The organism is Chelativorans sp. YIM 93263 (assembly GCF_028767125.1).
GTDB lineage: Bacteria > Pseudomonadota > Alphaproteobacteria > Rhizobiales > Rhizobiaceae > Chelativorans.
The window spans coordinates 1-225,275 of the sequence record NZ_JAKCWP010000001.1 but is presented as its reverse complement, the minus strand read 5'-3'; the positions used below and the strand labels follow the sequence as shown (position 1 = coordinate 225,275).

Annotated in this window: 215 protein-coding genes, 3 tRNA genes, 8 pseudogenes and 3 riboswitches (1 of these 229 running past the window's edge); of the genes and pseudogenes, 113 read left to right on the top strand and 113 right to left on the bottom strand. The window is 60.6% G+C overall.

The annotated features are described in order from the left end of the window. The 7 genes from LY631_RS01085 to LY631_RS01055 form a co-directional block, all read right to left on the bottom strand. A protein-coding gene (locus tag LY631_RS01085; protein WP_274423258.1) for a nicotinate-nucleotide adenylyltransferase crosses the window boundary here: on the bottom strand, positions 1-583 show its 5' portion. The gene continues 62 nt to the left of window position 1, outside the view; 583 of the gene's 645 nt are visible here — the first part of the coding sequence; the start codon lies at positions 581-583; the stop codon falls past the left edge of the window. A gap of 5 nt (positions 584-588) precedes the next feature. Beyond that, positions 589-1,875 carry a glutamate-5-semialdehyde dehydrogenase gene (locus tag LY631_RS01080; protein ID WP_274423257.1) on the bottom strand — a complete coding sequence of 429 codons (1,287 nt, stop codon included), beginning with the start codon at positions 1,873-1,875 and terminating at the stop codon, positions 589-591. Between the two features lie 31 nt (positions 1,876-1,906). Next, positions 1,907-3,049 (bottom strand): glutamate 5-kinase, encoded by a 1,143-nt coding sequence (gene proB / locus LY631_RS01075; protein ID WP_274423256.1) that lies wholly within the window; start codon positions 3,047-3,049, stop codon positions 1,907-1,909. Next, the gene (gene obgE / locus LY631_RS01070; protein WP_274423255.1) at positions 3,046-4,059 is read right to left on the bottom strand and encodes a GTPase ObgE; all 1,014 of its coding nucleotides are present in this window, start codon (positions 4,057-4,059) and stop codon (positions 3,046-3,048) included. Before obgE ends, proB begins: the two co-directional genes overlap by 4 nt. Positions 4,060-4,132: 73 nt before the next feature. Then, positions 4,133-4,723 carry a GNAT family N-acetyltransferase gene (locus LY631_RS01065; RefSeq protein ID WP_274423254.1) on the bottom strand — a complete coding sequence of 197 codons (591 nt, stop codon included), beginning with the start codon at positions 4,721-4,723 and terminating at the stop codon, positions 4,133-4,135. A 120-nt stretch (positions 4,724-4,843) separates the two neighbouring features. Further along, positions 4,844-5,113: a 50S ribosomal protein L27 gene (gene rpmA, locus LY631_RS01060; protein ID WP_274423253.1), complete on the bottom strand. Its 270-nt coding sequence runs from the start codon at positions 5,111-5,113 to the stop codon at positions 4,844-4,846. A gap of 99 nt (positions 5,114-5,212) precedes the next feature. Further along, positions 5,213-5,935 (bottom strand): 50S ribosomal protein L21, encoded by a 723-nt coding sequence (locus LY631_RS01055; protein WP_274423252.1) that lies wholly within the window; start codon positions 5,933-5,935, stop codon positions 5,213-5,215. 263 nt (positions 5,936-6,198) lie between these two features. Between LY631_RS01055 and LY631_RS01050 the strand changes: the two genes are divergently transcribed. From LY631_RS01050 to LY631_RS01040, 3 genes and pseudogenes are all read left to right on the top strand, one after another. After that, a tRNA-Ser gene (locus tag LY631_RS01050) sits at positions 6,199-6,288 on the top strand. A 47-nt stretch (positions 6,289-6,335) separates the two neighbouring features. Continuing rightward, positions 6,336-6,617 (top strand): hypothetical protein, encoded by a 282-nt coding sequence (locus tag LY631_RS01045; protein WP_274423251.1) that lies wholly within the window; start codon positions 6,336-6,338, stop codon positions 6,615-6,617. A gap of 112 nt (positions 6,618-6,729) precedes the next feature. After that, positions 6,730-7,008: pseudogene (locus tag LY631_RS01040) on the top strand (TetR/AcrR family transcriptional regulator); the annotation flags it as partial. 115 nt (positions 7,009-7,123) lie between these two features. On the opposite strand, the gene LY631_RS01035 reads toward LY631_RS01040, so the two are convergent. Next, positions 7,124-7,969: an alpha/beta fold hydrolase gene (locus tag LY631_RS01035; protein WP_274423250.1), complete on the bottom strand. Its 846-nt coding sequence runs from the start codon at positions 7,967-7,969 to the stop codon at positions 7,124-7,126. A gap of 556 nt (positions 7,970-8,525) precedes the next feature. Here LY631_RS01035 and LY631_RS01030 point away from each other — a divergent pair. Continuing rightward, positions 8,526-9,269 carry a GlxA family transcriptional regulator gene (locus LY631_RS01030; protein ID WP_274423249.1) on the top strand — a complete coding sequence of 248 codons (744 nt, stop codon included), beginning with the start codon at positions 8,526-8,528 and terminating at the stop codon, positions 9,267-9,269. On the opposite strand, the gene LY631_RS20425 is transcribed toward LY631_RS01030, so the two are convergent. From LY631_RS20425 to LY631_RS20415, 4 genes and pseudogenes are all read right to left on the bottom strand, one after another. Continuing rightward, positions 9,266-9,556, bottom strand: a complete 291-nt coding sequence (locus LY631_RS20425; RefSeq protein WP_445082818.1) for a TipAS antibiotic-recognition domain-containing protein — start codon at positions 9,554-9,556, stop codon at positions 9,266-9,268. The two genes, LY631_RS01030 and LY631_RS20425, sit on opposite strands and share 4 nt — an antisense overlap. Beyond that, positions 9,544-9,672: pseudogene (locus LY631_RS20420) on the bottom strand (MerR family transcriptional regulator); the annotation flags it as partial. The pseudogene LY631_RS20420 and the gene LY631_RS20425, both read right to left, overlap by 13 nt. A 388-nt stretch (positions 9,673-10,060) precedes the next feature. After that, positions 10,061-10,411 (bottom strand): MmyB family transcriptional regulator, encoded by a 351-nt coding sequence (locus tag LY631_RS01025; protein WP_274423248.1) that lies wholly within the window; start codon positions 10,409-10,411, stop codon positions 10,061-10,063. Next, positions 10,396-10,662 (bottom strand): MmyB family transcriptional regulator, encoded by a 267-nt coding sequence (locus LY631_RS20415; RefSeq protein ID WP_445082817.1) that lies wholly within the window; start codon positions 10,660-10,662, stop codon positions 10,396-10,398. The genes LY631_RS01025 and LY631_RS20415 overlap by 16 nt, the downstream gene beginning before the upstream one ends. A gap of 588 nt (positions 10,663-11,250) precedes the next feature. Between LY631_RS20415 and LY631_RS01020 the strand changes: the two genes are divergently transcribed. After that, complete coding sequence (locus tag LY631_RS01020) at positions 11,251-11,949, top strand: GntR family transcriptional regulator (protein ID WP_274423247.1); 699 nt, start codon at positions 11,251-11,253, stop codon at positions 11,947-11,949. Positions 11,950-11,970: 21 nt separating this feature from the next. Here LY631_RS01020 and LY631_RS01015 read toward each other — a convergent pair whose 3' ends face one another. The 6 genes from LY631_RS01015 to LY631_RS00990 all read right to left on the bottom strand — a co-directional run bounded on the left by LY631_RS01015 (position 11,971) and on the right by LY631_RS00990 (position 18,143). Next, entirely contained in the window at positions 11,971-12,411 is a 441-nt protein-coding gene (locus LY631_RS01015) for a type II 3-dehydroquinate dehydratase (protein WP_274423246.1), read from the bottom strand. A 15-nt stretch (positions 12,412-12,426) separates the two neighbouring features. Beyond that, complete coding sequence (locus LY631_RS01010; protein ID WP_274423245.1) at positions 12,427-13,722, bottom strand: TRAP transporter large permease; 1,296 nt, start codon at positions 13,720-13,722, stop codon at positions 12,427-12,429. Continuing rightward, positions 13,719-14,243, bottom strand: a complete 525-nt coding sequence (locus LY631_RS01005) for a TRAP transporter small permease (RefSeq protein ID WP_274423244.1) — start codon at positions 14,241-14,243, stop codon at positions 13,719-13,721. Before LY631_RS01005 ends, LY631_RS01010 begins: the two co-directional genes overlap by 4 nt. 65 nt (positions 14,244-14,308) lie before the next feature. Beyond that, entirely contained in the window at positions 14,309-15,301 is a 993-nt protein-coding gene (gene dctP, locus LY631_RS01000) for a TRAP transporter substrate-binding protein DctP (protein WP_274423243.1), read from the bottom strand. 93 nt (positions 15,302-15,394) lie between these two features. Then, positions 15,395-17,266 carry a bifunctional sugar phosphate isomerase/epimerase/4-hydroxyphenylpyruvate dioxygenase family protein gene (locus LY631_RS00995; RefSeq protein ID WP_274423242.1) on the bottom strand — a complete coding sequence of 624 codons (1,872 nt, stop codon included), beginning with the start codon at positions 17,264-17,266 and terminating at the stop codon, positions 15,395-15,397. A gap of 7 nt (positions 17,267-17,273) precedes the next feature. Then, positions 17,274-18,143 (bottom strand): shikimate dehydrogenase, encoded by an 870-nt coding sequence (locus LY631_RS00990; RefSeq protein WP_274423241.1) that lies wholly within the window; start codon positions 18,141-18,143, stop codon positions 17,274-17,276. Positions 18,144-18,261: 118 nt separating this feature from the next. On the opposite strand from LY631_RS00990, the gene LY631_RS00985 reads away from it, so the two are divergent. The 3 genes from LY631_RS00985 to LY631_RS00975 all read left to right on the top strand — a co-directional run bounded on the left by LY631_RS00985 (position 18,262) and on the right by LY631_RS00975 (position 23,650). Continuing rightward, positions 18,262-18,966: a TetR/AcrR family transcriptional regulator gene (locus LY631_RS00985; RefSeq protein ID WP_274423240.1), complete on the top strand. Its 705-nt coding sequence runs from the start codon at positions 18,262-18,264 to the stop codon at positions 18,964-18,966. Between the two features lie 783 nt (positions 18,967-19,749). Further along, positions 19,750-23,382, top strand: a complete 3,633-nt coding sequence (locus tag LY631_RS00980) for an autotransporter domain-containing protein (RefSeq protein ID WP_274423239.1) — start codon at positions 19,750-19,752, stop codon at positions 23,380-23,382. A gap of 13 nt (positions 23,383-23,395) precedes the next feature. Beyond that, complete coding sequence (locus LY631_RS00975) at positions 23,396-23,650, top strand: hypothetical protein (RefSeq protein ID WP_274423238.1); 255 nt, start codon at positions 23,396-23,398, stop codon at positions 23,648-23,650. A 247-nt stretch (positions 23,651-23,897) separates the two neighbouring features. On the opposite strand, the gene LY631_RS20410 is transcribed toward LY631_RS00975, so the two are convergent. Further along, positions 23,898-24,170: a ShlB/FhaC/HecB family hemolysin secretion/activation protein gene (locus tag LY631_RS20410; protein WP_445082816.1), complete on the bottom strand. Its 273-nt coding sequence runs from the start codon at positions 24,168-24,170 to the stop codon at positions 23,898-23,900. Further along, complete coding sequence (locus tag LY631_RS00970) at positions 24,079-24,423, bottom strand: hypothetical protein (protein ID WP_274423237.1); 345 nt, start codon at positions 24,421-24,423, stop codon at positions 24,079-24,081. Before LY631_RS00970 ends, LY631_RS20410 begins: the two co-directional genes overlap by 92 nt. A 64-nt stretch (positions 24,424-24,487) precedes the next feature. On the opposite strand from LY631_RS00970, the gene LY631_RS00965 reads away from it, so the two are divergent. The 7 genes and pseudogenes from LY631_RS00965 (at position 24,488) to LY631_RS00940 (ending at position 34,081) form a co-directional block, all read left to right on the top strand. After that, the gene (locus LY631_RS00965) at positions 24,488-26,314 is read left to right on the top strand and encodes a winged helix-turn-helix domain-containing protein (protein ID WP_274423236.1); all 1,827 of its coding nucleotides are present in this window, start codon (positions 24,488-24,490) and stop codon (positions 26,312-26,314) included. Between the two features lie 387 nt (positions 26,315-26,701). Next, positions 26,702-27,979 carry a tetratricopeptide repeat protein gene (locus LY631_RS00960; protein WP_274423235.1) on the top strand — a complete coding sequence of 426 codons (1,278 nt, stop codon included), beginning with the start codon at positions 26,702-26,704 and terminating at the stop codon, positions 27,977-27,979. Positions 27,980-27,988: 9 nt separating this feature from the next. Then, positions 27,989-28,399: pseudogene (locus LY631_RS20405) on the top strand (FecR family protein); the annotation flags it as partial. 402 nt (positions 28,400-28,801) lie between these two features. Beyond that, positions 28,802-30,751 (top strand): hypothetical protein, encoded by a 1,950-nt coding sequence (locus LY631_RS00955; protein ID WP_274423234.1) that lies wholly within the window; start codon positions 28,802-28,804, stop codon positions 30,749-30,751. A 40-nt stretch (positions 30,752-30,791) separates the two neighbouring features. Next, positions 30,792-33,020 carry a CHASE2 domain-containing protein gene (locus tag LY631_RS00950; protein ID WP_274423233.1) on the top strand — a complete coding sequence of 743 codons (2,229 nt, stop codon included), beginning with the start codon at positions 30,792-30,794 and terminating at the stop codon, positions 33,018-33,020. Between the two features lie 29 nt (positions 33,021-33,049). Further along, positions 33,050-33,427 (top strand): DUF3307 domain-containing protein, encoded by a 378-nt coding sequence (locus LY631_RS00945; RefSeq protein ID WP_274423232.1) that lies wholly within the window; start codon positions 33,050-33,052, stop codon positions 33,425-33,427. A gap of 51 nt (positions 33,428-33,478) precedes the next feature. Continuing rightward, the gene (locus LY631_RS00940; RefSeq protein ID WP_274423231.1) at positions 33,479-34,081 is read left to right on the top strand and encodes a Crp/Fnr family transcriptional regulator; all 603 of its coding nucleotides are present in this window, start codon (positions 33,479-33,481) and stop codon (positions 34,079-34,081) included. A 279-nt stretch (positions 34,082-34,360) separates the two neighbouring features. On the opposite strand, the gene LY631_RS00935 is transcribed toward LY631_RS00940, so the two are convergent. After that, entirely contained in the window at positions 34,361-35,929 is a 1,569-nt protein-coding gene (locus LY631_RS00935; protein WP_274423230.1) for a winged helix-turn-helix domain-containing protein, read from the bottom strand. A gap of 266 nt (positions 35,930-36,195) precedes the next feature. Here LY631_RS00935 and LY631_RS00930 point away from each other — a divergent pair, with 266 nt between their 5' ends. Both LY631_RS00930 and LY631_RS00925 read left to right on the top strand, forming a co-directional pair. Next, complete coding sequence (locus tag LY631_RS00930) at positions 36,196-40,890, top strand: autotransporter domain-containing protein (RefSeq protein ID WP_274423229.1); 4,695 nt, start codon at positions 36,196-36,198, stop codon at positions 40,888-40,890. A 284-nt stretch (positions 40,891-41,174) separates the two neighbouring features. Beyond that, positions 41,175-41,453 (top strand): annotated as a pseudogene (locus LY631_RS00925) (invasion associated locus B family protein); the annotation flags it as partial. A gap of 243 nt (positions 41,454-41,696) precedes the next feature. On the opposite strand, the pseudogene LY631_RS20400 reads toward LY631_RS00925, so the two are convergent. Both LY631_RS20400 and LY631_RS00920 read right to left on the bottom strand, forming a co-directional pair. Then, positions 41,697-42,260 (bottom strand): annotated as a pseudogene (locus tag LY631_RS20400) (M24 family metallopeptidase); the annotation flags it as partial. Positions 42,261-43,064: 804 nt separating this feature from the next. Beyond that, the gene (locus tag LY631_RS00920) at positions 43,065-43,748 is read right to left on the bottom strand and encodes a GntR family transcriptional regulator (RefSeq protein ID WP_274423228.1); all 684 of its coding nucleotides are present in this window, start codon (positions 43,746-43,748) and stop codon (positions 43,065-43,067) included. Between the two features lie 139 nt (positions 43,749-43,887). Here LY631_RS00920 and LY631_RS00915 point away from each other — a divergent pair, with 139 nt between their 5' ends. From LY631_RS00915 to LY631_RS00895, 5 genes and pseudogenes are all read left to right on the top strand, one after another. Next, entirely contained in the window at positions 43,888-45,606 is a 1,719-nt protein-coding gene (locus LY631_RS00915; protein WP_274423227.1) for a thiamine pyrophosphate-binding protein, read from the top strand. Between the two features lie 45 nt (positions 45,607-45,651). Further along, entirely contained in the window at positions 45,652-46,641 is a 990-nt protein-coding gene (locus LY631_RS00910) for a tripartite tricarboxylate transporter substrate binding protein (RefSeq protein WP_274423226.1), read from the top strand. An 87-nt stretch (positions 46,642-46,728) separates the two neighbouring features. Continuing rightward, positions 46,729-47,223: a tripartite tricarboxylate transporter TctB family protein gene (locus LY631_RS00905; RefSeq protein WP_274423225.1), complete on the top strand. Its 495-nt coding sequence runs from the start codon at positions 46,729-46,731 to the stop codon at positions 47,221-47,223. 1 nt (position 47,224) lies between these two features. Next, entirely contained in the window at positions 47,225-48,742 is a 1,518-nt protein-coding gene (locus LY631_RS00900; RefSeq protein WP_274423224.1) for a tripartite tricarboxylate transporter permease, read from the top strand. 198 nt (positions 48,743-48,940) lie between these two features. Next, positions 48,941-49,180, top strand: a pseudogene (locus LY631_RS00895) (hypothetical protein); the annotation flags it as partial. Between the two features lie 122 nt (positions 49,181-49,302). On the opposite strand, the gene LY631_RS00890 reads toward LY631_RS00895, so the two are convergent. Genes LY631_RS00890 through LY631_RS00880 form a run of 3 tightly spaced genes read right to left on the bottom strand, consistent with a single transcriptional unit; the run spans position 49,303 to position 53,332 of the window. Then, positions 49,303-50,721 (bottom strand): FGGY family carbohydrate kinase, encoded by a 1,419-nt coding sequence (locus LY631_RS00890; protein ID WP_274423223.1) that lies wholly within the window; start codon positions 50,719-50,721, stop codon positions 49,303-49,305. Positions 50,722-50,727: 6 nt separating this feature from the next. Beyond that, the gene (locus tag LY631_RS00885) at positions 50,728-51,954 is read right to left on the bottom strand and encodes an NAD(P)/FAD-dependent oxidoreductase (RefSeq protein WP_274423222.1); all 1,227 of its coding nucleotides are present in this window, start codon (positions 51,952-51,954) and stop codon (positions 50,728-50,730) included. Then, entirely contained in the window at positions 51,944-53,332 is a 1,389-nt protein-coding gene (locus tag LY631_RS00880) for an NAD(P)/FAD-dependent oxidoreductase (RefSeq protein WP_274423221.1), read from the bottom strand. The genes LY631_RS00885 and LY631_RS00880 overlap by 11 nt, the downstream gene beginning before the upstream one ends. Before the next feature lie 274 nt (positions 53,333-53,606). On the opposite strand from LY631_RS00880, the gene LY631_RS00875 reads away from it, so the two are divergent. The 8 genes from LY631_RS00875 to LY631_RS00840 are packed head-to-tail and all read left to right on the top strand — an operon-like array spanning position 53,607 to position 62,012. Continuing rightward, a complete protein-coding gene (locus tag LY631_RS00875) occupies positions 53,607-54,359 on the top strand; it encodes a DeoR/GlpR family DNA-binding transcription regulator (RefSeq protein WP_274423220.1) in 753 nt (250 codons plus the stop codon). Between the two features lie 18 nt (positions 54,360-54,377). Beyond that, on the top strand, positions 54,378-54,887 hold the full coding sequence (locus tag LY631_RS00870) for a TRAP transporter small permease subunit (RefSeq protein WP_274423219.1): 510 nt from the start codon (positions 54,378-54,380) through the stop codon (positions 54,885-54,887). Further along, positions 54,887-56,209 (top strand): TRAP transporter large permease, encoded by a 1,323-nt coding sequence (locus LY631_RS00865; protein WP_274423218.1) that lies wholly within the window; start codon positions 54,887-54,889, stop codon positions 56,207-56,209. Before LY631_RS00870 ends, LY631_RS00865 begins: the two co-directional genes overlap by 1 nt. Before the next feature lie 39 nt (positions 56,210-56,248). Then, a complete protein-coding gene (locus tag LY631_RS00860; RefSeq protein ID WP_274423217.1) occupies positions 56,249-57,292 on the top strand; it encodes a twin-arginine translocation signal domain-containing protein in 1,044 nt (347 codons plus the stop codon). A gap of 55 nt (positions 57,293-57,347) precedes the next feature. Beyond that, complete coding sequence (locus LY631_RS00855) at positions 57,348-58,118, top strand: N-formylglutamate amidohydrolase (protein WP_274423216.1); 771 nt, start codon at positions 57,348-57,350, stop codon at positions 58,116-58,118. Positions 58,119-58,132: 14 nt separating this feature from the next. Next, the gene (locus LY631_RS00850) at positions 58,133-59,494 is read left to right on the top strand and encodes a glutamine synthetase family protein (RefSeq protein ID WP_274423215.1); all 1,362 of its coding nucleotides are present in this window, start codon (positions 58,133-58,135) and stop codon (positions 59,492-59,494) included. Beyond that, positions 59,491-60,870, top strand: coding sequence for an aldehyde dehydrogenase family protein (locus LY631_RS00845; RefSeq protein WP_274423214.1), 1,380 nt, complete (start codon positions 59,491-59,493; stop codon positions 60,868-60,870). Before LY631_RS00850 ends, LY631_RS00845 begins: the two co-directional genes overlap by 4 nt. Next, positions 60,867-62,012, top strand: a complete 1,146-nt coding sequence (locus tag LY631_RS00840) for an iron-containing alcohol dehydrogenase (RefSeq protein WP_274423213.1) — start codon at positions 60,867-60,869, stop codon at positions 62,010-62,012. Before LY631_RS00845 ends, LY631_RS00840 begins: the two co-directional genes overlap by 4 nt. Before the next feature lie 73 nt (positions 62,013-62,085). On the opposite strand, the gene LY631_RS00835 is transcribed toward LY631_RS00840, so the two are convergent. From LY631_RS00835 to LY631_RS00815, 6 genes and pseudogenes are all read right to left on the bottom strand, one after another. Next, a complete protein-coding gene (locus tag LY631_RS00835; protein WP_274423212.1) occupies positions 62,086-63,252 on the bottom strand; it encodes a vWA domain-containing protein in 1,167 nt (388 codons plus the stop codon). Between the two features lie 408 nt (positions 63,253-63,660). Further along, positions 63,661-64,857 carry an enolase C-terminal domain-like protein gene (locus LY631_RS00830; protein ID WP_274423211.1) on the bottom strand — a complete coding sequence of 399 codons (1,197 nt, stop codon included), beginning with the start codon at positions 64,855-64,857 and terminating at the stop codon, positions 63,661-63,663. A gap of 26 nt (positions 64,858-64,883) precedes the next feature. Then, positions 64,884-65,879 (bottom strand): AraD1 family protein, encoded by a 996-nt coding sequence (gene araD1 / locus LY631_RS00825; RefSeq protein WP_274423868.1) that lies wholly within the window; start codon positions 65,877-65,879, stop codon positions 64,884-64,886. A gap of 172 nt (positions 65,880-66,051) precedes the next feature. Further along, on the bottom strand, positions 66,052-66,549 hold the full coding sequence (locus LY631_RS00820) for a GntR family transcriptional regulator (RefSeq protein WP_274423210.1): 498 nt from the start codon (positions 66,547-66,549) through the stop codon (positions 66,052-66,054). A 6-nt stretch (positions 66,550-66,555) separates the two neighbouring features. Next, positions 66,556-66,846 (bottom strand): annotated as a pseudogene (locus LY631_RS20395) (GntR family transcriptional regulator); the annotation flags it as partial. Then, positions 66,846-68,048, bottom strand: coding sequence for an enolase C-terminal domain-like protein (locus LY631_RS00815; RefSeq protein WP_274423209.1), 1,203 nt, complete (start codon positions 68,046-68,048; stop codon positions 66,846-66,848). The gene LY631_RS00815 and the pseudogene LY631_RS20395, both read right to left, overlap by 1 nt. Positions 68,049-68,273: 225 nt before the next feature. On the opposite strand from LY631_RS00815, the gene LY631_RS00810 reads away from it, so the two are divergent. The 4 genes from LY631_RS00810 (at position 68,274) to LY631_RS00795 (ending at position 72,527) form a co-directional block, all read left to right on the top strand. Further along, positions 68,274-69,305, top strand: coding sequence for a TRAP transporter substrate-binding protein (locus tag LY631_RS00810; protein ID WP_274423208.1), 1,032 nt, complete (start codon positions 68,274-68,276; stop codon positions 69,303-69,305). A 59-nt stretch (positions 69,306-69,364) separates the two neighbouring features. Continuing rightward, complete coding sequence (locus tag LY631_RS00805; RefSeq protein WP_274423207.1) at positions 69,365-69,844, top strand: TRAP transporter small permease; 480 nt, start codon at positions 69,365-69,367, stop codon at positions 69,842-69,844. Next, positions 69,841-71,124, top strand: a complete 1,284-nt coding sequence (locus LY631_RS00800; RefSeq protein ID WP_274423206.1) for a TRAP transporter large permease — start codon at positions 69,841-69,843, stop codon at positions 71,122-71,124. Before LY631_RS00805 ends, LY631_RS00800 begins: the two co-directional genes overlap by 4 nt. Positions 71,125-71,210: 86 nt before the next feature. Beyond that, positions 71,211-72,527, top strand: coding sequence for an aspartate aminotransferase family protein (locus LY631_RS00795; protein WP_274423205.1), 1,317 nt, complete (start codon positions 71,211-71,213; stop codon positions 72,525-72,527). Between the two features lie 288 nt (positions 72,528-72,815). Here LY631_RS00795 and LY631_RS00790 read toward each other — a convergent pair whose 3' ends face one another. From LY631_RS00790 to LY631_RS00775, 4 genes are all read right to left on the bottom strand, one after another. Beyond that, complete coding sequence (locus LY631_RS00790) at positions 72,816-73,919, bottom strand: acyltransferase family protein (protein WP_274423867.1); 1,104 nt, start codon at positions 73,917-73,919, stop codon at positions 72,816-72,818. A 123-nt stretch (positions 73,920-74,042) separates the two neighbouring features. Beyond that, positions 74,043-74,306, bottom strand: a complete 264-nt coding sequence (locus LY631_RS00785; RefSeq protein WP_274423204.1) for a DUF2312 domain-containing protein — start codon at positions 74,304-74,306, stop codon at positions 74,043-74,045. 116 nt (positions 74,307-74,422) lie between these two features. Further along, the gene (locus LY631_RS00780) at positions 74,423-74,728 is read right to left on the bottom strand and encodes a DUF1244 domain-containing protein (protein ID WP_274423203.1); all 306 of its coding nucleotides are present in this window, start codon (positions 74,726-74,728) and stop codon (positions 74,423-74,425) included. 21 nt (positions 74,729-74,749) lie between these two features. Then, the gene (locus LY631_RS00775) at positions 74,750-75,541 is read right to left on the bottom strand and encodes an N-formylglutamate amidohydrolase (protein ID WP_274423202.1); all 792 of its coding nucleotides are present in this window, start codon (positions 75,539-75,541) and stop codon (positions 74,750-74,752) included. A 215-nt stretch (positions 75,542-75,756) separates the two neighbouring features. Here LY631_RS00775 and LY631_RS00770 point away from each other — a divergent pair, with 215 nt between their 5' ends. Further along, entirely contained in the window at positions 75,757-76,182 is a 426-nt protein-coding gene (locus LY631_RS00770) for a DUF1036 domain-containing protein (protein WP_274423866.1), read from the top strand. After that, positions 76,179-77,618, top strand: a complete 1,440-nt coding sequence (pyk, locus tag LY631_RS00765) for a pyruvate kinase (RefSeq protein ID WP_274423201.1) — start codon at positions 76,179-76,181, stop codon at positions 77,616-77,618. Before LY631_RS00770 ends, pyk begins: the two co-directional genes overlap by 4 nt. 146 nt (positions 77,619-77,764) lie before the next feature. Here pyk and LY631_RS00760 read toward each other — a convergent pair whose 3' ends face one another. From LY631_RS00760 to LY631_RS00740, 5 genes are all read right to left on the bottom strand, one after another. Further along, positions 77,765-78,337, bottom strand: coding sequence for a hypothetical protein (locus LY631_RS00760; protein ID WP_274423200.1), 573 nt, complete (start codon positions 78,335-78,337; stop codon positions 77,765-77,767). A 94-nt stretch (positions 78,338-78,431) separates the two neighbouring features. Next, positions 78,432-78,557, bottom strand: coding sequence for a type B 50S ribosomal protein L36 (ykgO, locus tag LY631_RS00755; RefSeq protein WP_274423199.1), 126 nt, complete (start codon positions 78,555-78,557; stop codon positions 78,432-78,434). A 160-nt stretch (positions 78,558-78,717) separates the two neighbouring features. Continuing rightward, positions 78,718-79,833, bottom strand: coding sequence for a 5-(carboxyamino)imidazole ribonucleotide synthase (locus LY631_RS00750; RefSeq protein ID WP_274423198.1), 1,116 nt, complete (start codon positions 79,831-79,833; stop codon positions 78,718-78,720). Next, positions 79,830-80,327 carry a 5-(carboxyamino)imidazole ribonucleotide mutase gene (gene purE / locus LY631_RS00745; protein WP_274423197.1) on the bottom strand — a complete coding sequence of 166 codons (498 nt, stop codon included), beginning with the start codon at positions 80,325-80,327 and terminating at the stop codon, positions 79,830-79,832. The genes LY631_RS00750 and purE overlap by 4 nt, the downstream gene beginning before the upstream one ends. Positions 80,328-80,391: 64 nt before the next feature. Continuing rightward, positions 80,392-80,610 carry a YdcH family protein gene (locus tag LY631_RS00740; protein WP_274423196.1) on the bottom strand — a complete coding sequence of 73 codons (219 nt, stop codon included), beginning with the start codon at positions 80,608-80,610 and terminating at the stop codon, positions 80,392-80,394. Between the two features lie 225 nt (positions 80,611-80,835). On the opposite strand from LY631_RS00740, the gene LY631_RS00735 reads away from it, so the two are divergent. Beyond that, positions 80,836-81,015: a YdcH family protein gene (locus LY631_RS00735; RefSeq protein ID WP_274423195.1), complete on the top strand. Its 180-nt coding sequence runs from the start codon at positions 80,836-80,838 to the stop codon at positions 81,013-81,015. Between the two features lie 185 nt (positions 81,016-81,200). On the opposite strand, the gene LY631_RS00730 is transcribed toward LY631_RS00735, so the two are convergent. The 5 genes from LY631_RS00730 to LY631_RS00710 form a co-directional block, all read right to left on the bottom strand. Continuing rightward, complete coding sequence (locus tag LY631_RS00730; RefSeq protein ID WP_445082832.1) at positions 81,201-82,685, bottom strand: M48 family metalloprotease; 1,485 nt, start codon at positions 82,683-82,685, stop codon at positions 81,201-81,203. A gap of 190 nt (positions 82,686-82,875) precedes the next feature. Continuing rightward, complete coding sequence (gene thiQ, locus LY631_RS00725) at positions 82,876-83,619, bottom strand: thiamine ABC transporter ATP-binding protein (RefSeq protein ID WP_274423193.1); 744 nt, start codon at positions 83,617-83,619, stop codon at positions 82,876-82,878. Next, a complete protein-coding gene (gene thiP / locus LY631_RS00720) occupies positions 83,616-85,253 on the bottom strand; it encodes a thiamine/thiamine pyrophosphate ABC transporter permease (protein WP_274423192.1) in 1,638 nt (545 codons plus the stop codon). Before thiP ends, thiQ begins: the two co-directional genes overlap by 4 nt. Then, complete coding sequence (gene thiB / locus LY631_RS00715) at positions 85,229-86,233, bottom strand: thiamine ABC transporter substrate binding subunit (protein WP_274423191.1); 1,005 nt, start codon at positions 86,231-86,233, stop codon at positions 85,229-85,231. Before thiB ends, thiP begins: the two co-directional genes overlap by 25 nt. 41 nt (positions 86,234-86,274) lie before the next feature. Then, positions 86,275-86,383: riboswitch (TPP riboswitch) on the bottom strand. Between the two features lie 75 nt (positions 86,384-86,458). Beyond that, entirely contained in the window at positions 86,459-88,660 is a 2,202-nt protein-coding gene (locus LY631_RS00710) for an esterase-like activity of phytase family protein (RefSeq protein ID WP_274423190.1), read from the bottom strand. 217 nt (positions 88,661-88,877) lie between these two features. Here LY631_RS00710 and LY631_RS00705 point away from each other — a divergent pair, with 217 nt between their 5' ends. Further along, entirely contained in the window at positions 88,878-89,591 is a 714-nt protein-coding gene (locus LY631_RS00705) for a DUF1013 domain-containing protein (RefSeq protein ID WP_274423189.1), read from the top strand. Positions 89,592-89,595: 4 nt separating this feature from the next. Here LY631_RS00705 and LY631_RS00700 read toward each other — a convergent pair whose 3' ends face one another. Both LY631_RS00700 and LY631_RS00695 read right to left on the bottom strand, forming a co-directional pair. Beyond that, positions 89,596-90,042 carry a thermonuclease family protein gene (locus tag LY631_RS00700; protein WP_274423188.1) on the bottom strand — a complete coding sequence of 149 codons (447 nt, stop codon included), beginning with the start codon at positions 90,040-90,042 and terminating at the stop codon, positions 89,596-89,598. 100 nt (positions 90,043-90,142) lie between these two features. Continuing rightward, positions 90,143-90,355 (bottom strand): DUF1674 domain-containing protein, encoded by a 213-nt coding sequence (locus LY631_RS00695; RefSeq protein ID WP_274423187.1) that lies wholly within the window; start codon positions 90,353-90,355, stop codon positions 90,143-90,145. A gap of 166 nt (positions 90,356-90,521) precedes the next feature. Here LY631_RS00695 and htpX point away from each other — a divergent pair, with 166 nt between their 5' ends. From htpX to LY631_RS00675, 4 genes are all read left to right on the top strand, one after another. Further along, positions 90,522-91,451: a zinc metalloprotease HtpX gene (htpX, locus tag LY631_RS00690; RefSeq protein WP_274423186.1), complete on the top strand. Its 930-nt coding sequence runs from the start codon at positions 90,522-90,524 to the stop codon at positions 91,449-91,451. Further along, positions 91,448-92,836 (top strand): RsmB/NOP family class I SAM-dependent RNA methyltransferase, encoded by a 1,389-nt coding sequence (locus tag LY631_RS00685; RefSeq protein ID WP_274423185.1) that lies wholly within the window; start codon positions 91,448-91,450, stop codon positions 92,834-92,836. The genes htpX and LY631_RS00685 overlap by 4 nt, the downstream gene beginning before the upstream one ends. A 103-nt stretch (positions 92,837-92,939) precedes the next feature. Next, positions 92,940-94,658 carry a heparinase II/III family protein gene (locus LY631_RS00680; RefSeq protein ID WP_274423865.1) on the top strand — a complete coding sequence of 573 codons (1,719 nt, stop codon included), beginning with the start codon at positions 92,940-92,942 and terminating at the stop codon, positions 94,656-94,658. Positions 94,659-95,035: 377 nt separating this feature from the next. Continuing rightward, positions 95,036-95,422 (top strand): DUF2794 domain-containing protein, encoded by a 387-nt coding sequence (locus tag LY631_RS00675; RefSeq protein ID WP_274423184.1) that lies wholly within the window; start codon positions 95,036-95,038, stop codon positions 95,420-95,422. On the opposite strand, the gene LY631_RS00670 is transcribed toward LY631_RS00675, so the two are convergent. The 9 genes from LY631_RS00670 to LY631_RS00630 all read right to left on the bottom strand — a co-directional run bounded on the left by LY631_RS00670 (position 95,423) and on the right by LY631_RS00630 (position 102,565). Further along, complete coding sequence (locus LY631_RS00670; RefSeq protein WP_274423183.1) at positions 95,423-95,992, bottom strand: GNAT family N-acetyltransferase; 570 nt, start codon at positions 95,990-95,992, stop codon at positions 95,423-95,425. 103 nt (positions 95,993-96,095) lie between these two features. After that, positions 96,096-96,827 (bottom strand): Bax inhibitor-1/YccA family protein, encoded by a 732-nt coding sequence (locus LY631_RS00665; protein WP_274423182.1) that lies wholly within the window; start codon positions 96,825-96,827, stop codon positions 96,096-96,098. A gap of 192 nt (positions 96,828-97,019) precedes the next feature. Next, positions 97,020-97,382: a nuclear transport factor 2 family protein gene (locus tag LY631_RS00660; RefSeq protein WP_274423181.1), complete on the bottom strand. Its 363-nt coding sequence runs from the start codon at positions 97,380-97,382 to the stop codon at positions 97,020-97,022. A gap of 4 nt (positions 97,383-97,386) precedes the next feature. Then, positions 97,387-97,896 (bottom strand): ferritin-like domain-containing protein, encoded by a 510-nt coding sequence (locus LY631_RS00655; protein ID WP_274423180.1) that lies wholly within the window; start codon positions 97,894-97,896, stop codon positions 97,387-97,389. A 27-nt stretch (positions 97,897-97,923) separates the two neighbouring features. Then, on the bottom strand, positions 97,924-98,487 hold the full coding sequence (locus LY631_RS00650; RefSeq protein ID WP_274423179.1) for a DUF4142 domain-containing protein: 564 nt from the start codon (positions 98,485-98,487) through the stop codon (positions 97,924-97,926). A gap of 66 nt (positions 98,488-98,553) precedes the next feature. Further along, positions 98,554-99,807: a cytochrome P450 gene (locus tag LY631_RS00645; protein WP_274423178.1), complete on the bottom strand. Its 1,254-nt coding sequence runs from the start codon at positions 99,805-99,807 to the stop codon at positions 98,554-98,556. 63 nt (positions 99,808-99,870) lie between these two features. Next, positions 99,871-100,269 (bottom strand): HIRAN domain-containing protein, encoded by a 399-nt coding sequence (locus tag LY631_RS00640; RefSeq protein WP_274423177.1) that lies wholly within the window; start codon positions 100,267-100,269, stop codon positions 99,871-99,873. Positions 100,270-100,282: 13 nt separating this feature from the next. Then, complete coding sequence (locus tag LY631_RS00635) at positions 100,283-101,107, bottom strand: manganese catalase family protein (RefSeq protein WP_274423176.1); 825 nt, start codon at positions 101,105-101,107, stop codon at positions 100,283-100,285. 78 nt (positions 101,108-101,185) lie between these two features. Then, complete coding sequence (locus tag LY631_RS00630; RefSeq protein WP_274423175.1) at positions 101,186-102,565, bottom strand: NAD(P)/FAD-dependent oxidoreductase; 1,380 nt, start codon at positions 102,563-102,565, stop codon at positions 101,186-101,188. Positions 102,566-102,774: 209 nt separating this feature from the next. Here LY631_RS00630 and LY631_RS00625 point away from each other — a divergent pair, with 209 nt between their 5' ends. From LY631_RS00625 to LY631_RS00605, 5 genes are all read left to right on the top strand, one after another. Further along, a complete protein-coding gene (locus tag LY631_RS00625; RefSeq protein ID WP_274423174.1) occupies positions 102,775-103,242 on the top strand; it encodes a hypothetical protein in 468 nt (155 codons plus the stop codon). A 166-nt stretch (positions 103,243-103,408) separates the two neighbouring features. Next, on the top strand, positions 103,409-104,932 hold the full coding sequence (locus LY631_RS00620; protein ID WP_274423173.1) for an FAD-dependent oxidoreductase: 1,524 nt from the start codon (positions 103,409-103,411) through the stop codon (positions 104,930-104,932). Next, positions 104,929-106,218: an SDR family oxidoreductase gene (locus tag LY631_RS00615; RefSeq protein ID WP_274423172.1), complete on the top strand. Its 1,290-nt coding sequence runs from the start codon at positions 104,929-104,931 to the stop codon at positions 106,216-106,218. The genes LY631_RS00620 and LY631_RS00615 overlap by 4 nt, the downstream gene beginning before the upstream one ends. A gap of 61 nt (positions 106,219-106,279) precedes the next feature. Further along, on the top strand, positions 106,280-106,753 hold the full coding sequence (locus tag LY631_RS00610) for a DUF2269 family protein (protein ID WP_274423864.1): 474 nt from the start codon (positions 106,280-106,282) through the stop codon (positions 106,751-106,753). Between the two features lie 40 nt (positions 106,754-106,793). After that, a complete protein-coding gene (locus LY631_RS00605; protein WP_274423171.1) occupies positions 106,794-106,994 on the top strand; it encodes a DUF2905 domain-containing protein in 201 nt (66 codons plus the stop codon). A gap of 43 nt (positions 106,995-107,037) precedes the next feature. Here the strand turns inward: LY631_RS00605 and LY631_RS00600 are convergent, their stop codons facing one another. Next, complete coding sequence (locus LY631_RS00600) at positions 107,038-107,223, bottom strand: hypothetical protein (protein ID WP_274423170.1); 186 nt, start codon at positions 107,221-107,223, stop codon at positions 107,038-107,040. A 4-nt stretch (positions 107,224-107,227) separates the two neighbouring features. After that, positions 107,228-107,548, bottom strand: coding sequence for a hypothetical protein (locus LY631_RS00595; protein ID WP_274423169.1), 321 nt, complete (start codon positions 107,546-107,548; stop codon positions 107,228-107,230). A 350-nt stretch (positions 107,549-107,898) separates the two neighbouring features. Between LY631_RS00595 and LY631_RS00590 the strand changes: the two genes are divergently transcribed. Further along, entirely contained in the window at positions 107,899-108,633 is a 735-nt protein-coding gene (locus LY631_RS00590) for a GntR family transcriptional regulator (protein ID WP_274423168.1), read from the top strand. Positions 108,634-108,727: 94 nt separating this feature from the next. Here the strand turns inward: LY631_RS00590 and LY631_RS20390 are convergent, their stop codons facing one another. After that, positions 108,728-108,877: a DUF2795 domain-containing protein gene (locus LY631_RS20390; protein WP_445082831.1), complete on the bottom strand. Its 150-nt coding sequence runs from the start codon at positions 108,875-108,877 to the stop codon at positions 108,728-108,730. 90 nt (positions 108,878-108,967) lie between these two features. Beyond that, on the bottom strand, positions 108,968-109,327 hold the full coding sequence (locus LY631_RS00585; RefSeq protein WP_274423167.1) for an SPW repeat domain-containing protein: 360 nt from the start codon (positions 109,325-109,327) through the stop codon (positions 108,968-108,970). Between the two features lie 131 nt (positions 109,328-109,458). Between LY631_RS00585 and LY631_RS00580 the strand changes: the two genes are divergently transcribed. Together LY631_RS00580 and LY631_RS00575 are read left to right on the top strand one after the other, a co-directional pair. Beyond that, positions 109,459-110,922 carry an NfeD family protein gene (locus LY631_RS00580; protein ID WP_274423166.1) on the top strand — a complete coding sequence of 488 codons (1,464 nt, stop codon included), beginning with the start codon at positions 109,459-109,461 and terminating at the stop codon, positions 110,920-110,922. Beyond that, a complete protein-coding gene (locus LY631_RS00575) occupies positions 110,919-111,695 on the top strand; it encodes a slipin family protein (RefSeq protein ID WP_274423165.1) in 777 nt (258 codons plus the stop codon). The genes LY631_RS00580 and LY631_RS00575 overlap by 4 nt, the downstream gene beginning before the upstream one ends. Before the next feature lie 21 nt (positions 111,696-111,716). Here LY631_RS00575 and LY631_RS00570 read toward each other — a convergent pair whose 3' ends face one another. Further along, positions 111,717-112,493: an endonuclease/exonuclease/phosphatase family protein gene (locus LY631_RS00570; protein WP_274423164.1), complete on the bottom strand. Its 777-nt coding sequence runs from the start codon at positions 112,491-112,493 to the stop codon at positions 111,717-111,719. Positions 112,494-112,604: 111 nt separating this feature from the next. On the opposite strand from LY631_RS00570, the gene LY631_RS00565 reads away from it, so the two are divergent. Then, positions 112,605-113,570 (top strand): lysylphosphatidylglycerol synthase transmembrane domain-containing protein, encoded by a 966-nt coding sequence (locus tag LY631_RS00565; RefSeq protein ID WP_274423163.1) that lies wholly within the window; start codon positions 112,605-112,607, stop codon positions 113,568-113,570. On the opposite strand, the gene LY631_RS00560 is transcribed toward LY631_RS00565, so the two are convergent. The 8 genes from LY631_RS00560 to LY631_RS00525 form a co-directional block, all read right to left on the bottom strand. Further along, positions 113,477-115,036 carry a phospholipase D-like domain-containing protein gene (locus LY631_RS00560; protein ID WP_274423162.1) on the bottom strand — a complete coding sequence of 520 codons (1,560 nt, stop codon included), beginning with the start codon at positions 115,034-115,036 and terminating at the stop codon, positions 113,477-113,479. The two genes, LY631_RS00565 and LY631_RS00560, sit on opposite strands and share 94 nt — an antisense overlap. A 155-nt stretch (positions 115,037-115,191) precedes the next feature. Continuing rightward, positions 115,192-115,431 (bottom strand): hypothetical protein, encoded by a 240-nt coding sequence (locus LY631_RS00555; RefSeq protein WP_274423161.1) that lies wholly within the window; start codon positions 115,429-115,431, stop codon positions 115,192-115,194. A 79-nt stretch (positions 115,432-115,510) separates the two neighbouring features. Continuing rightward, the gene (locus LY631_RS00550; RefSeq protein WP_274423160.1) at positions 115,511-116,425 is read right to left on the bottom strand and encodes a DUF72 domain-containing protein; all 915 of its coding nucleotides are present in this window, start codon (positions 116,423-116,425) and stop codon (positions 115,511-115,513) included. An 83-nt stretch (positions 116,426-116,508) separates the two neighbouring features. Next, the gene (locus LY631_RS00545) at positions 116,509-116,898 is read right to left on the bottom strand and encodes a hypothetical protein (protein ID WP_274423159.1); all 390 of its coding nucleotides are present in this window, start codon (positions 116,896-116,898) and stop codon (positions 116,509-116,511) included. A gap of 48 nt (positions 116,899-116,946) precedes the next feature. Further along, positions 116,947-118,170, bottom strand: a complete 1,224-nt coding sequence (locus LY631_RS00540) for an argininosuccinate synthase (RefSeq protein WP_274423158.1) — start codon at positions 118,168-118,170, stop codon at positions 116,947-116,949. A 151-nt stretch (positions 118,171-118,321) separates the two neighbouring features. Beyond that, the gene (locus LY631_RS00535; RefSeq protein ID WP_274423157.1) at positions 118,322-118,822 is read right to left on the bottom strand and encodes an invasion associated locus B family protein; all 501 of its coding nucleotides are present in this window, start codon (positions 118,820-118,822) and stop codon (positions 118,322-118,324) included. A gap of 233 nt (positions 118,823-119,055) precedes the next feature. Beyond that, on the bottom strand, positions 119,056-119,427 hold the full coding sequence (locus tag LY631_RS00530; protein ID WP_274423156.1) for a YkvA family protein: 372 nt from the start codon (positions 119,425-119,427) through the stop codon (positions 119,056-119,058). Positions 119,428-119,506: 79 nt separating this feature from the next. Next, on the bottom strand, positions 119,507-119,803 hold the full coding sequence (locus LY631_RS00525) for a 4a-hydroxytetrahydrobiopterin dehydratase (RefSeq protein ID WP_274423155.1): 297 nt from the start codon (positions 119,801-119,803) through the stop codon (positions 119,507-119,509). A 10-nt stretch (positions 119,804-119,813) separates the two neighbouring features. On the opposite strand from LY631_RS00525, the pseudogene LY631_RS20385 reads away from it, so the two are divergent. Then, positions 119,814-119,930, top strand: a pseudogene (locus LY631_RS20385) (arsenate reductase/protein-tyrosine-phosphatase family protein); the annotation flags it as partial. Positions 119,931-120,040: 110 nt separating this feature from the next. Beyond that, positions 120,041-120,376 carry an arsenate reductase/protein-tyrosine-phosphatase family protein gene (locus LY631_RS00520; protein WP_445082815.1) on the top strand — a complete coding sequence of 112 codons (336 nt, stop codon included), beginning with the start codon at positions 120,041-120,043 and terminating at the stop codon, positions 120,374-120,376. On the opposite strand, the gene thpR is transcribed toward LY631_RS00520, so the two are convergent. Then, complete coding sequence (thpR, locus tag LY631_RS00515; protein ID WP_274423154.1) at positions 120,280-120,876, bottom strand: RNA 2',3'-cyclic phosphodiesterase; 597 nt, start codon at positions 120,874-120,876, stop codon at positions 120,280-120,282. The two genes, LY631_RS00520 and thpR, sit on opposite strands and share 97 nt — an antisense overlap. Positions 120,877-120,958: 82 nt before the next feature. Next, positions 120,959-121,639 (bottom strand): arylesterase, encoded by a 681-nt coding sequence (locus tag LY631_RS00510; protein WP_445082814.1) that lies wholly within the window; start codon positions 121,637-121,639, stop codon positions 120,959-120,961. 63 nt (positions 121,640-121,702) lie between these two features. Between LY631_RS00510 and LY631_RS00505 the strand changes: the two genes are divergently transcribed. Together LY631_RS00505 and LY631_RS00500 are read left to right on the top strand one after the other, a co-directional pair. After that, the gene (locus LY631_RS00505) at positions 121,703-122,401 is read left to right on the top strand and encodes an ABC transporter ATP-binding protein (RefSeq protein ID WP_274423153.1); all 699 of its coding nucleotides are present in this window, start codon (positions 121,703-121,705) and stop codon (positions 122,399-122,401) included. Between the two features lie 125 nt (positions 122,402-122,526). Continuing rightward, positions 122,527-125,025: an ABC transporter permease gene (locus LY631_RS00500; protein ID WP_274423861.1), complete on the top strand. Its 2,499-nt coding sequence runs from the start codon at positions 122,527-122,529 to the stop codon at positions 125,023-125,025. Positions 125,026-125,028: 3 nt separating this feature from the next. Here the strand turns inward: LY631_RS00500 and holA are convergent, their stop codons facing one another. After that, the gene (holA, locus tag LY631_RS00495; protein WP_274423152.1) at positions 125,029-126,063 is read right to left on the bottom strand and encodes a DNA polymerase III subunit delta; all 1,035 of its coding nucleotides are present in this window, start codon (positions 126,061-126,063) and stop codon (positions 125,029-125,031) included. A 304-nt stretch (positions 126,064-126,367) separates the two neighbouring features. Between holA and LY631_RS00490 the strand changes: the two genes are divergently transcribed. After that, positions 126,368-126,835 carry a hypothetical protein gene (locus LY631_RS00490; protein WP_274423151.1) on the top strand — a complete coding sequence of 156 codons (468 nt, stop codon included), beginning with the start codon at positions 126,368-126,370 and terminating at the stop codon, positions 126,833-126,835. 369 nt (positions 126,836-127,204) lie between these two features. Here LY631_RS00490 and LY631_RS00485 read toward each other — a convergent pair. Next, a tRNA-Ala gene (locus tag LY631_RS00485) sits at positions 127,205-127,280 on the bottom strand. Positions 127,281-127,412: 132 nt separating this feature from the next. Here LY631_RS00485 and LY631_RS00480 point away from each other — a divergent pair. After that, positions 127,413-127,703 carry a YggT family protein gene (locus LY631_RS00480; protein WP_274423150.1) on the top strand — a complete coding sequence of 97 codons (291 nt, stop codon included), beginning with the start codon at positions 127,413-127,415 and terminating at the stop codon, positions 127,701-127,703. A 29-nt stretch (positions 127,704-127,732) separates the two neighbouring features. Here LY631_RS00480 and phaR read toward each other — a convergent pair whose 3' ends face one another. After that, on the bottom strand, positions 127,733-128,362 hold the full coding sequence (gene phaR / locus LY631_RS00475) for a polyhydroxyalkanoate synthesis repressor PhaR (protein ID WP_274423149.1): 630 nt from the start codon (positions 128,360-128,362) through the stop codon (positions 127,733-127,735). A 244-nt stretch (positions 128,363-128,606) separates the two neighbouring features. On the opposite strand from phaR, the gene LY631_RS00470 reads away from it, so the two are divergent. The 6 genes from LY631_RS00470 (at position 128,607) to LY631_RS00445 (ending at position 136,550) form a co-directional block, all read left to right on the top strand. Further along, entirely contained in the window at positions 128,607-129,788 is a 1,182-nt protein-coding gene (locus LY631_RS00470) for an acetyl-CoA C-acetyltransferase (RefSeq protein WP_274423148.1), read from the top strand. Positions 129,789-130,617: 829 nt separating this feature from the next. Further along, positions 130,618-133,695 (top strand): helicase-related protein, encoded by a 3,078-nt coding sequence (locus tag LY631_RS00465; RefSeq protein ID WP_274423147.1) that lies wholly within the window; start codon positions 130,618-130,620, stop codon positions 133,693-133,695. A 12-nt stretch (positions 133,696-133,707) separates the two neighbouring features. Further along, positions 133,708-134,097: an RNA-binding S4 domain-containing protein gene (locus LY631_RS00460; RefSeq protein ID WP_274423146.1), complete on the top strand. Its 390-nt coding sequence runs from the start codon at positions 133,708-133,710 to the stop codon at positions 134,095-134,097. Positions 134,098-134,287: 190 nt separating this feature from the next. Beyond that, the gene (fdxA, locus tag LY631_RS00455) at positions 134,288-134,626 is read left to right on the top strand and encodes a ferredoxin FdxA (protein ID WP_274423145.1); all 339 of its coding nucleotides are present in this window, start codon (positions 134,288-134,290) and stop codon (positions 134,624-134,626) included. Between the two features lie 334 nt (positions 134,627-134,960). Then, a complete protein-coding gene (locus LY631_RS00450) occupies positions 134,961-135,533 on the top strand; it encodes a CarD family transcriptional regulator (protein ID WP_274423144.1) in 573 nt (190 codons plus the stop codon). Positions 135,534-135,695: 162 nt separating this feature from the next. Then, positions 135,696-136,550: an RNA polymerase factor sigma-32 gene (locus tag LY631_RS00445; RefSeq protein WP_274423143.1), complete on the top strand. Its 855-nt coding sequence runs from the start codon at positions 135,696-135,698 to the stop codon at positions 136,548-136,550. A gap of 82 nt (positions 136,551-136,632) precedes the next feature. On the opposite strand, the gene LY631_RS00440 is transcribed toward LY631_RS00445, so the two are convergent. Further along, positions 136,633-137,925 carry an MFS transporter gene (locus LY631_RS00440; RefSeq protein ID WP_274423142.1) on the bottom strand — a complete coding sequence of 431 codons (1,293 nt, stop codon included), beginning with the start codon at positions 137,923-137,925 and terminating at the stop codon, positions 136,633-136,635. Between the two features lie 211 nt (positions 137,926-138,136). Further along, positions 138,137-138,334: a DUF1192 domain-containing protein gene (locus LY631_RS00435; RefSeq protein WP_445082813.1), complete on the bottom strand. Its 198-nt coding sequence runs from the start codon at positions 138,332-138,334 to the stop codon at positions 138,137-138,139. A gap of 130 nt (positions 138,335-138,464) precedes the next feature. Between LY631_RS00435 and LY631_RS00430 the strand changes: the two genes are divergently transcribed. From LY631_RS00430 to phoB, 12 genes are all read left to right on the top strand, one after another. Then, positions 138,465-139,472 carry an NAD(P)H-quinone oxidoreductase gene (locus LY631_RS00430; RefSeq protein WP_274423859.1) on the top strand — a complete coding sequence of 336 codons (1,008 nt, stop codon included), beginning with the start codon at positions 138,465-138,467 and terminating at the stop codon, positions 139,470-139,472. A gap of 60 nt (positions 139,473-139,532) precedes the next feature. After that, positions 139,533-140,180, top strand: a complete 648-nt coding sequence (locus LY631_RS00425) for a thiamine diphosphokinase (RefSeq protein WP_274423141.1) — start codon at positions 139,533-139,535, stop codon at positions 140,178-140,180. Between the two features lies 1 nt (position 140,181). Continuing rightward, a complete protein-coding gene (locus LY631_RS00420; protein WP_274423140.1) occupies positions 140,182-142,002 on the top strand; it encodes an ABC-F family ATP-binding cassette domain-containing protein in 1,821 nt (606 codons plus the stop codon). 62 nt (positions 142,003-142,064) lie between these two features. Then, the gene (locus tag LY631_RS00415; protein WP_274423139.1) at positions 142,065-143,006 is read left to right on the top strand and encodes a tyrosine recombinase XerC; all 942 of its coding nucleotides are present in this window, start codon (positions 142,065-142,067) and stop codon (positions 143,004-143,006) included. 40 nt (positions 143,007-143,046) lie between these two features. Beyond that, positions 143,047-144,123 carry a TraB/GumN family protein gene (locus tag LY631_RS00410; RefSeq protein WP_274423138.1) on the top strand — a complete coding sequence of 359 codons (1,077 nt, stop codon included), beginning with the start codon at positions 143,047-143,049 and terminating at the stop codon, positions 144,121-144,123. 131 nt (positions 144,124-144,254) lie between these two features. Beyond that, on the top strand, positions 144,255-147,251 hold the full coding sequence (locus tag LY631_RS00405; RefSeq protein ID WP_274423137.1) for a response regulator: 2,997 nt from the start codon (positions 144,255-144,257) through the stop codon (positions 147,249-147,251). A gap of 142 nt (positions 147,252-147,393) precedes the next feature. Beyond that, positions 147,394-148,428, top strand: a complete 1,035-nt coding sequence (locus LY631_RS00400; protein ID WP_274423136.1) for a substrate-binding domain-containing protein — start codon at positions 147,394-147,396, stop codon at positions 148,426-148,428. A 77-nt stretch (positions 148,429-148,505) separates the two neighbouring features. Further along, positions 148,506-149,885, top strand: coding sequence for a phosphate ABC transporter permease subunit PstC (gene pstC / locus LY631_RS00395; RefSeq protein ID WP_274423135.1), 1,380 nt, complete (start codon positions 148,506-148,508; stop codon positions 149,883-149,885). Between the two features lie 4 nt (positions 149,886-149,889). Beyond that, positions 149,890-151,182 (top strand): phosphate ABC transporter permease PstA, encoded by a 1,293-nt coding sequence (pstA, locus tag LY631_RS00390; protein ID WP_274423134.1) that lies wholly within the window; start codon positions 149,890-149,892, stop codon positions 151,180-151,182. Between the two features lie 14 nt (positions 151,183-151,196). Beyond that, positions 151,197-152,012: a phosphate ABC transporter ATP-binding protein PstB gene (gene pstB / locus LY631_RS00385; protein ID WP_274423133.1), complete on the top strand. Its 816-nt coding sequence runs from the start codon at positions 151,197-151,199 to the stop codon at positions 152,010-152,012. A 29-nt stretch (positions 152,013-152,041) separates the two neighbouring features. Further along, positions 152,042-152,746, top strand: a complete 705-nt coding sequence (gene phoU, locus LY631_RS00380) for a phosphate signaling complex protein PhoU (protein ID WP_274423132.1) — start codon at positions 152,042-152,044, stop codon at positions 152,744-152,746. 18 nt (positions 152,747-152,764) lie between these two features. Beyond that, positions 152,765-153,454 carry a phosphate regulon transcriptional regulator PhoB gene (phoB, locus tag LY631_RS00375; protein WP_445082812.1) on the top strand — a complete coding sequence of 230 codons (690 nt, stop codon included), beginning with the start codon at positions 152,765-152,767 and terminating at the stop codon, positions 153,452-153,454. A gap of 12 nt (positions 153,455-153,466) precedes the next feature. On the opposite strand, the gene LY631_RS00370 is transcribed toward phoB, so the two are convergent. Further along, positions 153,467-154,714 (bottom strand): ROK family protein, encoded by a 1,248-nt coding sequence (locus LY631_RS00370; protein WP_274423131.1) that lies wholly within the window; start codon positions 154,712-154,714, stop codon positions 153,467-153,469. A gap of 159 nt (positions 154,715-154,873) precedes the next feature. Between LY631_RS00370 and xylF the strand changes: the two genes are divergently transcribed. From xylF to LY631_RS00355, 3 genes are all read left to right on the top strand, one after another. Further along, complete coding sequence (gene xylF, locus LY631_RS00365) at positions 154,874-155,917, top strand: D-xylose ABC transporter substrate-binding protein (RefSeq protein ID WP_274423130.1); 1,044 nt, start codon at positions 154,874-154,876, stop codon at positions 155,915-155,917. 98 nt (positions 155,918-156,015) lie between these two features. After that, positions 156,016-157,329 carry a sugar ABC transporter permease gene (locus tag LY631_RS00360; protein WP_274423129.1) on the top strand — a complete coding sequence of 438 codons (1,314 nt, stop codon included), beginning with the start codon at positions 156,016-156,018 and terminating at the stop codon, positions 157,327-157,329. 12 nt (positions 157,330-157,341) lie between these two features. Then, positions 157,342-158,130 (top strand): ATP-binding cassette domain-containing protein, encoded by a 789-nt coding sequence (locus tag LY631_RS00355; protein WP_274423128.1) that lies wholly within the window; start codon positions 157,342-157,344, stop codon positions 158,128-158,130. Here LY631_RS00355 and LY631_RS00350 read toward each other — a convergent pair whose 3' ends face one another. The 3 genes from LY631_RS00350 to LY631_RS00340 form a co-directional block, all read right to left on the bottom strand. Next, positions 158,131-158,295 (bottom strand): hypothetical protein, encoded by a 165-nt coding sequence (locus LY631_RS00350; RefSeq protein ID WP_274423127.1) that lies wholly within the window; start codon positions 158,293-158,295, stop codon positions 158,131-158,133. 34 nt (positions 158,296-158,329) lie between these two features. Beyond that, positions 158,330-158,497 carry a DUF1328 domain-containing protein gene (locus tag LY631_RS00345; RefSeq protein ID WP_274423126.1) on the bottom strand — a complete coding sequence of 56 codons (168 nt, stop codon included), beginning with the start codon at positions 158,495-158,497 and terminating at the stop codon, positions 158,330-158,332. A gap of 116 nt (positions 158,498-158,613) precedes the next feature. Then, complete coding sequence (locus LY631_RS00340; protein WP_274423125.1) at positions 158,614-159,408, bottom strand: response regulator; 795 nt, start codon at positions 159,406-159,408, stop codon at positions 158,614-158,616. A 162-nt stretch (positions 159,409-159,570) separates the two neighbouring features. On the opposite strand from LY631_RS00340, the gene LY631_RS00335 reads away from it, so the two are divergent. From LY631_RS00335 to LY631_RS00295, 9 genes are all read left to right on the top strand, one after another. Further along, positions 159,571-159,825, top strand: coding sequence for a NepR family anti-sigma factor (locus LY631_RS00335; protein ID WP_445082811.1), 255 nt, complete (start codon positions 159,571-159,573; stop codon positions 159,823-159,825). Positions 159,826-159,827: 2 nt separating this feature from the next. Then, complete coding sequence (locus LY631_RS00330) at positions 159,828-160,379, top strand: sigma-70 family RNA polymerase sigma factor (RefSeq protein WP_274423124.1); 552 nt, start codon at positions 159,828-159,830, stop codon at positions 160,377-160,379. Between the two features lie 130 nt (positions 160,380-160,509). Further along, entirely contained in the window at positions 160,510-160,815 is a 306-nt protein-coding gene (locus tag LY631_RS00325; RefSeq protein ID WP_274423123.1) for a DUF883 family protein, read from the top strand. A gap of 8 nt (positions 160,816-160,823) precedes the next feature. After that, a complete protein-coding gene (locus LY631_RS00320; protein WP_274423122.1) occupies positions 160,824-161,276 on the top strand; it encodes a hypothetical protein in 453 nt (150 codons plus the stop codon). Positions 161,277-161,312: 36 nt separating this feature from the next. Next, positions 161,313-161,525, top strand: a complete 213-nt coding sequence (locus tag LY631_RS00315; RefSeq protein WP_274423121.1) for a hypothetical protein — start codon at positions 161,313-161,315, stop codon at positions 161,523-161,525. 241 nt (positions 161,526-161,766) lie between these two features. Beyond that, entirely contained in the window at positions 161,767-163,116 is a 1,350-nt protein-coding gene (locus tag LY631_RS00310) for a PRC-barrel domain-containing protein (protein ID WP_274423120.1), read from the top strand. 166 nt (positions 163,117-163,282) lie between these two features. Continuing rightward, positions 163,283-164,215 carry a VOC family protein gene (locus tag LY631_RS00305; RefSeq protein ID WP_274423119.1) on the top strand — a complete coding sequence of 311 codons (933 nt, stop codon included), beginning with the start codon at positions 163,283-163,285 and terminating at the stop codon, positions 164,213-164,215. 6 nt (positions 164,216-164,221) lie between these two features. Beyond that, complete coding sequence (locus LY631_RS00300) at positions 164,222-164,827, top strand: alpha/beta hydrolase (RefSeq protein WP_274423118.1); 606 nt, start codon at positions 164,222-164,224, stop codon at positions 164,825-164,827. A 123-nt stretch (positions 164,828-164,950) separates the two neighbouring features. Then, positions 164,951-167,515: a TIGR02302 family protein gene (locus LY631_RS00295; RefSeq protein WP_445082810.1), complete on the top strand. Its 2,565-nt coding sequence runs from the start codon at positions 164,951-164,953 to the stop codon at positions 167,513-167,515. 12 nt (positions 167,516-167,527) lie between these two features. Here LY631_RS00295 and LY631_RS00290 read toward each other — a convergent pair whose 3' ends face one another. After that, complete coding sequence (locus LY631_RS00290) at positions 167,528-167,893, bottom strand: response regulator (RefSeq protein ID WP_274423116.1); 366 nt, start codon at positions 167,891-167,893, stop codon at positions 167,528-167,530. A 49-nt stretch (positions 167,894-167,942) separates the two neighbouring features. Beyond that, positions 167,943-168,485, bottom strand: coding sequence for a hypoxanthine phosphoribosyltransferase (gene hpt, locus LY631_RS00285; protein WP_274423115.1), 543 nt, complete (start codon positions 168,483-168,485; stop codon positions 167,943-167,945). Positions 168,486-168,874: 389 nt separating this feature from the next. Here hpt and ftsE point away from each other — a divergent pair, with 389 nt between their 5' ends. The 4 genes from ftsE to LY631_RS00265 all read left to right on the top strand — a co-directional run bounded on the left by ftsE (position 168,875) and on the right by LY631_RS00265 (position 172,196). Next, a complete protein-coding gene (gene ftsE / locus LY631_RS00280; protein ID WP_274423114.1) occupies positions 168,875-169,534 on the top strand; it encodes a cell division ATP-binding protein FtsE in 660 nt (219 codons plus the stop codon). Beyond that, positions 169,527-170,495 carry a cell division protein FtsX gene (locus LY631_RS00275; protein WP_274423113.1) on the top strand — a complete coding sequence of 323 codons (969 nt, stop codon included), beginning with the start codon at positions 169,527-169,529 and terminating at the stop codon, positions 170,493-170,495. The genes ftsE and LY631_RS00275 overlap by 8 nt, the downstream gene beginning before the upstream one ends. Before the next feature lie 114 nt (positions 170,496-170,609). Then, positions 170,610-171,299, top strand: coding sequence for a YdcF family protein (locus LY631_RS00270; protein ID WP_274423112.1), 690 nt, complete (start codon positions 170,610-170,612; stop codon positions 171,297-171,299). Between the two features lie 90 nt (positions 171,300-171,389). Further along, the gene (locus LY631_RS00265; protein WP_274423111.1) at positions 171,390-172,196 is read left to right on the top strand and encodes a lysophospholipid acyltransferase family protein; all 807 of its coding nucleotides are present in this window, start codon (positions 171,390-171,392) and stop codon (positions 172,194-172,196) included. 8 nt (positions 172,197-172,204) lie between these two features. Here LY631_RS00265 and LY631_RS00260 read toward each other — a convergent pair whose 3' ends face one another. Then, on the bottom strand, positions 172,205-172,720 hold the full coding sequence (locus LY631_RS00260) for a gamma-glutamylcyclotransferase (RefSeq protein ID WP_274423110.1): 516 nt from the start codon (positions 172,718-172,720) through the stop codon (positions 172,205-172,207). 57 nt (positions 172,721-172,777) lie between these two features. Between LY631_RS00260 and LY631_RS00255 the strand changes: the two genes are divergently transcribed. Next, the gene (locus LY631_RS00255) at positions 172,778-173,752 is read left to right on the top strand and encodes a DUF2125 domain-containing protein (protein WP_274423109.1); all 975 of its coding nucleotides are present in this window, start codon (positions 172,778-172,780) and stop codon (positions 173,750-173,752) included. A 655-nt stretch (positions 173,753-174,407) separates the two neighbouring features. Here LY631_RS00255 and LY631_RS00250 read toward each other — a convergent pair. Together LY631_RS00250 and hisC are read right to left on the bottom strand one after the other, a co-directional pair. Then, entirely contained in the window at positions 174,408-175,349 is a 942-nt protein-coding gene (locus tag LY631_RS00250) for a prephenate/arogenate dehydrogenase family protein (RefSeq protein ID WP_274423108.1), read from the bottom strand. A gap of 4 nt (positions 175,350-175,353) precedes the next feature. Next, positions 175,354-176,454 carry a histidinol-phosphate transaminase gene (gene hisC / locus LY631_RS00245; protein ID WP_274423107.1) on the bottom strand — a complete coding sequence of 367 codons (1,101 nt, stop codon included), beginning with the start codon at positions 176,452-176,454 and terminating at the stop codon, positions 175,354-175,356. An 83-nt stretch (positions 176,455-176,537) separates the two neighbouring features. Next, a riboswitch (SAM riboswitch) is annotated at positions 176,538-176,615 on the top strand. Between the two features lie 54 nt (positions 176,616-176,669). Between hisC and metA the strand changes: the two genes are divergently transcribed. Beyond that, entirely contained in the window at positions 176,670-177,590 is a 921-nt protein-coding gene (gene metA / locus LY631_RS00240; RefSeq protein ID WP_274423106.1) for a homoserine O-acetyltransferase MetA, read from the top strand. A 107-nt stretch (positions 177,591-177,697) separates the two neighbouring features. Here the strand turns inward: metA and LY631_RS00235 are convergent, their stop codons facing one another. From LY631_RS00235 to LY631_RS00215, 5 genes are all read right to left on the bottom strand, one after another. After that, the gene (locus tag LY631_RS00235; protein WP_274423105.1) at positions 177,698-177,913 is read right to left on the bottom strand and encodes a hypothetical protein; all 216 of its coding nucleotides are present in this window, start codon (positions 177,911-177,913) and stop codon (positions 177,698-177,700) included. Between the two features lie 140 nt (positions 177,914-178,053). After that, on the bottom strand, positions 178,054-178,374 hold the full coding sequence (locus LY631_RS00230) for a hypothetical protein (protein WP_274423104.1): 321 nt from the start codon (positions 178,372-178,374) through the stop codon (positions 178,054-178,056). Next, the gene (locus tag LY631_RS00225) at positions 178,371-178,526 is read right to left on the bottom strand and encodes a MerR family transcriptional regulator (RefSeq protein WP_274423103.1); all 156 of its coding nucleotides are present in this window, start codon (positions 178,524-178,526) and stop codon (positions 178,371-178,373) included. Before LY631_RS00225 ends, LY631_RS00230 begins: the two co-directional genes overlap by 4 nt. A gap of 69 nt (positions 178,527-178,595) precedes the next feature. Then, positions 178,596-179,663 carry an NAD(P)H-dependent flavin oxidoreductase gene (locus LY631_RS00220; protein ID WP_274423102.1) on the bottom strand — a complete coding sequence of 356 codons (1,068 nt, stop codon included), beginning with the start codon at positions 179,661-179,663 and terminating at the stop codon, positions 178,596-178,598. After that, complete coding sequence (locus LY631_RS00215; RefSeq protein ID WP_274423101.1) at positions 179,653-180,426, bottom strand: class I SAM-dependent methyltransferase; 774 nt, start codon at positions 180,424-180,426, stop codon at positions 179,653-179,655. The genes LY631_RS00220 and LY631_RS00215 overlap by 11 nt, the downstream gene beginning before the upstream one ends. Positions 180,427-180,532: 106 nt before the next feature. Between LY631_RS00215 and gloB the strand changes: the two genes are divergently transcribed. Continuing rightward, on the top strand, positions 180,533-181,300 hold the full coding sequence (gene gloB / locus LY631_RS00210) for a hydroxyacylglutathione hydrolase (RefSeq protein ID WP_274423100.1): 768 nt from the start codon (positions 180,533-180,535) through the stop codon (positions 181,298-181,300). A gap of 10 nt (positions 181,301-181,310) precedes the next feature. Here the strand turns inward: gloB and yddG are convergent, their stop codons facing one another. Together yddG and LY631_RS00200 are read right to left on the bottom strand one after the other, a co-directional pair. Beyond that, positions 181,311-182,204 carry an aromatic amino acid exporter YddG gene (yddG, locus tag LY631_RS00205; RefSeq protein ID WP_274423098.1) on the bottom strand — a complete coding sequence of 298 codons (894 nt, stop codon included), beginning with the start codon at positions 182,202-182,204 and terminating at the stop codon, positions 181,311-181,313. A 20-nt stretch (positions 182,205-182,224) separates the two neighbouring features. Continuing rightward, entirely contained in the window at positions 182,225-182,974 is a 750-nt protein-coding gene (locus LY631_RS00200; RefSeq protein WP_274423097.1) for a DUF3108 domain-containing protein, read from the bottom strand. Between the two features lie 254 nt (positions 182,975-183,228). Between LY631_RS00200 and rpmB the strand changes: the two genes are divergently transcribed. Continuing rightward, entirely contained in the window at positions 183,229-183,525 is a 297-nt protein-coding gene (rpmB, locus tag LY631_RS00195; protein WP_274423096.1) for a 50S ribosomal protein L28, read from the top strand. Between the two features lie 56 nt (positions 183,526-183,581). After that, positions 183,582-184,208: a queuosine precursor transporter gene (locus LY631_RS00190; RefSeq protein ID WP_274423095.1), complete on the top strand. Its 627-nt coding sequence runs from the start codon at positions 183,582-183,584 to the stop codon at positions 184,206-184,208. 9 nt (positions 184,209-184,217) lie between these two features. On the opposite strand, the gene LY631_RS00185 is transcribed toward LY631_RS00190, so the two are convergent. Together LY631_RS00185 and LY631_RS00180 are read right to left on the bottom strand one after the other, a co-directional pair. After that, a complete protein-coding gene (locus LY631_RS00185) occupies positions 184,218-185,756 on the bottom strand; it encodes a hypothetical protein (protein ID WP_274423093.1) in 1,539 nt (512 codons plus the stop codon). A 135-nt stretch (positions 185,757-185,891) separates the two neighbouring features. After that, complete coding sequence (locus LY631_RS00180; RefSeq protein ID WP_274423092.1) at positions 185,892-187,190, bottom strand: adenylosuccinate synthase; 1,299 nt, start codon at positions 187,188-187,190, stop codon at positions 185,892-185,894. Between the two features lie 202 nt (positions 187,191-187,392). On the opposite strand from LY631_RS00180, the gene LY631_RS00175 reads away from it, so the two are divergent. Next, the gene (locus LY631_RS00175) at positions 187,393-188,313 is read left to right on the top strand and encodes a DMT family transporter (protein ID WP_274423856.1); all 921 of its coding nucleotides are present in this window, start codon (positions 187,393-187,395) and stop codon (positions 188,311-188,313) included. A 43-nt stretch (positions 188,314-188,356) separates the two neighbouring features. Here the strand turns inward: LY631_RS00175 and serA are convergent, their stop codons facing one another. Together serA and LY631_RS00165 are read right to left on the bottom strand one after the other, a co-directional pair. Continuing rightward, a complete protein-coding gene (gene serA / locus LY631_RS00170) occupies positions 188,357-189,955 on the bottom strand; it encodes a phosphoglycerate dehydrogenase (protein ID WP_274423091.1) in 1,599 nt (532 codons plus the stop codon). A gap of 58 nt (positions 189,956-190,013) precedes the next feature. Next, entirely contained in the window at positions 190,014-191,186 is a 1,173-nt protein-coding gene (locus LY631_RS00165) for a phosphoserine transaminase (RefSeq protein ID WP_274423089.1), read from the bottom strand. Between the two features lie 851 nt (positions 191,187-192,037). Here LY631_RS00165 and LY631_RS00160 point away from each other — a divergent pair. Continuing rightward, positions 192,038-192,319 (top strand): hypothetical protein, encoded by a 282-nt coding sequence (locus LY631_RS00160; RefSeq protein WP_274423088.1) that lies wholly within the window; start codon positions 192,038-192,040, stop codon positions 192,317-192,319. A gap of 106 nt (positions 192,320-192,425) precedes the next feature. Here LY631_RS00160 and LY631_RS00155 read toward each other — a convergent pair whose 3' ends face one another. The 12 genes from LY631_RS00155 to ybgC all read right to left on the bottom strand — a co-directional run bounded on the left by LY631_RS00155 (position 192,426) and on the right by ybgC (position 205,407). After that, a complete protein-coding gene (locus LY631_RS00155) occupies positions 192,426-193,112 on the bottom strand; it encodes an outer membrane protein (protein WP_274423087.1) in 687 nt (228 codons plus the stop codon). A 169-nt stretch (positions 193,113-193,281) separates the two neighbouring features. After that, positions 193,282-194,163 (bottom strand): outer membrane protein, encoded by an 882-nt coding sequence (locus LY631_RS00150; protein ID WP_445082809.1) that lies wholly within the window; start codon positions 194,161-194,163, stop codon positions 193,282-193,284. Positions 194,164-194,319: 156 nt separating this feature from the next. After that, positions 194,320-195,672: a phosphoglucosamine mutase gene (gene glmM, locus LY631_RS00145; RefSeq protein ID WP_274423085.1), complete on the bottom strand. Its 1,353-nt coding sequence runs from the start codon at positions 195,670-195,672 to the stop codon at positions 194,320-194,322. A gap of 307 nt (positions 195,673-195,979) precedes the next feature. After that, positions 195,980-197,920 (bottom strand): ATP-dependent zinc metalloprotease FtsH, encoded by a 1,941-nt coding sequence (gene ftsH, locus LY631_RS00140; RefSeq protein WP_274423084.1) that lies wholly within the window; start codon positions 197,918-197,920, stop codon positions 195,980-195,982. A 121-nt stretch (positions 197,921-198,041) separates the two neighbouring features. After that, positions 198,042-199,364, bottom strand: a complete 1,323-nt coding sequence (tilS, locus tag LY631_RS00135; RefSeq protein WP_274423082.1) for a tRNA lysidine(34) synthetase TilS — start codon at positions 199,362-199,364, stop codon at positions 198,042-198,044. Between the two features lie 8 nt (positions 199,365-199,372). Continuing rightward, the gene (ybgF, locus tag LY631_RS00130; protein WP_274423081.1) at positions 199,373-200,323 is read right to left on the bottom strand and encodes a tol-pal system protein YbgF; all 951 of its coding nucleotides are present in this window, start codon (positions 200,321-200,323) and stop codon (positions 199,373-199,375) included. A 111-nt stretch (positions 200,324-200,434) separates the two neighbouring features. Then, positions 200,435-200,953 carry a peptidoglycan-associated lipoprotein Pal gene (pal, locus tag LY631_RS00125; RefSeq protein ID WP_274423080.1) on the bottom strand — a complete coding sequence of 173 codons (519 nt, stop codon included), beginning with the start codon at positions 200,951-200,953 and terminating at the stop codon, positions 200,435-200,437. A gap of 170 nt (positions 200,954-201,123) precedes the next feature. Continuing rightward, positions 201,124-202,440: a Tol-Pal system beta propeller repeat protein TolB gene (tolB, locus tag LY631_RS00120; protein ID WP_274423078.1), complete on the bottom strand. Its 1,317-nt coding sequence runs from the start codon at positions 202,438-202,440 to the stop codon at positions 201,124-201,126. A gap of 39 nt (positions 202,441-202,479) precedes the next feature. Next, on the bottom strand, positions 202,480-203,526 hold the full coding sequence (locus LY631_RS00115) for a hypothetical protein (RefSeq protein WP_274423077.1): 1,047 nt from the start codon (positions 203,524-203,526) through the stop codon (positions 202,480-202,482). 5 nt (positions 203,527-203,531) lie between these two features. Beyond that, positions 203,532-203,984 (bottom strand): protein TolR, encoded by a 453-nt coding sequence (gene tolR, locus LY631_RS00110; RefSeq protein WP_274423076.1) that lies wholly within the window; start codon positions 203,982-203,984, stop codon positions 203,532-203,534. Continuing rightward, on the bottom strand, positions 203,984-204,715 hold the full coding sequence (tolQ, locus tag LY631_RS00105) for a protein TolQ (RefSeq protein ID WP_274423073.1): 732 nt from the start codon (positions 204,713-204,715) through the stop codon (positions 203,984-203,986). Before tolQ ends, tolR begins: the two co-directional genes overlap by 1 nt. A gap of 221 nt (positions 204,716-204,936) precedes the next feature. After that, the gene (gene ybgC, locus LY631_RS00100) at positions 204,937-205,407 is read right to left on the bottom strand and encodes a tol-pal system-associated acyl-CoA thioesterase (RefSeq protein ID WP_274423072.1); all 471 of its coding nucleotides are present in this window, start codon (positions 205,405-205,407) and stop codon (positions 204,937-204,939) included. 204 nt (positions 205,408-205,611) lie between these two features. Here ybgC and LY631_RS00095 point away from each other — a divergent pair, with 204 nt between their 5' ends. From LY631_RS00095 to LY631_RS00050, 10 genes are all read left to right on the top strand, one after another. Beyond that, positions 205,612-206,298 (top strand): DUF1236 domain-containing protein, encoded by a 687-nt coding sequence (locus tag LY631_RS00095; RefSeq protein WP_274423071.1) that lies wholly within the window; start codon positions 205,612-205,614, stop codon positions 206,296-206,298. Positions 206,299-206,602: 304 nt separating this feature from the next. Continuing rightward, positions 206,603-208,159 carry a signal recognition particle protein gene (ffh, locus tag LY631_RS00090; RefSeq protein ID WP_274423070.1) on the top strand — a complete coding sequence of 519 codons (1,557 nt, stop codon included), beginning with the start codon at positions 206,603-206,605 and terminating at the stop codon, positions 208,157-208,159. A gap of 10 nt (positions 208,160-208,169) precedes the next feature. Continuing rightward, complete coding sequence (locus LY631_RS00085; RefSeq protein WP_274423069.1) at positions 208,170-208,508, top strand: chorismate mutase; 339 nt, start codon at positions 208,170-208,172, stop codon at positions 208,506-208,508. Then, positions 208,505-209,029 carry a GNAT family N-acetyltransferase gene (locus LY631_RS00080; RefSeq protein ID WP_274423068.1) on the top strand — a complete coding sequence of 175 codons (525 nt, stop codon included), beginning with the start codon at positions 208,505-208,507 and terminating at the stop codon, positions 209,027-209,029. The genes LY631_RS00085 and LY631_RS00080 overlap by 4 nt, the downstream gene beginning before the upstream one ends. Further along, complete coding sequence (gene rpsP, locus LY631_RS00075) at positions 209,030-209,449, top strand: 30S ribosomal protein S16 (RefSeq protein WP_274423067.1); 420 nt, start codon at positions 209,030-209,032, stop codon at positions 209,447-209,449. Between the two features lie 270 nt (positions 209,450-209,719). Then, positions 209,720-210,544 (top strand): ferredoxin--NADP reductase, encoded by an 825-nt coding sequence (locus tag LY631_RS00070; RefSeq protein WP_274423065.1) that lies wholly within the window; start codon positions 209,720-209,722, stop codon positions 210,542-210,544. A gap of 52 nt (positions 210,545-210,596) precedes the next feature. Then, positions 210,597-210,741: riboswitch (FMN riboswitch) on the top strand. Between the two features lie 81 nt (positions 210,742-210,822). Next, the gene (locus LY631_RS00065) at positions 210,823-211,257 is read left to right on the top strand and encodes a 6,7-dimethyl-8-ribityllumazine synthase (RefSeq protein WP_274423063.1); all 435 of its coding nucleotides are present in this window, start codon (positions 210,823-210,825) and stop codon (positions 211,255-211,257) included. A gap of 364 nt (positions 211,258-211,621) precedes the next feature. After that, the gene (locus LY631_RS00060; RefSeq protein ID WP_274423061.1) at positions 211,622-212,371 is read left to right on the top strand and encodes an electron transfer flavoprotein subunit beta/FixA family protein; all 750 of its coding nucleotides are present in this window, start codon (positions 211,622-211,624) and stop codon (positions 212,369-212,371) included. A 24-nt stretch (positions 212,372-212,395) separates the two neighbouring features. Then, positions 212,396-213,325 (top strand): electron transfer flavoprotein subunit alpha/FixB family protein, encoded by a 930-nt coding sequence (locus LY631_RS00055; protein ID WP_274423060.1) that lies wholly within the window; start codon positions 212,396-212,398, stop codon positions 213,323-213,325. A 115-nt stretch (positions 213,326-213,440) separates the two neighbouring features. Further along, the gene (locus LY631_RS00050; protein WP_274423059.1) at positions 213,441-214,322 is read left to right on the top strand and encodes a 3-hydroxybutyryl-CoA dehydrogenase; all 882 of its coding nucleotides are present in this window, start codon (positions 213,441-213,443) and stop codon (positions 214,320-214,322) included. A 24-nt stretch (positions 214,323-214,346) separates the two neighbouring features. On the opposite strand, the gene LY631_RS00045 is transcribed toward LY631_RS00050, so the two are convergent. The 3 genes from LY631_RS00045 to tlpA form a co-directional block, all read right to left on the bottom strand. After that, positions 214,347-216,641: an acyl-CoA dehydrogenase gene (locus LY631_RS00045; protein ID WP_274423057.1), complete on the bottom strand. Its 2,295-nt coding sequence runs from the start codon at positions 216,639-216,641 to the stop codon at positions 214,347-214,349. A gap of 81 nt (positions 216,642-216,722) precedes the next feature. Continuing rightward, positions 216,723-217,082 (bottom strand): MliC family protein, encoded by a 360-nt coding sequence (locus tag LY631_RS00040; RefSeq protein WP_274423054.1) that lies wholly within the window; start codon positions 217,080-217,082, stop codon positions 216,723-216,725. A gap of 53 nt (positions 217,083-217,135) precedes the next feature. Next, on the bottom strand, positions 217,136-217,807 hold the full coding sequence (tlpA, locus tag LY631_RS00035) for a thiol:disulfide interchange protein TlpA (RefSeq protein ID WP_274423052.1): 672 nt from the start codon (positions 217,805-217,807) through the stop codon (positions 217,136-217,138). A gap of 33 nt (positions 217,808-217,840) precedes the next feature. Between tlpA and argH the strand changes: the two genes are divergently transcribed. The 4 genes from argH to LY631_RS00015 all read left to right on the top strand — a co-directional run bounded on the left by argH (position 217,841) and on the right by LY631_RS00015 (position 220,990). Further along, entirely contained in the window at positions 217,841-219,262 is a 1,422-nt protein-coding gene (gene argH, locus LY631_RS00030) for an argininosuccinate lyase (protein ID WP_274423050.1), read from the top strand. A 33-nt stretch (positions 219,263-219,295) separates the two neighbouring features. Then, the gene (gene lptM, locus LY631_RS00025) at positions 219,296-219,499 is read left to right on the top strand and encodes an LPS translocon maturation chaperone LptM (RefSeq protein ID WP_274423049.1); all 204 of its coding nucleotides are present in this window, start codon (positions 219,296-219,298) and stop codon (positions 219,497-219,499) included. A 10-nt stretch (positions 219,500-219,509) separates the two neighbouring features. Further along, positions 219,510-220,775, top strand: a complete 1,266-nt coding sequence (gene lysA / locus LY631_RS00020) for a diaminopimelate decarboxylase (protein ID WP_274423048.1) — start codon at positions 219,510-219,512, stop codon at positions 220,773-220,775. Positions 220,776-220,913: 138 nt separating this feature from the next. After that, a tRNA-Arg gene (locus tag LY631_RS00015) sits at positions 220,914-220,990 on the top strand. A gap of 127 nt (positions 220,991-221,117) precedes the next feature. Here LY631_RS00015 and secA read toward each other — a convergent pair. Further along, the gene (secA, locus tag LY631_RS00010) at positions 221,118-223,841 is read right to left on the bottom strand and encodes a preprotein translocase subunit SecA (protein WP_274423047.1); all 2,724 of its coding nucleotides are present in this window, start codon (positions 223,839-223,841) and stop codon (positions 221,118-221,120) included. Positions 223,842-224,100: 259 nt separating this feature from the next. Between secA and LY631_RS00005 the strand changes: the two genes are divergently transcribed. Beyond that, a complete protein-coding gene (locus LY631_RS00005) occupies positions 224,101-225,000 on the top strand; it encodes a peptidylprolyl isomerase (protein ID WP_274423046.1) in 900 nt (299 codons plus the stop codon). Positions 225,001-225,275: the final 275 nt, after the last annotated feature.

Here is a 225,275-nt window from a genome sequence, read left to right as displayed (position 1 = left end):
GGGGGCCGTGAATGAAGGTCCAGGCCGGCGGTTTCGTGCGCGCAAGCACGGGGGCATCCGATTCGTCGAGGCGCGCCCGCGCAAACGTCTTGGTCATGGTCGAGGAGAGGAACGACAGCGTCGCGCCGGGGCGATCGAACACCGCAATGGGTACCCGGCAGGCAATTTTGCGCCAGCGCTCCCAGCGATGAAAATCGCGCAGGCTGTCCGCCCCCATGAGCCAGACGAAATTTACCCCCGGATTGCGCGCCTGGATGAGCGCTAACGTGTCGGCCGTATAGCGGACGTGGAATCCGGCTTCGAACGCGGTCACCTTGATCCGTGGATCCTCGGCATGAGCCTCCGACAGTGCGATGCGCCGGGAAAGCGGGGCGAGGCCGCCGTTCTCCTTCAACGGATTGCCGGGCGTGACCATCCACCAGAGCTGGTCGAGCCGCAGGCGGCGGATTGCCGTCTCGGCCACCAGCGCATGACCTGCGTGCGGCGGGTTGAAGGAGCCGCCGAACAGCCCCACCGCCATGCCCGGCTCCACATGGGGCATGCGCAAATAACGCGCCGGCACCACCTCGCTGGACGCTTCCATGGCGATCAGGGCCGGGTCTGACCGGAACCGCGCACGCGGTACTTGAAGGAGGTGAGCTGCTCCACACCGACGGGGCCGCGCGCATGCATCTTGCCGGTGGCGATCCCGATCTCCGCGCCCATGCCAAACTCGCCGCCGTCTGCGAACTGCGTCGAGGCATTGTGCAGGAGGATCGCCGAATCGATCTCATTGAAAAAGCGCTCGACCACCTCCGCGTCTTCGGCCACAAGCCCTTCGGTGTGGTGGGACGAATAGGTCTCGATGTGCTCGATCGCCCCCGCGATGCCGTCCACAACGCGCACCGAGATGATCGCGTCGAGATATTCCGTGCGCCAATCCTCCTCGTTCGCCTCCCGCGCCGAGGGAAACCGAGCGCAGACCTCCTCGTCGCCGCGAACTTCGCAACCGGCCGCCGAAAGGCTCTCCAGAACGGGCCGAAGGTGCGTATCCAGCACTGCACGGTCCACCAGAAGCGTTTCGGCCGCGCCGCAAATGCCCGTACGCCGCATCTTCGCGTTGACGGCCACGGAGACTGCCATCTCCGCATCGGCGGATTTGTCGATATAAAGGTGGCAAATGCCTTCCAGATGGGCAAATACCGGCACCCGTGCCTCGCTTTGAACGCGTCCGACAAGGCCCTTTCCCCCGCGCGGCACGATCACGTCCAGATTGCCGCCCAGACCCTTCAGCATCTCGCCCACTGCGGCGCGGTCCGTCATCGGTACACGCTGAATGGCATCTTCCGGAAGGCCGGCTTTCCTCAGCCCCTCGGCCAGGCAGGCGTGAATGGCGGCAGAGGAATGTGCCGAATCCGACCCGCTGCGCAGGATGACCGCGTTTCCGGCCTTCAGGCAAAGCGCACCGGCATCCGCCGTTACGTTGGGCCGGCTTTCATAAATCACGCCGATAACCCCGAGCGGCGTGCGTACGCGTTCGATATGCAGCCCGTTTGGCCGGTCCCACTCCGCGATCACATGGCCGACCGGGTCATCGAGCGCAGCAATCTCGCGCAGACCCCGCGCGATGGCGGCCACACGTTCTTCATCGAGCTTTAGGCGGTCGAGAAGAGCTCCGGAAAGTCCGGCCGCTTCGCCCTGTTCCATGTCTATGGCATTCTCGGCCAGGATCTCGGCCGTGCGCGCTTCCAGCGCATCGGCCATGGCATTCAGCGCCTCGTTCTTCTGCTCGGCAGTAGCGATGGCCAGCGGGCGGGCGGCGGCGCGCGCGCGCGCTCCCATGTCAGCCATGAGTGCGGCGACATCGGTATTCGAATTATCATGCGCTTTGAGCATTTATTTCCTCCGCCTCATACAGCCTTGAATCTCAGCAGGCCTTAGCCTGGCTCGCGGAATGCGAAAGCACCAGGTCGTCGCGATGGACCATGGCCGCTCTGGCCTCGTATCCCAGAACGCCGGCAATGTCTCCGGTCTTGAGCCCCGCGATCTTTACGGCATCGGCGGCATCATAGGCAACCAGCCCGCGTCCGGCTTCGCGCCCGTTCGGACCGATAATGGCCACCGTGTCGCCACGCGCGAACCCACCTGAAACACTCCGTACACCGGCCGGCAGCAGACTCTTGCCTTGTTGCAACGCCTTCAGCGCGCCGGCGTCGATCACGATGCGGCCTGCAGGCTCGAGTTGGCCGGCAATCCACGTTTTGTAAGCGCGAACCGGTGTCTGGCTCGGCTCGAACAGCGTGAAACGCGCGCCGTTTTCGATGGCAGACAGCGGATTGAGTTGCTTGCCTGAGGCAATGACCATGGCGACTCCGGCGCCGGTCGCGATGCGCCCGGCATCAAGCTTGGTGCGCATCCCGCCCCTTGAAAGCTCGGATGCCGCACTTCCGCCCATAGCCTCGATCTCCGGCGTAATCGCTTCCACGACCGGGATGAAGCGGGCCTCGGGGTCGCGCTCCGGCGCGGCGGTGTAGAGTCCATCCACGTCCGAAAGAAGAATCAGCAGGTCGCAGCTCATCATCGTGGCAACACGCGCGGCCAGACGATCATTATCGCCATAGCGGATTTCGCTCGTCGCCACGGTATCGTTTTCATTGATGATAGGAATGGCGCCCATTCTGAATAGGGCCGATATGGTCTCCCGTACGTTGAGATAACGGCGGCGCTCCTCAGTATCACCGAGGGTGACTAGCACCTGTCCGGAATTCAATCCGTGGCGTCCAAGCTCTCCCGACCAGGCACCAGCCAGCGCGATCTGGCCGACCGACGCCGCGGCCTGACTTTCCTCCAGCCGCAATGTGTGCTTGTCGAGCCCGAGGATCGTCCGTCCGAGCGCCACGGAACCCGACGAGACCACCAGAACCTCCGCACCTCCGGATGCGAGACGGGCGATATCGCCCACCAGCGCCTTCAGCCATTCCTTCTTCAGCCCCTTTGCGCGGTCCACCAGGAGGGCCGAGCCGATCTTCACCGTCACACGCCGATAGGAAGAAAGTGAAATAGCGGTCATCGCTCCGTCTCTTCCGTCGCGCGAGCCTCCTCGATGATGTCCATCAGCGCGCGCAGAACGGTTTCGACGCCTTCGCCGGTCACCGCGGAAAGGAGAACAGGCTTCCGGCCGGCAGCTTTTTCCAGCGCAGCCATCTTCTGCTGGCGTGCATCCTCATCGAGTATATCGGCCTGACTGAGCGCCAGGACCTCCGGCTTTTCCGCCAGCCCGTGGCCATAGGCTTCGAGTTCGCTGCGCACCGTCCGATAGGTCTCAGCCGCATCCTCCTCCTGGGCCGAGACGAGGTGCAGGAGAACGCGCGTGCGCTCCACATGGCCGAGGAAGCGATCGCCAATGCCCACACCCATATGTGCACCCTCGATGAGGCCCGGAATGTCGGCCATCACGAATTCCCGCGCATCGATACGCACCACGCCGAGATTCGGATGGAGGGTGGTGAAGGGATAATCCGCGATCTTCGGTTTCGCTGCCGTAACGGTTGCCAGAAAGGTTGACTTCCCGGCATTCGGCAGGCCGACAAGCCCGGCATCTGCAATCAGCTTCAGCCGCAGCCAGATCCAACGCTCCTCTCCGGGCAGGCCCGGATTGGCGTGGCGCGGCGCCTGATTCCTTGAGGATTTGAAATGCTGATTGCCGAAGCCGCCATTACCGCCGGCCGCGAGGCGATAACGTTGCCCAATCTCCGTGAGATCGCAGATCAGCGTTTCATTGTCCTCTTCGAAGATCTGCGTGCCCACCGGCACCTTCAGCACCGCGTCGGCGCCTTTCGCGCCGGTGCGGTTCCTGCCCATGCCATGGGTGCCGGTCTTGGCCTTGAAATGCTGCTGATAACGATAGTCGATGAGAGTGTTCAGGCCCTCCACCGCCTCGACCCATACGTCGCCGCCGCGCCCGCCGTCACCCCCATCCGGCCCGCCGAATTCGACAAATTTCTCGCGCCGAAACGACACCGAGCCGGAACCGCCGTCGCCGGATCGAATATAGACTTTCGCTTGGTCGAGAAATTTCATGGTGCCTTTCCGTCTTGCTCGGTCCTGATGTAGCCCATCCCGCACCGGAGAGCGAGACGGGGGCGCCTGAATATCAGGCGCCCCAACTCCTCAGGCTCACCCAGGTTTTGCGATCGAGCTGGTATCGCTCCACCGGGACCTTACCGGCGACGAGTGAATCCATCATGCCCTGGCCGACATATTGAAAACCGCATTTGTGAATTACCCGGCGCGAGGCGTCGTTGATTACGCGGCAGGAGACGTTGAGCCGGTCGATGTCGCTGGCCCGAAACGCGAGATCGACCAGCACATGCGCCACCTCCGTGGCATAGCCGCGCCCCCAATAAGGCTCGCCGACCCAGTAGCCGAGCTCAAGCCCGTATTGCCGCGTATCGAGCCCCGCGCAACCGATGAACGCACCGCTTTCGGCAAGTGCTACCGCGTAGTGACAGCCTTTGCGGTCACCTGCCTGGCTGCTGCCCTCGACGAACTCCTCGGCGTCCATGCGCGAATAAGGATAGGGCATGCGTGAGAGCATCTCGGCGATGCGGCGGTTGTTGGCCAACTCCGCCAACTCGGGAACGTCGTCCTCATGCGGTGGACGCAACACCAGACGCTCGGTCACGAGAACAGGACACTCTATACTGTGACTTTCACTCTCAACCTCTTCACTTTCGACGACCATCGTTTTCCCTCCGGACAAAAATTAAGGGGAGATGGCGACCCATCTCCCCTGAACCTTTTCCGGATTATCCCGGACACCGGCGCCTAAGATGGGTCGCCGGTGTTTTTAATGCGGAACCGGCTACTCCGCAGCTTCCATAATCGGGTTTACCGATACGTAGGTTCGCCCATTGGCCTTTTTGGCGAAGGACACGGCACCCGACTCGAGCGCAAAAAGCGTGTGATCCTTGCCCATGCCGACATTGACGCCGGGATGCCATTTCGTCCCGCGCTGACGGATGATGATGTTGCCGGCGAGCACTTTCTCGCCGCCGAATTTCTTCACGCCAAGGCGCTTGGATTCCGAATCGCGACCGTTGCGCGACGAACCGCCAGCTTTTTTGTGTGCCATGGTGTTACTCCTTTGCGTCCTGAGGAACGCCTCTTGTCGCTCTTTATGGGCGTTCACGCGCCCAATTGCAATTCCAAACTCTGGGGCCAGCGCCCCGATTTATTGCGCCAGTTCTTTGGCCTGCTCACGCCAGTCGTTGATCTGATCGGCGCTGAAGGGCATGGCCTCGTCAATGCGCGCAACGTCCTCGTCCGTGAGCGCCGCGACCTGGGCAAAGGTGGTGATGCCCTGCTCCTTGAGCTGGCCGGCCGCCACCGGCCCGACGCCCTTGAGCTTCGTCAGATCGTCCGCTTCGCCCTTGGGCGCGGTGAAGAGCGGCTTGGCAGCGCTTTCGCCCTTGGACTCGGTCTTTTTCGGCGCGGCTTCCTTCTTGGCGGCGGACTTTTCGTCAGCCTGCTTCGTATCGGCCTTTGCCGTCTCCGCGGGCTTCGTTTCCGCCTTCTTTACTTCCGGCTTCTCTTCGGCCTTGGCAGCGGGCTTCGCGGCGGCCTTCTTCGAAGGCTTGGCGCCGTTCGTGAGGATCTCCGAGATGCGAACCGTCGTCAGAAGCTGACGATGGCCCCGCTTGCGGCGCGAATTCTGGCGCCTGCGCTTCTTGAAGGCGATGACCTTCGGCCCACGGCCCTGCTCGACCACTTCAGCCGCAACGCTGGCGCCGTCCACCAGGGGGGCGCCGATCGTCACGTTTTCACCTTCGCCGACGGCAAGCACATCGCCGAACTGGACGATCTCGCCGGGCTCGCCGGCCACGCGCTCGACCTTGAGCACGTCATCGGCGGAAACGCGGTATTGCTTACCGCCTGCTTTAATGACTGCGAACATCTTTCTTGCCTTTCAGTGTCCGGTCCGGCTTGGGTTTCACGAGCGAAACCTGCCGTCTTTTTGTCAGTCGTTCCAGATTGGCCCATGGGCCACGAAATAAGCGGCGCAGGGCATGCCCACGCCGCAACGATGGGTCCCATACCGGCAAGAAGCGAAAACGTCAAGGCCGATAGCGGTGAGTCTTGCCGGATTTGGCCTTGTCTCGGCGGCTTTTGGTCGTTATCTAAGCGCCGCTGCACAAGGGCGCGGTCTCGCGCCCGCGCGGAGAGGTGGCTGAGTGGTTGAAAGCACCGCACTCGAAATGCGGCATACTCGCAAGGGTATCGGGGGTTCGAATCCCTCCCTCTCCGCCATCTAAGACAGGCCAAAAGCCCCGCATTTCCGCCTTTTTAGCGTTCTCTTGACGTCACGCGCAAAGCGAGAGGGCTCCATCGAGAACCTGTTGCAGCGCATCACGCTCGTCCTGAATCGCGACGCTGTCGAGGATGAGCAAGATGTTGCCGCCGTTCTCGGTGGTGAGGACCGCCCGTCCCTTATGCTCTCGGACCTGCTCGACGAATACGAGGCCCTGCAAAGTACGATCCTCGGCCGCATGTCCAAAGATCAGGTGCGCAAATGGCGAAACCCGAAGAAGCGCGCCCGGCCCGACACTGTCGCCCACCAGCACAATACCGGCTTTTGAGCCGGCATGCCCACACTGAGTGACCCGGCGGCACCTTCATCTTAACGTGGCGCGGACGGCCGTTCAGCGCAATGAGCCGACACTGGCTATTAAGCCGTAAAGCGGATTTCCGCTTCGCGCCCCAGAAGCCGCTGAGCGAAACGCCACCCAAGGCCTGCTGCTGTTGAGGGAAGACATCTCTAATCCCACGCTCCGCGCCCGCGGCGCCGCCTGGGGTCACCGTCTTGCTGAAGCTCTGGGCCGCCGCCTGTCGGAGGACCCGGCGGAAGGGAAACGTCTCGGCTGGCAGATGGCGAGCCTATGGCAGGGCGCACACACGTGGTGGGCCTTCACGCGCGAGGAGCCACCTGACAGGGCGATCAAGCGGGTGTTGAAGGAGTGGTTACGCTGAAAGGCTTACCGAATTTCGCTGCACACACCAAGATGAATCGAGCTGCTATAATAACGGTGCGGTCTTTCGACCGTCCGTGACCATCCAAACTGTGGCCTGAAGCAGGTTCCCAACGCTATTCCTCAGTTCGAACTTCGACGGCAGAGATGATCACCTCCCAATCGTCGGGATGAATTTCGTGGCCACCCCCTTCGAGTCGAATGAGCTCTGCTCCATCGACAGTTTGTGCCAGCAATTCGCCATGCTCAATGGGAAAGATCGGATCGACAGTTCCGTGAATGACGAGGAGGGGCGCAGCCAATTGGCCCAGTTTTCCCTCCCATGCCTGGCCGCTCTTCAGTATGAAATGGTTGGTGGCGCTGACAAAATTGCTGGCGCGCTTGACGTCATGCTCCACAAGGTTACGGGCACGCACCTCATCATAGGGGTGCGCCGTACCAGCAATCATCCGGGTGTCCTTGACGATGAAGTCGATCACCTGTTCGTTGTCGGTCCAGTCGATGCTCTCGCCAGCAGCCGCGTGCTCCATATAGGTATCGCTGGTCTGCGGCAGGGTGGAGGTGTCGATACCCACCGGCGTGGAGGAAATGAGCGTCAGCGTTCTCACCCGCGCCGGATGAGCGAGGGCAGCAATCTGTGCGATCTCCCCGCCGAGCGACATACCGACCAGGTGGGCTCTTTCGATACCATAGGCGACGAGAACGCGCATTGCGTCCTCGGCCATGTCGTCCTTCGTATAGGGCGGGCTGCCCGGCTCGTAGAAGGTCGAAAGGCCAGTGTCGCGATTGTCATAGCGAATGACATAGCGACCTTGGGCGGCGAGCTTTTGGCAAAATTCTTCCGGCCACCATAGCATCGAGGCCATGGCACCCATGATAAGCAGAATAGGCTCGTGAGACGGGTCGCCAAAAGCCTCTGTGGCAATCTCCACGCCGTCGGCATTGATGATGCGTTCACTCATTTGAACGGGTTCTCCCTTTGCATAGGATGAAGCAGCAGAAAACTGAGATGTGATTGTTCCAGCGCTAAACACCGCCGCCGAGTGCAGCAGAGCGCGACGGGTCAGGCGCACGCTTCCAGGTAAGATACTGAAGTCTGTCATGGCTGTACTTTCTTTGACCTGCGTTAGATGCCTTCAGATCACACGCACCAGCCATCAATTCCAGATTGAGAATGGACAAGAAATGTCCATATGTGACAATCTCCAATAATGCGGCCATTTATTCGAAGCACTCCTCCGATCGTTGACGTCAGCATTCTGGTACTGCCCGAGACGGGGCCAATGGCTCCCTACGGTCTTTATGAGGTTCTGCAGGCTACTGGTGAACCTGGGGCGGAACCGGGTATTCCCGTGCGTTTCAAGCCACGACTCGTCGCACTCCGGAACGAGCCGTTCATCTCTTCCATAGGAATTCCCCTGACACCTCAGTTCTCGATTTCGGAGAATAATGACGCCGGACTGATTATCGTGTGCGATGCGGAGTTGCAGCCGGGCGAGACTCCGGAAGGCAGGTGGCATGATGAGATCGTGTGGTTGCGCCGGCGGCTTGAAGGTGGCGCCACGATCTGCTCGACCTGCAGCGGTGGCCGTCGTTCTGGCCGAGGCGGGTCTACTCGACGGCCATGAAGCGACATCGCATTGGGCGACGGCAGCATTGTTCCGCGACTATTATCCGGCCGTACGGTTCCGTCCCGAGCGTATTTTGTGTGACAGCGGACACCACGGCAGGATTGTCACCACCGGAGGTGCATCCTCCTGGCAGGATCTGGCGCTTTATCTCATCGGCCGGTTCTGCGGCGCGGTCGAGGCTGCACGCATAGCACGGCTGTTCGTCATTGGAGATCGAGGGAACGGGCAGTTGCCCTTCTCGACGATGGCTACACCACGCCGTCATGAGGATTCCGTCATAGCCGAAGTCCAAGGCTGGATAGCCGAGAACTTGGCTCAGCCAAACCCTGTGGCGCAAATGGCCAGGCGTTCCGGGCTGCATGACCGCACCTTCAAGCGCCGTTTCCGACAGGCGACCGGTTACACGCCTATCGACTATGTTCACGCCCTGCGCGTGGAGGAGGCGAAGCACATGCTCGAGACTTCGAGCATTTCGGTCGAAGCGGTTGCCGCCGAGATCGGTTATGCCGATCCGGCTCACTTCAGCCGGCTTTTCCGCAGGTTGGCAGGCATCACGCCCGCGCAATGGCGACGCCGCTATTTCATAGCGGCGATTCCGCACCCGAAGTTGGACTATTGCGGAACATCCTAGTTGGATTCCGGCCGCTTGGCCCACGAACGCATGGCAGTCGTGAGATACGTGGTGAAGCCCTCCCCGGCCTTGTCGAAGCGGGTGACAAAGTCAGGATGTTCGTAGACATCGGCCAATCCTGCATATGCCTCAGGTGTCGCTTCTCTCTCCCAAGCCCATGTTAACCATTTCCGGTGTCGTTCGATGGCTGCATCCAAGGAATGGGCCTGAGGTGGCAATTCCTTGCCTGAAACCCTCGACAATTTGGTTCTAAGATCTCGTTGAGTTCCCTCATCGCCCGTTCCCATCCCTCCTCAGTCATTTTCTCAGAACGTTCACGACTAGACTGGATATGGTTCTTCATCTCGTCGCCGTAACGCTCGATAAGCCACTGCTCGTATTCGGCTTGCTTCTCGGGCGACACGACGCCCAATTACAAATCTGCGTCCTTCATGACGCGATCTGCTTTCAGTTTGGCAATGGTGCGGTCGATCGTTCTAACCATCCTGGCGTATCGCTTCGCCTGCTCCGCCAACCGCTCGCGCCGCCTTTGCATCGTCGCAACCTTGTCGAAGCCAGGCGCCGTGCCACACGGCGTGTTCCGCCACAATATTCACTCTTGGCCCCTGGCGGCCGATCATCGATCGTCACCTCGGCTGCGAGGTCATGGGCGTTCTGCAGGGCGGTTCAGTTTCGTAGCAAGCTATAGGTGCCACCTGTAGCGTAACTCTAGAGTGCCTGAAGTGCGGACGTTAGTCGCTTCCGCGTATCAGTCTCTTCGGCGGGCTGCATGATGACTAGCCGGAGACTTGTCAGGCGTTCATCAGCAAGATCAAAGCCCGTATGCTCGAAAGCAAGTTCACCAAGGGTGGATGGTGAAAATGCTTCATGCCATCCCGCCATCCGCGAACGTTCGGTTCTGCCCACCAACGTGAAAATTCGGGACTCTTCTGCAAGAGGATGGATGTCAATTCATCGAACCAGGGCTCTCCCCGGTATCGGGCATAGTCGGCGCGAAACGCGGCGACCAATCCCTTGGCGTGCTCCTCCCACTTCGGGATCATGTCCTGCAAGGGACCGATCAGACCCATATACAGGCAATTGCGCTCGACCCCGCTGAGCGCCGCGAAAGTCTCCGAGAACGAGGTTAGCGGCATTTCCATGCAAGGACGTCCCAACGTCTGCCGTGAATGTAGGCTGGGCAGGGAAGGAGTTCATCCAGAACACGCTGGAGTCTTCCGCTGATGCCTTGTCCTTCCGCAAAGGAACCATGTTTCTCAGGCGTATGATTGGAAAGAAGCAGAAGGTGCCGTATCTCGGCAGGTTCCAGACGCAACGCATGTCCAATCCGTTCCAGCGTTTGCGCAGACGCCCTTAGGTCGCGTGCCTGCTCAAGCCATTTGTACCATTCCACGGAATGTCGGCGAGTTGGGCCACCTCTTCTCGACGCAACCCGGGCGTGCGCCTGCGCCGCCCTCTGACAAGCCCCACATCCTCAGGGCTTAGCCGTGCCCGGCAATTCTTGAGGAAGCGGGCGAGTTCGAGCTTCTGGTCGGCTTTCAACACTCTGATCTCGCTTATGCGGGGACAAGTTATACCATGATAACTGGCGCCATGCCTCTGAGCATTGAAGTCGAAAACCTCGTGGCCGCAGAAAATCGGGGCGATGGCTCGCCTTCTGTCACAGAAGCTACCCTCGACGATCGTTTCGGAGTGCATCGCGGAGGGTCGGCAGCTTTGCGCCCAAAATCGGTCGTGGTGCCGGATATTGAGGTTTCCCGAAAGCCGCCGTCCCTGCCACTTATTTCGCGGAGTCTATTCGCTACGAAAGCAGACGCTCTCGGCGGAGCTTAAAGCTCCAGTCCGACTGTGTTTCGATGCTTCTGTTATCGTTCCAAAATTGATATCGCGGTGGAACTTGGCTCCCCCCGGTATCGTGCGGCCATGCGGAAACGTTTCCCCGTTACACCAACAATCCTCGACGTGTATATTGATTACTACCATGCTGGATCATTTGGAAAATCTGCGGTTCGAAACATCGCTTCGCGACGGCGAGACAATCGGCGACACCGCGTATCGGCGCATTCGACTACATATCGTCAACGGGCATCTGAAACCACGCGAGAAACTGAAGCTCGATCACATGAAGCAAGTCTACGGCGCCAGCGTTACGACGCTTCGAGAAATCCTCAACCGGCTGGCCGTGGAGGAACTTGTCGCAGCCGAGGGCCAGCGCGGGTTTCGCGTGGCCGCCGTCAGCGATGACGAATTGCAAGATCTGGCCGATCTGCGGATCCTTTTGGAGACCCATGCGCTGCGCCAGTCCATCGCGCTTGGAGATCTCGACTGGGAAGCGCGTGTGGTGGCTGCTCACTACAAGCTGTCCGTCCTCGAAGGCGCGCTAGTAGAGGACGAGGCGAATGCGGTCGGTGAGTGGGTCGTTTCGGACTGGGGCTTTCATTACGCCACGATCTCGGCGTGCAACATGCCGGTGCTGGCGCGCACCCACATCTCGATCTTCGACCGTTTCGCGCGCTATCACATGCTGGCGCTGGATTTTCGCGGTAAGCCGGTCGCGGAGGAACACGCCGAACTGCGTGACCTGGTCATCGGGCGCAAGACGGACGCGGCCGTCGACCTGCTGACGCGGCACATCCGCAGCGGCGTCGAACACATAATGGCTTCTGGCGGGTTCGGCTGAGCCGGCCGGGGTCTTGACCACTCAGCCCCTGGCCCACTCCGCCAGTTTGCGCAGGGCGAATTCGTAGCCACGGATGCCGAAGCCTTCGATCTTTGCCGAAGCCGCCTTGGAAACATAGGACCAGTGACGAAACTCGTCGCGCTTGAACAAAGGAGAGATATGCACCTCGATGATCGGGCGGTCGTAGATCAACAGACTGTCGAGAATTGCGATCGAAGTGGATGTGAAGCCTGCGGGATTAATCAGCAGACCTGCGCTCGTGCCGCGGCCTTGTTTGATCCACTTCATGATCTCGGCTTCGCTGTCACTCTGGCGAAAATCGATGGTCACGCCCTCCTTTTCGGCGACCCGCCGGCAGAGCGCTTCGACGTCATCGAGCGTGTCATGCCCGTAGACCTCGGGCTGACGTGTTCCGAGCATATCGAGATTAGGCCCGTTGATAATGAGGATACTGTCGGCCATCGATTTCTCCATATATCAGCCGTTGTAGCCGTATAGGCGCGGGAGCCAGAGAACGACGTCGGGCAGGAAGGTGATGGTGACGAGCCCCGCGATCGTGATCCCGAGGAACGGCAGCAGAAAGTAGATGGTATCGCGTATCGGTGATCGCGTGATCGAGCTCACGACGAAGAGAAGCAGCCCATAGGGTGGAGTGGCGAGGCCGATCATTGTGTTGACGACAACGATAACGCCGAAATGCACTGGATCGACGCCCAGCGAGACCGCCGTGGGCAGAAAAATCGGCACGATCACGAGAAGGATCGCATTGGCCTCTAGGAGGCAGCCGAGGACCAGCAGGATCGCGTTGACCATGAGCAGGAAGGTCACGCGGTTCAGTTGCGTGTCGCCCAGCGCATTGCTGATCGCGTTCGGAACCTGCTCGATAGTGACGACATAGTTGAAGGCAAGTGCCCCGGCGATCAGGAAGCCCACCGCGGCGGTGGACTTGGCGCTGTGGCGAACGGTGTTGTATGCCGTCTGCAGCGAGACCGAGCGGTAGAAAAGTGTCGATACGAGAAAAGCGTAAAGAGCCGCCAAAGCCGCGGCCTCGGTGGGTGTCGTGACTCCGCCATAGATGCCCACCAGCAGGATGACCGGCATCAAAAGGGCGGGCACGGCCCGCAACGTGATCCGCGGCAACTCGCGCACGGGAACCGGGTCCTCGACCGGGTAGCCGTGGATTCGCGCCTGCCAGGCGTTCATCGCCATCAACAGGACGCCGAGGATCAGGCCCGGCGCGACGCCTCCCAGGAACAGGAAGCCGATCGACGTGTCCGAGACGAGGGCATAGAGCACCATCGGGATGGACGGCGGGATGATCGGGCCGATGATTGCCGAGGCCGCCGTGATCGCACCGGCGTAGGCACCGGGATATTTCCCGTCCTTGGTCATCAGGTTGATGATGATGCGGCCCATTCCCACTGCGTCGGCGATAGCGGACCCGGACATGCCCGAAAAGATCAACGAGGAGACGACGTTCACGTGGCCGAGCCCGCCGCGAAACCGGCCTACGAGCGCGCGGCAGAAATCCAGCAGCCGATCCGAAAGCGACCCGACGTTCATCAGGTCAGCGGCGAAGATGAAGAGCGGGATTGCGAGCAGCACGTAGGACCCGTAAAGCCCCGTCAGCATCTGTTCGAAGGCGATCGACATGTCCTGGCCCTGCAGCAGCAGGTAGAGGACGGAGGACGCCAGCATGGCATGACCGATCGGCAGACCGATGATGGCCGTCACGACGATGGCGGCGACGGTGACGCCGAACTCCCAACTCATTCGGAAAAATCCTTGCGGCCGATGTCGTCGGCGGTGCTGTGCCCGACGTGCCGGCCTTGCGCGGCGGTCCAGAAGATCCAGAGATATCGCAGGATCGTCACGAAGGAAAAGATCAGCGCAATCGAATAGACCCAGTTAAACCCTATATCGAGGTACGAGGTCTCCTGGATCTTCATGAAGGTTACGAAGTCCCAGAGCGCCGGCAGTGACCAGGCGTAGATCCCGACGAGGAGGATCGAGAAGATCACGCGGAACCAGCGGCGGACCGCGTCGGGAACGCTGCCGTAGACGATGTCGAAACGGATCTCGTCAATTTCCTCGGCCGAAACCGACTGGCCCCAGAGCAGGATCCACAGCCAAGCGATCACACAGACTTCCACGGTCCAGCCGACCGGATTGTCCATGACATAGCGCATGAACACCTGGATGATGAAACACAAAAACATCGCAACCAGCAGAATGGCGGGCACTGCGTCGGCGAGGCAGCGCAGCAGCTTGATAAATCGGGGCGCCGACGTCATGGGCAGGATCCGTAGAAAGCGGGCCCGCGCAGCGCACGGGCCCGGCAGGATTGTTTGCGGAAGGCTTATTCAGCCAAGGCGTTGATCTCTTCGACCATACCCTCGGGCCAGCTCTCAGCGAACTCCGACTCAAGGTACTTCTGCTGGGCATAGTCCCTGAAGGCAATCCGGTCGGGTTCGTAGACCCTCAGGCCTTCGTCCTTGAAGAACTGAACCAGTTCCGCCTCGCGGTCGAGATGCCTTTGCGTCGACTTCTCGATCGCTCCGTCGGTAGCCGTCTGAAGGGTTTCCTGCTGCTCGGGCGTAAAGCTCTCCCAGAGTTCAGAACTGATCGCCAGCACATCGAAGCCGACAAGATGCCCTGTCAGGACGATCTGGCTCGTCACCTCATAGAACTTCATATTGTAGTCGTTCGGCAGCGGGTTGTCCTGCCCGTCGATCGCGCCGGTCTGGAGCGCGGTGTAGACTTCCGCATAGGCCAGCGGCGTCGGATTCGCACCTATAGCCTCGCCCAGGAACTGCCATGCGTCGCCACCGGGCATGCGCAGCGTGATGCCGTTCAGATCCTCGGGCGTCATTACTTCGATATCGGGCGCGAGGTTCACGTGCCGTGTCCCGAAATAGACGGGCGCGAGCACATGGATACCTGCTTCCTCGGCCATCGATTTCAGTTCTTCGCCGACTTCGCTTTCGAAGGTCGCCTTCAGATGATCGGCATCGCTGAAGAGATACGCCGAGGTCACGATGGACCATTCAGGGATCTGCTCGGCTATCGTTTGCGGAGCTATCAGGCCCATTTCGAGGTTGCCGCGCTGAATGGCCGTCATCTCGGAACCTTGAGAGACGAGCGTGGCGCCGTTGAACACCTGCATGTCGAAGGTATCCGAAACGGCTTCCGCAATTTCGGCGAAGGCTTCCGCACGAATATCGTTTTCCGAAACGACGGAACTCAGCCGCAAGGTCGGCTTGTCCTGTGCGAAGGCGGCACCTGGCACGGCCAATGCGGTGGACGTGCCGATTGCGGCCGCAAGTGCCGCGCGTCGGGTCATGCGTGTCATTGGTTTCCTCCCTATGACGTTGTCACCGGATCCCCGGCAGGTTGAAAGTTTTATATGATGTAACACGAAATCTCATACGTTTCTATGCAGGCATCATCCTTTCTGTTTCTGATGCCGCTTCTGCGCTGCAATGCGGAATGGCGCGTTGGGGGCGCCGTAGCCGGAATATCCGCCCCGGCGTTCGACGATTTCCATGAACATCTGCCTGGCGAAGGGCTGGGAGTAGAGTTGGAAATACTCTCCGTTACTGTCCGCGTCGTAGAGGATGTTGGCCTCACGCATGCGCTCCAGCATGCTTGGGTCAATCTCGAACCGTGCCGCCAGGTCATCGAAATAGTTGGGAGACAGCTGCAGGACGGGAAAACCTTTTTCCCGCAAGACTTTTGCCGTCGAGAAGATATCGTCGGTAGCCAGCGCGACATGCTGGACCGTGCCGCCGGAGCCTTCGGCCAGGAAGGATCCGGCAAGTGTGCGGCGGGTTTCCGCCCCGTTCAGGGTGATCCGGAAATCGCCCGCCGGCGTGGCGATGGCGCGGCTACGCACCAGGCCGTCCGGATCGACCACATCCACCATCGGCGCCCTCTCCATGTCGAAGAGCGTCGTGTAGAACAACGACCAGGACAGCATCTCGTCATAGGACATGGTCTGCGCGATGTGATCGATCCGGGTCAAGCCGGCATCCTGTCCGGCGTGATCTTCGGACAAGAACTCGACATCCCAGACCTGCGACAGCGCGCCGTCGTCAATGAAGTGCATCACGCTGCCGCCAAGTCCCCGGATGGCGGGTATGGGCAACTCGCCCGGTCCGAGAGGTTGGGAGAAGGTTTTCGCCCCAAGCGCGGTGGCCCGCGTCACGGTATCCGCTGCCGAGCCGACAGACAGGCCGATGTCGCAGACCGTGGGACCGCGCGCGTTCCAGGCGGTGCCGGCATGGCCTGTGGTTTCGGCATTCAGAACGATGCGGATCGCCCCTTGCTGCCACAGCGTCACGTGCTTGGACACGTGCCGTCCCACCTGCCGGAAGCCGAGGCTCTCCAGCAGGCTTTCGAGCGCCGCAAGTTCCTCACCCTGCGCGGCGAATTCGACGAAGGCCGTGTCACGGACCGGGATCGGCTTGGGCAAGGGTCGGATTTCGGGAGCAGCCTCGGGCTCGACCCGGCGCACCTCGTCCATGAGCGCGATCAGGGACCGGTAGCCATCCTGCGCGATTGTGTCCGGACTGCCGCCGCGGAACTGGTCGTTGAAGATCTCGAGACTGACCGGACCGGCGTAGCCTGTCGCCATTACCGCCCGCATGAAATCCGTCACGGCAAGATCGCCCTCGCCCGGCATGTTGCGGAAATGGCGGGACCAGTAAAGCAGGTCCATCTCGATCGCCGGGGCGTCCGCGAGTTGGACGAAGAAGATGCGCTCGCCCGGTATACGGCGGATCGATTCGGTGTCGATACCGCGTCCGAGCGTGTGGAAACTATCGAGAATCAGGCCGATGGCGTCGTGGTCGGCCCTCCGCACGATTTCCCATGCGTCGCGGTGGTCGTTGATATGCCGCCCCCAGGCCAGCGCCTCGTAGCCGACGCGCAGTCCCCGGCTGGCGGCGCGCTCCCCGAGCGCGGCGAAATCCGCCGCCGCCCTGTCGATTCCGCCGAGCGCCTCCGAGTGGACCGAGGAGCAGACCAGCATCAGGTCGCAGCCGAGTTCCTGCATGACGTCGAACTTGCGCTCGGCCCGGTCGAACGCCTTGGCCCGCAGCGCCCCCGGGAGGCCCTCGAAATCGCGGAAGGGCTGGAAGAGCATGACCTCCAGCCCGGCTTCCCGGATGCGCTCGCCGATCACTCTCGGGCTTCGGACGTCGGCGATGAAGTCTTGCTCGAAGATCTCGATGCCGGAAAAGCCGGCGGCCGCGATGGTCTCGATCTTTTCCTCGAGATTGCCGGAGATAGAGACTGTTGCGATGCCTGTCTTCATGCGCCCCTCACATCCGACCCAAACGGCGAAAGGTATTGAGCATCCGGTCCGCGTTAGCAGGTTGCCCGGTGAAGAGCTCGAAGGCTCGCACGGCTTGGAAAACGGCCATGCCCTCGCCGCTAAGTGTCCGGCAACCGCGTGCCCGCGCGGCCTTCAGGAGCGGTGTTTCCAGCGGAAAATATACGATGTCCGCCACCCAGTGCCGCGTCTCTATGAGGGCAGGGTCGATCGGCAAGTGCGGCAACTTGGCCATGCCGACCGGGGTTGCATTGACGATGCCGTCCGCTTCCTCCACTGCAGCGGCGATATCGGTTACCGCTTCGGCCTGCGGCCCGATGGTCCGTGCTAGATCCTCAGCGGCGCCCTCACGTTTATCGAACATCGTGAGGCGCCTTACGCCCAGCGCGATCAAGGCGTGGGCAACGGCACCGCCTGCGCCGCCTGCGCCGATCAGAAACACCGAATCTAGCGGCGCGTCAGTCAGTCCGCGCCGCATACTTTCGGAAAAACCCCAGAAATCGGTGTTGTGTCCGAGGCGCCTGCCATCGCGGAAGACGATGGTGTTGACAGCCTCAACACGCTGCGCGGCCTGTGAAAGCTGGTCCAGGTGGAAGATGATTTCCCGCTTGTAGGGAAACGTCACGTTGAGCCCAACGAAGCCCTCTGCTTCGCAGCGTTGGAGAGTTTCGCGAAGCGAGGCCTCCCCTGTAACAGTATCCATGTCCAGTAGCTCGTAGCTGCAGGAGAGCCCCTGGGTGGCAGCTTCAGCCTCGTGCATCGCGGGAGTTCGGGATGGACCGATTCCACGGCCGACCAAGCCCAGACGCAAAGCGCCAGCGTAGATGGTCGATCTGTCCTGGACCTGGTCCAACCGCATGCCTCCGTGGCCTTCCTTTCCGCGCCATCAAAATGTACCATGCAGTACAATTCGTCAAGGCCAAATGTACTATCTCGATCATTTTGCTTCTGGTACGGATATTGGTATGGAAAACGGCATGAAAACGGGCATTGAGCGGCGTGGCTGGACACAGAATCCCGAGGCGGTGAAGCAGGACATCCTGTCCGTCGCAATCTCCGAGTTCGCCTCCAATGGCCTCTCGGGCGCCAGGGTCGACACGATCGCCTCCCGAACCCGGACGTCCAAACGAATGATCTATTATTATTTCGGCGACAAGCTGGGGCTTTACACGCGGGCACTCGAGGCGGCCTACCTGAAGGTCCGTGAGGGAGAGGCGGCGCTTAACCTGGACCATCTGCCGCCTGAGGAGGCTTTAACGCGCCTGGTCGCCTTTACCTTTGATCATCATAAGAAGAATCCGGATTTTATCCGGATGGTGATGATCGAGAACATCCATAATGCCGAGAACCTCGCCGCGTCACAGGTCATCCGCGACATGAACATGGCTGCGATCGAGAAGCTGGCGACGATTTGCCGCCGAGGTGAGGAAGAGGGCGTGTTCCGGAAGGGCCTCGACCCAGTTGCTTTGCACTGGCAAATCAGCGCTGCGAGCTTCTTCAACGTCTCGAACCGCCCGACTTTCTCGGCTATCTTCGGGGCAGGGTTGTTCGGTGACGACGCGCAGGAGTGCATTCGCAGGCAGACTGTCGAGAGCATCCTCGCGATTGCCGCAAAATCGCGCGTAGAACCGAAGATCACGGATCGACGATCCGGCTGCGACGTGGCCGACGCCGGCGACTAACCCGCATTCGCTACCGGCGCTAAAGCGGTTTTGAACGGCTGTTCTCATCGTGATGACGCTGAAGCAGCCGATCCCTTTCGGGAGCAAAACCGCAATCTTCTACCTTAGCCGGGTGAATGTCACCTTCTGGATTCTCGCGGCATCGGTTCGGAACATCTTGCTTGGTATCGGAACCGGTCGTAGTGTGCGCTGCGTGACAGAATGGCAGCTTTCCCACCATCAGTGCCGAAAAGCGGTCTGTCTGGAATCGGCTCCAGGACTGCCGTGCAGGAACGCGTCCCGAAGTCGGTCGTTCCAACAGTTCTGTTCGCTCGCCTAAAGCCTACATCGAGGACAGTTCAACCCTTGAACATCTGCGCGGACTTTCTTGCGATTTCGGGCAAGGCTTTTTTCATCGGTCAAGCTTCCCAACCGCACGCGGAAGGGTTCGGCGCACCACTCCCAGACATTGCCAAGCAATGCTGTAGAGGCCGATTGGGTTTGGCTAAAAACGGTCGACCGGAGCGGAGCCATGGTCGCCGTCGGCCAGCGTGTCTTGAGTGTGGGAGCCGTTCTCCCATGCCGTTCTCGGTACGAAACGTGGGGACATCGGATGGATGCCTTGTCGACGGGGCAATGCCGAACGACGTATCAATCGAATTTGACGGATTGGCTAACGATGAGATGAAATGCTATCGTTAACTGTCGGACTTGCCTTTTTAATGACTATCGATACTCGGCTATAAATCCGATACCTCTTCGAGCGAAGGGGTACCTTCCACTTTGATGTGGTTGGAGGGCTAAATGCAATCCGGTTCTATTGCTGCCGTGAGTCGTTCTCACGGAAATGTTGATCGTCTGCTGATCGAGCGGGCTGCCGCATTGCTTGTCCTTGTCTGCTCAATTTTCGTGGCGACAGCTGCATATGCGCAGCACATCGAAGTGACATCCGACAAGAACACTTTCACCACTGAGGGCGAGACAATTGTCTTCAGCTATACGGTCTATCCGGGATCATATACCGTTACGTCGCTCGAAGTTGAAACGCCGACGCGGCTGGGATTGACTCCGAATTGTCCGACTGCCACGAACCCCCTGCCGGATCCGTACGAGTGCAGTGCGAGCTATCAGATTACCGCAGCTGACATGGCAAGCGGGTTGGTCATAGAGAGCTTCTCGATTTCAGCAACCCGAGTGGGTGGCAGTTGGACCGCCTCATCGAACGTTCACCGCGTCAATCGCGATGGCGGCGGCGGGACTACTACCACAGTGTCGGCCAGCCCCGGCACGGTTGAATACGGAGAGGCGGTGACGTTCACGGCAACGATCAGCCCCAATGGCGTCGGCACACCCACTGGCGACGTTACGTTCAGAGTCGGGGATTTTTTTGCGCCCGCTTATTCAGCCGTGGCACCGCTGGTCGGGACCACGGCCACACACACCACGACCACAGTGCCCGTCGGAGTGCATTCCTACCAGGCTTCGTATTCCGGGGATGATGATTTCGGAGGCAGCACCGGATTCTCGACTGGAACGATCCAAGTCACCAAAGCTGCCACGTCAATGTCACTGGTTCCGGGTTCGGCCTCGGGCGCCGCCGGAGAAAGCGTCACCTTTACCGCTGCCGTTTCCGGCAGCAATGGTACGGTGCCCAGCGGGAACGTCACCTTCACGATCGATGGTGCATCCCCACAGGACGTGGCTCTGAATTCAAGCGGGGAAGCCGTCTTCACGCACACCTTCAACGACGGAGGAGCATACGAAATCAGTGCTGAATACGATGGCGACGCAAACCATCTGGCCTCCGGCAGCACGATCGACAACTACAACGTGGAAGCGATTCCGCCGTCTGTGACATCCGTTTCCGTTCCGGCCAATGGCTATTACCGGACCGGAGACACGCTCATTTTCAGAGTGCATTGGGACGAAAATATCTTTGTAAACACGACCGGAGGGACGCCCTATATCCCTTTGACCATCGGCGCGGCAACACGATCGGCGGCATATATAACCGGCAGCGGAACAAAAGATCCTATATTCGGATACACAATCCAGCCGGAGGAGATGGACCTCGACGGTATAGAGCTGGGAACGGCGATTGTCCCGAACGGCGGCACCATTCAAGATGCTAATGGCACAGATGCGGTTCTCGCGCTCAAGAACGTCGGCCCCACCAGCAGTGTCTTGGTATATGCCGTCAATCCCGCGGTTGTTTCGATCGAAGTTGCCGGCAACCCTGCACCTGACGCCGACAGCGTGATCTTCGAGGTCACGTTTTCCGAAGCCGTTACGGGCTTTGCCTTGGCCGATATGGTGCTGGCGTCAACCGGCACGGCCTCCGGGACATTGACCGCAATACAGACCGCGGACGATATTGCTTACACCGTTCGAGTCGACAACATTTCCGGATCGGGCATCCTTCGCCTCGACGTCTTGGCAAATGCGGTAAACAACCTCGCCGGTAACAGCAATGCGGCCTTTACGAGCGCGACGCCATGGACCGTGGCCCCGCCGATCACCCTGACGCCGACCAGCCTGCCCGACGGATCAGCGGGAACGGCCTACGATCCGGTGACCTTCGTTGTCGAGGACGGCACTGCTCCCTTCCGTTTTGCCTTGGCGGGCGATCTCCCCGATGGACTGGTCTTCGACAACGGCACGCTCTCAGGCTTGCCGACCGCTGCGGGAAGTTTCACTTTCACCGTGAGCGTAACTGATGCCAACAACGTAACGGCCACGCGCGAATACACTCTTGCCATCGACACCCCGGAACTCTCCGTCACCATGCCGGGCCTGCCTAACGGCAAGGTGAACACGGAATTCGGGCCCTTCAGCGTGTCGGCCTCGGGCGGCACGGAGCCCTATGCGTTCGCTCTGATTTCAGGCAACCTGCCGGATGGCTTGACGATCGCCTCAGACGGCACACTGTCTGGCACACCGACGGAAGCGGGCGATTTCGCTTTTACTGTCAAAGCTACCGACAATTTCGGTTTCGAAGGCGCGGCAAATGCCACGCTCAAGATCGAACCGCTGAACATCCCGGTCGCCCGGGACATGGTCCTGGAGGTCATGGCGGGAACCAGCGGTGCCGTCGACCTGACAGACGGAGCGACGGGCGGTCCATTCACTGCGGCAGTGATCGTTGCGCATCCTGCTGCCGAGGCGGGCAAAGCATCGATAGATCGGAAAAGGGACAGTTATGAGCTGAACTTCCAGGCTTCCGCTACCTTTTCGGGAACGTCCATCCTTCAATACACGTTGTCAAACGCCGATGGCACGTCGGATCCGGCAACAGTCACCGTCAACGTGATCGCGCGCCCTGATCCGTCTCAGGACCAGGAAGTGATCGGGATTCTGCGGGCGCAGGCCGAGACCGCCAAGCGGTTCGCCGTGACGCAGACGGGGAACTTTAACCGCCGCCTCGAGCAACTTCACAATGAGGGCGATCGCCGCAGCAACTCCTTGAACCTTAACATCGGGATGCAGGACGATTCCTTGCGCACCGCCTACGGGCAGGAGATCGAAGCCGATCCGGCGCTTGAGGCGTTCCGGAGCATGCAAGGGGCTCCCAAAGTGGATGCAGCCTCGCATGCTGCGGACAGGCTGCCGAGCAGCCTCGCCTTCTGGACAGGCGGATACGTCAACTTTTCCGAAGCTGACAGCGGCGGTCTCGACCTCGATAGCACCATGGCGGGCGTCAGCGGCGGGATTGACTACCGTTTCTCGCGAAAATTCGTGGCGGGCCTCGGCTTCGGATATGGCCGTGACAAGACCGAGGTGGGCGACAACGGCACCGAGAGTAAGGCCTACGCCTGGTCGGTGGCCGCTTACGGCAGCTACAAGCCGATGCCGTCCATCTTCATCGACGGCCTGATCGGTTACGGCTTTATGGACTTCGACAGCCGCCGCTACGTGACGGAGACGGGAGACATCGTCACGGGTTCGCGCGACGGCACACAGGTCTTCGGCTCCGTATCGGCGGGCTACGAGTATCGGCAGGACCACTGGCTGATCTCCCCCTATGGCGGTTTGGAAGCCTCGAGGTCGAAGCTCGACGGCTTCAGCGAAATCGGGGGCGGCATCTGGGGGCTGACCTACGGAGACCAGACGCTCGACACGCTCTACGGAACGTTGGGCTTGCGATTTGAACATGCGATACCGAGGGCCTGGGGTGTCCTGACACCCCGCGGGCGGATCGAATACACCCATGACTTCGAGGGATCGAGCCGTGCCAGCCTTAGCTACACGGACGTCGGAAGCCTGCCATACGCCATTGAGTTTGACCCTCTCTCCAGAGACCGTTTGACCATCGGCCTTGGCTTCGATGCGCTGATCGGCGAGAGCTGGAACCTGAGCTTCGATTACCGAACCGCCTTCGGCTCCGGCGGGAGAAGCCGCGACCACACGTTGGCCGTAAAGGTCGGAGGGCAGTTCTGAAGTAGAGAAGAGTATGATGGAGACCGTCGATCTCGACCGATGTCCGGTTCCAATCGTGATGACCGTCGGCACGAAAGGCCGAGATGGCGGTCGACAACCGAATGGCAGCTTTCCCATTTTCTTCGCCAGAACCGGACGGGCCGCAACCGGCTCCAGGACTGCCGGGCTGCAACGCGCCTATTTTCGGTCGCTCAGTGAACTGGCTTGGATCGCGGAAGCGGTCATTCGTTCTGGTAGCCGCAACCGGCGACCCTTTGCGAAGCTCTGACGCGCAGTTCGCGATGGCGTGGCATGAGTTGCGCTCACTCTTGCCGGAATCGTCCAGTCGCCCGCCTCCGTAAGGCCGGCGTCCCTGAGGGCGTATCCGGCGGAAAACCATTGCATTTGAAGTGGTCGGCGACAGTGTAGTCGAGGCCGGCGCCACACTGGCCAGCGTGAACGCTTGCGAACTGAAGAGGTCCTTGCCGTCGCCTAGATCGCTGAAGAGAAAAGGTGACGACGCTAGGGTTCCCCGGCTACCTTTGAAGCGGCGAAACGGTGGGCGCGCGCAGTCCGTTGCGCCAAACGAAACCGCGGTCGACGCTTACGTCATCAAAGTCGTAGCGGCGCGTGGCGTAATAACCGCCGAGCGAGAGCCGTTCGGTGTCGGGCAGAGGCTGACCGGCAAGGATGCCGGAGAAGGCGCCTGATCCAGGATCAGGTCCGGCAGGTCCGTCTGGCGTGTCGCATCCAAGGCGCCATAGGAATAGGTGACTTCGTCGACACGCCGGTTGGAGAAGGTCGCCCATGCAGCCGCATGGTTGCCGACAGAACACCGCCGGGGTTCCCTTTGATGCGGGCGTCGACCGACGTGCAGCCGAACGAATCCGCCCAGGTCTCAGACCAGCCGATGACGATCTGGAAAAGATCGGCCTCGTCATGGACGACCGGGATGCCCACGAAGGAGGTGTCGAGATCGAGCGTCTTGAACTCCACACCGCCATAGATGTTGCCCCAGTAGCGGCCCGGCAGCAGGTTGGACACCGCCGAGCGATAGATCACCGGCAGCTCAAAGGTCGTGTTCTTGAATGTAGTAAAGAGCCCGGTCGCGAAGGGTGAGGCCTCTGTGAGTTTTCAGATCAAACACTGCAGCATGTCATTAGATCGCGCACTTCTGCTCTTCGCACCCGAGTCTGACCGTACACTTGAAAATGTGGTGCTTTCACTGCATTCTGAAGGCAAGTTGTGCGTCGCATCGGTTTCTGAAGGCGGCCGCGATATAGTTGGGAGAGCCACTAAGGTGGGTAAACCGGTTCGGCGGGGGCATCTGGCGTTTGACGCGCACTTTACCACAGCCGTGGATGAGCAGGGAGAGACGATCCGCTTCAGCCGTTCTGAGCGAAAGCTTCTGTTCCTGTTTTCACAACGCGCGGGGCATGTTCTTCCTCGCGATGTTCTGCTCGATGCGGTATCCGGCCACGGGTCCGACGTCAACGACCGAAACATCGACCATCTGGTCAATCGGCTGAGACGCAAACTGGGCGATTCTGCGCACGACCCAAAGTTTATCGCCACGCAGTACGGCGAGGGCTATATCTGGATTGCCGATAGTGGGGCGGCGAACGGCGATCCCGCCGGACCGATTATCCTGGGACCGCTCACGGGGCTGAGTAAATGTAAGCGGTTCAGGAAGGCCGGTGAGCGTTTTACCGGTAGAATAAGACAGCGGCTACAGGAAGAGTTACGTTCGGTCACCACGCCGATTTTCGGAGCGGCGGATCTTGCCTCTCCGCGGAAACTGAAGCACGCTGACGGTGCCTTCCGTCTGGAGCTTGCATTTCTCGAAATCGACAATCGCCTCGACTGCGCAGTTACCCTTAAACGCTCCGAAAGCGAAGATGTGGTTGCGATTACGCGGATCGAGGTGGAACGGAGCCCGGAAAAAAATACCGCGGTGGCTGATCGACTGGTCACCGATATCGTCGCCCGCATCTGGGATCTTGTGGGCATCAAAGCATCTGCGCTGGAGGCGCCCACCGCCCTCCCGACGGCGGTGCGGATGCACGAAGCCGCGCAAGTCGTCGGCACGGTGCCGGAGTACAGCTGGAAGGATAACGAGGATCGGCTGCGTGCGGTTCTTAACGAACGGCCAAATGATGCCGAAGCCAGACTGATGCTCGCAATTGCGCTGCACACAAAATATGTGCTCTCGGGTATCGAAATATTCTCGTCGTCGGATCCGCGCGAAGAAGACATCGCCGAGATGGAAGAGCTGGTTTGTGGGGCGCTGCCCGGGATCCAGGAGAACGGCGTGCACGCCCTTACCGCGGCTAAGCTCCTGTGGTTCGTCAATCCGGCCCACAGGCCGCTTGCTATGAAAATTGGAAAGCGCGCCTTCGAGACCACCCCCGCCTTCGGAGCAGCCTGTTCACTCTACGGGCAACTCCAGATGTGGAATGGCGACATTGAGCAGGCGCTCCTGCTCTACGACAAGGCGCTTGGCTTCACGCAACCGGAAACGCACTTCCACCTGTACCTGCTTGTTCTGATTTGCCAGGCGCACACGGCTGCGGGAAATCCCGAAGCCTTGGGGTGGGCGCTGAAAGGGCTGTGCGATCGCGGCCCGCAAAACCGCCGGCTGTTCCCGCTGCTTTTCCAGCCGCCGCCAAGCCTCGATGTGAGCGGGGATCTCGAAGCGATGTTGGCCGGCATGAATTGTCAACAGGCCTATGCCGGTTTGCGGCAGGTTCACTTTATCTGCGCACGGCTGTTCCTGCATCCACAAAAGCAGTGCAACATTTTACAGCGGCCATTTAACCTTCTTACCGATTGCTTTGGCGATGCTTGTGTTCCCAGAGAGGTCGCCGCTACGATGAGTATTCCTAGACCCCTGAGCCGGACAGCTAGAGGCAGAATCGAGCCGGACTGGTCTGGTTCGGTGGAACACCGGTAATTCAGTAGAAAGTCTTTGCGCACACGAGCGCGGAATTCGCGAGAGGGCGCTCCGCCCTGACCGCCACCCAAAACATCAAATAATTGTGCGACAATTGTCGATTACGTTGCACAGCGCCGCTGGGGCGTCGTGCCGCAGGACGTACTGGCGGCGGCGGTTCTTTTCGTCACTCGCAGTGGATCGGAACAACCGCTCAGCCTAATCACCGCTGCCAAGGAAAAGACCAGCATGCCACGCACTCTGCGTCCCCCACTTGATCCGGTACTCGGCACAATGCACTCGGCATTCAACGACAGGATGCCTAGGTGCATAATCACTGTCTTATGCACGCTTCTGGCGATCTTGCCGTGGACATTGCCGGCACAAGCGCGGGACACGGCGAATGTCATGCCGCAAGTAACCGGCGAGACACTCGCAGCCATTCAGGAGCGCCGCGAAAAGCTTCTCCAGATGATGATGGCGGATCCCGCCAATCTCGACGCCGCATTCGAGTACGCGACGCTTTCCTCGCGCGCGGGCGATCTCGAGGCGGCGATCTCCACATTTCAGCGTATGCTTATTCTGGTCCCAGGCGTTCCACGGCTGCAGCTCGAATTGGGCGTGCTCTATTTCCGCTTGGGGTCCTACGAGATGGCAAAGGAATATCTCGATCGAGCTCTTGCAGCGCCGAACATTCCGCAGGCCGTGCAGGCCAACGTCGCCCCCTATCTCAAAGCGATTGAGGAAAGGACCGCAGTTAACCAGTTCCACGGCGGCATCATGATTGGCGCTCGGTATCAGACGAACGCGAATGGCGGTCCGCAGGACGAAATCATCAACCTCAACGGCCTTGATTTCATTCTCAACGATACTGCGCTCGCAGACTCAGACGCGAACGCTTTCATTTCCGGCAATTTTCGCTACTCGCGGAAGCTTTCTTCCCTGGGTGACCGTTTCGATGTGGATTTGCGAACCTATGGTGCGCTCTTTGCCGAGCACGATGAGATCGACACCGCACTTGGCGAGCTGACGTTCGGTCCGGTGGTCGATCTCGAACGCTTCGGCATAGAGGATTCCAGTATCGGTATTTACGGAATTCTTGGCGGGATCGCGCTTCACGGCGACACGTACCGGACAAGCGTCGGCGCCGGGCTTGAATTCGACAAGGCGTTGAGCCAGCGCACCATCGCGAGCATAGGCGCCGAATACCGGTACGAAGATTATCACAACACCGATTTGAGACCCACTTCCTCTTACAAGACCGGAGACGTATATCGTCTCAGCGGCACTGTACGACACCGCTTTACCCGCAATCTAACCGGCTTTGTGACGGCCGAGGCGCAGCGCCACGACGCCCGCAAGGATTTCAAGAGCAACGAAGAGTTTGGCCTTAGCTTCGGCGGCAATTACCGGTTTGCTTCGCCCCTGGACAAGCAAGAGCGTCCCTGGGTCGCCGGTTTGGCAGCGGGATTCCTGGAACGCGAATACGGTGCTGCCGATCCGAATATCTTGGCCTCTACGGCGCAACGCGATTCAGAAATCTTTGTGCGCGGAATGCTAACCGTCCCCTTCAAAGAAAGCTGGGCCGTTCAAACGGTGGTTAGCTACCGCGATGTGGATTCGAACTACGACATCAACTCCCACGACAACGCGACTATTTCCATCGGTCTCATGAGAACCTTTTAGGAGAGTCATATGACGCTTGGTAGGGACTTTCTTTCGTCGGCTTTCTGCCTGGTGTTCACGGTGGCTCCAGTATCCGCAGAACAGGTTGGGGTAAGTGCAGCTGTCACTCCGTCCGCGTACGGCACACACCCTGGTGAATCGATGCGCACCATTCGATTGGGTGATCGCATTGTTCATAACGAGCATGTCGAAACTGATACTGATGGCCTTCTGCAAATCCTCTTGGCGGATGGCACTACTTTCACTGTCGGGCCCGACTCAAGCTTGACGATCGATTCTTTTGTTTACGATCCGGACACCGGAACAGCCGAGCTGACTGCCTCTGCCAGCAAAGGAATCTTCCGCTTCATCGGCGGCATAGCATCGAAACGCAAGGGCGGAGTGAACATTAAAACGCCCGTGGGGACTGTCGGCATTCGAGGCGCAATCGCCGATATGAGGGTAACCCCGGTAAGCTTTGAGGGACAACTGCTGTTCGGAAGGCAACTCAGCCTGACAACGGATCAGGCGACAGGCACCCAAAAGAACTATGAAGTTCTGGAGGGTCAAGGAATAATTGCGGGTATTTCCGATGGATCTCTAGATGTTAGTACGGGGATTATTTCTCCGGAAATGGTCTATGAAATTGGCAGGTTACTTTGGGCTAAGAACGCTGATCCAGATTTCCCGCCGCTGGCTCCCCCCGAGTATGTGAATAAAAAGCTCGAACAATATCGAATGGAGCAGCGGACGCAGCAGCAGCAGGCAATTCTCGCCAGGCAAGCCCAACAACGAGCGCAGGAGAAGGTGCTCGAGCAATTTGTCAGGGAGCGAAAAGCTCAAGTGAATCTTACGCAGGAAGCTTGGCTAGAGAAAGTTCGAAGGGAACTCGACAAAGAGTCTGGCGATAATGATGGCGATGGAACTCCCGGCGGCGACGAAGACGGCGGCAACCCTGGCGAGGGTGATGGCGGTACGCCGGAACCGCCGGAATATTCATATGTTCCGCTCCGGGTTCTGACGGCGCAAGAAGCGGGCGGAGACGGAGTTGTCGGCGGCTCGTCCGCTCACGACCAGAGCATCACGCTCAAGGTAGAAGATGGGAAGGGTGAGGGAACCGGGGAGCTTGAGCAGGGCACCGTGACGCTGCCTGTCTATGAGGACGAGGCGTTTACCGCTCACGAGGTCGATGCGGCTTCGTCTCCGTTCGGTCTCTTGTCGGGCACGGCATATAGCGGCCCAGACGCGTTCACCGCCTACCTTCTCGGCATCGATGGGGATCCGTCGCAGCCTTTTTACGCCGTCAGAGGAACCGAGGCCAATGGCCTCTCGGTTTTCCAGGGCAAAGGTGTTCGGCGCTACAGCCTGACGGTCGACCCGCTCCAGGGCGTTACTGTGCCGTTCGTGACTGACAATCCCAATTTCGATTTCTCCGAGGCTGCGACATCCGACCTTTTCTTTGCCGAATCCGCAAACGTTGCTGATGGCAGTGCGCGTGTGTTCCAGAACTGGGTTTCCATCAATGGAACGGGGGCGGATCAGAAAAGCGCCATCGGGGTGAATGTCGGCGCTGTCTCCACCGACGGCAAAGGCTTTCGTCTTGACCGTCGTGGCAGCTACCGCGTTTCCGCCAACGGACCGTCATTCCAGATGTTCGGCACGGCAGGAACTATTGCCGGAGTGTCTGGGGGATCAATCTTCGGCTCCAACGGAGAGAATTTCGTCGTGAGCGACGAAATGCTCGAACCCGGCCACTTCTACGACTCCCAATCGAACAAGTTTGTCGCCGGAGCCGATTTCTCGACCGTCCATGTGGGCAATCTGGAAGCCGAGAAAGCCGCGCCATCGCGTGGGCTTTCGGGAGAATACAACGGCTATGCTGCAGGCGTTATCGAAGGCGCCTATTCGAACCACTATGGTTCCTTCGACCCGGTTCTTGCAAAAACCAGCGGCCCCGATGCGAAGGTGATCTTCAATCCTGAGAACCGCAGTCTCGGCGGGTCCATCCGTGTCGAAGGCATTGGTCCGATGGGGACGCCGGACGAGTTGATCGTCCCGTTCGGCGATGGGATTGACGGAAACACTGAGGACGGCGCTTCTGCACACATCGATGACGACACGTTCGGCGCCACCGCCAATCCGAACAATGACAAAACTTATGTCATCCAAAACGAGCTCGTTGCAAAGCAGGTGAATACGCAGGAAGCGGCAACCTATTTCGTCTCCTCCGGCGCGGTGGAGGGGCTGTCCGAAAGCGAGCTCATGAGCGGCGTGGATGCTGACCACCGGTGTACCGAGTGTGATTTCCTGAAATGGGGGTGGTGGGGGACACAGGCCGAGGTGGCCGTTTCCGAAGGCGATGCGTCCGAGGTCGTCCAGCGCGTCGGCGTCCATCTCGGCAGTTGGGCCGTAGGCGATATCGCCGATGTGAGCGAGCTTTCTACATCGACGGCAACATATCAGGGCCTCGCGGTCGGCAACGTAATCAACAATGACGCCTCATATGTCGCAGCAGGCGAAATGGATATGGATTACAATTTCGGTCTGGGAACAGGAGAGGTTTCCGTCTCCGGCTTCGACGGGCGCGACTTCGGCGGCACCGTCAATGGAGCGACCAGCGGCCAGGCGACATTCGAGGGCGCCCTCGCGGGTGGCGGTGGCGTTGAGGGTTCGGCGAGCGGCGCGTTCGTCAATGACGGAGGTGATATTGCCGCGGGTGTGATCGGCGACTTCCAGGTCAATGACGGCGCCAACTGGCGCGCCAGCGGTATCTTTGCCGGACAGAGGCGCTGACACCGCGGGATGGCGTTCCTGGGCTGAGCAGCGATTGCCCATGGTAAGGCGCGGGATATTCGGCGGACATTTCCGCAAAAACGGCAACAGGCGACGGGATCTCCTGGTCTGTTGCTTCGGCCTTGCGGCGCTGGGAACTGTTCTCTTCGCCGCATTATCCGTGCCGAAGGATTTCACGCGCCTTAGCAACATCGTTTTCGACGCTTATCAGCGTTTTAAGCCGAGAACTGAGGCGGGCGCCCCCGTCGTCATCGTTGACATCGACGAAGCTTCGCTGCGTCAGCTCGGGCAATGGCCCTGGCCGCGCACGACGATGGCTGAAATCGTCGATCGCCTCGGTGAACTCGGCGCGGCAGCGATTGCATTCGATATGGTCTTCCCGGAGCCTGACCGCACTTCGCCCGTTCGCGCAATCGCCGCGTTGGCCAAGGCGGGGATCCCGGTGGAACTTTCCGGTGACGCAACGGAACTGGACAATGACGCCGTGCTGGGCGAAGCCTTTTCGCGAAATCCGGTTATCAACGGCATCGCCATCAGCAACGAAACGGGCGCGAGGCTGCCCTCCGCCAAGTCCGGTTTCGCTTTCGGGGGTGCCGACCCCAAGACATACTTGCCCGAGCTCCGGGGCGGCGTGCGCAATCTATCGATCCTGACGAAAGCCGCATCCGGTGTCGGCTTTTTCTCATTTCCCATAGGCAGTGACGGTGTTGTCCGTGCTCTACCGCTTGTTGCCAATGCGCAGGGCCGTCTTTATCCAGCCCTATCGATCGAGGCCTTGAGGGTAGCGCAAGACGCCGGCGCCATTCTCGTTCGCAGCACCGGCGCAAGTGGCGAAGCCGGAGCGGGGTCGCCGGCAATGACAGCTGTGAAGATCGGCATGTTTTCCGTGCCGACGGGACCCGCTGGACAGTTCCGCGTCTATTATTCCGGTCTCGACAGGATGAGGACCATATCGGCCGTAGATCTGCTTTCCGGAAAGCGCGAGCTTCGGCCACTGGTGGACGGACACATTGTGCTGGTGGGGACCAGCGCGGTCGGCCTGCGCGATCTTGTAACGACACCAGTCAACGAGGCGCTGCCGGGCGCTCGCGTGCATGCCGAAATCATCGACCAGATTATGGGGCAAATTTTTCTGACGCGCCCTGACTGGATCGGCGGCGCGGAAAGCCTCCTGGCGGTCCTCCTCGCCCTTGCCATACTTGCCCTGGCCCTGCGCGCAAATCCGCTTGTCAGCAGCGCCGCTGCCGCCATACTCGTCTCTCTCTCTATCGTGATCTCCTGGTTTTGCTTCAGCAGGGCACAGATCCTGTTCGACCCAATATTGCCGGCGCTGGCCGCAGCGGCCGTCTTCACGGCTACAATGCCGGTGCTCCTTCTCTTCACCGACCGTGAACGACGTTTCATCCGTGGTGCCTTCGGCCGCTATCTTTCCCCGACGCTTGTCGAGCGGCTGGCCCAAAATCCCCAGGCACTCAACCTCGAAGGCGAGACACGCGAACTAACGGTGCTGTTTTCCGATATTCGCGGCTTCACGTCCCTGTCCGAACGACTTGATCCCGACGTGCTGACCAGTCTCTTAAACGATTTTCTCACTCCGATGACCGAGGTGCTCCTCCACCACGACGCGACCATCGACAAATATATCGGCGACGCAATCATGGCATTCTGGAACGCGCCGCTCGATATCGCCGATCATCCCCGCAAAGCATGCCTTGCAGCTCTCGGCATGGTAGACGCGCTGGAGCGGCTGAACGCCGACGAGGACGGGCGCCTGTCAATTGGAATCGGCCTGCACTCTGGCGCATGCTGCGTCGGCAATTTGGGGTCGGCACAGCGGTTCAGTTATTCTGCCATCGGCGACACGGTTAACCTGGCGTCACGCATCGAGGGCCTGACCAAGTTTTATGACGTGCCCGTTCTGGTCAGCGATGCGACTCGGGCGGGTGCCAGGGATCTGGCCTTCGTGGAGGTTGATCGGGTGCAGGTGACGGGCCGCGCAGAAGCGGTAACAATTTACGCGTTGCTGGGCGGGGCGGATTTTGCCAGCACGCCGGCCTTTGAAAAGCTGGCTGACGCGCATGCCCGGTTGATCGCAACGTACAGAAGTGCCGATCCTGACGCAGCGGAAACGGCGCTGTCGCGGGCCCGTGCCTGGGCACCGACGGTGCTGAGCCGGGTTTACGAAGTCTACGGCGAGCGCTTGAATGCAATGCGGAAAGGTCCGCCACCACCCGGCTGGACCGGCGTGTTCGTGGCGCCTAACAAGTGATCAACTGCCGGGACGGGACATAACATACCATGACATTAACAACCCTTCTCCTGCTCGTCGGTCTCGAGTTCAAGCACTACCTGTTCGATTTCGTATACCAGACGCCTTACCAACTGCGCAACAAAGGCATTTACGGACATCCGGGCGGCCTTTTGCACTCTGGTCTTCACGCGGCGGGCACTTTTCTCCTGTTGGTCCTGCTGTCGGTGCAGGCAGATATTGCAGCCTTTATTGCCGCGGGCGAATTCGTGGCGCACTATCATCTGGACTGGGCGAAGGAGCAGGTCGCGAGATTCTCCGAGGGAAAAGATGAAAGCTGGTTCTGGCGCATGACCGGGCTGGACCAGTTTCTGCACCACGTAACCTATGTTGCCGTTTGCGCGATTGCCCTTATTGCCAACTCCTGATCGAAACCGGCAAACAGCAAAGCAGCTCTAAAAGAATCGCCAGGACGTAAATTGATGTGGATCGACCTAATCGGCTTCGTCGGCACTGCGCTGACCATCATCACCTATTCCCTAACGACGATCATCCCGTTGCGCATCTTCGCCATCGCCGCCAATATTGTCTTTCTCTTCTACGGCGTCGTCACGCAAAGCTTTCCGTTGATCGCCATGTCCGGCATCCTGCTGCCGCTCAACGGCTGGCGTCTTTATCAGATGCTGCAGCTGATACGCGAAGTCGATGTGGCTTCACGCAGTGATTTGTCCATGGAATGGTTGCGCAACTACGGAACAATGCGCCGATATGCGGCCGGCGAGGTCATATTCCGCAAGGGCGATCCTGCTGGCGAGATGCTTCATGTTGAAAGCGGATTGTTTCGCCTGCTGGAATCGGGCATCGAATTTCGCAGCGGGGCAATTGTCGGCGAACTGGGTCTCCTGTCGCCGGGAAACGCGCGAACGCAGAGCCTCGAATGTGTCGAGTCCGGGCAGGTGAGGCGGATCTCCTATTCCGATCTCAAGCAACTCTATTTCCAAAACCCCCAGTTTGGTTTTTTCTTCCTGCGCCTGATCAGCGAACGTCTTTTCGAGAATGCGGAGAAGGCCAAAGAGACGTGACTTCTTCGGTCGTTCACGATGTATCCAGATAGGGCCAATCTTCGTCGTAGCGCGAGCAAACCCCGAATTTCCTCACGAGGTCGTCAGATGAACGGCTGCTTCTTATAAGTTCACCTGAAAGCGGACCGTCAGCTCTGGCCCCGAATCTGCAACGGGGGTAATCATTTTCCCGATTTGGGAGCGGATCAGTCCGACATCTACGACACCTACTGCTGACTTCTGGTTCTGATAGTTGAACGCTTGTTAGCGGACGTTTCAACGGCTGCGCTTATTCCAATCTTATCCTATAACGAGCTCGGGAAACCTCTTGCGGATCACCGGAGCGATAGCCTCGTTCCCATGGTGCCGCATGATATGCGTTGTCAGTCCTTTGAGAACATTGCGCTGGTGCGCGCGGCGCTGGAATTGCCTGGCTGATATTCGGAACAGATAGTCAGAGAATTGCCGGGCTTGGGCAACAGGCATCGAGGCAAGCGCCTGCTCCATGGGCGCAGCAAGCTGCTTCGCTTTCGGCGAGATGAAGAACAAGCCGAAGCTGGTTTGCGCGCGCGGCACAAAATCATACAGCTCGACGGCAAGATGCTCAACCATCCCGCGCTTGTCGCCAGCCATCATGGCGACGATTTTGAGGATCAAAAGGTAGATATGGAACTGCGAACCGGGCTCGGCCAGCTCGATTGCTTTGTCGTAAAGCGCCGTGGCGTTATCGATTTCGCCCCGACTGGCCGCGATCTGGGCCTTCATGGAAAAGCTGGCGGCAAAGGCCGTGCTTTGGCCGAACGCTTCGTCGGTCAGCCGCGCGGCCAGATCGAGAAACCCTCTGTCGATGAAACGCAAGAGCTTGGCGATGGCCAGCAGCAGATCGGGATTATCATGAGCCTCGGGCAAGGCGCGCAGGGCAAAAGCTTCGATCTCGACCTCAAGTGCGGTCCAGTCCGCGTCTGAAAGCGGTGGTGTCTCTCCGAGACTCTGGAGCAGCCGATTGTAATGGTTGAGCGCCAGCATGACGGCGTTGCGCGGGTCGGCCTTGTCGGCCTGAAAGGCCGATTGCAGCCGTGAGGCATTCTCTTTCCAGCTTCTTGTGTCGTCGGTCAGCATCATCGCAGCGTCATGAATACGCAAATGCGCCGGCCGGTCGGTGGGGCTAGCGTGGATTCGGGCGATGTCGGCTTCATGGCGCCAGAGCGCCTCGGCGATGGCGCCTGCCAGCGCCCTGGCCTGATTGGAGCTTTTTTCCAGCCTGGGCGACCAGGCCCGGCGGAACCGATCGACCACCTGCATTGTGCGCCCTTGGCGCAGTACAAGTGCCAGGTGCAAAACATCGCTGTCGGCATGGGCGCTGATCTCGAGGGTAAAGTCGAGCCGGTCCCCACCTTCCACCGATGGCTGGTAATGGGGACAGATCAGGACCTTTCGCCGCCCACCCAAAGCCCTACTGATTTCCTGCTTGAGGTGATCGGGAAAACCGTTGGCGGAGGTCCTCAGGTCGGCAAGCCCGGAGATGGGACCGATGAGCAGAAAGCCGCTCAGCGGATCGTTGTTGACCGGATTGGCGGCCCAGTAATAGCCCTCGCCATATTGGGTGACGATAAAGCGCGCGGCACGGGCGCTGTCGCCCAACCGGCTGCGCAGCCTGTTGATGAGATAATCGACATTGCGCTCGGTCAGGGTGGCTTCGCTCCCACCCAGCGCGTCGAGCAGTTGCGCGCGCGTGACGAGGGTTTGCGGTTCCCTGACCAGCCGAAAGAGCAGGGCGCGTTCTTGGCGGGTAAAGCGGACGGTGCGGCCATCGTCATGCTCGGCGCTGATCATATCGCGCGCAAAGACCAGATCGTTGTAGCGCACCATGTTTGTCCCCGTCCCCAAGCCGAAACCGTCAATGGGTAGCCCGATGATCCCTAAATGTCCAATCGGGCCCCCCATGCAAAACAGATCCCGTTTGGAGGAACATTTGGAAAATCATTTCAGCGAATTCGGCCAGATCCGGTCTGACCAAATACTGGTGCGAGATTGTTTTGCTAGCCTGTCCTCAGACTTGAGTCGCAACACGGGCAGCGACCGGCAGGAGCTGGGGCAGCCCGTGCTGCGCGTGCATTTGACTTGGAGAGGGTACTATGGGGCAGGGATCGGTCACCCACGGCAATTGTGCAAAGCGGCATAGAAACCATGTGTTGGCCGGGACGGCGCTTGCTCTTATTCTTGGTTCAGCACTGCCGCTTCAAGCGCAAACCCTGGGCCATGCCACAGGCGGAGACGGCGGTAGCGCATCGGGCGGTTTGCACGGCGGCGTGGGCGGTCTCCCCGGGCAGGACGGAGCGGACGGCGTGGGTTCTGATGGCTCAGGTGGCGATGGCGGTGCCGCGCCGGGCGGTGACGGCGATGCGGGCGTCGATGGCGGCAGCGGCGGTGGTGGCGGCGGCGGCGGGGCGCATGATGGCTCGCCGGTGGCAGGCAGCGTCAGCGATATGTATGGTGGCGATGGTGGCGACGGTGGTGACGGGCTCGCCGCGGCCGGTGGTGGTGGTGGTGCGGGCGGCGATGCCGCCATAATCGGTGACAGTTCCGGAAACGCTGAGTATGTCCTGGGTGCAGGCACCATCTGGCAAGGTGGTGATGGTGGCGCGGGAGGGAACGGCTCAGGCGGCGGCGGAGGAGGAGGAGGTGGTGGTGCGGGCCTATTTGTCACCGGGACAAATGCAGCGCCCTCGCTCTCGATGGAGGGAACGATCGCCGGCGGCAGCGGAGGCGGCGGCGGCGCCATCGGGGGCGGCGGCGGGGGTGGTGCTGGCGTGGTGGTGACGGACAGCGCAACGCTTACGTTCCGCCTTGATGGTTTTGGATTGATCACCGGCGGGAACGGTGGCGAGGGAGATGGAGACGGTTATGGCGGTGACGGCGTCGTCACCACAAGTGATAGCGCCGTGACCGCCACGATCAACGAGGATGCCGTAATAGAGGGCGGCGACGCAGATGGGAACGGCGATGGCGGCGCGGGCCTGCGGCTTTCAGGCGGTGGTGTCATTATCAATGCCGGGACCATTCGAGGAGGGAATGGTGGCGGGGGCTCGACCGGTGGGCTTCCAGGTGCCGCTGGCGGCACCGGAAGCGGAGGAGCGGCGGGCTTTGTGCCTTATGAGCTTGCACGAGGTGAAGGCACTGCCGGGGTTATTGGCGCCGACCTCTCGGTCATCAATAGCGGCCTGATCGCCGGTGGAACCGGCTATTCCGGCCAGACGAACGCCATCACCTTCACCGGCGGCACCAACCGACTGGAACTGCGTGACGGCTTTGATTTCACGGGCAATGTGGTGGTGGAAAGCGGCGCAACTGGCACCCTCGCCCTGGGCGGTGACGATAACGCCAGCTTCGATGTCTCCACGCTGACCGATGCGCCCTCAACCGAGGACGGGTGGTTCGTCGGTTTCGATGCGTTCGAAAAGACCGGCGCCAGCGTGTGGACGCTGACCAATGAGACGACCGAGGTGACGCCCTGGACGCTACACGAAGGCACGCTGTCGATATCCTCGGATGCCCAGCTTGGAGACCAGGACGGATCGCTGACATTTTCTGGCGGCAGCTTGCAGACAACGGCAACGTCGACCATCGAACGCGCCATCGTGCTCGAGGCCGCGGGCGGCACATTCACTGTTGCTGGTGTGGGGACGACAACGACACTCGGCGGATCGATCACCGGGACTGGCGGACTCACCAAAACCGGTACGGGTGACCTCATCCTGACCGCCCAGAGCGATTACACCGGCGGCACCATGGTTGCTGAAGGCATACTGGAGGTGCAGGCCGACGGTGCACTTGGCACCGGTCCTGTTCGTGTCGACGGCGGGGGCGCTTGGACCAGGCTCTTCTTTGACGGGGCCAGCGCGGGTGATATCGAACTCAATATCGACGACGGACTGGTCTTCTTCCGAAACGGCGCTAGCGCCGGAAGCTCCACGATCGTCATCGATCAGGATACTTCGGGGGCGACTTTCGTCGCCTCAACCGCCGGAACTTCAAACATAACGGTTCATAACGGCTCCCTGGAGTTCGGCTCCTCCTCCTCCGCCGCGAGTGCCACCATTACGAACCAGGACGTCATTGGCTTTACGGACGACGCCTCGGCCGGATCCGCCACCTTTGAGAACCAAAGGGGCGGCCAACTCGTATTTGTCGACAGCAGCACCGTTGCCAGCGCCACGATCGTCAACCGAAGCGGCGGTCTGGTCGGCTTTATCGGCAAAAGTACCGCCGACGGTGCCATGATCGTCAACGAGGCGAGCGGCGGCATCGACTTGTCGGGACATTCTGGTCACCTGGGCATCGGCGCGCTGTCGGGCAACGGCGATGTGTATCTGGGCGGCAATGATCTCGCCATTGGCGCGCTTGGCAATGACGGGGAGATCGGCGGCGTCATTCAGGATGGTGGCATTCTCGGTGGCACGGGCGGTTCGTTGATTAAGACAGGCACCGGCAAGTTGACCCTCAGTGGAGCGAACACCTACACCGGCGGCACTTCCATTCTCGGGGGAAGTGTGGAGATCTCCGAGGACGCCAATCTCGGCGCTGCAAGTGGAGGTCTCAGCCTCAATGGTGGCACGCTCGTAACGTCTGCCGCTATGGACAGTGCCCGTTCGGTTACCCTGGCGGGCACCGGTGCTTTCGACGTGGCGTCGGATACAGCGCTTGGCCTATCCGGCACGATCGAAGGCGCAGGCGATGTGCTCAAGCGGGGCGAGGGCACTCTGGTCCTGACCGGCACGAACGCTTATGAAGGCGATACGCTGGTGGAGGCGGGCACGCTCGTGGCCAATGTGGCCTCGATCCGGGGCAGTATCGGCAACGGCGCGACCCTCGTGCTCGACCAGGCCGATGATGCGGCCTTTGCCGGCGATATCGGCGGGCTGGGCGGAACCAACGGCCAGATGGTTAAGCAGGACGCGGGGACGCTTACGCTCGACGGCGTCTCCACCCTTGACTGGACTGTTTCCGAAGGCGGACTTGAAACCGAAGCAGCCCGGTTTGGCGGCAACGTTCAACTTGACGGCGCGGGAACGGCGCTCAGCTTTGCTGATAGCGACAATGCTGCCTATGACGGGACCATCTCAGGCAATGGCCATTTCTCGCTTGATGGGGAGGGAACGGTGCTTTTGACCGGCGACAGCGCTGGTTTTGTCGGCAGCACCGCGATCAACGCTGGAATGCTGCTCGTGGGAGATGCAAACGGCAATGGCGCGCTTGGCGGCAGCCTCCATGTTCTGGACGGCGCAACGATTGGCGGTTCAGGCACGATCGGCTCCGGCGCCGGTTCTTCGGTGACGGTTGCCACCGGCGGTTCGCTTTCGCCTGGCAATTCGATCGGCACGCTGACGGTGGATGGCGATCTCATCTTCGCGGCCGGCTCGCGCCTCGCCGTGGAGGTGAACCCGGAAGGCTGGGAAAGCGATCTTGTTGCGGTGACCGGCACCGCCACACTCAATGGCGGCGCGGTCGCTCATATCGGCGCCAATGGCAATTACGATCTGCGTTCGACCTATACGGTCCTCTCGGCAGGAGAACTGGACGGTGCGTTCGAGAGCGTCACCTCCGACTTCGCCTTTCTCAATCCCGATCTGATCTATGACTATGATGCCGGCACGGTCGATCTCAAACTTGCGCGCAACGACATTGACTTTGCCTCCACAGCGCTGACACGCAACCAGATCGCAACGGCGGGCGGCATCGAGAGCATCGGTATTGTTGCCGGTCACTCGGTTTATGATGCGATTGCCCAGCTTGCCGACGATGACGACCTCATTCACGCCAGCTTCGATGCACTGTCGGGCGAGATCCATGCATCGGCACAGACGGCACTGATCGAGGACAGCCGGTTTGTGCGCAACGCCGCCAACGATCGCATCCGCGCGGCGTTTGCCACGGCGGCGGCCTCCTACGCCCCGGTGCTGGCCTACGGGCCGGGAGACACGCCTGTGCTGGTCTCCGCCGATCATGGTGGGCCGGTGTTCTGGTCGCACGGTTTTGGCTCTTGGGGCTCGACCGACAGCGACGCCAATGCCGCCGAACTCGACCGCTCGTCGGGCGGTTTGCTGATCGGCGCGGACAGCCTTGTCGGTGACTGGCGTGTCGGCCTTCTGGCCGGCTACAGCCACTCCAGCTTCGACGCGCAGGACCGCGCTTCATCGGGGGCGAGCAGCAACTATCACCTCGGTCTCTACGGCGGCACCGAGTGGGGCAATCTCGCCTTTCGTACCGGCGCGGCCTACACCTGGCACGATATCGAGACCAGCCGTTCCGTCTCCATTCCGGGCCTCACCGACAACCTCTCGGCAGATTATACTGCCGGCACCTTCCAGGCATTCGGAGAACTGGGCTATGGTCTCGACCTCGGAACCGACACCCGCCTAGAGCCCTTCGTCAATCTTGCCCATGTCAACCTGCATACGAACGGGTCTACCGAACAGGGCGGCGCAGCGGCACTTTCCGTCGAGAGCGGCACGACGGGTGTGACCTTCACCACGCTCGGCGTGAGGGGCGAACACAACGTCGCGCTCGGAACGGTCGATGCCACCTTGCGCGGCATAATCGGGTGGCGACATGCCTTCGGCGATACGACGCCCGAAAGCATACACGCCTTCTCGGCTGGCGACGCTCTCACCATTGCCGGAGCGCCAATCGCTCGCAACAGCGCCGTCATAGAGGCCGGTCTTGATCTCAACCTGACACCCGAAGCGACCTTCGGCTTCTCCTACCAGGGACAGATCGCCTCCGATGCTTACGATCACGGCTTCAAGGCAAACCTCGCCGTGCGGTTCTGAGGATGGGAGTGTCTTTACACAGGACGTTGAGCCGGGTCTTCCGCCTCACGGTCCTGCTCATCGCCAGCACCGTGTTGCCCTCAACCTCTGCAGTGCTCGCCCAGGATGCTCCGTCCCTTCCGGGCGGGGCATCCTCCCTCCAGGAATCCTATCGGGACTGGCGTGTCACCTGTCGGATCGCCGAGGCGACGAAACGCTGTGCGCTGTCCCAACAACAGGCCCGGCAAGATGGCCAGCGCGTGCTTGCCATAAAACTGTAAGCCGGTCCGGACAACGCGGTCACTGGCAATCTGGTCCTACCCTTCCTTCTGCTCGATGCCGGCATCACGCTACAAATCGATGAACAGCCGACCATGACCGAGCTGCCCATCCGCACCTGCCTGCCTGCCGGCTGCGTCGTGCCGATCGGTTTGGATCAGACCAGCGTCGATGCGCTGCGCGCCGGCACCACACTTACCCTCACGGCCAAAGCCAGCGATACCGAACAGGACGTCGCCTTTACCATCTCGCTCAACGGCTTCTCGGCCGGACTCGATAGGGTCGAGGCGTTGGGGGCCAACTAAGGGGCGCTGCACTCCTAGGGGTATTGATTACGCGTCCAGTGTCCACTTGCAGGAAAGCTCATCGCTCGCCCTTGTGACCGGGTTGAGGTCGAGAGCTGAATGGCAGCTAGACGTTCGAGCTGCCTGACTGTCCGATACCGGCCCCGGAACAGCCGTAACGCGATGGTGGAGAGCGGTTGTCAATTTCAGGAGTGAAGTGCAGCAATCAGAAGACAAGTGCGGTGTTAGCGCAGAGAGAATGTCTCAGCTTGGGGAAAGCAGTCGCTTAGTTCGATTGGAAGAGCTACCGGGCAATTGAAAGTCATCAACTAGGAAGGTAACGACAGGAGCACCATCTCGAGTGGCGACAACAGTGTGCTCGTATTGCACGGTCGGCGCGTGAGGTTAACCGGACAGTGTCCATGATCATCGCCACCCTCGGCCCAGCCCGCTCTCAAAGAGAGGAATGGTTCGACGGTGAAGGCCAGGCCCTCGGTCATTTTCCTGCGCTCTGGCGGGTCCGGCAGGTTGCAATCTCCGTCGGCTCCTCATCAAGAGAATGGCGACACCATACTGGCTAGATTCTCAACGAGCGTATTGCGTTCTTGTGAGCGATTTACCGATCGATTGGCCTATTCTTACGAGTGGCATACTAGCTCGGACTTGCCGGATCCCGACCCACATAGCTCCCCGTCCGCCTCTGCGGAGGCGCTCCATCGCTTTGGAGATGGTGGGACAGCGAAGGACGAAGATGGCATCCTTTTCGGCAGAGACGTCGATATTGGCGAGATCGCCTCTACGCGCCAACACTGGCGAGCCGGTTTGCCCGATTCGTCGGTATACCGAGGTTCAGACCGATTGCCTTCCCCTTCATTCCCGACGGGCTAAGCTCGTAGGCCTTGGCAGCCAACTTGCGGTCGACACTCATCTGTCGCCATCGCTGAGTAACAAACTGTGTAACATCTCGCCGCACAAACTCAGCATTTGCAAGATGCTAAAAAGTCATGCGAATCCCTCCCTCTCCGCCAATCTGCGACCAAGCACCTTTTCCGCTGACGATTTTTCGCCGGAACCTGACATGGCGGCTCATGCCTGTTCGCCCTCGCGCAGCTGAGACCGAGAGGGGTATGCAGGCTCCGGCACATTGATTTCCGGGGCGTCAAGTTTGTCCCAGCCTACAAGCTTGACCGGCGCACGGTGGAGCAAGCGCGAGGCCTTTCTGCAGCAGGCGCGAGAAACCGTGCCAGCTATCAGCCCCTGACAATCGAAGTCGCCTTCTTCGAACGGCGTTATCAGGTTAACCGCATCTGGGCGCGATGAGACGGTGTGTGCCGATTTCACAGTTGACGCCGGTCAGTGCAGCGCGGCAAGGGCTGAGGCGGTGACTTTGGGTTTCTGTTTCAGAGCCCAACGGCTATCGGGCTTTACGCCGTGACCGCCATCATGCTTTCGATCGCTCTGATCCTGTCCTTCGGAGGAACAGGGAAGAGCGAGCGGTGACGTGACAGGGAGCGGCGGTAACTGATCTGCCCCGGCCTTTGCGCACCTCATATAGCGACGAAGGTTGATCAATGTCGGAAGGATGGGCTGAAATCAGCGGTTCAGCTATCGGCTGTAAGGGCTGTGTAGGCTTCAGGGCGTATAGAGCTCGGCAAATGCATTCCGGACATTCTCTGTGATCGATTCCAGCCTGCGCTCGATATGTTTTGCCATTTCGGCTCGCGCAGCTTCAGAATCGCGTTGTTTTACCGCATCAAGGATCCGCTTGTGGGGCTCAGTCGTCACGACGTCGGGGCCGTTCTTCTCGCAAAGCGTCTTGAGGTCGATCAGGCGGACAAAATGAATGCGACCATTCATGTTCCCTAGCATGCGTACCATTTCCGAATTGCCGGAAAGCGCAGTGACCCGGGTGTGGAACTCCTCGTCCAGGCGGACGAGCTCAACCGGTGATGTTCCCGGCTTGTAGTCTGGCTTTGAACTTTCCAAAAACTCTTCCAAGGCAGCGATATCCTTGGGGTCTGCACGTAGAGCGGCGAGGCTTGCCGCTTCGCATTCTATTGCGGCACGAGCCTCATAAAGATCCATGATCTCCGCGGGTTTGAGTGAGCGGCAGAAAAAGCCCTTGCCGCTGCGGAAGGTCAGGAAGCCTTCGGCCACGAGACGGTTCAAAGCTTCGCGCAAGGGGGTGCGGCTGGTGTCCAGTCGCTTCGCCAATTCACTCTCGTTCAGCCGCGAATCCGGCTTGAACTCATAGCTCGCAGCCATCTCTTTCAAGCGGCGATAGGTGCGTTCTACCGTTCCCTCTGTCTCACCCATGTTCGGTCTTACGCCCTCTCTGGCCCAAAGGTCAGTTCCTTAAAGCACCCTTGCGGAAAAGAGGCAATTGATATGTGTTCCAAGCGGTGTATAGTTCTGTATACCGATAGGAATGCAAAACTGTGGCGGGAAGAGCTTGATGAGAAGAATGAACGGCGCCGAAGTCATCCTGAGGATGCTGGAGCTTCATGGCGTGCAGCATGTTTTTGGTCTGCCGGGAGAAACCACCATTGGCTGGTACAAGGAGTGGCAGAGGTCCTCGGGCATTGAGTACGTTCTGACGCGCGATGAGCGCACCGCCTCCTATGCTGCGGAGGCATACGCGAAAATCACGGGGAAGCCGGCGGTGCTTGAGGCACCAAGCCCTGGCGTTACCCATTGTACGCCCGGTATCACCGAAGCCTATCTCTCATCTGTTCCGGTCATCTATTTCAGCTCCGATATCCCGATCAACCAGGACAAGAAGCACGGCCTGACGGGCGTGGATCAAACAGCCTTGTATGAGAGTATCTGCAAGGAAAGCTTCTACCTGACCAATGTGAAGGAAATCCCGTTCCTCATGCGGCGCGCGTTTCGCGTGGCAACATCTGGACGCCCTGCGCCGGTGCATATTCGCGTTCCGATCAATATCTTCCACGACGAGGCAGAGATAACCGACCTTTATGCCGACCCTGATTATCAGGAGTATCCGGCACATCGGCCCGTTGCCGATCACGGCAAGATCCGGAAGGCGATCGAGATACTGCTCGCCGCAAACAAGCCTGTCATTATTTGCGGACAGGGGGCCTTGATTTCAAAGGCGGGCGAAAAGGTGCTGGAGCTTGCCGAGCTGCTTCAGATTCCGGTCGGTACAACCACGCCCGGAAAGGGAACGATTGCCGAAACCCACCCTCTCGCGCTGCGTGTCATCGGTGCGCGGGGCGGAATGGAATATTCAAACAATTACGTAAGAGATGCTGACGCGGTGTTCTTTGTGGGAACGAATACCGATTCCAGCTCGACCAATCACTGGAAGCTCTATGGAGATCCGGAAACCAAGGCGTTTCTCCATCTCGATATCGCCGAAGCGCATGTCGGCAACAATTTTCCGCTCAAGGTCGGGATGGTGGGCGATGCCCGTGCTAGCCTTGAGTACATGATCGAGTTGATTCAGGCAGAGCACCCGGGCCTGGATCGGCCGCGTGTCGATCTCACGGAGATGAAGACCACTGCGCTCAATGCGGTGTTCAACTCCAACATTCCGATGCCTGAAGGCACGGTTTCGCCCGTGAAGCTGACCCAGGCGCTGGACAAGCTGCTGCCATCGAATGCCATCGTCACCTCAGAGCCGGGGGTGAGTGCGATCTATCCTTCTGCCTTGCTGTCGGTAAGAGAGGCTGGTCGACGCTACATTACCAACTACTCCATGGGCGCTCTGGGCTATTCGGTGCCGGCAGGTATCGGAGCTGCATTCGCGGCTGATGGTCCTGTCATCTCTTTCACGGGCGATGGCTCGCTGGCCTTCGTGCTTGGTGACTTCGAAACCATCAAACGCAGCGGCAAGAATGTGACCGTCATCCTCACCCGCAATGACAATTACGGCTGGATACGTGGTGAAGCGATCCTGCTCGATGATGTCGATGCGCCATGGACCACCGATTTCGGCGCAGTCGACTATGTCAAGGTTGCTGAAGGGTTCGGCTTCCAGACCGCGCGGATCACTTCCGAAGATCAGATTGAGGAAACACTCGCCGCAGCGATCGGCAACCCTGGGGCCAACTTCATCGAGATGATGGTGCCCTCACAAGACAAGATCGTGCCTTTCGTGCCGCCTTGGGTGGAGGCCGCGAAGGAAAAGAAGCTTCCTTACTTCTACTGACCAACCGCCCGAAATCCAACTTCCACAACGATAAAGGAGGGGAATATGAACATCCGTAAACTCACCCGCATCACCGCCGCCACATTGGCCATCGGAGCTGCTTTCAGCCAGGCAACTATGGCTGAGGATTATCCGACCAAGGACATCATGCATGTGATGCCCTGGAGCGCTGGTGGCGGTACCGACACCGTCATGCGCACCTTCATGAATTTTGCGGAAGAACCGCTCGGTGTAGGCATTAATACCCAGAACATCACGGGCGCCCAGAGTGGCGTGGGAACACTGCGACTTATGAAGTCGCGCCCAGACGGCTACACGATAGGCTCTTTGACCTGGGACAGTGTCATCACCGTTCCCTATTATGAGCTGGTGCCGGGTTACGACACGGAACAGCTTGCTTATCTTGGATCGGTGACGGTTCATCCAACCGCGATCGTGGTGCGCGCCGACGCACCATGGCAGACGCTTGAGGAGTTCGTCGCTGCCGCGAAGGAAGCGCCCGGCACACTGAAGATTTCCAATGTCGGTACCGGCGGTGTCTGGCATCTGCCTGCACTCGATTTTGCTAAGCAGGCGGAGATCGAGGTTCAGCACGTACCCTATCCGAAGGGATCGGGCCCGCAGCGCGAGGCGCTCCTCTCAGGTGAAACTGACGCTGCATCTACCAGCATTTCCGCCGCCTATGCAGCAATCGAAGCCGGCCAGGCGCGCGTGCTTGGGGTAATGGCAGATGAACGCGACCCGAACTTTCCCGATGTGCCGACCTTCAAAGAGGCTGGCTATGATGTCGTCTGGGGCGGGTTTCGCTTGATAGCCACGCAGGCGGCAGTTGACGATGAAAAGAAGGCGACCCTGGAAAAGGCCTTTGCCTCGGTCTTCGACAATCCGAAATTTCAGGAAGCAGATGAAGAGACGGGCATGGGCGCGGTCTGGATGGGCAGCGACGAAGTCGCGGCTTTCATCAAGAACTCGCAGGAAAAAGCCTTCGCCCTCATGGACCAGCTTGTTGCTGAGGGTGTCCTCGACAAGAAGTGAATCTATTGGGTCGGAGTCGGCGAAAGACCGGCCCGACCCTTAAGCCGCCGGCAACCAGGGAACGGTCATGCAAAGGGAGCTCCAAAAATGACGCGCCTATTGAGGGGACAGGTCGTCTTCGCGCTTGGCCTTGCGGCATTGAACACCGTCTATGCCAGCCAACTTCTGCAGATGGACCGGCCATTCGCAAATGGAGAACCAGGGCCTGCGTTCCTGCCACTTATCCTGTGCGGCTTCATGTATGTCGCCAGCATCATCATAGTCGTCGGGGAATTCCGCACTGCTGCCGCAGCGCGCGAATCTGCTCCACAGTCAGACGTGATTTCCAGGATCGCTCTCATAGGGCCTGCACTAACGATTAGTGCGACAGCACTCTTTATCGTAACGTTCTTCTATTTTGGCTATCTCGTTTCTGCGGCGGTCTTCACCTTCATCGTGTCGCTGTTCTTCAACTACGAGAAGAGCGGCGATTTGAAGCGATCCTCCCTTATCGCACTGATTACAGCCTTCACGGTGACGCTTTTCGGGTGGCTCTTCTTCGTAAAGCTGTTTGGCCTCTACCTTCCGGTCTGGGAGCTTTGAGATGATCAGCCAACTGGGAGACGGCTTCCTTGCTCTCGCGCAACCACTCAGCTTCCTGCATCTCGTCGGCGGCTTCCTGCTTGGACTCGTGTTCGGCGCCATCCCGGGGCTGACGGCGACATTGGCCATCGCGCTTCTGCTGCCTTTCACATTCGGAATGGACGTCGCAGATGCTCTGATCATGGTTGCCGGCATCTACATGGCTGGCATCTATTCGGGTTCCATCACCGGGATCACGCTCAATATTCCAGGTGCACCATCTGGTGCGATTACGACCTTGGATGGTCATGCACTCATGAAGCGGGGCGAGGGCACCCAGGCACTGGGTATGAGTGCTCTGTCTTCCGCGATTGGTGGGCTTGTCGGGGTCGTCATCCTTGTCGCGCTTGCGCAGCCGATCAGCGCATTGGCGCTGCAGTTTCAGACACCTGACAAGTTCTCCCTCGTATTGCTGGCGGTGGTGACGGTAACCATTGTCGCATCTGGTCCTTTGATCAAGGCGGTGGTGGCGATGGCACTCGGACTGATGATCTCCACCGTTGGCATCGACCCCATGGTTCCAGTGGGCAGGTTCGATTTCGGCAGCTACCATCTGGTGGAAGGCATCAGCCTGCTTCCGGCGGTTATCGGTTTGTTTGCTGTGTGCGAGTTGATCGCGCAATCATCCATCCCCGCCAGCCTGGGCAAGGCTGTGGCCGTAGCGACAATCGACCGTCCGCGGCGCAGGGACTTTTTACCCAGCCGCGAAAAGATCCGCGAGGTGGGACTTTTCACCTTCCTCAAGAGCGCCATTATCGGGGTTTTGATCGGCATGCTGCCTGGGGGCGGTGCGTCTATGGCGTCGTTCATAGCTTATGCGGAAGCCAAGCGCGGGTCGCGGCACCCTGAGGCCTTTGGTCAAGGATCCTATGAAGGATTGGCTGCTTCTGAATCGGCCAACAACGCGATGTGCGGCGGCGCGGTGATACCGCTACTTACGATGGGCATCCCGGGGGATGCGGTTACTGCAATCATCTTCGGAGTGCTGCTGATCCACGGGCTGGTACCTGGCCCAGCCCTGCTGGGTGAAAATTTTCATGTAATCGCGCCGATGTTCGCAGCCCTGTTCATGGCGTCCATCTTCATTTTCCTATCAATGATGGCATTCGGGCCCGTCTATCTGCGGCTGTCGCAGATCAATCGTGGCTTCCTGTACGCCTTTATCGCCATGATCTCGATGGTGGGCGTCTACGCCTCCTCGTACTCGCTGTTTCAGATGTGGATGGCATTGGCGATCGGCGTGCTGGCGTTCCTGCTGCGAACGTTTGGATATCCAGTGGTGCCCACACTCATGGGGATCATCCTGGGACCTTATCTCGAAGAGTTTTTGCGCCGGTCACTGATCGTTTCTGAAGGTGATCCGACGATCTTCCTGCGCAGCCCTGCTAGCCTTGTGCTGCTTGGTTTGACGTTGCTATTCGTGTGGCTGTTGCGCATTCGACCAGCGGTGAAGCGTGGAAGAGCAGAGGCCGCATCATAAACGTCCTCTTGAATTGGATGCGGCACCGTGGGTGCCGCACTTCTGGCTGGATTTGTCCGCTCAGACACTGGTGAAGCGAATTTGACCCTCAGCGTTGCTGTAGGATGCGAATTCTCTTGGCCGCATTTTCTATCCTCCGGCCTCGATACCCCAGGCGAGCGAAGGTTAGTTGGTTGCCCCGAAGAGTGGCCTCCCTGAATTAGGCTAGTAGCCGTTAGAGAGGACGTTGGACACAAACCCGAAGAGATCGTCGCGAAACGCGCTAGGTCGCTGTTCTGTTGTCGCAAGGCCGATCGGTTGGCGGTTCATTCAATCGAGGCGACGCAGTTCACGTGCTATCGCCGGCAAAAGGAATTCGGTGGCTTGAAGGGCGATCAGGTGAAGCGCCTGAACGAGCTTGAGAAAGAGAACGACCGGGCTGCGCGAGGCTGTGTCGGATAAGCTGTGCCTTGAGGTGGCCCCGACGAAGGCGATCCGGGAGAAACCTATCAGGCGCTGCTATTCATCGGCGTTAGGCGGTGGACCGCCAATGGAAGAAGACCTCCGATACCGCGTTGAATTTATCGAGCTGCGATAGATGCCGAGATGGCCGCTTCGAAACGGGGGACCATGGCGCTCAGATCCCGCTTCGGCATCGTCCGTCCGAACTCCACCTTTGGATTGAAGCTTTCGCCTGTGGCGTGGCTCGCCAGTTCGATGGTTCCGAGCGCGGTCAGTTCCGGCATTAGGGCCGGGCAAATGCTGCGCCCAGAAATGTCCGCGAGAAACTGTGCGAAATAGGCATTCTGGCTCATGCCACCGTCGATGTGGACCGCATCCGACAAGCGGACGCACTGATCCATGGCCGCAATCACTTCGGACGCGCGGTAGGCGATGCCTTCGAGGATGGACTGGACCATGATCTCCGCCCCATGATCGAGGGAGAGGCCCGACCAGACGCCGCGCGCCCTCGAATCCCAATGCGGGCACCCGAGGCCAGCAAGCGCCGGCACGAAGACGAGCCCGCTTTCCACGGCCGAGAAGGCGGTGAAGGATTTTATCGCGGAGAAATCCAAAAAGAGACCGATCTCCTTTGCCCAGTTGAGGGCGGCGCTGGCGGTGAACACGCCGCCATCAAGCGCATAGACGGGTGCCTCATCGGCGCGTTGCCAGGCCACGGTGGGCAGCAGGCCCAGCTCCGGCTTGTTAATGATCTCCTCTCCAGTCACCATCAGCGCGAACGCGCCGGTGCCGAAAGTGATCTTCATTTCGCCTTTCGCGCGGCAGCCGAAGCCGTAGAGCGCGGCCTGCTGATCCACCACGCTGGCGGTGACGGGAAGCGAACCGCTCGCGGTTTTCAGGCCACCGAAATCACCGGTGGTCGGCACGATTTGCGGCAGGCAATCCACCGGCACGCCGAAAAGCCTGCAAAGAACCGGGTCCCATTCAAGCGTTTCGAGGTTCATCAGGCAGGTGCGGCTGGCGGTGGTGACATCGGTGACAAAGCGTCCGGTCAGGCGGTCGAGAAAGAACGCGTCGGTCGTGCCGAGCCGCAGGGTGCCACGCTTCCGAGCTTCGCGCGCCGCCGGCAGGTGTTCGAGAATCCAGCCGAGCTTGCTGGCGGAGAAATATGGATCGAGCGGAAGACCAGCGCGGGCAAGGGTTTCCGCCTCCGCATCCTCGGCCTTGAGCCGTTCCAACGCGTCCAGTGTCCTTTTGTCCTGCCAGACGAGAACAGGGGACAATGCCTCCCCGGTCCGCGCATCCCATGCGAGGCAGCTCTCACCCTGATTGTCGATGCCAAGGGCAAGCGCCCCGCTGGCAGCGTCGGCGCATGCCCGGATATTCACGATCAACTCGTCGGGATCGTGCTCCACCCAGCCTTCTTCGGGATAATATTGCTTGTGTTGTACCGCATGCGCGACCTCGATGGTCCCGTCTGTCCGCGCAATCAGGATGCGGGTGCTTGTCGTTCCCTGGTCGATACCGGCGAGGATCATGCGCAGTCAACCTTCTAGCGTCAGTTCCACCGGCGCGTCAGGTCGGGCGCGCAGGATCTCGCCGAGTGGCAAGGTGATCCGGCGCACGGGCCTGCCGCGCAAAGAGCCGCTCCACAGCACCCTGTCGCCGCAGCGCGCCATAACAGTGGCGTTCACGGCCGTTTCGAGGCCAAGATACATATGTTCCATGCCATCCTCCAGCTGGGTCGCGGTCAGGCGCTGTGGAACGACAAAGCGAAGCCGCGCATCCTTCGTGACGAGCGGGACAGAGGTAGAGGGAGCAGGCTGGCCCAGATCCCTAGCCACACGCCGCGCGGTCTCGATACCCTCAGTCCAGCACCAGCCGGAGGTCTCTGCCGGACGCAGCAGATTGCCGGCGCAGAAATAGGTGGGGTCCGAACAGCGTCCAAACTGGTCGACCACGGGGCCGCCCGTACCTGGATCGATGGCGATATGGCTGCGCCGCAAGAGAGCGGATTCGGGGCGGAACCGGCCGGACATGATGATGCCGTCCGTCTCGAAAGTCTGCAGCGCCCCGTTGCAATCCTCGAATTCCAGTGCTTCGACCCTGTTCTTCCCCAGAATGCGCGGACTGGAGACGCCTGTGTAGAGCGGCACACGTTTGAGCCAGAGGTAGGGAGTGAAGAGTTTTCGCGCGACAATGCGGCTTTCCTCTTCGACCATGGCAACAGGCGAGATGCCCAGATGCGCGCAGGTCTGGAAGGCGGAGAAGGAGACCAGCTCCGAGCCGAAAATCACCGGCCGCTGAAAGGGCTTGATGCCTTTCAGGTAGACCGAGCCCTGTAAAGCGCCGGTGGAAAGAACACCGCCCGGTCGGTCGCCGCTCACGAGGCGCTGCGCGCGCGAACTTTCGCGCACGCCGGTGCATAGCACCACGCGCTCTGCGGCAAGGGAAGAGGGGCCGCAGGGAGTCGAAAGCTCCAGTCGTCCGCCGGGCAAGAGCCGCGTTACAGTTGTTCCGGTGCGGATCTCGGCGCCCGCGGCCTTTGCCCGTTCCCGATTGAGCCGGGCGTAGTCCGGACCTTTCATCAGGCGCCTGTATTCCCGCAGGCCGAACGGATAGTGGCCGCAATGACGAGGAATTCCGCCGGCCTCGGCTTCGCGTTCCAGAACGACAACGCGTCCCACCTGGACCCGCATCAGTTCGCGTGCCAATGCAAGCCCCGCCGTACCGCCGCCGACAACGGCTACTGTGCAGCGTTCATCCGTCATGGTCACATCCCAGCGGGCGCTTGAGCTTGCCTCTGGTCATTTCGGCGAGTTCCGCCGTACAGTAAAACCCCTGGCACTGCCCCATCATCACGCGCGTGCGGCGCTTAAGCCCCTGTATCGTCGCCGGCGGCATGGGCCCGTCCAGAACCCGTTCAATCTCGCGCCGGCTCACCAGTTCGCAGTGGCAGACGATTCCGTCGTTCCCTTCCTCCTGCCAGTCGCGGGCGTGGTATTCTGAAAGTCGGTCGACCTGCGGAATGACCGGGTTGCAAAGTGGTTTTCCGGAGAGGCCAAGAAGCCCCGCCACATGCTGCGCAATGCCGAGTGCTGAACTGAGCCCGGTGGAGCGAATGGCACCGACGGTCACACAGGCATGGTCGGCGTGGTAGGCGATCTGGTAATCTTGGTATTCGCATGCGGGGCGAAGCCCTGCATAGGCGGTCGTCACCTCGCACGACGCGAGTCCCGGAAGCATGGCGACCCCCTTGGACCGCAAAATCTGCAGCGTGCTGCGATCGGTGGAGGCGTCCGTTCGGCTTTCCTGGTCTTCCGCCGTCGGTCCGACCAAGACGTTGCCGAAGATGGTCCGGCAGATGACCACACCCTTTGTGGTCTTTGTAGGGACCGGAAGGATCGTGGTGGAGACGAGGTTGGAAGCGGCCTTGTCGAACACCAGGAATTGACCCTTTCGCGGTCGGATGGAAAAGCTCTTGCGCCCGAGCAGGCGTTCATCCACCACGTCTCCATAAAGCCCCGCGCTATTGACGACGTGGCCGGCCACCACCTCGCCCTGGGTCGTCGTCAGCGTCCAGTGCCGGTCAAAGCGGCCTGAAAGCACTTCCGCATCGCGTATGAGTTCCGCCCCATTGGCAAGCGCCTGAAGCATGTAGGCATGGGCGGTGGCCCACGGGTCGATGAGATGTTCGCCCGGGATCTCAAACCCGCCGAGAACCGTGTCGGAAATGTTCGGCTCACGTTTCAGGATCTGGCTGCGGGTCAAAGGCGCAACATCGTGAACGCCATTTTCGCAAGCCTTTTCGATCAGCTGCGGCAATTGACCCGCCTGTTCCTCGTTCCAGGCAAGAACCATCGCGCCGGATTTCAGAACCGGCAGGCCAAGTTTTTCCGCGGTTTCCAGATACTCCCGGTAGCCGGCAGCAATGCAGGCCTGTTCGAGTGAGCCGGGCGGTGCGTCAAAACCCGTATGCAGAATCGCGCTGTTGCCCTTCGATGCCCCATCCAGCACGTCGAGCGCTTTTTCGAGCACAACCACGCGCGCACCATCCAGCGTGAAGCGGCGGGCCAGTGCACAGCCAACTATTCCTGCGCCGATGATGGCGACGTCGTAGGATTGTCCTGCGTTGGAAATTGCGGGCATTGAGCCTCGGCCTTCAAGCGATATTACGCTCCGTACGGAACGCGAGTTTCGATTTTCACTATGTCGCGTGCAGCGTCTCGCATCAAGCGCCCAATCAGTGCTTTTGACCGTTAGGGCGGCATTGTTGTGCATTAAAGGGGCAGGTAAGTAGTTGTAATGTATAAAAATATCAAATTTTTTGACCGAATTGAAATTTCCATATGGACATATCTCGCGTCGTGAATAGGCTACCGATATGGGGAGACACCAGTCCACTGGGTTGAATGGCAAATCGATGCGGCCGTCCGTGCGGCAGGCGGCGATCTATGAACTGGTCGAGAAGCGTGGCCGGGCAACCGTGGAAGAAATTGCTGAGAGATACGGCGCTTCGGTGGAAACGGTGCGTCGAGATCTGAATGTGCTGGCCGAGCAGGGGCGGGTGCGCAAGATTCATGGTGGGGCCGTGCGTCAGGCCGGGTTGCGTGAGGGCCGTTTCGAGGATCGATTGGCCGAAAACACGCAGGCCAAGAGGGAGATTGCTGAGAAGCTGGCGAGAACGGTTCAACCGGGGGAGTCCGTGATGATCGATACGGGATCAACCACCCTGCTATGCGCGGAAGCCCTGGCCAGGCTCAGGGATCTGACCGTAATCACCAACTCGACCCGGATCGCCCACACCATAGCCAATGCCGGCAACGATTCGCGCGCCATCCTTCTGGGTGGTGCCTACCGTGTCGGCAATGATCAGACCTACGGTGCTAAAACCTGCGCAGAGATTGCCGAATACCGGACTGACCACGTGGTACTAACGGTCAGTGCGTTGAATGCGAGCGGCGCTTATGACGTATCTTACGAGGAGGCCCAGATAGCGCGTGCTATGGTCCGGAATGCCGGAAATCTTTCGCTCGTCGTCGATCACTCCAAACTCAACCGGACTGCCACCCATAAGGTGTGCGATTTGACTCAGGTGCGACATGCTTTTCTTAATCGCTCACCCGACGCCGATCTGGCCGCAGCATTGAGGGCGGCGCAAGTGAGCATTCACTGAACTCTGGAGCCCGCTTCAATGCCACGATTTTTCAGAGCCTATGTCCGCTATGTCGACGGCTTCAACTATTATGCCGGCCGGCTGATGATGTACGGCTTTTTTATAATCGTCGCTATCCTGCTGTGGTCGACCATCTCCAAGGCGATGTTCACGATTCCCGCCTTTTGGACGCTTGAAATGGCCCAGTTTGCGCTGGTCGCCTACTATCTCGTCGGGGGGGCCTATTCAATCCAGATGGGCTCCAATGTTCGGATGGACCTGTTTTACGGAAACTGGAGTACGCGCAAGAAAGCGGTCTTCGACAGTTTCACCGTCCTCCTCCTGATCCTGTATCTCGGCGTACTGCTCTACGGCGCCATCAGTTCCACCATGTATGCGATCGATTACCAGGAGCGCAGCCCGAGCCTTTGGCGGCCGCTGATGTGGCCTATCAAATCGGTCATGTGCTTCGGTATCTTTCTCATGCTTTTGCAGGCGTTCTCAGAGCTTCTCAAGGATATTGCGAAACTTCGCGGGGCCGAAATCTGATGTCCTATGAGATGATCGCACTGTTAATGTTCGCCTCGATGATGGCGATGCTGATGACCGGCCAGCGCGTCTTCGGCGCCATCGGCGGCATCGCCACGATCGCTGCGCTGCTCCTGTGGGGTCCGGGCGGGTCGGAGATTCCGTTCTCCGCCGTCATGAAGCTCATGAAATGGTACCCGATGCTGACCTTGCCCATGTTCATTTTCATGGGTTTCGTGCTGAGCGAGAGCAAGATTGCCGACGATCTCTACCGGATGTTCCATGTGTGGATGGGGCCGGTCAAAGGCGGGTTGGCGATCGGCACGATTGGCCTGATGGTGCTGATTTCGGCAATGAATGGTCTGAGCGTGGCAGGCATGGCCATTGGTGCCACCATTGCGCTGCCGGAACTGCTTAAGCGAAATTACGACAAGCGCATGGTGACGGGGGTGATCCAGGCAGGGTCGAGCCTCGGAATTCTCGTGCCACCTTCAGTGGTGCTGGTGCTCTACGCGATGATCGCCCGCCAGCCGGTCGGGCAACTGTGGCTCGCCGGGGTTGTGCCGGGCCTGATGATGGCGGCGCTCTTTGTCCTTTACATCTACATCCGCTGCAAGTTACAGCCTCAGCTCGGGCCTGCGATCAAGTCGGCCGATGCCGACATCTCCAAGGCGGAGAAATACCGTCTGCTTCTGGCGGGATTACTACCAGTCGGCATCTTCGCCTCCATGATGGTGCCTTTTCTCAACGGCTGGACTTCGCTGGTCGAGAGCTCTGCCATTGGCGCAATGGCGGCATTTGTTGCAGCCGTGCTGAAGGGCCGCATGACCTGGCAGGTCCTCGAAACCTCGCTCAAGCAGACACTCGGCGTTTCCTGCATGTTCCTGTGGATCGTGCTGGCTGCGCTCGGCTTCGGCGCGGTGTTTGACGGGCTCGGGGCCGTCAGGGCAATCGACGGGCTGTTTACCGATCAGTTGGGCCTCAATCCGTGGGTAATCCTGATCCTGATGCAGCTCTCCTTCATCCTGATGGGAACATTCCTCGACGATACGGCGATGCTGGTTATCGTGGCGCCGCTCTATGTGCCGCTGGTGAAGGCGCTCGGCTTCGACCTGATCTGGTACGGCGTGCTCTACACCATCACCACGCAGATCGCCTACATGACTCCGCCCTTCGGCTATAATCTGTTTCTCATGCGGGCCATGGCGCCGCCGGAGATCAAGCTCAAGGACATCTATACGTCCATTACACCCTTCGTTATGGTGATGATGCTCGCGCTGACCCTCGTGATGGTCTTCCCCGACCTCGCGATGTGGCTGCCCAACTATGTTTATGGGCGTTAGAAAAATACCAAAAATCAAAAACCGACAGAGGAGAACAACATGACGACAAGACGCAAATTCATAACTGCCGCAGGCATTGGTGGCGCCGCCGCCCTCGCCACGCCGAACATCGTGCGGGCGCAATCTCCCATCAAGTGGCGTTTGCAGACCTATTCCGGCCCGCCGCTCGGGGCTCATGTCATCAAGCCGCAGATCGACGCCTTCAACAAAGCCGCCAACGGCGAGATGGAAATCGAGCTGTTCTATGCGGACCAGCTCGTGCCGACCAATGAGCTGTTCCGGGCGCTGCAGAATGGCACGCTCGATGCAGTACAATCGGACGACGCAACCATGGCCTCACCGGCCGACGTGGCCGATTTCGGCGGCTACTTTCCGTTTTCGACCCGCTACAGCCTTGACCTGCCTGTTCTTTTCGAGCGCTACGGCCTAAACCAAATCTGGAAGGAAGCCTATGACGAGATCGAAGGCGTAGAATGGCTCGGTGCCGGGGCCTGGGATCCACTGCACATCTTCACGGTGGACAGGCCGATCCGGTCGGTCGAGGACATGGCCGGCCTGCGCGTTTTCGGCGTGCCGACAGCTGGCCGGTTCCTCGCACGCTATGGTTTGATCCCGGTGACGGTGCCGTGGGAAGATGTTGAGGTTGCATTGCAGACCGGTGAGCTCGACGGCGTCGCCTGGTGCGGGTTCACCGAAGCCTATGAAGTCGGCTGGGCGGACATCTGCAATTACGCTCTGCTGAACAATGTCACCGGCGCATGGTGTGGAAGCTATTTCGCTAATAGCGAGAGCTGGGCGAAAGTGCCGCCGCATCTGCAGGAACTGTTCAAGATCACCATGGACCAGTCTCATTATTATCGTCAGGTCTGGTACTGGGGCGGCGAAGCCGATCTGCGCGTCAATGGCGATAAGCTGGAACTGACCACCATTCCGGCCGAGGAGTGGGAAGGCGTCGTCGCCGACAGTGCGTCCTTTTGGGACGAACTGGCTTCGCGTAACGAACGCGCGGCGAAGGTGGTCGACATCTTTAAGAAATATCAGACAGTGATGGAAAAGGCCGGCGTGCCCTATCGTTACAGCTGATGGTTCTGGCCGGGCGGGGACTTGCCTGCCCGGCCTTTCCCTGCAAGGCTCTGGTATGCTCGCCCGACAACCCGTACTCACCGAAGCCGACGGCGCCCCGTTCGAGGTGATAAACCCTCGTGGAGAAAGTCCTGTCGTTCTGGTTTGCGAACATGCCTCCAGTCGCGTTCCCGTGCAGCTCGGAAATCTCGGACTGGCACCCGATCAGCTCAACAGCCATGTCGGCTGGGACCCTGGCGCACGCGATCTCGCCTTGGAGCTTAGTGAAACGTTCGATGCCCCTTTGGTGGCGGCTCGGTTTTCGCGACTTGTCTATGACTGCAACCGCCCGCCTCACGCTCCCTCGGCCATTCCGTATGAAAGCGAGGTATGTCTGGTCCCTGGCAACAGGGAAGTTTCTCCGGCGGAGCGCGACGCGCGCGCACAGGCACTCTACGGACCCTTCCATCGGGCGGTTTCTGAAACGCTGGTTTCCCGGCGGAACGGCACCCAGGTGCCGGTGATGCTGACCATCCACAGCTTCACGCCGGTGTTCCACGGTGTCGCCCGCAAAGTCGAGATCGGGTTCCTGCACGGCGAGGACGGGACGTTGGCCCAAGATCTGGCGGCAGACTGCCGCGCGCGCTCCGGCTATGATGTTCGCCTGAATGAACCCTACGCCCCGAAGGATGGTGTGCTGCACACGATCGACCGTCATCTCGCCGACGGACCGTTCCCCTACGCGATGATCGAGGTGCGCAACGATCTTTTGACCAACCCGGACAAGCGCGCGGACATCCTTGCACTGCTGTCGAGCAGCCTCCGCGCCGTCCTCTCCGTCCAGTGAAGAAAGCCTTCCCCATGACGCACACGATGACTTTCGAGGCGCTCAAATCCCACGTCGAAAACGGTATGATCGACACTGTCCTGGTTTGCTTCCCGGACATGCAGGGCCGCCTGATGGGGAAGCGCTTCGTGGCAGCCCACTTTGTTAACGGCGCCTACAAAGAGAGCCATTGCTGCAATTATCTGCTTGCCACGGATCTGGAGATGGCGACACCGGACGGATACGCCGCGACCTCCTGGGAGGGTGGCTATGGCGACTACATGATGAAGCCTGACCTTTCCACGATACGCCCGGTACCGTGGTTGGACGGCACCGCCATCGTGCTTTGCGATATCCTGGATCACCATGGCCATGAAGAGATTTCCCACGCGCCACGCGCGGTCCTAAAGCGCCAGGTGGCGCGCCTTGCGGAACTCGGCTTCGACGCGATGATGGCGACGGAGCTCGAATTCTTCCTGTTCGAGAAGAGCTACGACGAAATCCGCAAATCGGGTTTCCGCGACCTGATGCCGATCAGTGGCTACAACGAGGACTACCACATCCTTCAGACCACGAAGGAAGAGCATGTCATGCGGCCGATCCGCAATCACCTTTGGCAGGCGGGCATCCCGGTCGAGAATTCGAAGGGAGAGGCGGAAGCGGGGCAGGAAGAGCTCAATATCAAATATGCCGCAGCGCTTGCTACAGCAGACCATCACACCATCGCCAAACACGCGGTCAAGGAAATAGCCAATGCGCAGGGCCACGCAGCTTCTTTCCTGCCCAAGTGGCACCATGACCGTGTCGGCTCGTCCAGCCATGTGCATCAATCCCTGTGGAAGGATGGAGAGAACGCGTTTCATGACGCTGCCGATCCGCTTGGCATGAGCGCGCTTATGAAGAGTTATACGGCGGGCCTGCTCAAATATGCGTCCGACTGCACCTATTTTCTCGCCCCCTATGTCAACAGCTATAAGCGCTTCGTGAAGGGCACCTTTGCGCCGACCCGGATTATCTGGTCGGTCGATAATCGTACGGCTGGTTTCCGCTTGTGCGGGGCAGGAACGAAAGCGGTGCGGATGGAGTGCCGCATAGGCGGCTCAGACCTCAATCCTTATTTGGCGCTTGCCGCCCAGCTGGCAGCGGGGATTGCTGGCATAGAGGAAAACCTGGAGCTGGATCGCCCCGCCACTGGCGATGTGTATCAGGGCGACACCGGCAGCATTCCGGCAAGTCTGCGCGACGCGCGTGAGGCGCTGCGCGGCTCACGGATGTTGCGCGCGGCGATGGGTGATGAGGTAGTCGAACACTATTGCCGCACTGCGGAAGTGGAGCTCGAAGCCTTCGATAAGGTGGTCACAGATTGGGAAATTGCCAGAGGATTTGAACGGGCATGACGATGCTGCGCTGTATTTCACCCATCGACGGTTCGGTGTTCGCCGAGCGCGAAACTTTGTCGTTAGACGCCGCCCGTGCTGATATCGCACGACTGCGCGCGGCACAGGCAAATTGGGCTGCGCGCCCGCTCGCCGAACGCATCGAGCTTGTCATGGCCGGTGTCGCCGCCGTGGGCGCACAGAATGACGAGATCGTACCGGAACTGGCGCGCATGATGGGCCGACCGGTGCGCTATGGTGGCGAGTTCGGCGGGTTCAACGAGCGGGCCAGCTATATGGCCGGAATTGCCGAAAGCGCATTGGCCGACATCCAGGTGGGCGAAGATGCCACCTTCAAGCGCTATATCAAGCGCATGCCGCATGGCGTGGTCTTTGTCGTGGCGCCCTGGAACTATCCCTATATGACGGCGATCAACGCCGTCGCGCCTGCTTTGATCGCTGGCAACACGGTGGTATTGAAACATGCCACGCAGACGCTGCTTGCCGGCGAGCGTATGGCCCGGGCGTTCCACGCGGCCGGCGTGCCGGAAGATGTATTTGCAAACGTCTTCCTCGATCATGGCACCACATCCGCACTCATTGCCGAGAATGTTTTCGATTTCATCAGTTTCACCGGGTCGGTTGGCGGAGGTGCTGCGATGGAACGCGCGGCGGCTGGTACCTTTACCGGCGTCAGCACAGAATTGGGCGGCAAGGATCCCGGCTATGTGATGGACGACGCCGACCTTGATGCGGCCGTCGAAGGGTTAATCGATGCGGCCATGTTCAATTCCGGTCAGTGCTGCTGCGGAATCGAGCGCATCTATGTGCATGAAAGCCTGTTCGATGCTTTCGTCGAGAAAGCCGTAGCCATCGTCAACGGCTACAAGCTTGGCAACCCGCTGGACCCCGAAACGACGCTTGGGCCTATGGCCCATTCCCGCTTTGCGGCTGAGGTGCGCGCGCAGATCGACGAGGCGGTAGCCGCCCGTGCCCATGCCCATATTGACCGGTTTGCCGAAGACGATGGCGGGACATATCTGACACCGCAGATTTTGACCAATGTCAGCCACCGGATGCGCGTCATGCGCGATGAAAGCTTTGGCCCGGTTGTCGGCATCATGGCGGTCAAGGACGACGCGGAAGCGATCGACCTGATGAATGATAGCGATTACGGCCTGACCGCCAGCCTTTGGACGCGCGACCAAGAACGAGCGGCGAGGATTGGCGACCAGATCCAGACAGGCACCGTGTTCATGAACCGCGCCGATTACCTCGACCCCGGCCTTTGCTGGACCGGCTGCAAGAACACCGGCCGAGGTGGCGGGCTTTCTATCATCGGCTACCACAATCTTACCCGTCCCAAATCCTACCATCTGAAGAAGGTCACATCGTGAATTTAACCGGAAACTGGTCCTATCCCACAACAATCAAGTTCGGGGCTGGCAGGATCGCCGAACTTCCGGAGGCTTGCGCACAAGCGCGGATCGAGCGTCCGCTTCTGGTGACCGACAAGGGGCTCGCTGGCCTGCCGATCACCGCCCACGCGCTCGACATTCTGGAGGATGCAGGTCTTGGCCGGGCGGTGTTCAGTGACGTTGACCCCAACCCCAACGAGAAGAATGTGGAGGCCGGCATCGAGGCCTTTAAAGCCGGGGGGCATGATGGGGTCATCGCTTTCGGCGGCGGCTCTGGGCTCGATCTTGGCAAGATGGTGGCCTTCATGGCGGGGCAGACGCATCGAATCTGGGATTTTGAGGATATCGGCGATTGGTGGACGCGGGCCGATGCAGATGCCATCGCCCCCATCGTCGCAGTACCGACCACCGCCGGCACCGGCTCGGAAGTCGGTCGCGCAAGCGTCATCACCAATTCGCAGACCCATGTGAAGAAGATTATCTTTCATCCCAAGGTCCTGCCCACGGTCGTCATCTGCGATCCGGAGCTGACAATTGGCATGCCACCCTTCATCACGGCCGGTACGGGACTTGATGCATTTGCGCATTGCGTTGAAGCCTTCTCCAGTCCGCACTACCATCCGATGAGTCAGGGTATCGCGCTGGAGGGCATGCGGCTGGTCATCGAAAATCTGCCGCGTGCCTATGCGGAAGGTGGCGATCTGGAAGCGCGCGCGCATATGATGTCGGCCGCCATGATGGGTGCGACCGCTTTTCAGAAGGGGCTTGGCGCCATTCATGCAATGAGCCATCCGGTCGGTGCGCTGTTCAACACCCATCATGGCACCACCAACGCTATCTGCATGCCCGCCGTGCTCGATCTGAATGCACCTGCCATTCGCGACCGCTTCGACCGGGCGGCCGGATATCTGGGGATTACCGGTGGTTTTGACGGTTTCCGCGCCTTCGTGCAGTCGTTCAATGACAGTTTCGCCATTCCGCACAGCCTCAAGGAGATCGGTGCGGATGCTGGACGGATCAATGATCTGGTGGCTATGGCACTGGAAGACCCGTCCTGCGGAGGCAACCCGGTTCCGCTAAATCAGCAGAATTTGAGGGCTCTGTTTGAAACGGTGTTTTGAAGCACTGGAGGGTTTAGTTGAATGACGGCTCTCCGCGATTTGTCCCCGCCGCGGTTGGCCGCCTGAGCATTGCTCACCGGCTCTCGCTTTCCAGACGGTCGAGATCGTCCTGCAACATTTCATTCGCTTCGTCGCGTGCGGCCTCGGCAGTCGCCTTGATCTCATCAAGCCGCGCCTGATAGAGGTCGCGGCGGGCACGCACGATCTCGGTGACCTCGGAAGCGGTCTCCCGGTCCAAGCCGCTCTGACGCGTGAATGTCGCCACTCCGATGGCTTCCTGCGAACCGGCCGTGCCTATGCAGAGCTGGGTCCGTGTCAGCATACCGTTGGTGGCCAAGTTGTTGAGGGACTGACCCATGACGGTGTTGAACCGAGTGCGCGTCATCGCACTGGAATTGGCGAACTGAGTCTGAATGTCCGACATGAGTTGGCGCAACTCGTTACCCGTCCGGGCCTCCACAAAGCTGCCGCCTCCGGCTTCCGCCACCTCCATCAACTGCGCGCGATCGGCCTTGGCCAGATCGAAGCCGATAATGTTGACGATCGCCCTGGCATCGCTGTCGTGAAGCCTCCGCGCCGCGGCGATCGGATCGCCGTCGCAGGTTTCCTCGCCGTCGGAAACCACATAGACCACCTGTTCCCCGGGTGTCTCGGATGGGGAGAAGCTTCCGCCAGCCTGCTCGATCGCGGATGCGAGCGGCGTCCAACCCGTCGCTGACAAGCCAGCCAGTGACTGACTGATCGCCTCCCGGCCGCTGCCGATCTCTGCGATCATTTCTACGCCCTGGCAACTCTCGGCGCGACCGCTCTCCTGATTGTTGCCGGTGTGGCCGAAGGCAAGAAGACCGATTTCGACATCCTTGGGCAGGCGGGAAATAAAGCGTTCGGCTGCTGATTTGGCAGCACCCATCTTAATCTCGCCACCTACGCTGCCCGCCATCGAACCGGACGCATCCATCGCGACGACGACACGCACCGGCTCGACGGGAAACTCCTCCCCCTTGCGCAAGCTGAGCCCCAGCCCCTCGTCGCGCAAATCCGGAAGATCCCGAAAGCAGGCCTCGAAATCCCGGCCTCGTTCATCGATAAAGGCGTGGTAGGCTTCGATCGCAGCCTCGCTGCGGTCTGCCAGAAGTGCGTCCTCCATCGCGTCCTGCGCACTCGCGGATACGGGAAGCGCCGCGAGGCAGAATGCCGCCGCCAACCGGATTTCATGTCGTGTCGTTGTCGGTTGCACCATGATCAATCTCGTGAACCGGCGTTCTGGCCTCAAAGAGGCGTTATCTACATCATAGGACGGGTGGGCAATCAAACCTATAATGCGCCAACCCGGCGATTTGCAGACCGCCGCAGCTCCAAACGGCTGCTCCGGGAAGGGAAGCGTGCGAGGCTTCTACGGGTACAACCCTGAGCACAACACTTTCATTCAGGCTCTTAGCTACACGTATGTTCTCATGCACTTGGCGACACCCGCTAGGGGGCAGAAACCCTGTCCCGCGTCGAAGGCTAGGACCGGCGGTGATTTGATCGAGCGGGCAGGGTGCGGGCTTATCTCTCACCGTAACGCGGATCGGGTCGTCTCTTCCAAGCCCATTTCTCCCATTAGCGGACGGCTTCGAAGCATTCCGTTCGCAACTGCCTGCGGTACTCAGACCAGCAAGGGGTCGACAATCTCATGATTGATATCCACGCCCAGGCCTGGCGCCTCCGAAAGCGTCATGTGCCCGTCGGCAACAGGCGGATTGCCCGTGAGCAACTCGCGGATAAAGGTGTCGCCGTCCCGACCATGATCCGGAAACACCTCAACCAGGGGAATGTTGTGCTGCGCCATGATGAGGTGGACGTTATGAATGTCCGGCGCGTGCGGGACAACCGGTAGATTGAAAGACTGTGCCAGAGCAACGATTTTTCTGGCTTCGGTGATGCCGCCGCACCGGTTTACGTCCAATTGAACGATGTCGACGCAGCCGCGGGTGATGAGTTCTTTGAAGCCATAGCGGGTGAATTCATGTTCGCCTGCAGCAATCGCCGTTCGGCTCGACTGGCGGATGCGGGTGTAGCCGTCATAGTCGTCTGGCGTCAGCGGTTCCTCGACCCAAGCCAGTTGATAGGGTTCGAGCAGCGGCAGCATCTCAATAGCATATTGGGTTGACCAGCCCATATAGGCGTCCGACATGAGCTCCATGTCGTCTCCGATCGCTTCACGGATCCGGCGGACCATCTCAAGATTTCGCTGCATGCCGGGTCGGCCGTCAGACGGACCCCAGCCAAACCGCATCTTCATCGCAGTAAAGCCGTTCTTCTTGTAGCCGCGCGCCATTTCGACGACCTGGTCGAGGTCTTCCATTGCGTAGGCGGCGCTGGCGTATCCGCGAATGCGCTCACGCGTCCTCCCACCGAGCAAGTCGTAGACGGGGCGCCCGGTCGCTTTGCCCATGATGTCCCAGAGGGCAATGTCTATCCCGCTGATTGCTTCGAGCAGAAGGCCCTTACGTCCGATATTGATCGTGCTGCGGTACATGAGTTCCCATATGAGCTCTACGTCGAACGGGCTCATCCCGAGGATCAACGGCGCAAGACGTTGTTCGATAATGCTGGCAGCCGCTTGAGAACCCAGTCCGATCGTCCCGATGCCGGTCAAACCGGCGTCCGTGGTGATGCGGACGATCACGGCAAAAACCGGGTCAGCATCGTGCCCGACCGGTTTGCTGAAAAGACCCATCGGGCTGTTGCGCAGCCGTCGGCCGGTCTCGAACAATCCGTCGAGAGGCGTGGTACACCACCATGCCGGCGTGTCCCACTCGGGTTCTTTGATACGAAGTGCTTCGACGCGTTCTATGCGCATGATCGAACTCTTATTGCGGGGCTGACTTAGAGGGAGCGTATGAGAAACGTCTCTTCTGACGCCTGCGTCAGAGTGTTCCTCAACGGGCGACCGAACACCGGCACGTCGATCTCGAAACGATCACCAGCTTTCGTCTTCACGCCATGGGCACAACTCATGACGTCGGCGCCAAAGAAGAACGCATGTAGATCCCCTGGCCGCCGGAACATGGAGTATTTGAAGTGATGATGCTCCAAATTGCGAAGCGAGTGGCTCATGTTGTTCTCGCCACTCAAGAACTGCCCCTGCCAAAGCGGCTGGTCGTCTCTCATGATACGAACAGTCCCCTCTACGTGCGAGGGCAGGTCGCCAACCAACAACTCTGGGCCAATAGAGCAAACCCGCAGCTTCGAGTGTGCGACGTACATATAGTTTATGGCTTCGGTTACGTGATCCGAAAACTCATTGCCCAAAGTGAAACCAAGACGCCACGGGTTGCCGTCCGGGTCATTGAGATAGAGGCCTACGATCTCAGCCTCTTCCGCACCGGCCAAGGCGAATTCCGGCATCACGAGTGGGGCTTCGGGCGGGACCACACAGGTTCCGACGCCCTTGAAGAACCACTCCGGCTGTACACCGATTTCACCTTCTGCGGGTTTTCCCCCCTCGACGCCCATGCGGAATATCTTCATGGAGTCGGTCAACTCTCCGTCGCTGCTGCGGGCGATCTCGTGCATGCGGTCACGCACCTGAGCACTGCCGAGATGCGTCAGTCCGGTTCCTGTGATCCAGAAGCGGGCCGGCTCCGGATGATCCACTGGCGCCAACACTCTGCCCGCCGATAGTGCGTCGCTGTAGTCGATCAGATCCGAACCAAGTTGCGCCTGCACCTGATCGGCCAGGCTTTGCCCTTTCGCGATCGCGCGTTCTGCCAACCCGAGAACGGTATGGGACCCATCAATCAGGCGAATGCTGCCCGCCGCAGGTTCGACCATGCCGACGCGGCGCTCTCCGTCCTCGGTCATTATTTGTACCAAGCGCATGTATTCCTCCAACAAGTCTGTGGCTACCGCCGGTCTCCGCGCGTCGATTACTCGAATGAGCATTGACGGCCGTGCTGTGGTCCTCTGACCGCCGCATTGAACGGAGGCCGATTTGTTAGGAAAGCGGACGTGTTCACTGAGACGGCTTCGTCACGGTGAAAGGCGAACAGCATTAGTCTCCGAATGCTGTCGCCCTGCTGAGTCCGGGAAAGTTTTCAAGGTCTCGAATAAGTTCTCTGAGCAGGGCACATCCCCCGTCGATGTCGTCCTCTACTGCACGGCGACAAGCATCCGCGTTGCCGGTTCTGACCCCCTCAAGCATTCTGTTGTGGTTCTCTTGGCCGTAGTTCTGAGACTTGTGGAGGGATAGAAGGTGGAAATAGGGGCCGATGCGGGTCCACAGGCCCTCAATGATCCTCACGGCATTCTGAGCATGAGAGGCCCCGTATATCCCGAAGTGGAAGCTTCTATTCAGCCTTAGGAATTCCTGGCGGTCTTTGATTGAAGAGCTGGAGCCCTCCAGCCGCTCCATGGCACGGAAGTGCCCTGCCAGCCGCTTGATCTCCGGCGGCGTAATCCTTTCCGCAGCGAGCGCGGCAGCTTGACCTTCTATTGCACGGCGGATCCAGTAGATCTCGTCGAGGTCGGCTTGCGACAGCACCGGCACCATCAAAGACTTGCCGTCGCCGGCGCTGAGAACGCCTTCGGCACGTAGGCGATTCAGAGCCTCCCGTGCAGGCATTGTACTGGTGCCAAAAGCTTGAGCGACGGATCGTATTGTAATCGTCTGCCCGGGCATGACGAGGCCGCTAGCGAGCGCTTCCTTAAGCCCATCGTACAGGGCGGCCTTCGGGCCGTCTTCGGTACGGCGCTCATCCGGCTGCTTGTCGACGCTATGAACCCTCGGAATTCGCTCCCGCGGGTCCGTTTTTTGATCGCCTGGTAGCGGAAAGGCGGCTTTTCTCATCATCTGCGAACCCTGTACTTCTCGACGACGTCCATGTTCAGCTTGACACCCATGCCCGGCTGCTCCGATAGGGTTACTTGTCCACCGCGAGCTACCGGATCCCCCGTAAACAGCTCTGCAATGAAGGTATCACCATCGCGGTAGTCGCGTGGAAACATCTCAATCAGAGGCATATGCGTGTTGGCCATGACCAGATGCGCGTTGTGGTAATTCGGACCATGCGGTACGCAAGGGAGATCGTGCGCTGCAGCCAGAGCGATAATCTTTCTAGATTCAGTTAGGCCGCCGACGCGGTTAGCGTCGAACTGAATGTAGTCAACTGCTTTTGATTGAATCATGGCGCGGAATCCCCATCGGGTAGCTTCATGTTCACCTGCAGCGATGGCGGTCCGCGAAGCCGCCTTCACGGCGGCGTAGCCATCGATGTCGTCCGGCATCAAAGGCTCCTCCACCCACGCGAGGTTGTAATCTTCCAGCATCCGGATCATCTCGATCGCATACTGTCGGTTCCACCCCATGTAGGCGTCCCCCATCAGATCCACGTCGTCGCCGATAGCGTCTCTTAGGGTTTTTACCAATTCGACATTCTTTCGCATTCCAGCTCGCCCATCCACAGGGCCGTAGCCAAAGCGCATTTTCATGGCTGTATAGCCGTCTGCGAGGTGCGTGCGTGCGATTTCGCCGAGCCGATCGAGATCTTCCATCGCATAACCCGAACTGAGATAGGCTCTGATCGACGAACGCGTGCGGCCGCCAATGAGATTGTAAACGGGCTGTCCAAGCGCCTTCCCCAGGATGTCCCATATCGCAATATCGATGCCGCTTATGGCAGCAAGCACCAATCCGCGTCGGCCGATATTGACGGAGCTGCGGAACATCAACTCCCAAAGAAACTCCGTGTCGAACGGACTCGCCCCGAGTACGAGGGGGGCTAAGTGGCGCTCAACAATAGTGGCAGCAGCCTCCGAACCCAGGGCAATACACCCCAAGCCATGCAGTCCATCCGTCGTAGACACACGCACGATGACCGCAAAGACCTCGTCCTTCGGACCACCAGGCCGGCGGTTGAATAACCCCGATTGCCGTTCCCGCAACGTCTGGGGACCGCCTGCCAAGGCGTCGGTAGGGCCCGTGCACCACCACGGCATATCTTCCCACTGAGGCTCTGCGATTCGAATCGCCTCGACCTTGCTTATTTGCACTCGTCAGTCCTTTCACACCTAATAATCGCTCCGTAGCACGACGCTCACGATGGGTCAATTAATGTGATCACAAAATGTGATATTTAATGCTTGCTCGTAAGTAATGCAGGCGGATGCGCATGACACCAACAACACTCTCTTGACAATTTTGTGATCACATGCAGTGATAACAGCGCTTGGTGCGTCTGAAGCGCTCGAGCCAATTAACACAGTGGGAGCTAGACGATGAGGAACGGAATTTTCGGGCTTTTGATGGCCGGTGCAGCGCTGACCCTGCTGCCTTCGCCCAGTTCGGCAGCGGAATTCGAAATCCGTGCAAGCCACGTTGAGGCAGCCGACAGCGCCGTCCATCGTGGATGGTCCGTGTTCGAGGCATTCGTTGAGAACGCGAGTGGAGGCCGAATAGAGGTAACGATACTGCCGGCGAGCCAGTTGGGCGGGCTGAACGAGACGCTGGAGCAGACTTCGCTCGGCATCATTCAGGTCGCGCAGGCCGACGAGAGTACCTTGGATCCTTTTCACAAGCCGATGATGATCTTGGGCGCTCCATATCTCTTTGCAGATGATGAGGAGGCAAAAGCCTTTATAGCGTCCGATTACTTCGACAAAATGCGCCGTGGGATGATCGAAGAATCCAACCTGCGTGTATTGACGGCAGCTTCGTATGGCTTCCGTTCTCTTACGAACGATGTTCGGCCGATCAAGACAGTCGAAGATCTCCAGGGTCTGCGTATTCGTGTCCCTCCGAGCCCGCTCTCCATCGAGATGATCAAGGCGATGGGCGCGAATCCGACGCCGATTCCGTGGGAAGAGCTCTACGGGGCGATGGAACAGGGTGTCGTGGACGGCCAGGAGAACCCGATCGGCCTCATCAACGACTACTCGTTTTCGGAGGTCCAGAAGTATCTGACGGTGGATAATCACAAGATTGGCCTGAACTTCATGGTGATCAACGAGTCGTTCTTCCAAAGCCTCCCCATCGAGCTTCGCGAAGCAGTTTTGGTAGGGGCTGAGATGGCCGCGGCTACTGAGTATGGTGAGCGGAATTACCAGAGCCGCGTCAGTGCGGTATCGCAGCTCGAGGAGAAGGGAATGGAAGTCTATTTCCCAACACCAGAAGAGCTAGCGACCTTTCGGGATGCGGCGAAAGAACCTGTGAAGGCTTTCCTTACCGAGGAGCTCGGGGAGACGTTCGTGACCGAGACTTACGAGGAGCTGGACCGTATCCGAGAAGCTCGGGCAGCCAAGGCTATGTAGTCTCAAGATTGGCAGGGGCTCGGATGAAAGCCCCTGCCCACGCAGGGGGAGGGGCGATTATGAGACTATTAGCGCTTTCAGTCCGGCGAATTGTTGACGGTCTGCTGGTTTCCGCACTCGCCATCATAGCTGTGGTGCTGTGTCTGCAGGTGGTGATGCGGTATGTATTCCACAGTGCCCTACCGTGGCCCGAGGAACTGTCTCAGTTCCTGCTTGTCGGTCTCACGTTTCTTGGAAGCTGGAGTGCCTTGGAGCACGGGCGTCACATCGGTCTGAACATGTGGCCGGCGAGAGCTCCGGGTTCTTTCTGCAAGACCGTCCGCAGGCTGGCATTTCTGGCTGCGGCAGCTTTCGTAGCTTACGTCGGCGTCGGCGGTCTTGAGCTTGTAGAGTCTGCGTGGTCACGTCCATCGACGGCCATGCGTATCCCACTCGGAATGATTTACCTGATCGTGCCAGTCTCCTGCGCCCTGATGGTCGTTTATTTCTTGGCTGTTGCTTGGCGGGGCAGCCCTATCAACACGAGTACAAGCGAATGACTGCTCTGCTTCTCATATCTCTGTTCGTGGTCCTAAGCGTATTCGGACTGCCGCTGGCCTTCTGTATGGGCGTTACGGCGGTTGCCGGTCTCCTGTCCAGCGGAATCGGAACTCCCGCGGTGGCTGCGCAGCGAATTTTTGCCGGGATGAACAGCTATGCGCTGCTTGCCTTGCCGTTGTTCCTTCTCGCTGGGAATATACTGGTTGCGGGTGGTGTGATTGGCAGACTCGTCGTCTTTGCCGACCTCCTGGTCGGGCGCGTGCGAGGCGGTCTGGCCCAAGTCAACGTGCTGTCTAACTTGATGATGGCGGGGGTTTCTGGGTCGGCCACTGCGGATACGGCGGCTCTGGGGTCTGTGATGGTTCCCATGATGTCGGCGCGAAATTATTCATCTGCTTTCGCGGCTGCACTGACCACGTCAGCGGGCATTGTTGCACCTATTTTACCGCCCAGCTTGATCATGGTCATCTATGCCATTCCAACCAGGCTCTCTATCGGAGCTTTGTTTCTCGCCGGGGTTGTGCCAGCCATCCTGATATCTGTTTCGTTTATGATCTACGTTCGCTACGCATGTCGCCATCACCCTCTTAGTGAGAGGCAAGAGAATCCTCAGGGGCTGCTCAGAGCGACTGTTGATGCCTTGCCGGTCCTGGTAGCACCGGTCCTCTTGGTTGGCGGAATTCGGGGAGGTATTTTCACAGCCACCGAGGCGGCGGCGGTTCTCGTTGCATACGCCTTGTTCCTGACAATGGTGCTGCACCGCAGCCTCAAAGTATCTGGCCTCGTTCGGATCCTACACGACAGTGTCCTGACGACCGCATCCATCATGCTGATGATTGGTACGTCCTCCATCTTTGCTTGGTACCTGGCGATTGAGAATGTTCCCGAGGCGACGCGGGCGATGTTGGATGCGATAACGGAAAACCGCTACGTGTTCCTGCTCATAGTCAATATATTCCTGCTGCTGGTGGGCTGTGTACTGGATACGGTTCCCGCCATCCTGATATTTGTGCCGATACTTCAGCCGGCAGCTGTCGCATTCGGCCTGGATCCTATTCACTTCGCAATCATCGTGATCGTTAACTTGATGGTTGGAGTAAACACTCCACCGATTGGAACCAATCTCCTGGTAATATCAGGTATTGCGGGACTGCGTGTGGGCGAGGTCACGAAGGCATTGCTTCCTTTCTACTTGGTCAAGGTCGCAGCGCTTATGATTATAACCTACGTGCCGATCATCAGCTTATGGCTGCCACGCTATCTGGGTTTCGGGTCTTAACCAACGACAGCGGAATACGTGCTGGGGAGCTGTGTCGCGAGCTGACCCTGTGTCGCGCGATGACACCTAAAGACAAGGAGATCATAATGCATTCTCTTTCGTTCGCGCGATCAAAGCAGCGCATCCACGAGGCAGCGGAGTGGATGCCCGGCGGCGTCAGTAGCCATTTCCGCTCCGGGGTCTCGCCGACGCCGCTGGTCTTCGAGAAAGCACAGGGGGTTTATCTCCATGATATCGATGGCAACCGTCTGATCGACTATTACATGGCGCTTGGTCCGATGATTTTAGGCCACAGCCCCAGAGAGGTCATCGAGGCCACCAAGCAGCAGTTGGATCGAGGGATCCTCTACGGCGGTCAGAGCGAACTGGAGTTCGAAGCTGCACGTCTGATCTGCAACATGGTGCCGTGTGCCGAACGGGTGAGGTTTGCGTCGTCAGGCTCGGAGGCTGTGCAACTGGCGCTGCGTCTCTCGCGCGCAAGCACGGGCCGAGACAAAGTCCTGAAGTTCGAGGGGCACTACCACGGCTGGCTTGATAACGTCCTTTGGAGTGTGGCCCCACACTCAGCGGCAATGGGTCCGGAAGAAAGTCCGTGTCCATGTGCGGGGAGCGCGGGCCAGGACCTTGGCGCGGGCACCAACGTAGAAGTGCTGTCATGGAATCGTGCCGAGCAGGTGCTGGAGCGGCTCGCGCGCGGCGACGTGGCTGCAGTGATCATGGAAGCCGCAATGTGCAACAGCGGCGCGATCACGCCGCTCCCTGGCTATCTCGAGGCGGTCCGCGAAGCATGTACCAAGACGGGGACCGTGTTGATCTTCGACGAGGTCATCACCGGTTTCCGAGTGGCCCCAGGCGGTGCCCAGGAGCGGCTTGGAGTCACTCCAGATGTCGCCGTTTTTGCAAAGGCGATCGCCAATGGCTTCTCGGTCGCTGCCGTGGCCGGACGTTCCGATATCATGGCAGGGCTCGGGGCTGGTGGCGTTTTACATGGTGGCACATACAACGCCCAGGCCGTAGCCATGGCCGCGACTGTTGCAACGCTGAGGCGGCTTTCCAATCCGCAGGTCTACCATCGCATGGAGACACGGGGCAGACGCCTGATGGATGGCTTTGAAGCGGCTTTCCGAGATGCCGGCATGGCCGCCACAGTAACTGGCTTCCCCCAAATTTTCCACATCGGGTTAGGCTTGGCGAAGCCGCCGGTGAATTACCGCGACACCGTCGCGATCGACCGTTCCCGATATGTCCGCTTGACGACGGCGCTCTTGCAGCGAGGGGTTCGGGCGCTGGAGCGCGGTGCTTGGTTCTTGTCGACCGAGCATGATGACGAAGTGATCGACGCCACTATCGCTGCGATGCAGGAGGCGGTTTCGGTCGTGGCTCAAGAGCAAGACGGCGCCTGAAGCAAGCGTTCAGCATCATGGCGCCGCTCCTGCGGTGCATTTGCCGAACGTGGGACGTGAGCGCGACGCTTCCGCTTTTCGGCAAGCCGATTAATGCTCATTGCTATCTGACGGCGCGCCCTGATAATCGCGTGCTGTCAGATGCTTCGGACAGTAGTGGCCGATACTGCGCGTTGCTAGAAGCTATTCCATCAAAGTTAGTGGAACACGTCGTATGTCCGAGTAAGGAGACTAGGTGGACTCTCTCTCCGACATCGTGTTTAGGTCCGAAAAATTTTTGTCAGACGCCTATTCGGCCGGCACATCCGCAGGTTTCGATTTCGCGACGGGCTTCTCGATTCGCGCCCAGCCAGGCCGCTCAAAGAGGAATCTGCCGTATCCCGACCATTTAACGAGGCCGTAAAGCACGGCTGGACCGCAGACGCCGGCCAGTGTGACAAGCAGCGCAATCAGGCCGATATCGGTCACGACCTGGGTTTTCAGCAGGATGACCCGCGTGACCGCCATGGGCAGGAAGAAGGCGAGATAGACCACGATCGAGTGCTCGCCCAGCCACGTCAACCATTGCATGGGGCGCAGGAGCGATAACAGCGCTGCAGCGCCGACGATGAACATTGCACCGGCTATCCCGAGCAGGAGTGAGATGATCGGCAGTTCCGAATAGCCGCCCGTCGCGCCCGAATTGGCCAATGCGGGCTGCAGCCAGGCGGACGCAGCCTGGGGCGCGGGCATGAACACCAGCAGACCGTTCACCACTGCCCAGACCGAGCAAAACGCGAGGAAAACGCCTGGCCTGCGCCGAACCCAGGCGGCAAATGCGAATACATGCGTTGCGAAAGCGTAGCCCGCGAAGAAATATACGTAGCGGTTAAAAAACTCGTCCAGAAGAACCGAGCCGAAGTGCAGCGGCAGCGCCTCCATCACCGCCGCCCATGCAAAGACGAGCCAGACCGGCAGTGCCTTGACCAGCCGCGTGAAGAGGAAGAACACCGGTAGAAGATAAATGAACCAGAGCGTGCCAAAGGGCTGGATATAGGCGATCAGGTAGGCTTGGAGCGCTCCGCCCCATCCTGCTTCGGCGGCAATACCTGGTGCCTTGAAGGCGAACTGGATCGTGAGCCAGAGAATATAGAAATATGCGAAGTGGATGACCTTCAGGTCGATGTAGCGCCGCCACGGGCGGTCGATCACCAGCCCGAGGAAGAGGCCGGAGATGAGGAAGAAATCCGGCATCCGGAACGGTCGCGCGAAGGCGACCAACTGGTGCATGAAACCTTCGCGTCCGGCAGCGATCTCGACGCCAAGTGTCGAGTGCATCATGACGACCATAATGATGCACATACCCTTGGCGGCATCGACCCAGTCTACACGTTGCCGCCCTGTAATGTCCATGCTGACCAAGCATACCCTCGCGCGCTTTACCGGATCTTAGCCGATCGGCACCCCAAAATGTATCAAGAACGTGGGAGGGAATACGAATTTGGTTAATGCAAGACCGGGCCGCCCGCGCGACGACTAAGCCATCCCAAGCGCGGATTTGTAGAGGTCGATCATGGCCTCTTCCTCCTGCCGTTCGGCCTGATCTTTTTTCCGCAATCGTACGATGGTGCGCACCGCTTTCGTATCGAAGCCGGTGCCCTTCATTTCGGCATAGACTTCCTTGATGTCGTCCGCGATGGTCTGCTTTTCCTCCTCGAGCCGCTCGATGCGCTCGATGAACGAACGCAACTGCCCAGCGGCGACAGTTTCAGAACTCTCCTTGGTGATGTCTTCGGCCATGCTCTACTCCGGATAGGATCGGGTGCGCCCCGACTCGGGGCGGAATGGGATCGCCGGTTCGATGCCTTAGGCTGATGAAGACGTCAAGGTGGCAAAAGCGCGAACGCCGCCCGGCCTCAGTGATCGGGGCGGTTCTTCTCGAAGGCGGCCTGTTGCGGTCCACTCGCCTCGGTCTGGTATTTTTCGCGCCACTCGGCGTAGGGCATGCCGTAGATGATCTCGCGCGACTCGTCCTTGGTAAGCTGAACGCCCGCATCCTGCGCGGCTTCGCGATACCAGTTGGACAGGCAATTGCGGCAGAAGCCGGCGAGATTCATCAGATCGATGTTTTGGACGTCCGACCGCTCGCGCAGATGGTCGACAAGCCGGCGAAAAGCGGCCGCCTCGAGGTCCCGCTTCTGTTCGTTGGAAAGGTCCGTCATGACAATATGCCTCCTCCGTCGTTACAGTGCGCGCGAACCGAAAAATCGCACCTCATGCATATCGGGGTGCGCATTGATGGCTTCAAGGACCGGTGCAAGGCGCTCTGCCCACTCGACCGCACCGCTTTCCTTCGTGATCAGATCTTGCCTGATTTCGATCAGCGCGTGCGCGTAGCCATTCACGGTGCAATGCCGATTCATCGTATCGCCGCCCATGGCTCCGTCGTATGGTTCATTATCTCCGACCACGAGCCTCGAATCGGCACGGAGAGCTCGGAAGAGCGGCTTCACCGCCCGGTCGTCGCTATCCCAAAGCACACCGACATGCCAGGGCCGCGGCCGCCCCTGCATGGTAGGTGTGAAAGAATGGATGGAAATTACAAGCGGTGCCGCACCGGAAGCATTTTTCACCTCGTGGACAAGCCGGGCCACTGCGTCATGATAGGGTTCGTAATAGGCCTCGATCCGCTTCTCGCGCTCCGCCGGCTCAATCGGGTAGTTGCCCGGCACAATTGTGCCGTCATAGAGCTGACGTATGAGTGTCGGATCATCCGTTCCGCGGTTAGGATCGATGAGAAGCCTGGAAAATCCGGCCATGACGGCCGGAGCGCCGGTGAGCGCAGCCAGTTGCCGGGTAACGGATTCCACCCCGATATCGTACGCGATGTGACGCTGGAATTCAGCCTCAGGCAACCCGAGATCGCCATATTCCTCCGGCAGGGCATTGGAGGCATGATCGGCGATGAGGACGATGCCCTTCGTCGGCTCGCCATCAATCATTTCAAAGGGGGTGAAGGATGCGTTTCGGACCATCTTGTTTTGGAAAGGCGGAAAGGGAAAGAGCCCCTCTTCCCATGAAGAAGCGCATCATGCAATGGCGTCGTGGTCGACAACGCAACGCAGGATGCGTTGACACGGCGGTAGAGTTTATCGAAAAGGAGCATCACGCTGACTTTTCATGGCAGGTTTTGACCATGCCGTTCACCGGGCATATGCTGATTCGCAATACCGTTCTGGCGCTGGCCTCCATGGCGGGCCTTTTCCTTTATGATGCCGTGCCCGCTTACGCGGATTTCCGGGTCTGCAACGCTACGCAGAACCTGGTCGGCGTCGCCATCGGATATCGGGCGCGCAGCGGCTGGATCAGTGAAGGATGGTGGCACGTAGAGGGATCGAGCTGTAAAACGCTCATCGAAGGATCTCTCCAATCGCGCTATTATTATCTTTATGCAGAGGACGCCACGCGGGGAGGCCGGTGGGAAGGGCCGATCCAGATGTGCGTGGCCGACAAGGAATTCAAAATTGCCGGTGTAAATGATTGTTTTGCCCGCGGTTTCGAACGCGCCGGTTTTCAGGAATATGATACGGGCCAACAGGAGAATTGGATGGTTCAGCTTACGGATAGTTCTCCGGCCAAGGATGCGGCCGCTTTTTCGGGAGCTTCCAATCCATGAAGCGCGGACGCAAGGTGAAGATCCTGGCCACACTGGGTCCTTCCTCCTCGGAAGAAGCAATGATCACCCGGCTGCATGAAGTCGGCGCGGACGCTTTTCGCATCAATATGAGTCACGCCGACCATGATACGATGCGTACGCTTATTGCGCGTATCCGCGAAGTCGAACGCCAGGCGGCTCGACCCATCGGGATTCTCGCCGACCTGCAGGGGCCGAAGCTGCGCGTCGGCACCTTTGCCGGGAGCCGCGTGGAACTGACAGCCGGGCAGGAATTTATACTGGACGATAACCCCGAGCCGGGAGACACCGCGCGGGTTCACCTGCCGCATCCTGAAATTCTCCAGGCCGTCGAGCCCGGCCACCGACTGCTGATCGATGATGGCCGCCTGCAGCTTGAAGCATTACGGAACGATGGGCGTTCCATCGTCTGCCGTGTGGTCGCTGGCAACAAGATATCCGACCGTAAGGGCGTCAGCCTGCCCGATACGGACCTCCCGCTCAGTGCGCTGACGGAGAAGGACCGGCGCGATCTCGATGCCGTCCTGGCGACCGGTGAGGTGGACTGGATTGCACTTTCCTTCATCCAAAGGCCGCAGGATCTTGCCGAAGTGCGCAAGATCGCGCGAGGCCGCGCCGCGCTCATGGCCAAGGTGGAAAAGCCGCAGGCGGTAAAACGGCTGGCCGAAATCATCGAATTGTCCGATGGCCTCATGGTCGCGCGCGGCGATCTCGGCGTGGAAATGCCGCTGGAATCCGTGCCCGGCACCCAGAGACAGATCATCAGGGCATGCCGTCAGGCGGGAAAACCGGTTGTCGTCGCCACCCAAATGCTGGAGTCGATGATTTCGGCTCCAGTTCCCACGCGCGCCGAAGTTTCCGACGTGGCAACGGCTGTGTTCGAAGGCGCGGACGCGGTGATGTTGTCGGCCGAGTCGGCCGCCGGCCAGTACCCGTCTGAGGCCATCTCCATGATGAGTTCCATCGCCAGCCAGGTCGAGCGCGATCCGACATATAACGACTCAATCGAGGCGCAGCGTACCGAGCCGGAGCCGACGGGCGCCGATGCGATCTCGCTTGCTTCGCGCCAAATCGCCGAGACCCTGAAGCTTTCCGCCATCGTCACCTATACCTCATCGGGTACGACCGGACTGCGCGCCGCCCGCGAGCGCCCACATGTGCCGATCATCGCGCTTTCGCCGGTGGTGGGGACCGCGCGACGGCTCAGCCTCGTCTGGGGAACCCATTGCGTGGTCTCGGAGGATGCGCATGATCTCGACGACATGGTGGATCGTGCCTGCCGCATCGCTTTTGAGGAGCAGTTCGCAAAATCCGGTGACCGCGTGATTGTGACGGCCGGCGTTCCGCTCAGGACGCCCGGTGCGACGAACATGCTGCGCATCGCCTATGTCGGCTCGGACGGCATGGGGGCGTTGTAGAGTCTCTTACAGCCTGGTCAAAACTCGATTGGGTGTTGGCAAAAATGGTGGCTGCGAGAGCCGGACGCCGTACGTGCTGGTACATGAGCACTGGAAGCACGGAAATCGCCTTTGCAGCAGGTTTAGGCGACTTTTGGTCAGGGTTTTCAGAGCCGCTGACCGAGGCTATCCTCGGTTAGCCTGATGAGCGCACGCTGGGCGCCGCGCTGCATGGGATAGACTTCCAGCATGCGGCGATAAACGCCGAGCGCCAATTCCTCGCGCCCCGTGGCGCGCAATATACCCGCAACACCGTTCATGGCGCCGAAATGGCGCGGCTCCAGCGCGAGCGTGCGCGAGAGATCGGCCATGGCGCGGTTGAAGTCATTCATCATGAGATGAACCAGCGCGCGGCTGTTCCAGCCTTCGACATATTCGGGATAGAGCGTCACAACCTGGTCGAGGAAGTCGAGGGCGACATGATGTTTATCCTGGACCGCGGCTTCCCTAGCCCAATCGATCAGCATGTCCGCGGTCGCCCCGCCTGAACGCTTCCACTCTTGCTGGATGCGATCGGCGATACGGCGCGCAGCCACGGTGTTGTGTTCTTCCTTGAGCGCGGAGAAAAGCTCGTTCAGCCGGTCGCTCTCCGGCTCGGCCGCCGCACCATGCATATCGGCCGTCGCCGGTGCCTGGAGCAGGTACAGAATGAAAAAAATGGAAATAAAGATGCGCCACATGAGGCGAGTGTAACCGCCTCAGCGTCGAGAGAAAAGCAAAAATGGGACCACCGTGTCCATCCTCTGGGATGAACACCCAGCAGGCCGCGCTACCTCAGCCCTGGCGTGCCTTGAACCGCGGGTTCGTCTTGTTGATGACGTACACACGCCCCTTGCGGCGAACGATGCGGTTCTCGCGGTGGCGGGTTTTCAGTGCCTTGAGCGAATTCTTGATCTTCATTGGTTTGCCCTGCCGGCCTTTCGGCCTGATTGTCGCCTGTGCATTAAACAAAAGACGCGCTCTCGGCGCGCCGCATTCGGTTGGGGCTCTTAGAGGACGGGCCGGGCCGTGTCAAGCTGGGGCGCCCGCCATAAGCTTCGATCCTGAAGACTTTATGCGCTCATTCCGCCGAAGGGGAGCCCTTCGGTCCGCCGGCCCCGGCTGGCGTAAGTCTTGTGAAATGCCCCATTTTGCGGCCTGGACGGGCTTCCCGTTTCCCATAGAGGTGAAGCATCAGGTTCGGCTCCTCCAGAAGCCGCTTCATATTCCTGCGTTCCCCTCCCAGGATGTTTTCCATCACGCAGTCCGAGTGACGGTCGGTGCGCCCTAGCGGCAGGCCGGTAATAGCGCGTATGTGCTGCTCGAACTGAGAGACGGCACACGCCGCCTCGGTCCAGTGGCCGGAGTTATGAACGCGCGGGGCCAGTTCGTTGACGAGAACAGAGCCGTCCTCCAGCACAAAAAACTCGACCCCGATCACGCCGACATAATCGAGAGCATCCAGTATCGTGAAGGCAGTTTCCCGGACCGTGTAGGCAGTGGAGGGCGAAATGGCCGCCGGGACCGCGGAACGGGCGAGGATGCCGTTGCGATGCTCGTTCTCTGCCGGATCGTATGCCGCCATCGCGCCGTTAAGCGAACGCGCTGCGATCACTGAAACCTCGCGCACGAAATTCACCAGGCCTTCCAGGATGAGCGGCGTACCTCCCATACCTTCGAAACAGCCGATGATTTCCTCCGCGGTGGCGTTTCGGAAAACTCTCTGGCCCTTGCCGTCATAGCCCATGCGGCGCGTCTTCAAAACGCCGGAATGCCCAAAGCGGGCGAGCCCGCGGGCAAGGTCACGGTCGCTTTCAACGGCCGCGAAAGGGGCAGTCGAGATGCCCGACGCGTTCAGGAAGATCTTTTCCGACATGCGATCCTGGGAGGCTTCCAGAGCTTCTGCGGGAGGATGAACGGGACGCCACTCCTCCAGAGAACGGATCGCGCCGACCGGCACATTCTCGAACTCATAGGTGATGACGTCGCTGGACCTGGCCAGCTGTTCAAGAGCTCTGCCGTCGTCATATGCGGCCGCGATATGTTTCTGGGCGACCTGTCCAGCGGGCGCGTGCTGGTCCGGATCGAGAACGGCGGTGCTGTAGCCGAGCCTGGCCGCAGCCATGGCGAGCATACGGCCCAATTGACCGCCGCCTACAATGCCGATCGTGGCGCCGGGTGGGAGTGGTTGCCTCATGGCTCCTTCGTCGGATAAGCGGCCACTCTTTCACTTTGCGCGGTACGCCACGCATCGAGGCGCTCGGCGAGAGCCTCGTCTGAGAGCGCCAGGACCGATGCAGAAAGGAGCGCCGCATTGACGGCGCCCGCGCGGCCGATCGCCAACGTGCCGACGGGAACGCCGGCGGGCATTTGCACGATGGAAAGGAGCGAATCCTGCCCGGAAAGCGCTTTGGACTGGACGGGGACGCCGAAGACGGGGAGCGGGGTAAGTGCCGCCGTCATTCCGGGCAGATGCGCTGCCCCGCCGGCCCCTGCAATGATCACCCGGAATCCTTCAGCCTTGGCGCCCGTTGCGAAACTGTAGAGCCTATCCGGTGTACGATGAGCCGAAACGATACGCGATTCGTAACTGACCTGCAGTTCCTCCAGGATATGCGCCGCATGCCGCATGGTCTCCCAGTCCGACTGGCTTCCCATGATAATGGCGACATCGGTGCGCCCGCTGCGCATGCGCAACCCCCTTTTGGTTCCGGATGCCTGCTGTTAGCGAAACGCAGCTTCAGCCGCAACCGTATTACGCTATGATATCGGGAATTATCCGGTCTTCCAGTTGCTGGAGCCGATCCTTCATTGCGAGCTTCTTCTTCTTCATGCGCTGGATCTGCAAAGGATCGCAACCGTACGCGATCATCGCTTCGATGGCGGCATCGAAATCGACATGATCCTGTTTCAGACGGGCAAATTCGAGGCGAATCTCGGCCTGTTCCTGTTCCGACGTACTCACGGTCCGCATGGCCTCCCGTTGGGCGCCGCTTCTATACGCTATTCCGCGCGAGCAAGCATAGCTCCCCTTCGCCAAAGGAAGCACAAATCTCTCATATCATATCGCGACCTGGGGATAAATCCCGACGCTTATATTCGACATCGCACGAAAACAGTGGCACACTATTTATGTCATCATCAGGAATTGGGGCGGAGGCGTGTTCCGGATGGCTACGAGGAACCGATGGAGATGTCCATGTCGCTCGAATCGCATCTCGAAGAATTACAGCGCAAACACGGCGATCTTCAGCGCCAATTAGACGAAGCTCTGGCGCATCCCTCAACGGATGAGATTGAGCTCACCAGACTCAAGCGTCGTAAGCTCGCGATCAAGGACGAGATGGAACGAATGCGGGTGTCGCAAACCCGCCATTAGGCCAGATTACACCAACTCTGTTTACCGTTCTCCGGAGCGCGCTGAATAGCGCGATGTGCCTACGCTCGCCCTAACCGAGGCCAAAGCAGATCTCGGATCCGGATGAACGCCTGGAGGGTGTCCGCGTGCGCGGAGAATAAGTGTTGTACCGACCGCTCCTGGCCAGCGGCATTGGGCCCCATTTCTCATCTGTCCGTGATGATCTTGACCTTATCTCCAGTCGAGAGGGTTGATCCCGATCCCAGCGCGTTGAGCACGCGGAACAGCTCCAGCTTCCGGTCTCCTCCAGCCATGCGGCCGGCGAGGCTCGCGATCGTGTCGCCGGGCTGGACGGTCACAATGCGAATACGCAGCGGCTTGAGCTGGTCGATCTCCGACCGGCTAAGGACCTGAAAGCTGTTGGAGATCGAGCGTGCCACCGCGTCAAGGCGATCGCTGCCTCTCGGCGCACCGGTCAGCAGTCGGTACACATTGTCGCCAACGCGCACCACGGTGACATCGAACTCCCAATTGTCGGCATGGGCCCGGGCTGTGGCCGCTTCATGACTATTGATCGTGAAAGTGCGCACCGAGTCGGGATCGAGGCCCGCAAGCCAGTCGCGGCGCAGATAATCCGTTAAGGAAACGGAACGCTCGAGTGTGACCCCGTCGAAGCGGAAAGCAAGATCGCCGGGCCCGGCGGCCACCACCTCTCCGGCTGAATTGTCGATGACGAAGCCCTCGGGGACTGCAAAGGAGATGCCGAGTTCGGGATGCAGGAAAGTGCGTCCGCGCACAAAACCCTGGTCGGGCCTGTCGCCGAAGAGCAGCCCGTCGATCCCCTGCAGGAAGGAATCCCGTTCACGCAGGCCCGTGCCCTGCTGACCGAATTGGCGGGCATGCCGCTGCGCCAGATCGATACGCCGGGGCGCATTGGGGTGGCTCGCGAGAAAATCGAGGCTGGCATCCCGCGCCCCGCCAACGCTGCGAAAACGCTGATAGGCGTCCATCGAGCTCAAGAACCGCGCGGCGGCGAAGGGGTCGTAGCCGGCTTCTCCAATCGCGCGAATGCCGATGGCGTCGGCTTCCAGTTCCTGATTCCGGGAGAACTGAGCCAGTCTCAGCTTGCCCCGCACCACTGCGGCCTGCGCACTGCTGTCGGCGCTCACCACCTCGTTGACCACACGAGAGGTCAAATTCGCTTCAGCTTCACGTTTCTGCCGCTCCAGCCCGTGATTTGCCGTCACGTGAGCCATTTCATGAGCCAGAACGGCCGCGATTTCCGCCGAATCATTGGCCAGTGCCAACAGCCCGCGCGTGATGTAGAGATAGCCACCCGGCAGCGCGAACGCATTGATGCTGGGCGAATCCAATATCGTGATCTGATAACTCTGGGACGCCGCATCGGGGCTGCGTGCCAGCTTTCCGACCACACCGGCCAACATGCGCTCAAGCTTCGGGTCTGAGTACTCGCCCCCATAGGTCTGGAGGATTTTCGGGTGTTGCCTGCGCGCCAGAGTTGCCAGGCGATCGCCGCGCGTGACCGTGTCCACCGTAACGGGATTTTCCGACGGCTTGAATCCGGCTTCTCCGAGATCGGCGGTCTGGCAGCCGGCCAGAGCCGTGGCCAAGCCCGCAAAAGCGGCTGCTGTCAGGACGTGACATCTTTTGCCGGTCCTCGTCGGTTCTATCGAAGCACGCTGTACCAGGGCGTTTTCCTTTCACGCATCAAAAAGCGGCTTGGGTACGAGCCTTAGAACGAGTTGAGGGTAGCCACAGATGGCACGACAAAACAATCACCCGCGCGCCACACTTCCGGCTGAATCCGTGTGCGTTTTCGATTCAAATAGTGACAGAATCAGGTTCGACAACAAGAAGTAGTTATCGCGAACCCGTGCGCGCGCCAAGATAGCTATTGAACGCGGGCGATTCCCAGCCGGAGAGAAACGCCTGCGTGCGGCCGAAATCCGCAATTCGACCCTCTTCGACGAAGACCAGTGTGCCGGAAAGGCGCTCGGCATCGCCTGGATCGTGCGTGGCCATGAGAATCGTCATTGCCTGCTCATCGCTCAGGCCCGCAATGAGATCCAGCATCTCGTCGCGCAGCGCCGGCCCGAGCGAGGCAAAGGGCTCGTCAAGCAGGAGAACCGGCCGCTCCCGCACCAGCACGCGCGCAAGCGCCACGCGCTGGCGCTCGCCCCCCGACAGTTCGTTCGGCAGGCGCTTCTCCTTGCCTCCGAGGCCGGTACGCGCCAGGGCATCGGTGACGGCGGCACGGTCTTGTGCTGAAAGACGCAGCGAGGGGGAACGACCGAGCCCCACATTCTGCCCGACGGTGAGATGGGCGAACAGATTGTTCTCCTGGAAGATCATCGAGACCGGCCTGTGATGCGGCGGCGATCCGGTTACGTCCCGGCCGTCGATCATCACCCGCCCGGCCGAAGGAAGCTCGAAGCCGGCTATGAGGTTCAATAGCGTGGATTTGCCTGATCCGCTCGGCCCCATCAGCGCTACCCGATCCGACGCGCTGATCGAGAGGTCGAAATGCATCTCCGCCCCGCCGGGGTATGAAAATAGCAGGCCTTCAAGTTTGACGCCTGCCCCCGCTTTGTTCGATTCGGTCATGTCCGGCTTTTACCCAATCGCCCGGCGATAAACATCAGCCCCAGGCAGAGAATGGCGAGGAAAAGTGCGATACCGGCGGCGTCAGCAGTACGGTAGCTGCCCATACGCTGCAGGAGAAGATAAGGCAGGGTGCGAACGTCATCACTGCCGAAAAGCGCGATAACGCCGAGATCCCCAAGGGAAAGCGCCATGGCGAAGGCGAATCCGACAGCCGCCGGACGCCGCAGAGCAGGCCAGTCGACGAGGCGGAAGCGATTCCATCCGGAAATGCCGAGCGCGAGACACAGCTTTTCATGCCGGGCACTTGCGGCATCATAGGCAGGCCGAATAACCCGTACGGCAAATGGCATGGCCATGACGGCATTGACCGCCACCACCATCGCCGGCGCGAAGGCGAAGACATCCCCGAAATGCAGCAAGAGAATGAACCAGCCCGCGCCGATAACAATCGGCGGTACGATCAGAACCATCGCGGCACCGGAATCGGACATACGCTCGAGAAAACCGGGTATGCGGGCTCCACGCGCAAGCTCCAGCGCCCGGCGCGTCATGATAAGCGCCCCTGAAACCATCAGGCACAGAACGGCGGCAAGACTTGCGAGGATAAAACTCGTCAGGGTCGCCTGATGAACCGGGCGCTCCCCCGCAAGTCGGACAAGGTCGGCCGCCAGACCGGCAACAACCGTGGCAAGCATGGGACCGGCGACAAAGAGGAGCGCCAACAGGATGAGTGTTGTATTCAGCACTTTCTCACCGGCGCCCGGGAACAGGGCGCGCCGGGATGCAACCGGAAGGCTTGCGTCCCCCATCGTGGACGCGCCGAGACGGGCGAGCGCCAGCACGATCGTCCCCGTCAGCGCTACCTGCACCAAGGTCAAGGCGATGGCGCGCGCCGGATCGAAATCGAAGCGCAGTGCCTGGTAGATCGCCACCTCCAGGGTTGTGGCGCCCGGCCCGCCGCCGAGCGTCAGCACGATCGTGAAAGAGGTCGCACAAAGCATGAAAACGAGGCCTGCAATGCCGGGCAGGCTCGCGCGTAACACCGGCCATTCGATGAAGCGGAACGAGGCGAAAGCCCCCATGCCGAGCTGCGCCGAGAGCCGCCACTGATCCGCCGGTATGGTCTCGAGCGAGGCCAAGCAAAGCCGGGTTGCCAAGGGCAGGTTGAAAAAGACATGCGCGATCAAGATGCCGGAAAGGCCATAGATGCCCGGCCACATGTCGCCCGAGGTCGCGGCGAACAGTGGCGCGAAGTACCCCGAACGTCCATAAAGCGCGAGTACGCCAAGCGCAGCGACGATGGCTGGCAGCGCCAGGGGGACGGCGAAAAGCTGCAGTATGAACTCGCGGCCCCAAAAGCGGGGATGACGCGCCAGCGCCCGGGCGACGAGGATGGCGGGACCAACCGACAAGATGGTGGAAAGCCCCGCCTGCCATAATGTGAAGCGTGTTACCCGCAGAAGATAGCCGTCGAACGCGGCTAGGGCACCTTCCCAACTCGCCGCCGCTTCCCAGGCGAGCCCGAGGAACGCGCCTCCAAGCAGAAGACCAATGCCTGCAAGCGCAGCACCTCCCGCCGCGAGACGCCCTCTTTGCGCGCGAAACGCCGTCACTGGCTCATGATGGAGAGCCACTCGTCAACCCAGGCGTTACGGTTTTCCGCCACTTCTTCGGGCGAAAAGAGTAGGGTCTCTGCGGGCTCGACCAGATCGTCAAAGGCGGGGTTGAGCGGTTCGGAGGTCCTGCCGGCCGGGAACATCCAGTTCGTCTCCGGTATGACATCCTGGAAGCCCGGGCCCGTCATAAAGGTAAGGAACTCTCCGGCGAGTGCATTGTCCTGCCCCTTCACCGTGCGGCCTGCCACCTCGATCTGCAGATAATGCCCTTCCGAAAAAGCAGCCGCCCGGTACCGGTCCGTATCCTCATCGATACGGTGATAAGCAGGCGACGTGGTATAGGAAAGCACCATGGGCACTTCACCGCGGGTGAACAAGCCATAGGATTCGCTCCATCCCGGTGTGACAGCCACGACATTGTCCCGCAGCTCAGACCAAGCATCTGCGGCGTCTTCGCCAAAGACGGCCTTTATCCATAAAAGCAGGCCAAGTCCCGGCGTGGACGTGCGCGGATCCTGGATGGCGATACCCAACTCGCTGCCGGCTTCCACCAGTTCGGTCAGGCTTTCCGGCGGCGTATCGATCGCCTCCGTATCGTAGACAAAAGCAAAATAGCCGTAGTCGAAGGGCACGAAGATTTCGTCCTCGAACCCGCCCGGCACGTCTATATTGTCGAGACTGATTCCGTGCGGGGCAAAAAGGCCCGTTTCCCGTGCGTCGTTGATCAGATTGGTGTCCAGACCGAGCACGATATCCGCTTCGGTGTTCTCACCTTCCAGCCTGACCCGATTGAGCAGGGCAACACCGTCGGCGACCGAAACGAACTCCAGGTCGCAATCGCATTCCGCCTCGAACGCCTCCTCGATAGCCGGTCCCGGACCCCACTCGGTCGTGAAGCTTTCGTAGGTATAAACCGTCAGCGTGTCCTGGGCGGCCGCCGGAAGGGCGGCCGCAAACAATCCGAAAGCAACCACGGGAATCGTTGTTGTCGTGCGCATCAGCGCCTCCTTGTTCATCAGACCAGGGAATGAGGCGCTTGAAAGTATAAGCGTCTAATCCCTCCGCCGGTGCAAACCGGATCAGGTTCAGCGGGTTGGCAGGCTGACTGCCTCTCAGCCGGTTAAAAACCGGCACCCCGTTAGAGCGGAAGGGAAGATAAAGCGGAGCGGCGTGTGACGCAAGGGAGCGCCGGGGAGACTTGGTCTCTCCCCGGCGCGTGCTGTTCAGTTCAGAGCATCGACCCGGCCGAGACGGACGAAGATCGTCTCTCCGGAGGAGTCATCTACGCCGTCATTGTCGGTCACGAAGAATGCCTCCCCCGCCGAATCGATGGCGAAGCCCTCGATCTTGTCGACGACATAGCCGTTCGAGGCGGTGCGCATATCTTCCAGCAGATCGCGGCTCAGCACCTTTTCCACAAGCGGAAGTTCCGCATCGAGGGAAGCCGGCTCGAAATCCGTAAGCGCGACTCGGTAAAGACGCTTGATGGCAGCCCGGTTGCCAATCTGGTTATCCCGTTCGACGATGAACAGGTTACCGTCATGTGCGGTGATCTCTGAGAGCCCGACCCAGCCACGGGCCGTATCATCCAGCGGGTAACGGGCGGCGAGCCATTCCTCGCTCGAGGGCTTGTAGGCGACCAGCTTCACCTGACCCTTCGGATCGTCCTTCCATTCACGCTGAATGGCCATCACGAGCATTTGCTCATCGCCCTCGCCAACGAGAGTGACGCCCTCCATGCCGAAGCGTATCTCATGAGCCAGCAGTTCGGCGGGCAGGGTAATCTCATCGGTGATTTCGCCGTCCGCATCGACGCGCATCAGCGCGTGCGGAATGAGGCGGTCGGTGCGCCCTTCCGAAGCGAGCCAGAAGCCGCCCTCTCCGTCACTGACGATACCTTCGAGGTCGAGCTTCTGCGCGGGTGCGCCGCCCCGCTTTACGACAATCTTTCGCGTGATGGTGGCCGGCGTATCCGTAGCGTCGATTTCGAAGATTGCCGGTTCGGCGGAATAGAAGGAGTCTGAAACCGCATAGAGACGGCCCGGCTCGGCGGGATCGGCGGCAAGGCCGGAGAGCGCTCCCCAGCCAATCGGCGCACCATCATTCATCACGGATTTGATCATCGGATAATCGGGCGCACCGTCGCCCAGCTCGTAAAGCATTACGTGCGAGCGTGCTCCTCCGTCTTCAGCCAGATCCGTTTCGTTGGCGGTCACCAGAAGGTTGCGTTCCGGAATTGCCAGCACGCCCTCCGGGGCCACGCCCGATGGTAGCACCTGGACGAATTCCGGCGCGTCACCCGTATCGCGATAGACAGCCACCAGCGAGGCGCGCTCCAAGGCCACGAAGAAGTAGCGCTCGTCGCCATAGGTCGCCGCTTCCATTCCCTCGGGCTCCGCGCCTTTGGAATCGGAGCGTTTGTCGGGGTAGTGGCCGGCGAGAGCTGCCTGGTGCTCGAGATCGGAGCCGGAATCGTAGAGCACCTCGCCCGCCTTGGAGAAAATGGTGAAGCTGCGCGAGCCGCCCTCGTAATCACCCTCATTGGCCGCTACCAGGCGCTCGTCGTCCAGCCATTTCACGGCATCGGGCTCGCGCCGGATGCCTTCGCCCGACTGATCGAAGCGCAGCGCGCCATCATCGAGCATATCGGCATTCTTGATGCTACCGGCGCCGGCGGAGAAGTGGCTCACCACCTCGCCGCTCTCCGCCGAGACAATGGCGATGTGGTTGTTCTCCTGCAAGGTGACGGCGATCTCGCCCGCCTCGTTGTAGTCAACGAATTCGGGCTCCGGATCTTCACTTGCGATCTCGGCCAGCCCGGTCAGGGCAACGGTCTTGACGTTGTCACAGTTCGGCATGCCCTCCTCCAGCGAGAAGATCTGCAGCGCCCCCGCCGGCATCTGCGGAATAACACCGTCGTTCATATCTTCGTCGCGCTCGTTTTCGATCGCGACGGCCAGAAAGCGGCCGTCTTTGCTGGTGACCACCGAGTCTGGTTGGCCGGCCAGTTCGCAGGAGGGCTCAGCCGTGCGATTGGCGATGTCGATCACCAGGAGGCTGCCGGAAGGGTCGGTATAGCTTTCCGACGTGTTGACGGCAGCAATTGCCTTGTCGGCGGCTACGGTGACCGAGGTGGGCTCGCCGTCAACCTGTAGGATGCCCAGAGCCTCGGGGGTCGCGGGGTCGGTGATGTCGATGAAGCCAATGGCGCCGAGGGGGCTGTCGGAATAGATCAGCGTATTGCCGTCCTCGCTCGCCGTGATGATCTCGGAGGAGGTCTCGGTAGCCGGATCCATATCGGCCGGCAGGTTCTCCTCCACCGCAAAGGTGGCGATGCGGTTGAACGCCGTGTCGGCCAGGGCCGGCATCGCCGTCGTTGCCGAAAGCACCGATACGAACGCACACAGCAGCGATTGTCGTCTCATCCATGTTCTCCGTCAGTAAATGGAATAGCGCTTAGTGGCCGAGGGGGATTGCAGGCGCGCGACGGATAGATGACGCTTCGATGACGACTCCTGTGGAGGTCTCTCCAGACTTTTCTTGCCTCGAAGAACGAATGCTCCTATATAGCGGGCATTCCCAATATCGGTGGCAATGACCACCGCCCGCGTGGGGACGCGGGCGAACACAGGATTATTTGCAATGGCCAATTCGCTTCTTATGCCTAAGGCGACCGCCGTTTGGCTGGTGGACAACACCGCATTGACGTTCGATCAGATCGCCGACTTCTGCAGGCTCCACCCGCTGGAAGTAAGTGCGATTGCCGATGGCGACGCGGCGCAAGGTATCAAGGGCATGGACCCGGTGATGACGGGACAGCTCACGCGTGAGGAGATCGCGCGCGGCGAGGCGAACCCCGACCATAAGCTCAAGCTTTCGGAGCCGAAGGTGCGGGTGCCGGAGAGCAAGCGCAAGGGGCCGCGCTACACACCGCTTTCCAAGCGCCAGGACCGGCCGAACGCGATCCTCTGGCTGGTTCGTAATCATCCCGAGCTGAAGGATGCGCAGGTTTCGCGCCTTGTGGGCACCACAAAGTCGACCATCGAGCAGATCCGGAACCGGACGCATTGGAATTCGGCCAATCTGGTGCCGATGGATCCGGTGACACTTGGTCTGTGCTCGCAGATCGATCTCGACCTGGAAGTCGGCCGTGCTGCGCGCAATCAGCCGCCGGCCGCACCCACCGGTGATACCCTGCTGCCGGCTTCCGAGACCGAAGACCTTCCGATGGAAGAGGGACGGCCGGAAGACTCCGGATCGCAGGATGAAGAGCTCGACGCAGACGCGGTCTTTGCCAAGCTGTCTTCGCTCAAGTCAAAAGACGAGGACGACGACGAGGGCGAGGACAAAGAATAGGGACTCAGCCGCAATAGCCGACGCGCTTGCCGCCCGCATAAGGGCGCGCGAGCGCGTTCGCCAGCAAGTATCCGGACACGGATTTACCATCCGGTGCAGACACATCGGCCAACACGCGTCCGAAGAATTTGTCACCCGTAATATTGCGGATGGTCACGATGCGCTCGCCGATCAGTGCTTCCAGTTCATCTCGTGATTTATTCCCGGCCTGCTTTTCTGCAGTGCAGCGCGTCCTCACTTCCGGCGCATCCACGCCGCGAATACGCACGCTGACCATCACCGTGTGACCTGGCCAGATTCGCGCCTCGGCAACGAAGGTATCCCCGTCTATCACACGCTTCACCTCCGCCTCCACCGGGCCGGCGATTGCTTCGGCAGCAAAGGCGTGCGCTTCGGCAACGCTCGAAACGAAACCGGCAATCGCGAGCAAACTGAAAATACGGCAGGCCATACCAGGAAAATATTCCTCTTATGGCGCGAAGGCAAGCGAATGTTCACATATCTTCTTTGCGTCGCGCTGCCCGCGCCCGTACGACGAGGGATACGCCAGCCTAGAAGTCGCTGGCGATCCCCTTGACCTCCCAATCGCCATAGCGCGCGGGATCGGGTCCTTCCCGTCCGCCCACCTCGCGTGGCGCCTGGGTTTCCTGCGCGGCGTAATGGCGGCGGCGCTCTTCGGCTTCCTTCAACGCCCGCTTTGCCGGCGCGGACAACTCCTTACGGCGAGGTGCGGTTTCGGCATTTCTCTCGGCTTTCTCGCTCAATGTCTTTCACCTGGTTTAAAGCGCGGCCATTTGTTGAATATGCATGACGGCATTCCCATCATATAGGCAAGTCAAAATCCAAGTCACAATTCGTGACCAAAACGGTGTGTATCTTCCGCCCCACCACGCGTTTTAACCGGTCGGGCAGTGATTCGGAGCCACTCGGATGAACATGATTCGTACGGCAATGCTTCTGGCGTTCATGACCGCGCTGTTCATGGGCGTGGGCTATCTCGTGGGCGGCACGGGCGGCATGATGATCGCCTTTGTCGTCGCCGCCGGCATGAACCTGTTCAGCTATTGGAATGCCGAGAAGATGGTGCTCAAAATGCACCATGCGCGCGAAGTGGATGAGCGCAGCGCGCCGGAGTACTACGGGATCGTGCGGGATCTTGCGCGAAATGCGGGGCTGCCCATGCCCCGCGTCTTTATCATCGAGAATCAGCAGCCCAACGCGTTTGCGACGGGCCGCAATCCGGAAAACGCGGCTGTGGCCGCGACCACCGGCCTGCTTAGCCGGCTCTCGCCCGAGGAAGTGGCCGGCGTCATGGCGCACGAGCTCGCCCACGTACAGAACCGTGACACGCTGACCATGACCATCACGGCAACGATTGCCGGCGCCATTTCCATGCTTGCCAACTTCGCGCTGTTCTTCGGCGGTGGGCGCAACAACAACCCGCTCGGTTTCATCGGAGTCCTGATCGCCATCATTGTGGCCCCGCTCGCTGCGATGATGGTGCAGATGGCCATCAGCCGCACGCGCGAATACGCTGCCGACCGACGCGGCGCAGAAATCTGTGGGCAGCCTCTATGGCTCGCCTCTGCGCTCAATAAGATCGCGCGCAGCGCACGGCAAATCGTTAATGAAGATGCTGAGCGCAACCCCAGCACTGCGCATATGTTCATCATCAATCCGCTGTCGGGCCAGAACATGGATAATCTCTTCTCAACACACCCCGACACGGGCAACCGGATCGCGGCATTGCAGGCAATGGTGCAAGGTGGAGGCACGGCCAGCGCACCGTCTGCCGGCGGTTCCGGAATAGAGGGTCCATGGGTCCAGGCGCGCCGCCAGCGCAAAGGTCCGTGGTCGTGAGCGCGACAACGGACCGCCGTGCTCAGCCCGCCCGGAAGAAGCGCGCCAGTCAGCAACCGAGCCAGGAGAGCAAAGCCGGTCTACGCGCCCGTCAGACGGCGGTGAAGCTGCTCAGTGCGGTGGTGGACGCACATACGCCTCTCGATGCGTTAACAGACGGCGAGCATGGGCATCCGCACTATCTTTCGCTGGAGGTTCGTGACCGGGCCCTCGTCCGCGCCATTCTCGTTAGCGCGCTGCGCCATCGATCCACGATTGACAAACTGTTGAGCGAACGTCTGCAAAGATCATTGCCGGCCAATGCGCGCTCGCTTTCGCACATTCTTCATGTGGGTGCGGCCCAGATCCTTTTCCTCGACGTGCCCGACAGCGCGGCTGTCGATCTGGCCGTCACCCAGGCCAAGGCCGACCCGCGGACGGTACGCTTTGCCAGCCTGGTCAATGGCGTGTTGCGCAATCTCGCGCGCGGTAAAGCCGATGCGTTGCCAAAAGCGCTGGCGGGAACGCGCGATGCACCGCAATGGCTGATCGAGCGGCTCGAGGCAGCATACGGCACCGAGTTGACCGATGCCATTTTAGAAGCCCACCGTCACGAGGCGCCGATCGATCTGACGGTCAAATCCGAGCCCGAGATCTGGGCGAAGCGTCTTGGCGGGATCGTCATGCCAAACGGGTCCGTTCGGCTTGACCGTTTGGACAAGCCTGTACCCGAACTCGCCGGCTATTCGGAAGGCGCGTGGTGGGTGCAGGATGCTGCGGCCAGTCTTCCCGCCCGCCTCCTGGGAAACGTTTCGGGCCTGAAAGTTGCCGATCTCTGCGCCGCACCGGGCGGCAAAACGGCGGAGCTTGCTCATGCCGGCGCGCAGGTGACTGCCGTGGATCAGTCCGCAAGCCGCCTGAAACGCCTCGAGTCAAATCTGGCGCGTCTCGGTCTGGAAGCGGAGATCATCAAGGCGGACATTCTGAATTGGCCGCCGGAAATGCTGTTCGATGCGGTCCTACTCGATGCGCCCTGTTCGTCCACCGGCACGATCCGGCGCCATCCGGATGTGCTGTGGACAAAAACGCCGGACGACATTTCCAGGCTGGCGCACCTGCAAAAGCGCCTGCTCGAGCGGGCATTTGAGCAGGTAAAGCCCGGCGGAACGGTGGTCTTCGCAAACTGCTCGCTTGTTCCGGAGGAGGGGGAAAACCTGGTTGCGGAAGTTATTGCCGAACGAAACGATGTGGAACTCGACCCCGTCCACCCCGCCGAGCTGCCCGGCGCAGAACAATTCGTTACCCCTCAGGGCTTCCTGCGAACACTGCCCGTGAGCAACGAGGAGCGCGGACGGCTCAACAATGTGGATGGCTTCTTCGCAGCGCGGTTGAAACGCGCAAAATAACAAATTCTCCTTCGCACAAACTCTTGAATCATCTAGACTCTTGGGTGGGACAATGCTCCAGCGGCACATGGCGGAGCAGCATTCACTAGGTGCGGTTTATCGAATGGCCAGCGGTTTCAATCCGCAATTGTGGGACCTAGCGGCCCGCCAGGCATGGCGACGCGTGCGGCGTCGTCTGCGGGCGGGGCCAGCCTATCGCTGGCGCTATACCGGACGTACGCCCGAAAGGCTGCTCATAGCCCCGCCCGACTTGCGGCTCGCCGATCCCCAGATCGCGCGTGAAATCTATCATGGACGTTTTCTGCTGGCCGGGCAGTTGGTGGAAACCGGTGGTCAATCGCCCTTCCAAATGGACGTGCGCAACCAGGCCTGGCTCGAAGAGCTGCATGGTTTCCGCTGGCTGCGGCACCTGAATGCCGCCCGCAGCGATCTTGCTTCTGCTAACGCTCGCGCGCTCGTTGCCGATTGGATCGGTACTCACGGCCGGCGGATCTCCGGCGTGGCCTGGAACCCGGCCGTTGTCGCCCGCCGCATTATCGCTTGGCTCCAGCATTCGGCCGTCGTGCTCCAAGGAGCGGATCTGGCCGCCTATCGTCAATTTCTCAAAACGATCGCCATTCAGGTTCGCTTTCTGCGCTCCGTTGCAGGGGAGATGCCGGATGGCGAGGAAAAGCTGCGCGCCCGCATGGCCCTTGCCTTCGCCGCCCTCTCGCTACCGACCCCGATATCGGCCCTGCGCAATGCCACGCGGAATTTGAGCAGCGAGCTTGAACGGCAGATCCTGCCCGACGGCGGTCACAGCTCGCGCAATCCCCGCGCCATCATTGAGCTTTTGGCCGACCTCCTGCCGCTACGCCAGACCTATGCCAACCAGTCGGAGCCGCCCTCCGAGGCCCTCGTGGGCGCCGTGGAGCGCATGCTGCCGGCCCTCAGGTTCTTCCGCCATCGCGACGGCACGCTGGCCCGCTTCAACGGCATGGGGGTGACGGTCCATGACCGCGTGGCCGCCATCCTGCGCCATGACGATACGGTCGGCGCTCCGCTGTCACACGCGCCTTATTCCGGCTACGAGCGGTTGGCCACCGGCACCACGACGGTCATCGCCGACACCGCCGCGCCACCCGCGCCGGAACTGTCCAGTATGGCCAATGCCGGGTGTCTGTCCTTCGAGATGTCGTCGGGGCGCCACCAGTTCATCGTAAACTGCGGCGTCGACAGCTTCGGCGAGGAAGCTTTCCGCCCTCTCGCGCGGGCAACAGCTGCCCATACCACGGCTACCGTCAATGACACCTCACAAGCCCGCTTCGCTCTGCCCGCCGGCTGGGACGACTGGATCGGCACACCACTCGTTAAAGGTCCCCGCAGTGTAGCCTGCCGCCGCATCGACGATGCCGGCATGCTGGGCTTCATCGCCAGCCACGATGGCTATGCCGACCGGTTCGGCCTGATCCACGAACGCAGGCTGACCCTCTCGCCGGATGGCCTGCGGATCGATGGGGTGGATCGTTTTCACCGACCCGATGGCAGCGCGCCGGAACAGAGTGCGGTCGTTGCCCTGCGTTTTCATATCCACCCGGATATCGAGCTTTACCGGGATGACGAGGGCATGCTTTATCTCGCTGGCGAAGGCACCGACACGTGGTCCTTCTCCTGTGACGGGCTGGAGCCGGTGGTTGAGGAATCCATCTTTTTCGCCGCCGTCGCCGGCCCGTGCCGCAGCCGGCAAATTGTGTTGCACCTCAACGCCGTAGAACGAACGCAGGTGCCTTGGCGGTTGACGTGCACCTATCGGAGCACGGCGCGCAGCAACTTGCCTAGCTAGGGTCATCCCATACATTTTCGTGTGCACATACCGGAACGCCGGTCCAGGAACTGTCCTGAACCGGCGCCCGATATCACTTGCCAGAAGCGAAGCGATGCCCGAGTTGGTTCGATCCGGCCACGACCCCGTGGGCGGGGGGGCTTGGGGTACGGTGCCGTTTCCGAATCGAACCTTCTCAGGCAACGCGCGGATGGTCGCTACAAAATCAGGCGGGAGCTTGGACAGAAAATGGCGAGAATGCGGCAGGTCGGTCACCATATCCAACACCTCGTTTTTCTTTCGTGAGAACGGAGGGGTCGTACCCGCTGTAGCAGGGGTTGCAATTCGCCCCATGGCGGGTCACTTTTCCTTTACAAAACTGTCAAAGGGCATGCGGAATGACCGAATTTGGAAGCGGTGGGGAGGATCGAGACGATTCCTCAAAGCTCATCTCGTTCAGCGAGGCACGGCGGGCCCGGCTGAACGTTCCGGTTACATTTCACCGCCGAGAGTTGGACAAGATCCTCCGACTTTACGGGCAGATGGTCGCGGCGGGAGAATGGCGCGACTACGCAATCGACCATTTGAAGGACAGGGCCGTCTTTTCGGTTTTCCGCCGAACGAGTGAGGTGCCGCTGTTCCAGATCGTCAAGGACCCGAAACTCGCACGCAAGCAGGGCGCCTATAGCGTCGTTGCAGCATCGGGCGCCATTCTCAAGCGTGGGCACGATCTTGATCGTGTGCTGACGGTCTTCGACCGCAAGCTGCGGCTTGCGGGGACCTGATCACCGCGGCCGCTTGAACATCTTGTCAGCCGACGATTCCGGGTCCGGCGGTTTCGATGCACCGCCATTGAGCTCAAGCTGCATGAAGGTGGTGTCGAGCCAGCGGCCGTGCTTGTATCCGCTACCTTCGAGTACGCCCGTGTGGCGGAAACCGAGGGCCTCGTGCAGGCGTACGGAGGCGCTCTCAGGCGAGCCGTCGCCGATCACCGCGGCGATCTGTCGGAAACCGAGCGTCCGGCACTCTTCGATAAGTGCCGACATCAGGCGCCGGCCAATACCGCGCCCTTGCGCGTCCGGGGCTATATAGATCGAATCCTCGACCATAAAGCGATAGGCAGGGCGCTCCCGAAACGGTCCCGCATAGGCGTAACCGAGGACGCGGTTATCCTCCTGCGCCACAAAAAAGGGATAGCCGCGCGAGACGAGCCCGTCAAAACGGCCTTTCATCTCCTCGCGATCCGGCGCGACGAGTTCGTAGCTTGCGGTGCCATTCTCGACCGCGTCGGCATAGATCCGGGTTATGGCATCGATATCGCTCGGTTCGGCCGGGCGGACCGTAACAATGGGCATGGCGCTTATTCTAAACTGCGATTTTGCAGCTTCATCGCACGCGTCGCGGCAAAAGAAAAGGGCGGCCCGTAGACCGCCCTTCTATCCGATTATCAGCCTGCCATTACTCGCGATTGCCGAGGAACTGGAGCATGAACATGAACAGGTTGATGAAGTCGAGGTAGAGCCGTAGTGCGCCCATGATGGCTTTGCGGCCGGCGACGAGCTGGCTGTCGCCCTCGTAATACATTTCCTTGATCTGCTGCGTATCGTAGGCCGTCAAGCCGGCGAAAATCAGCACACCGATTACGGAGATCGCGAACTGCAGTGCCGAGGAACCAAGAAACATATTGACGATCATCGCGATGATCAGGCCGACCAGCCCCATGAACAGGAAAGAGCCCATGCCCGAAAGGTCACGCTTGGTTGTATAGCCCCACAGCGACAGCGCACCGAAGGACGCAGCCGTGATAAAGAAGGTCCGCACGATGCTCTCGCCCGTATAGACAAGAAAAATCGAGGACAGCGACAGTCCCATCACGCCCGCGAAGACCCAGAAGGAAGTCTGCGCAGCCGATACGCTCATCTTATGAATGCGCGCGCTGAGGAAAAACACCAGTCCGAGCGGCGCGAGCATGACCACCCAGCGTAGCGGGCTTCCATACATCACCTGTGCGAATGCCGGGTTCGTCATTGCCATCTGTGCCGTGGCGAAAGCCGCCACGCCGGTGATCGTGAGACCCAGCGCCATCAGGTTGTAAACCCGAATCATATAGGCTCGCAGGCCCTCGTCTATGGCCGCGTCCGCGCGTGCGCCGGGCGCCACACGGGCCTGATAATTACGAAGATCAGCCATGTATTCCTCTTCTCTTGCTACTCTCCCGTCGGGTGTCGGCCACACGGCCGCTCGCCGCTGGCGGGAGTCCAGCATGCGTAGCATGAATATGATGTGTCTTCGGCCTGAGGGCAAGACCTGTTCGCACGCAAAAAGAACATGCTCGCCCGCAGTCGATTCGTTCTCGCTCGCCTGGATGGGATGTGCCGAGTGTTAGCCGGGCATCGTTTCCTGGAGCGAGTAGTGGATGCTCTGAAATATGATCCGCCCGTTCTCGATGACGAAGCTGTCGGCCCCGTCTTCGACGCTGCGGCCGGGTTCGCGCGCCCGCCACTCTATGAAGGCGAACGGCCCGTCAACCAATTTGAGGGGGAAGATGTACTCGTCCGGAACATGCTCGCGCAACATCCGGTTGAAGCTACGCACGGCGTCGTGTCCTTTTCTCATTCCCTTGGCGGTCATAAGGACGACATCGGGCGCGAAGTTGCGTTCGATGTCGTCCTCGATACGACCGGCCATCCTGCATTGCAGATGGTCTTCGAGCACCTCAGCTGTCGATCTCTTCGACAGATTCATTCGGTCACCGTTTCGCCGCTTCGGGTGAGACTTCCTCGCGCATGAGATAGGCACGCGTGATCTCCGACATGTGATCTTCAAGCCAGGATGCCATCGCTTCCTCCTCGCGGCAGATCTCTTCGCATACGCGTGCCGTTTCAGTATCGCCTGCAGCTTCGGCCGCCGCGACGAGCATTCGGTAAGAGCCGATCTCCATATGTTCGAAGGTGTAGCTGGCCAGTATTCCCTTGGCGACCTCATCGTCGGCGAGTGCGCCACCCACGCCTTGCATCATGGCCGAGAACTGCCCGGCGATGTCCTTCATCCCGGATGCGGATGTGTTCCGCGCGGCCAGCCGCGTTTCGAGTTTTTCCTTTTGCGAGCGCGTCTCGGTGATGTGCCGCTCGATCCGTTCTTTCAACTCGGGATAGTTCTCGATCCTGCGTGCCTGCGCTTCCAACATCTGCTCGGCCTGCTGCTCCATCGCATGTGCATCGCGCAGCCATTGGTTCAGGCGTTCATCGATATCTGCCATTTCCCTGTCTCCTTTACTGCCGCAGGTTTACAAGGCTAAGTCACTGACCATATCCAGGTGCTCCTGCAATGTAGGAAGCGTCGCTTCAGCGAAATCTCCCAGTGCACCTTCTTCGGTGGCAAAGCTCTCGAACAACGCGATCGCTTCTTCATGCGCGGTGATCTGCATCTGGAGATATCGATTGTCGAAGATATCCGCCGATGCGTCCTGAAGGCGCTCCATAAGCTGCTGATGGCGTTCATCCAGCGTCTGCGGAATATCGGTGATACCGTCGGCTTCGGCCGCCTGCGTCAGTTCCTCGGATGCCGTGGTATGATCGTCGATCATCTGCTGGGCAAAATCGCGTATATCGGGATCCTGTGCACGTTCCAGAGCGATCCGGCTGGATTCGATCTCGAACATGTTCGAATGCGCCGCCATGGTTACGAACTCCTCGGGAGTACTGGCCGTAACCGCGGGTGTATCGATATCGTCGGAGTCTGCTGTGGTTGTTTCGTCAGCGCTGGGCTCCTGCCCGTCATCTTGCGCCATCGCCGGAAAAGCGAAGAGAAGGGCCAGAGCCGTGCCTGCGGCGAGCATCGTGCGGTACATGTAAGTTCTCCTGTGCGCCATATTGCGTGCGGACCGAACCCCCGTAAGGCGTGCATGTTCCACCGTTCAATGCGGCCTTACATCCATCATAAACCCGCTTTTCGGGCGGGTCGGCAGCCGGTTCATCGGAATGCTCAGATCCTGGTCGGGTACCTCGTAGTCCATCGCAAGCAGGCGCCGTACCGCTTCTGCGGTCAATGCGATCGTCAGCCATTCGCCGGGGCAGCGGTGCTCTTTCATGAATCCGCCGCCACCCTGCGGGATGAAAGAGTAGGCATTTCCCTTCCAGTCGCGGAAACGTTGCGAGCGGAAGGTTTCCGGCTCGTGCCATGTCTCGGGATGGTGATCGGTTCCGTAGAGATCAAGCACGACCCAGTCGCCGGGCGCGAAACGGTGCCTGCGCCAGGTGAAAGGCTCGCGTACGCGACCGCCGATCAGCGGAAAAAAGGGGTAGAAGCGCCGAACCTCCTGAACAAAGGCGGTCAGGGCATCGCTCGCCGGCTCTTTGCCGAGCCGCTCGGCCTCGCCCCTGTTTTCATGAAGAGCATGGGCGGCGAAGATTATGAAGCGGGCGATTGCCACCATCGGCCGCAGGAGGTTGATCAACTCTACAGCGGCAATCTTGGCGTTCAACAACTCACCGGAAAGGTCCCGGTGAAGCGCTAAACGTTCGGCCGGACAGCCGCGGGCCACCGGCAGCCGCCCTTCGCGAATTGCCTGAACGGCGCCCTGCGCCCACCGCTCAGAGCGTGCCCGCAGCAGCCGCGCCCGCAAATAATAGGGTCCGATGCTGCCGGCACCCTCGATCATTGCCGAGAACTCCGCGGTGCGCTGCTCCGGCTGTACCTCGTCGAGCGGAATGCCGCACCAGCGCAAGGCTGTGCGCGTCAGGATCGCGCGCACCTCATCATGCAGGACAATTCTGCTTCCCACCCACGATTCGGCCGCCGTGTTCCACTCGTCTCGAAAGATGGTGACTGCGCGATCCAGGCTGCCGCTGTCCATGAGGTCCATGAACATCTGCTTGCGGTGGCGGTGTTCGTCTCCGTCGAGTGTTTGCACGCTGCCCCGGTCCTGCAGGAGTGTCAGCGTTGTGGGCGGAAGCGCGCCCTGCCGCGTGAAACGGCCTTCCCGGTAGAATTGTCCGGCCGCTGAGGGTCCGCGCATACAGACCACCGGGGAAAGCATCAGCCGCGTCCTGAAAAGATCGTTGTGAAGGTCCTCGCACCGCCGACCGACGAAGAGATACCCTTCTCTCAGCAACGCCAACGTGCTGTCGAACTCGCGGGTGGCGGGGATGGCGGATTGCGATCGCGTCATGAACTCCAATCCGGGAGGCAGGACCGCGCGGCGGAACGGCGGCCGCGCGGTCGACTACCCTCTTCAGGCACTCGATGCTGGCGAGAGGGCGATTTCGATGCGAACAGCGGGGCGCGGATAATTTTTCACCTCGGCGACCCGCGCGCTCGCCTGCATTCCCGCATCCAGAAGCGGCGCCATAATGCGGGATTGGTTCGTCGGCAGATAGCCTATGACACGGCCTTTCAAGGTCGCCACGGCAATTGTGGTTTTGTCATAGTCGCGGTCGTGCACGCGCGTCAGCGCGAGAGGCGCGTTGCGGCCTACCGGCACGGGGTCCGTTCCCAGGAGGTCTCCGACATTGGTCACATAGGTCGAAAGCAATGCCTTGCCCGCCGGTGCGTTTTTTTCTTCGGCCCGCACGCCGGTCAGCGTGCCGGCCAGTCCGCCACCGATTCCGGTGAGAAATAGTCGTCGATCCATTGTTTGTCGGCTCCTATAGCTGCTCTGCCTGAGCGCCGGAATTCGGCCGCGCGCGGCCGAGCTGGGGCTCTTCGCCAACCGGTTCCATCGGCTGCGAGGAGAACTGACCGTTCCCGTCGATCGACTCGCCCTCGCTCCAGCGCCCCTGCACCGGCTCACTGCCGTCCTGCTGGAACCCGAGGTAGGAATAATTGAAATCCTGGTTCTCCTGGTCCTGCGGGAAGCTGTTGGGAATGGGCATGACCTCCTCGAGTCCTCCCATCTCTTCGATCGCGGCCATCCACTGGTTCTGGTGCATGGTGTCGCGGGCGATCAGAAAAGACAGCATGTCCTTCATGCCAGGATCATCGGTCATATTGTAGAGGCGAACCGCCAGGGTGCGTCCGGTCGCTTCGGCCGTGACATTGGCGAACATGTCCGCGCCGAGATTTCCCGAGGCATAGACGTGGGAGGCGTTAAAGGGTACGCCATTGGCATTCTCGGGAAGCGCAGCAAGGCCGGTCGACAGGATATGACGCATGTTCATGCCGTTGAGAACGGCGCCGCCCACCGGGTCGGCGGACGCTTCTTCCTGCATCGAAAGGGGCGCATTCTCCAGGTTAAGTGCCACGGCAGTCGCGAGCATCTCGATGTGACCCAGCTCCTCCGTCGCCGTATTGAGGAGGAGGTCGCGGTATTTCGGATCTCCTCGCGCGCCCCATGCCTGGAACATGTATTGCATCGCAACGCGGATTTCCCCCTCCACACCGCCGATCGCCTGCTGAAGAGCGCGGGCGAAGACCGGATTGGGCTGTTCGACGCGGACGGGATACTGCAGTTTGTTATCAGTGTAGAACATCAAACGCCTCCATTGGGAACATGGCGCCCGAACGAGCGGCGAACAGCATTGTTCCCCCTCAAGTCATACGTTGCGATTTCACCCGCTGGATTTGTCTGGCTTGTGATCGGTCATGGTTTCGCCCGCCACCCTTTGCTTGGCTGGGGGTTTTCTTCCCCTGTGCAGGTCGAAGGCCTCGTCGGTCATCACGCGTGCGCCTCGCTCGAAAGTAACATAGCGCCACAGCCACTGCATCGAAACCATGAGTCGGTGATGAAAGCCCACCAGCAGGTAGACGTGAATGAGCGCCCAGGCGAGCCACGCGAACCAGCCGGTAAGGGCAAAGTTTCCACGCTCGAAAGCGCCGGCATGGCGGCCGATGATCGCCGTATTGCCCCGGCTGTGATATTCGAACGGCTCCAGCGGTTTGCCGTCCTTCAGGTGTCTTGCGAGGCTGCGGCCAAGATGACTTCCCTGCTGCTTGGCCACCTGCGCCAGGCCGGGGAGCGGTTTGCCGTCCTTACCGGTGAAATTGGCCACGTCTCCGAGCACGAAGACGTTGTCCGCTCCACGCGCCTTGAGCGTTTCATCCACGAGCACGCGGCCCGCCCGGTCCGTCTCCGCACCGATCATCGCGCCAAGCGGGGATGCCGCGACACCCGCCGCCCAAAGGACGAGGCCGACTGGAGCGGTCTTTCCACCGAAGGTGATCTCCTCTTCGCGAATATCCTCCACCGGCATCTCGGTGTAGACTTCCACGCCTAGCTTCTCGAGCCGTCGGTGAGCATAGTCGGAGATCTTTTCCGAGAAGGACGACAGAATGCGCGGTCCGGCCTCGATCAGCATGATTCTGGCGCTCTCCGGCCGGACACTCCTGAAATCGCGCGTCAGGGTGAAGCGGCTGAGTTCGGCCAGCGAGCCGGCAAGCTCTACGCCCGTGGGGCCGCCGCCGACCACGGCTATTGTCATCAGCCGCGCCTGCTCATCGGGGTCGATCGTCCGCTCGGCACGCTCGAACGCTAGCAGGGCCTTCGCACGGACTTGCCTGGCATCGGCCAGTGTCTTGAGACCAGGCGCCCGGCGGCCCCATTCGTCGCGCCCGAAGTAGCTGTGCGTCGCACCGGTCGCCAGCACCAGGTAATCGTAATCGACGGTCGAGCCATCTGACAGCTTCAGCGTCTTGCAGCCGGTATCGATATCCTTCACTTCGCCGAGCAGGACCTGAACGCTCTCCTGGCGGCGCAGGACCTTGCGGATCGGCTCGGCAATGTCCGTGGCCGAAAGCGCGGCAGTGGCAACCTGGTATAGGAGCGGCTGGAAGAGATGGTGATTCTGCCGGTCGAGCAACACGACGGGCACGCCCGCACGTCCCAGTTCCTTGGCCGCCTGAAGTCCGGCGAAGCCGGCCCCGACGATGACAATGCGCGAGGCTCGAGAAGCGACCGGCTGTGCCGGCGGCATGTCTTCCCTGATACTCAATCTGGAGCCTCCGGTGGAATTGCTTTCAGTTCAACATAAAACCTTAGGATGCGCGAGCCGTAGAAGGCCCACGTGAACCCGTTCCGTCCTGACGGACCAACGGATCGATGTGCGCCTTGTTCCCTCGGTGTGCGGTGAACCGTGGAACACATGGCCATGCTGTGCGGTTCGTTGGGCTTGGCCGTTGACACTGCATCGGGGAACATCGCATGGGCATGGCACGATATGCGTTTTATAGCGGGAGTATGGCAGGGATTGCCTGCGTAGCGGCTCTGGCCATTGCGGCGCGATGCGAGGGACGCAGCGCCTTCCAGCCGATGAACGCCACCAGCCACTGGATCTATGGCGAAACCGCTGCTTCCGTCACACGGTTCGATCCGCGCCGGACCGGCGTCGGCGTGATCACCAATATCGCTGCGTGCTTCTTCTGGGCGCTTCCGCTTTCGCTCTGGCTGAAGGCCGGTCCGCGGCGTCATCCTCTTCACCTGCTGTCTACGGCATCCGCACTTTCCGCCTTCGCCGCCTTCTTCGATTACCGGGTCGTTCCGAAGCGCCTCAGGCCGGGATGGGAGCGTGCGATTTCCCGGCGGTCGATCGCTGCCGTCTTCGGCGCGATCGCCGGGGGAATGGCTGCAGGTTCATGGGTAGCCCAGAGAAGACGCTTTCCGGCCGCGTGAGTAAGTACCTTACACCGGCGGTCGCGGGTGTCATGGCTCCGGAACTTTCACTGGCGCTGTCGGTTTGGGGCCCAACGGAGCACGAGTTTGATATGCAAAGGCTTGTTTTCGGAGCACTTTCAGGGCGCGGACGGCGGCGATGTGACGAGTAGAAGATGAGGTTTTGATGGAAAAGAATTTTCCGTTCTGGTCCGACGAGGTGGAAGCGCCAAGCTATCCTGCCCTGGGCGAAGATCTCGAGGTCGATGTCGCCATCGTGGGCGGCGGTATCGTGGGCATGCACTGTGCCTACCGGCTGAAGGGGTCGGGACTGCGCACGGTGGTGCTCGAGGCGCGGAGGATCGGCCAGCAGGCCACCGGGCGTTCAACTGCCAAGGTGACGACCCAACACGGGCGCAAATACGAAAAGCTCATCCGGTCGTTCGGCCGCGAAGGCGCATTGGCCTATGCCGACGCCAATGAGGGTGCCATCCTCGAGATCGCTCGCCTGGCCGAAAGCATGGAAGGCAAAGCGGGGCTCGAGCAGCGCGACGCCTATATTTATGCCGTTGACGACAAGGAGGCTCTGCAGCTCGAACAGGAGGCGGAAGCCGCCCGTTCGCTCGGTCTTCCTGCCGATCTGGTGCATGATGCCGGGCTGCCGTTTCCCACCACGGCGCTGCTCAAGTATCGCGGTCAGTTCCAATTCGATCCCTATCGATACATTCTCGGACTGGCCGGGTTGGTGGGCCATGAGACGCCGATTTACGAGCAAAGCAGGGTCACCAGTTGGGGAGAAGGTTCACGCTGCCATCTGGAAGTGAATGGCCGAACCGTCACGGCGCAGCACGTCATTTTTGCCACGCAAATGCCGATCATCAATGAGGGTTTGCATTTCGCCAAAGCCTTTCCTTTTGCTCACCCCATTGTGGCCGCACCGCTGCCGCCGGATAGGCGACTCGATGGTATGTTCATCAGCGTGGGCAGCCCCTCCCATTCGCTGCGGACCGCTGAAAGGGACGGGAAAACCTACCTAATCGCCGTCGGTGGGGAGTACAAAGGCGGAGACACAAAGCAGCAACAGGACATGCTGACGGATTTGCGCGCGTTTCTCCGGCAGCATTTCGGTATCGAAGAATTCTCCCATTGCTGGACGAACGAGGATTTCCGCCCCATGGATGGCGCCGCCTTTGTCGGACCGGCCGAGCGCGATAGCAAGCTGTTGGTCGCAACGGGCTTCGACGCCTGGGGAATCAGTCAGGGAGTAGTGGCTGCGGACATTTTGGCCGATCGTCTTCTGGGCAGGACCAACGAGGCCGCGATGCTGTTTGATTCAACGAGAATCAAACCGGTTTCGGGGGCTGTCGAATTCACCAAAGGCAATCTCGAAGCGGCGGCAAACCTGTTTGGCGAACGTCTTCTGCAACGTGCCTCCGTTCCGGTGAAAAGCATTGCACCAGGGGAGGCGGGGATCGTTTCTCACGGCGGCGACCTGCTTGCCGTGCGGCGGGATGAGAAGGGAACGCTGATCGCCCATTCGGCGGTGTGCACGCATATGGGTTGCGCTCTTGGATGGAATGCGATCGACCGGACCTGGGATTGCTCCTGCCATGGTTCCCGCTTCGATGAATTGGGCGAAGTCATTTCCGGTCCCGCCGTTGCGCCCCTGCAGCAACGCTCTGCGCCGGATGAGGACGACGAGGGTGCATGAGAATTATGGTCACAGGCGCGTCCGGCCTGATTGGCTCGGCCATATGCGCGCGCCTTTCGGAGGAAGGACACGAGGTGGTAGCGGTGGTGCGGCCCGGCAGCGGTCCGGTTCCGTCCGGAGTTGCCGCCGTGGTCCCGGTCGACGTGGCGCAGGCGGTGGGTGTTCGGGTCTGGCTGCCGCATCTGAGGGGTATTCAGGCAGTCGTCAATTGCGTCGGCGCTCTCCAGGAGAATCCGCGCGAGCACCCTGAGAGGGTGCATGCGACCGGCGTGGCAACGCTGTTTCGGGCCTGTGAACAGCGCGGTATTCGCCGGGTGATCCACTTTTCAGCCATTGGCGTGGACCGAGAGCAGCCTTCTGCCTTTTCCGCCAGCAAGCTCAGAGGGGATCGGCTTCTCATGGACCGCGATCTCGATTGGGTGATCCTGCGGCCTTCAGTGGTGCTCGGTCGTGCGGTTTTTGGCGCCAGCGCCCTGTTTCGCGGGCTTTCCGCCTTGCCGCTTCTGCCGCAAATGAACCAAACCGGTCCGCTGCAGGTCGTCACACTGGATGACGTCACCGCCACAGTGGCTTTCTTCGTGCAGCCTTCAGCCCCGTCCCAGATGACCGTGGAACTCGCCGGCCCCGAGCGGCTCTCCATGTCTGATGTGGTTACACACTACCGAAGGTGGCTCAGCTGGCCACCGGCAAAGAGATTCGTTCTGCCGGATTTCCTGGCCAACCTGCTCTACCGCGCCGGCGACTTTGCAGGTTGGCTCGGCTGGCGACCTCCGGTGCGCAGCACGGCGCAAAAGGAGATCCGGCGCGGCGCGATCGGCGACCCCGAGCCATGGAAAGAGATCACCGGCATAGAACCCTCCACCCTGTCCGGGCACCTGGCGCGGGATCCCGCCAGCGTTCAGGAGCGCTGGTTCGCCAAGCTCTTTTTCCTGAAGCCCGTCATATTCGTCGTCCTATCGCTTTTCTGGCTGGCCACCGGCATTATTTCGCTCACCATCGGCTATACGGAAGGCGTGGAACTGATGCTGCGAGCGGGCACGGGACCGCTTGCCGGACCCGGGGTGGTCGCCGGCGCGCTGGCGGACATTCTCATTGGCCTGGCGATCGCGCGCCGGTCCACGTCGCGCGCCGGTCTCTACGGAGCGATCGCGTTGGCGCTGTTCTACGTCGTAGCCGGGACAATCCTCCTGCCGGAGCTTTGGCGCGAGCCGCTCGGCCCATTGATGAAGATCTGGCCGATCCTCGTACTGCATTTCGTTGGCCTGGCCATTCTGGAAGAGCGATAGTGATCACCCTTGGCCGGAAGGCGAAGTGCTCGATTCTCGGGGCGAGGGGACAGAGGACCTGATGCTTTATTTCGTACTCAAGTATCTTCATATCATCGGCGCCGCCGTGCTTTTGGGCACCGGCGCTGGAATTGCCTTCTTCATGCTGTTGGCGCATTTGACCGGCAATGCCGTGGTGATTGCCGGCGTCGCGCGCATTGTCGTCATTGCCGATTTCCTTTTCACGGCCACCGCCGTGGTCGCTCAGCCGGTCACCGGCTTCGCCCTCGTCTGGTACTTGGGTTATCCTCTCAGTGAAGACTGGATCGTCCTATCCCTGCTTCTTTATATACTCACTGGCGCCTTCTGGCTTCCCGTCGTGTGGATGCAGGCGGAAATGGCGAGACTCGCCACAGCGGCGGTGAAACAGGAAACGCCGCTTCCCGAGCGCTATCATCGCTTGTTTTGGCTCTGGTTCGCCTTTGGTTTTCCCGCCTTCGGTGCCGTACTTCTTATTTTCTGGCTGATGATCGTCCGCCCCGTCGAGATATGGTGAAGGTTGTCCTATCTCCGGAAAGACAGAATGGAGGATTGGAATGAGCCGCTTTCTGATCGTATTGGGGCTGATCCTGGTTGCCGTCGGAATTCTATGGCCGCTGATCCAAAGGACGGGGCTTGGGCGTCTTCCCGGCGATCTGGTACTTGGACGCGAGAATTTCCGTGTCTACATCCCGATCACCACGTCCATCATCGTCAGCGTTGTCCTGACCGTGGTTCTGTGGCTTCTGAACCGCTGAATAAAGCAGGCGGACCGGCGGTTCTTCGCCGATCCTGACCCTGTCAGCTTTTCTGGCTGGAGTTGGGATTCTGGCGGTCCTCCTTCGAGATATCGCCCTTCGATCCCTTGGAGCCGCCGCCCCATTCCTGGGCCTTTCGTGCCTGATTGCCGCCCTTTTCGGAAGGAGCACTCCCTTTCACGCTGCCGCTCGTCGCCTTACGCGACTCGTGTTCGCCATTCTTCTTCATTGGACTAGCTCCTTACGCCCATTTCCTGTGCCAATTCCTCGAACTCACCCCTCACGTCCTTGAGGGTCGGCAGGTCGAGGTCGCGAAGTTTGCGGTTGATCTCCTGCGCCGGTTCCGAGGTCAGATCGTCCTCGTACATCTGGTAGACCTCTTTTGCGGAGTCGTAGTCGTGGAAGCGCTCACGCTCGGCGCGCGTCGCGTCCTGCACATCCTTCAATGCGTTATGCTTGTCCTGAGGATAGGAATCCGGATCGGCGCTCAGCACCGGTTCGAATGCCTTCCTGTCCAGGAAGTTCACCAATTTTTCCTTCGCACCGTCGGCCATTGAAGCCTCCTGTCGATCTGCGGTGGGATGTACCGATCAAATCGACCGTGGCCTCAGAGGTTCCAGCCAGGAACGTGGGAATTGATGGAAATCGGGGGATGCAGAAGCCGCGCCGGGATAGACCTAATCTTTCTCTTCTAATCCTTGGTGAGGTACTCGGCGAATCTCGTAGAGACCCAGAGGTTGAAAATGGAGATGGTCATTTCACGCTGCAGGCGCGGGGACCATGCTGTGCTCCGGTGGGTTTTTGTACTTAATATTCTATATAATAGATAACATATGGCTTTGTGGCCGTGTCAATCGCCACATGGTAGAGCTGACCAAGGGATTCTTATTTACGCTAGAGCAACATGACCGACACTGCACAAACAGAGGCCTTTGGCTTCAGACCGCTTTACCGTCAGGTAAAAGAAAGCCTGGTCCGGCGGCTTATCGAGGGGGAATGGCAGCCCGGTCAGCTCATCCCCTCGGAAATGGAGCTGTCGCGAGAACTCGGTGTCAGCCAGGGCACGGTGCGCAAGGCGCTCGACACAATGCGGGCGGAAAACCTGTTGATACGCCGGCAGGGACGGGGAACCTATGTTGCCGAGCCGGAGCACGGGGATCTTAGGTTCCAGTTTTTCCGTCTTGTTCCCGATGACGGCGAACATGTCTTTCCGGCTTCGCGCACGCTGCGCCGAGTCCAAGCCGAGGCCGACCAAGAGGAGGCGAAGGCGCTGGGGATGCGGCAGAAAGATCCGATCTGGCGTGTCGAGCGAATCCGGATGCTGGAAAACGTGCCGTCGATCATCGAAACGATCTCGTTGCCGGAGGGACGCTTCCCCGGTTTTGATTCGCTGGACGATGTCCCCAATAATCTCTACCGCATTTACTCGCAGCGCTGGGGAATCACGATCGGCTCTGCGACGGAACAGCTAAAAGCGGTTGGGGCGAGCGTTCGAGACGCTAAGCATTTGGACTGTCGGTCGGGCCACCCGCTTCTCAGGATCGCGCGTACGGCCTTCGATCTGGAACGCAATGCCGTCGAGTTGCGCGTCTCGCGCTGCCTGACCGAGGACGCATATTACCTGTCCGAGTTGAGATAGCAAGACGCTTGCAGCGGGCGTATAAACGCTTTCCGGACGGAAGCGGACCAATGGCGGCCGTCCTATGACGACGCGCCATCCGCGGCCTTTCTGGCTACTCTACCTGTCCGGCGCCCTTCGTGACTTCGGCCATGCTGTCATAGGTGCGGTCTGGCATCTGCTTGAGGATGTCCATCGCCTCAGCGCCGGTGCCGCCCTTCTGGGCATGCCGGATCAGGTCGTCCTTAGTGGCGGGGAAACGGATTCCAGCAAGCTACTTTACCACGTTAGACGGCGAATGTCCGCTTCGGCGGGTCATTGGTCCGCTTCCCTGTCTGTCGTGTCGGATTTCCCGCTATGCGGCCGCCTGTCCGGGTCTGCGATAGGTGCAGGCTGCCGTAATGATTTCAACGATCCCCACAAGGAGATGTGGCCAGACGATTACCGAGGCAAAGCCGAACAGCCACGGTGAAACGGCAAGCAGGAGGCCGCCCGCAACATCGAGCCCGAGGTGCACCGGCATCGGGATCATTCGCACGGCAGCAAATTCATAGTCGGTCAGCAGGCTGTATACGATCACGAAGATGCCAAGAAAAACGGGCACCCATTGAGCCGGCCCGCCATTGGCAAAACCGAAGAGCCAGGGCGCTATGATGAGCAGGATACCGATAAGGTAATCCAAGATGCCGTGTATTCGCGTCGGGATCATCTGCATGTCTGGACCTCCATTTGCAATGCCGACAAAACAAGTGAAGCGCTATAACGTTCCTTCTCGTCGCAGGGTTTTCGCCCGCGAGCTTGACGCCGGACTGTTCAGCATGCGGTAACGGTCTATATGAGGTAGATATGACGTCGAGATCGCATATCGTGACTTCCTTTGCCGGCTTGTGCCGCACCGCACGAGGTGTTTTCTTTCTCTTGACCGCGCTGGTCGGTTTCTTCGGCCTTTCCGCCCCGCTCGCGACGCAGGAAAGCGGCAGCGCGACGGTTCTTCGTTTTAATGGTGCGGTGAGCCCGGCGACGTCCGACTACATCACTCGCGGGCTGGAGGATGCCGCCGAACGCGGCGCGGAAATTGTTATCCTGCAAATGGACACGCCCGGTGGGCTCGATACGTCCATGCGCGAGATCATCCGTGCAATCCTCGCTTCACCAGTTCCGGTGGCAAGCTTCGTTGCGCCGTCTGGCGCCCGCGCGGCGAGTGCGGGCACCTACATCATGTATGCCAGCCATGTGGCCGCGATGGCGCCCGGTACCAATCTGGGCGCGGCCACGCCTGTTGCCGTTGGCGGGGGTGGGGGATTGCCTTTCGGCGGAGGGGAGACCGAGGAGGAGCCGAGCGACCAGGAAGACGCGGAAGATGAAAGCGGTGATACGCCGGCTCAAACGCCCCAGAACGCCTCCGAAACCAAGGCGATCAATGATGCCGTCGCCTATATCCGCAGCCTTGCCAATCTGCGTGGCCGCAATGCGGAATGGGCGGAAAGGGCGGTGCGCGAAGCGGCGAGCCTCTCGGCTTCATCCGCTTTGGAGCAGGATGTGATCGATTTTATCGCCCCCGATATCCCGTCGCTTCTCAACGAGGCGGACGGACGGACGATATCTCTCGGCAACTCGCAGGTCACGCTCGAAACGGAAGGGCTGCCGGTGGAGGAGGTCACCCCGGATTGGCGTACTGAGTTTCTTGCCATTATCACCAATCCCAACATAGCCCTTATCCTGATGATGATCGGGATCTACGGGCTCATCTTCGAGTTTCTCAATCCCGGCGCACTGTTGCCGGGGACCGTGGGCGCGGTTAGTCTCCTGACGGGACTGTATGCAATGGCGGTTTTGCCGGTTACCTATGCGGGTGCTGCCTTGATGCTGCTCGGTGTCGCACTCATCGTTGCCGAGGCGTTCGCTCCGTCGTTCGGCGTGTTGGGCCTGGGCGGCACGGTTGGCTTGGTATTGGGAGCAACGATTCTGTTCGACACGGATGTGCCAGGGCTGCAGCTTTCCTGGCAAGTGATTGCCGCGGTCGGAACCCTCAGTCTCGGAATCACGCTTGTGATCATCCGTTTGGCATGGAGCTCTCATCGCCGCCGGGTGGTCACTGGGGAGGAGCAACTTATCGGCGAGACAGGTACGGCTCAGGACTGGAACGGAACCCGGGGCTATGTGTTCGTCCATGGGGAACGCTGGAATGCCATTTCCACCGAGCCGCTGGAACCCGGCGATGAGATCCGCGTGACCGGCCGGAACGGGCTGGTGTTAAAAGTGGCGGCCGCTGACACGCAGAACTCGGACAGCAGAGGAGAAAACCCATGAACCTGTTTGGTGGCTTCACTTTTTACGCGGTCCTGATCGTCCTCTTGCTGGCCTTCCTTGGCTCGGTGATCAAGATCCTGCGCGAGTACGAACGCGGCGTAGTCTTCACGCTCGGCCGCTTCACCTCCACCAAAGGGCCGGGGCTGATCCTGCTCATCCCGTTCGTCCAGCAGATGGTCCGGGTCGACCTGCGCACGCTGGTTCTCGATGTCCCGGGCCAGGACGTGATCTCGCGCGACAACGTGTCGGTGCGCGTGAACGCGGTACTTTATTTCCGGGTGATTGATCCGGAGAAGGCCACGATACAGGTCGAGGATTTCATGATGGCGACCAGCCAGCTCGCACAGACCACGTTGCGCTCCGTTCTCGGCAAGCACGATCTCGACGAGATGCTGGCGGAACGCGACAAGCTGAATGCGGATATTCAGGAAATACTCGACCGCCAGACCGATGCCTGGGGCATCAAAGTGGCGAACGTCGAGATCAAGCACGTGGACATTGACGAATCCATGGTGCGGGCGATCGCCCGCCAGGCAGAGGCCGAGCGCGAGCGGCGCGCCAAGATCATCAATGCCGAGGGCGAGCAACAGGCAGCGCAAAAACTGCTTGAGGCGGCGGAGATTCTGAGCGGACGTCCGGAGGCCATGCAGCTTCGCTATCTCAGCACACTCAATGTCTTGGCCGGCGAAAAGAACTCGACCATCGTCTTCCCGTTCCCCATGGAGCTCGCCAGTCTCGTGCCCGGCATGGGTAAGTGGAAGGGTGAAGACTGACGTATCTGAAAGCCCGAGACGCTATAGATCGCGTTGGTTCTCGCCGTCGTGTTTCATTCCAATCGTGGCGATCACGGGCAAATGGTCGGATGCAATGCGGGCGGCAGGGTCGGTCCAGCTTTCCAGCAGCATGGTTCTCGGCCGGCAGTAAACGCGGTCCAGAGGGAATAAAGGGTAGAAGGACGGGAACGTTTTAAGGTGGCTGTGCCCCGGGAATAATGCGTTCAGCGTCGTCTGAACCGAGCCGCGTCCCAACCAGTCGTTCAGATCACCCAGAAGCACGGTCGGCTCCGGCCCGGAACGCACGAGGGCAGCCAAAAGCCGCGTCTGATGCCGCCGCTCCGCGAAGCTGAGGCCGAGATGCGCGGCAACGATGTGCAGCGTGCCGGAAGGAGTCTCGGTCGTGGCTTCGATGGCCGCGCGCGGCTCGCGCCGACGATACGAGATATCGTGACAGCACGTCTGCCTCAGTGGCCAGCGGCTGATGATCGCATGGCCGTAGTTTCCGTCAGGCGCCGTAATCAGCCGGCTCTCGATCGCATGGTTTCCGAGTGCGCTGGCAAAGAAGGCGAAATCCTCCTGCGCGGCAGGGTCTGACTTCCGAGAACCCACCTCCTGCAGGGCGATGATATCGGGATCCTGCCGACGGATAAAATCGACGATGCGCTGACGGTCCCGCTGGCCGTCTAGCCCCACGCTCCCGTGAATGTTCCAGGTCATCACGCGAACCACAGCAGGCTTTGTCTCCATTACGCCCGGTGGTGGCTGGAAAGTGCCGGTATCCTTTCGCGTATCCATGCACGCTCAACGCGTGAATGGCAGGATCGTTGTATGCGTCGAGGCCTTTTATCGGATCGAAAAAGGGTGACGCGCATTTTTACCTGGAGCTTTCCAGAAGGATTATCCCGTTTGAGAACATTGAGCCAGCCGGCACCGCGCCTGTCCTTCGGACGCATCTTGCGCTATCTGATTGCCGTTGCGGCGATAGCGTTGGCGATCTTTCTGCTTTACCGCACCTTCTCTCAATATAGCCGGCAGGAACTGGTCGATGCCGTCGCATCCGTCTCGCCAGCCCGGTTGATAGCAGCGCTCGGCTTTTCGGCATGCAGCTATCTGGCCCTAACCGGATTCGATTGGCTGGCGTTGCGCTACGCGGGTCATCCGCTGGCTTATCGCCGGGCGGCACTCGCCTCCTTCACCAGCCTGTCGCTAGGGCACAATATCGGCCTTGCAGCTTTGAGCAGCGGCGCCATCCGCTACCGCTTCTATGCGCGCTGGGGTCTCGGTGCGGAGGAGGTGGCTAAAGTCATCCTCTTCTGCGGGCTCACAGTCGGTCTTGGGTTGTCGGTGCTGGGTGGAATCGGCCTGTTTCTTGCACCCGATGTGGCGCTCCAGGTGATCGGCGTTCCGCGCGCCACGATCTTCCTGGTTGCGGCGGTTTGCCTTGCTTGGCCGACCGCATATGTTCTCTTGGCCGCGGTGCTGGGCGGGAAAGGTCTTCATCTACGAGGGCACCGACTAACAATGCCGTGCTGGAAACTGGCGCTGGCGCAAATAGTCGTGGGCACAGTGAACTTCGCCTTCGTCGCGGCCGCGCTGCATCAGGCGATCGCTGCTATATCGGATGTGCCCTACTTCGAAGTGGCTACCGTTTACGTCAGTGCCAACGTGGCAACCTTGATCACGCATGCGCCCGGCGGCCTCGGGGTGATCGAAAGCGTGGTTCTGTTTCTGATTCCCCAGGCGGAGTTGATCGGGGCCGTGCTCGTTTTCCGCTTTGTTTATTTTCTGCTACCGCTTCTCTTAGGCAGCATCTCGCTCTTCTTGTCCGAAATGCTGCTCTCTCGCACGCCGCGTTCATCCGATCCGTCCTGAGCCGGCCGGTTGTGCCACCAGGAATAAAGCTTTTCGACAAATCCGAAGGGACGTTCCGGGTCTAGCAGGCGTGTACCCGGAAAGGAATGGGTGGGGCCTTTGCCGATCGGTACCGGGCGCAGCCGGCGCGTGCCGCCGTTCAGCGCCTCTATCGCACCGATTACCGAGTTATGCTGTTCGATAGCCGCGCGCATTCGCGCGGGATCAACAGCAAGATGTTCGCCGAGGAGCCGGTCACGGTACTGGCTGATGGTGTGGCGCGTTTCCGGACCATTCGCCTCGATCACGAGATCACATTCGGTGTCGAGCCCGACTGAGCGGTTGTTGAGATTCGATGAGCCGATACGCAGGATCATGTCGTCGACAATCATCAGCTTGGCGTGAACGAGAACTTCACACTCGCTCTCGCCGTCATCGATAACCGGATAATAAACCCGGAGACGGTTTTTCCGGTCGACCTTGCGCAGGCTGCGCAAAAGCCGCTCGCGATTTGCGCCCATGATGAAGCGTTCGATGATGCCGTTTGCATTGAGCGGACCGACGACCACGATTTCCGGCGGATCGGGGCGTGAGAGAACGCCGCTTAGAATCCTGCGCAGGTATTTCGCGGTGAAATACTGCGCTTCGATGTAAACGGATCTCTTGGCGGCCCGCAAAAGATCTTCCGTCAGCGCAGCCGATTCCTCCACCGCCTGTCGCGCATCGAGGGCCGGCAGCGTGCGCGACACGCCGACGGGCACATTGGTGAAGGTGGGAGAAAGTCCGCTTGGCCAGTTTTCGACCGGCTCGACGATGTGGATCTTTTCGCCAGTGCAGGTTTGCCATCTCTCATGTGCGACGATTGCCACCTCCCGGGCAGCAGGGCCATCGACCGCCATCTGCATGTCATGCACCGGCTGGTAGCTGGAGCCGTCGGGGTTTCGACGATTGGGCTCAGATGGCGCGTGGTGCGAGGTGTCCCAGCGCGCAACAGTCAGGTCGATGCCGCCGACAAAGGCCAGTGAATCGTCGATTACAACCATTTTCTGGTGATGCGCGGCGTGAAGCGGGTGTTGCGTATCGAGCCGCAAGTGGATGCGGGGATGGTCCAGCCAGGCGGCGCCGAAAACGAGCGATGTCGCCGCGCCCGGCGCATGTATCGGAGCTAGGCTCCAGACGAGGATGCGGACTTCCAGTTCCGGCTTCTGCTCCACGAGGCGCCGCAGAAGATCTCCAAGCGTGATAGCATCCGGGCCGTCTTGCGGGCGGAGCTGGATACGGGCGTCGAAATCCCAGCCGATGATGAGGATCGAGCGGCTTGCCGCGCGCAACGCGCTTTCCAGCGCCGTGAAATAGGGTTCTCCGTCGATGAGAAGCCCCGCGTGATGCGCGGTCGCGATCCGGCGGCAGTTGCGCCCCGGTGCCAGAACCGCCAAATGCTTGTCATTCAACTGCACATCGTCGCGTGTGTTCACTCCACCGCTCATGCGGAACCCCTATTCAGCGCCTGTCCAGTGGACAACGCGCGCTACGGCAATAGGTTCGCTCAAGCAGGTAAGCAGTGGAACCGATTTAGGATCCTATTCTCAAACATGCCGCCGCCGAAAATGGCGGCGGCAATGCGCCGATTTTGTCCGAGGGCCTATATGCCGAGTCTCTCCTTGGCTTCCTGGAGCGAGGCCATGGAAGCATCGTGGTCACCAGCTTCGTGTTGTTCCTCACCCTGCGCACGAAGATCCCGAACTTCCTGCAGTTCGCCCTCGGTAAGGCTGGAATCAGGAAGCGCGGCATCGATCTCGGCCATCAAGCCTGGACAGGAATGGGCGAGCGCTGATGCGGGAAAGGCCAGTAAGGAAAGCGCAATGAGTGTAGTACGCAGCATAGTATCCTCCCTGCCGGGATTCGGCGTTTCAACCCCAAATCGTACCTTCGTCTCCTTGGGTTGTGAAGAGACCGGCCGCTCACGTTTTCGCGATGGCACGGAATTCGTCGTCTGAACGGGCGACGTTGAGATGCCTGGCAAGCGCAGTAGCGTCGAAGGGCGCGCGGACCTTCGCATCATTGTCGAAGTAGACATAGACATCCCGCCCGCTTGCACGCTTTTTCACCGGATCAGCGATGCGCTCGGCATTGGGCGGGTCATCACCGCGCGCCCAGGCGCTCACGAGATCCGCCCAGCGTTCGAGCGCGACGTCGTCATAGCCGCTTGCGTAGAGCTGTTCCGAGCCGTGCAGGCGGCAGTAGACGAAGTCGGTCGTCAAATCCATCAGCAGCGGCCAATCCGGCGTGTCGGCGCAGACAAGTGCGATCTTGTGGCGTCGCAGGAGGTTGATGAACTCGCTCGCGCGAAAGCTCTCGCTGCGGATCTCTACCGCATGCCGGATCGGACGGTCCGCATCGATATCAAACCACGCGCGGCCGTCCAGTCGGCCGTCATGTTTGCGCGCGAGCTTGGCAGCTTCCTTCGTGCTATGCGGCAACAGCGAGAAGAACCTGTCCAGCCTCTCGGCATCGAATTTCATGCGTGCTGGAAACTGCCAGAGTATAGGGCCGAGCTTCGGGCCAAGCCGCAACAGGCCCGAGGCCATGAAATTTGCCAAGGGTACTTCGGCATCCTTCACCCGGCGCATATGCGTGATGTAGCGCGAGCCCTTTACCGCAAAAACGAAGTCGTCCGGCGTGTTCTCACGCCAGTCGGCAAAATTCTCCGGCCGCTGCATGCGATAGAAGGTGCCGTTGATCTCAATGGAGGGAAAGTGTTCCGCCGCATAGGCGAGTTCCCGCTTATGCGGCAGTTTCTCCGGATAGAAGACGCCGCGCCAGCCTGGATAGGTCCAGCCCGAAATGCCGATACGGATCTTTCCGGTCTTGCCCATGCAGAACCAACAGCACCCACGTGCGAGGGGTTCCACCTGAGTTCGACACTCTCGGCAGCCGACGCTGGAACCACCCCTTCCGGCTATTCGCAGGCCACGAGTCCGACCGGGTTGAACGGCCCGCCCTCGACAAGGAGGCCTTCTGTCGATTCAGCCTGGGAAAGCGCCAGGCTGTAAGGCTCAGGCGGACCTTCCGCCGTGCAGGTACCGGCGATCTCATAGCCTTCGGGCACCTGCTTTACCTCCTCGAAGGTGCAGGTGACCTCGCCCGGTGTGGATAGCCGTGTTTCGGTGAATTCCCACGGGATCGTCTCGCAAGCATCCTCGGATGCCGCCCAATGGCCGACGAAGAACGGCGCCTCGCCGGCGTCATTGCCTGACCGCCGGGGCTGAGGTGCACGCGTGTCCTGCGTCTCGGCATTCTGACAGCCGACCAGAAACAGACCCAGGAGGAGGGGAAGCGCTATTCGCATTATAATTTCCGCGACGGTTCGGTTCCTTGCCCCAGCTCAGCCCGCCTTCTATTTGCTGCGGCTCCGTGCGGCCAGCGTGCGCAGGCGCAGCGCGTTCAGGCGGATGAAACCCGCCGCGTCCTTCTGGTCATAGGCCCCATGGTCGTCCTCGAAGGTGACCAGCGCGTCAGAATAAAGCGACTTGTCGGACTGACGACCGGTGACGATCACATTGCCCTTGTAGAGCTTCAAGCGTACCTCGCCTTCGACTTCCTCCTGGCTCTTGTCGATGGCCGCCTGCAGCATTTCGCGCTCAGGCGAGAACCAGAAGCCATTATAGATCAGCTCCGCGTAGCGCGGCATCAGCTCGTCCTTCAGGTGCGCCGCGCCGCGATCGAGCGTAAGCGACTCCATGGCGCGATGGGCGGCGAGCAGGATCGTGCCTCCCGGCGTCTCATAAACGCCGCGCGATTTCATGCCGACGAAGCGGTTTTCCACCAGGTCAAGACGACCGATACCGTTGTCGCGGGCGAGATCGTTGAGCGCTGTAAGAAGCGCGGCCGGCGAAAGGGACACGCCATTGAGCGAGATGGCGTCTCCGCGCTTAAAGCCGATTGTGATGTCGATGGCTTCGTCCGGCGCGTCAAGGGGGGACACCGTGCGCTGATGCACGTATTCCGGGGGTTCACTCCACGGATCTTCCAGCACCTTTCCTTCCGAGGAAGAGTGCAGCAGGTTGGCGTCCACCGAGAACGGCGCCTCGCCCTGCTTGTCCTTCGGCACGGGAATCTGGTGGTCGCGAGCAAAATTCAGGAGGTCCGTGCGCGACTTGAAGGTCCAGTCCCGCCAGGGCGCGATCACCTTGATGTCCGGGTTGAGCGCATAGGCGGCCAGTTCGAAGCGCACCTGGTCATTGCCCTTGCCCGTTGCGCCATGGGCGATGGCATCGGCACCGGTTTCAGCGGCGATTTCCACCAGGCGCTTGGCAATCAGCGGTCGGGCGATGGAGGTGCCCAGCAGATAGGTGCCTTCATACACCGTATTTGCCCGGAACATGGGGAAGACGAAGTTGCGGACGAATTCCTCGCGCAGGTCCTCGATGTAGATTTCCTTGATGCCGAGCATCTCGGCCTTCTGGCGCGCCGGCTCCAGTTCCTCACCTTGGCCGAGATCGGCCGTGAAGGTGACAACCTCGGCACCGAGTTCCGTCTGCAGCCACTTGAGGATGATGGAGGTGTCGAGCCCACCCGAATAGGCCAGAACGACCTTCTTTACGTCTTTTTGCTTCGTCATGATCCTTGTCCGGTGATGATGACAGCCAGCGAGGCCGGAAGGGCTCCGCGCGTCGGAGCCTGGTAGCGGCGAGTCATATCAGGATCATGCGTCGGGGCAAGAGCGGCGTCTTCCGGCGCGAACGCGCCGGAAGGGCTTTAATCGGCCGACGTCAGTCGCAGCTTTGGATCGATTCCAAAGCCGCAGTCAGTCCGAGAAGCGAGAATGTGTAGGAGGTGTCGTTTCCCCGGCCGGAAACCGCCTTGATGCTCATCTCGGCTCCGGACTTCATGGCGTCCACCATTTGCGGCTCCTCTGCCGCGTTCTCGAGCCAGGCGGATTTGCCCTGGGTAAACAGCGTAAAGGAGTTGTTTCCGACCGTCGCCGTGACCTTGGAGCCGTTTTGCAAGTCGTAGGAAGCGATGAACTGCGGCTCGTAGGCGATGTTCTGCCCCGGCTTCTGGCTGACGAAGAAGAAAATATCCCCATGGTTAAGGCTCGAAGGGGCTTTCTCCTTGGGCACGCTCATCGCGTAGCAGACTTTGCCATTATCCGAGCTGTAGCTGTAGGTCCCCCAATCACGATGCTGACCGACAGCCGTCGCCTGCGCGAAAGCCGGGCCCGCGGCAATGATCGCGCAAAGCGGAAGCAGCAACGAAAGTAAACCACGCATGTTTCTGACCGTTTCTTTGGTTGGCATGTTCTCGATGGTCCGAAGTGCGCCAGCGGCAGGCGCAAGCTGGCTTCGTTTTTATTCAAATTGGGTTACCAGAGAATGAAGCCCCTTGGAAACTCCGCCCGATCTCGATCGTGCTGCCGGGCTGAAATCCCGACTCCTCTCTGCCCCACCATATGCTTGAATCGGATGAAAAAGGCAGGAATTTGACCTCTCGGAGGTGGCGAACCTCATTCCTCACTGCCGAGCGCATGGCGGGCGGCATCGAAATGCCGCGGCTTTATGTGCGGTCTTACCGCACCGAGTGCGGCGGCAAGCACCGCCACGTCGTCCGTGAAGCCGAATACGGCCAGGAAATCGGGGATCATATCGAGTGGCAGGACGAAATAGAAGAGCGCCGCTAGAAGGATGCCGCGTACGCGCGTCGGCGTCTCGTGGTCGAGCGCGCAATAATAGGCGGCCACGAGCTCTTCCATGAAGGGGATACGGCCGGCTGCTCTCCTGACTGTGTGCCAGAATCTGTGCCGAACGCGCTCTTCCCGGCGGGAATTTTCACGTTCGCCGGCCGGACGCAGGATTTCGCCTATCTTTACATCGTCCATAGCTGCACCTTACCTGGAGGCTGTTAGGCTCTTGGTATTTGGGTAAGTGCCAGCGGAAATGCAAACTCGGTGATCGGTCTCAAGAGCCGGCCAGCTTATCGATCTTTCTCGCCAGTTTGAGATCGAGCTCCGTCAGGCCGCCGGCATCATGGGTAGAAAGCGAGATGTCCACGGTCTTGTAGACATTCGACCAGTCGGGGTGATGGCCCATCTTCTCCGCGGCCAGGGCCACGCGCGCCATGAACCCGAAAGCCTCGCTGAAATTGGCGAAGGTGAAGCGCCGGCGGATTGCCGTGCCGTCCTCGGAAGCCGACCAACCCTGAAGCTCCGCAAGTTCCTTTTCGATCTCCGGTTTGTCCAGTTTTTGCGTTGGCATCGAATGCTCCATGATATCAATTGGCACCGACAACAAGGATAACGTTCTCGGCATGACAGCACAGCCCCGTACGGCCATTCTTTTCGTCTGCCTCGGCAATATCTGCCGCTCGCCGCTTGCAGAAGGCATCTATCGCAGCGTTATTGCCGAGCGCGGGCTCCAATCGAAATCCATGTCGAATCGGCGGCAATCGGCTCCTGGCACATCGGCTCTCCGCCCGATTCGCGCTCGGTCGCCGTGGCGCGGGATTGCGGTGTCGACATTTCCGGCCAGCGCGCGCGTCAGGTCAAATCGCAGGACTTCTCCCGGTTCGATCGCATTTTCGGAATGGATCGCGCCAATGTGCGCGCCTTGCGGCAAAAAGCGCCTGAGGGCGCGCACGGGCGCATACATCTCTTTCTCCACCACGCGCTGGGGCAGGACGAGGAAGTGCTTGATCCCTACTATGGCAGCGAGGAGCGTTTCGCGGCCGTTTGTCAGACGATCCGCGAAGCCTGCGAGGCGCTCGCCACGCGACTTTCCGAGCGCGATGATTCTGCACTCAGCAGTGGCCACACCTCCTCGACCACATAGGGACCGCCGCCGGTGGATTCCCGCGCCGACATCAGCACAAACCGGTTCACCCGGAAGGGTGCAGTGGCGAAGTTACCGCGCGCTGAGAGATAGGACGCAACATCGCGCGGGGAGGCGTTCTTGAGGCGGGCCAGCGTCACATGCGGGGTGAATTTGCGCGGATCCGCGGGAAGTCCCAGCCGCTGGCAAATACGCTCGATCTCGCCTTGAAGCGCATAGAGGTCCGGAGATGCCGCAACGCCGGCCCAGACCGCATGCGGCTTCTTCTGGCCAAAGGCACCGACGCCGGAGAGCGTCAGGGAAAAGGAGGGGCGGCGGACCCGGTCAAGCGCGTTGGCGACCTCGTCGGCCACATGGCCTTCGATGTCACCGATGAAGCGCAGTGTGAGATGATAGTTTTCGACATCGACCCACCGGGCTCCCGGTAGGCCACCGCGCAGAAGCGAGAGCGACAGGGCTGCATCGCGCGGAATCTCGAGGGCGGTGAAAAGTCGCGGCATGGCAACCTCCTCGAATCGCTATCTTAAGAAGCAGCGAATCATCGATTGCTGAGTGGGGCAAGCGCTTTCTCCTGTCGAGCGCTTACATGTCGGCCTTTTCCCCTTCTAGAAGCGGCTCCAGGGCGGGCAGAACATTTTCGACCATGATCTGAACTCCTTCTGCATTGGGGTGCATGCCGTCGTCCAGCAGCAGCGAGGAATCGCCCATCACGCCATCCAGAAAGAATGGCACGAGCGGGACGTCGTGTTTCTCGGCAAGCCGGGGATAAATCGCGTTGAATTCTTTCTGGTAATCCGAACCCATGTTGGGTGCGGCATAGATGCCCACCAGCAGCACGTCGATCCCGCGTTCTTCCAGCCGGGCAAGCATCGCATCGAGGTTCTTTTCCGTCTCGACGGGGGAAAGACCGCGCAGCATGTCATTGGCGCCGAGTTCAAGGATGACGAGGTCCGTATCCTCCGGAACCGACCAGTCCAGCCGCGACAATCCGCCGCTTGTTGTGTCACCCGAGACACCGGCATTGACCACTGAAACCTCATGGCCTTCGGCGCGGAGCGCCTCTTCGAGCTGCTCCGGGAAGCCCTCTCCCGGCGCGAGCTGATATCCGGCCATCAGACTGTCGCCAAAGCCGACGATATTGTGCGGCTCGGCAAAAGTAGCCGGCGCGGCCATAAGGAGCAGGAGACCCGCAAGCGGTGCAGATGACATTTTCGTGAGGGAGGAAATAACGCCTCGAAAATTGCTGAAGAATTTGATTGCCATTAAATGCCACCCATATGTGCCAGAACCGCGCCCGCAATATTTCACATATAGGACGCCCCGCCCGTGACCACACCCGTGATCGATCTCGAGAATGTATCTCTGCGCCTTGGCGAAGGCCCTTCTTCCGTAGATGTGCTCAAGAATGTCAGTTTGAGGGTCGAACATGGCCATTCCACGGCCATTGTCGGCCCGTCCGGGTCTGGCAAATCCACCCTCCTGATGGTGATCGCCGGGCTCGAACGGGTTGACAGTGGCGCGGTGCGCGTCGCGGGGGAGCGCATCGACCAGCTCGGCGAAGATGCCGTTGCCGCTTTTCGCGGCCGCATGATCGGCATTGTCTTCCAGTCGTTTCATCTCATTCCGAATATGACGGCGCTGGAAAACGTCGCCGTGCCGCTCGAGCTCACCGGCCATGACGATCCTTTCGCGGTCGCACGGAAGGAACTCGATGCGGTCGGCCTGAAAGACCGTTTGACGCACTATCCCGGCGAGCTTTCCGGTGGCGAGCAACAGCGGGTGGCAATCGCCCGCTCGCTGGCGCCGGACCCGGCGATCATGATCGCCGACGAGCCGACCGGCAATCTGGACCAGGCCACCGGACGACAGATCGCTGATCTTCTTTTCTCCAAGGCGCGTGAGCGGGGGACCACACTGGTGCTGGTTACGCATGACCTTTCCCTTGCAACCCGCTGCGATCGGCAGGTGGCGATGCGCTCAGGGCGCATCGAAACGCCTATTGCCGATGCTGTAGTCGAGGGTTGAGGCGCATGGTCCGCAGCGACGGCACCACCGCCGAGGATAAGTCGAATTCCTTCTCCCAGGCAGAGCCAAGCACGAGGCAAAGTGGTGCGGGACCCGTTCTCGCCTTTCGCTTTGCACTGCGCGAAATGCGCGGCGGTCTTTCCGGATTCTTCGTCTTTCTCGCCTGCATCGCGCTCGGTGTTGCGGCCATCGGCGGCGTGAACTCCGTCGCCCGCGCCATCACCGGCGCGGTGGAAACACAGGGACAGGAACTGCTCGGCGCTGACATCCGCTTCGAGATTGATCAGCGCGAGGCGGACGAGGATGAAAGGGCTTGGCTTTCGAGTCTAGGTGAGTTGGCCGTCAGCGCCAATATGCGTTCCATGGCCCGTCTGCCGGACGGTTCCGACCAGGCGCTGGTGGAGGCCAAGGCGGTGGATGGGGGATATCCGCTCTTCGGTGAACTGGTCACCGAGCCCGCCCTTCCCCACAGCGATCTTTTCCGTCTAAGGGAAGGTGCTTATGGCGCGATCGCAGCGCCGTTGCTGATGGACCGGCTCGATCTTGCCATTGGCGATCGGCTGATGCTCGGGGATCAAACTTTCGAATTGCGGGCCGCGCTCGTTACCGAACCGGATGCGATATCCGAGGGCTTCGGTTTCGCCCCCCGGCTGATGATCTCGCTCGACGGCTTGCAGGCGGCCAGCCTCGTGCAGCCGGGCAGCATGGTCGAGCACGTCTATAAGCTGCGTCTCGACGAAGGCACGAGCGAAGCGGATATCAACATATTGCGCGAGGAGGCAGGTGAACGCTTTCCGGAGGCCGGCTGGAGCATTCGCACACGGTTCAATGCCGCCCCGGCGCTTGCCTCGAACATCGAGCGCTTTTCCCAGTTCCTCACCCTTGTCGGACTGACGGCGCTGGTGGTCGGCGGCGTCGGCGTGGCGAATGCCGTACGCGCCTATCTCGATGGCAAACGCGCCGTTATTGCCACTTTCAAAAGCCTCGGCGCCTCCGGCGGCTTTGTCGTTACGGTTTATCTCATCCAGATCTTGGTGATCGCGCTCGTCGGCATCGCGGCAGGTCTCGTCCTCGGCGCTCTCATGCCATTTGGGGCAAGCGCGATGCTTGCATCCGTTCTGCCCATGCCGAGCAATGTGGGGATCTATCCCGGCGCGCTCGGGTTGGCGGCCCTGTTCGGCGTACTGACCACACTCGCCTTTGCGCTTCTGCCGCTCGGGCGCGCTCGGGACGTGCCGGCGACCGCGCTGTTCCGCGAGATCGGCGTTAACGGAAAGGGCTGGCCGCGTCTGTTCTATATCGTTGCTGCGGCGGTCATTGCCGCCGGTCTTGCATTTCTGGCCATATTCTATTCCGAGGAACGGCGGATTGCGGCCATTTTCGTGGGCGCGGCGGTCGCGGCCTTTCTGGTGCTGCGGGCAGTCGGCTGGGCGGTGCAGGCGATGGCACGGCACGCGCCGCGCGTGCGATCCACCGCGCTCAGGCTTGCCATCGGGAATATTCATCGTCCCGGCGCGCTGACCCCCTCTGTCGTCCTTGCGCTCGGCCTCGGGCTTACGCTGCTTGCAACGCTGGCGCTGATCGACGGCAATCTGCGTCAGCAGATTTCAGGTAATCTTCCGGAAGTGGCGCCGAATTTCTTTTTCGTCGACATCCAATCCGACGAGATCGGGAATTTCACCGAGCTCGTGGCTACGGAAGCACCGGAAGGGAAACTTATTCGTGTGCCGATGCTGCGCGGGCGCATAACGGCGCTGAATGACGTCAACGTGCGGGATATGGATATCCCGCCGGAGGGTGGCTGGGTACTGCGGGGCGACCGCGGGATCACCTATTCCCAAAACCAGCCGGAGAACTCCACGCTTACGGAAGGGGAATGGTGGCCACCCGATTATGACGGCGAGCCGCTGGTCTCCTTCACGGCTGAGGAAGGACGCGAGCTTGGCCTGGAGCTTGGTGACACGCTGACCGTCAATGTGCTCGGCCGGGAAGTGACGGCCCGCATCGCGAGCTTCCGCCAGGTGGAGTGGGAGACGCTGGCGATGAATTTCGTCATGGTCTTTTCGCCCAACACCTTCGCCGGTGCACCGCACGCCTGGCTTGCAACGCTGACCGATCCGGAGGCGGCTCCGGCAGACGAATCACGCCTGCTGAATGCGGTAACCCGGAGTTTTCCGACCATCACGACGGTAAGGGTGAAAGACGCACTGGAAATCGTGAATGACCTCGTCGGCCAGCTTGCCGCGGCCATCCGGGCGGCTGCGGCTGTCGCGTTGATCGCCTCGGTGCTAGTGCTTTCCGGGGCACTAGCGGCCGGCAACCGTGCCCGCATTCACGACGCCGTCGTGCTGAAGACGCTGGGCGCCACGCGGGGAACGCTGATCCGCGCCTTTTCGCTCGAGTATTTCCTGATCGGTCTCGCTACGGCCGTATTCGCGCTCATTGCCGGCGGTGTGGCGGCATGGTTCGTGGTCACGCGCATCATGACCCTGCCCTGGACTTTCCTGCCGGAAGTGGCGCTTTCGACGGTCGCGATCGCGCTCGTACTGACGGTCGGATTCGGGCTCATTGGCACCTGGCGGGTCCTGGGGCACAAGGCGGCGCCAGTGCTGAGAAATTTGTGAGCGTTACCGCGCCGCCCGCGCCCCCTCTATGGCGAGGGCAAGAAGCGCCTGCCGGCTGAGAGAGACGGCCATGGCAGGATGCTGGCGCGATTTCAAAATGGCACCCTGCAGGCGCTCACCTGCTGCCTGCAGCTTGGCGCGAGTCCATCGTTGCAAAGCCTGCTCCACCGCCCGCCGACGCGCGAAGAAAACCGGCGGACGCGCCGACGCGACAGCGGCGGCCGGCGTTTTGCCGCTCTCCACCTGTTCGCGCATGATCTGCATGGCCTGAACGTTCCTCAAGGCGGCTGAAAGAACCAGAAATGCAGGATTGCCGCCGGCGACATGGCGTGAGAACAGCGTGTCGAACTCGGAGATGCGGCCACAGAACACCGCGTCGATCGCGGTATCCATGTTCACGCCTGATGCATCGCCGATCGCCGCACGCACATCCTCGGCCGTCACCTCGCCGCTTCCAGAGCAATAAAGCGCGAGCTTTTCCAGTTCGCTGCGCGAGGCCAGGCGGTCGCCGCCCAGATTCGCCTTCAGGATCTGCCGGGCTTCCAGCCCGATCGTCAGCTTCTCCTTCGAAAGCACGTCATCGATCACCGCATCAATGCTGCGCGCATCATCGCTGTAGCAGGGCAGTGCCATCGCGCCGGCGCCGCCCTCCACGGCGCTGCGCAGCGCCGACCCCTTCTTCAGATCACCCGCCTCAATGAGCAGTATGCAGTCGGATGGCGGTTCTGCGAGCAGAGATTTCATTGCCCCGACGACAGCCGGCTGATTGGCCGCACCGCGCACCCAGACCAGCCGCCGGTCGGCAAACATTGGTACGGTCCGAGCCTCGGTCAGCAGCCGGTCCGGTTCATCGGTCTCGGCAGCATCGATTCTGACGACGGAAAAGGGATCGTCCAGCGGCAGGCCCGTTTTTTGCGCAAAGCTCCTGGCACGCTCGGAGACGAGACCGCGATCCGGCCCGTAGATCAGGACGAGAAAAATGTCGCGATCCGGTCGAGCGAGCCAGGAATCAACCTCATGGGCCTTCTTTTGTGCCATTACATCAGAGTCGGTTAGTTTGCGTGGTGCAGGCGGAGAGGAGCTCTTCGCCAAGCAGGTCAAAAATAACCTCGTTCAACACATCGGGGTGGCGGAACCAAGTCGATATTCCGACGCCACATAGCACGGTTCATCCCTGCCAGGAAGCTGCACCATCCACAGTTCGTAAGAGGGCGAGCCCAGCTTGAGCTGCCGGTGACCCGGAGTTCTGATTACATGTAATTATCAACGTATTTCAATATAATCTGAAAAGTAAAATAACGTACTCGTGTAATTAAATATTCTATATATGGAAGGGTACATTATGGCTCATATATCCGAACCTTTTGATGTAATGGTTATAAATGAATCTTCAGGACATTGCCTGGGAGTCTCAAATAACAGTATTTCCGATGGAGAAACAACATCGATAATCGGTATTTTGCACGACGATTTAGAAAATCCTGACGTGATCTGGCAGTTGAGGGGAATACCTCCTATCGGCCAGGAAATCAGTCTTACCCACAAAAAGACCGGGGCATTTCTAACGCACGAGAGCGAAAAAATACACACAGACGACCGGACTCCCAGCTTTAATGCGATCGCGAAAAAGGGTGCTGAAGCGAGCTACTTTTTTCGTGACGGGGACGGAGTTGACAGGCACCTGCTCAGTCTCGGTCGTGCTCAATATCTGACGTTTCGGCAGATTGGCGCAATCACGGCCGTATGGGGCCCTCGTGATGCCAGCCAAGTAAACAACGACGGTTTTGTGTGGATTATCAAGCAAGTGTAATGAGCGAGATTTTATAAGAGCTTCCTCATAGTTCGAGGTAGCCCTTTACATCAAATGATTGCTTATCAAAACGTGCCAGCATGTCTTCTAGTATTTATCCGCTCCCGTTCAGGCTCTGAGCCGATCGGCCAGCCTGACCGGGAGCGCTCGACAATGTCTGTTTCGTCGTGCGCCAGCCCACCGCCGGTTAGCGGACGGTCCGAACTCCGTCACCCCTTCCAAGAAGGCCGTCACTGCCACCATTAGGGTATTTCGACGATGGGACGTGCGGACTGGAGCCTCTCCAATCCATTCGGGTCGAAGTGTTACCCATGTCTCCGATATGTGGTAACCGTATGTGTGGCCGGGTCTACGCTTTGCCGGCCCGGCTGGTGGAGCTGAGGGGAATCGAACCCCTGACCTCATCATTGCGAACGATGCGCTCTCCCATCTGAGCTACAGCCCCGTTTCGCCGGAATGACGCGCATTTAGGTCGCGGTGGCGGTCACTGTCAAGCATCACTTTACCTGTTACAGGCTCGGGACTTGCCGTGCCGCGCGCCAGTGGCTACATGTCGCGAAGATTTGGGGAGACTGGCATGCTCGCGCTTTTTCGCACCATAGACATGGCACTTAGCATTTACTGGTGGTTCATTATCGCTTCAGCGATTTTTTCCTGGCTCTACGCGTTCAACGTCGTGAACCCGCGCAACCAATTCGTGGGTATGATCGGAGACTTTCTGTTCCGGGTGACGGAGCCCGCCCTGCGTCCGATCCGCAATCTCCTGCCGGATATGGGAGGTATCGACATCTCGCCCATCATCGTATTGCTGATTATCTTCTTCGTGCGCCAGCTTCTCTGGACGACTATCGCGCCAGCATTCGTATAGCCGGTTTTCCCGCCGGCTCAAAAGCGCTGCTAACCCTTGGTCATTGCATCAATCTTGCGCTGCATTGCGGCGACCTGCTCGCGCAGCTCCTGAAGGTCGTTCTGATTGGCGGGCTCGTTTTCGGTGCGCCCTTGCTCGGGTTCCTGCGTGGCGCCATTGGCGTTGGTCCGGGGCGGCGCCGTGAACATGCGCATGGCGTCCTGAAACAGCTCGAGATTGCGCCGTGTCTGCTCCTCGAACAATTTCATAGGCGCGCTGATCTGCATCATGTCGTCCATCGATGATGTGCCGAAAGCCTTGTGCATCTGTTCGCGCATGCGCTCCTGCTCCTTGGCGAAAACGCGCATGGACTGCTCCAGAAAGCTCGGCAGAACCATCTGCATTTGGTCGCCATAAAACGCGATGAGCTGACGCAGGAACGCTTCGGGCAGCATCTTCTGCCCGTTCTTGTCGTTTTCCAGTTCGAAGATGATCTGTGTCAGAATGGAGTGGGTAATATCGTTGCCGGTTTTCGCGTCGTGCACGACGAATTCCTCGCCGCGCCGGACCATCTGTGCCAGATCTTCCAACGTTACATACGTGCTGGTGCCGGTATTGTAGAGCCGGCGATTGGCGTATTTCTTAATGACCACCGGGCCATGCTCGTCTTTTGCGGGCATCACCGAAACTCCCTGGCATGACTGGGGACCGGACGATACGGTCTGCATCGCGACAGGATATGCGAAGAATCCCGGCAAATGAAAGCGCTTTTCCGTGGCGGGTCATGCCAGCGGATCGCTTCAACGGAATTGACGGCCACAATCGCTGCCCGGTAAGGACCAAATGAACTGACTTCGCGTTCGGACCATCGAGCGCCGAACAGCTTTTGCGGCTCTACCGAGTCGAATGAGATAGGAGATCGATATGCCTTCTTCCAGCGCGATCGTCGTTGCCGCAGCCGCACGCACGCCTGTCGGCGCCTTCAACGGCTCTCTGGCACAAATACCGGCCCACGACCTTGGGGCGGATGTCATCAAGGCCGTCCTGGAGCGGGCCAATCTCCAGGCCGAAGAGGTAGACGAGGTCATTCTGGGGCAGGTTCTGACGGCCGGGCAGGGCCAGAATCCCGCGCGGCAAGCCGCCATCCAGGCCGGATTGCCGAAAGAGACGACGGCATGGGGGCTGAACCAGGTGTGCGGCTCGGGTCTTCGGGCCGTGGCGCTTGGTATGCAGCAGATCCTGTGTGGAGATGCGGAGATCATCGTTGCGGGCGGACAGGAGAGCATGTCTCTTGCCCCGCATTGCGCAAATTTGCGCGCGGGCGTGAAGATGGGCGATTTCGCAATGGTCGACACGATGATCCGTGATGGTCTGTGGGACGCCTTCAACGGCTACCACATGGGCGTAACGGCGGAGAATGTAGCGAAAGCCTTTCGGATCACGCGCGAGGAGCAGGACGCCTTCGCTCTGCAGTCCCAGCACAAAGCCGAAGCCGCACAGAAGGCCGGAAGGTTCAAGGATGAAATCATCCCCATCACCGTCAAGAACCGAAAGAGCGAAATGGTGTTCGAGGAGGACGAGTACATCCGGCACGGCGCCACCCTCGAGGGGATGCAGAAACTGCGCCCGAGCTTTGAAAAGGATGGAACGGTGACGGCCGGCAGCGCCTCCGGCATCAACGACGGGGCCGCGGCCGTAGCCCTGATGCGCGAGGACGAGGCCGCGCGGCGCGGCATTGAACCGTTGGCGCGGATTGTCTCCTGGGCGACGGCAGGCGTCGACCCGGCGGTTATGGGAACGGGGCCGATCCCTGCCTCCCGCCGGGCTCTGGAAAAAGCCGGCTGGCGGGTGGACGATCTCGATCTGATCGAGGCAAACGAGGCTTTCGCCGCCCAGTCCTGCGCCGTCAACAAGGACATGGGATGGGATCCCGAGATCGTGAATGTCAATGGCGGCGCTATCGCCATCGGCCATCCAATTGGTGCGTCCGGCGCCCGCGTTCTGAACACGCTGCTTTACGAAATGCGCCGCCGTGACGCGAAGAAAGGGATCGTCACACTCTGCATCGGTGGTGGTATGGGCGTTGCCATGTGCGTGGAGCGCTGAAGGCGATCCGCCCATTCCAGGCATATTTGTCAGCAACCAGCGCCGACCGTGATCGGCGCTGAGCTGCAACCCACGCGAAACGCCGTCGAGGATGATTGCGTCAAAATGGGACGGAATGGTTAAGAATACTCCGACGCACGGACGTATAATCGGTCGCAGGCCTGTGGGCAATCTGTTGGCAACCTGTGGATAATACCATATCTGGTAGGGAACGGAACGAAAACATTGCGGTCCTTCCGATTCGTCTGCCATTCGTTCCCGTTTTGAGCGGAATCTTAATCCAGGCACTTCTAAAGCACGGCAAGTGGTAACGCACTGTTCAGAAATGATAATGAATTCTTAAGCTTAGGCGAAAGCGGCCTGAACGCGGCGATGCTCTCTCGTACAAGCGTTGACACGGTGAAGCGTTTAGCGTGCAAGCAATGTGGTGACGATTCAGCATTTCGGTCTTGAGGTCCGGTTTGACCAAAATGTTGTGGGGAACAAAAGATGAATCCAAAAGAGTAAGCGATTCGTCGCTGATTCGTTCCAGACTCGTTCTGATTGTAAATCGCCTCTTTTTTTACCTTTCGTTTCGGGTGAGACTACCTATATGTGTTCAAGATCGTGGGGGCTGCGCTGCGGCACAGATCCGTGCAAATTCGATTGGGAGGACTTTCATGAATTCGCCCCTAGAGCAGCGGCCCCCGACAGCCCTTTGCTGTGCGCCCGTAACCGCCCGGTATCATTCAAGGACGAGGGCTTCGCAAAACGAAACCTCAAGGCAAGCATAAGGCTCTTGGTTCCAAATACCTTCCGACAGCTTCCGTGAGAGTGGATCGAGCCACGGATGAATATTCAGCTTAAGCAGAGTGACAGCACCACCCTGGACGGGCGTGGCGTCACGGCCGTTCTCGGGCCGACCAATACCGGTAAGACACATCTGGCCATCGAGCGCATGGTGGCCCATGAATCAGGCTTGATCGGCCTTCCGCTCAGGCTCCTTGCGCGCGAGGTCTACAGCCGGGTCGTGAGTCGTGTCGGCGAGAGCAACGTCGCGCTGATCACCGGCGAGGAGAAAATCGTGCCTCCCGGCGCACGCTATTTCGTGTGCACGGTGGAAGCCATGCCGCGCGAGACGGATGCGGCCTTTGTTGCCATAGACGAGGTGCAACTCGCCGCCGATTTAGAGCGCGGACACATTTTCACCGACCGGCTTTTGAGCCTGCGCGGGAGGCAGGAGACGTTGCTGCTCGGCGCGGCGACGATGCGCGGCATACTGGAAAAGCTGCTTAAGGGGATTTCGGTCATCACGCGGCCGCGAATGTCGGTGCTGACCTATGCGGGCTCGAAGAAAATCACCCGTCTGCCGCGGCGTTCCGCCGTTGTCGCCTTCTCTGCCGACGAGGTCTACGCGATTGGCGAATTGATCCGCCGTCAGCGCGGTGGTGCGGCGATCGTGCTCGGTGCGTTGAGCCCGCGTACGCGCAATGCGCAGGTCGATCTCTACCAGTCGGGAGATGTGGATTATCTGGTCGCCACGGACGCCATCGGCATGGGGCTCAATCTCGACGTCGATCACGTCGCCTTCGCGCAGAATCGCAAGTTCGATGGTTTTCAGACCCGCGAGCTCTCGGCGGCCGAGCTCGGCCAGATCGCCGGGCGCGCCGGCCGTCATGTCCGCGATGGCACGTTCGGAGTTACGGGACGGGTCGATCCGCTTCCCGACGCCCTGGTGGAGCGTATCGAGACGCACGAGTTCGAGCCGGTCAAGATGCTGCAGTGGCGTTCCGCGGGGATAGACCTGTCGAGCATTGACGCGCTGAAGAGGTCGCTTGAGACCGCGCCGCCAGCGGAGGGCCTCACGCGCGCCCTGCCGGCGGCTGATTTGCGTGTTCTGGAGCACCTGTCCAGCGATGAGGAAATCCGTGCGCTGGCGATGGATCGTGCCAGTGTCGGGCTCCTGTGGGATGCCTGTGCACTGCCGGACTACCGCAAGATCGCGCCCGCCCAGCATGCGGAGCTCGTCGGCGGAATTTTTGCTGATCTTGTGCGCAACGGCCATGTAGATGAAGATTATGTGGCCACACAGGTCCACCGCGCGGCATCCACCGAGGGCGAGATTGATACGCTTTCCCACCGCATCGCCCAGATTCGCACCTGGACATTTGTTTCCCACCGGCCAGGATGGCTGGCCGATCCGTCACACTGGCAGGAAAAAACACGCGAGATCGAAGACAGACTGTCGGATGCGCTGCATGAAAGATTGACGAAACGCTTCGTTGATCGCAGGACATCCGTGCTTATGAGGCGCCTGAGAGAGAACGCAATGCCGGAAGCAGAAATTAGTCCCGCGGGCGAGGTCCTGGTCGAGGGCCATCATGTGGGCGAGATGCAGGGTTTCCGTTTCACCGCGGATAAAAGCGCCGAGGGAGAGGATGCCCGCGCCGTCAAGGCGGCTGCGCAGAAGGCCCTGGCAGCGGAGTTCGAAGCTCGAGCCGGGCGTTTCGCCTCTGCTCCGAACGGCGACCTTGCGATCGGCTCCGACGGTGTGTTGCGCTGGCTCGGTGCGCCCGTGGCCACGTTGACGGGCAGTGATGATGCGCTGAAGCCGCGGGTTATTCTTCTGGCGGATGAGCAATTGACCGGTCCCGCGCGCGATAAAGTCGCCGCACGCGCCGAGCGTTTCGTGAATTATCAGATCGAAACGCTCCTCAAGCCACTCGTCGATCTCCGGCAGGCCGAGACCCTGAGCGGGATCGCGCGCGGCCTCGCGTTCCAACTGACCGAGAACTTCGGGCTGTTGAACCGCCGGGATGTTGCCGAGGAAGTGCGCGCGCTCGATCAGGAAGCACGGGCCGCCTTGCGCCGTTTCGGCGTGCGTTTCGGCGCCTATCACATCTTTATACCCGCGTTGATCAAGCCAGCGCCGGCCGGTCTTGCCACCCTGTTATGGGCGCTCAAGAACGATGCCAAAGACAAGCCCGGCCATGGCGATGTGGTGGATGCCCTCGCGGCAGGCCGCACGTCGATTGCGACCGATCCTGCCTTCGAACGTGCGTTTTATCGCCTGGCCGGTTTTCGCAATCTCGGCCGGCGTGCGGTGCGGGTGGATATTCTGGAACGCCTGGCCGATCTCATCCGGCCGGCGCTTGCCTGGAAACCCGGTCAAGGCAGTCGGCCTGACGGCGCTTTCGGCGAAAATGCTTTTGTCGTCACGCCGGCCATGATGTCCATTCTGGGTGCGACCGCCGACGACATGGAGTCCATACTCAAGAGTCTGGGCTACAGGGCCGAAGCCAAACCTGCGGAAGAGGTGAGCGCGAAGCTCGCGGATTTCGATGGGGCCAAGCCGGACGCTGAAGCCCTTGAAACCAGTTCCGCTGAAACCGGCAATGGTGTGGCCGCAAAGCCTGCCGAAGACACTGGGAATTCTGCGCCGGAAGCCACGGATCGAGCCGACACGGAGAAAGAACCGGTAGACATGGCCAACACCGAGCAGGGTGAACCCGCTGCGCCTTCGTCCGGGACGGGTGGTCTTGCCACGGACAAGGGGCCGGCCCAACCGCTCGACGTCGATGAGCCCCAAACAGCCACGACCACCGACCAAGTGAGCCAACCCAAGACCAATGGTGCTGCCGAAGCCGAGGGTGAGGAAGAACCGAAACCGGTGCTGATCTGGAGGCAAGCCCGTTTCGAGCGGCGTCGTCCGCCGCATCGGCGTGTAAAGCAGGACGGTGCACGGAAGGCCGAAGCCAAGCCCGGCGCACATCATAGCGCCGGTGACGGCCGACAAAAGGGACCGAGGCCGAAGAAAAAGGAACGCCGGCCCGGTGGTCCGCCTCCGCGCGAGCAGCGGCGGCAGGAGATAGATCCCGATTCGCCCTTCGCAAAACTTGCAGCGCTGAAAGACCAGCTCACGAAATAGAAGCGGATTGCGATGGGCGAATGCCAGCGCATTGATAAATGGCTGTTCTTTGCCCGCGTGGTGAAATCGCGTTCCCTTGCCGCAAAGCTGGCCCAGGCCGGGCGTGTCCGCGTCAATCGCGGCAAAATCGATCAAGCCTCTTCACAGGTCCGGGAAGGCGATGTGCTGACCATCACGCTCGATCGGCGCGTGTTGGTCTATCGCGTTCTCGACCTGGGCAGCCGGCGCGGACCGGCCAGCGAGGCGCGGCTTCTGTATGAAGACTTGACCCCTCCGGCGCCGGCCGAAACCGACAAGACGGCGGCATTACCACCCCTGCGAACGCAGGGAGCAGGCCGGCCGACCAAGAAGGAGAGGCGGGCAATCGGGAAGTTGCGTACGGATTTCGGCGAGCCGATCTAGACGCGAGGCTGTTATGGATCTGGCCAGCGTAGCGCCAGCCGACGTCCACTACAGTCTCTCGGTCGAATGGCCGGATGAAAAGCTGTTCTCTTCCTGCCCCCGGCAGCGCAAATGCGACCCTTGCCAGCACGCGATAAAGGGGCTACCTCACCCGCCGATGGTGTTCTGACCCGACAGCTTGGAGTCCGAAATGACCTATGTCGTGACCGACAACTGCATCAAATGCAAGTACATGGATTGCATTGAGGTTTGTCCGGTCGATTGCTTCTACGAAGGCGAGAACATGCTCGTCATCCATCCCGATGAATGTATCGATTGCGGTGTCTGCGAGCCGGAATGCCCGGCCGAAGCAATCAAGCCGGATACGGAGCCGGGTCTCGACAAATGGCTGCAGGTCAACACGGAATATGCAGAAAAGTGGCCAAATATTATCGCCAAGAAGGAACCCCCGCCCGATGCTAAGGATTATGATGGGGTAGAAGACAAGTTCGAGAAGTACTTCTCCGCCGAGCCGGGAGAAGGCGACTAAGGACAGGCGCGCCGCGCGCGTCACAATGCCGCGTCATTGGAGCGGGGAAACAAGCTTTCCCCGCGAGTGTGCGTTGCAGCAAATACTTGATTCTTTCGGTTTTTTCTGCTAGGTTGCGCGGATATGCCGGATGGTGTCGTCTTCTATGGCGCTAATCAATCACTAGAAGGTGGGGTCTCATTGGACCGGGCGGCTTGGCCAGGGGAGGAATCTTACGGGTTGAGCCGAATGCGCTTTCGGAATTCTGTCTTTAGCTCGCCCGTGCTTGGGTAGCAGCAGATGCAGGCGTGAAAGCGGGACTCTTCGCTCAACAAGAACAGGAGTAATAGGGCGTATGGCAACCCAGCAGAAAAAATCGGGTCAGAGACAGGGTTTCAAGACGGGCGAGTCCATTGTGTACCCCGCGCACGGGGTTGGGCAGATCGTCGCGATCGAAGAGCAGGAAATGGCCGGCCACAAGCTGGAGCTGTTCGTCATTGATTTCCAGAAGGACAAGATGCGGCTGAAGGTGCCCGTCGCCAAGGCGACCTCCATCGGCATGCGGAAACTGTCCGAAACGGATTATGTCGATCGCGCGCTGAAAGTCGTCCAGGGTCGTGCCCGCGTCAAGCGCACCATGTGGTCGCGTCGCGCGCAGGAATATGATGCGAAAATCAATTCCGGTGACCTCATTTCAATCTCCGAGGTGGTACGCGATCTCTACCGCGCCGAACACCAGCCCGAGCAGTCTTATTCCGAGCGTCAGCTTTATGAGGCCGCGCTCGATCGCATGGCGCGCGAGATCGCTGCCGTGAACAGCATGTCGGAAACCGAGGCGGTCCAGCTGATCGAGCTCAATCTCAACAAAGGCCCGCGCCGCGGCGCTAAGGCTGACAATGAGGACGGCGCCAAGGAAGAAGCTGCGTAAACCCAGCTTTGCTGCAGTGTCTATTAAGCCCGGCTGCTTGCAGCCGGGCTTTTTTGTGTCTTCGCCTCTGCTTTGGCCAGCACGTGCCGTGGAACCTTTTGGGAGCTGCGTAGGTTAATCCGGGCAGCTTGATGCTGACGGCGTAACCGGGAGCCACCCGTGATGCAGCAGGATACCAGGCGGGCATTGATCAAGGCGGCTATGAAAGCACCCTATCTCGGGCGCGAGGAAGAGCACGCGCTTGCCATCCGCTGGAAGGAACGGCAGGATCAGAAAGCCCTTCATCGTATTACGACGGCGCATATGCGCCTTGTGATCGCCATGGCGGCACGATTCCGCAATTTCGGCCTTTCCATGAGCGATCTTATTCAGGAAGGCCACGTCGGTCTTCTTGAGGCGGCAGCGCGCTTCGATCCGGAGCGGGAGGTCCGCTTTTCCACCTATGCAACCTGGTGGATACGCGCCTCCATGCAGGACTACATCCTGCGTAACTGGTCTATCGTACGGGGCGGCACGAGCTCAGCGCAGAAGGCCCTTTTCTTCAATCTGCGCCGGTTGAGGACTAAGCTGCAGCGGGCTGGCGGCGCAAAGCCGAGCGAAGAGGTCTACCGCGAGGTGGCGCAGGCATTGCGCGTTTCGGAGGCTGATGTGGCGTTGATGGATGCGCGTCTGGCAGGTTCGGATACATCGCTGAATGCCTCGCTGAGAAACGATACCGATACTGCATCGGAGCGGATTGAGCTGCTGATCTGTGATGCGCCGTCACCCGACGAGGTCGCCGGCGAGTCGATCGACGGTGAGCGCCGGGCGCAGTGGCTCAATCAGGCGCTCGACACGCTGAACGGTCGCGAACTGACCATCCTGAGGGAGCGGCGCCTGTCGGAAGATGGCGCTACGCTGGAAGCGCTCGGAGCAACGCTCGGGATTTCCAAGGAGCGCGTGCGCCAGATCGAGTCGCGTGCCTTGGAAAAGCTGCGTATGGCTTTGATGAAACGCCATCCCGAACTCGCAGCCTGATGTCAGGATAGACTGGCGGCAAGGGCACTGCGCGAGTATTCAGGCTTCTATGCGGTTCGTTTGAAAACCGGCACGGACTTTGTCAATGTGCCGGTTCCGATTCCTCGCCTTTTTCTTCCGGTTGTTCCTCGTCCGTCTCCTCGGGTTCGCCGCGCGGATCGAGAATGGCCGACTGCGGCGTTGCAGCCCGTTCCGCCGGAAGCGTGGTGAAGGCTTCCTTTTCGTCCGGCGGGACTGGTGCGCGCGCCCGGATGCGCAGCACTGCATAGCCGGCTACGGAAAGATGCGTGAGCGCCGTTACCAGAAAAACGCTCTCCGGTCGCAGTAAGTGCATGGCCGTGCCTGCGAGAATGGGGCCAATCATTGTCCCGACGCCGTAAAGCAGAAGTAGGCCGCTGGAGACCTTGGCAAAATCTTCGGGCGCAGCATGGTCATTGGCGTGCGCGACCGCGACGGAATAAAGCGTGTACGACAGCAGGCCATAAAAGGCGGTCATTGTGATGACCAGAGACCCGGTGCGCGGCGCTGTGACGAAAATGGCCGCCCCGATCAGGGCTGAGATAAAGGCGGCGCTTGCCAGAACGAAGCGGCGGTCGGTGCGGTCCGAAAGGCGCCCGACGGGAAGCTGACCCGCCGCCCCTGCAATCACGGGAACGCTCATCATCAAAGCGATATGGAAGGTGGAAATGCCGATTTCGGCGCCGTAAACCGGGCCGAGCGAACCCCATGCTCCGTTTGCGGCACCGGTGAGTAGGCACCCGATCGCTGCCACGGGTGAGTTGATATAGAGCTTCCTGAGTTGCAGGGAGACATCCGCGAGCGGCGCCGGTGTCGCCGCAGCGGAAACGGCAGTCGGCAGAAGCGCGAGGCAGAACAGGATTCCGGTGACCATGAACAGGATAGTGGTTGATACGTCGCCCAGGGCAACGCTCATTTGCCCCGCGGTGATCGCGATATAGGTCACCATCATATAGAGGCCGAAGATGGTTCCGCGCGTCTCGTTGGTCGAGCGCTCGTTGAGCCAGCTTTCGATGACCATGAATGCCCCGGCCATGGCAAAACCATTGAACGCCCGCATGACGAGCCACGCCGGTATATCGATCCACATGCCGCTCAGGAGCGTCACGATTGCGCCGGTTGCGGCAAACGCGGCGAAGGCACGCACATGGCCGACGCGGCGCACGAGTCGTGGCCCGGCAAGACAGCCGGCAATGAAACCGCCCGCCCAGGCGGTTCCGAGCAGGCCGAGGGCGGCTGGCGTAAAGCCTTCCAACTGCCCGCGCAGTGGCAGAAGCAAGCCGTAAAGGCCAGAGCCGGTCAGAAGAAAGGCGGTCCCCAATAGTAGAGCCAGAATCGACCCGAAGGTAGAGAGCATAAACGAATAACCTTTTCTGCCAACTCATGCGGCGGCGCATGGCTGTGTCCGCCCACCTGCAATTCCCCGCTAGCGCGGGCTTACTTTAATGCCTGTTGATATTCACGCCTGCACGGACTGCAAATGGCACTTTCTCCGGTGCTCAAGTACACGTATGTACTTTCCGCTCCGGTTCTCAAAAACACCATTTCGCCTCGTTCAGCCGTGAATCTCAACTGCCATAGTCGCGCCGGAAGAAAGATTCCGCCGCGGCCCGGGTTCCTTTCTTGGTCCCGAGAGCCTGTTCCAGCCGGGCGATCTCATCCTTCAACAGCGTAATGGCCTGATTCAATTCCTCGACGGAAAGGGTCGAAAGCTCCTGCCCGATGATATAGCCGGGCAGGCCTGATTCGGTCTCTTCCTCCATCATGCCAATTCCGTTACTCCTTGGTGAACAGTCAAGACGTTATCTAACCCATGGCACGAGGCAAGCCCGGTATTGGCCGTTTGTGGCCGATTGAAGGAAACATGGAAGCAAAAACAACAAGGATTGGCGCATGATGCAAGGTCAAGGTCTTCCTGAAACGATGACAGCCGTCGGCATCAGTGAGCATGGCGGTCCCATGGTTTTGAAGCCGGAGAAACGGCCTTTGCCGATGCCGCGCGATGGCGAAATCCTGATCAACGTCCGGGCAGCGGGTGTGAACCGGCCTGACGTCGCGCAGCGAAAGGGGGCTTATCCCCCGCCACCGGGAGCATCGGACCTGCCCGGGCTGGAGGTGGCCGGGGAAGTGGCGGCACTTGGCAAGGGTGTCGAGCGCTGGCAACTGGGCGACCAGGTGACCGCACTTTCGCCCGGCGGCGGTTATGCGCAATTCTGCCGCGTTCATGAATCCAACGCGCTGCCGATCCCCAACGGCTTTACCTTCACCCAAGCGGCAGCCCTGCCGGAGACCTTTTTCACGGTTTGGCACAATGTCTTCGAGCGAGGGGGCCTTGCGCAAGGCGAGACTTTGCTGGTGCACGGCGGTTCTTCCGGCATTGGCACCACGGCGATTCAATTGGCGCACGCTTTCGGCGCGACGGTGATCGCCACGGCCGGCTCGGCGGAAAAATGCGATAGTTGCTGTGAATTGGGTGCCGCGCGTGCGGTGAATTGTCGCGAGGAGGATTTCGTTCAGGCCGTGAAGGAGGCGACGGACGGGCGCGGCGCCGATGTTATCCTCGACATGGTGGGCGGCGAGTATATCGACCGCAACTACGAGGCCGCGGCGATGGACGGGCGGATCGTGCAGATCGCTTTCCTCTCGGGCGCAAAGGCCCAGGCCAATTTCTCCAAACTGATGGTGAAGCGCCTGACCCATACGGGATCCACGCTGCGGCCGCGCTCGGTGGAGTTCAAGGGCCGCATCGCATCGCAGCTCGAGGCGAACGTCTGGCCACTGCTCTCCACGCGTAAAGTCGCGCCCGTCATGGATACGATTTTTCCGCTTGAAGAGGCCTGGCGGGCGCATGAACGCATGGAGGAGGGCACGCATATCGGTAAAATCGTGCTGGATGTCGCCTGAGACGCACCGGTTCGATATCGGCCTTTCGCCTTTCCTGCCGGCCGTGCTAAGCGAGCGCCCATGAGCCGTTTTTCCATTCTGCTCGGCGGCGAGCTCCGCCGGACACCAGAACTCAACCATCAGATCGCGGATACACGCGTTATCGCGGCGGATGTGGGAATCGGCCATGCTGCCGTGCTGGAACTCAAGCCTGAGCTGTGGGTGGGGGATTTCGATTCCGTGCCGGACGAAATGGCGCGGAACTTTTCCCATGTGCCGCGCGAGATTTTCCCTCCCGCGAAGGACAAGACCGACGGCGAAATCGCCATTGAGGCCGCGCTCCGCCTCGGGGCGACCTCGCTGGTGTTGATCGGTGCGTTTGGAGGTTCGCGTCCGGACCATTCCTATCTGCATATGGTTCAGGCGATACGGCTCGCCGAGAACGGTGTGCCCACGCTGCTAACCAGTGGTAGCCAGGAGGGCTGTGCCATACTTGAAGGACAGCGCCACGTTTACGATTATCCGGAGGGAACCGTTTTCAGCATTCTTGTCATTAGCGACCTGTCGGGCCTGACGGTCGAGGGCGCAAAATGGCCGCTCGATGCGGTCGAGGTCCCGCTCGGCTCGTCTTTGACCATGTCGAACGAGGTGCAGGGACGGCTCGCCGTCACACTCCAGCAGGGCCGAGCCCTGCTCTTTGCCGACTTTCTTGCGGAAGGTACGAACTGACGTGGCACCGCCGCTTCTGAAACTCGAAGACATTCGCCTGACCTTCGGCGGCACACCGCTGCTCCAAGGTGCTTCCCTCATGATTGGTCCGGGTGAGCGGATCGCTCTGGTCGGGCGGAACGGCTCCGGCAAGTCGACGCTTCTGAAGATCGCCGCCGGCCTGGCTGAACCGCAGGACGGCGAGGTTTTCCGCCAGCCGAACACGACCATGCGGTACCTGTCGCAAACGCCCGATTGGCATGGCTTTTCCACGGTACGCGCCTATGTCGAGGCGGGTCTTGGGCCGGCCGACGATATAAACCGCGTCGCCCTGGTGCTCGACCGGTTGGGGCTATCCGGCGAGGAGGCGCCTGGATCGCTTTCGGGCGGGGAGGTGCGCCGCGCCGCGCTCGCACGCGTTCTCGCGCCGGAACCGGACCTTCTCCTGCTCGATGAGCCGACCAACCATCTGGATCTGGCCACGATCGAATGGCTGGAGGGCGAGCTCCAGCGCTCCTCCTCGGCGCTGATCACGATTTCGCACGACCGCCGCTTCCTGGAGAATGTCAGCCGGTCCACCGTCTGGCTCGACCGGGGAGTGACGCGTCGGCTCGAAAAGGGGTTTTCTCATTTCGAGGATTGGCGCGACAAGCTTTTGGAGGAGGAGGAGCGCGAACAGCAGAAACTCGGCCGCCAGATTGCGCGCGAGGAGCACTGGCTGCGTTATGGCGTGACTGCGCGGCGTAAGCGCAATGTCCGCCGCCTTTCCGAGTTGCAGTCGTTGCGCGAGCAGCACCGAAACTATCGCGGGGCCGAGGGCGTGGCCGCGATGAAGGCAAGCGACGCTGCCGAGTCGGGCAAGCTGGTCATCGAGGCCAAGGGCCTTGAAAAGCGGTTTGGCGATCTGACCGTCGTGAAGGATTTCTCGATGCGCATCCTGCGCGGAGATCGGATCGGGCTGGTCGGTCCCAATGGAGCGGGTAAAACAACGCTGTTGAAGATGCTGATCGGAACGCTGCCTCCCGATGCGGGGCATGTCCGCCTTGGCGCCAACCTCGAGCTGGCCACGCTGGACCAGAACCGGGCCGCGCTCGATCCCGACGAGACGCTTGCCCACTTTCTGACCGACGGGCGGGGCGACAGCGTCGTCGTAAACGGGCAGGAACGGCACGTCGTCTCCTATATGAAGGACTTTCTCTATCAGCCCGAACAGGCGCGCACGCCGATCCGGGAACTGTCCGGGGGCGAGCGGGCGCGACTTATCCTGGCGCGGCTGCTTTCAAGCCCGGCCAACCTCCTGGTGCTGGACGAACCGACCAACGACCTCGACATGGAAACGCTCGATCTCCTGCAGGAATTGGTGGAAGGCTTCCCCGGCACCGTGCTGCTCGTCAGTCACGACCGCGATTTTCTCGACCGCACGGTGACGAGCACCATCGCGCCGGAAGGCAACGGACGCTGGACTGTGTATGCCGGCGGCTATTCGGATATGATGGCGCAGCGTAAAGGCGAGGCGCTGGAGCGGCGCAAGACGCGTCCGGCGGCCGATCAGGCCACTACACCGAAAGGACAGGGACGCGGCCGCGCGCCCAAGCAGGGCAGCCAGAAGCTCTCGTATAAGCAGAAATTCGCGCTTGAGACCCTGCCGGGCCGGATCGAGGAACTGACGGATGAGATCACGCAGCTTGAAGCGAGGCTTGCCGATCCCGGTCTGTATGCGCGCGATGCGAACGCCTTCTCCCGTTTTACGAAAGAGCTCGATGTTAAACGCGACGAGCGCGGACGTCTGGAAGAGGAATGGCTGGAACTGGAGATGCTGCGCGAAGAGGTCGAGGGTGGCTGATCCAAGTTCACCCGATGCTAACCTAACCGGGATGAGAGTGGACGTGTTCAAGGGTTACGCTCATGTCTGAAGAGTTTCTTATCCCAGCCAAAGCCGATCTCCAGAAGGCGCGTGACGACTGGCTGCGCTCGTTGCGTGATGAAAGGCGGCTGGCGGAGCGTACGCTCGAAGCTTACGAGCGCGATACGCGGCAGTTTCTCCAATTTCTGACCGGCCATGGAGGCGGGCCACCGGGGCTGGAGGATATTGCCGATTTAAGGCCAGCGGATCTGCGCGGCTTTCTGGCCTGGCGGCGCAACGCTGGAGCCGGCGCCCGCTCGCTGGGGCGGGGGTTGGCCGGAGTGCGCTCCCTCCTGAGGTTTCTGGAACGTCGCGGCCTGGCGAATGCCGCCGGCGCGGGCGCTCTGCGCTCGCCGCGCGCGCAGAAGGGGCTTCCCAAGCCGTTGACAGCGAGTGACGCCCGCCGCGTTTCGTCGGGAGAGGGCCAACTTGCAGAAGAGCCGTGGATTGCGGCGCGCAATGCGGCCGTTCTTGCATTGCTCTATGGCTCGGGCTTGCGCATTGGCGAGGCGCTCGGCCTGTCCGGAGCGGATGCCGCCACCCTCGCCGAGGGCATGCTGCGCGTCAAAGGCAAGGGCGGCAAGACGCGCGTCGTGCCGGTCCTTCCCGTAGTGTCCCAAGCAGTGGCGGAATATCGGCGCCTTTGTCCTTACCATCTCAAGGGCGATGGCCCGTTCTTTCGCGGTGCGCGCGGCGGTGCCCTGCAGCCGGCGATCATCCAGCGCGAGATGAAGAAGATGCGCGCTGCGCTCAATCTGCCCGATACGGCGACGCCGCATGCCTTGCGCCATTCCTTTGCGACCCATCTTCTCGCACGCGGCGGGGATCTTCGCTCTATTCAGGAATTGCTCGGTCACGCCAGTCTTTCGACAACCCAGACCTATACGGCCGTCGACACGAGCCGTCTTCTGGAGATCTACGACCGGGCGCATCCGCGCGCATAGTTTCCCGCGCACTTCCGCTTGGTAATCGGAGCCCGCCCTTATGAACCTGAAACGGATCTTTGATTGCGCCGGCCGCCTTGCCCGGTTTTGGCTCGCCATCGCGAGACATTTTCTGTTCGCGCTTTCCCTGGCGGCGGGTGGTCTTTTGACCTCCGCCGCCCATGCTCAGGATAGCGAAGTTGCCTGTGAAGGTGATGATCTGGTCAAGGCACTGGCGGCGGAGAACCCTGCTCTCCTGGAGCGCTTGAGGCGGGAGGCGGCGGAAACACCCAACGGGAAAGGACTTTTATGGCGCATTGAAAGCACGGGAGATGCTCCGCCATCATATCTTTTCGGCACCATGCACGTCACGGATCCGCGCGTGGTCGCCATGTCAGAGGCGGCGCGGGAGGCGTTTGGCGGCGCGCGCACGATAGCGGTGGAGACCACGGACATCCTGGACGAGGCATCGATGCGCGCTGCCCTTGCGGAAGAGCCCGAGCTGACAATGTTTCTGGGCGACGAGCGCCTGACCGACTATCTCGATACCAAGGAACGCATGATCGTGCAGGAGGGACTCGCCGAGCGTGGCGTGCCCCTGCAAGCCGTTGTCAAAATGAAGCCGTGGATGCTCAGTTCGCTCATTTCGCTACCGGCATGCGAGCTGCACCGACGTGAAAGCGGAGCGGTCATGCTCGACCAGAAGCTTGCGCAGGAGGCACATGAGACGGGCAAGAATCTGGTCGGTCTGGAAACAGCGCATGAGCAGCTCTCGGCGATGGCCTCGCTTCCCATGGAACTTCATATGGAAGCGCTGGTCGGCGTCCTTGAACTCGGCGATGGTGTCGAGGACTTTATCGAAACGATAATGGTTCTCTATCTTGACGGCGAAACCGGGATGTTCCGCCCCGTGCTAGACCGCCTTCTCGTGGAAGCGGGTCAGAACACGGACGGTTATGCCGAGTTCGACCGGCTGATGATTGAGCGGCGCAATGAGGTGATGGCCGAGCGTGCCATGCCGCTGCTGGAAGAGGGTGGCGCATTCATCGCAGTGGGGGCGATGCATCTGCCCGGCGAGAGGGGGCTTGTCGCCCTGTTCCGTGAGGCGGGATATGAGGTGCAGGCGATCGAGGAGTGACCGTCCACCGCAGCCTGTTCCAACCCGTGCAAGAAGCGGTGACGGGGACCGTTTATTAGCCTGCTATTAAGCTTAGCCAAACGTTAACGCTTCCCCGCCATGCTTGCACTGCGAGGCTTTGGGAGAAATCCGTGGGGACCAAGGGCGAGGAAAGCAGGTTCGCGGAAGCTGCAGCCGATCTGCCAGCAACGGGGACGGTCGTGGCAGGAAGGCCTGTACAGGGGAATTCCGGTCACCTGCCGGAAGAAGCTCTGGCCGAGCTCGCCGGCCTGACGGCCGACTGGTTCTGGCACTGCGATTGCGAGCTGCGGCTGACCTGGGTTTCTGACGGTTTCCGTGTGATAACGGGAATAGATCCGTCGCCGTTTATCGGAACGGTGCGCATCGACCGCCTGAAACGGATTGTGCAAGGCCGTGATCCCGCGACACTCTCTGCATTGAAGGCGTTTGCACCCTTTCGCGATCACCTTTTCGAGCTGCAAGGCAGCGAAGGCCGTTCCAGGCTTTTGTCCATTGCCGGCGTGCCGCATTTCAGCGCGGACGGCAGTTTCGAAGGCTATCGCGGCGTAGGGCGGGACATGACTCATCTCCTGCCTGCAGACCAGTCGCAAAATTCGGATCTTTCCGAGCTTCAGCGGCGCGAACAGGAGGCCGAGGAGGCGCGCGCCCAACTCGCTCTCGTGTTGGAGACGCTGCCGGCGGGTGTGATCATCTACGATCGGCATGATCGTTTCGTGCTCGGCAATCGGAAAATCCACGATGCGCTGCCGGCTTTGGCTCCCATAATGCAGCCGGGAAGGTCGTTGCGCGAAGCGCTCGAAGTTGCCCACGACGCCGGGTATTTCCGTGAAAGCGGCGACGGGGATATCGACAAGCTTTACGAGACGGATCGCGAAGCTTGGATTGAAGAATACGCGAAGCACTACCACCAGCGCTACAAACTCTCCGAGCGCCGTAATCCGGATGGTCGTTGGTTCAAGGTGATCAATACACGGCAGGAGGACGGCACCTTTGTCGGCGTTCGCGTCGATATCACCGAGCTAAAGCAGCGTGAGCAGGAACTGAAGGAAAGCATGCGTGAAAACGAGGTTTTCCGGAACCTCGTCGACAACGTGCCGGTCTCGATTTACGCCAAGCGCCCGGACCTGAAGCTGATGTATGTCAACAAGAGCTGGAGCGACCTGCTCGGCATACCGGCGGAAGAGGCGATCGGTAAGACCGACAAGGAGCTCTTTGGCGAAGAGGCCGAGGCTTTCGTGGAAGGGGACCTCGCCGTCCTGCGCACCCGCGAGCGGCAGGTCATCGAAGAGACTCTGACCGGACCTGACGGGGAACCGCGCCACCAGATCGCGCAGAAGGACGCTCTGGTAGCCTCCGATGGCTCGCTGTATCTGATCGGCTCGACGATGGACGTGACGGAGCTGAAAAAACGCGAGGCGGAGCTGCGTGAGGCGCGCGAGAAAGCGGAACTGGCCGACCGTGCCAAATCCGAGTTCCTCGCCAATATGAGCCATGAGATCCGCACGCCCATGAACGGTGTTCTGGGCATGACCGAGCTATTGGCCAAGACCGAGCTGACGCAGAAGCAGAAGACCTTCACAGACATCGTTACCAAGTCGGGCAATGCACTGCTGACCATCATCAACGACATCTTGGATTTCTCAAAGATCGACGCCGGGCAGCTCGTGCTCGTTCCGCAGCCCTTCAACCTGGCCGAAGCCATGGAGGATGTGGCCACGCTGATCTCCTCACGGGCCAAGGAGAAGGACCTGGAGTTGGTGGTGCGTGTCGATCCGTCGCTCCCCGAGGAGTATGTGGGTGATGTCGGGCGCATTCGACAGATCGTCACGAATCTTCTGGGCAACGCCGTCAAGTTCACCGATCGGGGCCATGTGCTCGTGGATGTCTCCGGTGAGGCTGCGGGCGGAAGCACGACGCGATTGCATATACGTGTCAGCGACAGCGGCATCGGCATTCCGCAGGATAAGCTCAAGAGTATTTTCGACCAGTTCAGCCAGGTCGATTCCTCCTCCACCCGGCGGCACGAGGGAACAGGGCTGGGTCTCGCGATCACGTCACGGCTCGTGGCGCTGATGGGCGGCGAAATCGGAGTGGAAAGCGAGGAAGGGCAAGGATCTACCTTCTGGTTCACTCTGCATCTGCCGAATGCGGAAGGCGCCGAGAAGGCCCGGGTCGCGCCATGGGACGTCACAGGCGCACGCGTGCTTGTGATCGACGACAATGACGTCAACCGCACGATTCTCTCGGAGCAGATGGAGCACTGGGGTTTCGACGCTTGTGCGGCCAGTAGCGGCGCGGAGGGTCTGAAAGTGCTTGAGGCAGCGGCAAAGTTGGGGCTTCGGGTGGATTGCGCGGTTGTCGACTTTCAAATGCCGGGGATGAATGGGGTGGAGACGGCGCGCTCCATTCGCGCCAACGTGGCCTTAGCGAATACTCCAATCATCTTCCTGAGCTCGGTTGACCAGTCGCTATCGCATGCTGCCTCACATGATCTGGCAGTTGATGCACAGCTTATCAAACCCGCTCGCGCGTCCCATCTTCTGGAGTGCCTTGTGGAGACTATTCAAAAACATCGCACGTCCGGCACGGGAAGTGCCGAACACGGGCACGACGCGCCAGGCCGGGACAATGCGGAGGCATCTGCTGTTTCGCACAAGCAGGAGACCGTGCCCGTCGGTCGTGCAGACTGGCCGAAGGAAAACAGGCCGGAGGGCGGTATTCTCGTCGCTGAAGACAATGAAGTGAACCAGCTCGTTTTCCGACAGGTGCTCGACGAGCGGGGCTGGCCTTACAAGATTGCCAACAACGGTGAGGAAGCGGTCGAAGCCTTTACCGCCGCCAGGCCGGCTCTTATCCTGATGGATGTCTCCATGCCTAAAATGAACGGACTAGAGGCCACCGAGGCGATCCGCCGAATGGAAATCGAAGAAGGCGGGCACGTGCCTATCGTCGGCGTGACCGCACATGCCCTGAAGGGCGATCGCGAGCGCTGCCTGGATGCGGGAATGGACGACTATCTGTCCAAGCCCATCAGTCCGAACATGCTCATCGAGAAGATTGAGCACTGGATAGCGGAATCGGAGGAGAAGCGGACGGGTTCCGCGTGATAGCGACCACCCGGGGCAGATCTGTCGATCTTTACGGGCCTGACATCGAACTGTCATCGAATTGTTACATAGGACCTTTAAGGCCACTCCCGACGCCACTTGAAACAGGCGTCACCACGAATTCCGAACAGGAGTAGGCTCCATGAAGAAGATCATCCTTGCGACATCGGTGTCGGCGCTCGCCGTGACCATGTCCGTCGGTGCCGCCGCTGCGCGCGACCAAATTCGCATCGTCGGCTCATCCACCGTTTTCCCTTACACCCAGGCCGTTTCGGAAGAGTTCGGCAACACCACCGATTTCCAGGCGCCGGTCACCGAGTCCACCGGCACGGGCGGTGGCATGCAGATCTTCTGCGGAGGCGTCGGTGAGGACCATCCGGACATCACCGGTGCTTCGCGCGCCATGAAGGAGAGCGAGTACGAGCTTTGCCTGGAAAACGGCGTTGAGAGCGTCACCGAGGTTCAGATCGGTTCCGACGGTCTGTCCATTGCGCACTCGGTCGAAGGCCCGGACATTGACCTGACCAAGGCTCAGATCTTCCAGGCGCTCGCCGCGCAGGTCGAGGTCGATGGCGAGGTCGTGGACAATCCCTACACCAACTGGAGCGAGATCGATCCTTCGCTGCCGGATAGCGAAATCACCGTTTTCGGTCCCCCTCCGACCTCAGGCACGCGTGACGCGTTCGTCGAGCTCGTCATGGAAGCGGGCTGCGAGGAATTCGAGGCCATCAACGCTCTCGAAGGCGATCGTAAGGACGAAGTCTGTCAGCGCATGCGGACGGACGGTCCCTTCGTCGAGGCCGGCGAGAACGACAACCTTATCGTTCAGCGCCTGCAGGCCGACGAGAATGCGCTCGGCATTTTCGGCTACTCCTTCCTTTATGAGAACCAGGACACGCTGAAAGCCGTCGCGATCGAGGGCGTGCAGCCGTCTCCCGAGACCATCGCCGACGAAAGCTATACGGTTTCCCGTCCGCTTTTCTTCTATGTGAAGAACGCGCATCGCGGTGTCATTCCGGGTCTCCAGGAGTTCGTCGCAGAGTATGTTTCCGAGGAAGCGATGGGGCCCGGCGGCTATCTTGAGGAGCGCGGTCTCATCCCGCTTTCCGACGAGCGCCGTGAAGAAGTGCGCAACGCCGCCACTAACGGCGATGACATGACGCGTTACACCAACTGATTTGAAATCAGCCATCACGCCGCGCGGACATTGTTCGCGCGGCGTGACAATCGAGTTCCAACCGCACGCAGGCAGCCGTGACCGGATATCTGTTTCTTACCATTCTGGTGCTGTCCCTTATCGCCTTCTACACCGGGCGCTCGACAGCAAGCCGATTCGTCGCCGCGCATGGGAGCGAAGTTCATTCCCGTCCTATCTATCACGGCGCGTTCGCCGCGGTCTGGGTTGGATTGCCGGCTCTCATTCTGGTCATTCTCTGGCTGCTCTTTCAGGACGCCATTATCGACCGGCTGCTTGTGGCCTCGTTTCCGCCCAGCCTCACGGAGGGGGCATCCGCTTCCCAACTGTCGCTTTATCTGAGTGAAGTCAAAAATGTTGCCGCCGGGCGCATCTTCGCCGAGCCGTCGCCTGAAATCGAGGCGGCTGCCGAGCGCTATCAGCGCTGGCAGGTGATCGCCCATTGGGCCATGACGGTCGTCGCGCTGGCGGCTGCAGCGTTAGCGCTTTTCCTCACCCGCTCGCGGTTAGCTCCGCGCTTCCGCGCCCGCCAGAATTTCGAGGGCGCACTCGATGTCGTGATGATCGCCTCGGCGGTTGCCGCCATCCTCGTGACCATCGGCATCATTGTCTCGCTGACCTATGAAGCCATACAGTTTTTCCGGCTCGTGCCGCCGCACGAGTTCTTCTTCGGCCTCAACTGGGAGCCGCAGATCGCTATTCGCGACGATCAGGTTGCCGGTACCGGCGCCTTTGGCGCGGTTCCGGTCTTTACGGGCACCTTGCTGATTGCCTCCATCGCTCTCATCGTCGCCATTCCGATCGGTCTGTTCTCGGCGGTTTACCTGGTTGAGTTTGCCAACGACCGGGTTCGCAAGGTCGTCAAGCCAATTCTGGAGATCCTCGCCGGCGTGCCGACAGTCGTCTATGGTTTCTTCGCAGTGCTGACCGTCGCACCGGCCATCCGGGAAGCCGGCGGTCTCATGGGCCTGTCGATCTCGCCCAACAGCGCGATAGCGGCCGGCGGCGTCATGGGTATCATGCTGATCCCGTTCATCTCGTCGCTTTCCGACGACGCGCTCAGGGCCGTGCCGCAATCCATGCGCGACGGCTCTTTCGCCATGGGTGCGACGAAAGCCGAGACGATCAAGCGCGTGCTACTGCCAGCCGCTTTGCCGGGCATCGTGGGAGGCGTCCTGCTTGCCGCCAGCCGGGCCATCGGCGAAACCATGATCGTGGTGATGGCCGCGGGGCTGACGGCCACGCTGACCGCAAACCCGCTTGATGGCGTAACGACCGTCACCGTTCAGATCGTGACGCTCCTGATCGGCGATACGTCCTTCGACAATCCCAAGACGCTTTCGGCATTCGCGCTTGGGCTTGTCCTGTTCGTCGCAACCCTCTGCCTGAATGTGCTGGCGTTGCGCATCGTGCGCCGCTATCGCGAGAAATACGAGTAGGTCCATGTCAGAAACGACCTCCATCGCTCCCAAACCGTTCGACTGGTCCTCTCCGGAGGCAGCGGCAAGGCGCAAGCGCCGCTACGCGGCGGATCGCCGCCTGCGGCTCTACGGGCTGATCTCAATCCTCACGGCCATCGGTCTGCTGGGCATTCTGATCACCTCATTGGTGATTACCGGCCACACAGCCTTTCTCCAAACAAAGATTGCCGTCACCTTCACGGCTGATCCCGATGACATACCGGCGGACAATCCGGCATCGGGCGATTTCCGCGCAGTGGTCTCAAATTCGGTCCAGGGGCTCTTTCCCGGGATCGACGATCCGGCCGCACTGCGCACGGCCTCCAACATTCTCTCGAATGGTGCCACGAATATCGTGCGCAACTATGTCGTCTCGCATCCGGAGGTGATTGGTCAGACCTTCACGCTCGAGATTCCGGCGTCGGATCCGTACGATCAGCTCAACAAGGGCGTCATCGACCGCGATCTGCCGGAGAACCGCCGCCGCGTCTCGGATGAGGAGATTGCACTGTTCGAATCGCTGGAAGAACGCGGCCTGGTTTCGACTCCCTTCAACTGGGGCCTGTTCATCAATGCTGACAGCCGCTTTCCGGAACTGGCCGGTCTGGCGGGGGCTGTCGTGGGCTCGTTCTACGCGCTTCTCGTCTGCTTCGCCATTTCCTTCCCGGTCGGCATCGCAGCGGCGATCTATCTCGAGGAGTTCGCCCCGAAGAACCGCTGGACCGATCTCATCGAGGTCAACATCAACAACCTGGCCGCCGTTCCGTCCATCGTTTTCGGTCTGCTGGGACTGGCCGTTTTCATCCAGATCTTTGGCTTGCCGCGCTCGGCGCCTCTGGTTGGCGGCCTTGTCTTGTCGCTGATGACGCTGCCGACGATAATCATCGTTACGCGCGCCTCGCTGAAATCAATCCCACCATCCATCAGGGAGGCCGCGCTCGGCATCGGTGCCTCCAAGCACGAGGTGATCCTGCATCACGTGCTGCCGCTGGCCATACCGGGCATCCTGACGGGCACGATCATCGGCCTTGCACAGGCCCTGGGCGAAACCGCGCCGCTTCTGCTCATTGGAATGAATGCCTTTTTGACCTCGCCGCCTGGTGGTATCATGGATCCGGCGACAGCCTTGCCAACGCAGATTTTCATATGGGCAGACAGCCCGGAACGCGGCTTCGTTTCGCGCACATCGGCCGCTATCCTTGTGCTTCTGGGGTTCCTGATCTTCATGAATGCGCTGGCCATCTTTCTCAGGCAACGGTTTGAACGTCGCTGGTAACGGAGTTGAGGGATATGAACATGTTGACAGATGCTGCCGTCGAAAACGCCCTCCAGGAGACACCCGAGACCGAAGTCTGCAAGATGCGGGGATCGGGGGTGAACGTCTTCTATGGAGAAAAGCAGGCGCTGTTCGACGTAAACCTCGATGTCCGGCAAAACCAGGTGACGGCTTTGATCGGTCCTTCCGGCTGCGGAAAGTCGACCTTCCTGCGATGCCTCAATCGTATGAACGATACGATCGAGATCTGTCGCGTGGCCGGCGAGATTACGCTGGATGACGAGGATATCTATAATCCGCGCATCGACGTGGTGGAACTGCGTGCCCGCGTTGGCATGGTGTTCCAGAAGCCGAATCCCTTCCCCAAATCTCTCTATGAGAACATCGCCTACGGACCGCGCATTCACGGGCTGGCAAGCTCGAAGAGCGAGATGGATGCCGTTGTCGAGACCAGTCTCAAGAAGGCGGGATTGTTCGATGAGGTGAAGGACCGCCTCCACGAGCCGGGGACCGGCCTTTCGGGCGGCCAGCAGCAGCGCCTGTGCATCGCGCGTGCCATTGCCGTCTCGCCGGAAGTCATCCTGATGGACGAGCCGTGCTCGGCGCTCGACCCGATCGCCACTGCCAAGGTGGAAGAGCTTATCGATGAGCTGCGCCAGAATTATACGATCGTGATCGTAACTCACTCGATGCAGCAGGCGGCGCGCGTGTCCCAGCGGACGGCCATGTTCCATCTCGGCAATCTCGTCGAGGAAGGGCCGACCGACAAGATGTTCACCAATCCCGAGGACAAGCGCACTCAAGATTATATCACCGGCCGGTTCGGCTGATCGCTGCCAGTTTCGAGAGGAATGGATCCATGGCCGAGCACATCGTCGCCTCGTTCGACGAGGAATTGCAACACATCGACCGTCTCATTCACGAGATGGGCGACCTCGCCGCGGTAATGACCCAATCGGCCACCCGTGCCCTGCTCAATTCCGACAATGCGCTGGCGCAACGCGTGATCTCGGACGACACCATCATGGATGCCAAGCAGAGGGAGCTGGATGAGTGCGCGATCACGCTGATCGCGAAACGCCAGCCCATGGCGCAGGATCTGCGTGCCGTGGTGGGCGCCATTCGGATGGCCGCGGACCTCGAACGCATCGGCGATCTTGCCAAGAACATCGCCAAACGCGTCGGAGCGGTCGGCGAAAGCGCAACGCCGCGCAGCCTCGCCCATTCGATCGATACAATGGCCGAAATGGTGCTGGGGCAGGTGAAGCTCGTCGTCGAACGTTATGTCGAGCGCGACCACGAGGCTCTGACAAAGCTCAGGGACGAGGACGAGAAGATCGACATCCAGTACACCTCGGTGTTTCGCGAGCTCCTTACCTACATGATGGAGGATCCGAGGAACATAACGGCCTGTACGCATCTGCTGTTCTGCGCCAAGAACCTCGAGCGGATCGGTGACCATGTCACCAACATCGCGGAGAACGCGTATTATGTTGTCACCGGCGAGCAGCTTCCCGTGCAGCGGCCGAAGCTGGACGAGACGCAGATGACTGTTGGCTCATAGTCTGCGGAGGATCATGCCATGATCGTGCCCAAAATTATGGTCGTCGAGGATGACGAGCCGCTGTGCGTTCTCCTGCGTTACAATCTCGAGGCCGAGGGTTACGAGGTCGAGGTGATCACGCGCGGCGACGAGGCAGAACTGCGCCTGCAGGAGAATGTGCCCGATCTTTTGGTTCTGGACTGGATGGTTCCCGCCGTCTCCGGTATCGAGCTCTGCCGCCGGCTCAGGATGCGCGCGGAGACGGAGCGCCTCCCGATCATTATGCTGACCGCCCGCGGCGAGGAAACCGATCGCGTTCGCGGCCTTTCCACAGGTGCGGACGACTATCTGGTGAAACCTTTCTCCACGCCCGAGTTTATCGCGCGCGTGCGGGCGCTCCTCAGGCGCGCAAAGCCCGAGGTCCTCTCCACGGTGCTGAAAGTGGGCGATATAACGCTGGACCGTGAATCCCACCGCGTCTATAGGCGCAAGAACGAGATCCGCCTCGGGCCGACGGAGTTCCGCCTGCTTGAATTCATGATGCAGCATCCCGGCCGCGTCTTCTCGCGCAGCCAGTTGCTCGACAACGTCTGGGGCGAGACGATCTATATCGACGAGCGCACGGTGGACGTGCATGTCGGCCGGCTGCGCAAGGCGGTTAACCACGGCCGCCTTCCCGACGTGATCCGCACAATCCGGGGCGCCGGATATGCAATTCGCGACGCTTAGGTAGGTTTAAACTTAAGCGACACTCTTGCGCGTTACGCTCCGCGCCGCGTTCGTTTCCGCGCGCTGAGCGGGTCCGAAAATGTCGTTATCTATGCCTGTCAGGGCCGTCATGGCACAGCCGTGCTGCACCAGCGGAATCTCCTCGCGCTCCGTCTCGATCGGGATGTCGACGGCGTCCTGTCCGCCGGCCGTTCGGGCCAGCGCCCGTCTTATCGCAGGTTCCAGGATATCCATGGCTGTCGTTCCCTGTCCGACGATGACAATGGGCGCGGGATCGACCAGGGCGAAGAGGCTGCCGATGCCGAAGCCGATCGCCTGGCCGGCTTCATTGAAGGCCTCAAGGGCCCGCTCGTCTCCGCTGCGCGCGCACCGTGCCAGTGCCCCCATATGCTCAGGCTCCGTATCGGCGACGGGCTCTTCCATGGGGCTCCTGCCGTGTGCTTTACGCCAGATTGCGTAAGTGCCGGCATAGGCCTCGATGCAGCCCTGGCGCCCGCAGCGGCAGAGCGCGCCGTTGGGCTCGTGGATCATGTGGCCGAACTCCCCGCCGGAGGAGTGTGTGCCGGTGAACAATCGCCCGTTCAGCATCAGCCCCATGCCGATGCCATCGGATAGAAGAATAGCGGCGAAATTGTCGCCGTAGCGCTGCGGATCGTGCCAGCGCAGCGCTGCTGCTATCATGTTGCAGTCGTTCTGCACGATGACGGGCAGCCCGAAAATCTCCTCGAGCGCAGGCCCGAACGGTACATGATTGTGCGGCGTAATGGGCGACCACAGCAACTCGTGGCCATCCGAATCCGTGATCCCTTGCACCGCCAGGACGACACGCAGAACGTTGTCGCGATTGCCGATCAGCGAGCGGATCGTCGAGGCAGCGAGGTCCATGAGCTCCCGTTGGCCGACGTCCAGCGTCGACAGCCGGGTGTCCTGCCGTTCGATAACGCGGCCGCAATAGTCAACGAGTGCCGCCGAGAGGTTGTTGAAGGATAAATATACGCAGACGGCGCTGGCTGCCTCGGGGTTAAGCTCGATCGCGACTTGGGGCCTCCCCCGCCGCGCCGGCGTTGCCTCGCCCTGGCCGGCCTGCCGCATGATCTTCTCGTCCAGCAGGTCGGATGCGATTGCCGAAATCGTCGACTGACTGAGATCCGTCAAGCGTGCGATCTGCGTGCGCGAACACTGACCCGCTTTCCGTACGGCGGAAATCACTAATGCCCGATTGCGCTTGCGCATTTCGTAATGGCGGATACCGCCCACCATCACTGTTTCTCCTCGCCGTACCGCTTTGGCTTCACTTCGCCTTCCTGGAGCCATATTGACACGGGCAGAAAGCTGCGTCATTCTTTTTTTCGAGGCTCGAAAAAAAGAGCCTCCCGGACAACCGAATCTGTTGCGCTCGCGCGACATTGGGAGGACATCATGAAGAAGACCGTCACCGCTATTATGGCGGGTACAGCCCTTTCCCTGACCCTGTCCACGGCTGCTTTCGCCGAGGGCAAGACCATTGGCGTCTCGTGGTCGAATTTCCAGGAGGAGCGCTGGCAGACCGATGAAGCCGCGATGCAGGAGCAGATCGAGGCCGACGGGAACACCTATATCTCGGCGGATGCCCAGTCGTCCGCATCCAAGCAGCTGACCGATGTGGAATCCCTGATTTCCCAGGGAGCCGATGCGCTCATCATTCTGGCGCAAGATTCTTCGGCCATTGGGCCTGCCGTCGAGAGTGCGGTCAACGAAGGCATCCCGGTCGTCGGCTATGACCGCCTGATCGAGAACCAGAACGCCTTCTATCTCACCTTCGACAATAAGGAAGTCGGTCGCATGCAGGCGCGGGCCGTCTATGAAGCGCAGCCGGAGGGCAATTATGCCTTCATCAAAGGCTCCTCGGCCGACCCGAACGCCGATTTCCTGTTCGAAGGTCAGATGGAAGTCCTGGAGGACGCGCTCGAGTCGGGCGAGATCGTGAATGTCGGCGAGGCTTACACGGACGGTTGGCTGCCTGCCAACGCGCAGCGCAACATGGAACAGATACTGACCGCCAACAATAACGAGGTGGATGCGGTGGTCGCGTCCAACGACGGCACAGCCGGCGGCGTTATCGCCGCGCTGGAGGCGCAGGGGCTGGCGGGCTCCGTCCCGGTCTCGGGTCAGGACGGCGATCATGCCGCTCTCAACCGCATAGCGCTCGGCACACAGACCGTCTCCGTCTGGAAGGATGCCCGCGATCTCGGCAAGGCAGCCGCACAGATAGCCAACCAATTGGCTGAAGGCACCGCGATGGAAGATATCGAGGGTGCCGAGACCTGGTCCGACGGTCCGAACGGTGTTGAGATGACATCGCTCTTCCTCGAGCCCATTCCGATTACGCAGGATAATCTCGACGTTGTGATCGACGCCGGCTGGGTATCCAAGGACGTCGTGTGTCAGGGAGTTCAGCCCGGCACCGTTGACGTCTGCGAATAAGCCAGCTTTGGTAAACGAGCGCCGCGGCCCATGCGGGCCGCGGCGTTTTTACAAGCGGACCGTATGACATACTGCCGTCCCGCCTGGAGTTTGTCGAAATGACGGACGTTACGTCCAGTGCGCCCGAGCAGGGCGCATCAACTACAAACAGCAGTCTGCCTAGCCGTTTCTTGAAGGCCACTGAGCTTGATACTCGGATGTTGGGCATGCTCGGCGCGCTGGCCATCATCTGGCTCGGCTTTCATCTCCTTTCCGGCGGTCTTTTTCTGACCCCGCGCAATCTGTGGAATCTTTCCGTTCAGTCCGCCTCGGTGGCGGTTATGTCCACGGGTATGGTGCTGGTCATTGTTACGCGGAACATCGACCTGTCTGTGGGGTCGTTGCTCGGCTTCGTCGGCATGATCATGGGCGTGACGCAGACATCGCTGCTCCCGGATTGGCTCGGCTTCGGACATCCAGCGATCTGGATCATAGCGCTCGCCGTTGGCCTTCTTGCGGGCGCTCTGATCGGCGCTCTGCAGGGCTTCATCATCGCTTTCCTCGGCGTGCCGGCATTTATCGTGACCCTGGGCGGTCTCTTGATCTGGCGCGGTGCAGCCTGGTGGGTTACCAGCGGACGCACGGTCGCCCCGATGGATCCACTGTTCCGCCTTATGGGCGGTGGTCCCGGCGGCGCCATTGGTGCCTTCTGGAGCTGGGTCGTCGGAATCGTGGCATGCGTTGCGCTTGTCGGGATGCTGGTGCAGGCGCGCCGGCAGCGAAGCAAATTTCATTTCCCACTTCGCCCTTTGTGGGCGGAAGGCTTTCTTGGAACAGTCGGCTGTGCATTCATTCTGGGCGCCGTCGCCGTCGTCAATTCTTATCCGTGGCCGTCTGCGATCGCCCGCCGCTATGCCGAGGCAAACAACATTCCGGTTCCTGATGGCGGGCTGTTTATCGCTCACGGCATCGCCGTACCGGTCCTGATTGCAATCGGCATCGGCATCGTCATGACATTCCTTGCGATGCGCACCCGCTTTGGCCGCTATGTCTTCGCCATCGGCGGCAATCCGGAAGCAGCGGAGCTTGCCGGTATCAATACGCGCTGGGTGGTGATGAAGGTCTTCATCCTCATGGGAGTCCTGGCCGCGGTGGCTTCGGCCATTTCCACCGCGCGGCTCAACGCGGCGACCAACGCGCAAGGTACGCTCGATGAGCTTCTGGTGATCGCTGCCGCCGTCATCGGGGGCACCTCGCTCGGCGGCGGCGTGGGAACAATCGCTGGCGCCATGATCGGCGCGGTGCTGATGCAATCTCTGGCGACTGGTATGATCCTTTTGGGCGTCGACACGCCTTTGCAGAATATCGTTGTGGGCGCTGTGCTGATCGTCGCGGTATGGCTGGATACCCTTTACCGCAAGCGCACCCAGTAGGGAGACAGCACGATGGCTGAGAAGACACCACTGGTGCAGATGGAAAACATCTCGATCGCCTTCGGCGGCATCCATGCCGTAGAGGATGCTTCCGTCGACCTGCACGTCGGCGAGGTCGTTGCTCTCGTTGGTCACAATGGGGCGGGCAAGTCGACGCTGATCAAGATTCTTTCGGGTGCCTACAAGCGCGATGCGGGAACGATCTTCGTCAATGGCGAGGAGGCGCAGATCAATAATCCACGAGATGCGAAGGCATACGGGATCGAAACGATCTACCAGACGCTGGCGCTTGCCGATAATGTCGACGCCGCCGCCAATCTCTTCCTCGGGCGTGAGCTGAGGACAGCCTGGGGTACGCTCGACGACGTTGCCATGGAGTCGGAAACACGCAAGGTCATGGCCCGGCTAAACCCGCGTTTTCAGCGGTTCAAGGATCCGGTGAGCCGCCTTTCCGGCGGGCAGCGCCAGTCCGTTGCCATTGCGCGCGCGATCCATTTCAACGCGCGCATTCTCATCATGGACGAGCCAACCGCGGCACTCGGCCCGCAGGAGACGAAGCAAGTCTCGGATCTGGTGCGCCAGCTAAAGCAGGACGGGATCGGCATCTTCCTGATCAGCCACGATATTCATGACGTCTTCGACTTGGCGGATCGGGTGGTGGTGATGAAGAACGGTCAGGTCGTGGGAACCGGCTCCACAAAGGATGTCACCGAGGATGAGGTGCTCGGCATGATCATTCTCGGCAAGTGCCCGCCGGGCGCCATTCCTGGCCCCGGGGCGCTGCAGACAGCTGCTGCCTGATCACCACAGATTGATGACCGTGAGAACCGCTACGACCGCCGCGAAAATCAAGATTGCCAAGCGAAAATAGCCGAAGGGACCATAGTTCGGTCCGGGTGGCAGCGGGTCGTTGGAATCGGGGTCGCCCATGGCGAGCCGGGCGGCGTCCTCGGGGCTGTTTATCATATCCATTCCCCTGGATTGAGTCGTTCGGTACGGGTCAGCGTGCCCGATTAAACAGGCCGAACAAGAGAGAAATCACCAGAAGGCCCAGGAAAATATAAAACAAAATCTGCGCGATACCGGCCGCTGCGCCCGCGATACCGCCAAAGCCCAATACACCGGCGATGATAGCCACGACTAGGAATATCAATGCCCAATATAGCATTCTTGGCGCCTCCGTTCGTTCCTCATCCCAACGCCGCCCCTTCTTGTTGGTTCCAGAGAAAAAGCCGCCCGTAGGCGGCTTGTTTCTGGGAGGTCGTCGTGTCGTGACTGGGTGCTTCAGGCCGCGGCTCGGGCCTGTTGATCGAAGAAAAGAGCCTGACTGATCAAAGCCTTGACCATGTCCGGGTTAAACGGCTTCGTCACGAGGAAAGCCGGCTCGGGCCGTTCGCCGGTCAAAAGCCGCTCGGGGAACGCGGTAATGAATATGACCGGAACCGGGGTAGAGGCGAGGATGTCGTTCACGGCGTCAATTCCGGAACTGCCGTCGGCAAGCTGAATGTCGGCAAGAACCATGCTAGGACTGGTCTGCTTGAAGAGGCTCATCGCCTCGTCGTGAGTTCGGGCCGTGCCGACCACCCGATGACCGAGGCTTTCGACCAGTTCCTCGATATCCATTGCGATCAGCGGCTCATCCTCGATGATCATTATGTCGGTGGCCACCTGACGGGAAATCTCGTCGCTGGCCTCCTTGAGGAGAGCGTTTAGCCGCTGTTCGTCCACGTCCAGGATCTCAGCGGCCTCGTCCGTTTCGAAGCCCTCCACCGCAATCAGGAGAAATGCTTGCCTGGGCTGCGGCGCGAGAGACGAGAGGTTTGCAATCGCCCTTTGTTCCCAGGCAGCAGTCGGCTGCGCTTCGGGAATGCGGATTTCGAACGTTCCAAACAGTTGCGCAAAAAGCTTGAAAAGCGCGATACGATCGTTGGAGGCTTTCGGAAAGACGGACGTATCAGCGATGAGCGCTTCAAGCGTTGCGGCGACCAGAGCATCGCCGCTCGTCTGGGATCCGGAAACCGCCCGTGAAAACCGGCGCAGGTAAGGCAAATGCGGAGCGATTCTTGCCGACAAGCTCATGCTGAGTTCATCTCCCTCGACTTGATGGATGTTATCCGAAAATTAGGCCACAATGGCACCGTAACGCCACTGCCGGAAAAAAGTTCCTCATGATCGGGAACAAATTTCTGGGCGCGACCGTTAAGGTTCGAATTGCGAAATAAAGCAGGCAAAGATGTGACAATGACAAAGGTGCTCAGCGATTTGGAGGACGAAGCCGGTAACAAAGAACAAATGGCACATCGCAATCCGGAGAAAAGGGAAGGGTCGAGAGGCTCCCACCCTGCAGAGCCGATGGGGACGAACTCCGAGATCGCCCGAAAGCTCAAACAGTATTACGACGAGTTGGTTTCCGACGAGGTTCCCGATCGCTTCAGCCAGTTACTAGAGGCGCTCGAACACCAGGAGCCCTCCCGTCCGGATGCAAATGAGGATTGAGTATGTCCAGCGCACAGAGTTTCCGCGACGGCCTTCTGGCTGCGGTGCCGACGCTACGTGCGTTCGCCGTATCCTTGGCGAAGAATACCGATCGTGCGGATGATCTCGTTCAGGAAACGCTGGTCAAAGCATGGGACAAACAGGACAGTTTTCAGCAAGGCACGAATCTGAAAGCGTGGCTGTTCACGATCCTCCGCAACGAGTTCTATTCGCAAATGCGCAAACGCAAGCGAGAGGTGGAAGACAGCGACGGGGCCATCACGGCCCGCCTCTCCGTCCATCCGAGTCAGGACGGATCGTCCGACCTGACCGACTTTCGAAAGGCGTTGGCGCTGCTCCCCGAGGACCAGCGCGAAGCCATCATCCTCATTGGCGCATCCGGCTTTTCCTATGAAGAAGCCGCCGAGATCTGCGGCTGCGCCGTCGGCACGATCAAGAGTCGTGTCAGCCGGGCCCGCAGCCGATTGGCGGATATCCTCGGGATCGAGGGGGAAAATGATTTCGGCCCTGACGCAATCGCCGTCCAGGTGACCAACTCACCCGCCGTCGCGTGATCTGGATCGGCCGCCATCGCTTCGCCCTTGAGGGGTAGAAGCAGGCATTGCACAAAGCTGCTGCGGACCAGCCAGGGAACATCGGCGCCGGTGAAGCGTTCAACTCGCGGAAAACAGTAAGGAGAGGACCATGGCAGCTACCGGCGCAAAGACGACCCGGGAAAATACCAGTGCGCAAACGGATATGCGCGACATGCAGGCGGATATCGAGCAGCTCCGCAAGGATATCGGTCAGCTCTCGGAGCATCTGAAGGAGACCGGCACCCGTTCGATCTCGCGCGCTCGGAAGGCGGCCCAGGAGAGCGCCGAGCAATTTCAGGATTCAGCGACGGAGTTTCAGGACAACCTGACTGAAACCGTGCGGGAGAAGCCGCTTACCGCGCTGGCAATCGCAGCCGGCGTCGGGTACCTGTTCGCAATGATGACCCGCCGCTAGGGGCCGGGATGCTTGCCCGGCTTTTTGCCCTGCTCGCCACCGACGAGGCAGCGGTTGTCAAACGGCGCCTCAAGGCGGCAGTGATCGCATATGCGCTCGTGGGCGCGGCAGCGCTCCTGGCGTTCGTCTTCTTGATCCTTGCGGGATATCTGGCGGCCGCCATCCATTGGGGCGCTATCGAATCGGCCATTGGGTTTGCGGTCGGCTTCCTGCTGCTCGCGCTTCTTGTCTACGTCGCTTACCGGATTCTCGCCGGGGCGCAGCGGCGTGCGCAGCAGCGCAAGCGCGCGGCCGATGCCAGCATGATGGCGGGTGCTTCGGCGATGGCGATGCTTCCAGCCTTGCTCAGCAAGAAAGGCGGCGTGGCAGCGGTGCTCATGGGGCTGGCTGGTATCGCCGGATACGCGGCCTACCGCGAATTCGGACGGAGCGGAGTGGATCCTTCGAAACGCGATGAGTGACTGACCTGACCCGCGTTTGTGCAGGAGAAGGGAATCATGAACGACAAAATGCCCCGGAAGAAAGCGCGTCAGGGACGCGAAGGCTTTCCAATTCTACTGGTTCTCATCGCGAGCCTTGTAATGGCTGGCATCGTTTGGGCCATTGTCGAAATTTACGGCGTCGTCATCGACGAGAATCAGCCTGTTGAAACGGAGCAATCGACCGAGACTCCGGTCGACGGGCCTCAGGGCCTGGAACAGCAGGACTGAGGATGGGGATGCGGAGCCATTCCGCATTCTCCTCTCAATAATCGACGCGCGTGGCCGAGGCGGAAGCACCAAGCCTCAACGCGCACCTCCCCAACGGTGGCTTTCCCCGCCAGCAGAGCCGGACGGGAACCGTTTGAGAGTGTCGGCGTTGTTGAGTGTGATGACCGCACACCCGATCCTCACTGCTAGACTCGGTCGGATGCGCGGCCATGTACAGAAAATTGCACGTGGAGAGCTTAACATGATCCGTAATCTTTTGGCGACCACCGCTATTGCCACTCTCGTAGCAACTGGTGCCGTGGCGCAGACGACGACGGGCGAGGAGCCTGTCCAGAATCAAAACCAGCAACAGGAAATGAGTGTCCGTGCCGAAGGGCATCTGGCTTCCAACCTGATGGGTGAAGCTGTCTACAACGGCACGGGTGATGAAGCCGAAAACATCGGCGACGTCACGGATATGATCATAAACGACGACGGCAATATCGAGGCTATCGTTGTCGGTGTCGGCGGCTTTCTGGGCATCGGCCAGAAAGAGGTCGCTCTCGAATATGATGTCGTTCAGTGGGAAGAGCAGCAAGACGGCGAACGCAGGATTGTCGTAGAAACGACAGCCGACGCGCTGGAAAGCCAGCCTGAATTCGACCGGACAGCGTTCCGGCCTATGCCTGCCGACGCCGATGTTGCCGAGACGACCCCGGCCTCACGGGATGACCTCGCATCCGCGCCGCAGAACCAGGATGGGCAGCAGACGGACCAACAAGCCGATGTCTCGCCGCTCGAAGGTGATCAAGACAGCGAAACCGCTTCGACGGACTCGCAACAGGATGTAGAGGCCGACCAGGACGTCGCCGCTGATCAGGGCACGGATGTCCAGGTCACGGAGCAGACCGCTCAGACGGACGACCAGCAGACCCAGACGGGTGACCAGCAGACGACCGCTCAGACGGACGACCAGCAGACCCAGACGGGTGACCAGCAGACGACCGCTCAGACGGACGACCAGCAGACTCAGACGGGCGACCAGCAGACGACCGCTCAGACGGACGACCAGCAGACGACGGAGGAAACTGGCGACAGGGTCGCTGTTGAGGATACCACTGCCGAGGATGAGCAGACTGCGCAGTCCGACACCGGGACGGCCAATGAAGATCAGGACGTCGATGTCCAGGTCACAGAGCAGACTGCCCAGACGGATGAGCAGGGGCAGAATCAGGATTCGACGGACGAGATGCAGACCGCTGCCGTCGATCAGAGCACGCTGCAGCAGGCACAGCCTGATCAGGTGCGCGCCGAGAATCTCACCGGCACCACCGTCTACGGCTCCAATGAAGAGAGCGTCGGCGAGATCGGCGATGTTATCCTGACGCCCGAAGGTGATGTCGACGCGGTGATCGTCGATGTCGGCGGTTTCCTCGGAATCGGCCAGAAGGAAGTTGCTCTGTCGATCGACAACCTCGCCTTCATGACTGACGAGAACGGTGACCTTTATCTCTACACCCAGTTCACCGAGGAGCAGCTCGACGCACAGCCTGAGTATGACCAGGCGACCTATGCCGAGCAGCGCGACCAGATGCTTCTTCAGTCTGAGTAATCTTAACACGGCCCCGCCAATCGGCGGGGCCGCTGTTTTTCAATTGTTTTTTATTGTTTCATAACTGGAAACGTCGTGTTCGCAAAAGCCTGGTTCCGCTGTTTGTAAATGGATGCTCCAATGACGGGAATGCTGTCCTTCTACCCGTCGTTCTGGAGGAACTCACATGCGTGATACCATCAAAGGCATTCATCACATCACCTCCTTGGCCAAGGATGCCGCGGCCACCGATGGCTTCTTCACACGGGTGCTTGGTTTGCGCCGGGTCAAGAAGACCGTCAATTTCGACGCACCGGATGTTTATCACCTATATTACGCCGATCGCGTCGGCCGTCCCGGCACGGTGATGACCTATTTCCCGTTTCCGAATATTGCGGCCCGTGGTCGCGGCGCCGGCGAAGTTCGCACCGTCGTTTTCTCGGTCCCCGTGGGTAGCCTGGCATTCTGGGAGAAGCACCTCGCGGCAAACACCGTCAGCGGCGTGCGCCGAGCCTCTACGTTCGGTGAAGAGCGGCTTTTTTTCCAGGGGATCAATGATGACGATTTCGCCCTGGCCGAGGTTGCGGGAGACGAGCGTGAGCCGTGGCACGGTGCAGGTATTCCGGCGAAGCATGCCATCCGCGGCTTCCATTGTGCGACAATGACGCTCCGGGATGTTGCACCCACACGCGCGCTGCTCGAGATGATGGGTTTTTCCGTTTCCGGTGAGGAGAATGGAGCCGTGCGCATGCGCCATGCAGGCGGCAATGGCGCGGATATTGTCGAACTGGAGACCAGCAGCGGTGGTGCCCCGGCCCGACAGGGTGCCGGTTCGGTGCATCACATCGCCTTTGCCGTCGAGAACGCTGAAGCGCAGCTTTCGGTACGCGAGGCGCTCGTCGGGGAAGGCTATTCGGTGACCCCGGTCATCGACCGCGACTATTTTCTCTCGATTTATTTTCGCTCACCTGGCGGTGTCCTCTTTGAAATCGCTACCAACGAGCCAGGATTTGCGCGTGACGAGGACATCGATAATCTGGGTGCAGCTCTGAAGCTGCCTCGCCAGCACGCGCATCTGCAGGAGCATCTGGAAAACCACCTGCCTCCGCTCGACGGATGACGCAAGATGGGCGTCGATACCTATCATCATCAAGCGATCCCGGCGGCGACCGGCGCCCCCCTGCTATTCTTGTTTCACGGTACCGGTGGGGACGAGATGCAACTCCTGCCGATAGCGCATTCGGTTCTGCCCGATGCGGGGGTCGTGGCGCCCCGCGGGGACGTGGAGGAACATGGCGCCAATCGCTTCTTCCGGCGCCATGACGAAGGTATCTACGACATGGAGGATCTTGCGCGCGCGACGGACAAGATGAGCGATTTCGTCCGCGCCCATATTGCCGAGCAAAGACCTGAGAAAGTTGTCGGGCTCGGCTATTCAAACGGGGCCAACATCCTCGCAAGCGTGGTTTTCGCTGATCCGACGCTGTTCGAGACCGTGGTGCTGATGCATCCGCTCATTCCCTTCAAGCCGCAAATCGGCGGCACGGAGTTCCGTACGCGCGTCTTGGTGACTGCCGGGCGGGAAGATCCGATCTGTCCGCCGAGCACGACGCAGCGGCTTATGTCCTATCTGAAGGGCGCCGGCGCCCGCGCCGAGCTTCTATGGCACCATGGCGGCCACGAATTGCGCCCGGAGGAGGTCAATGCCGCGGCACGTTTCTTGGCCGAATAGCCCGGATCACGAGAATTTTTTCTTACATGCCTCGTCATTGCCGTGTTCAATGCTATTTTAGAATGCAGTGACCATTGATTTGGTTATCTACGCCACAGCGCGTAAGCTCGTTTTGGGAACGCAATGGCGGAAAATCGTCTCAGGACTCGATTGATGCAGGGGCCTATCGCCGCTCTCGGGCGAACGCGCGCGGTGGTGCGCGTTGCCATGGTGGTGGAGCGTCTGTGGCCGCTGGTCCTTCCCCTCGTCATTATCGTAAGCCTGTTCCTCAGCTTTGCCTGGCTGGGCGTCTTCCGCGTTCTGCCCGACTGGGGCCGCCTCGGGCTTCTGGGGCTTCTCGGCGCATCGGCTCTTGCCAGCCTGTGGCCGCTCAGGCATTTCCGCATGCCGCATCCAGCGGAAATCGACCGGCGCATCGAAGTCACGAACCGGCTGGAACACGCCCCGGTATCCGTCCAGTCAGACAGGCTGGCGGCGGGGGCCGATAGCAGTTTTGCGAGTGCGCTCTGGCGCGAACACCAGAAACGCATGTCGGAGCGTCTCTCGCGTCTTCACGGGGACCTGCCTCAAACGCGGGTGCCGCAACGCGACCCCTGGGGCTTCCGGGCTTTTGCCGCACTGCTCCTTGTCACAGCGCTGGCTTACTCCACCGGCCCTTATGGCGGCCGGATCCTCGATGCCTTTCAACCGCCTGCGGGCGAGGAGGCGGCGCCGGCACGCATCGACGCCTGGGTGACGCCACCCGCCTATACCGGCCGTGCACCGATATTCCTGACGGCCGATTCCAATCGAACACGACAGGCCTTCACGGTACCGCAAAACAGCACGATGGCGGTGCGTGTCAGTAGCGGTTCGGGAGCGGAAACGCTCAGCTTCATCGACGTGGAAGGCGATGAGCACGCGATCGCGCCGGAGGAGGGTTCTGAATCCGAGGCCGCGGCTGGCGGTGCCCAACGCTTTGCGCATGTGCTGTCGGCAGACGGCATTGTCAGGCTCTCGAACGACGGACATGAGATCGGCGACTGGCAATTCATGGTCACCCCCGATATGCCGCCGCAGATCCGGTTTTCGGAGGAGCCGGCGCGCGCTACGAACGGGGCTCTGGAACTGTCCTACGAGATCGAGGACGACTATGGTGTTGAGGGTGCGGAAGCGCATTTCGCCTTGGCCGACCCCGCGCCTGATGCTCGGCCGCTTTACGAGGCTCCCGAGATGCCGCTTTCTCTGCCCCGCCGGGATAGTGAGAATGGCGCCTCGAAGACCACGCGTGACCTTTCCGAGCATCCGTGGGCGGGTGCGGAGATCGGATTGACCCTTTCTGCCACGGATGCGGCCGGCCAGACTGCTGAAAGCGGGACGAAGATTCTTGAGCTTCCTCAGCGGATGTTCACAAATCCGCTCGCCCGCGCTGTGATCGAGCAGCGGCGGGAGTTGGCGCTCGATGCCCGTCAGCAGGACCGGGTGGTCGATCTGATGAATGCCATCCTCCTGTGGCCGGAAGAGACGTTCGACAATACGACCCATTATCTCCTTCTTTCTTCGGCGCGTGCGCGGCTCGCCATGGCACAGTCGGACGATGCTTTGCGTGGTGTCGTCGACGATCTTTGGGAAATCGCGCTCATGATTGAAGAGGGCGCCATGAGCGATGCCGAACAGCGCTTGAGCCAAGCGAGGGAAGCGTTACGGCAGGCGCTCGAGGAAGGCGCTACGGAGGAAGAAATTCAGCGTCTTATGGATGAGCTCCGTGCGGCCATGCAGGAGTTCCTGCGCGAGTTTGCCGAACGCGCGATGCAGAACCAGGATTTCGCGGAGAGCCCCGACGGCGAGATGATGAACTCAAGCGATCTCGAGGAAATGCTCGATCGCCTTGAAGATCTCGCCCGTTCCGGTGCTCGCGAGGAGGCGCAGGATCTCCTCTCTCAGTTGGAAAACATGATGAACAATCTGCAGGCTGCCCGTCCCCAGCAGGGACAGGGTGGCGAGCAGTCACAGATGCGCCAGCAGATGGATGAGCTTGGAAACATCATGCGCCGGCAACAGGAGCTGATGAACGAGACCTTCCGGCTGGACCAGGGAGAGCAAGGCCAAAACGGGCAACAAGGCCAGCAGCAGGGGCAACAGGGGCAGCCGGGACAGCAGCCTGGCCAGGGACAATCCGGCCAGGGGCAGAATGGTCAGGGCATGTCGCCGCAGGAGCTGGCGGAGGCCCTGCAGGAGTTGCAGCAAGGCCAGGGTGATCTGCAGCAGCAACTCGAGGGCTTGGCGGAGAATCTGGAGAATTTCGGCATCAGCCCGGGCGAAGGTTTCGGCGAAGCCGGCGAGGCCATGGGTCAGGCCGAGGGCGCGCTTGGAGAGGGCGAGGGCGACCGGGCCGTCGGTGAGCAGGGTCGGGCGCTCGAGGCATTGCGGCGCGGCGCGCAGGATATGATGAACCAGATGCAGCAGGCCATGCGCGGTCAGCAGGGTGAGGGCCAGCAAGGCGCGCGCCAAGACGGTTTCGGGCGCGATCCGCTCGGCCGGCCGCGTTCGTCTACCGGGCCGGACTTCGGAGATTCGGTCGACGTTCCCGATGAATTGGACACACAGCGTGCGCGTGAAATCCTGGACGCCATCCGGCGCCGCCTCGGCGATGCGCTAAGTCCCGAGGTGGAACGACAATATCTCGAGCGCCTGCTCGATATGCAGTGAGTGGCGCTAATATCAGGCTGCGAGGACCTCGCCGATTCGTTGCCGGATTTCGGCCAGTGTAAACGGCTTGTTAACCACGCCGGAAACCGTTCCTTCCATTTCGGCCGCGCGCTCGCGTTGATCGGCGAAGCCGGTCATGAGGAGAAGCCGCAGCGCGGGATAGGCGCTTGCCGCCTCACGCGCCATGTCGATGCCGTCCATGGCCGGCATGCGGATATCCGATAGCACGAGGTCGTAGCCGCCCTCGGCTTCCTTTATTTTCTCAAGCCCCTCGAGCCCGTCCTCCGCGGTCTCGACCGCGTGGCCGGCGGCTGCCAGCGCGCGGGCGGTGAATGAACGGACCGAAAGGTCATCTTCGACGATCAGGAGTTTAGCCATGGGGCCATTCTCATCATCAAATGTTACGGTTCGCTGAATACGGGAACAATTATGCGTCGCCTTTGACCACGCCGACAAAAGGCAATTCGCGGAACGCGTGGGCGACATCCATACCGTAGCCGACAACGAAATAGTCGGGACATTCGAACCCGACGTGGTCAGCCTCGACGCTCGCCTGGCGGCGCGAGTGTTTGTCGAGCAGAACGGCGACGGAGACCGAGTTCGCCCCGCGGGAAAGCATCAAATCGCGGGTGAATTTCAGCGTCTTGCCCGACTCGAGAATGTCATCGATCAACAGGATGTCGCGGCCGTTTACGTCATTGTCGATGTCGCGCAGCACTTTCACGTCGCCGCTCACCGTCCCGGCGCCGTAGCTGGAGACCATCATGAACTCCACCTCGGGCGAAATGCCCGCGTCGTGCATCGCGCGGATAAGGTCGGCTGCGAAGATGAAGGAGCCCTTGAGAATGGAGACGACCAGAAGGTCGCGGTAATCGCGTGCGGCAATCTCCTTGGCCAGTTCCAGGTTCCGCTGTGCAATGGCGGAGGCGGAGTAGAGGACCTCGATTTCCTTTCCGCGAACGACTGGCATTGCTCGATAAGCTCCTGGTTTCATTAAATCCGCACGGATGCACTTATCCTTAGAAGCCGCGCAAAGCGTAAAGAAGGTGCGGGGCTTGCCTCTATCGCGCGAGGGGTCCGTTGTCCCCAGAAAATAGTGCACCGAGGCTCGCTCCGCACGGGGCAATCGGTTTTTGATCCCGCCCGAAGCCGCTCGCCGGCAAATGCGACATCGGAAAGCCACCATTTTCCGCGAGACTGACCCAAGATAAAACGAGGTTGGTTGATGCTTGTCCATTTTGTCGCTGCAGTTCCCATGTTAACGACGCATTAACCATCGCCTCCAAAGGTCGTGTCAGCGCTCGTGGAGCGCGTGTCAGTCGTTTGCTCCTGGATTTCTTGCACGCAGGTCGTCAAATCGTGATCCGCTTTGAAAATGTTGGACTTCGTTATGGAATGGGACCGGAGGTGCTCCGCGACGTGTCCTTTTCCCTGCCGGAGCAGTCTTTTCAGTTTCTGAGCGGTCCTTCCGGCACGGGCAAGACGACGCTGCTTCGCCTTCTTTTCATGTCGCTGAAGCCAACGCGCGGCCTTATCACCGTCTTTGGAAAGGACCGTTCGCGGATCACGCAGGACGAATTGCCGCTCCTGCGCCGCCGCATTGGGGTCGTGTTTCAGGATTTCCGGCTGCTCGACCACCTGACGACCTATGAGAATGTTGCGCTGCCCCTGCGCGTGCGCGGACGGGAAGAGGCCACATACCGAAACGATGTCGTCGAGCTTCTCAAGTGGGTCGGGCTCGGCGAGCGAATGCATGTGCTGCCGCCCGTGCTTTCAGGCGGTGAAAAACAGCGTGCGGCGATTGCCCGCGCGCTGGTGGAGCAGCCGAGCGTCCTCTTGGCGGACGAGCCGACCGGTAACGTGGATCCACAGCTTGCGCGCAGGCTTCTGCGCCTTTTCATCGAGCTCAACCGCATGGGGACGGCTGTCGTGATCGCGACCCATGACATCGGCCTGATGGACCAGGTGGATGCGCGGCGCATGGTCCTGTCGGGCGGGAGGCTGGAAATCTATGACTAGCGCAGGGCTGGCCAGGAGTTTCGGCGCAAAGCTCCGCCGCCGCGCGGCGCGTGTTTCGGTCCGCGGGCAAAAGCCGATCGTGCCGCCCGACAGCATTGCCGGGCGGGCAATGATCCTTGTCATCGCCATCATGACCTTTCTCTCATGCCTGACGCTCGGCGCGGTTACGCTGGTGCGCGACACCGCCGCTACATGGCAGACGCAAATCGCGCGTGAAGCCACCATTCAGATCAAACCGGCAGACGGCCTGGATATGGAAGCGGCACTGGCCGATGCCCGGCGCATCGCGGTCGGCTATAGCGGCGTGCGCAGCGCAACGATCGTGGGCCGTGAGGCGACGGCCCGGTTGCTCGAGCCCTGGCTGGGCGCCGGTCTCGATATCGATGCGCTGCCGGTGCCCCGGCTCGTCGTCGTCACGATCGATCCGGCGGAGCGGCCCGATTTCGCGGCCATGCGGGCCGAACTGGGCGAGGAGGTACCCAATGCCGTGCTCGACGATCATCGCACCTGGGTCGACCGGCTGGTGGCCATGGCCAACACCACGGTGACCATCGGAGTGGGCGTTCTGGCGCTGATGCTTTCGGCAACCGGCCTGACGGTGATCTTCGCCACGCGCGGCGCCATGGCCGGCAACGGGCATGTGATCGAGGTCCTGCATTTCGTCGGCGCGGAGGCGCACTTCATCGCGCGTGAGTTCCGACGGCATTTCCTTCTGGCCGGAGCACGCGGGGCAACGGTCGGCGGAATTGCGGCCGTCATCGTGTTCGTGCTCTTTTCCTGGTGGTCATCGCGCAACGTCGCCACGCCGGAGGGTGACCAGGCCGCCGCTCTTTTCGGCAATTTCTCGATCGGTCTCTCGGGGTATCTCGGGGTGTTTCTCGTGGTGATCATCGTTGCGGTGCTGACAGCCGCGACATCGCACTTTACTGTTACGAATCACCTGAAGCGGATCGAGAATTAGGTGGACTCTGCGAGGCCAGGCTTCACGCCAGTGCATCGGAATGCAACAGTTTGTGCATAGATCGTCGGTTTACGTCTGTTCATAATCGCGATTGCATATTAACCAAAGGGTTTGATGAGCAGTAACGCAACCACCACGACCACGAGCCTTAGAACAGCTCGTTTCTTTCCGTCAGGCTGGAGCTTGCGCGCCGGCGTTTTCGCGGCCGTTCTGGTGGTAGGGGCTTATCTCGCTGGGTTCTTCGCCTTTGCCAATCACGTGGCGCAGCTCAGCGCGCCGTCATTGCTGCAACCGGCGGATGGAATCGTGGTGCTGACCGGCGGGCAATCGCGCATGGATGTCGGTCTCGACCTGCTCAAGGCAGGCAAAGGCAAACGGCTGCTCATCAGCGGTGTAAATCCGGTGGCCCGGCGGGACGACCTTCTCCTGGCAACAGGGAGCGACCAGAGCCTCTTCAGTTGCTGTGTGGATATCGATCGGGTCGCGCTCGACACGATCGGCAATGCGCAGGAAAGCGCCAAATGGGTCAGCGCCAACACATACGCCAGCATCATCGTGGTAACCAACAACTATCATATTCCGCGCACGCTTCTCGAAATGCGGCGCATCCTGCCCAATGCCGGGTTGCAGCCCTATCCGGTCGTCAATGCACCTCTGCATGACAGCGCATGGCTGTCCGATCCCGACGCGGTGCGCGTTCTTTTCACCGAGTACACAAAGTATCTCGCGGCCGTCGCGCGCCACCTCCTGCCGATGAAGGAAGCGCCTGAAACGCTCACCTCTGCCGCGGTCGCCAAAGGGTAATACCTTCTTCCTTCTCATCAAGTCTTTGCCTGAAGCCCCGCATCGGGTAACGACGAAGCGATGCGCCCATACGCTTCGAACCGGAACACCATGCTCGTTATCCGCTCTCTGGCTTTCAACACGGCTTTTTACGCCAATCTCATCCTCCAGATGATCCTCTGGACGCCGCTCTATTTTCTCCTCCCGCGTAAGCGGGCATGGTTCGTTCCAAAAGTTTGGGCCTCTTCAAGCCTTTGGCTTCACAGCGTTCTGGCCGGCACTCGGGCGGAGGTCACCGGGCTGGAAAATCTGCCCGAGGGGCCGTGCATAATCGCCCCAAAACATCAGTCTCTCTGGGACACGATCGCCTTCCTGCCGTGGATTCCCGACGCGCTCTACATTCTCAAGCGTGAGTTGATGTGGATACCGCTATTCGGCTGGTATGTCGCGAAGATGCGCATGGTGCCAATTGATCGAGGCAGCCGCTCAAAGGCGCTCAGGCAGGCGGTGAATCGCAGCCGCGAGCTCATGAGGGATGGCCGGCAGCTCATTATCTACCCTGAGGGAACACGCCGCCCGCCCGGCGCGGAGCCGGCCTATAAATATGGAATCGTCGAGCTTTACACGCAGCTGAACGTGCCCGTCGTGCCGATTGCGCATGTGGCGGGGCTTTACTGGCCGCGACGCAAATTCCTGCGCCATCCGGGCACGATCCGCGCGCACTTCCTGCCGCCTATCGAGCCGGGCCTGCCCAAGGAGATTTTCCAGAAACGCCTCATAAGCGAGACGGAAGCAGCCTGCGACGAGCTTTTGATCGATGCGGCGACTGGTCCCAATCCGCCGCCTTTGCCCGACACGGCCAGACGCAGGCTTGCTGAGCTTGGCGTCAAAACTTACGACGAGGCGGTGACGAACTGACCTGCCGCTTACACGATCTGCGCCGCCACCGCTTCCAGCCAGTGGTCGCGGATGCCGAGCGCTTTCAGGTGCTCGACCGTATTGAGGACGTAGTCCTCGTTCGGTCCGGACTGGCCGATGGCGCCGGAGATGCGCTGTGCTGCATGTTCGGCATCCAGGCTTCCGGCATATTGCTGGTGGGAACGGTCGACGACATAGGTCAAGGCCTCAACCATGGTCCCATCATCCAGCCGGACCGGCACACGCCGCTCCTTGTAGACGTGAGTCACCAGCTCTCGCTCGCGCAGATAGGCGGTGACCTCGTCCGAAAGTTCAGCCGGCACGGAGAAGGCCAGGCCCAGGCAAGAGCCGCCTCTGTCGAGTCCCAGCACGAGGCCGGGGCGGTCCGGTGTACCGCGATGCACATGGGAGTGCACGCAAAGCGCTCTGCGATAGCCGAAAACGCGCGCCTTTCGCGTTTCAACATGGGCAAAACCGGGTCGCCACATCAGCGAGCCATAGCCAAAGACCCAAAAATTGTCCATTTCTCACAAACCAGTGCATTTGCCCGACGGAGCCAATGCGCGTAGCGGGAGGACCACATGGCGTCAAGCACCCGGAACGGATCGCGGTTTACCCGCCGTATCTTGTGGCTGGCGGCGGGGATCACCATCCTCGTGCTGGCATACACTCTCACGTGGTATTATCTGGCGCAGGCGCTGGAGCAGCGTGCCGCCGCCGCGGTCGAGGATCTCAACGGCAATGGCGTGCGTGCGCACTGCGAGGAAGCGCAGGCGCAAGGCTATCCGTTCCGGATCGGGATCGCCTGCCGCAGTGTGTTCTACGAGAACTCCGGCAAGGGGTTGTCGGTGCGTGCCGGCGCAATGCGCTCGCTTGCAAATGTCTATCAGCCCTTCACGGTCTTCAGCGAGTTCACTGATCCGGCGGATATCACCCTTCCCGTCTTCCACCCATTCAAGGCTCAATGGAAAAACCTGCAGGCAAGCACGCGGCTTTCCGATCCCTTCCCGGAGCAGATTTCCGTCGAAGGCGAGGGAGTTGTCGTCAGTGATAATCGTGACCGTGGACTCGGCGAAGTCGAATCATTGCAGCTTCACGTCCGTCAGCGGGGGGCGGATGCAGACCTCGCGATCAGCTTCCGAGAGTTCCTTTTCAACCCGGAGATTGCGACGGTTCCCGCGCTCGAGGGACGGGCGCAGGCGATTGTCGAAAACGGTGTCGCGCTGCTTGAAACCGGCGCGCTCGCTCCACGAGACCAGTCGGCGGTAATCGAGGAGATGGTCGTGGGGGTTGTCGGCGAGGAGACGGAGGTCAGCCTGTCGGGTCCGGTCTCCGTCGACGAAAGCGGGTTGATCGATGCGGAATTGACAATCCGTTTCACCGATGCGGCCACCGTGGCGCGCATTCTCGCGGATGCCGTTCCCGAAGCGCGCGGCCAGATCGCGAGTGCTGCCACTGTTTTGGGCAATCTTGATAACACGCCAATACAGCTCAAGATCGTCCGCGGCCGCGTCTTCCTCGGCTTCATTCCGCTGGGGCAGATCCCGGCAATCTGAAGCGATGCCTCTGGCGCGCGTGAGTAGGCTTCTGGAACACCACCACCTCGCGGGGGTGAACGTGCAGCCTCTCAGACTTATTTCTCGCCTGCCAACTCACCTAGACGCCCAACCACTTGTCAGCAGGTGTCAGCAGGCCGTTTTCTTTTCTCTGGGAATTTTATCCCCGCCCGCTCAGCCGCTCTTATTCTGCATGCATCGCCCTCACGGGAACCGGGTCCGGACCGGGGATCAGGGAGGGCGGCGGCAGCCTCCCCCTGCAGGGATCCGGTACCTGGAGGCATGTGAGGGCCCGCAACAGGCCGGCGGCGCCGGGGTGCTGGGTGACAGACAGCATCGCCGGAAAAACCGGGCACCGGGTGAGAGACGGTGCCGGGCAGCCGCGGAGAAGCCGCTAGGGCTTCTTCTTCGGCCCGGCCAAGACCACCCCCTAATTGGGTGCAGCCGGGAAGGAGAGAGAAGCCCGAGTGACCGGCCAACCGCGGGACAGCGGCCGGCGGGGCGCGTGGAACGCGCCACTTAAATTAATAGAGAGGCACGGACCACGCGCCCCGTTTCCCGATCTTTGAATGGCCAGACGGTGAAAAAGCCGGGCGTGGCGGCGATGACGCGCGCCTCCCCTCCTTCCGAGGGGAGGGAGCAGCCCGCCGCGGAATCAGTGCTCCTGTTTTTCCGGATGGCTCAGGACATGGCGGCCGAAATCCGGTACGTCGATTTCCTGGCCGGCCTCGATGATCGAGCGGCGGACGGCGCGCGTGCGGGTGAAAAGATCGAACAGTTTTTCACCGTCGCCCCAGCGTACCGCGCGCTGCAAGGCCGAGAGGTCTTCGGAAAACCGTGCCAGCATTTCCAGGATGGCGTCGCGATTGTGCAAGCACACGTCGCGCCACATGGTCGGATCGGACGCGGCCAGCCGTGTAAAATCGCGAAAACCCGAGGCCGAATATTTGATGACCTCGGATTTGGTGACCGTTTCCAAGTCGTCGGCCGTGCCGACGATGTTGTAGGCGATGATGTGCGGCAGGTGTGAGACGATGGCGAGCACCATATCGTGATGCTCGGGATCCATCGTGTCGACACGCGAGCCGCAGCGCTCCCAAAAGCGGGTCAGTTTCGCGAGCGCGTCCTCGTCCGTTTCGGCAAGTGGCGTCAGAATGCACCACCGCCCCTCGAAAAGATCGGCAAAGCCCGCGTCAGGGCCGGAGTGCTCCGTTCCCGCGATAGGATGACCGGGAATGAAGTGGACATGGCTCGGCATGTGCGGCGCCATTTGCCCGATCACCGACCCCTTCGTGGAGCCGACATCCGTCACGATTGCGCCCGGCTTGAGCGCGCCGGCGATTTCGGCGGCGACGGCTTCGGATGCGCCGACCGGCACGGAGACGATGACGAGATCGGCGTCGGTCACCGCCTCCGCGGCATCGTCGTAATAGCTGTCGCCCAGGCCGAGCGTGCGTGCGCGGGCCAGCGTTTCCGCACGCCGCGTGGTGATCGCGACGGTGCGGGCAAGGGTTTCGCGGCGGATGACGCGCGCAAGCGAGGAGCCGATCAGGCCGATGCCGACGAGGGCGATCTTTTCAAAGAGAGGTTTGGGCACGGATTCAGTTACTCATGAATTCGGAAAGGGCCGCGACAACGCCACGATTGGCTTCCTCGAGCCCCACGCTCATGCGCAGCGCATTCGGAAAGCCGTAGGCGGTGACGCGGCGCAAGACGAAGCCCCGCGATAAGAGGAAATCATCGGCCTTCTCGGCTGTCTTGCCGCCGTTGTCCGGAAAATGGATCAGCACGAAATTGCCGATGCTGGGCGTCACGCGCAGACCGATTTTGGTCAGTTCCTTCGAGAGCCAGACGCGCCAGGTCTCGTTGAAGCTCGCGGCCTGTTCCACATGGGCGCGGTCGCGAATCGCCGCTGCGCCGGCGGCCACGGCGAGCGCGTTGACGTTGAACGGCCCGCGCACGCGGTTCACCGCCTCGATCACGTGGGCGGGCGCATACATCCAGCCGATGCGCAGTCCCGCGAGCCCGTAGATCTTGGAAAAGGTGCGCGCCATGACCACGTTGTCGGAGGGGGAAACAAGCTCGATTCCGGCCTCGTAGTCGTTACGGCGCACATATTCGGCATACGCCGCGTCGAGAACAAGGAGCACGTGCTTTGGTAGCCCGGCCTGGAGCCGGCGGACTTCGTCGACGGGCAGATAGGTCCCCGTCGGATTGTTCGGATTGGCCAGAAACACCATCTTTGTCCGCTCGCTCACGGCGGCCAGGATCGCGTCGACGTCCGCGCGCTCGTCTTTTTCTTTCACGACCACGGGCGTTGCGCCGGCGGCGAGTGTCTGGATGCGGTAGACCAGAAAGCCGTGCTCGGTGAAAATCGCCTCGTCGCCCCGCGCCAGATAAGTCTGCGCCAGGAGACCGAGCGCCTCGTCGGAGCCGTTGGAGCACAGGATGTTCGACGGGTTAAGGCCGTGCACTTCCGCGATCGCCTCGCGCAGCTTGGTGGCGGCGCCGTCCGGATAGTGCTCCAGATGAGCGCGGGCGGCCTCCATTGCGTCGAGAGCGGCCGGCGAGGGGCCAAGTGGCGTCTCGTTGGAGGAGAGCTTCCAGACCTTGGCGGCACCCGGCGCGGTCTCCCGACCGGGAACATAGGCGGCAATATCCATCACTCCAGTTTTCGGCTGCGGGCGTTCAATCGCGCTCATTGTCGGCTTCCTTCGTTGCGGTCCGATGCTCTAGCCCATCAACCGCGTTGACGCAAAGGGTCAGGACGCTTAAATAAGGGAACCGTTGATACCGTGGTGATTTGGCCGGTCGGCTTGCAGCCACGTAAAAGAAGTCGCTAAAAGGCCGCGAGATGAAAGTCTTCTGAGCCGGCCGCGATTTCGCAGCCGGTTTTTTGTTTTTGGAGCCTTCCGTCATGCCGATAAAGATTCCCGATCAGCTTCCCGCCCGTGATGTTCTCGTGCGCGAGGGTGTGTCCGTCATGGACGAGCGGACGGCGATGCGTCAGGATATCCGGCCGATGCAGATCGGGCTCCTGAACCTTATGCCGAACAAGAGCCGCACGGAGACGCAGATCGCCCGTCTGATCGGCACCACGCCTCTTCAGGTAGAGCTGACGCTGGTGCGCGTCGGCAGTCACAAGGCCAAGAATACCTCCGAGGATCACCTCATCGCCTTCTACCAGACGTGGGAAGAGGTGGCGGACCGGAAGTTCGACGGGTTTATCATCACCGGTGCGCCCGTGGAGCTTCTACCATTCGAGGAAGTGACCTACTGGGAGGAACTGACGCGAATCTTCGAGTGGACGACCACCAACGTCCATTCCTCATTTTTCATCTGCTGGGGCGCCATGGCGGCTGCCCGGCATTTCCACGGGATTCCGACACACACGTTGGAGAAGAAGGCCTTCGGCGTCTTCCGTCATCGTAACAACGAGCCTGCCTCGCCCTATCTTGCCGGCTTCTCGGACGATTTCGCCATTCCGGTCTCGCGCTGGACGGAGATTCGCACCGAGGACATTCCCGCTGATTCAGGCCTCAAGGTGCTGATGGAATCGGAGGCGACTGGCCCCTGTCTGTTCACGGAGGCGACCGGCAACCGGCTCTACATGCTCAACCACATCGAATATGACTCCACCTCGCTCAAGGAAGAGTATGAGCGCGACAGAGCCGCCGGCGCGCCGGTCGAGGTGCCGCACGAATACTTCCCCGAAAACGATCCGGCCCGCCGGCCCCTCAACCGCTGGCGCTCGCACGCCCATCTGCTGTTCGGCAACTGGATCAATCAGGTCTATCAGACCACACCCTACGACATCGACAAGATCGGCCAGTCGTGAGCCGCTCGGCACGCTCTTCGTGCTGTCCCTCGAGGGGCTTCAGCCCGCCCCGTCACCTAAGGTGCCTCGCGTGGCGTCGGTAAGAGCGCCACGCGAGGCTTTTCCGTTCAGGGCATTTGTTCTGCCGGCGCACGACGCGGCTTGGCCAATACCAAGATCGCGATGAACAGCAACACGGCGCCTTGCACGGCAACGAACGTGCCGGCCACCGCGAAGGCGATAGGCAGCATGCCGGCGCCGGCGATCCCGGTCAGGATGCGAGTGGCGATTCCCCATTCGAGGCTGCTCACCAGCCCCGTGAGAATGGAGGCGGCGGCAAACATGGCCGTTGCCGGAAGGAGGACCGCCAGCCTGCCGTGCCGTGCCGGTCGGACAGGAAGCCGAAAAACGGCGCCAAAGCGCCAGGGGAAGGGAATAGGCGGTGATGAAAAGCGTGATGCGCTCGGGCATCACGCCGAGATCGTCACCGATGGGCGTTAGAATCGGCCCCAGCAGGAACTCGTCCGCGCCCAGCAGAAACGCGATGAGGAAGAGACACAGAGGTTGAATGGCTTTCATTGTGAAGGTCGCTCGCTTTGCTTTGGTCAGCAAGGGATGCCTTCAATGATGTCAGCCGCTCGACGACCGCCTTTCGCCGTTCGCCGAGTTCCGTCAGAAGCTTGTCGATCTGCTGGAGCTTGTGTTCCAGCCCGGCCACGGCCCCTTCGCAGGGACCGCTGTTGGCGTCTTCCAGGCAGGGCACAATGGCGAGGATCTCCCGCGTTGAATAGCCGGTCGCGATCATGTCGCGAACGCGCTTGCCCGGCGCAGGTCGGCGGCTGCGTAGCGGCGATAGCGGTTCTGGTCGCGGGCGGGATGCAGAAGACCTTGCACCTCGTAGTGGCGCAGGGTTCTTGCGCTTATGCCCAGTTCTTTCGCGGCTTCATTGATATGCATCGTGCATCCCTTTCGAACGCGCTTCTAGCGGGTTGACACTAGCGTCAATGTCAACAGGCCGAACAGGCATTATCTGCCGAGCAGGACCTGAGCCTCTTCAGCCAGTTCTCGCGTCAGGTGGGCAGCCGGCATCGGTCTTGCCAAGGGAGCCGCTTGCCCGGCCCACAGCGGCGAGAAATCGCCTGACCCCATTCCTTCCGCCGCCTTGCGCAGGGGCATGACCGCTGCCGTGGCGAGCGGAAACGCGGGCGCGTCCGCGCTGACCGGCCCGACCTCGCGCACGATCCGGTTGATGAGGCCGCGTGCGGGCCGGCCGGTAAAAACATTCGTCAACACCGTCCGGTCGTCTCGCGCGTTTGTCAGCGCTTCACGGTGGGCTGGCCCGGTCAGTGCTTCCGGGCTTTGCAGATAAGCCGTGCCGATCTGAACGGCGGCCGCGCCGAGCATGAAAGCGGCGGCGATGCCGCGCGCATCGCAAATGCCGCCGGCGGCGATCACGGGCACCTCGACCGCATCCACCACCTGCGGCACCAGCGCCATGGTGCCGGGTTGCGTGGAGAAATCCTCTTCGAGAAAAATGCCACGGTGACCCCCCGCTTCCGCGCCTTGGGCGATGATCGCGTCGCACCCGTGCTCGGCCAGCCAGCGCGCTTCGGCAACGGTCGTCGCGGAGGCGATCACCTTCGCGCCGGTTGCCCGGACGCGCTCAAGAAGACTTTCTTTGGGAAGGCCGAAGTGAAAGCTGACGATTTCGGGACGCTGCTCCTCGACGATTTCGCACGTTTCCTCGTTGAAAGGGTTTCGCCCGACTCCGGCGGGTATGGCGCCGGAATCGATGCTGTACTCGGCATAATAGGATGAAAGGCGGTTGCGCCAGGCTTCCTCTCGCGCGGCATCCGGCTTTGGAGGCCTGTGGCAGAAAAAGTTAAGATTGAGCGGGCCGTTGGTGCGCTGGCGGATGATCCCGACCTCCGTGCGGATCTGTTCGGGGCTCAGCATGGCGCAAGGCAGCGCCCCGAGCCCGCCGGCTTCGCTCACCGCAATTGCAAGCTCCGCGCCGCCGGAGCCCGCCATCGGTGCCAGCAGGATTGGCTGCTCGATGTCGAAAAGGTCCAGTATTCGCCGATCATGCCACATGACACTCCCCTTCTCCAAGATGACAGCTACGCCCCAGCCTCGTCGCACCCTGCGGGGCGAGTGCCGGCACGAGAACGCGCCGGGACCGGCGGGCAAGCGCGGGTATCCCCTGTTGCAACCGCTTTTCCGCCTCGACGACCAGAACACCGGCGAAAAGCGGCCAGAAGCGGCGACCGCCGCTTTCCAGAAAATTGTGGAATCGCATGATCCAGCGTCGTCGCGCCGGCGGAAAATGCAGCGAATCCGCCCAGGCTCCCGGCGTGAAGTTAGCGCTGCGCAGAAGCTCGGTCAGCTGCGAGCGGGAGTACGGGCGCCCGGTCCCGAAGGGCGTGTGCTCGAAACGCGCCCACAGGCCGCGCCGATTGGGCACGACGAGGACGAGCCGCCCGCCGGGTGCCAGGACGCGCCAGATTTCAAGCAGCATCTGATCGGGATTTTCCGCATGCTCCAATGCGTGAACCAGAAGCACGCGGTCTACCGACGAATCCGGCAGCGGCAGCTCGTCTTCCATCACGAGTGCCGTCGCGGAAGGCTTGCCCACCGGCCAGCGCACCGCACCCTGGCGCGCCGGCATGAAAGCGAACACCCTTTCGGCATCGGCACCGAAGCGTTCAAGCCAGGGAACGGCATAACCGAAGCCCACCAGACGCTCCTGCGGAAGCTTGGTCCAGAGCGAGGAGAGGGCCATGGCGATAGACCGCTCCGCCAGGCGGCCCAGAAGGCTGGCATAAAAGCTTCTGAAGTCGACGATGTCCGCGTTCATAGCGAAACGGTAGGCGTGGTTTCTGCTAACTGCAAGACGGCAAATGCCCGGTGACAAAGTGCATTGTCGGTCCTATCGTTGCATGTGCTTGCATTGGAGGTTGTGAATGCCGCTGGAAATCGAACAGTTCATGTGCCGGAACGACAATTTCGGCGTTCTCGCCCGCGATACGGAGACCGGCGAAGTGGCTCTGATCGACGCCCCGGAGGAACGGCCCATTCTGGAGGCGATCGAACGAACGGGCTGGACTCCCGCGGCGATCCTGACGACGCATCGACACGGCGATCATGTGGAGGCCAATCTGGCGCTGAAGAAACGCTTTGGCCTGACGATCTTCGGTCCCGAAAAGGAGGCTGACAAAATTCCAGGCATCGATCGCACTCTCAAGGAGGGCGATACGGTCCGTATCGGTCGACAGGAAGGCCGCGTGATCGAGACACCCGGCCATACGGTCGGCCATATTTCATATCACTTCCCCCAGTCGGGTATCGCCTTTACTGCCGACACGCTCTTTGCGCTCGGCTGTGGGCGCCTTTTCGAATGCAAACCGCCGGTGATGCTCGAGTCCTTGAAAAAGCTCGCGGCACTGCCGCTGGAGACGGTCATCTATTGCGGACACGAATACACGCAGGCCAACGCGCGATTCGCCCTGACCATCGATCCAACCAACTCGGCGCTCAAGGAAAGGGCAGCGAGGATCGACGGTCTGCGCAGTGAGGGCAGGCCGACACTCCCCACGACCTTGGCCGACGAGATGGCCACCAATCCCTTCCTGCGCTGGCATGACCCGGTGATCCGCGGCAATCTCGGCATGGAGGATGCGTCGGACCAGGCGGTCTTTGCAGAAATCCGCAAGCGCAAGGATTTGGCCTGACGGTTGCCGGTCAGGCGGCGGCGTCGCCGGACACGGCCGGTGGCTTTTGCCGGCGCAGCATGTTTTTCGCGGCGAGCGCAGCGCCGCCGGTGATCAGGATGCACGCGGCGAGAATGTTCGTCGTCGGCTCTGCCCGTCCCGCGGCAATGAGGATCAGGGTGGACAGCAGCGGCGCTGCATAGCTCGCCGCTCCAAGGACCTGAATGTTGCCGTGCTTTACTCCATAATCCCAAACATAGAACGCTGCGCCGACGGGGAAGAGGCCGAGGCCGAGAATGGCAATCCATTCGCCCGCGTTTGCGGGCCAGACGGTCTGTTCAAGGGCCAGATGGCACAGGGCTGAGAGAAGCGCCGCCGCGGCACAGAACCATGTAACGGTGCTGGTCGGGACGGCCTGGAAGCGGCGTGACAGCAGGGAATAGCTGGACCAGAAGAGGGCGCATCCGCCCGCCGAGACGTATCCCAGTGTGTAGCGGCCGTCGAAGCTGAGGCCACCGCCCTTGGAAATGATGAGAAAGGTGCCGGCCAGGCCGCACAGCGCACCTGCCACGTGGTGCCAGCCGAGCTTCTCACCCGGCATCAGGGCCGAGCCGAGCACGATTAGCAGCGGCCAGAGATAGGCAATCAAACTCGCCTCCACCGCCGGCGCGTTGCGCAGCGCGGTGAAATAAAGGAGGTGATAGCCGAAAAGGCCGATAATGCCCACGACCCAAGCCATCAGCGGTACTGGTTTTCTGGAGCGGGTGGGAGTCACAAGCCGAGCAGCCAAGCCCACCAGGGTGCCGATCGTAAAGGCAATGGCGGAAAGCTGGAAGGGCGGCACGTTTCCGGAGGCATCGGTGAAGAGGGCCAGAAGCGCCCACATGGCTACGGCAGAAAAGCCGATCAAGGTCGCGCGTGCCATTTGCTTTCCGCTGATTCCCGTTACATGCGATGTCCCCTGATGTGCACTGTTCCGATCTTTGTGGCAATGCTTGCGCGGGCGAGCGAATAAACTCCGCGGCCTTGCACGGGCTCGAAACCGATGAGAATGCGCGAGCGGTCGCGCAGGTAGGCGATCGAGGAATGCCCCTTCCGATAGCCCGATACCGGAACGAAACGGGCCCGGCAGGTGACGGAAGCATCGCGGAAGTTCTCGTCGCCCTGTGCCGGCTCAAGTTCGAGATCGGCCCGTATGCTGCCATCATAGACTCTGATCGTGCGGCGGCACACGTCTGCCTCGCGTTCGGCGGGTAGCAGCAGGGCCGTTACGGGGTCTGCCACGCGGGAAAGGTGTTCGCGCTCGACCGGCACCCAGTCATCCCGCTTCTTCGGCTCCGGTTTGTACTCCGCCTCGTTCACTGCACCATCGGCAAAACGGATCGTGGCCTTCGTGCGCTCGTCTCCGCTGGTGTATTCGAGCGTGTATTGATTGGGCCGGCTTTCGTTTTCGTTCAGCCATCCATTCGCCGTGACGGTGCCGTTGGTGCGATCAAAAACGCGGGCGAGACCGGCGCTCTCGAAGCGGCCGGCCACCGCAAAACCCGGGCCTTCAAAATGGCTTTCAAAAATCGCGCGGCCTATCTGGAGCCCGTAAAGCGAGATGTCGTAGCGCACGCGCTGGACTTCCTGGGCTGCTGAAGCGGGTTCCGCGAAGGCGATTGCCGCGATGGCGGTAATTAAGGCGCGGCGCATGGTGTTCGCCCTTTCGGTGCTTTCCTGGGCACAATGTAAACGGGCCAATCTGGCGAATATATGAAATGTTAAGGTTTGCAACGTGCAGCAAGCCGGCCGGAAGGCGTTCGGCGGCGTATCGCCGGTGAACCTTGACCAACGGGAGAAATGCCTTTATGTGAGCGGCGATCTCCACGAGGCCGCCTGATCGTATCGTGCGCCGTTCATACGGATGCGGTTGGCGATATTGCGGTCCGAAAGATAAGGTAAGAAAAATGTCCCGCAAATGTGAACTGACCGGTAAGGCCGTTATGAGCGGCAACAATGTAAGCCACGCCAACAATAAAAGCAGGCGTCGCTTCCTGCCCAATCTTTGCGAAGTCACGCTCATGTCCGAAGCGTTGGACCAAAAGGTTCGCCTTCGCGTTTCGGCCAACGCTCTGCGCACGGTAGAGCATCGTGGCGGGCTCGATGCTTTTCTGGTCAAGGCAAAATCGAACGATCTTTCCCAGCGTGCGCGCCTTCTGAAAAAGCAGGTCGCCAAGAAGCTGACGGAGCAGGCTGAAGCCTGATCTGCCGAGGGGGCCGGCTTTGCCGGCCCGCTGGTTCCATCACCCAGGATAAAAAAATGTACTTTGCACCTTCAGTCTGGCCTTTCACGGCCGCCATGGCGGTCGTGGTGGTCGCGTCCAATTTTCTCGTTCAATTCCCTTTCGAGCATTGGGGGATGGGCGAAATCCTGACCTGGGGCGCGTTCAGCTATCCTCTCGCCTTCCTTGTCAATGACCTGACAAACCGGCGTTTCGGGCCTCAACGGGCGCGCCGGGTCGTGCTGGTTGGCTTTTTCATTGCGGTCGTCCTGTCGGTCTTGCTGGCCAGCCCCCGTATTGCGATCGCTTCGGGAAGTGCCTTTCTCATGGCTCAGCTCCTGGATGTCTCGATCTTCGACCGGCTGCGGCAGGGACGCTGGTGGCGCGCGCCGCTGATCTCGACGATCATCGGCTCCGGGATCGACACTGCTCTCTTCTTCTCGGTCGCTTTTGCCGGGGTCTTTTCCTTCCTCGACACCGCGCTCGGACGTCAGGACGGTTCGCTCGCCTTCGCCGTCCCTCTGTTCGGCATGGGGTTCGACGTGCCGCTCTGGGTTTCGCTCGCGTTGGGGGACTTGGTGGTGAAGCTCCTGATCGGCTTCGCCATGCTCATCCCATATGGCACGATCATCACGTTTGTCCGGCCGGTTGAGGCGGCGTCCTAGCGGGAAGCACTACCCGCTGGAGGCGTTCGCCCAAGCCTGCATCGCCTCATCGAAGACCTCCGTGCCGGCAGTGCCTTTTTCCAGCGTCACCAAGGCGCGGCGGCCGGATGTGTAGACGATCGGAATGTCGAGCCAGCTTTGCCGGCGCATGAGCGTCCTGTTCGTCTCGAGATCAGCCTGGCTGTCGCTCAAGGCCACCAGGAAGAACCCGTCGGCAATCTTCGCCGGAATACCGAGCAGAGGGCTTCCCGTGTCCTGCTCGCTGCGCTTCATGGCGACGCGGAGCACGTTGTCTATGCTGCCGCCCGGAAAGTCGTCGGACGTCAGGAAGATGAGCTCTACAATGTGGCTGGCCGGCAAAGACTGATCCACATTTCGCCGGATTGTCATCTTGAGTTGGAGATCCTTATCGGGAATCGTCGCCTCGGCCCGGATGGCGGGCTCCGGTGGCAGGTTGTCGCCCGGGGATTCCTCGACGATCGACCAAACAACATTGCCACTTTGAGCGGAGCCTTCGGAAGCACTCGTCCGCTCTTCATAGAAAATCGCTCGCTGGCCGACGGCAAGGGCTTCGCCGCGTGCCTCCCCGTTGTTTTCGATAGGGGCGCCGTCCTCGAGTTGGGTCGCCGTGGCAATGGATGTCCCTTCGCCGAGCGAGGGTTCGCCGCCGGCCGGGCCTTCATCGACCTCTTCTCCGTCTTCCGTCAAGCGCTGGGTAAACTTCGTGTTTTCCTCGGACGAGGCTGCCTGCTGCTGATTATCGCTCGCGGCGGCGGGATCTTCTGCAGCAGCTTCGACAGTTTCACCCTCCGGCTCATCTACTGCTTCGTTCCCGTCGTTTTGTACGACGGTGGCATCGCTCGACTCGTCCAATCCGGCCAGGCTCACCAGGTCGTCGCGATAATGCCAGCCGGCATAGGCTGCCGCGCCCACGAGGACCAGGCCAAAAAGGAGCGTCAGGACCAGACCGCCGCGCCGGGCGCGACGTCGCGGCGGAGGCGGAGCAGCGGCTTCTTCCGTTTCAGCCTCGTGCTCTGCAGGATCCGGTCCCTCCACATCGGCGATGCTAGCCTCCGCTTCCCGAGCGGGTTTATCGGCGTCGTCCAAAAAGGGTTCTTCGAACCGGCCGTCGTCATACTCGGTCGCGCTGCTATCGTCGGCTTCCTGCGGCAGAGCGTCTTCGGCCCAGGCCGACTCGCCGGTCTCCGGCGGCGAATTTTCGTCAGCGGGCCCGGTCTCAATCTGTGGCTCACTATCGTCGGGCGAGGGGGCCTGCGGCTCAGATGGCCCCAGGGATTTGAAGAAGCTGTCGAGATCGTCTTCCATAGGTGGAGAAGCGGCCGGCGTCTGATACTCGGCTTCCACCGTCGCGATAGCATCTTCAAGCAGTTGTTTCTGGCGGGCGACGATCTCCTCGGGAGAAGAAGCGGCCGCGAGTTTGGCCTCGATCGTATCCCGCGCCCGCTGGTAAACGCGCGCTCGTGTCTCGGCTGTATTGTCCTCCAGCCCGTCAATGGTCTTCCGCAAGACCGTAGCAAAGTCTGCCATGCCCAAATTGCCCGTTTTTGATCTCCGCGAGCCCCGTGCAGCCGCCGGTTACACTTGCCGCTGAATTGTGGAGACTCTATAGCATGCCTGAAGGCAATGGAATCCCCGCAGCGTCGCGGCGCCCATTGCCCGCGATTAGTCCTGGAAGGGATCGGTAACGAGAATCGCGTCCTCCCGCTCGGGACTGGTCGACAGCAGCGCTACCGGCGCGCCGATCAGTTCCTCGATATGGCGCACATACTTCACCGCCTGCGCCGGCAGGTCCGTCCAGCGCCGCGCGCCGCGCGTCGTCTCCTTCCAGCCTTCCAAGGTCTCGTAAATTGGCTCGAGCCGCGCTTGCGCGCCCTGTCCGGCCGGCAGGTAGTCGATCGTCTTTCCGTCGAGCCGGTAGCCCGTGCAGACCTTGATCTCGTCCAGCCCGTCCAGTACGTCGAGCTTCGTCAGGGCGATGCCGTTCATGCCGTTCGCCACCACGGCCTGGCGCACCAGCACGGCGTCGAACCAGCCGCAGCGCCGCTGCCGCCCCGTCACGGTGCCGAATTCATGGCCCTTGGTGCCAAGCAGCTCGCCGATCTCGTTGTTCTGCTCGGTGGGAAACGGCCCTTCGCCGACCCGGGTCGTATAGGCCTTGGTAATGCCAAGCACATAGTCGATCGCGCCCGGCCCCAGGCCCGAGCCGGTCGCGGCCTGGCCAGCCACCGTGTTGGACGAGGTGACAAAGGGATAGGTGCCGTGATCGATGTCGAGCATCGTGCCTTGCGCACCTTCGAAGAGGATGCGGTTTCCCATGCGGCTCGCCTCCTCGAGGATCTTCCACACCCGATCGACAAAGGGCAGGATGCGGCCGGCGACGGAGGATAATTCCTCCATGATGTCCGCGTGCGAAACCTCTCTGTGGCCGAGGCCGCGGCGCAGGGCGTTGTGGTGGGTCAAAAGCCGGTCCACCTTCGCAGGCAGGGTCTCCATATTGGCGAGATCCATCACGCGAATGGCCCGGCGACCGACCTTGTCTTCATAGGCCGGGCCGATCCCGCGCCGCGTCGTGCCGATCTTGGTGCCCGAGTTGGAGGCGGCGTCTTCGCGGAAGGCGTCGAGCTCCCGGTGGAGCGACAGGATCAGCGCGGTGTTCTCCGCGACCTTCAGCGATTCCGGTGTAACCTGCACGCCTTGGCCGGCAAGCTTGTCGAGTTCCGCCACGAAGGCATGAGGGTCGAAGACAACGCCATTGCCGATAACCGAAAGCTTGCCGGTGCGGACGACCCCGGAGGGCAGGAGCGAAAGCTTGTAACTGACGCCGTCGATGACCAGCGTGTGGCCCGCATTATGCCCACCCTGAAAACGCACCACCACATCGGCACGCTCCGACAGCCAGTCGACAATCTTGCCCTTCCCTTCGTCGCCCCATTGGGAGCCGACGACCACAACATTCGCCATAGCTGAGTCCTTCTAGGCAGCATCGAGGTCGCGTAGCACGCGGCCGCATGTAAGAAACCACCGGGCTCTATAATACCTTGCGGCCCGCGATGCGACCCTGATTCTGCCTTGCAGGCGCAGTGTCATGCATTTCTTGCAGCTGCCTCAATTTACCCGTGCCGTCCGATGCTCTAAGCCTGTCGCGGAAACAGCCGGGGTGATCATGCAAAACATCGTCTATGTGCTCCTTTTCCTGACAACGCTCATCTGGGGAGGGAACGCGGTCGCGGGAAAACTCGCCGTGGGGCACGTATCGCCTTTCATGCTGACCACGCTGCGCTGGATTCTGGCCGTCCTAATCCTACTGCCTTTTGCGATCCGGCCCCTGCGGCGGGACTGGCCGGTCATCCGGAAAAACCTGCCGCTCATGGCGGTTCTAGGCGTGCTCGGCTTCACGCTTTTCAACGCCTCCTTCTACACGGCGCTGAATTACACGTCCGCCGTGAATGTATCCATTGAGCAGGGTGCTATTCCGATGGTCATTATTGCGCTCAACTTCCTGCTGTTTCGCATCCGCGCTACCGCGCTCCAACTGGCCGGCTTTGTCCTGTCGTTGATCGGTATAGCCCTGACGGCCAGCCATGGCGACATATCGCGTCTTGCCGAGCTCGACATCAACACGGGTGATCTTTTCATGCTACTCGCCGTGGTCTTTTACGGAACCTACACGGTGGCGCTGCGCTTCAAGCCCGATGTCCACTGGCTGAGCACGATCACCGTTCTAGCGACGTCGGCGCTTCTTGCTTCCCTGCCATTCGTGGCCTGGGAGCATGCCAGCGATCGCCTGATTCTGCCGGATACGCAAGGTTGGCTCGTGGTCGCCTATACGGCTCTCGGACCCTCCATTCTCTCGCAGGTTCTCTACATCCGGGGCAACGAACTGATCGGCGCGAACCGCGCCGGATTGTTCGTCAATCTCGTGCCGATCTTCGGGACGCTTCTTTCCATCGCCATTCTTGGCGAGGTTTTCGAGCCGCATCATGCAATCGCGCTGGTGCTCGTGTTCTGCGGTATCGGATTGGCGGAGTACAGCGGGAGAAAAGCCGCCTCTATGAGCGCCCGCGTCAGAGCCTCGGTGGATTGAATACCGAGGGAGCGGGCGTCCCGCCCGCTCCCGAGTTCGCGGCTTAAACCGCGACGTCGAAGTTCAGCGGCTTGGCCGAAATGATTGAATCTGTGGCTTCCAGCTCTTTCAGCACAGACTCCGGGCAAGGCGCATCCAGATAGAGCAGCGCGATCGCATCGCCGCCCGGGCGGTTGCGGCCAAGCTGGAAGTTGGCGATGTTGACGCCGTGCTTGGCGCAGATCGTGCCAAGCAGGCCGATGATGCCGGGCGTGTCGTAATTGGTGGTATAGAGCATGTGCTCGCCCACCTCCGCGTCGAGATTGATGCCCTTGATCTGGATGAAACGCGGCTTGCCGTCGGAGAAGACGGTGCCGGCGATCGATCGGGTCTTGTTTGCGGTCTTCACGGTCAGCTTGATATAGCCGTCGAAAACTCCCGACTTGTCACGCTTGACCTCCGACAGGATGACACCGCGCTCCTTCGCCATGATGGGGGCGGAGACCATGTTCACGTCAGAGACCTGTGGCCGAATCAGGCCGGCCAGCGTCGCGCTGATCAACGCGCGCGTATTCATGCTGGAGGTGGAGCCGTCGAACACCACCTCGACTTCGCGGATCGGCTCTTCCGTCACCTGGCCGACAAAGGTTCCCAGAACATCGGCGAGCTTGACGAATGGCTTCAGCCGCGGCGCTTCCTCGGCGCTTATGGAGGGCATGTTGATGGCGTTGGTGACCGCGCCCTTGATGAGGTAGTCGGACATCTGCTCGGCCACCTGAAGCGCCACATTTTCCTGTGCCTCGCTCGTGGCGGCGCCCAGATGCGGCGTGCAGACCACATTTGGCATGTTGAAGAGCGCGTTTTCGGTGGCCGGCTCTGACTCGAACACGTCTATGCCCGCGCCGGCGACCTTGCCCGATTCGAGAGCGCTGACCAGATCCGCCTCGTTGACAAGGCCGCCGCGCGCGCAGTTGATGATGCGCACGCCGTCTTTCATCTTTGCGATTGCCTCGGCATTGACAATGTTGCGCGTCTTGTCCGTCAGCGGTGTGTGCAGAGTGATGAAGTCGGCGCGCGTGAAGAGGTCGTCCAACTCCACCTTTTCGACGCCCAACTCCTCGGCCCGTTTGGGCGAAAGGAACGGATCGAAGGCCACGACGTGCATCTTCAAACCGATGGCGCGCATTGCGACCACGGAGCCGATATTGCCGCAACCGATGACGCCCAGTGTCTTGCCGGTGATTTCCACACCCATGAAGCGGTTCTTTTCCCACTTGCCTGCGTGGGTGGAGGCATTCGCCTCCGGGATCTGCCGCGCCACGGCAAACAGCATGGCGATGGCATGCTCGGCGGTCGTGATGGAGTTGCCGAAGGGGGTGTTCATTACGATGATACCACGGCGCGAGGCTGCCGGGATATCAACGTTATCGACGCCGATGCCGGCGCGACCGACGACCTTCAGATTGTCGGCGGCGTCGATGAGTTTTTCCGTCACCTTGGTGGCCGAACGGATGGCAAGTCCGTCATACTGGCCGATGACGGAAAGCAGCTTTTCCTTGTCTTTGCCGAGATCGGGTTCATAGTCGACCTCGATGCCGTGCTGTTTGAAGATGTCGACGGCGGTTGGTGAAAGCTTGTCGGAAACGAGTACGCGAGGTGCCATTTCGGGGCTCCTAGAAGATTAGGATTGGGGAATTGGGCGATTGCCGCGCTGAACGGGATCAGGCGCTCTGAAGTGCGGCTTTCTGTTCGTGAAAGGCCCAGTCGAGCCAGGGCATGAGCGCCTCGAGATCGGAGGTCTCGACGGTCGCGCCCGCCCATATTCTCAGCCCGGGAGGCGCATCGCGATAGTGGCCGATGTCGTAGGCCACGCCCTCCTTGTCGAGCCTGGAGACTATGCCCTTTGCAAAGGCAGCCTGGGCTTCCGGATCGAGTTTGGTGACGGCCTCATCGATGATGGAAAGGCACACGGACGTGTTGGAGCGTGTCGCCGGATCCTGCGCCAGATGGGCCAGCCAGCCGCTCTTTTCCACAAAACGGTCGATGGCGGCGAAATTGGCGTCGGCACGAGCGATCAGCCCGTCGAGTCCGCCCACCGACTGCGCCCAGGTGAGGGTGTCGAGATAGTCTTCCACGCAGAGCATGGAAGGCGTGTTGATGGTTTCGCCCTTGAAAACGCCCTCGTTGAGCTTGCCGCCCTTGGTGAGGCGGAAGATCTTCGGCAGCGGCCATGCCGGCGCGTAGGTCTCCAGGCGCTCTACCGCACGAGGAGACAGGATGAGCATGCCGTGCGCGGCCTCACCACCCAGCACTTTCTGCCAGGAGAAGGTCACGACATCGAGCTTTTCGAAGTCGAGGCGCTGCGCAAATGCGGCCGAGGTGGCATCGCAAATGGCGAGCCCCTTGCGGTCGGCCGGGATGAACTCGCCATTCGGCACGCGCACGCCGGAGGTCGTCCCGTTCCAGGTAAAGACCACGTCGCGGTCGAAATCCACTTGGGAAAGATCGGGCAGCTCGCCGTAATCCGCCTCGATACGGCGGACGTCATCGAGCTTCAACTGCTTGATGACGTCGGTCACCCAGCCGGAACCGAAGGACTCCCAGGCCAGCATATCGACGCCCCGCTCACCCAGAAGGGACCAAAGCGCCATCTCCATGGCACCGGTATCCGAGGCAGGCACAATGCCTATACGGTAATCGGAGGGGACCTTTAGGACCTCGCCGGTCAGTTCGATGGCCCGGGCGAGCTTTTCCTTGCCAATTTTGGCGCGGTGGGAGCGGCCGAGGGCGGCATCCCTCAGCGCCTCGGGCGTCCAGCCGGGGCGCTTTGCGCAGGGTCCTGACGAGAAATGGGGATTGGCCGGACGGACGTCCGGCTTTGCAGCTTTTTCCATAATGTATCTACCCTTCCAGATAGTAGCCCCTCGTTGGGGAGGGGTGTCCCACGGACGGGCTTACAGCAACCAGCGGAAAAGTACAAGGCCACGGAGCTCTGCGAGAATTTGTGGGCCGGCCTTCGTGTTCTTCAGGTTGGGGCAAGCAAGCGGGTTTTAGAATCAAACACCAAGTTTGCAGCTTGCATCAAGAAAGATTGAGCGGATATGTTAGCTGCGCTCAACCAGAAACATGGCTCGTGTGAGCGAGAGGAGGAGGCGCACAGAGCGTCAGGGAATCAAGTGCGGTCGAAGTTTCTCGCTAGTAACCTAGTCCTTTTGATCATATTGGCATCACTTCAGATGCACCCGGGTGTGACATCCAGCCATGCTGCCGCTGCAGCACTGCACCCCAGCCATTCACATCAAGATCACCATCATTCGGGCAAGCACCTTCACGAATCCGGCGGATACGGTGAACACGATCACGATCACGGGAACGCGCATGAGGACGGCAGTGAAGCCTGTCATGCATCGCTTGGTCTGTATTGCGACTGCCTAGATCTCCTTTTACCAGAGGTGGAACATTTCTCCCGCGTCCCCGTCCATTCCCCTTCGGAATTTTTTTGGGTGTGCTGACGCCCCCTCCTCCTCCGTTGGCCTAGGGTCAGGACCTACTAATCTGCTTGAAATGGTGTGATGCCATCTGTTTGGACCACATCGCTCTTCTGAGCTTGTCGAAGGGGCGCTCCTCCTTGCATCTCTTTGCCGTTCTGGCGCCATTTCAATCACATTAGTAGGTCGTGACCCTGGCTCATGCTTGTCGTCGCCTTCGGCGGCTGAGATTGGAACGGCACAACGGGTACGAATTTATGACGGAAGACAAGACGAAAGCGCCTCATTCGGAGGCGTCCACCCTCGCTTCGCAAACTGTTCTGATAGCACTGCTATCGCAGCTTGCAGAGATGAGTCCGCAGCTGAGGATAGCAATCACGCAAGCACTGGAAGCGGCCGCACGCGGCCTGGAACTCACTGCATTGGAAGAGCGGGATTCGATGCGACGGATCACGATCGGGAACGCTGCCTCGGCTGTCGAGAAAATGCACGATGCAGCTCTCGGAGCGAGCAGCCGCGATTCTGAATTGCGTCACTGATCACCTTGAGACTTGCCGGAGCGGCCATGCGCCTCCGGCAAGTCTCGAGAGTATTGCAGTGCATCAGGATTCGTGGCGAAGCTATACGGCAAAAAGACCGTCAACATTACCAGAGATCGTAGCGCAGACCGACGCGGACCTGGTGGAAATCGAGACCGTCTTCGATCTGCCCCGATTCGAAATCCAGATACTCCGCTTTAGGCGAGTTCAGGTACTGATAGCCAACATCCATAGAGAGATTATCGGTGAGACTGTAGTTGACGCCAGCATTGAGCGAATAGGCGAAGGTGTACTGCCGGTCATCCGCTGAAATGTCGATGCCGGGCGAAACGAGGCGGGCGCTGTGCTTGTTGTAGAGCATACCGGCGCCTGCACCGACATAGGGCGTCAGGCCGACGACTGTACCCAAGTCGAGATAGCCGTTCAGCATGGCAGCCAGAACACGATTCTCAAGTTCCAGTTCGTCGAGTCCGTCGCTGTAGCTGAAAGAATCATCGGAGATGTAGCTGAGATTCACGTCGGCGCGAAAAAGATCGTTAAAGTGATAACCGACACCGACCCCGCCGCCGATACGCTGATTGTCAAACTCGACACCCAGCGGATCATCATAGACGGACTCGTTTACATTGTAAGTCAAATCGCCTCGCAAGTACCAGCCGGAGCCGATTTCGACCGGCACGTGCTCGGGAAGCTCCTCGATGACCAAAGGGGGGCCGTAATCTGCACCTTGGGCCGGGAGAGCCGCGGCAGAGACAACAGCAGCGCTCAGCGCGAGGATGGATGTTTGGCGCATTGATCCGAAACTCCGCAAGAATGGGGCAATCTACCCGCCAGGAATCTGGAAGAACTATTAACCATAACGGTTAACCGCCGGTTAAGAATGATCGAGCGGGGGAAATGCTCACTGGCGAAAAAAAACCGCCCGAAAAATCGGGCGGTTCGAAGGGGCAGGGATCGCGTTTTTATTTAAAGACTGGCGGCTTGTAGGAGGGCGCCGGGTCGTAAGCCACGTACTCCGGCTCGGGTGTATATCCGCCGCCGAACTGATAGCGGAATCCCAGCTTGAAGTCGTGTGAGGTCAGGTCCTCGAAGTGCATCGGATTATCGACGGTGTTGGCCCCCTCATAGGTAATGATATCGCCGCTCTGCGCGTCACCTAAATCGAGGTAGCTGTAGCCCACATCAAGCGTGAGGGCGTCGGTGATCTGGTAACCAAGCCCGGCATGCAGTGCCCACGCGAAGTTCCATTTCGAATCGGTGCCGCCATAGGCGACGCCCTCATTGGGTACATTGATGTCGCGGAAATGGTGAATGGTGTTGCGCGACGCGCCGATACCAGCGCCGACATAAGGTGAAATGCCGTGCCAGGACCCGAGATCGACATAGGCGTTCGCCAGCAACAACCACTCGGACTTTTTCGCACTGTATTCGTTGGTGCCGTCCCAGGTCGAGGGATCGCCGTCATCAACAAAGTCGTAGCGGTCAAGGGCTGAGAAATCGGCTTTGCCTCGATACTCGGCCGTAATATCGCCGCGAAGGTGGGAGTTGAACCTGTAGCCGACGCCGCCACCCGCTACCGGCGCGCTGCTGAAGCCGCCGGGATCGAGGAAATCCAGATCGTCCACACCGTCGAACAGCACGTTATGAAGGCTGCCCACGCGCTGATTGCTCATGCCGATATGACCGCGCAGATACCAACCAGCAATCACCGGCTTCTTCGCCGGCGGCGGTGGCGTATATTTCGGCGGCTGCACGACGCGTGGCCGCTCAAGGTCGGCGGAATAGGCACTCGTGCCCAGACCGAGCACGGCAAGTGTTGCAAACAGGGTCGTTCTCTTCAGCATATCTACAATCCCCGCTAGGCGCTCCTGGCCTTTGGCTGGTTGAGTCATGCTGAAAAATGAACGAGAAAGGTTAAGTAGCAATTAACCTTAACGTGTGGGTTGTTTTATATTCACCGCATGCCTATGGACGCCGGAATTCAGCTGTTTTCGGTTGTTTCAGGCTGCGTTTCTGGCTTCGGTAATCGCACCGATAATGTCGTCGACCACCGAGCGGATGAGCGTGGGGTCGTCCCCCTCGGCCATGACTCGGATGAGTGGTTCCGTTCCCGAAGGACGGATGACCAGCCGGCCGGACTTCTCGAGCCTGGATTCGGCGTCGGCTATGGCTGTCCGGACAGGCGCGGATTCAAGCGGCTTACCGCCGCCTGTTTTCACGTTCTTGAGAATCTGCGGCACCGGTTCGAATTGGCGGCAGACCTCACTGGCCGGGCGGTTCTGTCGTTTGATGCAAGCCAGTACCTGCAGGGCGGTCACAAGGCCGTCCCCTGAGGTGGAAAAATCGGAAAGAATGACGTGCCCGGACTGCTCGCCCCCGACATTGAGGCCGTGGGCGCGCATGTGCTCGACCACATAGCGATCGCCGACCTTGGTGCGATGCAGGGACAGCCCGCGATCACGCAGGAACCGCTCCAAGCCGAGATTGGACATAACCGTGGCGGCGATCCCGTCTCCGGAAAGACGTCCGCTTTCGTGCCAGGAGCGGGCGATCAGCGCCATGATCTGGTCGCCGTCGACGATCGTGCCGTTCTCGTCCACGATCACCACACGGTCGGCGTCGCCGTCGAGCGCTATGCCGATATCGGCGCGCACCTCATGCACTTTCTTGGCCAAACTCATAGGCTGGGTCGAGCCACATTCCTCGTTGATGTTGAAGCCGTCGGGCTCGGCGTGGATCGCGACCACTTCCGCGCCCAGTTCCCAAAGGGCGGCGGGCGCCACCCGGTAGCCGGCGCCGTTGGCGCAATCGACCACAATGCGTAGGCCCGCGAGCGACATGGAGCGCGGCAGCGTGCGCTTGGCGGCCTCGATATAGCGGTCATGCACGCCATCCACGCGCTTGGCGCGGCCCAGCATATCGACATCGGCCAATGCCATTCCGATGTCCTTGTCGAGCATCGCCTCGATGCGATCCTCGATCGCATCCGACAGCTTGTAGCCGTCCGGCCCGAAAAGCTTGATGCCGTTGTCGTGAAATGGATTGTGAGATGCCGAGATCATGACCCCGATATCGGCTCGCAGGGATCGCACCAGCATGGCGACGGCGGGGGTCGGGATAGGTCCCAGAAGAAAGACATCCATGCCGGCGGCGCAGAAGCCTGCGACCAGCGCATTCTCGATCATATAGCCGGAAAGGCGGGTATCCTTACCCAACACGACGCGGTGGCGGTGATTGCCGTTCTGGAAGGAAAGCCCGGCCGCCATCCCCACCTTCATGGCAATCTCGGCGGTCATGGGAAATCTGTTTGCGCGACCGCGGATACCGTCAGTCCCGAAATACTTTCTCGACATTTCTTTCTTTGCCTGCACCGGTTTCGATTTGCTTCGCAAAGCGGCGTCCCTTGTTATCATTTGCCACAGGATCGAGCGGGTCTACGCATCACTTTATGTGAGATTTTGTAAAGGATCCAGGTGAACAGCCAATTGCGCCGATAGGTTAATAAACAATTGACTTAACCCCCGTTCCGGAGCGCGTGCAAGAGTGCAGGCGGAACTCTAGAAAGCTGCATCTCCTGGGCAAAAACAAAGCGAGTACGACGCATCGCACTCGCTTTGTCCGCTCGATGAGGGGCAGGGTTATACCCGATCTGGAGCTTAACTAACTCTGCGGCTGAGGCTCCATGCCCGTGTCGGGTTCATCGCCACCTTTTCTCTTGCCTTCGCCGCGTGCGCCGGCCTTGGGCACGGTGGAGCCGCGAGAGGGCGGCGTATCATCACCGAGGTCGCGGGAAGGCTTCTCACCCTGGATGATCGCCTGGATTTCGTTGCCCGAGAGGGTTTCGTACTCGAGAAGGCCCTCGGCAACGGCGGTCCAGTCTTTCTTTCGATTCGTCAGGATTTCGCGGGCTTTCGTGTAGGCTTCATCGATCAGCCTGCGGACCTCACCGTCAATCTTCTGCTGCGTCTCTTCCGACATGTGCTGCTGGCGCGCCACCGAATGACCCAGGAAAACCTCTTCCTGGTTTTCGCCGTACGCCACCTGACCGAGCTTGTCGGAAAAGCCCCATTGCGTGACCATGGCACGGGCGAGTTTGGTCGCTTGTTCGATGTCCGATGCCGCCCCGGAGGTGATGTTCTCCTTGCCGAACTTGATTTCCTCGGCGACGCGCCCACCCATCATGATGGCAAGCCGGGAGATCATCCATTTATAACTCATGGAATGGCGGTCGCCCTCGGGAAGCTGCATCACCATACCGAGAGCCCGTCCGCGCGGTATAATCGTCGCCTTGTGAACCGGATCGGCCGAGTCCACGTTGAGCGCGACTACGGCGTGACCTGCCTCGTGGTAAGCTGTCAGCTCTTTCTCTTCCTGGGTCATGACGTGGGAGCGCCGCTCGGCGCCCATCATCACCTTGTCCTTCGCGTCCTCAAACTCCTGCATGGTGACGAGACGCTTGTTGCGCCGGGCAGCCATCAGGGCGGCCTCGTTGACCAGGTTGGCAAGGTCCGCACCAGAGAAGCCCGGCGTTCCGCGCGCCACCACCTTCATGTCGACATTGGGTGCCAGCGGCACATTGCGCGCATGTACCTTGAGGATCGTTTCGCGGCCGGCGATATCCGGATTCGGCACGACCACCTGCCGGTCGAACCGGCCGGGCCGCAGAAGCGCGGGGTCCAGCACGTCGGGCCGGTTGGTTGCAGCGATCAGGATGATGCCCTCATTCGCCTCGAAACCGTCCATCTCGACGAGAAGCTGGTTCAGGGTTTGCTCGCGCTCGTCGTTGCCGCCGCCGAGCCCTGCGCCGCGATGGCGTCCCACGGCGTCGATCTCATCGATGAAGATGATGCAGGGCGCGCTCTTTTTCGCCTGCTCGAACATGTCGCGAACGCGCGAAGCACCAACGCCGACGAACATTTCCACGAAGTCCGAACCGGAAATGGTGAAGAAGGGAACGTTCGCTTCGCCCGCGACGGACCGGGCAAGCAGCGTCTTACCGGTTCCCGGAGGGCCGACGAGCAGAACGCCGCGTGGTATTTTACCCCCGAGCCGCTGGAATTTCTGCGGATCGCGCAGAAACTCGACGATTTCCTCGAGATCCTGCTTTGCCTCGTCGACGCCGGCGACATCCTGGAAGGTGACGCGGCCGTGCGCCTCCGTCAGAAGCTTCGCCTTCGATTTGCCGAAGCCCATGGCCCGGCCCGATCCCGACTGCATCTGCCGCATGAAGAAAATCCATACGGCAAGGATGAGGATCATTGGTAGCCACGAGATGAAATATCCGAGAATGGAATTGGATCCATCGTTCTCCGGCTGGGCATTGATCGTCACATTACGGTTTTCCAGCCGCTCGACCAGCGTGGAATCACCCGGAGAATAAGTCTGGAACGGCGTTGAATTGTCCGTATACGTTCCGGTGATCTTATCCCCAGTGATGGTGACGCTCTTGATCTGGCCGTCGGACAATTCCTGAAGGAACTGCGAATAGGCGATATCACGCGTCGCGCTACCCTGCTGCGGCGCCTGGAAAAGGTTGAAAAGCGCGATGAGCAGAACCGCGATAATCGCCCAGAGTGCAAAATTTCGGTAATTTGGATTCATGTGCGTTCCATAGCAACGTCGAGCCGGCCTGTGCAGTGCACGGATTGTCCCTAACATAGGGAGCGGAGAAGGTGTTGCCAACCGCGCCCGTGCATTTGCCCCTTTTCTAAAGCGAATACGTCTATGTCATTAATTTTTTGTGGCGTTGCAATGGCAATTCGGGAATTGCCTTCCCGCCGATGAGCGCGCGGATTGCATTGGCTGGTGCGAGATCGAAGCTGGGGAGAAGGCGGGACCACGGTCCGGCCACCGGGTGGACAACAACAGAGCTGGCCGCGAGTCCAACCCACGCGCCTTCCGAGCGGAGCGCCGGCTGCGCCGCCAGGGCGGAGCGAACCAGTCCCGACGGAGCATCAAAACCCCCGATTTTTGCGCTTTGCGCGTTTGTGGAGCCGAATGGCGTGATCGTCAGGTTCCGGGCGTCATCGGACGGGACGATGCGATAGCGCCCGTCCCAGAGCATTTCGGCAGTGAGGCTTGTCTGGGGCAGGTTCCGATTTTCGCGGTGAAGATAGATGAGTGGGCCCCGGGCAGCGACGATGGATCGTGACAGCGTGACGCGGGCGCGTTCAGCCGTCGCCTGCGACAATATCTCTCCCGCCCGATTCTCGGACGGGAGGTGCGGCGTGCCTCCGGCCACCGCCAGCAGAATGCGAAGCGCATAAAGCGCCGTATCGCCATCGGCATTATTGAAGCCGGTTTTGTCAAGACGGAACAAGCCGGGCGCAACCTCTTCGGCAAACCGGGAAATCGTTGCAGCCGCCTCGCGGCCGGCCGTCTCTCGCATGGCCGCTTCTTCCTCCGCCTGCTTGAGTAGCCGGCCGATCTCGTCCTCTGACAGAGACTGGCGCAGGCGCACGCGCTCGAAGCGCTGGTCGCGATTGGTGGGGTCCTCAATCCATGCGACCGCCCGCTCGCGCAGGAAGGTGCGCAGGCTGGCGCGGCGCTCTGTCAGAAGCGGCCTCAGGAACCAGACACGGTTGTTATAGAGAGTGGCCGGGGCAATGCCGGCAAGACCGCGTCCGCGTCCACGCGCTCTGCGCATAGCAAGCGTTTCGGCCTGATCATCGCCCGTATGGCCGGTAAGGACGAGATCGGTACCGGCATCCTCGGCGGCTTGCGCCAGGAGGTCGAAACGCGCCTCTCGCGCGGCCTCGGACACACCGCTGCCCGGCTTGGCGCCGCCCCAATGAAGGGTGCGGTGGGCGATACCCCATTGCCGGCAAAGATGCGCCACCTGTTGTGCTTCCTCGCGCGATTCCGGGCGAAGGCCGTGATCGATCGTGACAGCCAGCAACGACGGGGTGACCGCGCAAGACTTCAGGTGGTCCCGCAGGAGGAGCAGAAGAGCGAGGGAATCGCCGCCTCCTGAAACGGCTACGATAATGCGCGCACGCCCGGAGAAATCGACCGACCGGAACAGATCGTCCGGATCCGGTGGCATTTCGCTTGTCAGCAACCGACGGAGGCCCGCTCCATCCTCACGCGGTCGCTCAAGGCACTCGAAATTTCTGGATAACGCTGCTCCATTTCGGTGAAGGTTGCGCAGGCTACATCATGCTGGCCAATGGCCGCAAGCGACACGCCGAGCTTCAGCAGCATGTCGGGCGCCTTGTTGGCGGAAGGAAAGGATCGGTTAGCTTCCAGAAAGACCTCCGCCGCTTCGCGGTGGCGTTCCTGCGCCAGCAGCGCTTCGCCCAGCCAGAAATGGGCGTCAGCGGCGTGCGCGCCGTCCGGAAACTGATCGAGATACTGGCGAAAACCCGCTTCCGCCGTGTCGTAATCCCCGGAGAGGATGAACTCGTATGCGTTGCGGTAGATGCGCTCCGGATCGTTTGAGTTCGGCAGGGCCGCGACCGTCGAGCCATCAGTATTCCCCAACAGATCCAGCGGTTCTCCCGGATTGCTGGAGACGATATTGCCGTTATCGTCGAATGTGATGGATCCGAGAGCCCTCGGCGGTTCACCTTGACCGCCGCTTTCAGGCTCGGGGTTCACACGCTCGGCGGTTCCCGTGGTGGCGCCCTGATCCGGCTGATTCGATCTTTCGGCGGGCTCTACCGCCGTTGAATCCTGCACTTCCGAACTGCCGCCCTCGAGCTGCTGAAAGCGGAATTCGTTATCCTCCTGCATTAGGCGCATCTGCTCCTGCATCTGCAGGATCTGGAAATTGAGCTCTTCAACCTGGCCGTTGAGGCGGCGGACCTGCTCCTGCAACTCCGCTATGCGCGGATCGCTCGCCTGCGCCAGGACGATCCGGCCTTCCTTCGCGCCGACCATCGATTCCGCCGCCCGCGGGCTAGTAGCGTAGCCCGGCTGGAAAAATGCGCCCGCACTCCCGGTTGAGAGTGCGATGCAGCAGGTAACAGCGGTCAGCGCACACGCAGTTTTGGGAAACAGCATCCTGTCCTCGCATTCCAAAGAAACGACAAGCAGGGCCTTCTCGCCCCACCCCTTTCTATCAGGCAGCGAGACTTCGGCCAAATTTTGTTGTGCTCTCTATATGCGGTGGGTTCAGCTCCCCGCACCCCTCAGCGCTGTGACCGCGCGCCTGTTCTGCGACCAGCAGGAGATGTCGTCGCAGGTGGCCACCGGCCGCTCCTTGCCGTAGGAGATCGTGTTGATGCGGTTCGCCGACACGCCTTGCGAAACCAGGAAGTCACGCGTGGCCGCGGCCCGGCGGGCGCCCAGCGCCAGATTGTATTCGCGCGTGCCGCGTTCGTCCGCGTGGCCTTCGATGGTAACGGAATAGGACGGATACTTGTTGAGCCATTGAGCCTGGCGGCTCAGGGTCCGCTGGGCGTCGGCGTTGACGACTGAGGAATCCGTCTCGAAAAAGATACGGTCGCCTACGCTGACGGTAAATTCCTGCTGCGTGCCCGGCTGGGCCGATGTCCCGGCACCTCCTCCCTGGAGGCCAAGATCGACAGCGGAATTGGGTACCTGGTTTTGCGTGCGGCACCCAGCAATGGCAAGGGCAGCCAACAATCCGATGGCAACGGGATTTCTGGTCAGGCTTTTCATACGGCCCATAGCCGCCTCTCCTTAAAATCGGATGGGAATCCTTCAGAACTCAGTAATCATGACAGGGTTAACACCCGATCAAGAAACATGGTTAACGTTTGCTTTCCCAGATCGGCCCTGCAGCGGCGAAACTGCCGATTCGGGACGGTAGCAAAAAATGCGGCTGAAAGGCGGCGCATTTATTTCAAAAGCGGGGACCAGGCCGGATCCGAAGCGAAGTTCGGTGCCGGAATATTCTGCTCGTTCCGTCCCGTGAGGTCTATGGAGTGAAGCTGCGGACCCGCCGCGCCGGAGTCCTGGCGGAAGAACATGATGACGCGCCCGTTCGGGGACCAAGTCGGCCCTTCCGTGAGGAAGCCGGATGTCAAAATCCGCTCGCCGGATCCGTCCGTGCGCATCACGCCGATCTGGAATTCTCCGCCGCTTTGCTTGGTGAACGCAATGAGATCGCCGCGGGGGGACCAGACCGGTGTGGAGTAGCTCCCGTCGCCGAAGGAGATTCGCTCCTGATTGCTGCCGTCGGCGTTCATGACGTAGATTTGCGCGCGTCCGCCCCGGTCCGAGGTGAAAACCACTTTATTGCCATCGGGCGAATAGGATGGCGATGTGTCGATGGCGTTCGTGTCGGTCAGCCGCGCGGTGTTGCGCGTCCGCAGGTCCATGGTGAAAATGTTGGAATTTCCGTCGTCGCGCAGCAGGCTCATGATGACCTTGTCGCCGTTGGGCGAGAAGCGCGGGGCGAAGGTCATACCGGGAAAGTCGCCGACCAGCTCGCGCTGGCCCGTCTCGAGTTGCAGGAGATAGACCTGCGGCTGCCCGCTCTCATAGGACATATAGGTGATTTCCTGGCGTTGCGGCGAAAAGCGCGGCGTGAGCGCGATCGAGCGCCCATCCGTGAGATAGCGCAGGTTCGCACCGTCCTGATCCATGATGGCCAGGCGTTTGACGCGGTTATCGCGCGGGCCCGACTCGTCGACGAAAACGATGCGGCTGTCGAAATAGCCTTTCTCGCCGGTGAACTGCTCGTAGATCGTATCGGCGATAATGTGCGCGATGCGGCGCCAGTTCGCCTGGTTGGAAAAAAGCTGCTCGCCTACCAGTTGTTGCCCGGCAAACGTGTCCCACACGCGAAACTCAGTGCGCAGCCGTCCATCCGGCTCTTCCGTTATACGCCCGGTCACCAGGGCCTGTGCATTGATCACTTGCCAGTCCTCGAAGCGCGGCGCGGCATCGGGATTGGAAATCTTCTCGACGAATGCTGCCTTGTCGATCGGTGCGAAAAGGCCTGAACGCCGCAAGTCGGCCATCACCACGTTGGCAATCTCCGCGCCCTTGCCCTCGGCGGAAAGAAATTCAGTGATCGCGATCGGCACGGGTTCAACCACGCCTCGGGTGACGTCGATCTCGACGAGCGCGCGTGCCGGCGTGGCGGCCAGCGCGACCATGCCCACAGCCAGGCTCGCAACCGCAAGGGCGGCTTTCAGGACGTTCTGCATTAGTTTAGGCCTCTTGAACTTTCAATTGTGTGACATCCGTCAGAACATGTCGCGTGGGTCGAAGTTGACGATGACATCCGCCCATGCGTCGTATTTCTCGGCCGGCAATTCATAGGGCGCGCAGCGCAGGATGGCGCGCCGCGCCGATTCCGCCGCTGCCCGCATCACGCCGGAACCTCCGCCCCCTTCCGTGATCTGCGGGGTTCCCTCCACCTCGCCGCTCGGATTTAGGCTGAATTTCAGAGACACGCGGAGATTCTCGGCGCCCTGCGCGCCGGCGGGCACGTTCCAGCAGCGTTGGATTTGGCCGCGCAGCGCGTCCATCTCGCTTTGCGTCAGGGTCTCGCCTCCGGTGGTGCGGTCGCTGCCCAGCGATGCCTCTTCGCGCGAGCGCCGAGCGCCGCCGCCGGAAGCGTCTTCCTTGTTGAGGAGGGCGGCCACTTCGTCGAAAAGCTCCTCGCTATCGCTGTCCCGCGCGGATTGCTCTTCGGCCGTCTCGCGGGTCTCCTTCGGTTCCGGCGCTCTGGCGGTCTGCGGTTTAGGCGGTTCCGGACGTGCCTGCGGCAGCGGCACCGAATCCGGCAGTTGGACACTTTCCTCCTCCGCATTCTCCGCAACAAGCGGATCGGAGGCGGGAGCCTCGGTCACCTCCTGGGGCAATTGAGCTTCCGGCTCGCGCTCGGTTGCAGCGACCTCGGTCTCTTCGGCCTCGGCGGTTGCATCGTCCTGAGCCATCTCCTCCACCGGCTCCGCCTCGGGAGCGGGCTGCTCCTGGGCGGCCTGCTCGACAGGTTTCGGCTCAGGCTCTGGCGTGGGCGGTCCATCAGTATCGGTATCGGCCTCGCCGACACGCTGCGCATCCTCGACCGGATCAGGCCGGCGCGTCGGCGCGGGGGCGGGGTTTTCATTCAGCTCTGCTTCCCGAACCCCTTCCTGAACCTGTGCAATGTCCTCGAAAGGGATGATGTCGACGGGCAAGGACTCGACGTCGGCGACCTCATAGGCGCCGGGCGCAGAGAGGGAAAAAAGCGCAAACCCGATCAGCGTCGTGTGCAGCGTAAGCGATGTGACAAGACCGGCCTTCATGGCGGTCAGCTATCCTGTTCCTGCAAGGTGACCAGTCCGAGGTTGCGGTATCCGGCGGCGGAAATGCGCGCCATCACCCGCATGACCGTGCCATAGTCGGCGGCCTGATCGCCGCGCACGTAAATGCGTTCATCATAGCCAGTCTCGGCAATCGCCTGGAGTTTCGGGACAACTTCTTCAATGGGGATTTCCGTTTCCTGCAAGTAGACCTTGCCTTCGCCATTGACCGAAATCGTGATTGGTTGAGTATCGGAGTTGAGCGCCCTTGCCTGCGTTTCCGGCAGGTCGATCGGCACGCCGACCGTCAGAAGCGGTGCGGCCACCATGAATATGATGAGCAGCACCAGCATCACATCAACAAAGGGCGTGACGTTGATCTCGGACATGAGGGCCTGACGCCGTCCGCGGCGTCGGCGCCCGCCTCTCCCTCCACCCGGAGCTGCAACCGACATGGCCATCAGGCAAATTCCTCCGTACGTTGCTGCCGCGGCGCGACTTTCTCATCGATTTGCCGCGAGAGTATGGCGGAGAATTCGTCGGCAAAGCCTTCCATCCTTGCCGCTATCTGGCCGACATCTGAGGTCAGCTTGTTATAGGCGATGGTCGCGGGAATGGCCGCCAAAAGGCCCATGGCTGTGGCGAGCAGGGCTTCGGCAATCCCGGGCGCCACCACGGCCAGATTGGTCGAGCTGGAGCCGGCGATAGCCTGGAAGGAGGTCATAATTCCGACCACCGTGCCGAACAGGCCGATAAACGGTGCGGCCGAGCCGATCGAAGCGAGAAAGCCAAGTCGCCCTTCCATGCGCTCCATCTCGCGCGCCAGGGCCAGGTCCATGGCCTTGTCGATGCGCGATTGCAGGCCAACGGGCGAGCGCGCGCCTTTCTCGAAAGACTTTTTCCACTCGCGCATGGCGGCGACGAAAATCGCCCCCATGCCGGTGGTCTTGCGCTCCGACAGTGTCCGGTAAAGCTCTTCCAGGGATTGCCCCGACCAGAAAACCTGCTCGAACCGGTTGAGTGCCGCCCGCATTCGCGAATAGGCGATCACCTTGTCGATGATGATGGCCCAGGTCCAGACCGAGGCTCCCAGAAGCCCGATCATCACCAGCTTCACCACCCAGCCGGCCTGCCAGAAGAGCGCCCAGATGGACACGTCTCCACCCGGCGCATTGAGCGCTACACTTTCCATGCCTAAACGTCCTCGCAAAATCCGGGCCGCATGATCCCCGTCCGTCGCGCCCGTCTGCCCTGAATTCCCCCGAAAGAAACCGCAACGTCTCCGCAGGTTCGTTATGCGCCTTTTTTCGGGAAAATTTGGTCAAAGGAAGGCGCTGGCGCACGGTCTGCGGGAATATTCTGTTGGACGCTTATGGTTAATTTTGCGTTACACGCAAGCTCTCAAAGCAGTGCTTATTCAGATCGGCGCAGAAACGCGTTCTTCCAGTGGGCGGGCATTCTACGCGGTTTTCCTGAAGGTCCGATGATCGCGGCCTCGACCCGCGCGCTGACAAGCAGTTCCTCTCCGTGCCTCAACTCCTGGTCCATGAAAACGCGCGCACCAGAAACATCCTCGACACGGGTCTCCACCGCCACGATATCATCGACGCGCGCAGGTCGGCGGAACTCGATCTCCATGCGCCGCACCACCCACGCCAGTTTCTCGCCATGGCTGCCATCGGCGAGTTCGGAATGATGCACGCCGGACAGGCGCAGGAAATCCGAGCGGCCCCGTTCCAGGAACTCCAGGTACCGCGCGTGATAAACGACGCCGGTAAAGTCGGTGTCGGCGAAATAGACCCGCGCCAGAAGCCTATGGCCGGTTTCCGTTAGTTCGCCCGTCAGCGCTGCGCTGATTGCGGCTTCATGCAAGCCTTGGTTCATCGCCGCCCTCCGAAAGCAAGATGGGCGAGGGGAAGAGGCACGTTCTGTCGAGCCAAACCTGTCATCCATGCTCTCCGGTGCGTTTGCAATTTTTGGCGGGATACCACGCGACCTTCTTCATGGCCAACGGAAGGTTCCTTTCGACACCGCGGAACGAATTTCTTCCCACGGTGTTCGTTAGTCGGAAATCAGGGAGTCCAAAGAATGAATATATCGACATTGAAAACCGCAACGGCCGCAGCGGCATTGCTCTCCTTTACGGGAGTCGCGGCTGCTCAGGTCACAGCGACGGCTACCACAGATCTCAACATCCGCTCGGGTCCGGGACCGGAGCACTCTGTCATCGGGGTCATAGGCGACTCTGAACAGGCGTCCATCCATGGCTGCCTGGAAGGAAGTCAATGGTGTCAGGTCAGCTATGATGGCGTAGAGGGCTGGGCCTATTCCGATTATCTGACCGGCAACTTGGCCGGCCAAGAGGAGGTGTTTATCTCCCAGCGTCCCCCGGAAGCGGACATTCCGACGGTCACCTACGAGACCACGGCCAGCACCGATGACAACAGCGGTGCCCTAGCCGGCGGCACGACGGGTGCGATCGCCGGCGCGATTATCGGCGGACCTGCCGGCGCGGCAGTCGGCGGTGCGGCCGGTGCAGTGGCCGGCGGTGCAATCGATACGGTCACGCCTCCGCAGGAAGTGGTGACCTATGTCGAGCAAAACACCGGTGAACCTGTCTATCTCGAAGGCGAGGTCGTCGTCGGCGCCGCCTTGCCCGAGACCGTGGATATCCGGGAAATTCCCGACTACGATTATCGCTACGCCTACGTTAACGGTCAGCCGGTTCTGGTCGAGCCGGGGGATCGCCGCATCGTCTACGTGATGCGCCAATAGACGCGTGATGACCGCGGCGGCGCCGTCTCGGGCGCCGCCGCGCATCCGCATTTCACGGATGCTTGCATTTTCAACCGAGACTTGACTCTTTTCCCTTTTTCAGGCTAGACGCCCGCACTTTCCGCGACGAGTGCAAACTCCGAGCAGCCGACCGGGGCATTCTCCATTCAGGAGATAGATCCCGGAGGTCAACACCCGGCAGCGCGATGCGCCCCCGGGTGCTTTTCGGCTTTGCGCGGTTTAAGCGCGCGCGCGGATGCATTACCTCTCGTGTCGGGACGATGCGAGATCATGAGGAACGCGAATGTTTGAGAACCTGCAGGAACGCCTTGGCGCAATCCTGAACAATCTCACCGGGCGCGGAGCGCTTTCGGAGGCCGACGTCTCGGCCGCTCTTCGCGAGGTGCGCCGGGCGCTGATCGAGGCCGACGTTGCGCTCGACGTCGTGCGTTCCTTTACCGACCGCGTTCGCGAGAAGGCCGTCGGCGCGGAGGTGCTGAAGTCGGTCAAACCCGGCCAGATGGTCGTCAAGATCGTCCACGACGAACTGGTCGAGATGCTGGGCGCGGAGGGCGAGACGATCGACCTCAACGCGCCGGCACCCGTCGTCATCATGATGGTGGGTCTGCAGGGGTCCGGTAAGACGACCACCACCGGCAAGATCGCCAAGCGGCTTTCCCAGCGCCAAGGCAAGAAGACGCTCATGGCCTCGCTCGACACGCGCCGTCCGGCCGCCCAGGAACAGCTCAAGCAGATCGGCGAGCAGGTCGATGTCGCGACGCTTCCGATCGTGCCGGACCAGAGCCCGGTCGATATCGCAAAGCGCGCCGTGCAGGCGGCCAAGCTCGGCGGCCATGACGTCGTCATCCTCGACACCGCCGGCCGTACCCACATCGACGAGCCGTTGATGGCCGAGATGGCCGACATCAAACGCGCCGCGAACCCGCATGAAATCCTCCTCGTCGCGGACTCGCTGACCGGCCAGGACGCGGTCAATCTGGCCGAGAATTTCAACGAACGCGTGGGCATCACCGGCCTCGTGCTGACCCGCATGGACGGCGACGGACGCGGTGGTGCCGCTCTTTCCATGCGCGCGGTCACCGGCAAGCCGATCAAACTGATCGGCGTCGGTGAGAAGATGGATGCGCTGGAGGAGTTTCATCCCAAGCGCATTGCCGACCGCATCCTCGGTATGGGCGACATCGTCAGCTTGGTCGAAAAGGCTTCCGAGACCATCGACCAGGAAAAAGCCGCGGCGATGGCCAAGAAGATGCAGGCCGGCAAGTTCGACCTGAACGATATGGCCGATCAGCTTGGGCAAATGCAGAAGATGGGCGGCATGGGCGGCATCATGGGAATGATGCCCGGCATGGGCAAGATGAAGGACCAGATGTCCGCGGCTGGTCTCGACGACAAGACATTCGCCCGCCAGATCGCCATCATTCAGTCGATGACGCCGAAGGAGCGCGCCCATCCCGAACTTCTGAAGCACAGCCGCAAGAAACGCATTGCAGCCGGATCCGGCACCGATGCCGCGCAGATCAACAAGCTTTTGAAGATGCACCGCCAGATGGCCGACATGATGAAGGCCATGGGTGGCAAGGGCAAGAAACGCGGCATGATGCAGGGCATGATGGGCGGCATGGCCCAGAAGATGGGCCTCGGCGGCATGGGTGGCATGCCCGACCTTTCCAAGATGGACCCCAAGCAGTTGGAGGCTCTGCAGAAAGAGGCGGAGAAGGCCGGGCTTTCGCAAGGCGACTTGCCGAAGGGGTTACCGGGTCTTCCCGGTGGCAGCGGTGGCTTACCCGGCCTGCCTGGAAGCGGCGGCGGCCTGCCCGGCCTGCCGAAGAAGAAGTGATGGGGCGGGAATGAGCGCGGACAGGGATTCCATTCAGGCGCAGCTTCAAGAGCTGCGCGCTTCCATCGACAACATCGATGCTGCGCTCGTTTACGTGCTGGCCGAGCGTTTCCGCTGCACCAAGGCGGTGGGTGTCCTCAAGGCGACGCATGATCTGCCGCCGGCCGATCCGGCCCGTGAGGAACAGCAAATCGCAAGGCTGCGGCGCTTGGCCGATGACGCCAATCTCGACCCGGATTTCGCGGAGAAATTCCTGAATTTTATTATCAAGGAAGTGATCCGCCATCACGAGGCGATCGCCGAGGAGCACGGCAACAGCACGGTCACACCGAAAGAGGCGGAGGCATGATCCCCGTGCTGGAAAGCGAGCGCCTCGTGCTGCGCGGCTGGCGCAAAGACGATTTTTCGGCTTACGCGGCCTTCCGTGCCGACCCTGAGCGCACACGCTATATTGGTGGGCCGCAAGCGGAGTGGAATGCGTGGACGCGCTTCACCTCCATGATCGGCGAGTGGGCGCTCAACGGCTATGGTCTTTTCGCCGTCGATAGCAAGGAAGACGGCGCGACGGTCGGCTTTGCCGGATTGTGGCATCCGCCGTACATCGACGGACCGGAGCTGGCCTGGTCGCTGTACGCGGGCTTCGAGGGCAACGGTTATGCGCTCGAGGCCGCCAGGTGCGCCCAGGTCTGGGCGCGTGAAAAGGGCCTGCCGCCGCTGATCAGCTTTGTGCACCCCGAGAATCTGCCGTCACAGGCGGTAGCCGAGAGGCTGGGGGCGATGCCCCTGCCGCCAACCACCCTGCGCGGCGAACCGCGCTTGCGTTTCCGGCACATCATGCCGGCTCAGAACTCAGCAAAAGGAACAGAGTAAATGGCACTGAAAATTCGTCTGGCCCGTGCAGGCTCCAAGAAGCGTCCCTACTACCACATCGTGGTGGCCGATGTGCGCGCTCCGCGCGACGGCCGCTTCATCGAGCAGCTCGGCTCCTGGAACCCGACACTGCCCAAGGACGCCGAGCGCGTGAAGCTCAAGGAGGAGCGCATCAAGCATTGGCTCGACAATGGCGCCGTGCCGACCGACCGCGTTCTGCGCTTCCTCGATCAGGCGGGTCTGGCTAAGCGTCCGGCGCGCAGCAATCCGAAGAAGGCCCAGCCCGGTCAGAAGGCGCAGGAGCGTCTTGAGGCCGCGCGCCAGGCCGAGGAAGATGCCAAAGCCGCCGCTGCCGAGGCAGAGTCCGCCGCTGCTGAGGCGCCCGCCGAAGAGGCTGCCGGCGAGGAAGCCACGAGCTAGGCAAGGCCAACTCGTCACCTTCCGAAGGCTTGCATTTTGGGGGACGGCGTCTTGTCAACGCCGTTCCCTCCTACGATATGGCGTGAAAATGTGTCGCTTTTTTCATCTGCCGGTGAAATGCGAAACGCGAGACCTTTTGCGCCACCGCCCTTTGGCATAGGTCTTTGGCATCGGTAGCTGTTCCGAAAGCAAGTTCACGGATTTTGCAGGACGTGCGCCGTGCCGCCACGTCTGTGAGGCATTGTCGAAACCGGACAAGGACGACGTTCAATGAACACCGCGATGCAGAAACCCGAAGCTGTCCAGACGCTGGACTACCCCATTCCCTCCGGCGTCTATGCGGAGCGCGTGGTTTCGGTGAAGCATTATACGGACCGGCTTTTCTCCTTCCGCATCACGCGACCGAGGAGCTTCCGTTTTCGCTCGGGCGAGTTCGTGATGATCGGCCTGCCGAACGCGGAGAAACCCGTCTTCCGCGCCTATTCCATCGCAAGTCCGAACTGGGATGAGGAAGTGGAGTTCTTCTCCATCAAGGTGCCGGACGGTCCGCTGACCCAGCACCTGCAGAAGATCCAGCCGGGCGATACCGTGCTCATGCGACAGAAATCGACCGGCACACTGGTCAACGATGCGCTCACGCCGGGCAAGCGGCTTTACATGATCTCGACCGGCACGGGCATCGCGCCGTTCGCCAGCCTCGTCCGCGATCCGGAAACCTACGACAAGTTCGACCAGCTCATCCTCACCCACACCTGCCGTGACAAGGCGGAGCTGAAATATGGTGAGGAGCTGATCGCCGCGACGCGTGAAGATCCGCTGATCGGGGAACTGACCGGGGGGCGGCTGCACCATTTCACCTCCACGACGCGCGAGGAATCGCCACGCATGGGTCGTATTACAGCGCTCATTGAAAATGGCGAGCTCTTCTCCGCCCTCGGCACCGCGCCGTTCGACCCAGCCCAGGATCGCGTGATGATCTGCGGCTCCATGTCGATGCTGAAGGACGTCAAGACGCTGGTGGAAGAGGTGGGCCTCAAGGAAGGCTCCAACGCCGAGCCTGCGGACTTCGTCGTCGAACGCGCTTTCGTGGGGTAGGGCCCGTCGCCCTTTCAGATATTGCCAGCTTGCTGTCTTCCTCGTACTGTGCAGGTGTTCTCAGGGCGGGGTGGAAGTCCCCACCGGCGGTGTGCAACACCCGTTGCGAGCCCGCGAGCGCCTTCCGCTGGAAGGGTCAAGCAGATCAGGTGAGATGCCTGAGCCGACGGTAACAGTCCGGATGAAAGAGAACGCGCATTCCTGCTGTCCTTCTGGACCGTCAGGATCGCTCGTGATCGCCTTGGGTGAGATGTGTCTGTTTGCCAAAGGAGATCACCGTGACACACACCCGCTACGCATTCATCAAGGCCAACTGGCACGCCGACATTGTGGATCGGGCGCTTGATGGATTCTGTGAGATTGTTCCGGCTGAACAGGTCGATGTGTTTGATGTTCCGGGCGCATTTGAGCTGCCGCTGCTTTCGCGCGATCTTGCCGCGACGGGGCAGTATGCTGCCGTTGTCGCCGCCGCGTTCGTTGTAGATGGAGGGATTTATCGCCACGAATTCGTAGCGCAAGCGGTCGTGGACGGCCTGATGCGCGCTGGCCTGGATACGGGCGTGCCCGTCTTGTCGGTTTCGCTGACGCCGCACCAGTATCAGGAGACTGAACACCACACGCAAATCTACCGCACGCACTTTGTCGAGAAAGGACGCGAAGCTGCAAAGGCGGCTCTGATGATCGGGAGAACACGCGCGGCAGCGGCGGCGTAGACCTTCGGCAGGACCCGGCCGGCTGTCCCTCCCGCTTTCTCCAATCGTCCAGCCTGAAGAGGGGGCGCGAAGGAGCGCTGACGGTCGTGAATGCCGGCTTATAATTACGATGTTGGGGCCGGCACTTCTGAGCAATCCGAAATCAGAAACCGCCCCGGCCACAGGCACTCCAAACCGTGTAAACAGGTATATTGACCTGTGTGTCGGGCCTCTTTACGGTCCAGCGACCTGCGGCGTATGGCGGCTTTGGGGAGCATTTCCGCGCCCTTCCAATTTGTCCTCAGGCGTGACGGAAATAGAGCATCGCACGGCTTCCACCGCTGCTATTCAGCGCCCACCGTGCAATAGAGAGAGGTGAACGCGTATGAAAGTCCTTGTACCGGTAAAGCGGGTGATCGATGCCAATGTGAAGCCGCGCGTTAAGGCGGATGGCTCCGGCGTCGAGCTCGCTAATGTCAAGATGGCCATGAACCCGTTCGATGAGATCGCGGTGGAAGAGGCCATCCGCATGAAGGAAGCCGGCAAGGCCGAAGAAATCGTAGTTGTTTCCATCGGCCCGCAACAGGCGCAGGAGACGCTGCGCACGGGGTTGGCCATGGGGGCTGATCGGGCCATCCTCGTGAAGACCGACTCGCCTGTGGAGCCGCTGGACGTTGCCAAGATCCTTAAGGGCGTGGCCGAGGAGGAGAAACCCGGCCTCATTATCCTTGGTAAGCAAGCGATTGACGATGATGCAAACCAGACGGGACAGATGCTCGCCGCCCTTCTCGGCTGGGCCCAGGGGACCTTTGCCTCCAGCATTGAACTGAATGGAGAAAAGGCGAGTGTCACGCGCGAAGTCGACGGTGGCTTGCAGGTCGTGGAGCTAAAGCTTCCGGCCATCGTGACGACCGATCTGCGGCTCAACGAACCGCGCTACGCTTCGCTCCCCAATATTATGAAGGCGAAGAAGAAGCCGCTCGACGAGAAAAGCGCGGGCGACTACGGCGTTGAGGTGAAAACGCGCCTCAACGTGCTGAAGACCGAGGAACCCGCGGGCCGCCAGGCCGGCGTCAAGGTCGGCTCCGTAGCCGAACTGGTCGAAAAGCTGAAAAACGAAGCCGGCGTTCTGTAAGGCGGCAGGGAAAGGACAAAACCAATGGCAATACTTCTTGTCGCGGAACACAATAACGAGGCGCTTTCCGATCAGACCGCCAAGACCCTTTCGGCGGCGGCACAGATGGGCGGTGATATCGACATCCTGGTTGCCGGCCAGAGCGCCAAGCCGGCGGCCGAAGCTGCGGCCAGGCTTTCCGGCGTTCGCAAGGTGCTGCTGGCCGAAAGCGACGGCCTGGCCGAGAGGCTGGCGGAGCCGCTTGCGGCAACGATCATTTCGCTCGCCGATGGTTATGACGCCATCGTCGCTCCTGCCACTACGACCGGCAAGAACGTCATGCCGCGCGTTGCCGCACTGCTCGATGTTATGCAGGTCTCCGACATCGTAGAGGTCGTGGACGCGAAGATCTTCAAGCGCCCGACCTATGCCGGCAATGCCATCCAGACGGTCGAATCCACGGATTCCAAGCTGGTCGTGACGGTGCGCACCTCCGCCTTCCAGGCGGTAGAGGAGGGCGGTTCCGCTGCGGTGGAGGCCGTGAACGCAGCGGATGACCCTGGTGTATCCTCCTTTGTGGAAAACCGGATCGAGGCAAGCGATCGTCCCGATCTCACATCCGCCAAGATCATCATCTCGGGCGGCCGCGCGCTTGGCTCCTCCGAGAAATTCCAGGAAGTCATTCTGCCGGTCGCGGACAAGCTCGGTGCGGCGGTCGGCGCCTCGCGCGCGGCGGTGGACGCCGGTTATGCGCCGAATGACTGGCAGGTCGGCCAGACCGGCAAGGTCGTGGCGCCCGATCTCTACATCGCTTGCGGCATCTCCGGAGCCATTCAGCATCTGGCGGGCATGAAGGACTCCAAAGTCATCGTTGCCATCAACAAGGATGAGGAAGCGCCGATTTTCCAGGTGGCCGACTACGGTCTGGTTGCCGACCTGTTCGAAGCCCTGCCGGAGCTCGAAAAGGCTCTTTGACAACGCGGCAGACGCGTGCACAAACTGTGGAGGGTGGGGTAGACGCGTCGGCCCCGCCCTTTTACTGTTGCAGTGCAGCAAAGATGGAGGCGCACCCTCCGTGACGGGAACAGGCATGACAAGCAACATCAAGACAGTAGGCGTTATCGGCGCCGGACAGATGGGCAGTGGAATCGCCCACGTGACCGCCCTCGCCGGTTATCAGGTGAAACTCTACGACATCTCCGCCGAGCGGATCGAAGCGGGTATTGCCACCATCACCGGCAATATGGCGCGCCAGGTCAGCTCGGGGAAGCTTGACGAGTCAAAGCGGCAAAATGCCCTCTCTCAGATTTCACCGGCGAATGCGATGGATGATCTGGCCGATGCGGATCTCGTAATCGAGGCGGCCACGGAGGACGAGTCTGTCAAGCGTAAGATTTTTGCGCAGCTCTGCCCGGTCCTGAATCCGGAAGCATTGCTCGCCACCAATACCTCCTCCATTTCCATTACGCGCCTGGCAGCCCAGACCGACCGGCCCGAGCGGTTCATCGGCATCCATTTCATGAATCCCGTGCCGGTGATGAAGCTGGTCGAAGTGGTTCGCGGCATCGCCACAGAGGAGCCGACCTTCGAGGCGGCCCGTGATTTTGTCGAAAGGCTGGGCAAGACCATTACGGTGGCGGAGGATTTCCCCGCTTTCATCGTCAATCGTATTCTGTTGCCGATGATCAACGAGGCCATTTACACGCTCTACGAGGGTGTCGGCTCCGTGGAAGCCATCGACACCGCCATGAAGCTCGGCGCAAACCACCCGATGGGTCCGTTGCAGCTCGCAGACTTTATCGGTCTCGACACCTGCCTTTCTATCATGCAGGTGCTCTATGAGGGATTGGCCGATTCGAAATACCGGCCCTGCCCGCTGCTGGTTAAATACGTCGAGGCGGGTTGGCTTGGCCGCAAGGCTGGCCGCGGGTTTTACGACTATCGGGAAGACCCGCCCGTGCCGACGCGATAGGCGATCGCGCCGGCCGGTATGTAATCACTGCGCCGGCTGCGTCTGCTTCCGCCGGCTGGCGCCTTTCCGGGCTGGCGCCCTTTTCTTTTTGTGCTGATCGGCAATCGGCGATATTTCCCCGGCCGGGAACGCATCGACGGCAATCACTTCTTCGACCGCGGCCTGTGCTCTCACGAGCCGGTCGTGTTCGTCTTCCGAGATAATGCCTTTTTCCAATGCCTCCTGCGCATCTTTGATGCGAGCCTCGCGCATCTTTTTCTCGACCGCGGCCGAGCCGTTCACCAGTCGGAAGGCCTCCTCCAGATCCTTGAGCGGATGGTTTTCGTGTCCTTCACCGAGATATATGTCCGGCGTCAGCCGGTCACGTTGAGCGGTGGGTTGCATGAGCGCCTGGGCAAGCGTCGTCGTCAGCTTGTCCGAAGGAACCGGATCAGGAACACCGAAGGGATATGCGACGATGCGGACCAGCCAGGCCGCCCACCGCGCCGGAAGATTGTCGAGCACACCGCGAAATGCGGTGGCGATGCGGCTTTCGCCGTCCTGCATGAGGTAATCGACGATCGGCTGGTCTTCTTCCTGATGCCCCTCATCCTCAAAACGCTTCAGGACGGCGCCCAGAAGATAGAGCTCCGCCAGAACGTCGCCGAGGCGAGCGGAGATAAGCTCCTTGCGTTTGAGCGCCCCTCCGAGTGTCAAAAGCGCCAGATCGGCCGTAAGAGCGAAGGCGGCAGCATGGCGTGAAAGCTTTTTCCAGTAGCGCAGGTTTGCTGCATTTCGAGGCGCCGGGCCGACCGTGCCCCCGGACCAGCCGCGCAGAAAGGCCCGCCCGGCCGTCTTCAGCGAGTGGCCGACATGCGCCCAGAATGCCTTGTCGAAATTGTCCAGACCACGCTTTTTGTCTTCGTCACCAAGCGCAAGCATCTCCTCGAGAATAAAGGGGTGAGATCGAATCGCCCCCTGCCCGAAAATCATCAAGTTGCGGGTCAGTATATTGGCGCCTTCGACGGTGATGCCGATCGGAATGGAGCGATAGCCCGCCGCCAGATAGTTGCGCGGACCTTCGATGATTCCCTTGCCGCCGTGGATGTCCATGGCATGCTCGAAGGAGCGGCGCATACGCTCCGTCGCATGATACTTCATGATGGCGGAAATCACCGACGGGCGGTGCCCCTGATCGAGCGCCGAGATGGTCAGTCTGCGCGCCGCATCGACAAGATACGCGTTGCCGGCGATTTCGGCCAGCGGTGCTTGAACCCCTTCGAACATGCCTACCGGTACGTTGAACTGGGTGCGTACCCGCGCGTACGCCCCGGTCGATCGCGCGCATGCAGCCGCTGAGGCTGCCGATTGCGAGGGAAGCGAAATGCTGCGTCCGGCGGCAAGCGCCGTCATCAGCATGGTCCAGCCTTGGCCGATCTGTTCTTCGCCGCCGAGGATCCGGTCCAGCGGGACAAAGACGTCCTTGCCGTAAAGCGGCCCGTTTTGGAAAAATGTCTGAAGCGGGATATGCCGTTCCCCGTAACTGACGCCCGGTGTATCGGTCGGCAACAAGGCAACGGTTATGCCAAGTTCTTCCCCGCGCCCAAGGTGATTCTCGGGGTCGCGCATTTTGAACGCCAAACCCATGACCGTGGCGATCGGCCCGAGTGTGATGTAGCGCTTGTGGAAGTTCAGCCGCACGCCCAGCACCTTCCTGCCCTTCCAGGTGCCGTATTCCACCACTCCCGTGTCAGTCATCGCTGCGGCGTCCGAGCCGGCATGCTGTGAGGTCAATCCGAAACAGGGGATCTCCCGGCCATCCGCCAGGCGCGGTAACCAGTAATCACGCTGCTCGTCCGTGCCGAAATGCATGAGCAATTCGCCGGGGCCGAGCGAGTTCGGCACCATCACGCTCACCCCGGCAACGACACTCGCCGAGGAAATCGTCCGCACCACCTCCGAATGGGCGGTGTTGGAGAATCCGAGTCCACCATATTTCTTCGGGATGATCATGCCGAAGAATTTTTTCTCGCGCATGAAATCCCAGACCGGCTTCGGAAGGTCGCGGTCGCGCCAGTTCAGCGTCCAATCATCCACCATCGCGCAAAGCTCGCGCACCGGCCCGTCCATGAAGGCCTGCTCTTCCTCGGACAGCCGGGCCGGCGGCACCGCAAGAAGCTTGTCCCAGTCCGGATTTCCACTAAAGAGCGCTCCGTCCCACCAGACTGTGCCGGCGCCGATCGCCTCGCGCTCGGTCTCGGAGATGGGGGGCATGATGCGTGACGCCCACCTGTATAACGGTGAGGTGAGATTGTCGCGGCGAAGGGTGCGAAAGCTCATGGGCGCTGCCTCTCCTTTGCGGCCTGACTATACAGCTAAGTTTGTGGCCGCGAGCCAGTTTCAATAAAAGCGGCGCGTTGGTCAGCGCTGCTCGGTGCATTCGAGGACGGGCGGCGCGTCCTCGCCGTTTCTGAGGTCATATAGTGATGCCTGCGGCCCTTTGGTCCACCAGATGAAGGGCCCCGCGGCGTAGCGTGCACCCGATGCCGAAAGCACATTGGACGCTATCACGGGTTCGCCTTCGTGGGCGAAGACCGCCAGGGAAACCGGCCCGGCGTTCACGTATTCGACAGACATCATCGCCTGGCTGCCGCAATCGTAAGTGGCATCGATACGCTCGGCGGAAATCTCACCCGCCTCCGGCAGTTCGATGGCGAGTTCGATGGAACGAGCCGCCACCGTGGAGGCGGTAAGAAAGGCAATCAGGAAAAGAAATCGCATCGCAACCCTCCTTTCTCCAGGGAGGATAGTCACAACGGCAGTTTACGCAAGCGTCAACTTTCGGAAGGCAGCGCCGCCTCGATCAGTTGTTGTGCATCGTCACTCGACCATTCGGCGGGACCGTTCATATGCGCCAGAAGACAGCCCTCCTCATCAACCAGCACCGTCACCGGCAGGCCGAGACCCAGCCCGCGCGTCTTCAGTTCGTTGAAGATCTCCATCGAACTGTCGCGGTAATCGGCAAGTGACTGGATGCCGATCTCATTCAGAAAAGCCTGGGGTTTTTCGTCGCTTCCACGATCTACATTGACCGCAACCACCTCGAAGCGGTCGGACCCCTTGTCCGCCTGCAACTCATCCAGCGCCGGCATTTCGGCACGGCAGGGCGCGCACCACGTGGCCCACAGGTTGATAAGCAGCGTCTTGCCGGAAAAATCGGCAACGCTCATCATCTCCCCATCGGGGCCATTGAAGCTGAGGTCGGTTAGCGGCTGGGAAGGCTCCGCAGGTATCAGAGCGGCCACTTCTCCTTGAATGGCAGGCTCGACGGCAGCGATCTTTTCTTCCGCGGCGGTGCAGGTGGCTTCGTCCGTACTGCCCGCGAGAAGCTTGCCATCCTGGCCGCTGATCACGTATAGGGCCACGATTGCGCCGGCGACAATACCCGCGATCGCAGACAGCGCAAACGGTTTATACGTCAGCCAATTCCAACTGATCTTCGGCATCTCAGATTTTCACTCCGGGGCCTGATTAACACGATGAGCGAAAACAAAACCAGCAACGACATGTGGGGCGGACGTTTTGCCTCAGGTCCGGACGCCATCATGGAAGCGATCAATGCTTCCATCGATTTCGACCGCAAGCTTTATGCCCAGGACATTCGCGGCAGCCTGGCACACGCCGCCATGCTCGCTAAAACTGGCATAATTTCGGCGGACGACGAACGAAAGATCGCTCACGGGCTCAACACGATCCTGTCAGAAATCGAAGCAGGCGAGTTCGAGTTCTCCGCCCGGCTTGAAGACATCCACATGAATGTGGAAGCGCGGCTTTCGAAACTGATCGGCCCGGCGGCAGGGCGTCTCCACACCGCACGCTCCCGTAATGACCAGGTCGCCGTAGACTTCCGTCTGTGGGTGAAGGAGGAGCTCGAGCGCATCGAGGCAGCCCTCACGCATCTCGTCGAGGCGTTTCTGGTTCGCGCCGAGGAGCACGCCGCGACGGTCATGCCCGGCTTCACGCATTTGCAGGCCGCGCAGCCGGTCACTTTCGGTCACCACCTGATGGCCTATGTCGAAATGTTCGGCCGCGACCGTTCGCGCGTTCGCGATGCGCTGGAGCGCCTCGACGAGTGCCCCTTGGGCGCTGCCGCGCTTGCCGGAACGGGCTTTCCGATCGACCGGCATATGACAGCGGAAGCTCTCGGTTTCCGCGAACCGACCCGTAACTCGATCGATACGGTTTCCGACCGCGATTTCGCGCTCGAGTTTTTGTCGGTTGCGGCGATCTGCGGTACGCACCTCTCGCGGATGGCAGAAGAGATCGTCATCTGGGCGACACCCCAGTTCGGCTTCGTGAATCTTTCGGATGCCTTCGCCACCGGCTCTTCAATTATGCCGCAGAAGAAAAATCCGGACGCGGCGGAGCTCACTCGCGCGAAGATCGGCCGGATCAACGGCAATCTTGTTGCCCTTCTTACCGTTATGAAGGGGCTTCCGCTCGCCTATTCCAAGGACATGCAGGAGGACAAGGAGGCCGTTTTCGACACCGCCGAGACGCTCGATCTCATGCTCGCGGCCATGACGGGCATGGTGAAGGATCTGGAGGTCAACAAGGCGGCCATGAAAAAGGCCGCCGGCCACGGATATTCCACGGCGACTGATCTGGCCGACTGGTTGGTGCGCGAAGCAGGTCTCCCGTTCCGTGAAGCTCATCACGTAACCGGAAAGGCCGTTGCCCTTGCGGAAGAGCGTAAATGCGCGCTGGAGAAGCTGCCGCTCGCCGATCTTCAGACCATTCACTCCGCCATTACCGACGATGTCTATTCGGTGCTCTCCGTGGCAAATTCGGTCAAGAGCCGCACCTCCTATGGCGGCGCGGCTCCTGCGGAAGTGCGCAAGCAGATCCGCGCCTGGCGCAGAAGGTTGAAACGGGGTGCAAGCCCGGTCAAAAAAAGCTAGAAACGCTTCTGCAAACTTGGGATTGGATGGCAGATGAAAATGCGCGCAACGCTCCCCCTTCTCGTGCTCGCCCTTGCGGTAGGACTGACCGCCTGCGGCCGCAAGGCTCCGCTGGATACGCCCTATGAAGCGGCGGTCGAGGCGCGGGAAGAGGCCGAGCGCAACGACGAGCCCCTGCCTCCGGAACCGGAGAGACCGGTTCGCGACCGCCCTTTCATCCTCGACAAGTTGATTTAGAGTCCGCTTCGTGAACCACTTTCAATACCGCAACGGCGTTCTTCATGCGGAAGACGTGCCGGTGCCGCAGATTGCGGCGGGTGTCGGCACGCCGTTTTATTGCTACTCGACCGCCACCCTGACACGTCACTACGAGGTGTTCAAAGGTGCGCTCAAAGATCTCGATTCCCTCGTCTGTTACGCGCTGAAGGCCAATTCCAACCAGGCGGTTGTGAAGACGCTGGCACAGCTCGGCGCTGGCGCGGACGTTGTCTCCGAAGGCGAATTGCGCCGCGCACTGGCCGCCGGCATACCGGCTGAAAAAATCCTGTTCTCCGGCGTGGGCAAGACGGCGAGAGAGATGGATTTTGCGCTTCAGGCCGGCATTCTCTGCTTCAATGTCGAGTCCCTGCCGGAGTTGGAGCTGCTTTCGGCCCGCGCAACGGCGCTGGGGCTGCAGGCGCCGGTCTCACTGCGGATCAATCCTGACGTGGACGCCAGGACGCACCGCAAAATCTCCACCGGGAAGGCGGAGAACAAGTTCGGCATTGCGGCGAAGGACGCGCGGGCTGCCTATGCACGCGCGGCGGATCTGCCAGGTTTGCGTATAACCGGTATCGATATGCATATTGGTAGTCAGATCACGTCACTGGAGCCGTTCGACCAGGCTTTCGCCCGTCTGGCCGATCTGGCCGGAACGCTCCAGAACGATGGCCATGCCATCGAGCATATCGATCTTGGGGGCGGTCTGGGGGTCCCTTACCACGAAGGCAATGAGGCACCGCCCTCGCCGGAAGCTTACGCCGAGATCGTGCGCAAGCATGCCGCGCCCTTGGGTCTGAAGGTGATGCTGGAGCCCGGCCGACTCATCACGGCTAATGCAGGCATCCTGATTTCGGAAGTGATTTATGTGAAGGAAGGTGAGGCGAAGAACTTCCTGATCGTCGATGCAGCGATGAACGACCTCCTCCGCCCGACGCTTTATGATGCCTATCACGCCGTTTGGCCGGTGAAGGAACCTGCGACCGACACGCCGCTCACTACCGCGGATGTGGTCGGTCCCGTTTGCGAAACCGGGGATTTTCTGGCACAGGATCGCAATATCCCGGCCATGAAAGCGGGCGATCTGCTCGCCTTTGCTACCGCCGGCGCCTATGGCGCGGTTCAGGCCAACACCTACAATTCCCGCCTTCTCGTAGCGGAGGTTCTGGTGAATGGCGATCGCTTCCATGTGGTCCGACCGCGCCCGAGCTATGAAGACCTGATCGGCCTCGATTCGCTGCCCGACTGGCTATGACCTTGCGGTTGGTGTCGGGACAGATCCCCAGCTCTTGCCCGCTATTTTCCTATTCCACGATGGCGATCCCAATTTTGATCCATTCTGGACATTCTAAAATGGATTTCCACGGCATCATACTGTATCAGGAATCAGATTGGCCCCGTAGCTCAGTCGGATAGAGCAACGGATTCCTAATCCGTAGGTCACAGGTTCGAATCCTGTCGGGGTCGCCACCTTCCAGAGGGTTCGACCCGGAGAAAATCCTCTCGTCTCAAAAGACTGAAGCAGCCGCAGCCCCGAAGGCCTCCTCAACCGCTGACACATATGCGGTAGCTCTGCCTCAAGAGGAGGGAGAGCTACTTAGGTGAATGCCCCGTGACAGTGCTTGTACTTCTTGCCCGAGCCGCAGGGGCAGGCTTCATTGCGGCCGACCTTGCCCCAGGTCGAGGGGTCGTTCGGGTCGCGCTCCTCGGCTATAGCGCGATTGTCGACACGCGGCAGCGTCATCGTATCGCCATCCATCTCGTCTTCGCCGGTCGTCTTGTCGACGTGATGGGCTTGCATGGGCGGAGTTTCGGGCGGCGGAGCCTCGGCGGCTTCACGCACGAGTTCGACCCGCATGAGTTGTGCGGTCACGGTCTGGCGCAGATTGCCGAGCATGGCCTGGAAGAGCTCGAACGATTCGGTCTTGTACTCATTTAGCGGATCGCGCTGGGCGTAGCCGCGGAAGCCAACCACTGAACGCAAATGGTCGAGATTGACCAGATGCTCGCGCCACAGATGATCGAGCGTCTGCAGCAGGACGGATTTTTCTACATACGCCATGATATCGGGACCGAAGCGTTCGGCCCGCTCGGCCGCCGCCTTGTCGACTGCTTCGGTGATACGTGTGCGGATATCGTCTTCGGCGATGCCTTCTTCCTGCACCCACTCCTCGATCGGCAGATCGAGATTGAGATGCGTGCGCACGCCTTCCCTTAGACCCTTGGCGTCCCACTGTTCGGCATAGGCCTTTTCCGGGATGTGCGTGGCGACGAGCTCGTCGATAACGTCGTGGCGCATCTCGGCGACCGTCTCGCCGAGGTTCTCGCCGTCCATCAATTCCAGCCGCTGCTCGAAGACGACCTTTCGCTGATCGTTCATGACGTCATCGAATTTGAGCAGGTTCTTACGGATGTCGAAGTTGCGCGCTTCGACCTTCTTCTGCGCCTTCTCCAGCGCCTTGTTGATCCAGGGATGGACGATGGACTCGTCTTCCTTCAGACCCAGCTTCTGCAGCATGCCATCCATGCGGTCGGAGCCGAAGATTCGCATCAGGTCGTCTTGCAGAGACAGGTAAAACTTCGAGCGGCCGGGGTCGCCCTGGCGACCGGAACGGCCGCGCAACTGGTTGTCGATGCGGCGGCTCTCATGTCGTTCGGTGGCCAGAACGTAAAGGCCGCCGGCAGCGATCGCCTTATCCTTCAGCTTCTGGACATCCTCGCGGACCGCCTTTTCCTTCGCCTCGCGCTCGGCACCCTCCGGCATGTCGCCCAATTCCTCGGCGACACGCATGTCGGGGTTGCCGCCCAACTGGATGTCGGTGCCGCGGCCTGCCATGTTGGTGGCGATGGTGATCGCGCCGGGCTTGCCGGCCTGCGAGATAATCGCTGCCTCGCGCTCGTGGTGGCGGGCGTTCAGAACCTCGAAATCCTTAATGCCTTCCTTGCGCAGAAGCTCGGCCAGGATCTCCGATTTCTCGATCGAAGTGGTGCCGACGAGGATCGGCTGGTCCTTTGCCCTGGCCTCTTTTATCTCCCGAACGATCGCGCGGTACTTCTCCTCGACCGTCCGGTAAACCTCGTCGTCCTCATCAATGCGCTGGATCGGAAGGTTGGTCGGGATCTCGACGACGCCAAGACCATAAATATTGGCGAACTCCTCCGCTTCCGTCGCGGCGGTGCCCGTCATGCCGGCCAATTTCCCGTACATGCGGAAGTAGTTCTGGAAGGTGATGGAGGCCAGCGTCTGGTTCTCGGGCTGGATCTTGACGTGTTCCTTGGCCTCGAGCGCCTGGTGAAGGCCTTCCGAAAAGCGCCGGCCGGGCATCATGCGGCCGGTGAATTCGTCGATGATGATGAGATCGCCATCGCGGACAATGTAGTCCTTGTCGCGCTGGAAAAGCTTGTGTGCTTTCAGCGCGTTGTTCAGATGATGAACGATGGAGACGTTTTCGATGTCGTAGAGTGACTCGCCCTTGAAGAGTTCTGCCTCGCGCAGCATCTCTTCCACCTTCTCGGTGCCTTCCTCGGTGAAGGTGGCTGTCCGCTGCTTCTCGTCGATCTCGTAATCTTCCTCGCTCAGCTTGGGGATGAAGGAGTCGATCGTGGTATAAAGGTCGGAACGGTCGTCCAGCGGACCGGAAATGATCAGCGGCGTGCGCGCCTCGTCGATGAGAATCGAGTCCACCTCGTCGACGATGGCAAACGCGTGCCCGCGCTGCGTCATCTGGCTGCGCTCGTGTTTCATGTTGTCGCGCAGATAATCGAAGCCGAGCTCATTGTTGGTGCCGTAAGTGACATCGCAGGCATAGGCGGCGCGACGCTCTTCATCCGACAAGCCGTGAACGATAACACCGGTGGTCAGCCCGAGAAAGCCGTAGACGCGGCCCATCCATTCGGAGTCGCGGCGGGCGAGGTAATCGTTGACCGTGACGACATGGACGCCATCGCCGGTAAGGGCGTTGAGATAAACGGGAAGGGTGGCGACCAGGGTCTTTCCTTCACCTGTCTTCATCTCGGCGATCGAGCCCTCGTGCAGCACCATGCCGCCGATGAGCTGGACGTCGAAGGGCCTGAGGCCGAGTACGCGGCGTGCCGCCTCGCGCACCACGGCAAAGGCGGGGACGAGCAGGTCGTCCAGCTTTGTGCCATCAGCCAGTTTTTTGCGGAATTCCTCGGTCTTGCCGCGGAGCGCTTCATCGGACAGCCCCTTCATTTCATCTTCCAGGGCGCCGATTTCATTCACGCGGGGCATGAAACCCTTAACGCGGCGTTCATTCGAAGAGCCGAAAATCTTGCGGGCAAGGCCGCCGAAACTGACCATACGCTGGTCCTTTCAATTCGCGATGTTCCGGCGCTCAAGCACCGGTTCGTTCCGCCACTCGTTCGAGCCAGGCAGGCAGATTGCCAAGAGGTGCGTCCAGAATGTTTCTGGACGCCGGATGGTTGGAGAGATAAGAGGGGGCACCTGTTATGTCAACTTGTAGGAAACCTGCGTCCGATCGCAAAATTCCGCCGCATTCGTAGGCGGTTTGGCGCGTAACCCCGAAGCGGGCAAGTCGCAATCGACCGGAGAGTTCTTTATGCACGATATCATTCGCAAATCCCTGGCGACGCATGTTGCTGTGGCTGGGCTTGTCGTCGCGTTGGGCGCGGCACCGGCCATGGCCCAGGAAAGCGAAGTGGTTGCCACGGTAAACGGAGAGCCCATCACGCAGACCGATCTTGAGCTGGCGGAAGCCGAGCTCGGTGCGCAGTTTGCGCAGCTTCCGGACGAGCAGCGCCGCGCCGCCGCCCTGTCCTCGGTCATCGACATCAGGCTCTTTGCTTCCGAAGCCGAAGAGCAGGAACTCGACCAGACCGAGGCGTTCCAGCAGCGCATGAATTTTTTGCGTGATCGGGCACTGCACAGCGCCCTTGTCGACCAGAACGTGGTTGAGTCCATCTCGGACGAAGAAATCAGAGAACGCTACGAGGCTGAGGTCGCCAATCTGACGATGCCGGAAGAGGTTCGCGCACGCCACATCCTGGTCGAGACCGAGGAAGAGGCAAACGAAATCATCCAGCAACTCGACGAGGGGGGCGATTTTGCCTCGCTCGCGGAAGAACACTCCCAGGACGGCTCGGCAGCGGAAGGTGGCGACCTCGGCTATTTCGCCGAAGGTCAGATGGTGCCGGCTTTCGAGGAAGTCGCGTTTTCGCTGGAGCCGGGTACCTATACGGAAGAGCCTGTCGAGAGTCAGTTCGGCTGGCACGTCATCAAGGTGGAAGACAAGCGCACCCAGGAGCCGCCGGCGCTGGAACAAGTCCGGGATCAGATCCGCTCGTTGCTGGTCAGCGAGAAGTATGTCGAGATGCTTTCCTCGTTGAGAGAGAGCGCCGAGCTTGAAATCTCCGACGAGGACCTGGCTGCCACGGTGAACCAGCTTCACGAGCAGCAGCAATCCAGAACTCCGGCACCGGAAGCAGACAGCCAGCAGTAGCGGCGCTCGGGCAGGGGAGAGATCCCACGGCCGAGTACGCGATACAGCCACCCGTTCCCTGACATCCACCTTGTCCCTTGACGGAAGGTGGTCGCCGGAGGGACGGGTTCCTCGCTAACGCACCCGTTCCGCCTCGCGGCGCTCGGCACCTCCCCCGTCCGAGGGGGAGGGGGCGTGTCGCCACCCCCGCTCGTGCCTGTCTTCATCGCGCTTTCCGAGGCTTCGCATCTCAGGATGAGGTGAAGGCATACCTATTCGTTCCCGCGCGGTGGTCC

What these genes read in the sequence shown, in the direction of transcription:
- LY631_RS01080 (WP_274423257.1), bottom strand. Translation starts at nt 1,875, where the DNA reads ATGCTCAAAGCGCATGATAATTCGAATACCGATGTCGCCGCACTCATG.
- proB (WP_274423256.1), bottom strand. Translation starts at nt 3,049, where the DNA reads ATGACCGCTATTTCACTTTCTTCCTATCGGCGTGTGACGGTGAAGATC.
- obgE (WP_274423255.1), bottom strand. Translation starts at nt 4,059, where the DNA reads ATGAAATTTCTCGACCAAGCGAAAGTCTATATTCGATCCGGCGACGGC.
- LY631_RS01065 (WP_274423254.1), bottom strand. Translation starts at nt 4,723, where the DNA reads ATGGTCGTCGAAAGTGAAGAGGTTGAGAGTGAAAGTCACAGTATAGAG.
- rpmA (WP_274423253.1), bottom strand. Translation starts at nt 5,113, where the DNA reads ATGGCACACAAAAAAGCTGGCGGTTCGTCGCGCAACGGTCGCGATTCG.
- LY631_RS01055 (WP_274423252.1), bottom strand. Translation starts at nt 5,935, where the DNA reads ATGTTCGCAGTCATTAAAGCAGGCGGTAAGCAATACCGCGTTTCCGCC.
- LY631_RS01035 (WP_274423250.1), bottom strand. Translation starts at nt 7,969, where the DNA reads ATGAGTGAACGCATCATCAATGCCGACGGCGTGGAGATTGCCACAGAG.
- LY631_RS01030 (WP_274423249.1), top strand. Translation starts at nt 8,526, where the DNA reads ATGATGAGATCGTGTGGTTGCGCCGGCGGCTTGAAGGTGGCGCCACGA.
- LY631_RS20425 (WP_445082818.1), bottom strand. Translation starts at nt 9,556, where the DNA reads ATGGGAACGGGCGATGAGGGAACTCAACGAGATCTTAGAACCAAATTG.
- LY631_RS01025 (WP_274423248.1), bottom strand. Translation starts at nt 10,411, where the DNA reads ATGGAAATGCCGCTAACCTCGTTCTCGGAGACTTTCGCGGCGCTCAGC.
- LY631_RS01020 (WP_274423247.1), top strand. Translation starts at nt 11,251, where the DNA reads ATGCTGGATCATTTGGAAAATCTGCGGTTCGAAACATCGCTTCGCGAC.
- LY631_RS01015 (WP_274423246.1), bottom strand. Translation starts at nt 12,411, where the DNA reads ATGGCCGACAGTATCCTCATTATCAACGGGCCTAATCTCGATATGCTC.
- LY631_RS01010 (WP_274423245.1), bottom strand. Translation starts at nt 13,722, where the DNA reads ATGAGTTGGGAGTTCGGCGTCACCGTCGCCGCCATCGTCGTGACGGCC.
- LY631_RS01005 (WP_274423244.1), bottom strand. Translation starts at nt 14,243, where the DNA reads ATGACGTCGGCGCCCCGATTTATCAAGCTGCTGCGCTGCCTCGCCGAC.
- dctP (WP_274423243.1), bottom strand. Translation starts at nt 15,301, where the DNA reads ATGACACGCATGACCCGACGCGCGGCACTTGCGGCCGCAATCGGCACG.
- LY631_RS00995 (WP_274423242.1), bottom strand. Translation starts at nt 17,266, where the DNA reads ATGAAGACAGGCATCGCAACAGTCTCTATCTCCGGCAATCTCGAGGAA.
- LY631_RS00990 (WP_274423241.1), bottom strand. Translation starts at nt 18,143, where the DNA reads ATGCGGTTGGACCAGGTCCAGGACAGATCGACCATCTACGCTGGCGCT.
- LY631_RS00985 (WP_274423240.1), top strand. Translation starts at nt 18,262, where the DNA reads ATGAAAACGGGCATTGAGCGGCGTGGCTGGACACAGAATCCCGAGGCG.
- LY631_RS00980 (WP_274423239.1), top strand. Translation starts at nt 19,750, where the DNA reads ATGCAATCCGGTTCTATTGCTGCCGTGAGTCGTTCTCACGGAAATGTT.
- LY631_RS00975 (WP_274423238.1), top strand. Translation starts at nt 23,396, where the DNA reads ATGATGGAGACCGTCGATCTCGACCGATGTCCGGTTCCAATCGTGATG.
- LY631_RS20410 (WP_445082816.1), bottom strand. Translation starts at nt 24,170, where the DNA reads ATGGGCGACCTTCTCCAACCGGCGTGTCGACGAAGTCACCTATTCCTA.
- LY631_RS00960 (WP_274423235.1), top strand. Translation starts at nt 26,702, where the DNA reads ATGCCGCAAGTAACCGGCGAGACACTCGCAGCCATTCAGGAGCGCCGC.
- LY631_RS00950 (WP_274423233.1), top strand. Translation starts at nt 30,792, where the DNA reads ATGGTAAGGCGCGGGATATTCGGCGGACATTTCCGCAAAAACGGCAAC.
- LY631_RS00945 (WP_274423232.1), top strand. Translation starts at nt 33,050, where the DNA reads ATGACATTAACAACCCTTCTCCTGCTCGTCGGTCTCGAGTTCAAGCAC.
- LY631_RS00935 (WP_274423230.1), bottom strand. Translation starts at nt 35,929, where the DNA reads ATGGTGCGCTACAACGATCTGGTCTTTGCGCGCGATATGATCAGCGCC.
- LY631_RS00930 (WP_274423229.1), top strand. Translation starts at nt 36,196, where the DNA reads ATGGGGCAGGGATCGGTCACCCACGGCAATTGTGCAAAGCGGCATAGA.
- LY631_RS00920 (WP_274423228.1), bottom strand. Translation starts at nt 43,748, where the DNA reads ATGGGTGAGACAGAGGGAACGGTAGAACGCACCTATCGCCGCTTGAAA.
- LY631_RS00915 (WP_274423227.1), top strand. Translation starts at nt 43,888, where the DNA reads ATGAGAAGAATGAACGGCGCCGAAGTCATCCTGAGGATGCTGGAGCTT.
- LY631_RS00910 (WP_274423226.1), top strand. Translation starts at nt 45,652, where the DNA reads ATGAACATCCGTAAACTCACCCGCATCACCGCCGCCACATTGGCCATC.
- LY631_RS00905 (WP_274423225.1), top strand. Translation starts at nt 46,729, where the DNA reads ATGACGCGCCTATTGAGGGGACAGGTCGTCTTCGCGCTTGGCCTTGCG.
- LY631_RS00900 (WP_274423224.1), top strand. Translation starts at nt 47,225, where the DNA reads ATGATCAGCCAACTGGGAGACGGCTTCCTTGCTCTCGCGCAACCACTC.
- LY631_RS00890 (WP_274423223.1), bottom strand. Translation starts at nt 50,721, where the DNA reads ATGATCCTCGCCGGTATCGACCAGGGAACGACAAGCACCCGCATCCTG.
- LY631_RS00885 (WP_274423222.1), bottom strand. Translation starts at nt 51,954, where the DNA reads ATGACGGATGAACGCTGCACAGTAGCCGTTGTCGGCGGCGGTACGGCG.
- LY631_RS00880 (WP_274423221.1), bottom strand. Translation starts at nt 53,332, where the DNA reads ATGCCCGCAATTTCCAACGCAGGACAATCCTACGACGTCGCCATCATC.
- LY631_RS00875 (WP_274423220.1), top strand. Translation starts at nt 53,607, where the DNA reads ATGCGGCCGTCCGTGCGGCAGGCGGCGATCTATGAACTGGTCGAGAAG.
- LY631_RS00870 (WP_274423219.1), top strand. Translation starts at nt 54,378, where the DNA reads ATGCCACGATTTTTCAGAGCCTATGTCCGCTATGTCGACGGCTTCAAC.
- LY631_RS00865 (WP_274423218.1), top strand. Translation starts at nt 54,887, where the DNA reads ATGTCCTATGAGATGATCGCACTGTTAATGTTCGCCTCGATGATGGCG.
- LY631_RS00860 (WP_274423217.1), top strand. Translation starts at nt 56,249, where the DNA reads ATGACGACAAGACGCAAATTCATAACTGCCGCAGGCATTGGTGGCGCC.
- LY631_RS00855 (WP_274423216.1), top strand. Translation starts at nt 57,348, where the DNA reads ATGCTCGCCCGACAACCCGTACTCACCGAAGCCGACGGCGCCCCGTTC.
- LY631_RS00850 (WP_274423215.1), top strand. Translation starts at nt 58,133, where the DNA reads ATGACGCACACGATGACTTTCGAGGCGCTCAAATCCCACGTCGAAAAC.
- LY631_RS00845 (WP_274423214.1), top strand. Translation starts at nt 59,491, where the DNA reads ATGACGATGCTGCGCTGTATTTCACCCATCGACGGTTCGGTGTTCGCC.
- LY631_RS00835 (WP_274423212.1), bottom strand. Translation starts at nt 63,252, where the DNA reads ATGGTGCAACCGACAACGACACGACATGAAATCCGGTTGGCGGCGGCA.
- LY631_RS00830 (WP_274423211.1), bottom strand. Translation starts at nt 64,857, where the DNA reads ATGCGCATAGAACGCGTCGAAGCACTTCGTATCAAAGAACCCGAGTGG.
- araD1 (WP_274423868.1), bottom strand. Translation starts at nt 65,879, where the DNA reads ATGCGCTTGGTACAAATAATGACCGAGGACGGAGAGCGCCGCGTCGGC.
- LY631_RS00820 (WP_274423210.1), bottom strand. Translation starts at nt 66,549, where the DNA reads ATGGTGCCGGTGCTGTCGCAAGCCGACCTCGACGAGATCTACTGGATC.
- LY631_RS00810 (WP_274423208.1), top strand. Translation starts at nt 68,274, where the DNA reads ATGAGGAACGGAATTTTCGGGCTTTTGATGGCCGGTGCAGCGCTGACC.
- LY631_RS00805 (WP_274423207.1), top strand. Translation starts at nt 69,365, where the DNA reads ATGAGACTATTAGCGCTTTCAGTCCGGCGAATTGTTGACGGTCTGCTG.
- LY631_RS00800 (WP_274423206.1), top strand. Translation starts at nt 69,841, where the DNA reads ATGACTGCTCTGCTTCTCATATCTCTGTTCGTGGTCCTAAGCGTATTC.
- LY631_RS00795 (WP_274423205.1), top strand. Translation starts at nt 71,211, where the DNA reads ATGCATTCTCTTTCGTTCGCGCGATCAAAGCAGCGCATCCACGAGGCA.
- LY631_RS00790 (WP_274423867.1), bottom strand. Translation starts at nt 73,919, where the DNA reads ATGGACATTACAGGGCGGCAACGTGTAGACTGGGTCGATGCCGCCAAG.
- LY631_RS00785 (WP_274423204.1), bottom strand. Translation starts at nt 74,306, where the DNA reads ATGGCCGAAGACATCACCAAGGAGAGTTCTGAAACTGTCGCCGCTGGG.
- LY631_RS00780 (WP_274423203.1), bottom strand. Translation starts at nt 74,728, where the DNA reads ATGACGGACCTTTCCAACGAACAGAAGCGGGACCTCGAGGCGGCCGCT.
- LY631_RS00775 (WP_274423202.1), bottom strand. Translation starts at nt 75,541, where the DNA reads ATGGTCCGAAACGCATCCTTCACCCCCTTTGAAATGATTGATGGCGAG.
- LY631_RS00770 (WP_274423866.1), top strand. Translation starts at nt 75,757, where the DNA reads ATGGCGGGCCTTTTCCTTTATGATGCCGTGCCCGCTTACGCGGATTTC.
- pyk (WP_274423201.1), top strand. Translation starts at nt 76,179, where the DNA reads ATGAAGCGCGGACGCAAGGTGAAGATCCTGGCCACACTGGGTCCTTCC.
- LY631_RS00760 (WP_274423200.1), bottom strand. Translation starts at nt 78,337, where the DNA reads ATGTGGCGCATCTTTATTTCCATTTTTTTCATTCTGTACCTGCTCCAG.
- ykgO (WP_274423199.1), bottom strand. Translation starts at nt 78,557, where the DNA reads ATGAAGATCAAGAATTCGCTCAAGGCACTGAAAACCCGCCACCGCGAG.
- LY631_RS00750 (WP_274423198.1), bottom strand. Translation starts at nt 79,833, where the DNA reads ATGAGGCAACCACTCCCACCCGGCGCCACGATCGGCATTGTAGGCGGC.
- purE (WP_274423197.1), bottom strand. Translation starts at nt 80,327, where the DNA reads ATGCGCAGCGGGCGCACCGATGTCGCCATTATCATGGGAAGCCAGTCG.
- LY631_RS00740 (WP_274423196.1), bottom strand. Translation starts at nt 80,610, where the DNA reads ATGCGGACCGTGAGTACGTCGGAACAGGAACAGGCCGAGATTCGCCTC.
- LY631_RS00735 (WP_274423195.1), top strand. Translation starts at nt 80,836, where the DNA reads ATGTCGCTCGAATCGCATCTCGAAGAATTACAGCGCAAACACGGCGAT.
- thiQ (WP_274423193.1), bottom strand. Translation starts at nt 83,619, where the DNA reads ATGACCGAATCGAACAAAGCGGGGGCAGGCGTCAAACTTGAAGGCCTG.
- thiB (WP_274423191.1), bottom strand. Translation starts at nt 86,233, where the DNA reads ATGCGCACGACAACAACGATTCCCGTGGTTGCTTTCGGATTGTTTGCG.
- LY631_RS00710 (WP_274423190.1), bottom strand. Translation starts at nt 88,660, where the DNA reads ATGAGACGACAATCGCTGCTGTGTGCGTTCGTATCGGTGCTTTCGGCA.
- LY631_RS00705 (WP_274423189.1), top strand. Translation starts at nt 88,878, where the DNA reads ATGGCCAATTCGCTTCTTATGCCTAAGGCGACCGCCGTTTGGCTGGTG.
- LY631_RS00700 (WP_274423188.1), bottom strand. Translation starts at nt 90,042, where the DNA reads ATGGCCTGCCGTATTTTCAGTTTGCTCGCGATTGCCGGTTTCGTTTCG.
- htpX (WP_274423186.1), top strand. Translation starts at nt 90,522, where the DNA reads ATGAACATGATTCGTACGGCAATGCTTCTGGCGTTCATGACCGCGCTG.
- LY631_RS00680 (WP_274423865.1), top strand. Translation starts at nt 92,940, where the DNA reads ATGGCCAGCGGTTTCAATCCGCAATTGTGGGACCTAGCGGCCCGCCAG.
- LY631_RS00675 (WP_274423184.1), top strand. Translation starts at nt 95,036, where the DNA reads ATGACCGAATTTGGAAGCGGTGGGGAGGATCGAGACGATTCCTCAAAG.
- LY631_RS00670 (WP_274423183.1), bottom strand. Translation starts at nt 95,992, where the DNA reads ATGCCCATTGTTACGGTCCGCCCGGCCGAACCGAGCGATATCGATGCC.
- LY631_RS00665 (WP_274423182.1), bottom strand. Translation starts at nt 96,827, where the DNA reads ATGGCTGATCTTCGTAATTATCAGGCCCGTGTGGCGCCCGGCGCACGC.
- LY631_RS00660 (WP_274423181.1), bottom strand. Translation starts at nt 97,382, where the DNA reads ATGAATCTGTCGAAGAGATCGACAGCTGAGGTGCTCGAAGACCATCTG.
- LY631_RS00655 (WP_274423180.1), bottom strand. Translation starts at nt 97,896, where the DNA reads ATGGCAGATATCGATGAACGCCTGAACCAATGGCTGCGCGATGCACAT.
- LY631_RS00650 (WP_274423179.1), bottom strand. Translation starts at nt 98,487, where the DNA reads ATGTACCGCACGATGCTCGCCGCAGGCACGGCTCTGGCCCTTCTCTTC.
- LY631_RS00645 (WP_274423178.1), bottom strand. Translation starts at nt 99,807, where the DNA reads ATGACGCGATCGCAATCCGCCATCCCCGCCACCCGCGAGTTCGACAGC.
- LY631_RS00640 (WP_274423177.1), bottom strand. Translation starts at nt 100,269, where the DNA reads ATGGATCGACGACTATTTCTCACCGGAATCGGTGGCGGACTGGCCGGC.
- LY631_RS00635 (WP_274423176.1), bottom strand. Translation starts at nt 101,107, where the DNA reads ATGTTCTACACTGATAACAAACTGCAGTATCCCGTCCGCGTCGAACAG.
- LY631_RS00625 (WP_274423174.1), top strand. Translation starts at nt 102,775, where the DNA reads ATGGGCATGGCACGATATGCGTTTTATAGCGGGAGTATGGCAGGGATT.
- LY631_RS00620 (WP_274423173.1), top strand. Translation starts at nt 103,409, where the DNA reads ATGGAAAAGAATTTTCCGTTCTGGTCCGACGAGGTGGAAGCGCCAAGC.
- LY631_RS00615 (WP_274423172.1), top strand. Translation starts at nt 104,929, where the DNA reads ATGAGAATTATGGTCACAGGCGCGTCCGGCCTGATTGGCTCGGCCATA.
- LY631_RS00610 (WP_274423864.1), top strand. Translation starts at nt 106,280, where the DNA reads ATGCTTTATTTCGTACTCAAGTATCTTCATATCATCGGCGCCGCCGTG.
- LY631_RS00605 (WP_274423171.1), top strand. Translation starts at nt 106,794, where the DNA reads ATGAGCCGCTTTCTGATCGTATTGGGGCTGATCCTGGTTGCCGTCGGA.
- LY631_RS00600 (WP_274423170.1), bottom strand. Translation starts at nt 107,223, where the DNA reads ATGAAGAAGAATGGCGAACACGAGTCGCGTAAGGCGACGAGCGGCAGC.
- LY631_RS00595 (WP_274423169.1), bottom strand. Translation starts at nt 107,548, where the DNA reads ATGGCCGACGGTGCGAAGGAAAAATTGGTGAACTTCCTGGACAGGAAG.
- LY631_RS00590 (WP_274423168.1), top strand. Translation starts at nt 107,899, where the DNA reads ATGACCGACACTGCACAAACAGAGGCCTTTGGCTTCAGACCGCTTTAC.
- LY631_RS00585 (WP_274423167.1), bottom strand. Translation starts at nt 109,327, where the DNA reads ATGCAGATGATCCCGACGCGAATACACGGCATCTTGGATTACCTTATC.
- LY631_RS00580 (WP_274423166.1), top strand. Translation starts at nt 109,459, where the DNA reads ATGACGTCGAGATCGCATATCGTGACTTCCTTTGCCGGCTTGTGCCGC.
- LY631_RS00575 (WP_274423165.1), top strand. Translation starts at nt 110,919, where the DNA reads ATGAACCTGTTTGGTGGCTTCACTTTTTACGCGGTCCTGATCGTCCTC.
- LY631_RS00570 (WP_274423164.1), bottom strand. Translation starts at nt 112,493, where the DNA reads ATGGATACGCGAAAGGATACCGGCACTTTCCAGCCACCACCGGGCGTA.
- LY631_RS00560 (WP_274423162.1), bottom strand. Translation starts at nt 115,036, where the DNA reads ATGAGCGGTGGAGTGAACACACGCGACGATGTGCAGTTGAATGACAAG.
- LY631_RS00555 (WP_274423161.1), bottom strand. Translation starts at nt 115,431, where the DNA reads ATGCTGCGTACTACACTCATTGCGCTTTCCTTACTGGCCTTTCCCGCA.
- LY631_RS00550 (WP_274423160.1), bottom strand. Translation starts at nt 116,425, where the DNA reads ATGGGCAAGACCGGAAAGATCCGTATCGGCATTTCGGGCTGGACCTAT.
- LY631_RS00545 (WP_274423159.1), bottom strand. Translation starts at nt 116,898, where the DNA reads ATGCGAATAGCGCTTCCCCTCCTCCTGGGTCTGTTTCTGGTCGGCTGT.
- LY631_RS00540 (WP_274423158.1), bottom strand. Translation starts at nt 118,170, where the DNA reads ATGACGAAGCAAAAAGACGTAAAGAAGGTCGTTCTGGCCTATTCGGGT.
- LY631_RS00535 (WP_274423157.1), bottom strand. Translation starts at nt 118,822, where the DNA reads ATGCGTGGTTTACTTTCGTTGCTGCTTCCGCTTTGCGCGATCATTGCC.
- LY631_RS00530 (WP_274423156.1), bottom strand. Translation starts at nt 119,427, where the DNA reads ATGGACGATGTAAAGATAGGCGAAATCCTGCGTCCGGCCGGCGAACGT.
- LY631_RS00525 (WP_274423155.1), bottom strand. Translation starts at nt 119,803, where the DNA reads ATGCCAACGCAAAAACTGGACAAACCGGAGATCGAAAAGGAACTTGCG.
- thpR (WP_274423154.1), bottom strand. Translation starts at nt 120,876, where the DNA reads ATGCCGCGACTTTTCACCGCCCTCGAGATTCCGCGCGATGCAGCCCTG.
- LY631_RS00510 (WP_445082814.1), bottom strand. Translation starts at nt 121,639, where the DNA reads ATGGCAATCAAATTCTTCAGCAATTTTCGAGGCGTTATTTCCTCCCTC.
- LY631_RS00500 (WP_274423861.1), top strand. Translation starts at nt 122,527, where the DNA reads ATGCGCGGCGGTCTTTCCGGATTCTTCGTCTTTCTCGCCTGCATCGCG.
- holA (WP_274423152.1), bottom strand. Translation starts at nt 126,063, where the DNA reads ATGGCACAAAAGAAGGCCCATGAGGTTGATTCCTGGCTCGCTCGACCG.
- LY631_RS00490 (WP_274423151.1), top strand. Translation starts at nt 126,368, where the DNA reads ATGGCTCATATATCCGAACCTTTTGATGTAATGGTTATAAATGAATCT.
- LY631_RS00480 (WP_274423150.1), top strand. Translation starts at nt 127,413, where the DNA reads ATGCTCGCGCTTTTTCGCACCATAGACATGGCACTTAGCATTTACTGG.
- phaR (WP_274423149.1), bottom strand. Translation starts at nt 128,362, where the DNA reads ATGCCCGCAAAAGACGAGCATGGCCCGGTGGTCATTAAGAAATACGCC.
- LY631_RS00470 (WP_274423148.1), top strand. Translation starts at nt 128,607, where the DNA reads ATGCCTTCTTCCAGCGCGATCGTCGTTGCCGCAGCCGCACGCACGCCT.
- LY631_RS00465 (WP_274423147.1), top strand. Translation starts at nt 130,618, where the DNA reads ATGAATATTCAGCTTAAGCAGAGTGACAGCACCACCCTGGACGGGCGT.
- LY631_RS00460 (WP_274423146.1), top strand. Translation starts at nt 133,708, where the DNA reads ATGGGCGAATGCCAGCGCATTGATAAATGGCTGTTCTTTGCCCGCGTG.
- fdxA (WP_274423145.1), top strand. Translation starts at nt 134,288, where the DNA reads ATGACCTATGTCGTGACCGACAACTGCATCAAATGCAAGTACATGGAT.
- LY631_RS00450 (WP_274423144.1), top strand. Translation starts at nt 134,961, where the DNA reads ATGGCAACCCAGCAGAAAAAATCGGGTCAGAGACAGGGTTTCAAGACG.
- LY631_RS00445 (WP_274423143.1), top strand. Translation starts at nt 135,696, where the DNA reads ATGCAGCAGGATACCAGGCGGGCATTGATCAAGGCGGCTATGAAAGCA.
- LY631_RS00440 (WP_274423142.1), bottom strand. Translation starts at nt 137,925, where the DNA reads ATGCTCTCTACCTTCGGGTCGATTCTGGCTCTACTATTGGGGACCGCC.
- LY631_RS00435 (WP_445082813.1), bottom strand. Translation starts at nt 138,334, where the DNA reads ATGATGGAGGAAGAGACCGAATCAGGCCTGCCCGGCTATATCATCGGG.
- LY631_RS00430 (WP_274423859.1), top strand. Translation starts at nt 138,465, where the DNA reads ATGCAAGGTCAAGGTCTTCCTGAAACGATGACAGCCGTCGGCATCAGT.
- LY631_RS00425 (WP_274423141.1), top strand. Translation starts at nt 139,533, where the DNA reads ATGAGCCGTTTTTCCATTCTGCTCGGCGGCGAGCTCCGCCGGACACCA.
- LY631_RS00415 (WP_274423139.1), top strand. Translation starts at nt 142,065, where the DNA reads ATGTCTGAAGAGTTTCTTATCCCAGCCAAAGCCGATCTCCAGAAGGCG.
- LY631_RS00410 (WP_274423138.1), top strand. Translation starts at nt 143,047, where the DNA reads ATGAACCTGAAACGGATCTTTGATTGCGCCGGCCGCCTTGCCCGGTTT.
- LY631_RS00400 (WP_274423136.1), top strand. Translation starts at nt 147,394, where the DNA reads ATGAAGAAGATCATCCTTGCGACATCGGTGTCGGCGCTCGCCGTGACC.
- pstA (WP_274423134.1), top strand. Translation starts at nt 149,890, where the DNA reads ATGTCAGAAACGACCTCCATCGCTCCCAAACCGTTCGACTGGTCCTCT.
- pstB (WP_274423133.1), top strand. Translation starts at nt 151,197, where the DNA reads ATGAACATGTTGACAGATGCTGCCGTCGAAAACGCCCTCCAGGAGACA.
- phoU (WP_274423132.1), top strand. Translation starts at nt 152,042, where the DNA reads ATGGCCGAGCACATCGTCGCCTCGTTCGACGAGGAATTGCAACACATC.
- phoB (WP_445082812.1), top strand. Translation starts at nt 152,765, where the DNA reads ATGATCGTGCCCAAAATTATGGTCGTCGAGGATGACGAGCCGCTGTGC.
- LY631_RS00370 (WP_274423131.1), bottom strand. Translation starts at nt 154,714, where the DNA reads ATGGTGGGCGGTATCCGCCATTACGAAATGCGCAAGCGCAATCGGGCA.
- xylF (WP_274423130.1), top strand. Translation starts at nt 154,874, where the DNA reads ATGAAGAAGACCGTCACCGCTATTATGGCGGGTACAGCCCTTTCCCTG.
- LY631_RS00360 (WP_274423129.1), top strand. Translation starts at nt 156,016, where the DNA reads ATGACGGACGTTACGTCCAGTGCGCCCGAGCAGGGCGCATCAACTACA.
- LY631_RS00355 (WP_274423128.1), top strand. Translation starts at nt 157,342, where the DNA reads ATGGCTGAGAAGACACCACTGGTGCAGATGGAAAACATCTCGATCGCC.
- LY631_RS00350 (WP_274423127.1), bottom strand. Translation starts at nt 158,295, where the DNA reads ATGATAAACAGCCCCGAGGACGCCGCCCGGCTCGCCATGGGCGACCCC.
- LY631_RS00345 (WP_274423126.1), bottom strand. Translation starts at nt 158,497, where the DNA reads ATGCTATATTGGGCATTGATATTCCTAGTCGTGGCTATCATCGCCGGT.
- LY631_RS00340 (WP_274423125.1), bottom strand. Translation starts at nt 159,408, where the DNA reads ATGAGCTTGTCGGCAAGAATCGCTCCGCATTTGCCTTACCTGCGCCGG.
- LY631_RS00335 (WP_445082811.1), top strand. Translation starts at nt 159,571, where the DNA reads ATGACAAAGGTGCTCAGCGATTTGGAGGACGAAGCCGGTAACAAAGAA.
- LY631_RS00330 (WP_274423124.1), top strand. Translation starts at nt 159,828, where the DNA reads ATGTCCAGCGCACAGAGTTTCCGCGACGGCCTTCTGGCTGCGGTGCCG.
- LY631_RS00325 (WP_274423123.1), top strand. Translation starts at nt 160,510, where the DNA reads ATGGCAGCTACCGGCGCAAAGACGACCCGGGAAAATACCAGTGCGCAA.
- LY631_RS00320 (WP_274423122.1), top strand. Translation starts at nt 160,824, where the DNA reads ATGCTTGCCCGGCTTTTTGCCCTGCTCGCCACCGACGAGGCAGCGGTT.
- LY631_RS00315 (WP_274423121.1), top strand. Translation starts at nt 161,313, where the DNA reads ATGAACGACAAAATGCCCCGGAAGAAAGCGCGTCAGGGACGCGAAGGC.
- LY631_RS00310 (WP_274423120.1), top strand. Translation starts at nt 161,767, where the DNA reads ATGATCCGTAATCTTTTGGCGACCACCGCTATTGCCACTCTCGTAGCA.
- LY631_RS00305 (WP_274423119.1), top strand. Translation starts at nt 163,283, where the DNA reads ATGCGTGATACCATCAAAGGCATTCATCACATCACCTCCTTGGCCAAG.
- LY631_RS00300 (WP_274423118.1), top strand. Translation starts at nt 164,222, where the DNA reads ATGGGCGTCGATACCTATCATCATCAAGCGATCCCGGCGGCGACCGGC.
- LY631_RS00295 (WP_445082810.1), top strand. Translation starts at nt 164,951, where the DNA reads ATGGCGGAAAATCGTCTCAGGACTCGATTGATGCAGGGGCCTATCGCC.
- LY631_RS00290 (WP_274423116.1), bottom strand. Translation starts at nt 167,893, where the DNA reads ATGGCTAAACTCCTGATCGTCGAAGATGACCTTTCGGTCCGTTCATTC.
- hpt (WP_274423115.1), bottom strand. Translation starts at nt 168,485, where the DNA reads ATGCCAGTCGTTCGCGGAAAGGAAATCGAGGTCCTCTACTCCGCCTCC.
- LY631_RS00275 (WP_274423113.1), top strand. Translation starts at nt 169,527, where the DNA reads ATGACTAGCGCAGGGCTGGCCAGGAGTTTCGGCGCAAAGCTCCGCCGC.
- LY631_RS00270 (WP_274423112.1), top strand. Translation starts at nt 170,610, where the DNA reads ATGAGCAGTAACGCAACCACCACGACCACGAGCCTTAGAACAGCTCGT.
- LY631_RS00265 (WP_274423111.1), top strand. Translation starts at nt 171,390, where the DNA reads ATGCTCGTTATCCGCTCTCTGGCTTTCAACACGGCTTTTTACGCCAAT.
- LY631_RS00260 (WP_274423110.1), bottom strand. Translation starts at nt 172,720, where the DNA reads ATGGACAATTTTTGGGTCTTTGGCTATGGCTCGCTGATGTGGCGACCC.
- LY631_RS00255 (WP_274423109.1), top strand. Translation starts at nt 172,778, where the DNA reads ATGGCGTCAAGCACCCGGAACGGATCGCGGTTTACCCGCCGTATCTTG.
- hisC (WP_274423107.1), bottom strand. Translation starts at nt 176,454, where the DNA reads ATGAGCGCGATTGAACGCCCGCAGCCGAAAACTGGAGTGATGGATATT.
- metA (WP_274423106.1), top strand. Translation starts at nt 176,670, where the DNA reads ATGCCGATAAAGATTCCCGATCAGCTTCCCGCCCGTGATGTTCTCGTG.
- LY631_RS00235 (WP_274423105.1), bottom strand. Translation starts at nt 177,913, where the DNA reads ATGTTTGCCGCCGCCTCCATTCTCACGGGGCTGGTGAGCAGCCTCGAA.
- LY631_RS00230 (WP_274423104.1), bottom strand. Translation starts at nt 178,374, where the DNA reads ATGATCGCGACCGGCTATTCAACGCGGGAGATCCTCGCCATTGTGCCC.
- LY631_RS00225 (WP_274423103.1), bottom strand. Translation starts at nt 178,526, where the DNA reads ATGCATATCAATGAAGCCGCGAAAGAACTGGGCATAAGCGCAAGAACC.
- LY631_RS00220 (WP_274423102.1), bottom strand. Translation starts at nt 179,663, where the DNA reads ATGTGGCATGATCGGCGAATACTGGACCTTTTCGACATCGAGCAGCCA.
- LY631_RS00215 (WP_274423101.1), bottom strand. Translation starts at nt 180,426, where the DNA reads ATGAACGCGGACATCGTCGACTTCAGAAGCTTTTATGCCAGCCTTCTG.
- gloB (WP_274423100.1), top strand. Translation starts at nt 180,533, where the DNA reads ATGCCGCTGGAAATCGAACAGTTCATGTGCCGGAACGACAATTTCGGC.
- yddG (WP_274423098.1), bottom strand. Translation starts at nt 182,204, where the DNA reads ATGGCACGCGCGACCTTGATCGGCTTTTCTGCCGTAGCCATGTGGGCG.
- LY631_RS00200 (WP_274423097.1), bottom strand. Translation starts at nt 182,974, where the DNA reads ATGCGCCGCGCCTTAATTACCGCCATCGCGGCAATCGCCTTCGCGGAA.
- rpmB (WP_274423096.1), top strand. Translation starts at nt 183,229, where the DNA reads ATGTCCCGCAAATGTGAACTGACCGGTAAGGCCGTTATGAGCGGCAAC.
- LY631_RS00190 (WP_274423095.1), top strand. Translation starts at nt 183,582, where the DNA reads ATGTACTTTGCACCTTCAGTCTGGCCTTTCACGGCCGCCATGGCGGTC.
- LY631_RS00185 (WP_274423093.1), bottom strand. Translation starts at nt 185,756, where the DNA reads ATGGCAGACTTTGCTACGGTCTTGCGGAAGACCATTGACGGGCTGGAG.
- LY631_RS00180 (WP_274423092.1), bottom strand. Translation starts at nt 187,190, where the DNA reads ATGGCGAATGTTGTGGTCGTCGGCTCCCAATGGGGCGACGAAGGGAAG.
- LY631_RS00175 (WP_274423856.1), top strand. Translation starts at nt 187,393, where the DNA reads ATGCAAAACATCGTCTATGTGCTCCTTTTCCTGACAACGCTCATCTGG.
- serA (WP_274423091.1), bottom strand. Translation starts at nt 189,955, where the DNA reads ATGGCACCTCGCGTACTCGTTTCCGACAAGCTTTCACCAACCGCCGTC.
- LY631_RS00165 (WP_274423089.1), bottom strand. Translation starts at nt 191,186, where the DNA reads ATGGAAAAAGCTGCAAAGCCGGACGTCCGTCCGGCCAATCCCCATTTC.
- LY631_RS00160 (WP_274423088.1), top strand. Translation starts at nt 192,038, where the DNA reads ATGACGGAAGACAAGACGAAAGCGCCTCATTCGGAGGCGTCCACCCTC.
- LY631_RS00155 (WP_274423087.1), bottom strand. Translation starts at nt 193,112, where the DNA reads ATGCGCCAAACATCCATCCTCGCGCTGAGCGCTGCTGTTGTCTCTGCC.
- LY631_RS00150 (WP_445082809.1), bottom strand. Translation starts at nt 194,163, where the DNA reads ATGCTGAAGAGAACGACCCTGTTTGCAACACTTGCCGTGCTCGGTCTG.
- glmM (WP_274423085.1), bottom strand. Translation starts at nt 195,672, where the DNA reads ATGTCGAGAAAGTATTTCGGGACTGACGGTATCCGCGGTCGCGCAAAC.
- ftsH (WP_274423084.1), bottom strand. Translation starts at nt 197,920, where the DNA reads ATGAATCCAAATTACCGAAATTTTGCACTCTGGGCGATTATCGCGGTT.
- tilS (WP_274423082.1), bottom strand. Translation starts at nt 199,364, where the DNA reads ATGCCACCGGATCCGGACGATCTGTTCCGGTCGGTCGATTTCTCCGGG.
- ybgF (WP_274423081.1), bottom strand. Translation starts at nt 200,323, where the DNA reads ATGCTGTTTCCCAAAACTGCGTGTGCGCTGACCGCTGTTACCTGCTGC.
- pal (WP_274423080.1), bottom strand. Translation starts at nt 200,953, where the DNA reads ATGGGCCGTATGAAAAGCCTGACCAGAAATCCCGTTGCCATCGGATTG.
- tolB (WP_274423078.1), bottom strand. Translation starts at nt 202,440, where the DNA reads ATGCAGAACGTCCTGAAAGCCGCCCTTGCGGTTGCGAGCCTGGCTGTG.
- LY631_RS00115 (WP_274423077.1), bottom strand. Translation starts at nt 203,526, where the DNA reads ATGAAGGCCGGTCTTGTCACATCGCTTACGCTGCACACGACGCTGATC.
- tolR (WP_274423076.1), bottom strand. Translation starts at nt 203,984, where the DNA reads ATGGCCATGTCGGTTGCAGCTCCGGGTGGAGGGAGAGGCGGGCGCCGA.
- tolQ (WP_274423073.1), bottom strand. Translation starts at nt 204,715, where the DNA reads ATGGAAAGTGTAGCGCTCAATGCGCCGGGTGGAGACGTGTCCATCTGG.
- ybgC (WP_274423072.1), bottom strand. Translation starts at nt 205,407, where the DNA reads ATGAACCAAGGCTTGCATGAAGCCGCAATCAGCGCAGCGCTGACGGGC.
- LY631_RS00095 (WP_274423071.1), top strand. Translation starts at nt 205,612, where the DNA reads ATGAATATATCGACATTGAAAACCGCAACGGCCGCAGCGGCATTGCTC.
- ffh (WP_274423070.1), top strand. Translation starts at nt 206,603, where the DNA reads ATGTTTGAGAACCTGCAGGAACGCCTTGGCGCAATCCTGAACAATCTC.
- LY631_RS00085 (WP_274423069.1), top strand. Translation starts at nt 208,170, where the DNA reads ATGAGCGCGGACAGGGATTCCATTCAGGCGCAGCTTCAAGAGCTGCGC.
- LY631_RS00080 (WP_274423068.1), top strand. Translation starts at nt 208,505, where the DNA reads ATGATCCCCGTGCTGGAAAGCGAGCGCCTCGTGCTGCGCGGCTGGCGC.
- rpsP (WP_274423067.1), top strand. Translation starts at nt 209,030, where the DNA reads ATGGCACTGAAAATTCGTCTGGCCCGTGCAGGCTCCAAGAAGCGTCCC.
- LY631_RS00070 (WP_274423065.1), top strand. Translation starts at nt 209,720, where the DNA reads ATGAACACCGCGATGCAGAAACCCGAAGCTGTCCAGACGCTGGACTAC.
- LY631_RS00060 (WP_274423061.1), top strand. Translation starts at nt 211,622, where the DNA reads ATGAAAGTCCTTGTACCGGTAAAGCGGGTGATCGATGCCAATGTGAAG.
- LY631_RS00055 (WP_274423060.1), top strand. Translation starts at nt 212,396, where the DNA reads ATGGCAATACTTCTTGTCGCGGAACACAATAACGAGGCGCTTTCCGAT.
- LY631_RS00050 (WP_274423059.1), top strand. Translation starts at nt 213,441, where the DNA reads ATGACAAGCAACATCAAGACAGTAGGCGTTATCGGCGCCGGACAGATG.
- LY631_RS00045 (WP_274423057.1), bottom strand. Translation starts at nt 216,641, where the DNA reads ATGAGCTTTCGCACCCTTCGCCGCGACAATCTCACCTCACCGTTATAC.
- LY631_RS00040 (WP_274423054.1), bottom strand. Translation starts at nt 217,082, where the DNA reads ATGCGATTTCTTTTCCTGATTGCCTTTCTTACCGCCTCCACGGTGGCG.
- tlpA (WP_274423052.1), bottom strand. Translation starts at nt 217,807, where the DNA reads ATGCCGAAGATCAGTTGGAATTGGCTGACGTATAAACCGTTTGCGCTG.
- argH (WP_274423050.1), top strand. Translation starts at nt 217,841, where the DNA reads ATGAGCGAAAACAAAACCAGCAACGACATGTGGGGCGGACGTTTTGCC.
- lptM (WP_274423049.1), top strand. Translation starts at nt 219,296, where the DNA reads ATGAAAATGCGCGCAACGCTCCCCCTTCTCGTGCTCGCCCTTGCGGTA.
- secA (WP_274423047.1), bottom strand. Translation starts at nt 223,841, where the DNA reads ATGGTCAGTTTCGGCGGCCTTGCCCGCAAGATTTTCGGCTCTTCGAAT.
- LY631_RS00005 (WP_274423046.1), top strand. Translation starts at nt 224,101, where the DNA reads ATGCACGATATCATTCGCAAATCCCTGGCGACGCATGTTGCTGTGGCT.